This window comes from Xanthobacter pollutisoli, assembly GCF_040044995.1.
Lineage (GTDB): Bacteria > Pseudomonadota > Alphaproteobacteria > Rhizobiales > Xanthobacteraceae > Xanthobacter.
The window spans coordinates 669,426-898,086 of record NZ_JBDZDP010000001.1; the positions used below are offsets into that span (position 1 = coordinate 669,426).

A 228,661-nucleotide genomic window follows, 5' to 3' on the forward strand; every position below is an offset into this window, starting at 1 on the left:
GCCAGACCGGGCTCGCCCTGTTCGCCTTCGTGGGCGGCCTCTCGGCGGCAACGGGCATGCTCATCGTCGAGACCATTGCCGTCTCCACCATGGTGTGCAACGACCTCGTCATGCCCACGTTGCTGCGGCTCGGCGCCTTCCGGGCGCAGGCCGGCGGAGACCTCACCGGGCTGCTGCTCGCCATCCGCCGCGCCGCCATCGTCGGCGTGCTGCTTTTGGGCTACCTTTATTTCCAGGTGGCAGGGGAGGCCTATGCCCTCGTCTCCATCGGCCTCATCAGCTTCGCCGCGGTGGCCCAGTTCGCCCCGGCGCTGTTCGGTGGCATGTACTGGCGCGGCGCGACCCGCCTCGGGGCGCTGGGCGGGCTCCTGGGTGGCTTCCTGGTCTGGGCCTGGACGCTGATGCTGCCGTCGGTGGCGAAATCCGGTTGGATCGGCGACGCCTTCCTCACCCACGGGCCATTCGGCATCGCGGCGCTGGCGCCGGAGCGCCTGTTCGGCCTCGCGGCGCTCGACAATCTCTCCCACTCATTGTTCTGGAGCCTGCTCGCCAACGTCTCGCTCTATGTCGGCCTCTCCCTGTGGCGGGCGCCGTCCGGGCGGGAGGCGAGCCAGGCGCTGCTCTTCGTGGACGTGTTCGCGCGCGGCCGCAGCGCCGCCGATCCCATCTTCTGGCGCGGCCGCGCCCGTCCCGATGCCCTGATGGCGCTGGCGCGCCGGCTGATCGGCCCCGAGGCCGCCGCCCAGATCTTCGCCGCGCACGCCCACACGGCCGGCGTCGCCGACCCCACCGCCGACGCCCGGCTGGTGGACGCGGTGGAGCGCCGCATCGCCGGCGCGGTGGGGGCGGCATCGGCGCGGGTGCTGGTGGCGGCGGTGGCGGAGGAAGAGCCCCTCGGCACCGCCGACGTGATGGAGATCCTCGACGAGGCCTCGCAGCTGCGCGTCTACGCCCGCGCGCTGGAGGAGAAATCCCGCTCGCTGGAGGCGGCTTCCGCCGAGCTTTCCGACGCCAACGCGCAATTGCGGACGCTGGACGAGCTGAAGGACGACTTCATGTCCTCGGTCACCCACGAGCTGCGCACCCCCCTCACCGCCATCCGCGCTCTGTCCGAGCTGATGGTGGACGCGCCGGACATGGAGGAGGCGCAGCGCGAGGAGTTCCTGCGCATCATCGTCGCCGAGAGCGAGCGCCTCAGCCGCCTCGTCGATCAGGTGCTGGACATGGCGAAGATTGAATCCGGCCATGCCGAGTGGCACGCGGTGGACGTGGACCTCGCCGCCGTCGTGCGCGACGCCGTCACCGCCACCCGCGCCCTCGCCCAGGCCCGGGGGGCCGAGATCGAACTCGCGGCGCCGTCGACCGTGCCGCCGCTGAAGGCCGATCCCGACCGGCTGACGCAGGTGGTGCTGAACCTCATCTCCAATGCCGCGAAATTCGTGCCCGCGACGGGCGGGCGCATCGCGGTGCAGGTCTCGGCCGACGCCGACGGGGTGGAAGTGCGGGTGGCCGACAACGGACCGGGGGTGCCCGATGAAGACCGCGACACCATATTCGAGAAGTTCCGCCAGGGCGGCGACGCCCTGACCCGCCCGCCCGGCACCGGGCTCGGGCTTCCGATCAGCCGCCGGATCGTGGATCATTTCGGCGGCACCATGTGGCTGGAGCAAAGACAAGGCAGCGGGGCGTGCTTCGCCTTCCGACTGCCGTACCGGCCGAAGAAGATGGAGGAAACGCCATGACCACCGCAGCGAGCCCGTCGCGGGACGGCCCCGCCCATCCCAAGGTGCTGATCGCCGACGACGAGCCCAACATCGTCGTGTCCCTGGAATTCATGATGAAGCGCGAGGGCTTCGAGGTGCTCGTCGCCCGCGACGGGGTGAAGGCGCTGGACGCCATCCGGCGCGAGCATCCGCGCCTCGTGCTGCTGGATGCCACCATGCCCGGCATGAGCGGCTTCGACGTGTGCGAGGCGGTGCGCGCCGACGCCGCCGTCAGCGGCACCTGCATCGTCATGCTCACCGCCAAGGGCCGCGAGACGGACATGGCGCGGGGCGTCGGCGCCGGGGCGGACGCCTATGTCACCAAGCCCTTCTCCACCCGCGACCTGGTGCAGAAGGTGAAGGAGATGCTGGCGCGGGATTCGGCCGCATGAGGCTGAAGGGGAGCGGCCTCGCCCTCGCGGTGCTGGCGCCGGGCTTCGCCCTGCTGCTGTGGGCGGTGCTGGGCGCGGGCCTCCTCTTCGCCGCTCTCGACCCGGCGACGCGCGCCGGTGTGGTGGACGTGCTCGGCCCCGTCGCCGAGAGCCATGGCATGATCCTGGTGCTCTGGTGGGCGCTGGCGAGCGCCGGGGCGGGGCTCATCGCCCGCCGGCTGTATTCCGTCCATGTGGAGGCCCCCCTCCGCCTCGCCGACGCCGCGCGGGTGCTCGCCTCCGACGCCGCCGCCCCGGCGCTGGTGGCACAGGGAGGCGCGGGGCTGCGCGACCTCGCCGGCACGGTGAACGCCCTCGCCGGCCAGCTCCGCGCCCAGCGCGAGGACATGGCGCGCCACATCGCCGAGGCCAGCCGCGCCGTCGCCTTCGAGCGCGACCAGTTGGCGACCCTGATGGCGGAGCTGCAGCAGGCGGTGGTGGTGCTCAATCTCGAAGGGCGCATCCTGCTCTATAATGCCGGCGCCCGCGCGCTCTTCCGCCGGCTGTCGCGATCCCCGGCGGCGGAGGGTCCGCCGGACCTCGTCGGCCCCGACCTCATCGGCCTTGGCCGCTCCATCCATGCGGTCATCGACCGCTCGCTCATCGACCATGCGCGCGAGACCATCGAGCGGCGCATGGCGGGTGGCGATGCGCGCCCCGCCGCCCGCTTCGTCACCACCACCGCCCTCGGCCATCTGGTGCAGGTGCTGCTGGCGCCGGTGCGCCATGGCGACGGCGCGGGCCTGAGCGGCTTCGTGCTGCTGCTCGACGACATCACCGACGATTACGAGGCCCACGCCCGCCAGGACCGGGCCCTGCTGGAGCTGTCCGAGGCGAGCCGGGCCTCCTTCGCCGCCATGCAGGCGGCCCTCGACATGCTGGACTATCCCGATCTCGAAGCCGCCGACCGCGAGCGCTTCCAGGCGGTGGTGCGCGACGAGGTGGCGGCCATGAGCACCCGCCTGTCCGCCCTCGCCGCCGATGCCTCGCAGGACATGACCACCCGCTGGCCGCTCCAGGACATGCTCGGAACCGAGCTGGTGGCCGCCGCCGCCCGGCGCATCGCCGCGGAAACCGGATGCGAGGTGGCGACGGCGGAGGTGGATGGCGACCTGTGGCTGAGCGTCGACAGCTTCGCGCTGCTCCAGGCCCTCGCCTATCTCGCGCGCAGGCTGGTGCAGGCCAGCGCCAGCCCCGGCCTGGTGCTGCGGCTGGCCGCCGCCGGAACCCGCGCCCATCTCGACCTCGCCTTCCGCGATCCGGAGGCGGGGCGCGCGCTGGCAGGCTGGCAGACCACCCCCATGCAGAGCGGCGCCACCCCCTCGCCCCTCACCGTCCGCGACGTGGTGGAGCGCCACGGCGGCGAATTGTGGCTGGAGCACCCGCGCGGTGTTGCAGAGGCCTGCTTCCGCTTCCTCCTGCCCACCGCCATGGCCGCTGCGCAGCCGCCCTCCCCTGAGGCGCCCGCACCAGGGGAGAGCCGGCCGGCCTATTTCGACTTCGACCTGTTCGCCGCCAGCGCCGGCAGCCGCGACAGCGACGAGCGTCTTCTCGGCGAGATCGCCTATACAGTGTTCGACACCGAGACCACCGGGCTCGATCCGGCCGGGGGCGACGAGATCCTCCAGATCGGCGCCACGCGCATCGTCAACGGGCGCCTGCTGGCGGACGACTGCTTCGACCAGCTGGTGGACCCCGGGCGCTCCATCCCCGAGGCGGGGATCGCCGTGCACGGCATCCGGCCGCAGATGGTGCGGGGCAAGCCGGCGATCACCAAGGTGCTGCCGGCATTCCACGCCTTCGCCGCCGACACCGTTCTGGTGGGCCACAACGTCGCCTTCGACATGCGCTTCCTGACGCTGAAGGAGAAGGCCAGCGGCGTGGTCTTCGACCAGCCCGTGCTGGATACGCTGCTGCTCGCCGGCCTCGTCCACCCCGGCGAGGCGAGCCACAGCCTGGAGGCCATCGCCGGGCGCCTCGGCGTCGCGGTGTCCGGCCGGCACACCGCCCTCGGCGACGCCCTCGTCACCGCCGAGATCTTCCTGAAACTCATTCCGCTGCTGCGCCAGCGCGGCATCCTCACCCTCGGCCAGGCCCGCGCCGCCGCGCGCACCTCCTATTACGCCCGCCTCACCTATTGACCGGACGGGCCGCAGCGACGCTAGAGGTCCACCACCAGCCGCGGCCCGGCGGATAGGGCGACGCAGGCCAGCAGCGAGGTTTCGCGCTCCTGCGGGCTGAGCGCCCGGTCGCGATGGAGGGGCACGCCCTCGATCCAGCCCACCTTGCACAGCCCGCAGATGCCGCCGCAGCAGGAATGGGGAATGTCGATGCCGTGGGCGGCCAGCGCCTCCAGCATGCTGGCGCCCGCCGGCACCGCGATCTCGCCGCCGGTTCGGGCAAGCACCAGCCGATAGTCCTGCGCCTCGCGCGGCGCCTCCAGGGGCGGCGGGACGAACCGTTCCACATGCACCCGGTCGGCGGGCCAGTCCCGCGTCGCCGCCTCGAAGGCGTCGATGAGCGCTGCGGGCCCGCAGCAGGCCGCCGCCCCCGTCCCGGCGAAAGGTGCGAGAAGATCGCCGAGGAGCGGCCGCAGGCCGGCCCGCGTGTCGTGCACCTGCGCAAGGCCTGCGGCCACCAGCGGCGCGATCCGCTCGGCCAGCGGCGGCGCGCCGCGCGCGATCACGTGGAGCATGACGTCGCGCCGACCCTGGCGGACCAGGGCGGACGCGGCGGACAGGAAGGGCGTGACGCCGATGCCGCCGGCGATGAACACCTGCGGCTGCGGCCCGAGCGGCAGGCCACCGCGCGGCAGCCCGATGCCAATCTCGTCGCCCGCGGCGAGCCTGTCGCACAGGAAAGCCGAGCCGCCGCGCCCCTGCGCCTCGCGCTTCACTGCGATGACGTAGCGGTCGTTCTCCGCCGGATCGTTGACCAGCGAATAGGTCCGCACCAGGCCGCCGGGCAGATAGAGGTCGAGGTGAGCGCCGGGCCGGAACGGCGGGAGCTCCCAGCCGTCCGGGTCCTTCAGCACGAAGGCGGCCACGCCCTCTCCCGCCTCGGCGCGGGCGGCAACCACCGCCCGCATGCGTCGCGGCGCCATTCTAGAGGCTCCGCACCGTATCGCCGATCCGCACGATGCCGCCGGAGAGGATGCGGCAGTTCAGCCCCGACCGGTTGATGAGCGGGTCGAAGACGGCCTTGCCGGTGATCTCCTCGATATGCCGGCAGGGCACCGAGAGGCGCGTCGCTTCCAGCAGCGTCTCGCCGAGGCGGAAGCGCCGGCCCACCAGATGGTTCAGCGGCACCCCTTCCACCGTCACGTTTCGCCGGTGCTCCTCGGGGCCGAACTCGACGCCGCAATCGCGCTTCATCGCGTCAAGCGTCTCCAGCTCGAACAAAGTGATCTGGCGGCCGTCCTCGGGCCGGTCGGAATAGAAGCCCTCCTCGCGGCCGACCATGTAGCGGTCGCCCTCGATGCCCTTGCCGGCGACGAGAGTGATCTCCGGCATGGCGCGCATGGGCAGGAAGGCCCGCGGCGTGATGTGGAGGAAGCGCACCACGCCGACGAAGCTGGTGGCGGGGCCGGCGGATGCCGGCGTGGCGTCGCCGGTCGCGAGCTCTTGGACGTCCATGGGAAACAACTCCTTGTTTGGATCGGGACCGGTGCGGCCGCGGCCGCACCGGCAGGGTCTCGGGGGCGCGGCTCAGGTCAGCTCGCGCCCGGCGGTCTCGGGCGCGGCCCAGGTGGCGATGGCGGTGACGAGGGCGCAGAAGATGAGGAAGAGCGACACCGGCCAGGTGGCGCCGCCGCTCCAGGCCATCAGGGAGGCCGCGATCACCGGGGTGAGGCCGCCGGATATGGCGGCGCCGATCTGGAAGCCCAGCGAGGCGCCGGAATAGCGCAGGCGCGCGGTGAACAGCTCCGAGTAGAACGGCGCGCCCACCCCGAACATCACCATCTGGCCGAAGGAGATGGCGACGACCACCGTGAGCGAGACGATGACCGGATCGCGGGTCGCCAGAAGGGCGAACATGGGGAAGGCGAAGCCGGCGCAGAACAGGCAGCTCAGGAAGAACATGGTCCGCCGCCCCAGCCGGTCCGAAAGCCAGCCGAACAGCGGGATGGAGAACAGCGCGACGAAGGCGGACAGCATCACGCCGTTGAGGATGGTGGAGCGGGCCATGCCGAGTGTTTGCGTCGCGTAGGAGAGGATGAAGATCGACGCGATGGAGGCGTAGGAAATTTCCGCGATCTTCAGGCCCACCGCGGTGAAGAAGGTCTTCTTGTGGTCGCGGAACACCTCGGCCACGGGCATGGGGGCAACGTCGTGCTTCGCCTTCACCTGCCGGAACGCCGGCGTCTCGTGCAGCTTCAGGCGGATGAACAGGCCGACGCCGATAAGCGCGATGGAGAGCAGGAACGGAACGCGCCACGCCCAACCGAGAAAGTCCTGCTCGGGCAGCTGCGAGGCCAGGGCGAACACCCCCAGTGCCGCGAGGTTGCCGATGGGGTTGCCCACCTGCACCATGGAGCCGAGGAAGCCGCGCTTCTCCTTCGGCGCGTTCTCCACCACCATCAGCACCGCGCCGCCCCACTCGCCGCCAATGCCGATGCCCTGCACGAAGCGCAGCAGCACCAGCAGGATGGGCGCTGCGACGCCGATCTGCTCATAGGTGGGCAGCAGGCCGATGCAGAAGGTGCCCAGCCCCATGATGATGATGGTGATGGACAGCATGGCCTTGCGGCCGAGCCGGTCGCCGTAATGGCCGAAGATGGCGGCGCCCAGTGGCCGCGCGAGATAGCCCACCGCATAGGTGCCGAAGGCCGCGATGGTGGCGATGGCCGGATCCTGGTTCGGAAAGAACAGCTTGTTGAAGACGAGGGCGGTGGCCACCGCATAGATGAGAAAATCGTACCACTCGACCGCCGTTCCGATCACCGACGACCAGACGATGCGGCGCATCTCTGAGGCCTGAAGGGGCGGGGCGGAAACCACCATCTGATCCGTGACTGCCATGTGCGTATCCCCATTGAGGTGCGGAAGGCTCGGGCGCAGGCTCCCTTCCGCCCGGCGTGTTCGCGTCCGGGCGGCTGCTGGTTCTCGTTGATGGGGCGAGTGGCGGTCAGCCGGTGGGCAGGGCCGCGATGCAGCCGATCTCCACCTTGATGCCGGGATGGGCGAGCCGGCTTTCGACGCAGGCCCGCGCCGGCGCCGCGCCGGGCGCCACCCACGCGTCCCACACGGTGTTGAAGGCGGCGAAATCGCCGATGGCGGGCAGCCACACCGTCGCGGTGAGGATGCGCGCCTTGTCGGTCCCGGCCTCCGCCAGGATGGCGTCGATCTTGGCCAGCACCTGCAGGGCCTGGTCCTCGACGCCGGTGGAGACATCGTCCGGCACCTGTCCCGAGACGAAGACGAACCCGCCGAAGACGGTGGCGGCGGAAAGCCGGGGGCCGGCCCCGATGCGGCCGATCACGACGCCGCCTTCAGGGTCGGCAGCACCGCCGGCTTGCCGAGCGCCCGGGCGATGGTGTCATCCAGCATGTCGAGGCGATCCTGGCCCCAGAAGGCCTCGCCGCGGAAGACGTAGAACGGCGCGCCGAACATGCCGTGGGCGATGCCCTGGTCGGTGTTGCGATAATACTGCTCCGCCGCTTCCTTCCCCTTGGAGCGGGCGAGGATGGCGGCGCCGTCGAGGCCGAGCGCGTCGGCGAGGGCGACGAGGGTCGCCTCGTCCTCGATGTCCTTCTCCTCCACCCACAGGGCGGTCATGATGGCGTGGACGAGGTCGTGCGGCGGCAGGCCCATGTGGATCGCCGCGATGGCGAAGCGCGAGGGGATCTCCACCGTCTGGGTGCCGTACTTGGGCTCGAGATTGATGGGCATACCGAGAATGTCGCGGAAGCGCCGCATCTCCAGCAGGCGGTAATCCTTGCGCTCCTTGGAGCGCAGCGGCAGCTTGATGCCGCCGGTGCGCGCATAGACCGAGCCGATGTCCACGGGATAGTAATTGACCGGCAGGCCATAGCGCTCGCTCATGGCCTTGAGCCGCGGATTGCCGAAATAGGCCCAGTCGGAATTGATCCAGAAGTAATAGTCGATGGCGTCGGAAGTCTGGCTCATGGATTTTCTCCGAAGGGCGGTCAGCGTTCGTTGAACTGGGGGGACCAGCGCAGGAGGCGGCGCTCCACACGCTCGGCGAGGGAGACGAGGCCGATGCCGCACAGGCCGAGGACGGAGATGGCGGCAAACATCTCGCTGGCGTTGAGGGTCGAGAGGGACGAGACGATCAGGTAGCCCATGCCCGTGGTGGTGCCGACGAACTCGGCGATCACCACGCCCACCAGCGAGAAGGAGATGGCGTTGGGCAGGGCTGCGAAGGTCCAGGCAAGGGCACTCGGCACCCGCACGTTCCACAGGATCTGCCGCGGCGAGGCGCCGAGCGTCTGGCAGAATTGCAGGATGTGCTTCTCCACCGACAACGACCCCTTGAAGGTGTTGAAGAAGATGAGGAAGAACACCACGAACCAGACCGTCACCACCTTCGCCAGAAGGCCGAGGCCGAACATCATGGTGATGAGCGGCACCATGGCGATGCGCGGCAGCGAGTTGCACGAGACGATGAAGGGGTTCAGCGTCCGCGCCAGGATGGGATTCTGGCTGAGCACGAGGCCGGCCGCGAAGCCGGTGACGCTCGCCACCCCAAGGCCGAGCAGCGTCGCCGCAAGGGTGGAGCCGAGGTGGGGCAGGAGGAAGCCGGCCTGCGCGCCGAAGGTCCAGGTCCACAATTGCTCGGCGACCAGCGAAGGGCGCGAGATGAAGAACGGATCGAGGAAGGTGTTCTTCATGAGGTAGGGCACGCGGGTGAGCCCTTCCCACAGGCCGAGGAAGACGGCGAGCAGCGCCACCTGATAGAGCCGCACGCGTGCGGTCTCGCCCAGCCCCGGGCGGCGGGCGGGCGGGGCGGCGGGGGCGAGCGGGGCGTCGAGGCTTTCCATGGCGCTGCTCATGCCGCGGCTCCGATCACCGTCTGCGTGCCGTCCGGTGTGCGCTGGTATTCACGGCCGAGCACCGCCCAGAGGGCCTTGAGGTGCTGGCCGAACGCATCCGTCTCGCGCACGGCGTAGGGATCGCGGGGGTGGGGGATGTCGATGGCATGGTCGAGCAGCACCCGGCTCGGCGGACCCGACAGGACGATGACGCGGTCGGCCAGCGCCACCGCCTCGTCGAGGTCATGGGTCACCATGACGATGGTCTGTCCCAGCTGGCGCCAGATCTCGTGCAGCTCGCGGTGGAGGTTGATCTTGGTGTGGCTGTCGAGGGCGCCGAAGGGCTCGTCGAGCAGCAGCACCTGCGGGTCGCAGGCCAGCGTCATCAGCAGCGCCGTGCGCTGGCGCATGCCGCCGGAGATCTGGTAGGGGAAATAGCCGGCGTAGGGCTCGAGGTTGGCGAGCTTGAGCAGGCCCTTGACCTTCTCCGCCACGCGCGCGGGCGGCAAGTGGGCGAAGCGCAGGCCTAGGCCCACGTTCTGCTCCACCGTAAGCCAGGGCAGAACCGTATCCTTCTGGAACAGGTAGCCGAGGCCCCGCGGCACGGTGCCGGGCTCCACCGGCGCGCCATTGACGATGATGGTGCCGGCGGTCGCCGGCTGGAAGCCGGCGATCATGTTGAGCAGGGTGCTCTTGCCGCAGCCGGAGGGACCGACCACGCAGACGAACTCGCCCTTGGCAATGTCGAGGGAAACGCTGCCGATGGCGGTGTGGCGGGTGGTCTTGGAGGTGTAGGTCTTCCCCACCGCGTCGAGGCGGATCATCGTGCGCATCACGCCTTGCCCCGCGCCTTGAGGACGAAGGAATTGTCCACGAGGTCGGCGAACTTCGCCTTGGCGGCGAGGACGTCGCTTTGATACATGCGGCCATCGCCCATCACCTTCATGAGGTTGGCGTAGGCGTCGGGCGTGAAGGTGTTGTCGAAGTTCCAGATGGCCTTGAACTTGTTTACCGCGGTGACCAGCGCGGTGAGGGGCGTGTTGGGCAGGAAATCGGACTTGATGAGCTCGGCGACCTCCTCGGCCGGCGCCGCCTTCACCCAGTCAGAGCCCTTGACGATGGCGGTGACCAGCTTCTGCACCTCGGCCGGCTTCTCCTCGACGCTCTCCTTCAGCACATAGACGCCGGTACCGGGCAGGTCGCCCTGGAAGATGGCGTTCCAGTCGCCGTCGCGATCGGCCTCGAAGATGGGCACGCCCCAGCCCTCGGCCTTGGCGGCGTCGAGCATGGCGAAGGTGGCGATGCAGCCGTCCACCGAGCCCGCCTTCACGGCCCCGAGCATGGTGGTGAAGTCGCCCAGCGGGCGGAAGTCCACCTTGCCCTTCAGGCCGGCGGCCTCGGCGATGTAGACGCCGAGCAGCCAGGTCCAGGCCTGGGGCTGAGTGACGCCCACCTTGCGGCCGGCAAGGTCCTTCACGCTGCGCACGCCGGCCTCGTAGGCGGCCTTGCCGACGATGATGTTGGCGGCGGCCGGGCGGCGCTCGAACGATGCGACGAGCACCGACGGCTTGCCGGCCACGGTGAGCGCGACGGAATCGCTCGATCCGGTCGAGGCGGCGAAGACCTGCCCGGCGGAGAGCATCTGCTTGGTGCGCGGGCCGCTCTGGGAATTGAGGTGCTCGATGTCGAGGCCGGCCTGCGCGAAATAGCCCTTCTTGAAGGCGGCGTAGATGAAGGCGTAGCAGGGATCGAGACTCGCCACGCCGAAGGTGGCGGCCGCTGCGGCGTGGAGCCGACCCGGCATCAAGGCGAGGCCGGCGCCGGCAGCGGCGGCGCCCAGAAGATTGCGGCGGGTGATATGAAAATTGGCCATGCTGATCCCCTTCGTGGCTGGTTCTGAGCGGGCCGGCCGGATGCATCGCCCCGCCGCCGTCTTGGCGCTCCTTCGATGCCGGCGGCCTCGGTCCGCGACCCGGTCCCCCGACCTCAGTTGCGAGCTACTCGCAAAGCCAAACAAGTTTACCAATGGAAATCAAGCGCCGATTTTGCGGGCATTCCGCATGCCGCTCGAAAAATAAGCAGACGACGGCAAATTGCCTTTTGAATCCATCTATATCTGGCCAATCGCTCAAGATGGCATCCCGCTCTGGCGAAAATTTCCGCAAATCGCGTGTTTACTGAGAGAACCGAAGATGCCAGAAGCTATTCCCGGCTGGGATAAACGCTTTGCCCATCGTCTCCGCCGGCGAAGGATTGCGCCGACGCCTTGGAACGGCTTTAAGAAGGCCAGAGCGTTGGCCGCGGGCGCCGTAAGCGGAGTGGGGTGTGCTCGATATTTCAAAGTCCGATCGGCTCGGACCAAATCTCAGGACGCTGCGCGTCGAGCGCGGGCTCACGCTGGATCGCCTTGCCACCATGAGTGAGCTGACGCGGGGCTACCTCTCCCTCGTGGAGCGCGGCCTGAAGACGCCGTCCATCGCCGCTCTGCTTCGCCTCGCCGCGGCGCTGGACGTTCACGTCGCCCAGCTGTTCGACCTCAATGCGATATCGAGCCCGCGCTACACCCTCCAGCGCGCCACCGACGTGGCGCCGGGCGAAGGCGGCGCCGCGGGACTTGTGCCCCTCGCCGCCGGTCGCGCGCGCAAGGCCATGGAGCCCTTTCTCATCCGCCCGCCCATGGCTGGCGACACCAAGGCGCGCCCGATCCATTGGGCCCATCACGGCGGCGAGGAGATGGTGTTTGTCGTCTCCGGCAGCATCACCGTGAAGCTGGGATCGGAAGAGCTGCTGCTGGAGACCGGCGACTGCCTCTATTTCTCCGGCGAGGAGCGCCACGACCTGCGCAGCGTCGGGGACCGGCAGGCGCAGGTGCTGGTGGTGATCGCCGTCAGCGCCCCCGAGGACGCCGATACAGCCCCGCACACCGAGGCATAACCGCCATCGCCGAGACGGTCGCGCGCAGGCGCGGCTCCATCCGAGGAGAGGCCGCGCGACACGTCGCATTCGTCCCCGGGCGGCCTCCCTTCTCGTCTGCCCGCGTGGGTCGAAGGACAATGTCGTAGGACATCCTGACAAGGCCGCCCTGGGTGGACCTGGTCCCGGCCCGTGGGCCACACCCTCCATGGCAGGGCCGGCCCTGTGTGCGGCCCCGTTCTTGCTCGGGCTGCGCCATGGACTTCACCAGCGACAATACCGGCGCCCTTGCGCCGCAGATCCGGGACGCGCTGCTTTCCGCCGATGCCGGGCGGGTGCCCTCCTATGGCAACGACCCCTGGTCGCAGGCGCTCGACCGCGCCTTCGCCGAAGTGTTCGGCGCGCAGGTGCGCGTCTTTCCGGTCGCCACCGGGACCGCCGCCAACGCGCTCGCCCTCGCCCACCTCATCCCGCCCTGGGGCGCGGTGCTGTGCCATGAGGAAGCGCACATCCACACGGATGAATGCGGCGCTCCCGAATTCTTCAGCGCCGGCGGCAAGCTGGTCCCGATCGGCGGCGATCACGGCCGGCTCGACCCCTCCGCCGTCGCCGCAACGCTCGCGGAATTTCCACCCGGCTCCGTCCACCAGGTGCAGCCGGCGGCGCTGTCCCTCAGCCAGTCGACGGAGGCCGGCACGGTCTATGGACCCGACGCGGTCGCCAACCTGTGCGCCACCGCCCGCACCCGCGGGATGAGGGTGCATATGGATGGCGCACGCTTCGCCAATGCGCTGGCCGGCCGCGCCGCCGCGCCTGCCGCGCTCACCTGGCAGGCTGGCGTCGACGTGCTGGCCTTCGGCGCCACCAAGAACGGCGCCATGATGGCGGAGGCCGTGGTCTTCTTCGACCTTGCGCTGGCCGAGGGCTTCGCCCTGAGGCGCAAGCGCGCCGGGCAATTGCTCTCGAAGAGCCGCTATGTCGCCGCCCAGCTGCTCGCCTATCTCGCCGACGATCTGTGGCTGCGCTTGGCTGCGCACGCCAACGTCATGGCGGGCCGCCTTGGCGTGGGGCTCAAGGCCGAGGGCTATGCGAGCGTCCATCCGGTGGAGGCCAACGAGGTCTTCGTCCGCCTGCCCGATGCGATGGCCGCGGCGCTCCGGCGCGGCGGGGCGCTGTTCTACGACTGGCCGTCCCGCGCGTGCGGCCCGGACGGGCGCCGCTTCGTCACCTCCTTCGCCAGCCGCGCGGAAGAGGTGGATGAACTCTTGGCGCTAGTGCGGGCCGGATGAGCGGTGTAGCGCGCCACGCGGGAAGGAGAACGGGATGGCAAAGATCGAGGTCCGGCAGAGCGCCGGGGGCGAGCCGCTGAAGTTCGCCGTGGTGGTGCGCGACGACGCAGGCGAGACCCAGCACGTGGTCACCATGGCGCCGGCCAACTGGCAGGAGCTGACGGCGGGCGCCCACACGCCGGTCAAATGCGTGGAGGCCGCGTTCCGCTTCCTTCTGGACCGGGAGGCGAAGGAGCAGATCCTCGCCCGCTTCGACATGGCGACCGTGGCCTATTACTACCCCGATTTCCCCCGCCAGCTGCCGTCCTATCTGTCGCCCACGTAGGCGGCGCCGTCGCCCGCCTCGCCCCTGGGCGGACGATCGCTATTGCCGGATGTCGGGCTCCACCAGCCGCGCGAGATTGCGCAGGGATTCCTGCCAGCCGAGATAGCACGCCTCGGCGGGAATGACGTCCGGCACCCCGGCCTGGACGATCTCCAATTCGGTGCCGACGGCGACCTTCTTCAGCGTCACCGTAACGTCCATCTCGCCGGGAAGGTTGGGATCGTCGAACGTGTCGGTGTAGCGGAGCCGCTCATTGGGCACGAGCTCCACATAGGCACCGCCGAAGCTGTGGCTCTCGCTCGTGGTGAAGTTGCGGAACGACATCCTGAACGTCCCGCCCTCCGACGCCTCCAGATGGTGAACGGTGCAGGCGAAGCCGTTGGGCGGCAGCCATTTGGCGAGGGCATCGGCCTCAAGGAAGGCACGATAGACCTTGTCGGGGCTCGTCGCGAGAATGCGGTGCAGGCGGATGGTGCTGGGCATCTGTGGCTCCCATGAATGACGGCGACGATGACGACGGCGCCCGACGCGCTACGCGCGTCCCGACTATCCCGCCGACCTGAAGCGAGGACGATCCCGCATCACCAAGGCCGACAGCCGCTTCGGCAATTTTGCTCCGCGACCACTCCGTCGCATACCATGTCGCCGGCTCCCGGCTGGCCGGTTTGGGTTCAGCGAATCTGCCGCTATCCTGCCGCCGGCATGGCAGGCATGGCAGGCAGGGTAAGGCAAGGATCGCAGGTCGCATGACATCCAATCGACAGCGGCGCACTCCCGGCGCTCTTCGTCCGGACCCGCGCACCCGCCGCATCGGAGGCCGCCCTTGACCGCGGACGTGACCGACGCTCCGGCCGCGCATCCCGAGCGCGTGGCCTTCCTCGCGCGGCTCGACGCGGCCAAGAGCGCGGCCGCCGTGGCCGAGACGCAGTTTCGCGCGGAAGCGGCGCAGCGCGCCGAGGCGCTGGCCCGCGCCCGCGCCTATGCCTACCGCCGTGCCGACCTCATGACGGCCCTCGCCGGCGCGATCGAAGGCGCCGAGGACGCGGAACTGGCGGCGGCCGCCGGCCAGGTCCTGCTGCGCACCCGCCTCGGCTGGTCCACGGACAGCGATGCCCGCGCCGAGGTGCTCACCCGTTTCGCCCCCGTGGCCGTCGCCCTGTTCGAGGCGGACGCGGACGCCACCCCGGACGCCGCCCTGGCCGCCTTCGAAGAGTGGTATGAGGCGACGCGGCAGAGCAGCTTCTGGTATCTCTTCGAGCATTATCTGCCCGACACCCCGCTGGTGGACTTCTGAGCGGCCATGGCTTTCCAGACCGATTTCGACGACTGGCTGGCCGGCACGTTCGCCGCGCACGGCCCGTTTACCGCCCTGGTGGTGCTGGTGCGCATCGCTGAGCCGCAGGTGACGCCGCTGGCATCCACCTTCCTCAACATCATCGGCGACGAGGTGGATTGGGCCGGCATGATCGCCCTGTTCGCCGGCGCCCGGAAGCCATGGGACGGCGCGGTATTCTTCGCCCAGCTGGACGTGGACGAGCCGCTGGGGAATGGCGAGGCTCGCGGCCGCCTGCGGGCGCTGGAACAGCGGGTGCGTGAGGACCGGCTCGTCATCAACGAGGGAGATTTCTTCGATTCCCTCGGCCGCCGCCTCAAGGTGGAGGAGATCACCCCCAACTGACGCGGACTATTCGATGGGGAAGTCGAAATAGGTGTCAGGGAAAGGCTCGTCCTTCAGCGTGAAGTGCCACCACTCCTTGTCGAACGGCTTGAAGCCGCCGTGAGCCATCAGAGTGGCCAGAAGCGCGCGATTGGCGCGCTGGGCGGAGGTCACTGCCGGGGAAGCGGGCCACGAGCGTGGGCTGAACAGGTCGAAGGGCGTCCCCATGTCCACGTCGCGCCCGCTCGAAACGTCGAACAAGGTGAGGTCGAGAGTGGAGCCGCGCGAATGGCCCGAGCGCGCAGCGATGTAGCCCTCGGCGAACAGATCCTTCTTCGCCACGTCCGGGTAGTAAGTCGCCTTGGTCCTCTCGTCGGCGAGGTCGCTCGCCCAGCGGGCGAAGTGGGCGACCGCGCGGGCCGGACGATAGCAATCGAAGATGCGCAAGCCGTAGCCCTTCTTGCGGGCCTCCGACGCCACCTTGGCCAGCGCCTCGGCAGCGGGGCGGGTGAGGAAGCAGCGGGCCGCGCCATAGCCGTCCACCCGCGTCCCGACGAAATTGTCGCTGCCGAAATAGCGCACGTCGAGAATCGCCCCCGGCACGAGACCCGCCACGTCGACAAAAATATTCGGTCGATCGGTGCGCGCGTCCGCCGCGAGCGGCAAGCCGGCGAGGCTCAGGGCGAGGGCTGCGGGCTTCAACAGTCGATCCATGAGAAAGGAGGGCATCGGGCTCGGGCGCGTTGCGTCGCGCTAAGCATAGAAGCGCGACGCCCCACTGAAAACCGTCCGCTCCGTCACAGCCGGGTGGGTTCGTCCGGCAGGATCGGGGGATCGTCGAGGGGTGCGGGCTCCGGGAAGGGCTCGCGGCGCGGTTCACGGGAGGGATCATCGTCCGGCAGCGGCGGAAGATCCGGCCCGGGCTCAGGCGGCGCAGGCGGGTCTTCGAAGGGCTGCGGCGGGGGAACGGGCGGCTCGGGGGTCCGGCCCGGATCGGGCGTCTGGGGAAACGGCCCGCCCTCGAGCGGCGTGATGACGATGGCCGGGGTGGTGGGAAGCTGAGGAGGAAGAGCGGGTGTCATGGGCGCACTCCTTTTGAGGAAAACGCCCCCTCCTTCCCCCTGTTCCGGCGCGGGAGACCGGTGGCCTCCCGCGCGGCGCATCAGGAGAAGAACTCGGTAATGGACTGCCAGATGCTCTTTTTCGGAGCCGCGGCGGCGCCGGCTTCGGCCGGACGGGCGCCGGGGGAGACCGTCCCGCCCGGCGCGGCGGACGCGCTGGCCTGGGATTTCGCCACCGCCTCGGGAGAGAAGTCGGCGGCGAACGACCCGATCTTGGAGAGAGTCACGGGCCCGGCCATGCCGTCAGCCTCAAGACCGTTCTTCTCCTGGAACTCCTTCACCGCCTTGGCGGTGCCGGCACCGAAGGCGCCGTCAGCCGTGATGCCCAGCGCCATCTGCAGCTTCTTCACCGCCTCGCCCTTGGAGCCTACGGTGAGCAGCACCAACTCCGGCAGGCCCAGCGCCGTGAAGGTATCGGGACCGGCGATGCCGTCCGCGGAAAGGCCGTGCTGTTTCTGGAAGGCCTTCAATGCCTCCTCGGTGGCCGGGCCGAACTGGCCATCCGCCGTCACGCCGAGCTTGGTCTGCAGGATCTTGACCGGTTCGCCAGCGAGCCCACGCTTCAGAATTGCCATGTTTTGCCCCTTGCAGAATTGGGGCGACGCCGCACCAGGCGACACGCCCGATGGGAAAAGCATGACGAAAGCGTCGCGGTTCCGGTCCGCAAAAGAAAAATGCCGGGTCCTGGAGGGGACCCGGCAAGTATCGCCGCAGAGCGGCGAACCTTCCAGAGGGGAACAGCTGATACACCGCACAAGGTGCAATCAGCGCACCCCCAACATGCTCCCGGATTAGGCAGCTGGCAACGCATGCTGACCGCATATCAGGCATGTGCAGGGCGCTGGGCTCTGCAGCCAGATCCCTACTTAATTACCTTCTCAGGTCATAAATCAGTAATTCCAGCGCTGCGCCTTGGAGATCAGAAAGTCCCGAAACACCTGAATACGGGCCACCGAGCGCACTTCTTGAGCATAGGTAAAGTATGCTTCCAGTTTGGGCGTCTCGCGGTCGGTGAACAGCTGCACCAGCGAGGTCGAGTCGTCCGAGAGGTAGTCCGGCAGCGTGCCGATGCCGACGCCGCGCTCGACCGCCCGCTTCAGACCCAGCACGTTGTTGACTTCGAAGGCGGGGATCCGCGGTTTGGAGCCGTCGCGGCCTGCGTGCTCCAGCCAGTTCAGCCCCTGGAAATAGGAGGGGATGGGGCCGCCGAGCAGCAGAATGCGGTGCTTGTCCAGCTCGTCGAGCGAACGCGGATGGCCGTGGCGTTTGAGATAGTCGGCCGACGCATAGGCATGGAAATGCACGGTGAAGAGCTTGCGCTGCACCAGGTCCGGCTGCACCGGCTGGCGCATGCGGATGGCCACGTCTGCCTCGCGCATGGCGAGGTCCAGCTCCTCGTCGGTGAGGATGAGCTGGATGCGGATGTCGGGGAACAACTCGACGAACTCGCCCACCCGCGCCGTCAGCCAATGGGTGCCGAGGCCCATGGTGGTGGTGACGCGCAGGTCGCCGTTGGGCTTCTCGCGGCTGTCGGTGAGCTGGGCGCGCGCCGATTCCAGCTTGAGGAACACCTCGTGGGCGGTGCGGTAGAGCAGCTCGCCCTGCTCGGTCAGGATCAGCCCGCGCGCATGGCGGTGGAACAGGGGGACCTTGAGCTCTGCCTCCAGAGCCGAAACCTGCCGGCTCACGGCCGACTGGGACAGGCCCAGCGTCTCGCCTGCGTGGGTAAACGAACCGGCTTCGGCGGCGACGTGGAAGACCTTAAGCTTGTCCCAATCCATCAGGCCCGAGCCCCTTGAGCGTCACCGGCCATAATGGCCGGCGAGGTGGCGCTGTCTTTCTTTCACGCGGGAAAAACCGTCGCGCCCCCACGCGACGGACCTTCCGAGGCATGCGCCTGCAGAGCCGACAAGGACAAGACGGCGCGGCGGCTATTCTGCCGCCTTTGCCACCCCCTGGTGGGCCATGAAACGTTCCGCCTCGAGCGCAGCCATGCATCCGCGGCCCGCAGCCGTGACCGCCTGACGATAGACATCGTCCGCCACGTCGCCTGCCGCAAAGACACCCGGTACCGACGTGGCCGTCGAATCGGGCGCTGTCCATACATAACCGCTCTCTTTGAGCTTCAGCTGCTCTTTCACCAGCTCTGTGGCAGGCGCATGGCCGATAGCGATAAATATGCCGTCAGCGGGCAGCTCGGTCAGCGCCCCGGTGCGCACGTCGCGCAGGCGCGCGCCGGTGACCTTGGAGATGAGGCCGCTCTCGCCCAGCACATCGGCGAGCTCCGCGTTCCACACCACGTTGACCTTCGGATTGGCGAACAGGCGCTCCTGCAGGATGCGCTCGGCGCGGAAGCTGTCGCGGCGATGGACCACCGTGACCTTGGCCGCAAAATTCGTCAGGAAGAGCGCCTCCTCCACCGCCGTATTGCCGCCGCCCACCACGATCACCTCCTTGCCGCGGTAGAAGAAGCCGTCGCAGGTGGCACAGGCGGAGACGCCGAAACCGCGGAAGGCGGCTTCCGATTCGAGGCCGAGCCAGCGGGCCTGGGCGCCGGTGGCGAGAATCACCACGTCGGCAAGCCAAGTGTCCCCCGATTCCGTCACCATGCGGAACGGTCGCTGGGACAGATCAAGGCTGGAGACGTGGTCGGTGATGATCTTGGTGCCCACATGCTCGGCCTGGGCGCGCATCTGCTCCATCAGCCAGGGGCCCTGGATGGGCTCGGCGAAGCCGGGATAGTTCTCCACATCCGTGGTGATGGTGAGCTGTCCGCCGGGCTGGATGCCCTCGAACAGAACGGGCTCGAGCATTGCGCGCGCTGCATAGATGGCAGCCGTATAGCCGGCCGGGCCGGAGCCGATGATGACGACCTTGACGGAATGGGTAGTCATGATGTCCTCGAAAAACACGAGGCTGCGAAAGGGCCGGCGCCGGTCGGAAGCGGCCGGGCATGGGCGGCGCAGCGGAAGCTATGCCCAAATGTAGGGGCTCGCCCGCAACGCCACAAGCACGGGGCGCCGGCCTTCGCGCCGCACCCTGGCAAGATTATTTCGTTGCGTTGCCACATGCGCGCACTAAGGTGCGCAGGCCTTTGCCATGGGGAGCCGCGCCTTGACCGTTCGCCTCGACGCTGTCGACTGGAAGATCCTCGACGAGCTGCAGCGGGACGGTCGCATGACCAATGTCGAGCTGTCGCGCCGCGTCGGCATTTCGGCGCCGCCGTGTCTGCGGCGGGTTCGGGCGCTGGAGGAGGAAGGCATCATCGAGGGGTATCGCGCCCTGCTCGACGAAAAGCGCCTCGGCTACGACCTGATGGCCTTCGCCATGGTGCACCTCATCAGCCAGGCGGAGAGCGACCTTTCGGCCTTCCAGGAGCGCATCGCCGGCTGGACGCTGGTGCGCAGCGCCTGGATGCTCTCGGGCGACGTTGACTTCCTGATGCTCTGCGTGGCGCCGGATTTACGCACCTTCCAGACCTTCGTGCTCGACATCACCGCAGCGCCCAACGTGCGCAACGTGAAGACTGCGCTGACCCTGAAGCAGGCCAAGGACGCCCCCGTGGTGCCGCTGGAGGCCGGGCTGCCCAAGGGGACGTAAGAAACTTCGCCGTTCCCCGGACAAGCTCCACCACAGGTGGAGCGCCGATCCGGGGTCCAGGAGAAAGGTCGGCGAAGCCGGCAATCACCCCGGACCGCGGAACAAAGCCGCCTTCGGCGACATGTTGCGCTGGGCCACGGCTCTCCTTCCGCTCCGCTCCACTCGGCCGAGGCACGATGGCGGCGCGAACTGCGACAGCTGACGCTACGCCCAGCGCACCCCGACGATCTCGAAGGAGCGCGCGCCCTTGGGGGTGACGACCTCCACCGATGCGCCCTTCTTCTTGCCTATGAGCGCACGCGCCATGGGCGAGGAGATGGATATGCGGCCGGCCTTGGCATCGGCCTCGCTGTCGCCGACGATCTGCCAGACCTTCTCTTCCTCGGTGTCCTCGTCCACCAGCGTCACCGTGGCGCCGAACTTCACCACGTCGCCCGATAGCTTTGAGACGTCGATCACCTCGGCGCGGGAGATCTTGTCCTCCAGCTCGGCGATGCGGCCCTCGTTCAGCGACTGCTGCTCCTTGGCCGCGTGATATTCAGCATTCTCGGAGAGATCGCCATGGGCGCGCGCCTCGGAGATGGCATTGATGATGCGCGGACGCTCCACCTGCTGACGTTGCTTCAACTCTTTTTCGAGGGCGGCAAAGCCGCCCGCCGTCATCGGAATCTTCTCCATGGGTCCTTTTAAGACCTCCTGAACCTGCTCGGTGCGCCGGCCTTGGGCGCTTGGGGCTGGCCGGCGTCGAAAAGAATGCCGCGCCGCGAAGCGTTTTGCTCCGCAGCCGCGGCGATTGCCTCGTCCCCGGGCGAGAACCGCCCTCGGGCAAGACTCAAATCCCGCCCGGCGCGGGCAACGCAGGGCGGGCATGGCGGATCCGCCCGTGACGGCCTGAGGGGCTCACGCGCGTCGCGGTCCACGGGGGTGAGAAATCAGGCGACGGAGGCTTTGCCTCGCGCACCGCCCTGCGATTCCTGCCCGCCGGCGCCGAAATAACCCTGCAGCGGACGCACCGTAAGGTCGCCGCCCACATAGGCCTTGATCCCCTGCGCCGCCGCGATGGCTCCGGACAGCGTGGTGTAATACGGCACTTTCTGCAAGAGGGCCGCACGGCGCAGTGACCGGCTGTCCGCAAGGGCCTGGGCCCCTTCGGTGGTGTTGAACACCAGCTGGACCTCGCCATTCTTGATGGCGTCCACGATGTGGGGCCGCCCCTCCAGCACCTTGTTGATCTTCATCGCCGGAACGCCGTGCTCCTCCAGGAAGCGCTGGGTGCCGGAGGTGGCGATCACCTTGAAGCCGAGCTCCACCAGCGTCTTCATGCTGGGGAGGATGCGGATCTTGTCGGCATCCTTCAGGGAGACGAACACCGTGCCGGACTTCGGCACCTTGGTGCCGCCGCCCAGTTGGCTCTTGGCAAAGGCGACGCCGAAATCGGTATCGAGACCCATCACCTCGCCGGTGGACCGCATCTCCGGGCCGAGCACCGTGTCGACGCCGGGGAAGCGGGCGAAGGGGAACACCGCCTCCTTGATGGCGATGTGGCCGATCTTCGGCTGCTCCAGCTTGAAGGTGGCGAGCTTCTCGCCCGCCATGACCCGCGCCGCGATCTTGGCGATGGGCAGGCCGATGACCTTGGCGACGAACGGCACCGTGCGCGAGGCGCGCGGGTTCACCTCCAGCACGTAGATCTCGTCGCCCTTGATGGCGTACTGCACGTTCATCAGCCCGCCGACGCCGAGCGCCAGGGCCATGGCCGCGGTCTGCTTCTCCAGCGCTGCCAGGGTATCCGGCGAAAGGGAATAGGACGGCAGCGAGCAGGCGCTGTCGCCCGAATGGATGCCCGCCTCCTCGATGTGCTCCATGATGCCGGCGATGAACACGTCGGTGCCGTCGCACAAAGCGTCGACGTCCACCTCGATGGCATCCGACAGATAGCGATCGAACAGCAGCGGGTTCTTGCCGAGCACCGTATTGATCTGGCCGGTCTTGTCGTTGGGATAGCGGGCCTTCACCTCCTGCGGCACCAGGCCGGGCAGGGTCTCCAGCAGATAGTCGCCGAGCTGGCTCTCCTCGCGGATGATCTGCATGGCGCGGCCGCCCAGCACGTAGGAGGGGCGCACCACCATGGGATAGCCGAGCTCGCCGGCCACCAGGCGGGCCTGCTCCACGCTGTAGGCGATGCCGTTGGCCGGCTGGCGGATCTTGAGGCGGTCCAGCAGCGTCTTGAAGCGGTCGCGGTCCTCGGCGAGGTCGATGGCGTCCGGCGAGGTGCCGAGGATGGGCACCTCCGCATCTTCCAGCGCCTTGGCGAGCTTGAGCGGTGTCTGGCCGCCGAACTGCACGATCACGCCCTTCAGCGTGCCGTTGGTCTGCTCGCGGGCGATCAGCTCCAGCACGTCCTCGGCGGTGAGCGGCTCGAAATAGAGCCGGTCGGAGGTGTCGTAGTCGGTGGAGACGGTCTCCGGGTTGCAGTTGACCATGATGGCTTCATAGCCGGCCTCCTTCAGCGCGAAGGCCGCATGGCAGCAGCAATAGTCGAACTCGATGCCCTGCCCGATCCGGTTCGGGCCACCGCCGAGGATGATGACCTTCTCCCGGTCGGAGGGGCGCGCCTCGTCGGCGAGGACGCCGGCGAAGGGCGTCTCGTAGGTCGAGTACATATAAGCGGTGGGCGAGGCGAATTCGGCCGCGCAGGTATCGATGCGCTTGTAGGCCGGCCGCACGTCCAGCGCGTGGCGCCGCGCCCGCACCTGCGCCTCGCTCAGCCCGGCAAGCGAGGCGAGCCGCGCGTCGGAGAAGCCCATGGCCTTGAGGCGGCGGAACTGGCCTTCCGTGCCCGGCAGGCCGAACCGGCGGACCTTCTGCTCCATCTCCACGATGCCGCGGATCTCGGCGAGGAACCACGGATCGATCTTGCAGGCGGAATGGATCTGCTCGTCGGACAGGCCGAGGCGCATGGCCTGCGCCACGTAAAGCAGGCGGTCAGGCGTCGGGGTGCCGAGCGCGGCGCGGACGGCATTCTTGTCGTCGCCCTGGCCGAGGCCCTCGATCTCGATCTCGTTGAGGCCGGTGAGGCCGGTCTCCAGCGAGCGCAGGGCCTTCTGGAGGGATTCCTGGAAGGTGCGGCCGATGGCCATGGCCTCGCCCACCGACTTCATGGCGGTGGTCAGCACCGGGTCGGCGCCGGGGAACTTCTCGAAGGCGAAGCGCGGGATCTTCGTGACCACATAGTCGATGGTGGGCTCGAAGGAGGCCGGGGTCGCGCCGCCGGTGATGTCGTTCTCGATCTCGTCCAGCGTGTAGCCCACCGCAAGGCGTGCTGCGACCTTGGCGATGGGAAAGCCGGTGGCCTTGGACGCCAGCGCCGAGGAGCGCGACACGCGCGGGTTCATCTCGATGACGATGAGCCGGCCGTCCACCGGGTTCACCGCGAACTGCACGTTGGAGCCGCCGGTCTCCACCCCGATCTCGCGCAGCACCGCAAGCGATGCGTCGCGCATGATCTGGTATTCCTTGTCGGTGAGCGTCAGCGCCGGCGCCACCGTGATGGAATCGCCGGTGTGCACGCCCATCGGGTCGATGTTCTCGATGGAGCAGATGATGATGCAATTGTCCGCCTTGTCGCGGACAACCTCCATCTCATACTCCTTCCAGCCCAGCACGCTCTCCTCCACCAGCACCTCGTTGGTGGGGGAGGCATCGATGCCGCGCTCGATGATCTCGATGAACTCCGCCTTGTTGTAGGCGATGCCGCCGCCGGTGCCGCCCATGGTGAAGGACGGACGGATGATGGCGGGCAGCCCCACCTCCTCCAGCGCCTCGAGCGCCTGGGGCAGGGTCTTGATCTGGCGCGACCTGGGGGTGGAGAGGCCGATCTTGGTCATGGCCTCGCGGAACAGCTCGCGGTCCTCGGCCTTGTCGATGGCCTCGGCGGTGGCGCCGATCATCTCGACGTCATACTTCTCCAGCGTGCCCATCTTCTTGAGCGACAGGGCGCAGTTGAGCGCGGTCTGGCCGCCCATGGTGGGCAGCAGCGCGAAGCCCTTGGAGCGGTCGCCGCGCTCCTTCTCGATGATCTTGGTGACGATCTCGGCGGTGATGGGCTCGACATAGGTCGCGTCCGCCATGTCCGGATCGGTCATGATGGTCGCGGGATTCGAGTTCACGAGGACGACCCGGTATCCCTCCTCCTTCAGCGCCTTGACCGCCTGCGTGCCGGAATAGTCGAACTCGCAGGCCTGCCCGATCACGATGGGACCGGCGCCGATGATGAGGATGGTTTCGATATCGGTGCGTTTCGGCATTTCTGTCTGGCGCTCTCCACCGTCGCCGGCCGGTCCTTCAGGGCCCGGATCCGGCAGCGGGATCGGTTTCGTCGAAGCAACGCGGCAAGGTTGCCGGCCGGCGCTCGCTGCCCTTCCTATCGCGCTCCGGGCGCAAAAAAAGGGCCGCGGTGGAACGCGCCCCCGGAAGCATCGAGCGCCGCACCGGACGAGCCCCGATGCGTGCGCGCGCCGGGGCGGACCGAGTGCGAGAACGTCACACCCCGGGAATTTCCTCGACCCTGCGCGCTGATGGGCTTCCTTAGACCATAATTTGCGGCGACGGAAGCCATGACGCCCACATGACGCGCGCCGCCGGCCCCGAGCCGCGCCGCGGCTTCCTCCGGAGACAGCCTTGCTCCCGCCTGCCCTGGCACAGACGGTCGCACGCTACCGCGCCAGTCATGGCGATCTGGTTCGGCAGTTCGCCACCTTCGTCGGCGTGGGCCTTGCCGCCGCAGCCGCCCATTTCTCCACCCTCGCCGTGCTGGTGGAGATGGATGCCCTCGGCCCGGTGCTCGCCTCCGCGGTGGGGTTCGTGGCGGGCGGTACCGTCTCTTACGTGCTCAACCGCCGCTTCACGTTCGAGGCGACGCGCTCCCATGCCGGCGCGGTGCCGCGCTTCATCGCGGTGGCGGGCGTCGCCTTCGGCCTCAACGAGGCGCTCATGTGGCTGTTCGTCCACGAGGTGGGGCTGTTCTACCTGCTGGCCCAGTTTCTCACCACGGGCATCACCATGATGTGGACCTTCACCGGATACCGCGCATGGGCGTTCGCCCACCGGGCCGGTGCGCACGGCTGAGCTGGCCTCGCTGCGCTCGGACTTTAGGCTGTCCGCTCTCCGATGAAGGCCATGCGCTGCTGGTTGTGGCCGACGTTCGGCCGCACCCGTCGCGCATCGAGCCCGGCGTTGCGCAGCAGCGCCAGTATCTCCGCCTCCTCATAGGTGGTGAGGCCAAGCTCGGCGCGCAGCTTGCGATACGGCGAGACCGCCGTGCGGGCCAGCCCGACAACGGCCGACAGCAGGAACTTCTCCCGCGCCGCCAGCTTGAGCAGAGCAGCCGCATCGGCCAGCGCACTGACATGGGGCGGGATGATGTCGGCGATCAGCAGCCGGCCCCCCGGCGCCAGCAGGCGGTGCCACTCCGCGACGAGCTGCGCCAGCAGGTCCCGGGAGAGATACTGCGCCACCGAATTGCAGATGATGAGGTCGAAGCTGCCGTCCGGCAGAGCCGAGACCTCCTCCGGCGCCATTACCTCGATCGAAGGCACATCGGCGAAGCGCTCGCTCAGCCGCTCGCGCACGGCGGGCGCGGCGTCGCTCAGGACAAGGCGTCCACACCGACCCGCCAGCTCGGCCGAGGCGAGGGCCTCGCCGCAGCCGAAATCGAGCACCCGCGCCTGCGGCCCCGGCACGTAGCCTGCAAGGTCGCGGGCGATGGCCCGGTAATGCACCGCCTTGTGCCGGTCGTTCACATAGATGGCGTGGCTGCCGTTCCAGAACGAGATCCAGTCAGCCATCGCTTATCCTGAGAGGGGGGTCGAAAGGGTCAGCGGGCGAACGCGATGCCGGCTTCGGTCTCGGCGATCGCGCCGTTGACCAGCTCGAGCGCCCGCTCACGATGGCCGCCCTTGTTCGGCTCGGCCGAAACCAGAGCGGCGCGGGCCGCGCGCAGGGATTCGAGGGCGGACACCATATAGGGCTGGTCGGCCACGGCGGTCTGGATCAGCCCGGCGGTGGCGAGGCCGGCACAGAAGGCGGCGGCGATCGTCAGCGGGCGAACGGCAGTCTTGATGCGCATCATGATCTCACTCGCGGTTCGATGGACATCGGGCGTCGCCGGGCCAGATGCTTACCACAGGGCCGGCGAACGGCGCCAGCCGGCCAGCCTTGGCAAAGTCGCCCCGGCACCGGCCGCATCATGGAAAAAGCCCCGCCACGGCGGACCGGGCGGGGCTGAGCGGTCCTTGCGTGTCACCAGCGGCAGTGCAAGCCGCCGTACGGGCCGCGCCAGCAGCCGCCGCCGCCCCAATAGGGGCCCCGGCCCCAGTACGGTCCACGGCCATACCACCAGTCGATGAACAGGCTGGCATTGGTCCCGGAGACCGGCTTCTCATCGCTCAGCAGCTTGTAGGTGAACACCAGCGTGTCGCCGGTGAGAACCGGATTGGTCAGCTCGACCACGGCCAAGCTGGGCTTGCCGTCCGCCGTCACCGAGAGGGTCGCGTTGGGCGGATCCCGCTGGAAGCTGTCCTTGCCTTCGTTCCACAGCTTGATGAAGCCCTCGGTGGTCGTGTCGCCGGTCATGCGCTCCGGCCGGTCCGTGAACATCACCGTCTGGGGCGCGACGCCCTTCAGGGTGATGGTCTTCTCATCGACCACGACGGAATCGGCAACCTGGACGAACAGCCAGTTCGCCGGCTTCATTTCCTCCACGTTCGCGGGCCTTGTGCCCTGCGCGAACGCGCCGCCGACAGCGCACACGGCTGCCAGCAGCGCACCAAGAATCATGCGCTTCATGAGGGTTTCTCCCTGCGAGCGAGACTTTGCCGCCGCGAGGCAGAACTCTACATCCGAAGCTCCCGCGTGCCAGTGTCAAAATCGCAATTTCAAGTGATTCCAAACCAGCCGGGATCGCGATTACAGCGTCGGCAGGATGAGACCTTGCGGCGGCCGGACAGTGAAATCTTAGCGGTAGTTCACCCAGAACACGCCCACTGTGGGATTGGCGGCGCGGATCGCGGGATCGCCCGAGCCATAGAGCTTGGGCCCCGAGATGCGCGCCTGGGCGCTGTCCGATGCCGTGGCGGCCAGCGCCAGCTGGACCCCGAGCACGCAGCCGCCGCCGAGATTGCCGAGCCGGCCGCCCCGCCAGTCCGCCACGACGCCGCCGCCATTGCCGCCGAACCCCTGGATGCGGAACGGCTTGCCATTGGCCCGCTCCAGATCCGCGAGGCCCGCGCCGATGCCGATGCCGGACACGCTCCAGGCCGAGCTCTCGGTGAAGGCCACGCGGCGCGGGGCGGCCATGTTGACCGGGTCCTTCCAAGCGATCTCAAGGCTCAGCGCCGGATCGTTGGGCAGCAACACGAGGCCGGGAGCGGTGGTCCCGTCCGGCGACATGATGGAGCCCGTCACCACATTGGCCTGGCCGAAATCGGCAGCGACGTTGATGGCCGTGGCATTGGGCGCGAATGGCCCCGTGCATTCGAACTGCCGCGGCCCGGCGGTGGGCTTGGGAATGGACACCACCGTCTCGGAATAGTCGCCGAAGGCATCGGTCTGCTTCACCACGCCCGTACCCCAGCTGTCGGGATTGCCCTGACAGGCGGCGACGAGGAGCGTGGCGCCCAGAGCGGCAGCAGACCAACTGACGGAACGGAAGAGAACCATGGTGACCTGCGGCGGGCGGGATTGGGGAAGGCAAGCGCCCTTCTTAGCCGCTCGTCCCCGGCGCCGCCAGAGCCGGAGGTAGCGGCAGGCCCGACCTCTGTATGACGGCGACGGAGGTAACTTGAGGCCGCGGCGCGAAAGCGTAGCCGTCATTCGGCGTTCACGCTCGGGCGCTTTTCTGCCACCCTCACCGGGGGGAGAGCCATGAACGAACTGCGCACTTCGACGCCGGACGATCTCGGCCGCTCCGTGCAGGACTATATCGACGAGACGCCGGTGTGGCCGGACGGCACCAAAGTGCCCTCGACGCCCATGACGGGCATGCAATGGCGCATCTGGTGGCTTGCCGCTGCGGGCAAGTTCTTCGAGGGCCTGGTGGTGTTCATGACCGGCGTGGCGCTGCCGCTCATGGCCAAGGAATTCAACATGGGCGCCACCCAGCACGGCCTCGTCAGCGCGGCGAGCCTCGCCGGCATCCTGGTCGGCGCGCTCCTCCTGGGCGGCCTCGCCGATCGCTTCGGCCGCAAGTTTATGTTCGTGGTGGAGATGGTGATCTTCATCGTCTTCCTGGCCCTGCTGGCGGTCAGCCCCACCTTCGTCTGGACCGTGGTGTTCCTGTTCGGCATCGGCGTCGCCCTCGGCTGCGACTATCCCACCGCCCACCTCGTCATCTCCGAGAGCATCCCCAGCCTCGCCCGCGGCCGGCTCGTGCTGAGCGCGTTCGGCTTCCAGGCCGTGGGCGCGCTCACCGGCACCCTGGTCGGCTACCTCGTCCTGTCCAACATCCAGGACGTGACGGCCTGGCGGCTGATGTATGCCGTGGCGATCCTGCCGGCCCTCGCCGTGGTGGTGGGCCGCTTCTTCGTGACCGAGAGCGCCAGCTGGCTCCTGTCCCACGGCCGGGTCGAGGAAGCCCAGCGCGAGGCGCAGCGCCTGCTCCAGCGCTCGCCGCAATATCCGAAAGCCGTCAAGCTCGCGCCGCGCCATCATCACGGCCACGGCCATGGCCACGGGGAGCGCCATCCCGCGGCGCTGTTCAAGGCTGGCCACAATCGGCGCGCCACCATCCTCGCCGCGGTGCCCTGGTTCCTGCAGGACCTGTCCACCTACGGCATCGGCATCTTCACCCCGTCGATCCTCGCCGCGGCCCTCGGCCATGCGGCGGCCCACAGCCAGGACCTCACCGACATCATCTCCTCCGACGTGCTCGCCGCCGAGGGCGCGGCGCTCATCGACCTGTTGCTGCTGGTGGGCATCGGCGCGGCGGTGGCGCTGTCCGACCGGGTGGGGCGCATCCCGCTCCAGATCCTCGGCTTCGCCGGCTGCGCGGCGGGACTGATGGTCGCCGCCCTGTCTACCTATTACGACGATCCGACCCGCATCGCGCTCGTGGTCGTGGGCTTCATGCTGTTCAACTTCATGACCAATCTCGGTCCCAACGCGCAGACCTATCTGATCGCCGGCGAGGTCTTCCCCACCCACATCCGCGGCATGGGGGCGGGGTTCGCCGCCGCCTTCGCCAAGATCGGGGCGGTGCTCACCGCATTCCTGTTCCCGATCCTGCTGGCGGAGCTCGGCACACGGGCGCTGCTGTTCGCGCTGGTGGGGGCGTCGCTGGTGGGGGCCGCGGTGACTTTTTATTTCCGCATCGAGACGCGCGGCCGCAGCCTCGACGACATCGGGCTGTAGGGAAAAGTTCGCGCGAGCCCGCCGTACCCGCGCCGCTCAGTCGGCCAGCGCCGGTGCCCCCACGCGCCACCAATCCTCGACGGTGGCGACCGCCGCCGGGGCCAGCACCGCGAGGTCGCCGGCGAAGCCGTCCCATTGCGCATGCACGCTGGGCGAGACCGAGGTGAGCACCGAAAGCTCCGCCGCGACGGCGGCATGGAAGGCGCTGGTGAGGCCGCGCCCCTCGGCCTCCTGCCGGCCGAACTTGGAGAGAACCACCACCGTGTCCGACAGGTCCCCGCCCTCGGCGAGGCGGTCGGCGATGGCCCGCTCCACCCCCGCCGCTGCTGCCGCAAGGCCCGCGGGATCGAGGCTGCATCCCGCCGCGCCCGAGCCGAGGTCCTGATGCAGGCGGTTGGTCTCGCCGGAGACGAGGTCGAGGAGGAGCACATCCTCATGGGCGCAGCCGGGGGAGAGGTGTTCCACCACCCCGAGGACGCGCACGCCGCTTGCGCTGAGGCGGCGCGCTGCATCCGCGAGAAGCGCCTGGATCGCTTCGCGGTCGCCGCCCTGCAGGGCGAGGATCATCGGCCGGTCACCGCCCGTCATCGCAATGGCCCGCCTTGTCCGGTCCCGGTCCGCCCGGGGGCGGGCCCGTAAAGCTGTATCTCGTTAAGCATAATAATCCTGCCCGGCTGCGAGCCCGCAGCCGTCCGCGACGCTGAGGCGCGCGCGCCTCGATCGTCCCAACCGCGCCATGAAGTGAGATTAAGCGCCGACGGCAGTGCTGTCAGCTTCGGATGGTCCCGTGTCCCGCGCCGCCCTGCTCCGCCCGTCCCTCGCCGCCCTCGGCCTCGCCTCAGTCGCCCTTGCGGGCCTCGCATGGCCCGCCTTCGCGGGCGCGCAGCGCCGCGACGACATGATGCTGCATGTGGACCCGGCCACCCGCATCGAGCAGCGCTGCAACGCCCGCGCCATGGGCGAGGTCGGGCGCGAGCACACCGACATGCGGCCGGAAGAAGTGGTGGCCTACGCCTTCGCCGATCCGAAGCAGAAGGATGAATTCATCTCGGCCCCTGGCGCCGCGGTGCGCAGCCGCGACCACTGGTATCACCTCGCCTACACCTGCCGGACCAGCCCCGACGGGATGGAGGTGAAGACCTTCTCCTACAGCCTCGGTGCCGAGGTGCCGCGGCAGGAATGGGAAGCCCACAGCCTGGTGCCGTGAGCCCCCCCTCAGAACTGGGTCTTCAGGCCGCCGGCGAAGGTGCCGCCCTCGATGTTCTCGCCGAAGCGGTAGTCCGCCCGCACGAAGCCGAGGACGCCGGTATCCAGCGCCTGGGCGGTCAGGTCGACGCCCACCTGCCCGAAGCTGCCGACGCCGGACACGCCGAACAACGCCTGGCCGCCGAAGCCATCCAGGAAGGTGCCGGAGCCCTCGCCGGAGAATTCGTGCCAGAAGCCCAGCTGCATCGACGGGCGCAGCACCAGCTTGGGACCGCCGGACACGGTGGTACCCACCTTCAGCCGGACACTGCCAACGAGGCTTTCCACCTCGTCCGTGCGGATGGCGCCGAGTGAGGACGGCAGCACCACGGGATCGGACGACGCCGACGCATAGCTGAGGCCGGCGGAGGGCTCCGCGAACCAGGTGCCGGCGAAGGGCAGCGTGGCGCCCGCATTGGCCACCACGGCCCAGCCGGCCGCCGTCGCCGACGCGCCGGAGAGGCTCGCCGCCGCGTTGCTCACCTCCATATTGTAGGCAAAGCGCAACACCTGCACGTCGGCGAAAAGGCCCTTGCCGTTCACCGCCGCGTAGGCGCCGAAGAAGGGCGCGTCCACCGCCGTCGAGGCGCGGGACGACGCGAGCGAGGTGCCCGCCCAGACCTCACCGCCGGTGATGCCGAGGCGCCCGGTGAAGCCAGACCCCGCAATATTGCCGCGCGAGAAATCGGCGCCGACCTGGAAGCCGTTGAAATTGGTCTGCGCCGTCGCGGCACCGGCGACGCTCGCCGACGCGCCCGCCACGCGGGTGGTGGTCACGCTGTCGATGTCATAACTGCCGCCCTTGAGACGCACCCACAGATCGTAGGACACCTTGTCCCGCACCGGATCCGCGGGACCGGAGACGACGGCGCTCACGCTGTCGAGGAAGCCGGTGGTGATGGCCGTCAGTGTCGCGGCAAGGCTCGCCGCGAGGCTGCCCGCGGCGGGATTGAGGGTGGAGCGCACCGCCCAGGTATCGTCGGCGTGGACGAGGCGGTAGTCGATCAGGCCATTGGAGGCGAGGTCGTCGGTGACGAACGCCCCGTCCGGCCCGGCGCCCCGCACCACGACGATGTCGTTGGCGAACAGGCCGCGATTGGCACCCACGTTCCGCAGCTCGAGGTCGGTGGTGCCGCTCACCGCCGTTGCAATGAGCTGGTCGGAGCGGATCGCGTTGGAGTTGGTGGTGGACAGGTCGATGTCCATGGCGACGGTCGAGGCGCCCGTGCCGGAAAAGGTGCTGCCCACAAACATGGCGTTGTAGGTGGCCGTGCCCTGGGACATGTTCACGAGGCCGGAATTGGCGAAGCTGCCCACCACCACCACGCCCCCCGTGCCGCCGAAGGCGAGGGTTCCGGAATTGGCCACGTCCGCTCCCACCGTGAGGTTGGAGGCGGCCACCAGCGTGACCGTGCCGGCGTTGGTGATGGAGCCCTCCACCGAAAGGTTGGGCAGCGCCGGGTCCGCGGCGCCGTCCACGAGGAAGGTCGCGCCCGCCCCGTTGGCGACGCTGCCGGTGATGGTGCCGGCGGCGGCAAGGGACTTGCCGTTGGTGATGCTGCCGTCCCAGGTGCCGTAGGATTCGAGCGTTCCGTTGGTGTTGGCCGCGTTGCCGGTCCAGGTGGCGGTGTTGCGCACGAGGCCGTCATTGGCGAGCACATCGCCGGTCCAGGTCGCCCCGCCGGCATTGAGGATGGTGCCCTGGTTGGCGGTGACGTCGCCGATCCAGGCTGAAGCCGTGTTCGAAATGGTGCCGGTGGACAGGTTGGCCGCGACCGCGCCGGACCAGGTGGCGCCATCCGCGTTGAAGATGGTGCCGGCATTGCTCGTCACCGCGCCGGTCCAGCTGGATGCGGTGTTGGTGACGGTGCCGGCCGCAAGGTTCGAGGTGACGGCACCGGTCCAGGTGCCGCCTTGGGTATTGAAGACGCCGCCGGCATTGTCTTCGATGGCGCCGGCCCAGGTGGTGCCGGTGCCGGAGTTTGTGACGGTGCCGGTGTTGTTGCGGACGGTGCCGTCCGCCCAGATGCCGCCGTCGAGGTTGGAGACGCTGGCCGAATTGTCCACCACCGCGCCGGTCCAGGTGGCGCCGGTGGCATTCACCACGGTGCCGGTATTGGTGGAGAGGGTGCCGGTCCAGGTTGCCGCCGTGGTGTTGCTGATCGTTCCGGAATTGCCGGCCGCCTCGCCCGTCCAGGCGGCCCCCGACTGGTTGATGACGGAGAAGGAACTGCCCTTCAGGTCGCCCTTCCAGCTCGTGCCCGCGCCGGTGTTGGTGATGACCCCCGCGTTGCTCACCACGTCGCCGGTCCAGCTGGCGCCGGCCTGGTTGGTCACGGTCTGCGCATTGGCGAGGGTGCCGTTCCAGGCGGTGCCTGCGCCCGAGTTGGTGATGATGCCGGTGTTGGCCTGGACATTGCCCGTCCAGGTACCCCCAGCCGAATTTGTGATGGTGCTGGAATTGGCCACCACGTCGCCCGCCCAGGTGGCGCCAGTGTTGGCGATGGCGCCGCTGTTGCCCGCCACGGTGCCGGTCCAGGTGGCGCCGCTCTCGTTATTCACGCTCTGGGAATTGGCAAGGGTGCCGGTCCAGGTGGTGCCTGTCCCTGTGTTGGTGATGACGCCGCCGTTGGCCTGCACGTTGCCGGTCCAGGTGGCGCCGCCGGAATTGGTGATGGCGTTGGAATTGGCGGCCACGTCGCCGGCCCAGGTGGCGGCGGTGTTGGCGATGATGCCGGAGTTGGAAGTGACGACCCCGGTCCAGGTGGCGCCGTTCTCATTGGTCACGTTCTGGGAATTGGCGAGGGTGCCGGTCCAGGTGGTGCCCGTCCCGGTGTTGGTGATGACGCCGCCATTGGCGAGGACGTTGCCCGTCCAGGTGGCGCCGCCGGAATTGGTGATGGTGTTGGAATTGGTGACCACGTCGCCGGCCCAGGTGGCGCCGGTGTTGGCGATGGTGCCGAGGTTCGACGCCACGTTGCCGGTCCAAACGCCGCCTGAGACGTTCTGCACGCTCCCCGAATTGGTCACCGTGCCGTTCCACGCGGCCGAATTGGTGATGGCGCCGCCGTTGGCGGACACGTTGCCGGTCCAGGTGGCGCCGCTGGTGTTGTCGATGGTGCCGGCATTTGAGAGCACCGCGCCGGCGAAGGTCGCCCCGCCAGAATTGGTGACGCCGCCCGTGTTGGAGAGATCGCCGGTCCACAGCGTCCCGGCGCCGCTGTTCTCCAGTTTGCCGGCGTTGGAGACGGAGCCGGTCCAGGTCGCCCCGGCGGTGTTGACGAGGCTGCCGCTGCTGGCCGCGACCGCCCCGGTCCAGGTGCCCCCCGAATTGGTGATGCTGCCCGCATTGGTGGTCACAGCGCCGGTCCAGGCGCCGGAATTGGTGATGCTGCCGCTGTTGGTGTTGACGGCGACCGCGGCGGTGCCGGAATTGGCGAGCGTGCCGGCATTGTCCAGCGTGCCGGAGAGCGCGGCGCCCGCCTGCACCGTGAGGGTGCCGCCGATCTGGTTGGCGATGGTGGAGGCCGCGAGGGTCCCGGCCGCCACGTCGAACGTGCCGTAATTGGTGACGCTGCCCACGGTGACGGTGATGGCGGACGCGATGCTGACGCCGGCGCCCGGCGAGGTCGAGAGGCTCGTGGCGGAGACATCCGCCGCGCCGCCGAACAGCAGCGTGCCGCCCGTCGCCGCTATGTCGGCGAAGCTGCCGCCACCGAGCAGGCTGAGGGTGTTGGCGCCCTGCTTGGTAAAGGTGCCCTGGGCGGTGACCACGCCGGCGAAGCTGGTGTCCGTGTCGGTGGTGTCCACGAAGCCACCGGTGGACAGCACCTGCACCGGATAGATGAAGTCCGCGGCCGGGGGCGGCGCGGTGGGTCGCAGCGTGCCGCCGTCGAAGATCATCGGGTCCTGCTGGGCCGCGGCGTCGTTCTGCGTATAGAAGGGCTGGCTGGTGTCGATATAGAGCGTTGCCGCGAGGCCCGGCGCGGGGATCGTGAGCAGCGCGGCGCAGGCCGAGAGCACGGTGCCGCCCTCCAATGCCTGCTTCAGCCGCGACAGGCACGCGCCATGCGGGCGGACATGTCCGGTCCGCGGCACCGGCTGCTGGGCCCCGGCGGTGGGGCGAAGGGTCGGGCGGCTGGGGAGGCGGCGCGGGCGCGACAAGGCTCATTTCCTTGCATTCGATCTGCCGCCACCCTGCAATTTTATGGTTAACAAAGGCCTTACCTCTCCCTCTCTATTATTGCATCTTGCGAATCGGCAGACGTTGCTCCGTGTTCACACCAACAGAGCGATGCCTGCTTGGCGTTCTTCGTTAACGCACCTTAAGAATTGCCAGGCGAAAGCCGCCGCGGCGGGTCCGGGCAAAAGCGGCAGGTCAGGCCAAAAGCGGCAGGGAGACGGGGCATGTGGGGGATGAGGCCCGAAGACGAATCCAGTCCTGCGCCCGCGACAGGCGACGCGACCCTCGGCGCGAGCGGCGCTGGCGGCGGGTGGGCCTGCATCCGCCACCGGATCGTCGGGGGGGTGCTTGCCGCCGCGCTCACGGCGGGCATGATCGGCCTCGCCGGGAAACCCGCGGCGGCGCAGACGGCGCCGACCTTTCCCGGTGGCGCGCAATCTGTGAGCGAATCCTTCCAGGACTGGCGCGTCGCCTGCGCCGTCCAGCAGAATGCCAAGCGCTGCTCCATCTCCCAGCAGCAGGTGGACAGCAAGACGCGCCAGCGCATCCTGATGCTGGAGCTTCAGCCCAAGGGCGACAAGGTGGAGGGTCCCCTCTTCCTGCCGTTCGGCCTCTTCCTCGAGAAGGGCGTGGTGCTGAAGCTCGGCGAGGCCGATCTCGCCGCGCTGCGCTTCTCCACCTGCCTGCCGCAAGGCTGCGTCGTGCCTGTCTCCCTCGACCCGCGCATGCTGGGGCTGGTGCGCAAGGCGGATGCGCTGCGCGTCGTCGCCGCCAACGACGCAGGCCAGCCGCAGGCCTTCTCCATCTCTTTGAAGGGTTTCGGGCAGGCGCTCGACCGGGCCATCACTTTGCTGCGGTGACCGCCTTCCCGCGCTGACCGCCCTTGCGCAGCGGCCGGCTCGGGAGGGACAATAGCGCGCCTCAGCCGGGGACGGCCCATGACCAAGCACCATCTTGACGATCATCTGCCCACCGCGCAGCACCCCCGTGTCGTCGCCTCCCAGGCGGCGGTGGGCCGGGCGGCCATGGGGGCGGGCGCCCTGGGCTATGGCGCTCTGGGCGGCCTCACCGTCGGCGTGCTGACCGTGGGCGCGCTCGCCATCGGCGCGCTAGCCATCGGCAAGCTGGGCATCGGACGGGCGCACATCAAGCGGCTGGAAATCGACGAGTTGGTGGTGGGACGGATCATCCGGCGATAGGCCATCGACCCGTCAATCACCGAACCGCCATGCCGCGGTGCGCGGGAAGGATGCCCTACCCCTTCCTGCGCCCGCCCTTGCGATAGCCCTTGGTGCCGGGATCGGGCCGGGGTCCGGGGCGGAAGGCGTCTTCCGCAACCGGCACCGCACGATCCGTGCCGGGCCCCATGTCGTCCAAGGACGGCTTGTGGGCGCGCGGCGCGTAGAGGGGCATTTCCGGCCGCGCATAGGGCGTCTGCGTCTCGCCCATGCCGTCCTCCGCCGGAGCGGCGCGGCCCTTCCCCGTCGACTTCGCCGAGGACTTGGCCCCGCCGCGCCCGCGCGGCAGCAGGCGGCCGGCCTCCTCCTTCGGGGGGAGATTGGCAGCGTTGCCGTATTTGCGGGCGCCCTTGTAGCCGCCGGTGCGGTCGTCCACCGCCTCCTGCCGGGCCAGGGGATCGTCGGAGATGGCGAGCTCGGTCGCCTCCAGCCGGCGGATCTCGTCGCGCAGCCGGGCGGCGGTCTCGAAGTCGAGGTCGGCCGCGGCGGCGCGCATGCGCTTTTCCAGGTCCGCCATGACCGCCTTTAGATTGTGCCCGAACGCCGCCCCCTCCTCCGCGAGGCCCGCATCCACCTGCACGTGGTCGCGCTCGTAGACCGAATTGAGGATGTCGCCGATGGCCTTCTTCACGCTCTCCGGCGTAATGCCGTGCTCGGTGTTGTAGGCCACCTGCTTCTCACGCCGGCGGCTGGTCTCCGCCATGGCGCGGTCCATGGAACCGGTGACGTGGTCCGCATAGAGGATCACCCGCCCGTCCACGTTGCGGGCGGCGCGGCCGATGGTCTGCACCAGCGAGGTCTCGGACCTGAGGAAGCCTTCCTTGTCCGCGTCGAGGATGGCGACGAGGCCGCACTCGGGAATGTCGAGGCCTTCGCGCAGAAGGTTGATGCCGATGAGGGCGTCGAACGCCCCGAGGCGCAGGTCGCGGATGATCTCGATGCGCTCGATGGTGTCGATGTCCGAATGCATGTAGCGCACGCGGATGCCGTGCTCGTGCAGATATTCGGTCAGGTCCTCGGCCATGCGCTTGGTGAGCACGGTGACGAGGGTCCGGTAGCCCTTGGCGGCCACGGCGCGGACCTCGCCCAGGAGGTCGTCCACCTGGGTGCGCGCCGGACGCACCTCCACCGGCGGGTCGATGAGGCCGGTGGGGCGGATGACTTGCTCCACGAACACGCCGCCCGTCTGGTCCATCTCCCACGATCCGGGAGTAGCGGAGACGTGCACCGTCTGCGGCCGCATGGCCTCCCATTCCTCGAAGCGCAGCGGGCGGTTGTCCATGCAGCTCGGCAGGCGGAAGCCGTATTCCGCCAGCGTCGCCTTGCGGCGGAAGTCGCCGCGATACATGGCGCCGATCTGCGGCACGGTCACATGGCTCTCGTCGATGAAGACGAGGGCGTTGTCGGGCACGTATTCGAACAGGGTCGGCGGCGGCTCGCCGGGCTTCCTGCCGGTGAGCCAGCGGGAATAGTTCTCGATGCCGGCGCAGCTGCCCGTCGCCTCCATCATCTCCAGATCGTAGCGGGTGCGCTGCTCCAGCCGCTGGGCCTCCAGCAGGCGGCCCATCTTGTACAGCTCGTCGAGCCGCATCTTCAGCTCGGCCTTGATGCCGGAGATGGCCTGGATCAGCGTCGGCCGCGGGGTGACGTAATGGGAGGCGGCGTAGACGCGCACGCTCTTCATGTCGCCGCTCTTCTGGCCGGTGAGCGGATCGAACTCGGCGATGCTCTCCACCTCGTCGCCGAACAGGCTGACGCGCCACGCGCGGTCCTCATAGTGGGCGGGGAAGATCTCCACGCTGTCGCCGCGCACGCGGAAGGTGCCGCGGGCGAAATCCGACTGGATGCGCTTGTATTGCAGGGCCACGAGGTCCGCGAGCAGGCTGCGCTGGTCGATGCGCTCGCCCACCTTGATGTCGAAGGTCATGGCCGAATAGGTCTCGACCGAGCCGATGCCGTAGATGCACGACACCGAGGCGACGATGATGACGTCGTCCCGCTCCAGCAGGGAACGGGTCGCCGCATGGCGCATGCGGTCGATCTGCTCGTTAACGGAAGATTCCTTCTCGATATAGGTGTCCGTCCGGGGCACATAGGCTTCCGGCTGGTAATAATCGTAGTAGGAGACGAAATATTCCACCGCATTGTCGGGGAAGAAGCTCTTGAATTCGCCATAGAGCTGCGCCGCCAGAGTCTTGTTGGGCGCGAGCACGATGGCCGGGCGCTGCAGCGTCTCCACCACCTTGGCCATGGTGAAGGTCTTGCCCGAGCCGGTGACGCCGAGCAGCACCTGGTCGCGCTCTCCGGCCCGTGCCTGCGCGCACAGCTCGGCGATGGCCTGCGGCTGGTCGCCCGCAGGCTCGAAGTCGCTTTTCATGGTGAAGGCGACGCCGCCTTCCGACTTCTCCGGGCGCGGCGGCCGGTGCGGCACCCAGGTCTGGCCGTTGATCTCCGGCCGCCCCTTCTGGATCAGCTGGGCAAGCGCCTGCACGGTGGCCGACGCGCCGGCCGATTCGAAATCGAGCGACAGATCCCCCGGGTTCAGCCCGAGGGATTTCGCCACTTCAGGGTCGAGCGCCTGCTGCGGCGCCGGCTCGAAATGACGCTGCGAACGCTCTCCGAGCTTTCCGGGACGGGATGCTTTGGCCATGGGGGGAATATGGGGCCGGAGGCTCCGGCCCGCAACGCAATGCGTTAGCGCGGAATGGTCTCCACCGCGCCGACCATCTTCGTCCCATTGAACGACAGATTGTAGGCCCGCTTCAGCTGCGCCTTGATCTTGGGCTCGAGCGCCTTCAGCTTTGCCGTGAGGTCGGCTGAGAAGCCGGCATCGCGCTTGACCCCGAAATGCACGTCGCCCACGTAGATCGCGCGCACCTGGTAGACCGCGCGCGCCGCGCGCTCACCCGCATAGGCATTCGCACACCCTTGCCGCGCAACAAGGCGACTGAAGACGGCGTTCGCTTCCTCCTGGGAGACGTAGCGTTTGGTGACGCCCGTCAGCTTCAGCTCGTAATAGCTGGAGAAAGACCCCTGCAATTCCGCCGAGACGGCCGACAATTGCACGCCGGTGATGCCGCCGCTGGCGGAGAAGGTGGATAACAGGTCGATATCCGCAACCGAGCTTTCCGACTGGTAGGCGATCGACGTCAGGATGCTGTCCGGCACATTGCACAGAAGGGACAGGGAAACCGGTCCCGAACTGCTTGAGCCGGCGCGCTCCGGCGTGGTGTAGAGCAAGGCAGCGCGAATCCCGGTTTCCGGCGGAGAGACCGCGCGCGCCCCGAACGGCACGCCCCCCGCGCACCCCGCGAGCCCGAGACACAGTACCGCCACCGACGGCACGATCCGACGCATATCCATAATTGCCCCCAATTTGATACACACTTAATAGTTGTGGCAGATTCGCGGGGTGGGTCAACGCGCGTGCCTCGCACGCCGTGCGAATGGTTGGTGATCTGGCAAAAATGCAACTTCAGCGCTAGGTCACTGCGCCATGGCTGAATTGGGCGACGGCCAGTGGCGGCGCAGGCGGCGAGAGTCCATTCTGCGCCCTCTCTCAACGATCAAAGCCTGCGCTCCATGCCAGCCCTGACCAGCCTGATCCCGCCCCAGATCCTCCCCATCGTGATGCTCTTCGCCTCGAACGTCTTCATGACGTTCGCCTGGTACGGGCATCTCAAGCACAAGTCGGCGCCGCTTGCGCTCGCCATTCTGGCGAGCTGGGGCATCGCCTTCTTTGAATATTGCCTGGCGGTGCCGGCGAACCGCTTCGGGTCGGAGGTCTATTCCGCGGCGCAGCTCAAGACCATGCAAGAGGTCATCACCCTGATCGTCTTCGCCGGCTTCTCGGTGCTCTATCTGAAGGAGCCGCTGGGCTGGAACCATCTGCTCGGCTTCGCCTTCATCTCGGCCGGCGCGTTCTTCATCTTCCACAAGTTCTGAGCGGCCTCAGCCGGGCGGGCGCCGGCCGACGTCCCTCAGACCGGCGCGAGGCGCGCGAGTTCGGCGGCCATGGCGTTGTGCCGCGCCACCGTTGCGGCAAGGTCGATGGTGAGGAGACGGCCGTCCCGCACCACCACGCGGCCGTCGATGACGCTCAGCGACACGTCCTGCGACTGGCAGAACAGAAGCGCGGCGACCGGATCGTGCAGCGCGCCGGCATAGCCGAGGCGCGACATGTCGAAGGCGACAAAGTCCGCCGCCATGCCCGGCGCCAGGGCGCCGATGTCGTCGCGGCCGAGCACCCGCGCGCCGCCCAGCGTCGCCATTTCCAGCGCGGTACGCGCGCTCATGGCATCCGGTCCGAACGCGACGCGCTGCAGCAGCATGGCCTGGCGGGCCTCGCCCAGCATGTGCCCCGCATCCGAGGAGGCCGAGCCGTCGACGCCGAGGCCCACGTTGATCCCCTCGGCGAGGAAGCGCTTCACCGGCGCGATGCCCGAGGCGAGGCGCATGTTGGAGCAGGGGCAGTGGGCGATGCCGGTGCCGGTCTGCGCGAACAGGGCGATGCCCGCGTCGTCGAGCTTCACGCAGTGGGCGTGCCAGACGTCCCGCCCCACCCAGCCGAGCGATCGCACATATTCGGTGGGGCCCATGCCGAAGCTGGTCTCGGAAAAGATGACGTCCGAATCGTTCTCCGCCAAATGGGTGTGCAGGGTCAGGCCGTTGTCGCGGCCGAGCTTCAGCGTCTCCAGCATGAAGTCGCGGCTCACCGTGAAGGGCGAGCAAGGGGCGAGCACGATGCGCAGCATGGAGAAGCGGGAGGGATCGTGATAGGCGCCGATCAGCCGCTCGGCGTCCGTCATCACGAAGCCCTCGTCCTCCACCACACGGTCGGGCGGCAGGCCGCCCTTGCTCTCGCCGATGGTCATGGCGCCGCGCGCGGCGTGGAAGCGCATGCCGATCTGCCGGGCCGCGCGGATGGAATCATCCAGCCGCACGCCGTTGGGATAGATGTAGAGGTGGTCCGACGACGTTGTGCAGCCGGACAGGATCAGCTCCGCCATCGCCGTCAGGGTGGCGGTCTCCACCATCTCGCCGGTGAGCCCCGCCCAAAGCGGATAGAGCGACCTCAGCCAGGTGAAGAGCTCGCCGTCCTGCGCCGCCATCACCGCCCGCGTCAGGCTCTGGACCATATGGTGGTGGGTGTTCACCATGCCCGGGATGACCACGTGCCCGGCGAGGTCGATCACCTCGTCCGCGCTCGCCGGAAGCGCCTCGGCCGTCCCCACGGCGACGATGCGGCCGTCCTCGGCATAGAGCCCGCCGCCGGCGATCTCCCGTCGCTCCCCGTCCATGGTCACGAGCACGAGGGCATTGCGGACGAGCAGAGTGGAAGCCATGAAAACCCCGGCGCAGCCGCCGCAGACGACGCGGCGCCACCGATCTTACGGGCTTCAGAAGGCGGTGGGAATCGCCCTCACCGGGCGGCGGCGGGGACCACGCGGAGGATCTCGCCGGTGTTCTCGGCGATGAGCCAGAGGGCGCCGTCCGGCCCCATGCGCACGTCGCGGATGCGCTTGCCCAGCGGCAGGCGCTCCTCGCCGGTGACGGCGCCGTCGCGGATCTTGACCTCCACCAGCGCCTGGCCCGCAAGCGCCCCGACGAAGAGCTGCCCCTTGAAGGCAGGCAGCAGGTCGCCGGAATAGAAGGCGCCGCCGGAGGGGGCGATGGAAGGATCCCAGTAGAAGAGGGGCTGCTCCATGCCCTCCTTCTTCGTGCCGACGCCGATCTGCGCGCCGGAGTAATGCCGGCCGTAGCCGATCACCGGCCAGCCGTAGTTCTTGCCCGCCTCCGGGCGGTTCACCTCGTCGCCGCCGCGCGGGCCATGCTCGATGGTCCACAGGCGGCCGGTGCCCGGCTCGATGGCGGCGGCCTGCACGTTGCGGTGGCCGTAGCTGAAGATTTCCGGCCGGGCGCCCTCACGCCCCACAAAGGGATTGTCCTTGGGTATGGTCCCGTCCGGCGCGATGCGCACCACTTTGCCCAAGGTGACGGAGAGGTCCTGCGCCTTGTCCATCAGGCTGAAACGCTCGCCGAGGGTGATGAAAAGCAGTCCGTCGGGCGCGAAAACCAGCCGCGAGCCGAAATGATTCCCGCCCGAGGCGGCCGGCTGCTGGCGGAAGATCACCGCGAGATCATCAAGGCGGGTAAGGTCGTCGGAGAGCCTCGCGCGCGCCACGGACGTGCCGGCGCCGTCCGCGCGCGGCTCCGCGAAACTGATATAGATGAGCCGATTGCGCGAAAAGGCTGGATCGAGGGCCACGTCCAGCAGCCCGCCCTGCCCGCGCGCCGCGACCTCCGGAAGGCCCGAGATGGGCGGCCCCGGCTTTCCTCTGGCATCGACCACGCGGAGGGCGCCGTCCCGCTCCGTCACCAGAAGTCGCCCGTCGGGCAGGAAAGCCATGCTCCAGGGGGATTTCAATCCGCTGGCGAAGGGCTCCACCCGGACATTCTCACCGCCGAAACGCTGCAGCGCGGTCTCGGCTGCAAAGCCCGCCGCGGCGGCGAGGAGCAGCGCGAGGAGCAGCAACGCGCCGAGAAAGGCGCCACGCGGAGCCCGTCGGCGCGGCGTCTCTCGGATGCCGGCAGCGAGCTGCGCGGGGGGAAGGATGGAATTGAGTGGGGTTGGGCGCAGCCGTCCGGCCGGCTCAGCGGGCCCGCGAGCGCGGGGCATGAGAACGGCCGTCGATGCGGGCGGGCGCGGCCCGGCGGGCATAGCGGATGGCGAAGAGCGCACCGGTTCCCACGGCGGCGAGCACCAGCAGAACGGCGGAATGATCCCACATGCCGTTGACGATCAGCTGGCTCGCGGCCGCCGCATGGCCAACGCTGAGCACCACGGCGACGGCGCCAATGGCCAGCATGAGGGCGAGCGTGAGAAGCGCCTGGGCGACCGCATCGCCTTCCTTGTGGGCGCGCACGGCACGGGCAAGCACGTCAGGATCGGCCGGCGAAGCGCAGCCGTTGCCGTCCCCAAGACGGGACAAAGAGAAATGCCCGAATTCCATTTCGCAGCGTCCGGTCATGACGATCCTCGCTGAAGACGAACGAACCAGAGGACTTGAGCAGCTAACGCGCACTCGGCGAATCAGTTCCGCCGACACAAGCCACGGTGAAAAAGAAACATGGCCACACCGCGACTTCGCTGTTGCACATCATGGCAAGATGATGTCGGCCGCTCACACAAACGCGACCCATCCCCGATGTTTTGCCTTGCTGGGCTCAAGCTCTCTGAAACGCGATGCAGCCGGGCCGTTTCACTTCGAACGGAGACGCTGCGACCCAGCAGAAGCCGAGGCGGGCCGCCGCGCCTGACTATGCCGCCTCAGCTTGCGGACGCCATTCCATGTTCACATGGCCGGGCTGGGAAGCGACGCGGGCGAGCCAATCGCGCACGGCGGGAAAGTCGGCGAGGGAGAAGTCACCCTCCTCCGCCACGTGCGTGTGGGCGAAGAGGGCGATGTCGGCAATGGTCAGGCTTTCGCCCACGAAGAACCGGCGCGACGCCAGGTGGCGCTCCATGACGCTGAGGGCGGCGTAGCCCTCCTCCATCCAGCGGTCCACGTCGTGGGTACGCAGCTCGCGCCCGCCTCGCACCTGCCGCAGCCAGAAGCGGGCGGCGGCAATGCCCGGCTCGTGGCTGTTCTGCTCGAAGAACATCCAGCGCAGCGTCTCGGCGCGGGCGAAGCTCTCGTCGGGCAGGAAGCGCGTGCCGTCCGCGAGGTAGAACAGGATGGCGTTGGATTCGGCGAGGAAGCGCCCGTCCACCTCCAGCAGCGGCACCCGGCCTTCCAGATTGCGGGCGAGGAAGTCGGGGGTGCGGTTCTCGCCGGCGAAGATGTCCACCTCCACAAGACGGAAGGGCCGCGCGAGCTTCGCCAGCATCAGACGCACCTTGTAGGAATTGCCCGAGGATTGCGTGGAATAAAGCGTCACCACCCTCGCCTCCCGTGCGCCGGCTGAAACCGACCTGCATGTGGCGGCGGTCCAGCTCGCCCGCAAGAGGCGCCCCCAAGAGGCTCAAACCGGGTGGCGGGCGTCCCTCGCCCGGCGCGGCGATCCATCACACTGGCGTGCCGCGGCATTCACGATCCTTGCTTGTTCGCGGCAGAGCTCTGAACTAGTGTCCGCGCGCGCCGGCACCCGGCCGGCCCTCGACACGCCATCAGTTGCGTCCGTGCCGCAGCCTCTGCGCGGACGGCCGCGTCCCCGGAGCCCCAAGGCCATGAGCCTCATCTCGTCCGCCCTCAAGCGCATCAACCCCTCGCCCACCATCGCCATCTCCAACAAGGCGCGGGAGCTGAAGGCGGCGGGGCGGGACATCATTGCGCTCTCGGCCGGCGAGCCGGACTTCGACACGCCCGACAACATCAAGGAAGCCGCCGTCGCCGCCATTCGCCGCGGCGAGACCAAGTATACGGCGGTGGACGGCATCCCCGAGCTGAAGGCCGCCATCTGCCGCAAGTTCAAGCGCGAGAACGGCCTCGACTACAAGCCCTCGCAAGTGTCGGTGGGCACCGGCGGCAAGCAGGTGCTGTTCAACGCGCTGGTGGCCACGGTGGATGCCGGCGACGAGGTCATCATTCCCGCGCCCTACTGGGTGAGCTATCCCGACATCGTCCAGTTCTGCGGCGGCACGCCGGTGCCGGCCATGACCACCATCGAGGACAATTTCAAGCTCCGTCCCGAGGTGCTGGAAGCCGCCATCACGCCGAAGACCAAGTGGCTGATCTTCAACTCGCCCTCCAATCCGTCGGGCGCGGCCTATTCTTTCGACGAGCTGAAGGCGCTCACCGACGTGCTGGTGAAGCATCCCCATGTGTGGATCCTTACCGACGACATGTACGAGCACCTCGTCTACGACGACTTCAAGTTCGTCACCCCGGCGCAGGTGGAGCCCGCCCTCTACGACCGCACGCTCACCATGAACGGCGTCTCCAAGGCCTATTGCATGACCGGCTGGCGCATCGGCTACGCCGCCGGCCCGGAGGCGCTCATCAAGGCCATGGGGACGTTGCAGTCCCAGTCCACCTCCAATCCCTCCTCCATCGCCCAGTGGGCGGCGGTCGAGGCGCTGGACGGGCCGCAGGATTTCATCGCCGAGAACAACAAGGTGTTCAAGGATCGCCGCGACCTCGTGGTGTCCATGCTCAACCAGGCGAAGGGCCTCACCTGCCCCAAGCCGGAAGGCGCCTTCTACGTCTTCCCCTCCTGCGCCGGCGCCATCGGCAAGACGACCCAGGGCGGCGTCACCATCACCGACGACGAGGTCTTCGCCACCCAGCTGCTGGAGGCGGAGGGCGTCGCGGTGGTGCACGGCTCGGCCTTCGGCCTTGGCCCGGCCTTCCGCATCTCCTACGCCACCGCTACCTCCGACCTTGAGGAAGCCTGCCGACGGATCCAGCGCTTCTGCGGCGCGTTGAGCTGAAACGGGCACACTCGCACGGAAAAAGGAACCGGCGACCATCTCAAGCGTTGGCGCAGCGGTGAAGTCTGGGTTAAGGCTGCGCTGTCGTCGGGTGCAGGGATCAACCCGCCCGCTTCCCATAGGAGGAACGACATCATGAAGACTGTTCTCAAGGCCGGCCTCGCCGCCGCCGCTGTGCTCGTCGCCGGCGCCCTGCCCGCTTCGGCCCAGTCCCGGGTTCAGGTCGGCACGCTGACCTGCAACATGGCGCCGAACGTCGCCTTCATCATCGGCTCTGTGCGCGAGATGAGCTGCACCTTCCGTCCGGCCGTGAGCGGCGCCAAGCGTGGCACCTATCAGGGCACCGTGCGCCGCTTCGGCCTCGACGTGGGCGTGAACGGCCGCGGCACGCTGGTGTGGGCGGTGTTCGCTCCGTCCGCTCGCGTCCCTGCCGGCGCCCTGCGCGGCTCCTACGTGGGCGCTGCCGGCTCGGCCTCCATCGGCGTGGGCCTCGGCGCCAACGTGCTGGTGGGCGGCTCGCAGAACACCTTCGCGCTGCAGCCCCTGTCGCTCGAAGGCCAGACCGGCCTCAACCTCGCCCTCGGCGTTTCCGACCTGACCCTGCGCTGATTCGGTTCGCCCGGCACCCGCCGGGCCCGTCTCGCGATCCTTGCCGCGGCGGAGCTACCGCCCCGCGCGCGGCGCCCCACGCCCCCGGTCACCCCGGGGGCGTGTGCATTTTCGGGCCCCGCATCAGTCGCCAGCCGAAGGGCCGTGATCTTCCGCACGGGCGGCGCGGCAAAAGCTGGCGTTGCGTCCCGCGCCGGGCCGACGTACCTCTCTGAACGCAACCCCTGGGGGATTTCTTATGCGCGCCTCTTTTGCCGCCGTCTCCACGCTCGCCCTGGCCCTCGCCGCAGCATCGCCCGCCGCCGCCCAGTCGGCCGCGAAGGTCCAGTCCGGCATGCTGGTCTGCAAGGTGGCCCCCTCCATCGCCTTCGTGATCGGCTCCATGCGCGAGATGGCGTGCGAGTTCCGCAACACCGCCGTGCAGCCTTACGTGGTGAAGTCGCGCTACAAGGGCACGATTGCGCGCTTCGGCATCGACATCGGCGTGCTCGCCTCCGACACCATCGCCTGGGCGGTGTTCGCCCCCACCGCCAATCCGGTGCCCTCCGATATCGCCGGCTCCTACGTGGGCGTCTCGGCCGACGCGGCCTGGACCATCGGCGGCGGCGCCAACGTGCTGCTCGGCGGCTCCAACAACCAGATCGCGCTGCAGACCATCTCGCTGGAAGGCATGATCGGGGCGAGCATCGCCGCCGGCGTTGCCGACCTCACGCTCACCTTGCTGCCCAACTGACCCTCTCGCGCACCCGCGCAGCCGTTCCGCCTTCATGAAAAAGCCGGAACGTGAGCGCTAGTGTCGCTCCTTGATTCGGCCGGATGCGTCATCCGGCCGAAGGCGCCATCCCTGTGCGGAGGGTTCGGCATGTCGGGTACGAGGCGATTGCTGATGGCTGGCGCCGCTTTGGCCGCGCCGGGGCTGGCGTGGAGCGCGGCCATTGCGGCCGGTCCGGCGGTGCCGCAGATGGCGGCGGGTCTGCTTGAATGCCGCGGGGATTTCGCCACGGGCTACGGCTTCGGCTCCTCACGCAAGGTCAGGTGCGAATATCGCCCGTCCATGGGCGTGAACCATTATTATGCCGGCACCATGGAGCGCGTGGGCCTCGACTTCGGCATCTCGGATCAGGCCAGCATGCTGTGGGCGGTGATCGCCACGTCGGCCGCCGTGGAGCCGGGGGCGCTGGCGGGAAAATACGTCGGCATCTCCACCGGCTTCGCGCTGGGCCCGGGCTTCTCCGCCAACATGCTCGCCTCCGACGATGCCACCCGGCAGGTCACGCTTCAGCCCCTCAGCGTGTCGTCCGACAGCGGCCTCAGCCTCTCCATCGCCGGCGCAACGCTGACGCTGGAGCCCTCCACCGCGAACCCGCGACAGCCCGCCCAATAGGCGCACTCGCCTCTCACGGCCGGGTGAGAGGCCACACGCCCGTGTGACTTGCCCCCCTTCCGCGCCGCCGCGATGGTGGCACCGCCACGGAGGACACGGCATGCTCATACGATCGAAGCGGGGCTGGGAACTGCCTGAGTCGGCGGCGACGCCGGAGGCGGTCTATCTCTCCCGCCGCGCGGTGATGGGGGCGGGCGCGCTCATGCTCGCGGGCCTCGCATCGCGCCCTGCCGCCGCGCAGCGCGTCGCCGATGTGCCGGATCCGTCCGCGAGCCTCTATCCCGCCAAGACGAACCCCCGCTACACCCTGGACCGGCCGGTGACGCCCGAGGCCAAATCGAGCGTGGTGAACAATTACTACGAGTTCAGCTACGGCAAGAACGTCGCCCCCTCCATGGGCCGCTTCCAGCGCCGCCCGTGGCTGGTGAAGATCGACGGCATGGTGGAGAAGCCGCAGGAGCTCGGCATCGACGATCTCCTGAAGAAGGTCCAGCTGGAGGAGCGGCTCTACCGCCACCGCTGCGTCGAGGCATGGTCCATGGCCGTGCCGTGGACCGGCTTCGCCATGAAGGATCTCGTCGCCCTCGCCAACCCGACATCAGGGGCGAAGTTCGTGCGCATGGAGACCTTCCTCGATCCGAAGGTCGCGCCGAACCAGAAGGACTTCCGCTATCCCTGGCCCTATGTGGAAGGCCTGACCCTGGAAGAGGCGACCAACGAGCTCGCCTTCCTCGTCACCGGCGTCTACGGCAAGCCGGCGCCAGCCCAGTTCGGCGCGCCGCTGCGCCTCGTGACGCCGTGGAAGTACGGCTTCAAATCCATCAAGGGCATCGTGCGCTTCTCGTTCACCGACAAGCAGCCGCTGAGCTATTGGGAAGAAGTGCAGGGGGCCGAATACGGCTTCTGGGCCAATGTGAACCCCAAGGTGCCCCACCCGCGCTGGAGCCAGGCCAGCGAGGAGGACATCGCCACCGGCAACCGCCGCCCGACCGAGCTGTTCAACGGCTACGGCGAATATGTCGCCGCCCTCTACGCCGGGCGGGAAAACCAGAAGATCTGGTACTAGGCCGGCCGGGCAGCGTATCGGCGCCGCCCGCGATCGCGGACGTGCGCCGTCTTATGCCTCCACGCCGCCCCGGCGCTCGGGCTCGGCGAAGCCTTCGGGTGCGTCGCCGGCCTCGAACGGCGTCGCCACCTCCACGAACGTGTCAGGGTAGAAGCCGTTGAAGCGGGTGCGCAGGGAGAGGGAATAGGCGCCGATGTGGCCGATCTCGATCCAGTCGCCGGTGTCCACGTCGCCGGGCAGATAGAAGGGGCGCGAGAGCACGTCCACGCTGTCGCAGGTGGCTCCATAGATGCGGAAGGGCTCCACCACATGGGGCCGCCCGGCACGGCGGCGACGGGCGGGATCGGGAATGTGCCGCACCGGAAGGAGGATCTTGCCGGTCCACGAATCCGACAGGGACGACCACACCCCGTCGTTGATGTAGAGCCGCTGCCCCTTCTTCAGCAGCACCCGCACGATGACCGAGAAGGCGCGGGCGACGATGACCCGTCCCGGCTCCGCCACCAGCGGCGTGCCGGCGAAGCCGTGGCGCTCCACCGCGCCCATGAGGCCGGAGACGATCTCGCCGAGGGGCGGCATGGGCGCCACCGGACGGCGCGGGTCCACGGCATAGCGCGCGGGAAAGCCGCCGCCCACGTCGAGGGTGGCGATGGGCACCCGGGCGGCATCGCGCACCTCGGCAGCCGTGGCCACCGCACGGGCGTAGGTGTCCACCTCCTCCACCTGGCTCCCCACGTGGAAGCAGATGCCGCAGCGGATCCCCAGCCCGTGGATGCGCTGCAGAAGCTCTGCCGCATGGCCCGGCGCGGCGCCGAACTTGCGCGAGAGCTCGTAGGCCGCCTCCCCCTTGGAGGCGATGCGGACGAACAGGGTCAGATCCTCGGGATCGAGGTCGAGGGCGCGGACGATGCGCATGATCTTGGCCACCTCGTCCTCATGGTCGAGGGCGGTGGCGCGGATCCGGTAGTGTTCCAGGGCAAGGCGGATGTCGGACTGCGCCTTCACCGGATGCATATAGAAGAGTTCAGCCCCGGGCGCCGCCGCCCGCGCCGCGGCGAACTCGGCCGGCGAGGCTACATCGAAGGCGGAAATGCCGGAGCGGGCCAGCACGTCGAGCACCATGGGCTCGCCGTTGGTCTTCACCGCATAGGCGGTTCGGCCGGGAAAGGCCGCGAGAAAGGCCGCGGCGTCGTCGGCCAGCACCTGGGGGCGGAAGCAATAGACCGGCTGGTCCGGCCTCAGCTCCAGCGCCGCCTCCCGCCCGGTCGAAAACCGCGGCAGCGGCGCGACGCCGGCGGGCGGTTCCGGGATCTGGGCGGGCATCTGCGGCGCGGTCAGCGGCATGGAGCTTCCTTTTTCGGCAGGGCAACGCGGCCGACACAATGCGCGGCTTTTCCGGCGAGAGCACGACGCCAGCGCGCAAAGTGCGGTTTTCTCCCTGCGTTCATTTTCTGGAAAGGTGTTGCCGCCGTGTCCTTGACCGCGGCAAAGCGCGGCCGCATCGTCCCGGCGGAAGTTCGCCCGTCTGGGCGGGGGGCCGGGAAGTGGAGACGAGCATGGTCGAGCGGTCGCAGGGCGCGAAAGCTTTTGGCGGTTGGGCGCGCACGCGGAACGCACTGGCTCGCGCGGGCCGCGCGCTGAGCCGGTCCGCAGCCGGCGCCGCCGTGATCGCCGCAACCTTGGGCGTCCTCGCCCTCGCTCCGGCGCCGGCCCGTGCAGCCAATCTGCTGGAGCTGAACTTCTGGCTCTCCGGCCCGAACTATTCCGGGGTCATCCCGGCCTGCGACGACCAGCAGGCCCTCGACCTCATCGCCACCCGCTTCGCCGAGACCGAGCGGCGGTTCTGGGCCTCCACTCTCTCCATCACCGATTTCGAGAAGGTGCACGAGATCGCGTACCGCCCCTGGGGGCCGGAATACCAGCCGCGCCGCTATTGCCGCGGCACCGTCTACACCAACGATGCCCACAAGCGCGCCATCTATTATTCCATCATCGAGGACGGCGGCTTCATCGGCGCCTCGTGGGGCGTGGAATGGTGCGTGGTCGGCCTCGACCGCAACTACGCTTACGCCCCGTCCTGCAAGATGGCGCGTCCGTGAGGCTGACGCTTAAGGTGCTGCCGTGCGCCTGATAGGTCGCCTGACGACCCGCCTTTTGCGCGCCGCTGCCGCCACCTGCGCCGGCCGGGCCGGTCGTCCGCGCGGGCGGCCGCTGCTGCACCGCCCCCTTCTCTCTCTGCTCCTGCTCGCCGCCGTCCTGACTGGCGGCCTTGCGTTCGGCCTCGGGCCGGCCATGGCGCAGGAGCGGGGTGAGCCGGGGCGGTTCGACTTCTACGTGCTCTCCCTCTCCTGGTCGCCCACCTATTGCGAGGATCGCGGCAAGCGCGCATCGGACGAGGCGCAATGCGGCATCGCCCGCCCCTATGCCTTCGTGGTGCACGGGCTGTGGCCGCAATATGAGCGCGGCTTTCCGCAGAGCTGCCAGACCCCGGCGCCCTACGTGCCCAATCCGCTGGTCAATTCCATGCTGGACGTGATGCCGAGCCGCCGCCTCGTCATCCACGAATGGAAGACCCACGGCACCTGCTCCGGCCTCGGCCCGCAAGGCTATTTCGACGCCGTGCGGCAGGCCCGCGCCAAGGTCAGCATCCCGGACGAGTTCGTGCAACTCGCCGATTATCGCACCGTCTCTCCCGAAGAGGTGGAAGCCGCCTTTCGCGCCGCCAACCCGGGCCTCGAGCCGGGCATGATCGCGGTGGATTGCGACCGGCGCCGGCTCCGCGAGGTGCGCATCTGCATGAGTCGCGAGCTGGGCTTTCAGTCCTGCCCGGACGTGGACAGCCGGGCTTGCCGCCTGCCGCGCATGGTGATGCCGCCCGTCCGCGCCAGCCACTGACGCTTGACGCCCGGGTGTCCGCGGTCCAACAGCGTGCAGCACCGCCGGCCGCGGCATCCTCCCCGAGCGCCATGAATTATCGTCACGCCTTCCATGCCGGCAATCCGGCCGACGTCATGAAGCATGCGGCCCTCGCCCGCGTGCTCGCCTATCTCGGCCGGAAGGACACGCCCTATCGCGTGCTGGACACCCATGCCGGAGCGGGCCTCTACGATCTCGACGGCGCCAGCGCCCAGCGCACCGGGGAGGCCGAAGCCGGCATCGAGGCCGTGCTCGCCGCGACCCTGCCCGATCCGGCGGCGGCGCTGCTTGCCCCCTATCTCGACGCGGTACGCGCATTGCGGTCATCCGGCCGCCGCCTCTACCCCGGCTCGCCCGCCCTCGCCCTTGCGCTGACGCGGCCGCAGGATCAGCTCCTGCTCTGCGAGCTGCACAAGGACGAGCGGGCGAAGCTGGAGAAGCGGATCGGCGCCGACCCGCGGGCCAAGGGCCGGGTCAAGGTCCTGGCCCAGGACGGATGGCAGGCCCTGTCCGCCCATTTGCCGCCGCGCGAGCGCCGCGGGCTGGTTCTCGTCGATCCGCCCTTTGAAGAGCCCGGCGAGTTCCAGCGCATGGTGGCCGGGCTGGAAGCCGCCCACCGGCGCTTTGCCACCGGCATCCTGATGCTGTGGTATCCCATCAAGGACCTGCGCGCGGTGGACGCCTTCCGCCGCGACGTGGCCCGTCTGGGCCTGCCCAAGACGCTCAAGGTGGAGCTGGATTTCGCCACCGTGCGCAGTCTCGATACCCTGTCGGGCTCGGGGCTCATCATCGTCAATCCGCCGTTCACCCTCGCCGACGAGCTGAAGACCATCCTCAACGCCATCGCGCCGCTGCTCGCCCGCGACGGCAAGGGGCGCGCCCGCGTGGGCTGGCTCACCGCTGCCGGATAACGCCGCCCGGCATTTTCAGCCCGGCATTTTCAGCCCGGCATTTTTCATGGCCGACGCACGCGCGCCGCGCTATCCAGAAGTCCCTCCTGCCTCGGACATTCCCATGCTGCTGCGCTTTTCCCCAACGTCCCCCTTCGTTCGCAAGGTACGCGTCGCCGCCGCCCTGCTCGGCCAGACGCTGGAGCTCGAGACGGCCGATACCCTCGATCCCAACGATACGCTGCGGCAGCAGAACCCCCTCGGCAAGGTGCCGGCGCTGGTGACGCCCGAGGGCGTGCTGTTCGATTCGCCGGTGATCCTCGCCTATCTCGACCATGTGGCGGGCGGCGACCGGATCCTTCCGACCGAGCCCAAGGCGCGCTTTGCGGCGCTGCGCAAGGAGGCCCTCGCCGACGGCATGATGGATGCCGGCATCCTCACGCTCTACGAAGCGCGCTTCCGGCCGGTCGAGAAGCATGAGGCCAAATGGCTGGATCACCAGGCCGAGAAGCGCTCCCGGGCGCTCGCGGCGCTGGAGGCCGACTGCACGCCCTTCGCCTTGCCGATCACGGTGGGCGACATCGCACTGGCCTGCGCGCTGGGCTGGTTCGATTTCCGCTTCGAGGGGAAGTGGCGGAACGATCATCCCCGCCTCGTCGCCTGGTTCGACGACTTCATCGCCGCGATGCCGACTTTCGCCGAGTCCGCACCGGTCGCCTGACGCAAAAAAGGGCGCCGCACGGATGCGGCGCCCCTTTCTGGACGTCGAGCGTCACTCGACGATGTAGACGACCTTGCGGGTGCGCGGGTCGACGATCACGCGCCGATCATTGACCACGGTGTACTCGTAGTCCTTGGTCTGCGGGATGTCATAGATCGCGACGCCTTCCGGCAGCGGCTGGCCCACGACCACTTCCTGCTGCACGCGCACCGAGGGACGACGCTCCTTCATCACGTAGGTGCGAACCTCCTGCGGGGGCTCGGCAGCCGCGCCGACGGTCGCGCCGACGGCACCACCCACCACGGCGCCCACGGGGCCGCCGACTACGGCGCCCACGGCCGCGCCGCCCACGGCGCCGGTCGCGGTGGAGGCCTGGGCGAAGGCGGCAGCCGGAGCCAGCACGGGAACGGCGAGGCCGGCAATCACGGAACTGATGAGAAGGGTCTTGCGCATTGTTGCTCTCCAGTGGCGGTTACTTCGCAGGAGAAACAGTCGCATCCCCGATTTCGTTCCGACGTTCGAGAATTTCCCGTGGTGTGGCGACAACATCGCCAGAGCGCGGCAAATTCTAGACTTGAGTATTCCAATTGGTATTGGCGTGCCCACAGCCGGCAACAGAGTATTCTTTCTTATGCTCACGCTGAAGCTTCGAGAGATTTGACCGGCACGCGGGGAATGGGAATCATCATTCCGCGGCCCATGAGTTCCGCCTGGGTGAGGTCCAGCACGCGCCAGGCAATGGCCACCAGTTCGTCCGCCTCCTCGTGGGACAGGGTGAAAGGCGGAGCGAGGATCATGCCGTCGCGCACCGCCCGCATCACCAGTCCCTCGCGGAAGGAGAAGTCGCGGCAGATGAGGCCCACGGTGCCCTCCTCCGCGGCGAAAGCGGCGCGGGTCGCCTTGTCGGGGGTCAACTCAAGCGCGCCGATGAGGCCCACCATGCGCGCCTCTCCCACCAGCGGGTGCTCGGCCAGCTTCAGCCAGCGTTCCTGAAGATAGGGCCCGATGTCGGTGCGCACCCGCTCCACCAGTCTCTCGTCATGCATGATCTTGAGATTGGCCAGGGCCGCGGCGCAGCCGCCGGGATGGCCGCTGTAGGTGAAGCCGTGGTTGAAGTCGCCGCCGTTCTCGATGAAGCCCTCGGCAAAGTGGTCGCCCACGATCACGCCGCCCAGCGGGAAATAGCCCGAGGTGACGCCCTTGGCGAAGGTGATGAGGTCCGGCTTCACGCCCATGAACTCGCCGCCGAACCACCGGCCCGTGCGGCCGAAGCCACAGATGACCTCGTCGCACACCAGAAGCACGTCGCGCTCGCGGCAGATCTTCTCCACCTCCGGCCAATAGTTGGCGGGGGGAATGATGACGCCGCCGGCGCCCTGGATGGGCTCGCCGATGAAGGCGGCGACATTCTCAGGCCCCACCTCGTCGATGGCGCGGGCGATGTCGCGCGCCGCCATCAGGGCGAAGGCCTCCTTGTCCATGTCGCCCCCCTCGGCCCACCAATAGGGCTGGGCCACGTGGACGATGCCGGGAATGGGCAGGCCGCCCTGGGCGTGCATCGGCTTCATGCCGCCGAGCGATGCGCCGCCCATGGTGGAGCCGTGGTAGCCGTTGCGCCGCGAGATGAAGATGGACTTTTCCGGCTTGCCCATGGCCGCCCAATAGTGGCGGACCATGCGCAGCACGGTATCCACCGCTTCGGAGCCGCCGGAGGTGAAGAACACCCGGTTCATGTGCGGCGGCGCCACCTCCGCGATGGCGGCGGCAAGCTCGGCGGCGGCGGGATGGGTGGTCTTGAAGAAGGTGTTGTAATAGTCGAGCTGGTGAAGCTGGGCGGCGATGGCGTCCACGATGGCCTTGCGGCCGTGGCCGACCTGCGAGCACCACAGGCCCGACATGCCGTCGAGGATGCGGTTGCCGTCGCTGTCGAACACATAGACCCCCTCTGCCCGGGTGATGACCCGCACGCCCTCCGCATTCAGCGCCTTGGTGTCGGAGAACGGGTGCAGGTGATGGGCCGCGTCCAGCGCGCGCCAGTGGGCGGTGGAGTTGGACAGAGGGGTGGACGTCACGATGGCGGTGCTCCCGTGTGGCGAAGGCGGCGCAGGCCCGGCGATTGCGCGAGGCGGAGCTTAGCGGTCTCTCCGCAACCTTAGAAGCTCCGCGCCGATGCACGCGATCCGCCCGCGCGCTGCGCGGATCGGCCAAATTCCCGCCGGTGCGGCGATCTGCTAGATCCGCTCGTCCCGCGCCGCAGCGCGGGCGGCAGGGGACAGACGCGGATGGAACCGGATTTCTGGCGCGCACGGTGGGAGAACAACCAGATCGGCTTCCACGAAGGCAAGCCCAATGCGTTGCTCCAGCGCCACCTCGGCGCCCTCGCGCTCGCTCCTGGCGCGCGCATTTTCCTGCCCCTGTGCGGCAAGACGCGCGATATCGCCTTCCTGCTGGCCCAGGGCTTTCGGGTGGCGGGCGCCGAGCTGAGCCGGCTTGCGGTGGAACAATTGTTCGCCGAGCTGGAGGTCGCGCCCGTGGTCTCCGTCCACGGCCCGCTCGAGCGCTTCAGCGCGCCGGGAGTGGACATCTTCGTCGGCGACATCTTCGCGCTTGGCGGCGATCTGCTGGGTCCCGTGGATGCCGTCTACGACCGGGCGGCCCTGGTGGCGCTGCCGGCGCCTCTGCGCGCGCGCTACGCCCCGCACCTGGTTGAGATCACCGCGGGCGCGCCGCAGCTCCTCATCACCTTCGAATACGACCAGTCGCTCGTCGAGGGCCCACCCTTCTCCATCCCGCCGGCGGAGACGCGCGCCCTCTATGGCGCGGACTATCTCGTCGCGCTGCTGGAAAGCGCCGTCGTGGCCGGCGGCCTCAGGGGCAAGTGTGAGGCCACCGAGCACGCATGGCTGATGGAGCGCGGCTGACCGGGCGGCGTCAGAGCCGCGTCCAGACGGTCTTGAGATCGGAATATTTTTCCAGCGCGTGCAGGGACTTGTCCCGCCCGAAGCCGGACTGCTTCACCCCGCCGAAGGGCGTGGTGATATCGTCCGCGTCGAAGCAGTTCACATAGACCACCCCGGCCCGAAAGCGCCGCGCCACCCGGTGGGCGGCAGACAGGTCCGCGCTCCAGATGGAGGCGCCGAGGCCGTAGATGGTGCCGTTGGCGATCTCCACCGCCTCGTCCAGCCCGTCGAAGCCGATGACCGACAGCACGGGGCCGAAGATCTCGTTCTGCGCCAGCGCCGAGTCCGGGGCCACGTCGTCGAACACGGTGGGCGCGACGAAGGCGCCGCCGGTCTCCGTGCGCACCGCCTCGCCGCCTGCCACGAGGCGCGCGCCGCTTTCGCGTCCGGCGGCGATGGCGGAAAGGATGCGGCCCTGGTGCTCGCGGCTCACCACCGCGCCCGCAGGGGCGGACGGATCGAGCGGGTCGCCCGGCATCCAGCGCGGCGCCAGCGCGGCAACGCGCGCCACCAGTTCGGCGCGGATGCGGTTGTCCACCAGAAGACGCGAGGCGGCGGTGCACATCTCGCCCTGATTGAAGAAGATGCCGCCGGCGACGGCCTCCGCCACCGCCTCGAGATTCTTCACGTCGTGGGCCACCACGAAGGCGGTCTTGCCGCCGAGCTCCAGCGACACGCGCTTGATGTTGCTCTCGGCCGAGTACCGCAGGAAATGGCGCCCCACCTCGGTGGAGCCGGTGAAGGCGATGGCATCCACATCCATGTGCAGGCCCAGCGCGCGGCCCGCCTCGGTGCCGAGGCCCGGCACCACGTTGAAGACCTCTGGCGGTATGCCAGCCTCCAGCGCCAGCTCGGCGAGCCGCAGCGCGGTCAAAGGTGATTCCTCCGCCGGCTTCAGGATCACGCTGTTGCCCATGGCGAGGGCGGGCGCCACCTTCCACGCCGCCATGATCATGGGGAAGTTCCACGGGGTCACGCAGCCGACGACGCCCAGCGGCTCGCGCAGCACCAGGGCGAGGTTCTCGGCCGTGGTGGGCGCCACCTCGCCATAGATCTTGTCGCAGCACTCCCCGTAATAGGCGAAGCAGTCGGCGGTGGCCCGCACGTCGATGGCGCGGGCGTCCGAGATGGGCTTGCCCATGTTGAGGGTTTCGGTGAGGGCAAGTTCATCGCCGCGCGCGCGGATCAGCTCCGCGAAGGCCTGGAGGATGCGCTTGCGCTCCAACGGGCGCAGTCCCGCCCAGGACCTCGTCTCGAAGGCGCGGCGCGCCGACTGCACCGCGCGGTCCACGTCCTCGGCATCGCAGGCCGCGACCTCGGCGAGCACCTTGCCCGTGGCGGGGTTCACGGCGCTGAAGGTGCGGCCCGAAGCGGCCGCGACGAAGGCCCCGTCGATGAAGGCCTCGGTGCGGAAAGAGGGAAGGGTGATCGCCACCCGCTCGACCGCCGCCATGATGCGCTCCTCGCTCTGTTGTTGGCCGGGCCGCCGCTGGCTGGACTGCCGGCGCGCCACCTTGGCAGCCAACCCTCACCTGCGCCTCCCGCTCCCGTCAAGGCGCCGCATCAAGTGTTGCACGGATGCCGCTCGGTCGGATTTTCATCCTGAAGCACCACGGTAGCCAGCTACAACGAGATCACCCTCCGCTACCAATACCGTCCGAGTCGGGCTTTGGGGGAAGCAGATGAGGTCGCGCGGGATCCTGTTGATTTCGGCATCGGCGGTGGCGCTGCTGGCGGGGGTGGCGTCGGGCGGCGCGGCGGATCTGGCCGCCAAGGCGAAGGCGCCGGCGGCCGCCCCTGGCAGTTGGACCGGCTTCTATATCGGTGCCTATACGGGCGCGGCCATCGTCGACAGCTGGTGGGGATCCGCCAGCGGTCCGCTCAGCCTCTCGCCGATCCAGACGCAGGAGAAGCTCGGCACGGCCAGCGGCGCGGTGATCGGCGGCCAGATCGGGTACAATTACCAGATCGGCTCCTATCTGCTGGGCGTGGAGGCCGACATCGGGACCGGCTCCCTCTACAGCGTCATGCGGTGCGGGCGGGTCTTCCAATCGGCCTGCACAGCGGATACCGACATGCTCGGGACCGTGGCGGCGCGTCTCGGCTATGCCTTCGACAACATGCTGATCTACGGCAAAGCCGGCCTTGCCGTTGCGCACGACGACTATACCCTTTCCGGAAACACCTATTCGGGCACGTTCACGGGCGCGCAGACCCGAACCGGCTGGACGGTGGGAGCCGGCGTCGAGATGGCGCTGACGCCGTCCCTCTCGGCCAAGGCCGAATACGCCTATCTGGATTTCGGCTCCTCCTCCGCTGACCTCGCCAACGGCTTCGTCCCGGCCAGCATCAGCGTCGCGCAGTCGGCGCAGATGGTGAAGCTCGGCCTCAACTGGCATCCCGGCGCTACCGCCCTGCCCGGAACCGGCCCGGCGCCGGCTTCGCCGGGGCGCGACTGGAGCGGCTTCTATCTCGGCGCCCATGCGGGTGGCGCCTGGGGCCGCGACGACTGGAGCGATCCGCAGGGTCTGCTTGCCGCGGCACCCATCCCTGGCGCCTTCCCCGGCGGTGGCACGGCCATGGGCCTCCTTGGCGGCGGACAGCTCGGCTTCAACGTCCAGACCGGCGCCCTGGTCGCGGGCGTCGAGGCGACGGCGGCCGCCTCCAGCATAGGGGGCTACGCCAAGTGCGCGGGCAACAATGCGGATGGCTCGAGCTTCGCCTGCCGCGACACCGTGAAGACCCTCGGCACCCTCTCCGGCCGGATCGGCCAAAGCTTCGGCGACGCCTTGCTCTACGCCAAGGCCGGCGCCGCCTGGGCGGCCGGAACGAGCGACGTGCACCAGACCTACGGAGGACCCCCTTACACCGCCAGCGGCACCCGCTGGGGCTGGATGCTCGGGGCCGGCGTCGAATATGCGATGACGCAGAACATCTCTGCCTTCATCGAATATGACTACATGGACTTCGGTTCGCAGCAGGTGGCCTTTTCCGGCTTCGGCCAGACCACCGCGGCCAGCCTCGACCAGCGCCTCGACGTGGTCCGCATGGGCGTGAACTACCGGTTCGGCGCGGCCGGCCCCGCCGTCGGCAAGGCGCCGTCCGCCCCCGCCCTCCCCGTCGGCTGGACCGCCGAGGTGGGCGCCCGCTACTTCGCCAGCACCGGGCGCATGCAGAAGGACCTGTTCAGCAACACCAACGCCGCCCAGCTGAACTCGCGCCTTATCTACGGCGACACCACGGGCCAGTCGGCCGAGACCTTTTTCCGCTTCGAGAACTTTAACGGCGTGTTCCTCAAGGGCTTCGCCGGACTCGGCACGCTCTCCGGCGGCAAGCTCTTCGACGAGGATTTTCCGCCGGCCATCGATCCTTATTCCAACACCCTCACCGAAATGCACGCCGGGAGCCTGGCCTATGGCGCCATCGACCTCGGCTATGATGTCCTGCGGGCCGGCGGCGGGTCGCTGGGCGCGTTCGTGGGGTATCGCGGCTATTACAACTCCGTCACCGGCTACGGCTGCCGCCAGGTCGGTCCAGGCGGCGTCTGCGCCAGCCCCGATCCGGCCACGCTCGTCGCGCTGGGCCTCAGCGAGACCGAATCCTGGCAGGGCCTCGCCCTCGGCGTTAATGCCCGCCTGCCCCTCGCCGACCGGGTCCGCCTGGAAGTGGACGCCGCCTACCTGCCGTTCGTCGTGCGCGGCGGTTTCGACAACCACTGGTTCCGCAGCGACGTGAACCCGCTGCCCGACGGCGGCCGGGGCTGGGGCACCCAGGTGGAGGCCATCCTCAGCTACGCGGTCACGGACCGGCTCGACGTGGGCATCGGCGGCCGCTACTGGTTCTTTGCGACCGACGAGGCGACCTCGCAATTCCCGGGGTCGCGGCAGCCCTCGGCGATGACGTTCTACACGGAGCGCTACGGCGCCTTCCTGCAGGCCTCCTACCGCTTCGGCGACCTGCCCACCCTTGCGACCCCGGCGGCAATCGCCAAGGCCAAGGTGGCTCCCGCGCCGGCAAGCTGGACCGGATTTTACCTCGGCGGCAGCCTCGGCGGCGGCAAGGGACATTCCACTTATGCCTCGCCCTTCCCCACGCCGGTGCGCGGGGATGCGGCCGATCTCGGCGGCGCTCTGGCCGGCGGGCAGATCGGCGCGGACTACCAGTTCGGCGGCCTCGTCGCGGGTGCCGAAGCGTCCCTCGCCTGGGCCAATGCCGAGGGCACCAACACCTGCTTCTCCACCGCCCTGACCGGCGCGGTGCCGGAGCCCACCGGCTTCAATTGCGGTAGCCGCGTCAACGCCCTCGGCACCCTGACGGGCCGCCTCGGCTATGCCTTCGATCGCACGCTGTTCTACGCGCGCGGCGGCTTCGCCTGGGACCAGCAGCACGACATCTTCAACACCACGCCCTACACCCGCCAGAAGATCGGAAATTCCAGCACCAACAGCGGCTGGACGCTGGGCGGCGGCATCGAATATGCGCTCCTCCCCAACCTCTCGGTGGGCGTGGAATACAAGCATTTCGACTTCGGCGCGTCGTCGGCCTTCACCACCACGACGCCGGCCTCGCTCGCTGGGGTAAACCTCGCGCCCGACGGCCTGCGGCTCGACATGGTGTCGATGACCATGAACTACCGCTTCTGGGGCGCGGGCGCGCAATAGCCGCTCGCCCTGGGTCAGGGATCAGAGGGCCGCAAGGCCCTCAGTCCTGCGACCCCTCCCCGTCCTCGTCTTCCTCAGGCCGGCCGGGGATGGCGTAGGAGCCCGAGAGCCAGCGGTTGAGGTCCACGTCGGCGCAGCGCTTCGAGCAGAAGGGGCGGTAGCGCTCCACCGAGAGCTTGCTGCAGATGGGGCAGGGCTTGGCCGCCGGGGCGGACGGATCGCCCTTTGCGTCGCCCGCAGCCGGGGCTTTCGGCTTGGCCGGGCTCACGCCGCCCGCTCCACCCAGCCGCTGCGCACGTCGTAGCCCTGGCCGTTGAGCAGAGCGAGCGATTCCGACAGCGGCAGCCCGACCACGTTGGTGTAGGAGCCCACGAGCTTCACCACGAATCCGCCGGCGATGCCCTGGATGGCGTAGCCGCCGGCCTTGCCGCGCCACTCACCGCAGGCGAGGTAATCGGCGATCTCATCGCGGGAGAGCCGCTTGAAGCGAACCCGCGTCTCCACCAGCCGCGCATGCTCGCGCCCCTTGGGGTCCACGAGGCACACCCCGGTGTAGACGCGGTGGGTGCGTCCCGACAGCAGCCGGAGGCAGGCGTCCGCCTCCTCCACGAGATCGGGCTTCGGCAGGATGCGCCGGCCCACCGCCACCACGGTGTCGGCGGCGAGCACCAGCGCATTCATGCCGGCATCGCGCGCCCGCTTGCCCACGAGGCGCCCCTTCTCCTGCGACAGGCGCTGGGCGAGGCGGCGGGGCAGCTCGCCACGCTCGGGGGTCTCGTCCACGTCGGCCGGCATGAGCAGGTCCGGCTCGATCCCGGCCTGGTTCAGGAGCGCGAGCCGGCGCGGAGAGCCGGAGGCAAGGACGAGCTTGACCTGATCGTTCACGGAAGACCTCTGGATGGCGCCACGGCCGGACCCGTCGCGCGGGTTCGATCCGCTCATCTACCGGAAAGCCGCCCGCCTGTGAACGGCCGCGCGGCCGCGGCGGCGCCCGCCGGGCTTTATCGGCGGCCCTCCGCCGGCTATCAAGGAGCGGACACCTTCGTCGTCGGCCGCCGGGCCGCAACGCGAGCGCCGCCCCATGAACGCCATCACCTCGCTGAAGACCTTCCTGCTCGACCGGGTGGAGATGATCGGCGCGCCCTTCTATACGGACTCCCACCGCCTCAGCGTACCGGAGGACGATCCCCACGACGTGATCGCCGCGGTGCCCGCCGAGGACCATGATCCCGCCGACGGCCAGTCCTTCGCCATCGACTATGTGGACCATGCGGGCAACGCCAGCCATCGGCGCATCTCGGTCTGGGCCGTGCAACGCAATCTTGAGGGCGTGCCCATCCTCATCGCCAAGTGCCACGAGCGGCAGGCGGCCCGCGCCTTCCGGGTGGACCGCATCACCGCCGTCACCGACCTGGACGGGGTGCGGCGCGAGCCGCTGCCGCGCTTCTTCTTCGAGACCTTCGGCTTCGTCTGGCCGGCGGACGCCCTCGACGTCACGCCGGAGGAGAGCGACGAGCAGCGCTGGGACCGCATCCGCGGCATCATCCGCAAGGCCGGCGTGGCCTTGCTGGTGGCCCTCGCAAGGGCCGACCGGGAGACCGGCGCAGCCGAGGTGGAGGAAATCGTCTTCTTCTGCGACCGGGCCTGCGCCGCGGAAGGGATCGACCTGACCGGCGCGGAGCGCGAGCGGCTCGCCGCGCAGGTGGCGCGCCTGCGGCCCACGGCGGAGTCGGTCGAAAGCGCTCTCGACACCCTTTTCGAGAGCGGCATCGAGGCCATCGCCGCTTTGCTCAAGGCCGGCATGCGCGTCATCACCGCCGACGGCACCCTGCGCGAGGAGGAGGCGCAGATGCTGGACACCTTCTGCTTCGCCCTCACCGGACGCCACGTGCGCTAGAGATCCGGCGCACACCGCCCCTCCCGTTAACCTCGCCTCAGCCATCCGCGAAGATCGCCCGGCAGCCCTCGCGCTGCACGGCACCAAACGGCCGCGCCCGCGTTGTCTTCCCCGAGACCATTCGGAGAAGCGACATGTCCCTCGCCCGCCCCGCACCCCTCCGGGCAGCCGCCGGCGCCCTACTTGCCGCCACCATGCTCACCTTCGCCATGCCGGACGCCGGCTCGGCCCAGCCCGCCGCGCAGCCGGCGGTGCCGGCCGATCCCCTGCCCTCCCGCCCGGCGCCGGGCGGATCCGCCGTGCCCGTGCCCACGCCGGTGCCGGTGACACCCGCCCCGCCGAGCGAGGCCGCGCGGGAAAAGGCGGCGGAGCAGAAGGCGGTGGTGGAGGAAGCGGTGAAGGCGGCGGAGGCCGAGGCCCCCGAGGATGCCGAGCGGGCGGCCGCGTGCAAGGCCCACGCCCTCGCCCGCCTGAAGGCGCGCTCGCCCTCGGTGGACGACATCTTCATCGACATGGACGGCCTGACCATTGCCAAGGCGGACATGGCAGTGGGATCGGAGAAGATCACCGGCGTGCTGATGGGTGAAGCCTATATCAAGCGCGACCGCTCCGACCGCGCCCACCGCTTCCTGTGCCTCGTGGGCGAGAAGGACAAGGTGGTCATGACCTTCCTGACCGAGCGCTGACCACCCGCGTCGCGCCGCCCGGGCCCGTTTGATCCCCCGGACGCGCCGGGGGATGACCGAGGGCGGATCAGTGGAGCGCAGCCAAGGGACGCGCCCGCAGCTCAGATGTTGGTCTTGTCGGCGCCCTTCAGCTCCAGGATCGTGCGGGCATCGTCGGGGCTCGCGACTTCCAGACCCAGGCCCTCGATGATCTTGGCGGCGAGCTTCACCTGATCGGCGTTGGAGGTGGCAAGCTTGCCGCGTCCGGCCCAGAGCGAATCCTCCAGGCCCACCCGGATGTTGCCGCCCATGGAGGCGGCCATTGCGGCAATGGGCAGCTGGTTGCGCCCGGCCCCCAGCACGGACCAGCGATACTTGTCGCCGAACAGGCGATCGCAGGTGCGCTTCATGTGCATCACGTCCTCCGGGTGGGGACCGATGCCGCCCAAAAGCCCGAATACCGACTGCACGAACAGCGGCGGCTTCACCAGGCCGCGGTCGAGGAAATGCGCCAGATTGTAGAGATGGCCGATGTCGTAGCACTCGAACTCGAAGCGGGTGCCGTTGTCGTAGCAGGTGGTGAGGATATATTCGATATCCTTGAAGGTGTTACGGAACACGAGATCGCGCGTGTTCTCAAGGTGGGTCTTCTCCCACGGGTGCTTGAACTCCTTGTACTTGTCGAGCAGGTGGAACAGCCCGAAGTTCATGGAGCCCATGTTGAGGGAAGCCACCTCCGGCTTGAAGGTCGCCGCGGGAAGCACGCGCTCCTCCACCTTCATGTAGGGGCTGCCGCCCGAGGTGATGTTGATGACCGCGCCCGTGGCCTGCTTGATGCGCGGCAGGAAGGGGGCGAAGGCCTCCGGCGTCTGGTCCGGCTGTCCGGTCTCGGGATTGCGGGCGTGCAGGTGCAGGATCGCGGCGCCCGCCTCGGCGGCGGCCAGCGCATCGGTGACGATCTCGTCCGGCGTGATGGGGAGATAAGGCGACATGGTGGGCGTGTGGATCGCCCCGGTGATGGCGCAAGTGATGATGACCTTGCGGCTGGCGGTCTTTGCGGCGGGAGCGGCGGCGTCTGCCATGATTTTCGTGCCTCAGTCTAAATGAGAAATGTGGACCTCGGGCGGATGGACCTCAGGATCCGATGTCCTGCGCGGCCTTGCGCTTGTGGGCGGCGAGCGCCATCAGCCGGCGGTCGCGCCACACCTGGCGCTCCTGGAGGTCATCGTGGGCGAGGCGCGCGCGGCGCTCGGCAAGCACGGTCTCCAGCACCGGGCCGGCCCAGTCCACGCGGCGCCACTGGTCGGGCGAGATGCGCTCGTAGATCTGCTGGTAGCGCGCCACATAATCGGCGACGCCGCCCGGCGCGTTGAGGTCGATGGTCTCGAACGGCCCCATGAAGGACCAGCGCAAGGCCAGCCCCTCGCGGATGCCGATGTCCACGTCCTCGACGCTCGCGTACCCATCTGCGACGAGGCGGAACGCCTCCTCAAGGAGTGCGCCCTGCATGCGGTTCATCACGAACCCATCCAGCTCGCGCTTCATCACGATGGGGGCCTGCCCGGCCTGGCGCATGAGATCGGCGGCGCGGGTCATGGTCTCGGGCGCCGTCCAGGGGGCCGGCACCACCTCCACCGCCGGGATCAGATAGGGCGGGTTGATGGGGTGGCACACGCACACCCGCTCGCGATGCTTCAGGTTTTCCGTGAAGCGCGAGGGCAGGATCGCCGAGGTGGAGGAGGCGAGCACGGTTTCGGGCGCCGCGAGCGCGTCGAGCTCCGCATAGAGCGCCTGCTTGAGGGCGAGGTCCTCCGGCGCGTTCTCCTGGGCATGGACGGCGCCTTCCAGCGCATCGGCATAGGACGACGCGGCGGAAAGGCGCGCGCGCACAGCCTCTGGCGAGACGCCGTTGAGCAAATCGTTGGCGGCAAGGTCCGGCAGCACGCCCTCGATATAAGAGAGCGCGGCCTGCGGCGCGCCTTCCGCCTTGTCGGCGAGCGCCACGTCGAAGCCGGCGCGGGCGAAGGTGATGGCCCAGGCCCGGCCGATGAATCCGGAGCCGATGATGGCGATCTTGGTCATGAAAGCCTCTTGAGGTCGAATGAGCCCGCGCCCCGGACCAGCGACGGCGCAGCCGGAGCGCCGAGCCGGGGCCCAGGGGAAAGTCGGCGCAGCCGGCGATGACCGAAGGTCCCTCCGCTTGAGCCGCCTTCGGCGTACCCTTGCGCTGGACCCCGGCTCTCCTTCCGCTCGCGCTGCAGTCGGCCGGGGTACGAGTGACACCCCTCACAACCACAGCACCTGGCGGCGAAGGTCGAGGTCGCGGGCGAGCGGCCGGGCGGGACCTTCGTGCATGACTTCGCCGCGCTCCAGCACCACGGCGCGGTCGGCGAGGTTCAGCACCACGTCGAGATGGTGGTCCACGATGACGAGGGTGAGAGACTGGCGCAGCCGGTCGAAGGCGTCGAACAATTCTTCCGTCACCGCCGGCGACAGGCCCTCGAACGGCTCGTCCAACAGCAGCACGCGGGTGTCGCCCATGAGCGCGCGGGCCACCGCCACCATCTGCTGCTCGCCGCCGGAGAGCAGATCGGCCGCCGTATCGAGCCGCACCTTCAGGCGCGGGAAGAGGTCCAGCACCTCCTCCTCGCTGAAGTGCTTGCCGGCCCCGGTGATGCGCTTCAGCCGCCCGAGTTCGAGGTTGTGGCGCACGCTCATGCCGTGGAACAGCGCCCGGCCCTGCGGCACGTAGCCGACACCGCGCCGGGCGATCGTCGCGGAGGAGAGACCGGCCAGCTCCTCGCCGGCCAGGGTGATGGAGCCGTTCATCGGCTTGACGATGCCGGTGATGGTCTTGAGCAGGGTGGACTTGCCCGCGCCGTTGCGGCCGAGCAGCGCAAGGATCTCGCCCTCCTTCGCCTCCAGCGAGACGCCCGCGAGGATGCGGCTCTTGCCGTAGAAGGCGTCGACGCCATGCAGGCGCAGCATCGGGGTGTCCGTGGCGGCGGAGACGAGATCACGCGCCGCCAGGGCGGCCGCGCCAGAGCCGATATAGACCTCCTGCACGCGCTTGTCGGACCGCGCATCCTCCACCGTGCCGTCCACCAGCACGGCGCCGTCCGCCATCACCGTGACCGCGTCGGCAAGCTCGAACACGCGGTCGATGTCGTGCTCCACCAGCAGCACCGGCACCGCGCCGGAGATCTGCTTGATGAGGTTGGAGACCCGCGTGCGCTCCGCCGCAGCAAGGCCCGCCAGGGGCTCGTCCAGCAGCAGCACGCGCGGGCGGGAGGTGAGGGCAAGGCCCATGTCCAGCAGGCGCTGCCCGCCGTAGGAGAGCGCGCCCGCCTCGGCCCGTTCCATGCCGGCGACACCGAGGAAGGCCACCATCTCCGCCGTCTCCGCGTTGATCTCCGGGATGGATGCGGCATCGCGCCAGGGGTCGAAGCGGCTCTTGTGGGTGGCCTGCACGCCGAGCCGCAAATTCTCCTCCACCGAAAGAGTCGGAAAGAGGTTGGTGATCTGGAAGGAGCGCGACAGGCCCTTCATGCACACGGCATTGGGGGAGAGGCCGTCGATGCGCTCCCCGGCCAGGCGGATCTCCCCCGCATGGGGCGGGAACATGCCGGAAATGATGTTGAAGGTGCTCGTCTTGCCTGCGCCGTTGGGCCCGATGAGGGCGTGCAGCGTCCTGTCCTTCACCGCCACCGCGCCGGCGCGCACCGCCTTGATGGCGCCGAAGCCGAGCGCGAGATCCTTTGCTTCCAGGATCGGCGCAGCGCTCTCCCAGCGCGGGCGGGCGGTGAGGCCGGCGGGGAGCGCGCGCACCTCCGCCGCGGTTCGCCGGCCCATGGCGGCAGCCTCCACCCGCTTCTTCAGCAGCGGGGCGACAAGCCGCCCCGCGACGCCCACGAGGCCGGTGGGTGAGAACACGATGAACGCCATGAAGAGCAGGCCGAAGAAGAACAGCCAGTTGGGCGTCCACATGGAGAGAAATTCGCGGAACAGCACGAAGAACAGCGCACCCAGTGCCGGCCCGAGGAAGGAGCGCATGCCGCCGATGACCACCATGGCCAGAAGCTCGCCGGAGAAGGCGATTGCGATGGGATCGGCCGAGGCGAAGCGGTGGTTGAAGGCCATGAGCGCGCCGGCAAAGGCGGTGACGCCGGCGGAGAGGGTGAAGCAGGCGATCTTGTAGGCCCGCGTGTCGTAGCCGATGAAGCGGGCACGCTGCTCGTTCTCGCGGATCGCCACCAGCACCGTGCCCACCGGCGAGCGCACGAAGCGCTGGAGCTTGAAGATGAGGATGAAGGCCGTCACCGCCACCACGGTGTAGAAGACGGCGTTGCGCTCCACGTCGAGGCCGAAGAACGGGCCGCGGTGGACGCCGCCCAGCCCGTTCTCGCCGCCCGTCACCGCCGTCCAGCGGAAGGCGACCGTGAAGAGCAGGGCGGTGAAGGCGAGGGTGAGAAGGGAAAAATAGACGCCGCGGCGCCGCAACACCACGTAGCCGATGGGGATGGCGGCGAGCGTCACCACGAGCGCTGCGGGCAGCGCCAATACCATGCCCCATCCCGGCAGCAGCTGCTGCTGGAGCAGCGCCGCCGCATAGGCCCCGAGGCCGAACCACGCGCCATGGCCGAAGGAGACGAGGCCGGTGTAGCCCACGAGCAGGTTCAGCGCCATGCAGGCCATGGCGAGGATGACAACGTCGGTGGCCGAGGTCAGCGTCAGCCCCAGCGCGGAGAGCACCGGCGGCAGCAGCACGAGGCTCGCCGCCGCAACGATGAGGTTCGCGTGGCGTGCCAGGGGGGAGCCGCGTCCGGCGGCGGGGGTGCCGTCGGCGGCGCTGAGGGCGGATGTGGAGGGTTGCAGCATTCTCGCCTCACTCGAACCGGAGGATGCGCTCGCCGAAAAGGCCGCGCGGGCGGGTCAGCAGCACCAGCAGCATGAGCAGGTACATGGAGGCTTCTGCCGCCGGAGGGATGAAATAGACGGTGAGCCCGCGCACGAGCCCCACCAGCAGCCCTGCCGCCACCACGCCCCAGAACGAGCCGAGCCCGCCGATCACCACCACCACGAAGGCGGCGGTGAGGATCTCGGCGCCCATGGCCGGATGCACGCCGGAGATGGGGGCCAGCATGATGCCGGCGAGCCCCGCAAGGCCGATGCCGATGGCCGCCACGGCGGTGAGATAGGGCGTGAGCGAGATGCCGAGCGCGCCCACCATGTCCGGGTTCTGCACGCCGGCCCGCACCACCCGGCCGAAGGCGGTGCGCTGGAGCAGCAGCCACAGCCCCAGCACCGCCGCCGCCGCGACACCGAGGATGGCGAGGCGGTAGCGCGAATAGATGAAGTCGCCGATGAACACCTGCCCGCGCAGGAATTCCGGGATGGAGAACGGGATGGGTGTGGCGCCGAAGGCCATGCGCAGCGCCTGCTCGATCACCATGGCAAGGCCGAAGGTGAGCAGCAGGGAGAGGATGGGATCAGCCCGGTAGAAGCGCGAAAACAGCGTGCGCTCGATGACCATGCCGATGAGCGCGACGGAGAGCGGCGCCGCGACGAAGGCGGCGGGAAAGCCGAAGCGATTGCCGATCTCGACGCCGATATAGGCCCCGATGGCGTAGAAGCCGCCGTGGGCGAGGTTCACGATGCCGCCCAGCGAGAAGATGAGCGACAGGCCGAGGGCGATGAGCAGATAGGCGACACCCACCAGAAGCCCGTTGAGCAATTGCTCGATCAGGAAGACGAGTTCCAGGGGCATGAAGTCTTCTCCGGACTGAATACCGATCAAAAGGCCCTCTCCCGCTTGCGGGAAACGGGGATGCGTTTGCCCCCCGGACCAGCGACGGCGGAGCCGGAGCACCGAGCCGGGGCCCAGGGGAAAGTTCGGCGAAGCCGGCAAAACCCCGCCGCCCATTCCGGTTGAGCGGCCTTCGGCCACCTCTTGCGCTGGGCCCCGCCTCGCATTCCGCTCGCGCTGCATGCGTCCGGGGCGCGAGGGCGGTGCCCGCCGGAGCCCAACCGTAAAGAAAGAACGATCCCGCTCCCCGGCCCAGCGAAGGCGAAAGCCGGAGCGCCGAGCCGGGGTCCAGGGGAAAGTTCGGCGCAGCCGGCAAGACCCCACCACCCGTCCCGTTTGAGCGGCCTCCGGCCACCTCTTGCGCTAGGCCCCGCCTCGCAATCCGCTCGCGCTGCATGCGTCCGGGACGCGAGGGGCCCTCACCCCGCGGGGAAGGTGCAGGCGTTCTCTTCCGGGGTCGGCGCGATGGCGGAGAGTGCCGTCTCGGGGCCGGGGACGGCGGGGCCGAGGATCATCAGGTCCCACTGGTCCTTCACCTCGGCCACCGGGCGCGCGGTCACCGTGTACATCTCCTGGATGAGCTGGTGGTCCCAGGCCCGGTAATAGCCCTTGCGCCCCTTGAGGATGTCGAGCTCCGGCTCCTTCTCGAAGAAGGCAATGAGGTCGGCCGCCTGGGTGCTCTTGGTCTCGGTCATGGCGCGGGCGACCGTCCTGGTGGCCACATAGTCGCCCCAGGCCTGGTTCTCCGGCGGCTTGCCGAACTTCTTCACGAAGGCCGCGACGAAGGCCTTGGATTCCGGCGTCGGCACGTCGTGGTGCCAGATCATCGGCCAGATGCCGCCGAAGGTGCCCTTGCCGGCGCCCCATGCCACCGCCGTATCGAAGCCGAAGCCACCGAACGGATACTTCAGGCCGAACTCCGAATATTGCTTGATGAAGTTGGTGATCTGATTTCCGGCAAGGTTTGAAATCACCACGTCGGGCCGGACCTGGCGCACCTTGAGGAGATAGGGCGAGAAATCCGTGGCGTCGGTGGGCACCAGCTCGTCGGCGATCACCTCGCCGCCGTTGGCGGCGATATAGCGCTTGGCGACGCGCGAGAGGTCGTGGCCGAAGGCATAGTCCGCGGTCAGGAAGAACAGCTTCTTGCCCTTCACCAGCCCGTCGCGGACCATGGCGGCGCCCACCGCCTTCACGTACTGCGTGTTCGCCCCCTCCACATGGAACATGTAGCGGTTGCAGTCCTTGCCACGCAGCGCGTCGGAATTGCCGCCGGTGTTGACGAACACCACCTTGTTGCGCGCCACCACCTGCGAGATGGCGAGCGCCGAGGCGGAGGAGATCTCGCCGATGATGACCGCCGCCTTGTCGCGCTCGATGTAGCGCTCCGCCTTGGAGGAGGCGGTGGCGGGGTTCACGCTGTCTTCCATCACGAGGTTGATCTTGCGGCCATTGATGCCGCCGGCCGCGTTCAGCTCCTCCACCGCGAGCTGCACGCCCATCTGCCCATAGGCGCCGAGCGGGCCGAGGAAGCCGGTGAGCGGGGTGAGGTGGCCGAAGGTGATGGTGTCGGCCTGCGCCTTCACGATGGCCGGCATGCCGACGCCGCCGAGCAGGGCTGCGGCGCCGACACCCTTAAGCAGGGTGCGGCGACCGACGGATGCGGACGCAATGCGGGCGGGATCAGAAAAGTCTGTCACGGCGTCGTCTCCTCCCATGGACCCGGCTTCGATGTTGCGGCGGCGGGATTTTTCCCGTCCGGCCACTGCCGGGATGATTGCCGACTGGCTCGGCTATCTGTTATCTGTGATCACACATAGCAGACGAGAAAGATGGAACACAAGACACGATCTGCGGCCACGACCGATGCCGGCGTGGAGCCCTCGCTCCCCACCGAGACGCCGGGAACGGAGGCGAAGAGCGCCGAGCCGGCCACGGCGCACGGCGCGGGCCTCGACGCCCGCGTGGCGCGCATCGTGCGGCAGACGCTGGCCGATCAGGTCTATGGCGACCTCAAGGAGCTGCTGCTCGCCGGGCGCGCCGCTCCGGGCGAGCGCTTCACCCTGCGCGGCCTCGCCGCCGCCATCGGCACCAGCGCCATGCCGGTGCGCGAGGCAGTTTCGCGCCTCGTCGCCGAGAACGCGCTGGAGGTGCTGCCCAACCGCGCCGTGCGGGTGCCGCTGATGTCGCGCGCCCGCTTCGTGGAACTGCGCCTCATCCGCATCAGCCTGGAAGGGCTCGCCGTCACCACAGCCGCCGCCGGCGCGAGCGACGCCGAGATCGCCGAGGTGGTACGCTTCGAGCGCCTGTTCGCCGCCGAGCGGGCGAAGAAGAAGCCCGACGGCGCCGTCGCCATGCGCCACAACAAGGACCTGCACTTCGCCCTCTACCGCGCCGCCCACCTGCCCACCCTGATGCAGATGATCGAGAGCCTGTGGCTGCAGGTGGGGCCGGTGCTGAACCTCGATTTCCGCGCCGGCCCGGAGCGGGTGCGGCAGGGCGAGGCCCACCTTCACCACGCCCGCCTCGTCGCAGCGCTCGCCGCCCGCGATCCAGAGGCCGCCCGCGAGGCGCTGGTCGCCGACATCTGGAGCGCCGGCGACTTCATCCTGTCGCGCGGTGTGCTTCCGGACTGACGCGGCGCGCATTACCAAATTACTGGGAGAGATCTGCCATGGACCTCGGCATCGCCGGCATCCGCGTCATCGTCACCGCGGGCGCGGGAGGCATCGGCCTTGAGATCGTCCGTGCGTTCCTGAAAGAGGGCGCGCGGGTGGAGCTGTGCGACGTGGACGAGGCGGCGCTGACGGCCCTCGGCGAGACCGCGCCGGGCGCCACCGGGACCTATTGCGACGTGGCGGACCGCGCTTCGGTAAGTCGCTTCATGGAGGGGGCGCTCGGCCGCCTCGGCGGGCTCGACGTGCTGGTCAACAATGCCGGCATCGCCGGCCCCACCGGCCGCGTGGACCAGATCGCGCCGGAGGATTGGGACCGCACGCTGGCGGTGGACATCACCGGCCATTTCAACGTCACGCGCCTCGCCGTCCCGGCGCTGAAGGAGAGCGACAATCCCTCCATCATCGGCCTGTCCTCGGCCGCCGGGCGCTTCGGCTTCCCGCTTCGCTCGCCTTATGCGGCAGCGAAATGGGGGGTGGTGGGCTTCATCAAGTCGCTCGCCATGGAGCTGGGCGAATACGGCATCCGCGCCAACGCCATCCTGCCCGGATCCGTGGACGGGCCGCGCATCCAGTCGGTGTTCCAGAACAAGGCGCGCGAGCGCAACCTGTCCGTGGAGCAGGTGCAGGCGCTGGCCCTGTCCGCCACCTCGCTGAAGAAGCTCATCCCGCCCCAGCATCTGGCGAACGTGGCGGTGTTCCTCGCCTCGCCCATGGGCTCCACCATCTCCGGTCAGGCCATCGCCGTGGACGGGGACATGCAGATGCTGGTGTGAGGCGGGCGGCGGCGCGAGGAGCGCCGGCAAGGCGCCCCCCGCCGGCTCGCACGACGATCAGATCCCCGCCTGGGACACGAATTTCGGGTTCAGATAGGCCTCGATGGCCTCCGATCCGCCCTCGGATCCGTAGCCCGAATCCTTGACGCCGCCGAACGGCACCTCGGGCAAGGCCAGGCCGAGGTGGTTGATGGTCATCATGCCCGCCTGCACCTGGTGCGCCACCTGCTGGGCGGTCTTCGCCGAGCGGGTGAAGGCGTAGGAGGCGAGGCCATACGGCAGCCGGTTGGCTTCGGTCACGGCCTCGTCGAAATCGGCGAAGGGGAGCATCATGGCGAGAGGGCCGAACGGCTCCTCATTCATCATGCGCATCTCGCGGTTGACGCCGGTGACCACCGTCGGCTCGAAGAAATAGCCCTTGTTGCCGATGCGCGCGCCGCCGGTGGCGACCTCCGCGCCCTTCTGCCGGGCATCGGCGATCAGCGCTTCCATGGCCGGGATGCGGCGCGCGTTGGCGAGCGGCCCCATGGTGGTGCCGGCCTCCAGACCGTTGCCCACCTTGACCCCCTTGGCCACGGTGACGAAGGCATCGACGAATTCGTCATAGACCTTCTCCTGCACCAGAAAGCGCGTGGGCGAGACGCACACCTGGCCGGCATTGCGGAACTTGGCGGTGGCGATCTGCTTCGCCGCCGCCTGCACGTCCGCATCGTCGAACACGATCACCGGCGAATGGCCGCCGAGCTCCATGGTCACGCGCTTCATGTGCGCGCCGGCGAGGGCCGCCAGCTGCTTGCCCACGGGGGTCGAGCCGGTGAAGGTGATCTTGCGGATGATGGGATGGGGAATGAGATACTCGCTCACCTCGGCCGGCACGCCGTAGACGAGGCCGATGACGCCGTTGGGCACTCCCACGTCGATGAAGGCGCGGATCAGCTCGGCCGGCGAGGCCGGCGTCTCCTCCGGCGCCTTGACGATGATGGAGCAGCCGGCGGCGAGGGCGCCGCACAGCTTGCGCACCACCTGGTTGATGGGGAAATTCCACGGCGTGAAGGCCGCCACCGGACCCACCGGCTCCTTGACCACCAGCTGGTACACGCCCGGGGCGCGGGCCGGGATCACCCGGCCGTAGGCGCGGCGCGCCTCCTCGGCAAACCAGTCGATGATATCGGCCGCGGCCAGCGTCTCCATCTTCGCCTCGACGAGCGGCTTGCCCTGTTCGAGCGTCATCAGGCGCGCGATGGCATCGGCGCGCTCGCGCAGAAGATCGGCGGCCTTGCGCATGAGCTTGGAACGGTCGAAGGCCGACATCCTGCTCCAGGTCGCGAACCCCTTCTCCGCTGCCGCGAGCGCCGCGTCCAGATCGCCGCGGGAGCAATGGGCGACGGTGCCGATTTCCTCCTCCGTCGCCGGATTGATCACCGGGATGCGACGCCCGCCCTCGGCATCGCGCCAGATGCCGTCGATGTGGAGCTGGACGTCGGGATAGGTCTCGGACGGCATGGCATCCTCCTGGTGGGCGAACGGGGGCATTGGAGCGCCCACCGATCCGCCGGGACTGATCGTTGCGCCTTCTTGCGTCCGTGACCCCACCCGCCTCCCGTAAGGAAGGCATCGGCGGTCAAGCTGATGGGAAAGGGCGGCGGACACCGGGGCGGGCGTGTATCTTAGGCGGAGCCGCCGCGCTTGAGAACCGTGCGACAAGCGGGAACTGCGACCGAGGCCCGCGGCGTTGGCATGGCTGCGTCTCTCCGCCCGCTGCGACGCCCGCCACTCTGGGAGGAAACCATGAACACCGCCAACCTGCAGCTTGAAGGCGTCCTGCTCGTCCTGTCACGCATTCTTGAGACGCTGCGCCGCAAGGGCCTTCTCACCGAACAGGAAATCTCGACCGCGCTCGCCGAGGCGGAAGACGCCGCGCGCCGCGACGCGGCCAATCGCACCATCAGCCCGGGCCAGGCGGAAGGGGTTCTGTTTCCCATCCGCTTCCTGAAGGCTGCCACCAACCTCGCCGAGGGTCCTGCGTTGACCTTCAGCGATACCACTGCGCTGGTTACCGAGGCCAAGCACCGCTAGTGCCTGCGAAAACGCAGCCGATGCCGTGGCTCAAGCCGCCATTACGGTTGCGACGATGGCGACGCAGACGAGCAAAGCGGCGGTAAGGCCCCACAGGCGCCAGTCCGGGGGCGCCGAAGCGGGCGCTCGGTTGTCTTCCTCGCTGCGGCCCCTGACGCCGATCATGGGATCGCCGTCGGCGATGCGGTCACCCGGCTGCGGCGGCCCGTAAGGCGGCAGAGGACGACGGCGCAGGCGGTAGCTTTGGCCGGCGGCCTCATCGTCGGTGCCGAGGGGCGCGGCGCCAGGGTCGCTCTCGCGGGTGGCGATGGGTTCGCGCCGGGAGCGGGGTTCGACCGCGTGCCGGAACTGCTCTGCATTGGCCATGACGATCTCCAGGATGCGTCGCGACCGCTCGCGGCGGCGCGCGCCTGCATCAGGAACCCGGCATGCGGTCTCGCGTTCCACCGGAGAACCGGAGACATTAACCATGGTCGGAACCATCGGTGCAGCGCGCGCCCTCGTCGCCTTGGCAGCAGGTCTCACACTGGCCGCCGCGGCGGTCGTGCCGCCGCTCAGCGCGCAGTCCGCCACGACGTCAGCGCCCGCCACCGCCGTACCGTCCACCAATGCCTTCATCGCGGCGGCAGCCACCGGCGATCTCTTTGAAATCGAGACGTCCAAGCTCGCCATGGAGCGCGTCGGCGACCCCGCCACCAAGACCTTCGCCCGCAAGCTCGTCCAGGAGCACACGGCGTCCACCGACGAGCTGAAGACCCTCGTGCGCGCGGCTACCCTCGAGGTTTCGCTTCCGACTACGCTGGAGGGCGAGCCTGCGCGCAAGCTGGAACAGCTGCGCGGGCTGTCCGGCCCCGCCTTCGCCACCGCCTATGCGCAGATGCAGGAGGAGGCGCTGAAGCAGACGGTGACGCTGTTCGAGAGCTACGCCACCAGCGGCGAGTTGCCGGTCCTGAAGGATTGGGCCGGCCGCAGCCTTCCCGCGCTGCGCCAGAACATGCGCACTGCAGACAGCCTGACGCGCTAGTCGATTCAAAGCGTTACGATCGGCGCCTCAGCGGGCGCCGATCACCATTTCCTTGATCCATCGCACAAGGAGAGTGGTGTAGGCGGCGCGGCTGCGCTCGTCGGACAGCCCGTGGTCTGCCCCGGTGATGACGCGATAGGTCAGGGAGCGTGCACGCCGGAAGGCACCCACATAATTGGCGATCGTCGGATGAGGGATGTAATCGTCCGCCTCCGACTCGATCACCAGCACGTCGCCGCGGAAATCGGCGCACGCGGAAAGCGCGCGATTCTCTTTGGGGCTCATCTCCTGCGAGCGGAAGAGATTGAGGTCGACGCGGTCGATCTTCCCCTTCGGCTTCTCCCAATGCTGATCGCGATAGATGGCCGGCACGCGCAGGCTCATCCATCGCACAGGCCGGGCTTCCGACAGGAGCGGCGCAAGGTAGGCCCCATAGCTCGATCCGATGACCGCGACGGCCGACTTGTCCACCATGGGCTGGGAGACGAGGAGGTCGTAGGCGGCGAGCGCATCCTCGAAGTTCTGCCGGGGCGTGACGGTGTCGCGCATCTCCCGCGTCGCTTCGTGGCCGCGCAGATCGAACGTCAGGCACAGGCAGCCTAGGCCCGCGATTTCGGCCGCGCGCCGCAAGTCCGCCTCCTGGCTCCCCGACCAGCCATGCAGGAACAGGACACCCGGCACACCCGTCTCAGGCACCGCGAAGGTGCCGTCCACAACATTGTCGCCGGCATGAATACGGACTTTTTCGCTACGCATGGGTCCTGGATTCGATGAACGCGTATTTCGTGAGGTATCCAACTTCTGGGTCGTCAGCATGATAATAGATATCAGCCTCTGGTGGAGGGTTCGCGGCGGGACCATAAGCCTCGTGGCATGCGGCCACGACCGAGCGTAGTCCCGGGTCGTTGAGCGCCTTGAGGGCGACGATCTCCGCCCCGCTGGCCCCACCGATCCGCCAGGACTGCTCGAGAACGCCGGCGCGCGAGCGCCCCCGCGCATCCCGTCCCAGCACCACGTCATAATTGCGGCGCGAGGCAAAGAAGCCGGGGTAGTGGCGGTCCGCCGCCTCGTCATAGGCACGGGCATGGCCCGCCGCCCGGTGAAGCGCGTCCGGCAAGGGAGCGGCCGCCAATTCGGCGAAACCGCCCCGAACCACATAAAGGCGAGACCCACCGTAGGCCGGGCCGCCCGTATTGTTCGTCGTCATGCGCTGGGTGCCCACATAGGCAATCCTCAGCGCGCCCACGTCCACCCGCCCGACGCTGAAGGTCAGCACATCGGACAAATCCTCTTCCAGCACGAGGCCGCATTCGGCGAGGCAGCCGGAATCGAGCTCCGCAAGAGCCCGCGCCACGCCGCGCTCGTCGCTCGCCACCACCTGCTCGTGGCCACCATCGGCCCAGGCGGGCTTCAACCGCACCGGCCCCCGGATGAGCAGGCGATGGGCCGCCGCCTGTGCATCCTTAACCGTGAAGGCGGAGAAGCCGCCGAGGGCGTGGGGCATCACATCGGCGGCGAAACCGTCGCTCCAACCCGCCGGACAGGCCGCATCGGCATCCAGCCGGGGATGGGTGATGGACTTCCCCGCAACGAAGCGCGACGGCACAACGCCGCCGTAGAGGTCGTCCGCACCGACAATGCCCAGCCGATGCGCGTCTTCGGTCAGGAGGGTCGAATCCGGCACCACATAGGGGCCCTCGCGATCCGGGGCAGTGGGTTGGGCAGTCGTGACCACCGGACCGTCGCCGCGCAAGAGGGCGAGGCGGGCAGCGAGGGCGGCGACGGAGCGGGCACGATGTCCCCGCTCCGGCATGGCGGGGTCGCGATGGTGCAGCACGGCACGCCGCGTCGAAACGCTGGACAGCGCGGGCTGAAGGACGGGTACAGGCGTCGCGGCGGGCGTTGGAACGGCAAGGCTCATGCGTTCACTCCTGTGCTGACCTCCTAACGCGACGCATTCCCTTGCGTTCCCGCAGTTTTTGCCGCACCGCGGGAAACAGTTTGGGGGGTTTCTACGTTATGTCCTCAAAGAATTCGCACACATCGCAGTCTATCCCAGGCGGCCCTCCGCCGGAGGAACATCCATGCGCATCGCCCAGGTCGCCCCGCTCATCGAGAGTGTTCCCCCGCGCCGCTATGGCGGCACAGAGCGGATCGTGTCCTACCTCACCGAGGAACTGGTGCGCGCCGGTCACGAGGTGACCCTGTTCGCCAGTGGCGATTCCCTCACCGCGGCGCATCTGGAACCCATGTGCGAGACCGGTTTGCGCCTCACGCCCGGCCCCGTGGACCCGATCGTGCATCACATGGTGATGCTGGAAGAAGTGCGCCGGCGGGCCAACGACTTCGACGTGATGCACGTGCATCTGGACCTGCTGCACTACCCCGTCCTGCGGGAAGAGCAGGCCCGCTGCCTCACGACGCTGCACGGCCGGCTCGACCTGCCCGCCGTCCACCGCCTCTATTCCTGCTATGAGGACTTCCCCCTCATTTCCATTTCCGATCACCAGCGCCTTCCGATGCCGCCTGTGAACTGGGCGGGCACCATCCACCATGGCCTGCCGAAGGACCTGCTGCCCTTCAGCCCGAAGGCTTCGGGCTATCTCGCCTTCCTCGGCCGCATTTCGCCCGAGAAGCGGCCCGACCGCGCCATCGAGATCGCCGCCAAGGCCGGGATGCCGCTGAAGATCGCCGCCAAGGTGGATCGCGCCGACCTCGCCTATTGGGAGGATGTCATCAAGCCAATGGTGGATTCGACGCCGGGCGTCGAGTTCATCGGCGAGATCGACGAGCGCCAGAAGGCGGACTTCCTCGGCGGCGCCGCGGCGCTGCTCTTCCCGATCGACTGGCCGGAACCCTTTGGCCTCGTGATGATCGAAGCCATGTCGTGCGGCACGCCTGTCATCGCGTTTGCCCGTGGTTCCGTGCCGGAAGTTCTCGAAGAAGGCGTCACCGGCTTTCTGGTGGAGAGCGTCGAAGAAGCCATCGAGCGCGTGGGCGAGATCGATCGCCTCGATCGCGCCGCGATCCGGCGTATCTTCGAGCAGCGCTTCTCGGCCGAGCGGATGGCTCGCGACTACGTCGCCATTTATCAGCGCCTCGCTGCCCGGGCCGGGGAGAAGCCGATCGCCGCTGCCAGCGCCGCGATCTCGCCGCTTCGCCTCGTGAACGGGAGCCTTGATGTCCATCTCTGAAGCCGCCCGGGTCAGCGTACCCGACGACCGTGAGCCGGATTATGTCATCGCCGCGTCGGCCTCGCAGATCGAGACGACGCCGCGCACCCTGAAACACGACGACACGTTCGCCGTGTTCGACGCCCATGGCGACGCCGTGCCGGGACTCGCCAGCAATCACGGGGTGTTCCACCGCGACACGCGGCATCTGTCGCACTATTTCCTGACCATCGAGGGGGTGCGGCCGCTGCTGCTTTCCTCGACGGTGCGGGATGACAACGCGACTCTCACCTGCGACCTCACCAATCCCGACCTCGGTGCGGCGGAGGGGGTTGCGGAGATCCTGCACGATCTCATCCACATCCGTCGTTCGCGCTTTCTTTATCGGTCGACGTGCCACGAGTGCATCAGCGTCCACAATTACGATGTGGAACCGCGAAACATCGCTCTTGCCTTGTCCTTCGCCGCCGATTTCGCCGATCTGTTCGAGGTGCGGGGAGCGACGCGCCTGCGGCGCGGCACGCTGCGGGCCCCCGATGTCGCGCGCGACACCGTGCGCCTCGCCTACTCCGGCCTCGACGGCGGCCAGCGCATGACGGTGCTGCGCTTCGAGCCTGCGCCCACGACGCTCTCCGGCGGGCATGCGCTGTTCCAGCTCGACCTTCCTCCAGGCGGCACGCAGGTGCTGTATTTCGAGGTCCGCTGCGAGGGTCATGTCCCTGACGAGACGCCGAAGCTGGCCTTTCGCCGCGCGTTGCGCCTTTCCCGCGCAACCCTGCGCGCGCGGGCGGCGCGGGCGACGCAGGTCGTATCCTCCAACCAGCATTTCAACGACGCGCTGCGGCGGGCGACGAGCGACCTCAACATTCTCGTCACCGACACGCCCGAAGGCTCCTACCCCTACGCGGGCGTGCCGTGGTTCAGCACGGTTTTCGGCCGCGATGCCCTCATCACCGCGTTCCAGACCTTGTGGATGGACCCCTGCATCGCCCGCGGCGTGCTGCTCCACCTTGCCGCCAATCAAGCCGACCGGCTTGACCCGGCCGCCGACGCCGAGCCCGGCAAGATCCTGCATGAGGTCCGGTTCGGCGAGATGGCGGAGCTGGGGGAGGTGCCGTTCCGCCGCTATTACGGCAGCGTCGATTCCACGCCGCTCTTCGTAATGCTGGCCGGAGCCCACCTTGAGCGCACCGGCGACCTCGATACGGCGCGCCTGCTTTGGCCATCGGTCCAGGCCGCGCTCGGCTGGATCACCGATCATGGCGACCGCGACGGCGATGGCTTCGTCGAATACGGCCGCATGCGCGGTGACGGTCTGGTGAATCAGGGCTGGAAGGACAGCCACGACAGCGTCTTCCACGCCGACGGCTCGCTGGCGCGCGGTCCCATCGCGCTCGTCGAAGTGCAGGGCTATGTCTATGCGGCCTGGCGCGCCGCCGCCGCCATCGCCCGCCAGCTGGGCCTGGACGGCGAGGCTTCGGCATTCGAGGTCCGGGCCGAACGGCTGAAGACGGCCTTCGATGCAGCCTTCTTCGATGCGGCCCTCGGCACTTACGTGCTCGCTCTCGACGGGGAGAAGCGGCCCTGCCGGGTGCGCACGTCCAACGCTGGCCACACCCTGTTCAGTGGCATCGCGACGCCCGAGCGGGCCGAGGCGGTGGTGGCCCAGCTCATGTGCAACAGCTCGTTCACCGGCTGGGGTGTCCGCACGCTCGCCTCCACGGAGGCGCGCTACAATCCCATGAGCTATCACAACGGCTCCGTCTGGCCGCACGACAATGCGATGATCGCCCTCGGCCTTGCGCGCTACGGTTTCCGGGCGGAAGTCGCGCGCATCTTCGAGGGGTTGTTCCGCGCGGCCATCTATTTCGATCTGAGGCGTCTGCCGGAGCTGTTCTGCGGGTTCACCCGCCAGCGCAGCCAGGGACCGGTTTCCTACCCGGTGGCCTGCGCCCCGCAGGCCTGGGCCGCCGCGGCCCCGCTCGCCCTCCTCCAGGCGACGCTCGGCCTCGGATTCGATACTGCAGCCCGGCGCGTGACCTTCGATCGACCCACCATGCCCGACTTCCTCGACAGCCTCGTGTTGCGCGGATTGAGGCTGGGAGAAGACGGCATCGACGTGAAGATCCAGCGCGCCGGCACCTCCGCCGCACTCTCGGTGCTGGAGCGGCGCGGTGCGGTGGGGCTCAAGGTGGAAGCGTAAGTCCAAAGGAAGGCAAGTCGGGCCGTACGCACTGGCCAGCTCGCCGCGAAAGGCGCTATCAAGCTGTCGGGCCGGGCGCCCGACCGCACCCCCGCGCGGGCAAGGTCGAGCGCGCGCGACGGTCCGAGATGCTCGGAGGCGCGCGTGCTGTCCTTTATCGAACGCCATGTCATTGCCTGCCTGATCGGCGCCGTCGCCGCCGCCTTCCTGATCTACGAAACCTCCGTGCACTTCTTCGCCTATACGGGCGACGCCTACGTGGACACCCACGTCATCTTCGTCGCGCCGGAAGTGTCCGGACCGCTGGCGCAGATGCCGGTGCGCGACGATGCGCAGGTGGAGGCCGGGACGCTCCTTGCCGAGATCGAGCGCACGCCCTTCGCCCTTGCCGTGGCGCAGGCCGAGGCGGAGGTGACGCTTGCCGCCGACCGCATCCGCACGGCGCGCGCGGCCATCGACGAGAGCACCGCCATGGTGGCGGCGGCCCGCGCCTCCCTCGACACCGCGCTGCTCCAGCAGTCCCGCTCGGAGGCGCTTTCCGCCACCGGAGACATATCCGCCGAGGCGCTGGATACCGTGCGGCGGGACGCCAGCGTCGCCATGGCCGATCTCGAAAAGGCCCAGAGCCTCGCCGCTGTCGCCCAGACCCTGGTCACCGTCCGGCAGGCCGAGCAGGCCGCCGCCGTCCAGACCCTGGCCCAGGCCAACTACCAGCTGTCGCGCACCCGCATCACCAGCCCGGCCGCCGGCCGCGTCGCGCCTTTGACCGCGCGGGTGGGGGATTATGCCAGCGCCGGAAAGCCGCTGGCGGCGGTGGTGTCCAATGCGGATTGGCACATCCTCGCCGCCGTAGAGGAGCGCCACCTCGCCCGGCTGAAGCCAGGGCAGAGCGTGCTGTTCACCATCGGCTCGGACCCGTGGCGGCTGCACTGGGGAACGGTGCGCTCAATTTCCCCCGGCATCGCCCGCGCCGCCACCGAGACCGGTGCCCTGCCCTACGTGCCACTCGACACCGACTGGATCCGCCTGCCCCGCCGCTTTCCCGTGCTCATCGACATGGGCGCCGTGCCGCAGCAGCAGCCGCTCTATCGCGGCGCCGATGCCCGCGTGCTGATCTGGTTCTGAGCCATGGCGTCCCCCGGCTGGAGCGCGCGGCAGGGCCTCATCACCGCCGCGAGCGTCGTGCTGGCGGTGTTGATGGCGGCCGCGCTCGGGCTGGAGGGCCTGTGGTGGGCCGCCATCTCGGCCTGGGTGGTGTCGAACCCCGACTTCGCCGCCCTCTGGCGCAAGGCCGCCATGCGCCTCGTCGGCACCGCCGTGGGGCTCACCGCGGGTTACGCCCTCGCCATCGGGCTTGAAGGGGTGCCTGCGTTCCAGGCGCTGGCGCTGTTCATCATCTGCGCCGTCGGCTCCTACCAGCGCTTCGCCAGCCGCTATGGCTACGCCTGGTTCTACGGCACCATCACGCTGATGCTGATGATCGCGGTGAGCATCGTCGAGACCGACGCCCTCTTCGCCTTCGCCGAGAACCGCTTCCTCGAGATCGCCTGCGGCGTTGTGGCGAGCGCCTTCGCCCATGCCGTCGGACGCCCGCGAGGGAGCGCGGTCCCGCCGCCGCAGGGCGCGGCGTCCCAGGGCCGCGATGCCGATCTCGATCTCGTCCATCTGGCGCTGGTAGCGGGCGTGTCCGTGGTCGCCATGGTCGCGCTGTGGTCGTGGTTCGACCTGCCGTCCATGCCGCAGGCCATCGGCTCAAGCCTCGCGGTTCTGGACAAGGACTTCGCCTCCATCCGTGTCCGCGCGCGCCAGCGCTTCCTCGGCTGCGTGCTCGGCGCCGCCCTCGGCCTCGCGGCGCTGCTGTTCGAGCTGGACGCGCTGCTCGTCTATGCCACCGTGCTCGCCGCCGGGATCTTCTGTTTCTCGCGGCTCCACCACGGCGGCGGCGCGCAGTCCTACATCGGCACGCAGGGCGGGCTCGCCTTCATCACGGCGCTGGTGACGGACGGCGGCCCCCCCGCCGAGGTGCTGCCGGTGCTGGAGCGGCTCGCCGGCATCTTCATCGGCGTCGCCCTGATGGTTGTGGTGTCGATGGTGCTCGCGGCCCTGCACCGCCGCCCGCGCCCGGTTCAGGCGCCCGACGCCGCCTGAGGCGCGCCCACAGCCCGCACCTCGGCGAGACAGGCGGTGACGCAGGCCACCGCCGCGCTGGCCACCAGCCGCACCACGGAATCGAGCCCCTTCGCCTCCACCGCCACGGAAATGCTCTGCGGCTCGGCGCCGGTGTCGCGCACGGGAATGAACCTGAGCGCCCCCGAGACCAGCTCCGGCGCGGCATCCAGCTCCGAGGTGATGAGGGCGTAGCGGCCGGAACAGGCGAGCTGCTTCATGAGCTGGAGCGAATTGGTCTCGATCCGCCCCTTGGGATCGGCGAACAGCCAGCCGTACTGCGCATCGAGGAAGCGGCGGATGGCCAGCGAGCGGCTCTGCAGCACCACCGGGTGGGAGGAAATCTCCTGCAGGCTCACCGATGCGCCGCGCGCGAGGGGATGGCCCGGCGCCACCACGCAGCCGAACGGCAGGTCGGCCCGCCACAGCACTTCGAGATCGCGGCGCGGCGGCAGATTGAAGGCGATGGCGATGTCCGCCCGTCCGCCCACAAGCGCCGGGGCAGCCTCATCCGGGCTGCCGATCTCGATGTCCAGGGAGATGAAGGGATGCGACGCCGCCACCTGCTCCACGAGGCGGGGCAGGAGGCCGGTGGCGTGGCTGTCCATGGCGAACAGCCGCGCATGACCCTGCTGGATGCCCTGGAGCCGGCGGATCTCCGCCACCGCGCGCCGCTCCTCCATGCGCCAGCGCCGGATGAGGCCGACGATGGCCTCCCCCGAGGCGGTGAGCCGCATGCCGCGCGGACGGCGCTCGAACAGCTCCACGCCGAGATCCTGCTCCAGCAGCAGGATCTGCCGGTCGATGGCGGAAGCGGCGACGCGCAGTTCCCGCGCCGCTTGCTGGATGGAGCCCGAGCGCGCCACCTGGTCCACGTAGCGCAGGGCCGCGGGCACGAAGGGGTTCCTCACCGGAAGGATCTCCATTCTAATTTCTAGAATGGATTGTTGCCCAAGCTGCGATGGACGGCAATGGAGGAAGTGCCTAGCCTTCTCCTCACAAACTCAGCCCCCACAAGCGCGGATCGCACCGCGCACCTGATCCAGAGGATGCCGACCATGCCGCTTCCGATGCCCCCTGCTGCCCGCTCCGGCCTGTCCCGCCGCACTCTCCTCGCCGGCGGCATGGCCGCGGCCCTCGGCGCCGCGCTCCTCGCGCCCGGCGCTGCCGTCGCCCAGTCGGATTGGCCGGCGAAGCCTGTGCGCATCGTGGTGAGCTTCCCGCCGGGCGGCACCAGCGACATCGTCGCCCGCCTCGTGGGCCAGCACCTCACGGAGAAATTCGGCCAGCAGTTCCTGGTGGACAACCGGCCCGGCGCCGGCGGCACCGTTGCGGCGGATCTCGTGCGCAAGGAGGCGCCGGACGGCTACACGCTGATCCTCGCCAACAACGCCCCCTTCACCATCGCCCCCACCCAGTTCAAGAAGATCCCCTACGACCCGGTGAAGGACTTCACCCACATCGCCTATATCGGCGCCTCCGCCCCCGGCCTGATGGTGCAGCCCTCGCTGGGCGTGAAGGACATGGCGGGCCTCGTCGCCCTCTCCAAGACCGAGAAGCTCACCTACGGCTCGAGCGGCGTCGGCTCCATCAGCCACATTCTCGGCGAAGCCATCAAGAAGAAGACCGGCCTCCAGATGACCCACGTGCCCTACAAGGGCAGCGCCCCGGCCATCCAGGATTTCAAGGCCGGCGTGCTGAAGGCCTATTACGACCTGCTCGCCCAGAACGTGCCCATGCTGAAGGCCGGCGAGGCGGTCGCCCTCGGCGTCGCCGCCCCGCAGCGCATCTCGCAGGCCCCGGACGTGCCCACCTTCCGCGAGCAGGGCATCGACATCGTGCTGGAAAACTGGCTCGGCGTGTCCGGCCCCGCCGGCATGGCGCCGGACCTGACCAAGAAGATCCAGGATGCGGTCGCCGACGCTCTCGCCCTGCCGGCGGTGAAGGAGAAGCTTTTCGCCTGGGGCGTCGAAACCCGGCCCATGACCACGGCCGAATACGGCGCCTTCGTCGCCGACCAGATCGAGGTGTGGCGCCCCCTCATCATCGAGGCCGGCGCGCAGGAGAAGTGAGGCCGCCATGCCACGCGCCATCCTCAATGCCCCTGCCCTGCTCCGGCGCCGCGAGTTTCTCTCCGGCCTCTTCGTCCTCGCCCTCGGCGGCTTCTGCCTGCTCGCCGTGGGCGACCTGGAGATCGGCACCGTCACCGAAATGGGGCCCGGCTACGTGCCCAACGCGGTGGCCTGGCTCATCGTCCTCGCCGGGGCGGGCATGACCCTCGCCGGCTTCTGGGACGCGGCCGAAGTGGAGGAGACGGTGCACTGGCGACCGCTCCTCGTGATCTCGGCGGCGGTGTGCGTGTTCGGCCTTCTGGTGGACCGCTACGGCATCGTCCTCGCGGTCGTCGCGTCCACCTATGTGGCGAGCTTCGCCAGCCCCATCACCCGGCACCGCGAGACACCCTATCTGTGCGTGGTGCTCGCCGCCCTCGGGGCCTTCGCCTTCGTCAAGGGCCTCGGCCTCGCCATTCCCATCTGGCCGCGCTGAGGCCCACGGGACACCGCTCCCTCTCCCGCTGTGGGAGAGGCCATCGCCCTTCCATCCCTCTCGCGGGAGCCGGTCATGGACCTGTTGCAGAATATCGCGCTCGGAATGAGCGTCGCCGCCGGGTTCGAGAATCTGCTGTTCTGCTTTCTCGGGGTGCTGCTCGGCACGCTCATCGGGGTGCTGCCGGGCATCGGCGCGGTGGCCACCATGGCCATGCTGCTGCCGCTGACCTTCCACCTTGCGCCCACCACCTCGCTCATCATGCTGGCGGGCATCTATTACGGCGCGCAATACGGCGGCTCCACCACGGCGATCCTGGTCAACCTGCCGGGCGAGGCCAATTCGGTGGCGACCACCCTCGACGGTTACGCCATGGCGAAGCGGGGCCGCGCCGGAGCGGCGCTCGCCATCGCCGCCATCGGCTCCTTCTTCGCCGGCACCGTCTCGACCCTGCTCATCGCCCAGTTCGGCCCCGCCATGGCGGCTCTGGCCCTGAAATTCGGGCCGGTGGAATACTTCTCGCTGATGCTGCTCGGCCTCGTCTGCTCCATGGTGCTGGCGGCCGGCGCCCTGCACAAGGCGGTGGTGATGATCCTGTTCGGCGTCTTCCTCGGCCTCGCCGGAACCGACGCCAATTCCCCCATGCCGCGCCTCACCTTCGGCGTGGACGCCATGGCCGACGGCATGAGTTTCGTCGCCATCGCGGTGGGTCTGTTCGGCATCACCGAGATCATCCTCAATCTAGAGCGCGATCTCACCCGCATTGGCGCCATCCCGCTCCGGGACCTGTTTCCCACGCGGGAGGAGCTGAGGGAGAGCGCGGGCCCCATCGTGCGCGGCACCTTCCTCGGCTCGGTTCTGGGCGTGCTGCCCGGCGGCGGTGCGCTCCTCGCCTCCTTCGGCGCCTACGCCCTGGAGAAGAAGATCTCGAAGACGCCGGAGCGCTTCGGCAAGGGCGCCATCGCCGGCGTCGCCGCCCCGGAGGCCGCCAACAATGCCGGCGCGCAGACCTCCTTCATTCCGCTGCTCACGCTGGGCGTGCCCTCCAACGCCATCATGGCGGTGATGGCCGGGGCGATGACCATCCAGGGCGTGATCCCCGGCCCGCAGGTGATGGTGGAGCACGCACCGCTGTTCTGGGGCATGATCGCCTCCATGTGGATCGGCAATCTCATGCTGCTGGTGCTGAACCTGCCGCTGGTGGGGCTGTGGGTCAAACTGCTCCAGGTGCCCTATCGGCTGATGTTCCCGGCCATCCTGTTCTTCTCGGCCATCGGCGTCTATTCCATCGCGAACGCTTCGTTCGACGTCTATCTGGCGGTGATGATGGGCGTGCTCGGCTATGTCATGGCGAAGCTCGGCTTCGAGGCGACGCCGTTGGTGCTGGGCTTCATCCTCGGGCCGATGATGGAGGAGAATTTCAAGCGCGCCATGCTGCTGTCGGGCGGCGATGCGGCGACCTTCATCGAGCGGCCCATCTCCGCCGGCCTCCTCCTCATCTGCGCCCTGATGCTCGGCCTCATGCTGCTGCCGAGCTTCGCCAAGACCCGGCAGGTGGCGCTGAAGGAAGACTGAGCCCGCGCCGCCCACACAGATCCAAGGGAGCGACCCATGGCGACGCCCGTGCGCCTGAACTTCATCCTGAATACCTTCTATTCCGGACCCCAGGCCTGGTTTTTCCTCGCCGATGACCGCGGCTACTTCCGCGACGAGGGGCTGGAGGTCGCCTTCACCGAGGGCGACACCCTCGCCAACGCCGTGCCGCGGCTCGCCGGCGGCGCCTTCGATGCGGGCTACGGCGATATGAACGCGCTAGTGGAATTTGCCGCCGCGCATCCCGAGCGCGCGCCCGTGGCGGTGTTCGCCATGCACAATCGCTCGCCCTACACCATCGCCGTGCCGGCAGCCGGGCCGGTGGCCGCGCCGACCGACCTTGCCGGGCGCACCCTGGTGTCCCATCCCAATGACGCGGCCTGGCGGATGTTTCCCGAATTCTGCCGGGCCACGGGGCTCGATCCGGCGACGGTGAAGGTGGAGGTCAGCGACCTTCCCCACAAGGACATCGTCCCGCTGATGCTCGATGGGCGATGGGCCGGCCTGTTCGGCTTCGTCAACACCATCAATGCCCAGACCATCGAGGCCGGGCTCGACCCGAGCGCGATGCTGCGGCACTTCGAGTGGCAGCACCACGTGCCCTCGCTCTATGGAGCGGCGCTGATGGTGTCGCAAACGCTCCGGCGCGATCACCCGGATGCGGTGAGCGGCCTCGTGCGGGCGGTCAACCGCGGCCTCGCCGACGTGATGGAGGACCTCGAGGCGGCCACCGACGCGGTGGTCCGCCGCAACCCGGCCATGGACCGCGCCGCCAACCGCGCCCGGCTGAAAGGCACGCTGGCGCTGGAGATGGCGCATCCCGAGGCGGTGACGCGGGGCATTGGCGACGCCGACCCTGCCCGCATCGCCACCACCATCGCCCTCATCGCCGCCGCCAAGGGCCTGCCCCGCCTGCCGACGGTGGAAGAGATCTTCGATCCCGCTTTCCTGCCGCCGGCGGAATCCCGCGTCCGCCCACGCCCGGAGGTCTGCCGATGACCGTTCCCGCTTTCACCCGGCCCACTCTCGCCCAGCTCAATGCCTGCGACGACGCCACTTTCACCGCCTGCCTCGGGCCGGTGTTCGAGCATGCGCCCTGGGTGGCCGAACAGGCGGCGCGGCTGCGCCCTTTCGCCAGCGTCGAGGCGCTGCACGGCGCCATGGTCGGCCTCGTCGCCGCCCTGCCCGAGGCCGCCCGCGTCGCCTTGTTCGCCGGCCATCCCGATCTCGCCGGCCCGGCAGCGCGGGACGGCACAATGACGGCGGAGTCCACCGGCGAACAGTCCGCCCTCGGGCTCGACCGCCTGCCGGATGCGGAGGCGCAGCGCTGGGATGCGCTGAACGCCGCCTACCGGGCGCGGTTCGGCTTTCCTTTCATCCTGTGCGCGCGCCACTACGGCCGTGCCGCCATGCTGGAGGTGTTCGAGCAGCGGCTCGCCGCAAGCCGGGAGGAGGAGCTTGCGATGGCGCTGGGCGAGATCGCCCGCATCACGCGCTATCGCATCGCCGACCGCGTGGCAGACCACGGCCTGCCGGACCTCGCCGGCCGGCTCACCACCCACGTGCTCGACACCAGCCGCGGGCGACCCGCAGAGGGCATGCGCCTCGCCCTGCACGAAGTCTCCGGCGCACTGCCCTGCGGCACCACGCAGCCGCTGGTGGAGGCCGTCACCGACGCCCACGGCCAGACCGAGCCGCTCCTCTCAGGGGCGCCGCTGCGCATCGGCCGCTATGAGCTGCGCTTCCACGTGGGCGAATATTTCCGCCGCACCGGCGCGGTGGATCGCGGCTTCGGCTTTCTCGACGTGGTGCCGGTGGTGTTCTGCATCGACGAGCCCACCGGCGACTATCACGTACCGCTGACCGTGACGCCCTTCGCCTACGCCGCCTACCGCGGGCAGTGATCGGCGATATTTTTGCATTTTTGCAAATTTGCGACAGCGAGCCCCGGAGTCGCTCCGCGTCAGTTCTCGCAGTCGCTCGGCGATCTCTCCCCCGCCGAGCGAGCATGGATTTATGTTCGCTGACCTGGCCGGTCACGGTCCGATCAACGGGAAACTGGAGACACAACCTTCTTACAACCCGGACACACGCAATGGACGATGGACCTCGCATTGCAAGGGTGCAAGGTTTTCCCGTTCATTGCGGATGCCGGGATCAAAGCCATGTCGACGCAGGAGCAAAGCGCAGCGGTCCGGGGCCGCAGTCCTGCCCGCGACAGCCTCGGCTGCACCGTCGCCTCTCTCGGCCCACCACAGGAACTCTCGGGTAACGGCTTTGTGATCTATCGGCGCACCCACAGGGAGCGCGATCAGAGCCGGGTCGAAACGGAGGCGAGCGGACGGGGGCTTCTGGCGGGCGTCGCCCTCGGGGCGGGCCATCGCCGGCGGATCTTCGAGGCGGGGCGGAAGGCCGATTATGCGTTTGCCCCAGACAGCTGCTACGTGCGCTCCTTCTTGGACGACTACCGCGCCGACATCGTGACGGGCTTCGATTTCGTCCTGGTGGAGATCGCCCCGCGGGCGCTGCACCGCGCCTGTGCCGATCTCGACCTTCCTCCCGTCGATGCGCTCTCCTGCTCCCCCGGCACGGCGGACCCTGTGCTGGCGGGGCTTGCGCGGGCATTGCTGCCGTCCCTTGCCGCGCCGGAGCGCAGTGCGGCGCTGTTCGTTGACCAGGTGGCGACGGCCATCCAGCTCCATCTCGTCCTGCGCCTTCACGGCGGAAATCCAAGGCCCGAGCGGCGGAGGGGGATGAGTTTGGGGCAGGTCCGGCGGGCGCAGGAGCTGCTGGTGGAGTCGCTTCAGGGAAACGTGCTGATCGGCGACGTCGCCGACGCCTGCGGAGTCTCGCGCAGCCAATTCATCCGCGGCTTCCGCGCCGCGACAGGGGTGACGCCCTACCAGTGGCTGCTCCGCCAAAGGGTTGAACGTGCACGGGAATTGCTGGTGAACTCCAGCCTGCCGCTGGCCGACGTGGCGCTCAGCTGCGGCTTCTCCGACCAGAGTCACATGACGCGCACCGTCTCGCGCCACACCGGCCTCGCCCCCGGCGCGTGGCGGCGCCGGCACTGACGCTCAAGGGTGTGCGCCCCAGCTTTCCGGCCGGGGTTTCGCACCGGCCGGTGCCCGGTTCGGCGTTCGATTGTTCAAAAGCGCCCCTAATCGGCAAGACCGCGGCGGTCGGCCGGCGCCATCCTCGCCATGAACGTCGAGGGATCGTGCCATGATCGCCAGCGCAGCTCGGAAGGTTTCCGCTGGGTCAGGGGGAGGTGCGCGGGGGCGCCAGCGCCTCGGTGCCCGCGAGCACGAGGTCGGCGGCGCGGCCGGCGTCGGTGAGGCTGTATTCCACCAGCCGCACCCGGCCCTCGATCTCCCGACGCGCCACGTAGCCGCCGGCCTCGAGCGCCTTCAGCCGCGCCGAGAGCACCTTCGCCGAGGGCGCGCCCGGCAGCGCCCGCCGCAGCTGGCCGAAACGCAGCGTCCCCCCGCGCGACAGCGCCGCCACGATGTGGCTCGTCCATTCCTGGGCGAAGAACTTGAGGATCGGCTCGGCGGCGCAGGAGGCATGGAGGTTTTGCTTCAGCTTTGCTTCGCTCTTCATCGTATCGACCGGTATCCCCGAAGTAACTAATGGCCCACACGGGGTCGGGGCGCTAGCGTGCCCGCGCCCCACCCAGAAGGAGAGACCTCCGTGACCAACGCCGTCGCTGCCCCTGGCGGAATGCTGCTCACCCCCACCGATCATACCCTCATCATGATCGACTTCCAGTCGCAGATGTCGTTCGCGACCAAGTCCATCGACGCCGTGAACCTGCGCAACAACGCCGCCCTCGTCGCCCATGCGGCGGCCGGCTTCGGCGTGCCCACCATTCTCACCACGGTGGCGGAGAAGAGCTTCTCCGGCCCCATGTTCTCCGAAATCTCGGCGGCCTTCCCCGGCCAGGCGATGCTCGACCGCACGTCCATGAACACCTGGGAGGATGCCGCGGTCATCGCCCGGGTGAACGAGATCGGCAAGGCGCGCATCGTGCTGTGCGGCCTGTGGACCGGCGTGTGCATCGTCGGCCCGGCGCTCTCGGCCATCGACCAGGGCTTCGAGGTGTATGTCATCGCCGACGCCTGCGGCGACGTTTCCGACGAGGCCCACGAGCGGGCCATGGAGCGCATGGTGCAGGCCGGCGCCCGCCCCATGACCGCCCTGCAATATCTGCTGGAGCTCCAGCGCGACTGGGCGCGCACCGGCACCTACGACATGACCACGTCCATCGCCAAGCAGTTCGGCGGCGCCTACGGCCTCGGCATCATCTACGCCAAGACGATGTTCGGCGCCTCCGAGGGCCATTGAGGTGCCGCAATGACCTCGAAGTCCCCACCTTCTGCCGCACCGCCTCAGGCGGCCGCGCCCTGCGCCGGATTTTGGCCCTCCCGTCGGTCGATCCTGGAGATGGGCGCCGGCGCGGCGCTCGCGGCGACCCTCTCCCCGCTGCCGCCGGCAGCGGCCCAGAGCTCCAACCCGCGCACTGCAACCATGGGACACACAGCCATGCCTAGCGTCACCACAAAGGACGGCGTCGAGATCTTCTACAAGGATTGGGGTCCGAAGGACGCCCGTCCCCTCGTCTTCCACCACGGCTGGCCGCTCTCGTCGGACGACTGGGACGCGCAGATGCTGTTCTTCGTCGCCAAGGGCTTCCGCGTGGTGGCCCACGACCGGCGCGGCCACGGCCGCTCCACCCAGGTCTGGGACGGGCATGACATGGACCATTACGCCGCCGATGCCGCGGCGGTGGTGGATCATCTCGACCTGAAGAATTCGGTGCACATCGGCCACTCCACCGGCGGCGGCGAGGCGCTGCACTACACCGTGAAGCACGGCGCGGGCCGCGCGGCGAAGCTGGTGCTCATCGGCGCCGTGCCGCCGCTGATGCTGAAGACCGCGGCCAACCCCGGCGGCCTGCCCATCGAGGTGTTCGACGGCTTCCGCTCGGCGCTCGCGGCCAACCGCGCGCAATTCTTCCTCGATGTCCCCACCGGCCCGTTCTACGGCTTCAACCGGCCGGGCGCGAAGGTGTCCCAGGGCGTCATCGAGAATTGGTGGCGGCAGGGCATGATGGGCGGCGCCAAGGCCCATTACGACGGCATCAAGGCCTTCTCGGAAACCGACTTCACCGAGGACCTCAAGGCGGTCACCGTGCCGACCCTGGTGATGCACGGCGACGACGACCAGATCGTCCCCATCGCCGATTCGGCCCTGCTCTCCGCCAAGCTGGTGAAGGGCGCCGAGCTGAAGGTCTATCCCGGCTACCCGCACGGCATGTGCACCACCCATGCCGAGGTCATCAACGCCGACCTCCTCGCCTTCATCAATTCCTGATCCGAGCGGGCGCCGGCTCCGGCCGGCGCCCCCGTAATCGAGAGAGAGGGCGCATGAAGCTCTACCTCGCCTCCCTCGGCGCCGGCCTTCTGGTGGGCATCGTCTACAGCCTCATCAACGTGCGCTCGCCGGCCCCACCCGTGGTGGCGCTGGTGGGGCTCTTCGGCATCCTCATCGGCGAGCAGATCGTGCCCGTCGCCCGCCATCTGCTGAATGGCGACGGCCTCGCCCGGTCCATCGGGCTCGCCGACTGCTCCGACCATGTCCTCGGGCAGTTGCCGGGGCGGCGCACCGACGCCGAGGCCCCGGCGGAGCCGCCCCCTCCCCCCGGCCGCGGCTGAACGCGACCCTTCCAGTCCAAGGCAAGACCATGAGCGAATCCGGCAGCCCCGAGCCCTGCGATCTCATCCTGTTCAACGGCAAGGTCACCACCCTCGACCCCGGCAATCCGCAGGCCGAGGCGGTGTGCGTCGCCGACGGCCGCATCGTCTACGCCGGGCCGACGCAGGATGCCATGCGCCTCTCCGGCCCGACCACCAGCATCATCGACCTCGACGGGCGGCGGGTCATTCCCGGCCTCATCGACAGCCACATGCACATCATCCGCGGCGGGCTCAACTACAACATGGAGCTGCGCTGGGACGGGGTGACCAGCCTCGCCGACGCCATGGCCATGCTGAAGGCGCAGGTGGCCGTCACCCCGCCGCCGCAATGGGTGCGCGTGGTGGGCGGCTTCACCGAGCACCAGTTCGCCGAGAAGCGCCTGCCGACGCTGGAGGAGATCAATGCGGTGGCACCGGAGACGCCGGTGTTCATCCTGCACCTCTACGACCGGGCGCTGCTGAATGCGGCGGCGCTGCGCGTGGTGGGCTACACCAAGGATACGCCCGACCCGCCCGGCGGCGAGATCGTGCGGGCCGCCGACGGCACCCCCACCGGCCTGCTCGTGGCCCACCCCAACGCCACCATCCTCTACGCCACGCTGGCCAAGGGGCCGAAGCTGCCGGAAGCGTACCAGAAGAACTCCACCCGCCATTTCATGCGCGAGGTGAACCGACTCGGCGTCACCTCGGTGATCGACGCCGGCGGCGGCTTCCAGAACTATCCCGAGGACTATGCCATCATCGAGGAATTGCACCGCGAGGGGCTCCTCACCGTGCGCATCGCCTACAACCTCTTTACCCAGAAACCGAAGGCGGAGCTGGCCGACTTCGCCGGCTGGGCCAAGAACGTGAAGCCCGGACAGGGCGACGCCTATTATCGCCACAACGGCGCGGGCGAGATGCTGGTCTATTCCGCCGCCGACTTCGAGGACTTCCAGGTGGAGCGGCCGGAACTGCCGCCCGGCATGGAAAGCGAGCTGGAACCGGTGGTGCGGCTGCTCGCCGAGAACCGCTGGCCGTTCCGCCTGCACGCCACCTATGACGAGACCATCTCGCGTGCTCTCGACGTGTTCGAGAAGGTGAATGCGGACGTGCCCCTCGCCGGGCTCAACTGGTTCTTCGACCACGCCGAGACCATCACCGACCGCAACATCGACCGCATCGCGGCGCTCGGCGGCGGCATCGCCGTGCAGCACCGCATGGCGTTCCAGGGCGAGTATTTCGTCGACCGCTACGGCGCCCGCGCCGCCGAGCGCACGCCGCCGGTGCGGCGCATGCTGGAGGCCGGCGTTCCCGTCGGCGCCGGCACCGATGCGACGCGCGTCGCCTCCTACAATCCCTGGATCTCCCTGTCGTGGCTCGTCACCGGCCGCACCATGGGCGGGCTCTCCCTCTATCCACCGGCGAACCGCCTCGACCGCGAGAGCGCGCTGCGCCTGTGGACCGAAGCCAACACCTGGTTCTCCACCGAAACGGGCGCCAAGGGCCAGATCAAGGCCGGGCAACTCGCCGACCTGGCGGTGCTGTCGGAGGATTACTTCGCCGTGCCGGAGGACCGCATCCGCGACATCACCTCCGTGCTCACCTTCGTGGGGGGCAAGGCGGTGCATGGCGACGGCGCGTTCCGCCGGTTCGCCCCGCCCCTGCCGCCGGCCATGCCGGACTGGTCGCCCGTGGGACGCTTCGGCGGCTACCAGCCCCGTCCGGCCCAGGCGGAAGGCGCGGCGCGCTACAGCTTCGCCGGCTGCGGCTGCGCCAAGCCCTGCGGCGTGCACGGCCATGCCCATGCCTCCGCCTGGGGCGCCGGCCTGCCGGTGGCCGATGCCCGCGGCTTCTTCGGCGCGCTGGGCTGCGCCTGCTGGGCGGTGTGACGGGAATGGGCGGCTCCTCGTTCCCGCGCGCCGTGGCGCAGGCCGCACGGCGGGTTATCGCCCCGGCGCCGGTCAGGGCGCTGGCCCTGCTGGCGCTCACGGCCGCCTATCTGCAGGGCGGCTTCGTGAAGCTCGTTGATTTTCCGGCGGCGGTGGCCGAGGCGGCGCATTTCGGGCTCGAGCCCGCCGCCCCCGTCGCCGCCCTCACCATCGCGGTGGAGCTGGGCGGCGCGGCACTGGTGCTCAGCGGCGTCTGGCGCTGGCTCGGGGCGCTGGGCCTCGCCGTCTTCACCCTGGCCGCGAGCTTCGTCGCCAACCGCTTCTGGGGGATGCCGGCCGGCCCCGAGCGCTTCATGGCGGCCAACGCCTTCTTCGAGCATCTGGGCCTCGCCGGCGCCTTCGTCCTTGTGGCGTGGTACGATCTCATCTCCTCGTCCAGGGAGGTGCGCGCGTGAGCGATCAGCCCCATGCCGATGCCGGCGCGCCCGCCACTGCCCCGTCTCCTCCCCCCGCCCCGGCGCCCGGCGCGTTCGCCCCGCTGGCGCGGCCGGTGTTCGCGGTGCTGTGGGGCGCCACGGTGCTGGGCAACACCGGCAGCTTCATGCGCGACGTGGCCAGCGCCTGGCTGGTCACCGACCTCTCCGCCTCCCCCGCCGCGGTGGCGCTGGTGCAGGCGGCCGCCATGCTGCCCGTCTTCCTGCTCGCCATCCCGGCCGGCGTGCTGTCCGACATCCTGGACAAGCGGCGCTTCCTCATCGCCATCCAGATCGGCCTCGCCTTGGTGAGCGCGGGACTGATGGCGCTGTCCTTCCTCGGCCTGATGACCGTGTCGTCGCTGGTGGCGCTCACCTTCCTCGGCGGCGTCGGGGCGGCGCTGGTGGCGCCCACCTGGCAGTCCATCGTGCCCGAGCTGGTGCCGCGCGCCGAGATGAAGAATGCGGTGGCGCTCAACTCGCTGGGCATCAACATCTCGCGCGCCATCGGCCCGGCGCTGGGCGGCGTGCTGCTGGCCGGCTTCGGCGCGGCCGTCACCTATGGCGCGGACGTGGTGAGCTATATCGCGGTGATCGGCGCGCTGTGGTGGTGGCGGCGCAGCGTCCCGGCCGGGGATGCCCTCTCGGAACGCTTCCCCGGCGCGTTCCGGGCCGGCCTGCGCTATGCCCGCGCGAGCCGCGAACTGCATGTGGTCCTGCTGCGCGCGGTCTTCTTTTTCGCCTTCGCCAGTGCGGTGTGGGCGCTGCTGCCGCTGGTGGCGCGCAACCTGCTGAACGGCGACGCGGCCTATTACGGCGTGCTGCTGGGCTCGGTGGGGGCCGGCGCCATCGCCGGCGCGCTGGCCCTGCCGCGGCTGCGCGCCCGGCTCGACGCGGACGCGCTGGTGCTCGGTGCCGCGCTGGTGACGGCGGCCGCCACCGCGAGCCTTGCCCTTGCGCCGCCGCGCATCGCCGCGGTGCTCATCCTCCTCGCCATGGGCGGGGCCTGGATCGTGGCGCTGACCACGCTGAACGCCACCGCCCAGTCCATCCTGCCCAACTGGGTGCGGGGGCGGGCGCTGGCGGTTTATCTCACCGCCTTCAACGGCGCCATGGCGGGCGGCAGCGTGCTGTGGGGCATCATCGCCCAGCAGATCGGCCTGGCACCGACGCTGGTGGCGGCCGGCGCCGGCCTTGCGGGCGTGAGCCTGCTGCTGCGCCGCGTGCGCCTGCCGGCGGGCGAGGCGGACCTTGCGCCCTCGCTCCACTGGCCCGAGCCGCTCCTCGCCGAGCCGGTGGAGAACGACCGCGGCCCCGTCCTCATCCTCATCGAGTATCGCGTGGCGCGCGAGGACCGGCCAGATTTCCTCGCCGCCCTCTTCCGGCTGTCGGCCGCCCGCCGGCGCGACGGCGCCTACAGCTGGGGCGTGAGCGAGGATGCGGCGGACCCGGAGCTCCTGCTGGAATGGTTCATGGTGGAATCCTGGGCCGAGCACCTGCGCCAGCACCGCCGCGTCTCCCGCGCCGATGCCGACGTCCAGGCCGCGGTGGCGCGTTTCCATCGCGGGGCGGAGCCGCCGAAGGCGCGCCACCTCATCGGCGTGGATCCGCCGGACCCCATCCGCTCCGGCCCGTGAGCGGCCGGCCCTAAGCGCCTTCCCTACCGTCGCTGTCCACCGGACGCACATCCCAGGCCGGCGCCCATTGCATGGCTGAGCAAACCGCCAATCTAGCGCGGCCTTGACCGCTCCGTTATAGCCAGTCCAGGACGTGGGCAGGGGGGACGACGCGTGCGAAACACCCGGAGGTATCTGGAGGGGAACGCGTTTGGCGGTCGGCCCCGTCTGGTCCTGGCGAGCCTCGGTCTCTTCCTGCTCGCCGGCTGCGGCGAGTCCCAGCCGCCGCAGGCGCAGGATCCCCGCCCGGTGCGCACCATCGTCGCCACCAGCCGCGCGGCGAGCGACGCCGTGAGCCTCACCGGCGTGGTGGAGGCGCAGAACGAGGCGACCTACGGCTTCCGCATCTCCGGCCGCATCATCGACCGGCTGGTGAACGTGGGCGACCGCGTGGCACCGGGGCAGGTGCTCGCCCGGCTCGATCCGCAGGACGAGCAGAACGCGCTGCGCTCGGCCCAGGCCGCGCTGGGCGCCGCCAACGCCAACCTCACCCAGACCCGCAACCAGTATGAGCGCCAGCGCCAGTTGCTCGCCCGCGGCTTCACCCCGCGCGCCCAGTATGAGCAGGCCGAGCAGGCCTTCTTGAACGCCCGCGCCCAGGTGGACGACGCGCAGGCGCGCCTGCAGATGGCCGAGGACCGCCTCGGCTTCACCGAGCTGAAGGCGGATTCCGCCGGCGTCGTCACCCAGCGCCGGGCCGAGCCGGGCGAGGTCGTGCAGGCCGGCCAGCCGGTGATCGAGGTGGCGCGCCAGGATGGCCGCGACGCGGTGTTCGATGTGCCCGCGGCCCTGCTCTCCGGCATTCCCGGCGATCCCGAGGTGGAGGTGGCGCTCGCCACCGATCCCGCCGTCCGCGCAAGCGGCCGGGTGCGCGAGGTGGCGCCGCAGGCCGATCCCGTCACCCGCACTTTCCGGGTGCGCGTGGGGCTCAGCAACCCGCCCGAGGGCTTGCGCCTCGGCACGACGGTGGTGGGCCGGGTGATGGTGGATCGCGGGCCGGTGGTGGAAATCCCGGCCAGCGCGCTCACCCGCCTCAACGACAAGCCGGCCGTGTGGGTGGTGGACCCCAAGAACCAGACGGTGGCGCTGCGCACCATCGAGGTGCTGCGCTTCGGCCCCGCCTCGGTCAGCGTCGGCGAGGGGCTGAAGCCGTCCGAGATCGTGGTGACGGCAGGCGTGCAGGCGCTGCATCCGGGGCAGAAAGTGCGCCTGCTCGCGGCGCCGGCGGGAGCCAGCCTGTGAGCGGCGGCTTCAACCTCTCCGCCTGGGCGCTGAAGCACCGCTCCATCATCCTTTATCTCATGGCCATCTCCGTGGTGGCCGGCGTGATGGCGTTCCGCAATCTCGGCCGGGCCGAGGACCCCACCTTCGTCATCAAGACCATGGTGGTGCAGGCCAACTGGCCCGGTGCCACGCTGGAGGAGACCTTCCGGCAAGTGACGGAGCGCCTCGAGCGCAAGCTCCAGGAGACGCCGCAGCTCAACTTCCTGGAGAGTTACACCAGGCCCGGCGTCACCACGGTGTTCGTGCACCTGAAGGGCTCGGCCACCGCCGCCGAGGTGCCGGACATCTGGTACCACGTGCGCAAGAGCATCTCGGACATCCGCCACACCCTGCCGCAGGGCATCGTGGGGCCGTTCTTCAACGACGAGTTCGGCGACACCTTTGGCATCATCTACGGCTTCACCGCCGACGGCTTCACCCATCGCGAGCTGCGCGACTATGTGGAGGAGGCCCGCTCTGAACTGCTGCGCGTGCCGGACGTGTCGAAGATCGAGATCCTCGGCGCGCAGGACGAGCGCATCTTCATCGAATTCTCCATGGCCGAGCTGGCGAGCCTCGGCATCGACCGCTCCGCCGTGCTCCAGGCGCTGGCGGCGCAGAACATCGTGCGGCCCTCCGGCGAGATCCAGACCGGAAGCGAGAACATCTCCGTCCGCGTCTCCGGCGCCTTCGCCTCGGAGCAAGACATCGCCAACGTGAACCTCGCGGTGAACGGGCGGCTCATCCGCCTCGCCGACATCGCCACCATCCGCCGCGGCTTCGCCGATCCGCCCCAGCCCATGTTCCGGGTGAACGGCAAGGAGGCCATCGGCCTCGCCATCGCCATGCGCGACGGCGGTGACATCCTCGCCATGGGCGCCAACATCGACCGCGCCATGACGCGCATCCTCGCCAACATGCCCGTGGGCATCGACGCGACGCTGGTGGCCGATCAGGCGGTGACGGTGAAGAGCGCCATCTCCGAATTCATGGAGAGCCTGTGGCAGGCGGTAGGCATCATCCTCGTGGTGTCGTTCATCGCGCTCGGCGTGAGGGCCGGCGCCATCGTGGCGCTTGCCATCCCGCTCACGCTCGCCATCGTCTTCGCGCTGATGCAGCTCGCCCATATCGACATGCAGCGCATCTCGCTCGGTGCCCTCATCATTGCTTTGGCGCTGATGGTGGACGACGCCATGACCACCACCGACGCGACGCTGACGCGCCTCGCGGCCGGCGACGATCCGCCCACCGCCGCCTCCTACGCCTTCAAGGCCTATGCGGCGGCCATGCTGGCGGGCACGCTGGTGACGGTGGCGGGCTTCGTGCCGGTGGGCTTCGCCGCCTCCTCGGCCGGCGAATACACCTTCACCCTGTTCGCGGTGGTGGCCATCGCCCTTCTCGTCTCGTGGATCGTGGCGGTGCTGTTCGCGCCGCTGCTTCAGGTGCTCATCCTGCGCCCGCCGGCGAAGGACAAGATCCCCGATCCCGACGCCCCGCCGAAAGGTGTGATGGGGATATACCGCTCTTTCCTCATCGTCTGCCTGCGCCTGCGCTGGGTGACGCTCGCCGTCACCGCCGGCCTGTTCGTGCTGTCGGTGCTGGCGCTGCCGCTGATCCCATCCCAGTTCTTCCCTTCCTCCGACCGGCCCGAGCTGCTGGTGGACCTCGCCTCGCCACAGAACGCCTCCATCTACGCCTCGCAGGGCGTGGCCGAGGCGTTCGACAAGGTGCTGGCCAATGATCCGGACGTGGCCCGCTGGTCCACCTACGTGGGGCGCGGCGCCATCCGCTTCTATCTGCCCCTCGACGTGCAATTGCCCAACGATTTCTTCGCCCAAAGCGTGATCGTGGCCAAGGACGTGGCGGCACGTGAGCGGCTGCGCGTGAAGCTGGAGAAGGTGCTCGCCACCGACTTCCCGCAGCTCGTGGCGCGCATCTCGCCGCTGGAACTGGGGCCGCCCGTGGGCTGGCCGGTGCAGTATCGCGTCTCGGGGCCGGACATCGAGAAGGTCCGCGCCATGGCCTTCGACCTCGCCGCCACCATGGCCGCCAATCCCAGGGTGGAGACGGTCAACTACAACTGGATCGAGCCGGCGCGGCAGGTGACCATCCGCGTCGACCAGGACGAGGCGCGCCTTCTGGGCCTCTCCACCGCCCAGCTTGCCGGCGTGCTCAACACCGTGCTGTCCGGCCAGCCGGTGACGCAGGTGCGCGACGACATCTATCTCGTCAACGTGGTCGCCCGCGCCACGGACGAGGAGCGTGTGTCCCTCGCCTCCCTCGCCACCCTCCAGGTGCCGCTGCCCGGCGGGCGCACCGTGCCGCTCTCGCAGATCGCCACCTTCGACTACGGGCAGGATTATCCCGCCATCTGGCGGCGCGACCGGGTGCCGACCCTCACCGTGCAGTCGGACGTCAAGCGCGGCGTGCTGCCGGAGAGCGTGGTGGCGGAGCTGGCGCCGAAGATCGACGCCCTGCGCAAGGGACTGCCGGCGGGCTATGCCATCGCCGTCGGCGGCACGGTGGAGGAAAGCGCGTCGTCCCTCGCCTCGGTGGTCGCCGTGGTGCCCGTGATGCTGCTGCTGATGTTCACCGTGCTGATTTTCGAGCTCAAAAGCTTCCAGCGGCTCGTCATCGTGCTGTCGGTGGCGCCCCTCGGGCTCATCGGCGTCGTGGGCGCGCTGCTCCTCTCGGGCCGGCCGCTGGGCTTCGTCGCCATCCTTGGCGTGCTGGCGCTCATCGGCATGATTACCAAGAACGCGGTCATCCTCATCGGCCAGATCGAGGCCGACCGCGCGGCGGGCAAGAGCGTGTGGGACGCGGTGGTCTCCGCCTCCTCCATTCGCTTCCGGCCCATCATGCTCACCGCGGTCTCCACCGTGCTCGGCATGATCCCCATCGCGCCCACCGTGTTCTGGGGGCCTATGGCCTTCGCCATCATGGGTGGGCTTCTGGTGGGCACGCTGCTCACCCTCATCTTCCTGCCGGCGCTGTACGTCGCCTGGTTCGGCCCGGACACCGGGCCGGAACGGGCGGCTGCGCCGGTCGGGGCCATCACGCCGGCCTGACCGGATCGCGGCGGCGGGTTCTGCGATCCGCCGCTGCCAAAAGAACAAGGGCCGGGAGGAGCGTCCGCCGCGATGCGCGGCAGAGGGCGCGTGCGTGGTGCGGAACAGCCCCTTCGAATGAGGTCTCAGATGGATCGGGAACCGGTACTCGTCGATCTCGCCCTGCAGGGCGGCGGCTCCCACGGGGCCTTCACCTGGGGCGTGCTCGACCGCCTGCTGGAGGAGCGCTGGCTCGAGATCGAGGGCGTCTCCGGCACCTCGGCCGGCGCCATGAACGCCGCCGTGCTGGCGGACGGCTTTGCCGCCGGCGGCCGCGAGGGGGCACGCCAGGCGCTGGAGAGCTACTGGACCCACGTCTCGGAAGCGGCGCGCTTCAGCCCGTTCAAGCGCTCGCCCTTCGACAAGATGCTGGGCCGCTGGTCCATGGACACCGCGCCGGGCTTCCTCATGATGGATTTCATGACGCGGATGTTCTCGCCCTACCAGTACAATCCCCTGGGCGGCAACGCGCTCGCGCCGATCCTGGAAAAGCAGATCGACTTCGACCGGCTGCGGGCCTCGCCGCTCAAGGTGTTCATCACCGCCACCAACGTGCGCACCGGACGTCCGCGCGTGTTCCGCAATGCCGAGATCACCCCCGAGGTGCTGATGGCCTCGGCCTGCCTGCCCACCCTGTTCCAGGCGGTGGAGATCGACGGCGAGGCCTATTGGGATGGCGGCTATTCCGGCAACCCCACGCTGGCGCCGCTGGTGAGCGAGCTGAAGTCGGACGACACCATCCTCGTGCCCATCAACCCGCTGGAGCGGCCCGGCACGCCCAAGACGCCGGGGGAGATCCTCAACCGCCTCAACGAGGTGTCGTTCAACTCGGTGGCGGTGAAGGAGCTCTATATGATGGCGCTGCTCCAGCGCCACGTGCACGAGCTGACCGGCGACAGCGAGGCCTGCAACTGGGCGCGCATGCGCGTGCACATCGTGCGCAACCCGGTCATGAACGAGCTGGGCTTCTCCTCCAAGCTCAATGCCGAATGGGACTTTCTCACCTGGCTGAGGGACGAGGGGCGCAAGTCCGCCGAGACCTTCCTCGCCGAGCACGGCCACGACATCGGCAAGTCCTCCACCGTCGATTTCGACCAGCTGATGGCGGAGCTTTGAGACATGGGGCTCATCGGCATCCTGGTCGGCCTCGCCGTCCTCATCTTCCTCGCCTTCCGCGGCTCCTCCATCCTCATCCTTGCGCCGCTGGCGGGGCTGATCGCCGCCGCCTTCTCGGGCGAGCCGCTGCTCGCCAGCTGGACGCAGACCTTCATGCGCAACGCGGCGGACTTCGTCGCGCAATTCTTCCCGCTGTTCCTGCTGGGCGCGGTGTTCGGCAAGCTGATGGAGGATTCCGGCTCGGTCACCGCCATCGCCAACACCATGACGGAAAAGCTCGGCCCCAGCCGCGCCATCCTGGCAGTGGTGCTGGCGGGGGCCATCGTCACCTATGGCGGTGTGTCGCTGTTCGTCGCCTTCTTCGTGCTGGCGCCCATGGGCGTCGCGCTGTTCCGCGCGGCCGGCGTGCCGCGGCGGCTGATGCCCGCGGCCATCGCGCTTGGCACCTCTACCTTCACCATGTCGGCCATGCCCGGCACCCCCTCCATCCAGAACGCCATCCCCATGCCCTTCTTCGGCACCACGCCGTTCGCGGCGCCGGGGCTCGGCATCATCGCCTCGCTCATCATGCTCGGCTTCGGCATGTGGTGGCTGAAGCGGCGCGAGACTGCGGCGCGTGCCGCCGGCGAGGGCTTCGGCTCGCTCATCGCCGCGCCGGACGAGAGCGCGGACCTCGCGGCGGACGATCCCATCGTGCGCGAGCGGGCCTCCACGGCCGGCCCGTTCGATCCCTCCGAGATCCATTCCAGCGATGAATCCCCCCGCGCGCCGCCCATCCTGCTGGCGGCGCTGCCCATCGTGGTGGTGATCGTCGTCAATCTCCTGATGTCCTTCGTGGTGCTGCCGCGCATGGACGTGAGCTTCCTCGCCGATCCCCAGTGGGGCGGCGTCACGCTCTCGGCGGTGGGCGGCGTGTGGTCGGTGATCGTGGCGCTGGCGGCGGCCATCGTCACCTGCATCATCATCAACTTCACCAGCGTGCCGGAGCTGCGCGCCACCATGACGGCTGGCGCCAACGCCTCGGTGCTGCCCATCCTCTCGGTGGCGAGCCTCGTCGGCTTCGGCGCCATCGTCGCGGCGCTGCCCGCCTTCGCGGACGTGCGCAACTTCGTGCTCTCCATCGAGGGCGGGCCGCTGGTGTCGCTGGCGGTGGCCACCAACATCCTCGCGGCACTGACCGGCTCCGCCTCCGGCGGCCTCACCATCGCCCTCGACGCGCTGGGGCCGACCTACATGAAGATCGCCCACGAGATCGGCATGGACCCAGCCCTCATGCATCGCGTCGCGGTCATCGGCTCCGGCACGCTGGACAGCCTGCCCCACAACGGCGCGGTGGTGACGCTGCTCTCCGTGTGCGGCGTGAGCCACAAGCAGGGCTATCTCGACATCGTCATGGCGGCGGTGGTGGGCGCCCTCATCGCGCTCGCCGTGGTCATCGGGCTCGGCACGGTGGCGGGCAGCTTCTGAACGGAAGGGAAGGCGTGATGCGCAAGGCGATCGTGCAGTTGGTGACGCTGAGCCGCTGGGCCATGGTGCCGCTGTTCGCCGGCCTCGCGGTGGCGCTCGCCCTGCTCGTCGTCGCCTTCCTTCTGGAACTCGTGCGCTTCGCCATCGCCCTGCCGGGCATGAGCGAGACGCAAGTCATCATGGGCATCCTCACCCTCATCGACCTTGCCCTGGTGGGCGGGCTGCTGGTGGTGGTGATCTCCTCGGGCTACGAGAACTTCGTCGAGAAGATCGACCGCGCCGATACCCCCTCCTCGCCGGTCTGGATGACGCGCATCTCCTTCTCGGGACTGAAGCTGAAGCTGTTCGCCTCGCTCATGGCCATCACCGGCATCACTTTGCTCAAGGCGCTGATGCGGCTCGAGACCGACGTGAGCGAGACGCAGGTGCGCTGGCTCGTGGTGGCCAACGTCATCTTCGTGGCCGCTTATGCCGTCCTCGCCCTCACCGACCGCTTCCACCGCGTGGACGACGAGCGCTGAGGCCGCCCCGCGCGCGCCCCCGGGCGTGAGACAACGCGTTCTCTGGACGCGGGCGGCAAATTCGCTAAGTTCGCGCCGCCGGGCGCGGGTCCGCCCGCCGGCCCGATCCTGGATTTTAAAGACGAACCCCGTTTGCCGCCGCGCCTTTTGCGAGGTTCGCTATTCATCGCCGAAGGACGACGCGACCGTGGACCAGAGCGTTACCAACATCTCGCAGCTTTCGCTCGCCAAGGACAAGATCAAGGTTCTCCTGCTCGAAGGCGTCAATGACAGCGCCGTGGAGCTGATGACCAACGCGGGCTACACCAACCTCACGCGCCTCGCCAAGGCGCTGGACGGCGACGCCCTGAAGGAGGCCATCAAGGGCGTCCACATTCTCGGCATCCGCTCGCGCACCCAGATCACCGCGGACGTGCTGGACGCGGCAGACCGCCTCATCGCCATCGGCTGCTTCAGCGTCGGTACCAACCAGGTGGACATCGACGCCACCCGCGGCCACGGCATCCCCGTGTTCAACGCGCCCTTCTCCAACACCCGCAGCGTCGCCGAGCTGGTGATCGGCGAGATCGTGATGCTGCTGCGCCGCATCCCCGCCCGCTCGGTGGCCGCTCACGAGGGCCTGTGGGACAAGTCCGCCACCGACAGCCACGAGGTGCGCGGAAAGACCCTCGGCATCGTCGGCTACGGCAACATCGGCTCGCAGCTCTCCAACCTTGCTGAGGCCATGGGCATGCGGGTGATCTTCTACGATCACACCGCCAAGCTGCGCCACGGCAACACCGAATCCGTGCCGGGCCTCTACGATCTCCTCGCCCAGAGCGACGTGGTGAGCCTGCACGTGCCCGAGACGCCGGCCACCCACGGCATGATCGGCCGCGTCGAGATCGCCGCCATGAAGCCGGGCGCCTATCTCATCAACAACAGCCGCGGCACGGTGGTGGACCTCGACGCCCTCGCCGACGCGCTGAAGGAAAAGCGGCTGCGGGGCGCCGCGGTGGACGTGTTCCCGGTGGAGCCGAGCGCCAACGGCGAGCGCTTCGTGTCGCCGCTGCAGGGCCTCGCCAACGTCATCCTCACCCCGCACATCGGCGGCTCCACCGAGGAGGCGCAGGAGCGCATCGGCGCCGAGGTGGCGCGCAAGCTGATCGACTACAGCGACACCGGCTCCACCATGGGGGCGGTCAACTTCCCGCAGGTGCAGCTGCCCGAGCGCCCGCTCGGCACCCGCTTCATCCAGGTCCAGCGCAACCTGCCCGGCATGCTCGGCCGCCTCAACGAGGTGCTGGCACGCCACGCGGTGAACATCGCCGCGCAATATTACGACACCCACGCCGACGTGGGTTACGTGGTGCTGGACGCCGACGCCTCTGCCGCCGACAGCCAGAAGGTGCTGGCCGACATCCGCGCGCTGGAGGGCACCATCCGCGCCCGCCTCCTGTACGAATACAAGGCCTGAGCCGGCACCCTCAGTCGGGGGCTTGCAAAGAGAGGCCGAGCCGCGCGCGGCGCTTCAGCCAGGGGCTGGGGCGATAGCGCGGGTCGGCGTAGAACGCGCCCATCCGCTCGAGGATGTGGAGCACCCGCGCCGGCCCCATGGCGTCGCCGAGGCGGAGCGGGCCGCGTGGATAGCCGAGGCCGAGCTCCACCGCGAGGTCGATCTCCTCTGGCGCGGCTACGCGCTGCTGCGCCATGTCCGAGCCCACATTGACGATGGCGGCATGGATGCGCTGGGCGATGAAGCCCGGGCTGTCGTTGATGAGCGTCATCGCCGCCCCGCCGGCCGCCAGCAGGCCGTGCGCCGCCCGCCTCACGGCCGGGTCGGTGGCCGGGCTCGCCATCAGCGTGAGGCGCGGGCCGAGGGTCGAAGGGTCCACCGCCACCACCTGCCGGGGATCGAGGCCTTCCGCGAGCGCCGCTGTGCCGCAATCGTCGCCCCACGGCGTGACGAAGGCGATGGCCTCCGGCGAGGGTTTCGGCCCGGTCTCCAGCTCGGCACCGGCAGCGACCAGGATTGATCCGAGGGCCGCCTTCGCCGCGGCGTCCACCGGGCTGATCCACGCCGTCTGGCCGGCTGGCGGACCCGGCGGCGGCGGCTCCTGCGGCCGCGCGATCTTGCCGCCGGGATAGTCGTAGAATCCCCGCCCGCTCTTGCGGCCCAGAAGCCCGCCCGCCTGCCGGGTGGCCGCCAGCACGGACGGGCGATAGCGCGGCTCCTCGTAATACTGGTGATAGATCGCGTCCATCACCGGCACGGAGACGTCGAGGCCGGTCAGGTCGAGCAATTCGAACGGCCCGAGGCGGAAGCCCGCCGCCTGCGTCATCACGCGGTCCACGTCGGCGAAGGCGGCGATCCCTTCGGAGACGATCCGCAGCGCTTCCGTGAGATAGCCCCGGCCGGCATGGTTCACCACGAAGCCCGGCGTGTCGGTGGCGCGGACGGGCTGGTGCCCCATGCGGCGGGCGATGGCGATCAGCCGCTCCACCACCGCCTCGTCGGTCAGCGCCCCACCGATCACCTCCACCACGCGCATGAGTGGCACGGGATTGAAGAAATGGAAGCCGGCCACCCGCCCAGGCCTGCGCGCGCCCGCCGCCAGCGCGGTGACCGAAAGCGACGACGTGTTGGTGGCAAGGATGCAATCCTCTCCCACCGCCGCCTCCAGCCCGGCGAGCACCTGCTGCTTCACCTCCAGGCGCTCCACCACGGCCTCCACCACCAGGTCGCAGCCGGCGAAGGCGCCGTAGCCCGCCTGCGGGCCGGCGTCGGTAGCGGTGATGCGGGCGATGGCCGCCGCCGCGGCGGCAGGCTCGGCCTGCCCCTTGTCGACCTTGCGGCGGATCATGGCGGCGCAGGCTTCCGCCGCCTCGGCCGCCTTGCCCGGCGCGGCGTCGGCGATGCGCACGCCCATGCCCGCTTCCGCCGCCACCTGCGCGATGCCGCGCCCCATGATGCCGGCGCCGACGATGCCGATGGTGCTGTCTGTCATGCCTGCCTCGCGCCTCGCCTGCCTCGCGCCGTGACCAATGAAATGCTCAGGACCGCGCCCGCCGCGCCGCGAAGAAAGCCTCGCGCAGTGCCCGCGCAGCGGGACTCGCGCGCAACTCCAGGAACGCCGCCCGCTCGGCGGCGAGCCCTGCCGCCTCGCCTTCGGCAAGGCCCCGCTCCATGACGTCGAGGGCGCTCCGCCCGGCGATCGCCTCCGGCGTCGAGCCACCGTGCTCCGCCCGCAGGGCCTTGAGCACGGCGCGCGCCTCGGCAAGGGCTGGCCCATCGAGGGGGCCGGCCTCGCGCCGGGCGGGCGGGGGCAGCAGGCGGGAAAAGGCGATGGCGCCGGCGAGGAGATCGTCCCCGACGATGCGGTCGATGAGCCCCATGGCCAGCGCCCGAGGCGCATCGACGGGCGCGCCCGACAGGATCATCTGCGCCGCCGGCGCAACGCCGACAAGGCGCGGCAGGCGCTGGGTGCCCCCGGCCCCGGGGATGAGGCCGAGGCGGGTTTCCGGCAGGCCCACCCGCGCGGAGGCCAGCGCCACGCGATAGCGGGCAGCGAGCGCCACCTCGAAGCCGCCGCCCAGCGCCGACCCATGCAGCGCGGCGATCACCGGCGTCGCCGCGGCGGCGATCATGGCGGTCACGTCCGGCAACAGCGGCGGGGCGGGCGGCTGGTCGAACTCGGCGATGTCGGCCCCGGCGATGAAGGTGCGCCCGGCGCAGACCAGCACGATAGCCGCGACACCCGGATCGGCATCGGCCGCCGCGATCGCATCGCGGAGCCCGGCGCGCACCGGCTTGGAGAGAGCGTTGACCGGTGGATGGTCCACCGTCACCACCGCCACCGCGTCGAAGCGGGCGCTGCGGACCAAAGGCGTGTCGCTCATCGGCCTCCTCCCGGTCGCAAGGCCATCAGCGCTGGAGAAAGGCGGCGACGCGGCGGCGCGTCCCCGCCTCGCCCATGAGCGCGCCGATGCCGGCGATCTCGGCGGCTGCGCCCTCGGGGGACACCGGCGCGGCGAGCGCAATGCAGGCCTTGGCGGCGCGCAGGGACTCGGGTGAGAGATCGGCAATCCGCGCCGCCACCGCGTCGGCGCGGGCGCGCACCTCCCCGGCGGGGGCGCTCCATTGGACGAGGCCGAGGCGCTCCGCCTCCGCGCCGTCCACAAGCTCGCCACCGAGGATCAGCCGCGCCGCGACGCCCGGTCCGCACAGGCGGGTGAGGCGCTGGGTGCCGCCGGCACCGGGCAGCAGACCCACCTTGGCCTCCGGCAGGCCGAGCCGCGCCGCATGGGATGCGATCCTGAGGTCGCAGGCGAGGGCGAGTTCCAGCCCGCCGCCCAGAGCATGGCCCTCCATCTCGGCGAGGGTGACGGCGGGCATGCCGGCGAGGCGGTCGTAGACCTGGTGGAACAGGCGGGTGGTCGCGGTCATGGCGGCGGCGCCATGGGCATCGGCGAGGCGCGCGCCCACCATGGCGAGGTCGGCCCCGGCGCAGAACACAGGCAGCGCGCTGCTGATGCGCAGGAGCGCGACGGTGGCGTCCGCCGCCACGCTCGCCAGCGCTGCGTCCAGCTCGCTCAGCATCGCATCGTCGATGGCGTTCACCGGCGGGCGTACGAGGGTGAGGGTCACGATGGCGCCGTCGCGGCACAGCGTCAGCCGCCCGGTGTCGCACGTGTGGGCTGGAGAGGGGGGCGCCCCGGCCGTGGTTCGGGTCATGGGCCGGGTCATGGGCCGGGTCATGGGCCGGGTCATGGCGCGTCAGGCAAGGTGATGGCGATCTTGCCGAACTGCGCGCTGGAGGCGAGCCGGTCGAGCGCCGCGTGGATGTCGTCGAAGGCGAAGCGGCTGTCGATGTGGGGCCGGAACTGCCCGCGCCCGCACACCGCGAGGAGGTCGGCGAATTCGCTGAAGGTGCCGTGGGTCGAGCCCAGCACCTGGAGCTGGCGGATGAACATGCGCCGCAGGTCCGCCGCCGGCTGGTCGCCGGAGGTGGCGCCGCAGGTGACGATGCGCCCGCCCCGCACCAGCGCGCGCAGCGCCGCCGGCCACACCGCCTCCCCCACATTCTCGATGACCACGTCGACGCCGCGCCCGCCGGTGAGCGCCATCACCTCGCGCGCCACGTCGGCCGCGCTGTCGATGGCGGCGTCGGCCCCCAGGGCCAGGGCCCGGGCCCGCTTTTCGGCATCGCGCGAGGTGACGAAGGCGCGGGCGCCCGTCATCTTCACCAACTGGAGCGCCGACAGGGAGACCGAGCCGCCGATGCCGAAGATGAGCACGCTGTCCTGCGGCCGCACATTGGCCTTGGTGAAGACCATGCGCCACGCCGTGAGCGGCGCGGTGGCAAGCGCCGCCGCCTCGGCGAAATCGTAGCCCTCGGGCATGGGGAAGACGTTCTGCGCCGGCACGCTCGCATAGTCGCGCAGCGTGCCGTCCACATGCTCGCCCATGAATTGCATGGCGGTGCAGAGCACATGCTCGCCGCGGGCGCAGAATTCGCACCGGCCGCAGCCGAGGCCGGGGTGGATCACCACCTTCTGGCCTCGGGCGAGGCGGCGCTCGCCGGCATCCACCTCCACCACCTCGCCGGCGCCGTCGAGCCCCATGACGAGGGGCAGGCGGTGGGTGATGCCGGCACCGCTGTCGCGCATGTAGAGATCGACGCGGTTGAGCCCCGCCGCGCGGATGCGGACGAGCACTTCGCCCGGCCCGCGCACGGGCATGGGACGGCGGTCCAGCGCGACCACCTCGTTGCCGCCGTGGCCGGTCAGAAAGACCGCGCGCATGGACGCCATCTGTGCCTCCCTCCGCCCGGCTTGCGCGGGCTGTTCCGCTTTTTCCTGCGTTGGCGGCTCAGCCCACCATGCTGAGGCCGCCCGATACCGACAGCACCTGCCCGGTCACGTAGCCGGCGGCGTCCGAGGCGAAGAAGGTGATGGCGCCGGGCAGGTCCTCCGGCTCGCCGATGCGGCCGAGGGGAATGGAGCGGCGGAACGCCTCGGCGAGCTTTTCGGCGTTGCCGGCGCCCTTCTTGTAGTCCTCGAACAGGGCCGTCTGGGTCGGGCCGGGGCACACCACGTTGAAGGTGATGCCGTCGCGGGCGTGCTCGCGCGCCAAAGTCTTGGAGAAGGCCACGAGCCCGCCCTTGCAGGCGGCATAGACCGCCTCGCCGCTCGAACCCACCCGCGCCGCGTCGGAGGCGATGTTGACCACCCGCCCGGCCTTGCGCGCCACCATCAGCGGCAGGACGACGTGATGCATGTGGAGGGCACCCACGAGGTTGATGGCGATCAGCCGCTCCCAATCCTCCGGCGCGGTGGCGAGGAACGGGCGGAACACGTCCCAGCCCGCATTGTTGACGAGCACATGGATCGGCCCGAGCTCGGCCTCGGTCGCCGCCACGGCGGCCTCGACGCTCGGCCGGTCGGTGATGTCGCACGCATAGGCGCGGGCGACGCCGCCTTCGGCCTCGATCTCGGCTGCCGTGCGCTTCGCCGCCGCACCGTCGCGATCCATCACGGCGACCTTGCCGCCCTTGGCGGCGAAGCGGCGCGCCGTTGCCCCGCCGATGCCGCCGCCGCCGCCGGTGATTACAATGATCCGGTTCTCGAATTCTTTCACAGTGACGCTCGCTCCCGATGATCGAGGGGATTATGCTTCCCCTCCAAATTATGTCAATTCATTGATATAAAAATCTGTTGCGTCGCGGTGCCCCGCCCCCATAACGGCAAGACAGAGAAGGGTTTCCCCATGTCGCGCCGTCAGACGCCGCCTTTCGACCCCGGTCGCTTCGAGATCGCCAACCGCCTGTTCTTCAGGCTCTATCAGTGCTCGAACCTGCTGCATAAGAACGGCACCCGCTCCATCGGCGAATTCGGCGCGACCACGCAGCAATGGGCGGTGCTCGGCGCGCTCGCGCGCCCGCTGGTGCACGAGAAGGGCATGAGCGTGAAGGAGCTCATCGAGTTCCTCATGCTCTCGCGGCAGAACCTCACGGCCGTGCTCGACCGGCTGGAGGCGCGCGACTGGGTGGAGCGGGTCAAGGACCCCGAGGACGGACGCAGCCGCCTCATCCGCCTGACCGTCGAGGGCAACCGCACCTGGTCCGCCATGCGTCCCGCCATCGAGACGTTCTACGGCAAGGCGCTGATGCCCCTCGGCGAGGACGAGCAGGTGCGGCTCTACCAATTGCTTGACCGCCTCAGGGACGGCCTCGCCGACGTGTGAGCCTCACGCCGCAAGGGCATCGGCCAGCCGCGCGAGATGGTGCTCGGCATCGCCGAATTCCTTGTCGATCATGGTGAGGCGCTTGAACAGGTGGCCCACCTTGTATTCCATCGTCATGCCGATGCCGCCGTGCAGCTGCACCGCCTGCTGGCCGATGAAGCGGCCCGATCGGCCGATCTGTACCTTCGCCGCCGAGAGTGCCGCGGCGCGCTCGCGCGCGTCGTCCTCCTCGAGCGCCATGGTGGCCAGAAGCGCCATGCTGCGCGCCTGCTCCAGCGCCACGAACATGTCCGCCGCCCGGTGCTGGAGCGCCTGGAAGGTGCCGATGGCGACGCCGAACTGGGTGCGCGTCTTCAGATAGTCCACCGTCAGCGCGAGGGCCGCATCCATCGCCCCCACCGCCTCGGCGCAGAGGGCGGCGACGGCCGCGTCGGAGGCCGTCGCGATGAGCGCATATGCGCCGCCGGGCGCACAGAGGAGGTGGTCGTCGGCGACGAAGACATCGTCCAGCAGCACGTCAGCGGCGACGCGGCCGTCCTGCGTCCTGAAGGGTGCGCGCGTGACGCCGGCGGCGGCCGGATCGAGCAGGAACAGGGCGAGCCCCGCCGGATCGGTCCGGGCGCCGTCGAGGCGGGCCGAGACGATGAGGCGCGATGCGATCCCCCCCGCGATCACCAGGCTCTTACGGCCGCGCAGCCGGTAGCCGCCGGGAACGCGGCGCGCCGATGTGGCGACATCGGCGCGATCCCAGCGGGCCTGAGGCTCGCCATGGGCGAAGGCGAGCGTGAGCGCGCCCGAGGCGACCTGCGGCACCAGCTCCGCCCGCAGGGCCGGCGCGGCTGCGCGCAGCACCGTGCCGGCAAGGACGATGCACGGCAGGAATGGCTCCACCACCAGCGCGCGGCCGATGGCCTCCATCACGATCATCGTCTCGACCGGCCCGCCTTCGAAGCCGCCGTCGTCCACGGCGAAGGGCAGGCCGAGCAGGCCGAGCTCGGCCATCTGCACCCAGACCTCGCGGCTCCAGCCCTCGGCCGAGCCGAGGATGCGCCCGCGTGCCTCGAAGCCGTAGATGCGCGCGAAGGTGCGCTCCACGCTGTCCCTGAGCAGCGACTGCTCTTCGGAAAGCTGGAAATTCATGGGGCGTGCTCCCCGCCTCACAGCCCGAGGATGGACCTGGCGATGATGGTGCGCTGGATCTCGTTGGACCCGCCGTAGATCGAGAGCTTGCGCAGGTTGAAATAGGTCGCGGCGCCGCCGCGCGCGTAATCGTAGCCGGAAGGCGCATCGCCCTCATGGGCCACGAGGGCGGCCGGGCCGAGGGTGTCCATCAAGAGCTCCGCCGTCGCCTGCTGGAGCTCGGAGCCGCGGATCTTCAGGATGGAGGAGGCGGGATTGGGCTTGCCCTCCGCCCCGCCGGCCTCTGCCGCAATCACCCGGAACTGGGTCATCTCCAGTGCCCGCACTTCCACCTCCAGCTCGGCGAGCCGGCGGCGGAAGACCGGGTCGGCCATGCGCGGGGCGGCGCCGTCGAGGGATGCGGCGGCGAGCGCTTTCACCCGGCGCAGGCGCGCCTTGGCGATGCCGACCCGCGCCTGCCCGTTGCGCTCGTTGCCGAGCAGGAACTTGGCATAGTCCCAGCCGCGGTTTTCCTCGCCCACCAGATTTTCCGCCGGCACCCGCACATCCTCGAGGAAGACCTCGTTGATCTCGAAGCCGCCGTCGATGGTCTGCACCGGCCGCACGCTGACGCCAGGCGTCGCCATGTCGAGCAGCAGGAAGGAGATGCCGGCCTGCTTCTTCGCCACCGGGTCGGTGCGCACCAGCAGGAAGATCCAGTTGGCGTGTTGGGCAAGGGTGGTCCACGCCTTCTGCCCGTTCACCACATAGGTGTCGCCGTCGCGCACCGCGCGGGTCTTCAGGCTCGCGAGATCGGAGCCGGCGCCGGGCTCGGAGAAGCCCTGGCACCACCAGTCGTCGAGGCGGGCGATGCGCGGCAGGAAGCGCTCCTTTTGCGCTCGGGTGCCGAAGGTGTAGATCACCGGCCCCACCATGAGCGTGCCGAAGGACACCGTCTCGGGCGCGGGGAATTGCTGGATCTCGTCGCGGAAGATCATCTGCCGGATGGGGTCCCATCCGGTGCCGCCCCATTCCACCGGCCAGTGGGGCACCGCCCAGCCGCGGGCGTTCAGGGTGCGGGTCCACGCCACCGTCTCCTCGCGGTCGAGGCGGCGGCCCTCCGCCATCTTGCGGCGGACGCCGTCCGGCAGGCTGGCGCGGAGGAAGTCCCGCACCTCGGCGCGGAACGCGATTTCCGCGTCGGTGAAGCCGAGTTCCATGCTGGATCCTCCGCGCCCCGCCTCAATCCGCCTTGCGCGTGGTGTGGCGGCGGAAATCGGGCTTGCGCTTCTCGCGGAAGGCGATGCCGCCCTCGCGGGATTCGTCCGTGTCGTAATAGAGGCTGAGCGCCGCCATCCCGAGGGAGGAGATGCCGCGGATGCTCTCCGTGTCGGCGTTGAACGAGCGCTTGGCCAGCGCCAGCGCGGTGGGGCTGCGCTCCATCAGCTCGGCGCACCAGCGGTCCACCTCGGCATCGAGGTCCGCCTGGCGCACGACCGCGTTGACGAGCCCCATGGCGAGCGCCTCGGCGGCGGTGTAGCGCTTGCACAGATACCAGATCTCCCGCGCCTTCTTCTCCCCCACGATGCGGGCGAGATAGGCCGTGCCGAAGCCGGGATCCACGGAGCCCACCTTGGGGCCCACCTGGCCGAGCTGCGCGGTGTCGGCGGCGATGGTCAGGTCGCAGATGGTGGCGAGGACATTGCCGCCGCCGATGGCGAAGCCGTTCACCCGCGCGATGACCGGCTTCGGCACGTCGCGGATCAGGCTCTGCAATTCGTCGATGGGCAGTCCGATGGTGCCGCGCCCGTCATACTGGCCGTCGTGGGCGCCCTGGTCGCCGCCCGTGCAGAACGCCTTGTCGCCCGCACCCGTAAGCACGATGACGCCGATGGCGCGGTCCCAGCCGGCGGTCTGGAAGGCGTGGATCAGCTCCTCCACCGTCTGGCCGCGGAAGGCGTTGTAGCGGTCCGGCCGGTTGATGGTGATACGGGCGACGCCTTCGGGGCGCACCTCATAGAGGATGTCGTCATAGGTCATGGTGCTCTCCGGGAACGGCCGGGGCGATCACAGGCCGTCCTTGGCCATCTCGCGCAGGCGGAATTTCTGGATCTTGCCCGACGGGGTCTGCGGCAGCGCCGCCACGACCTCGAGGCGCTCGGGGATGTACTGGACGGCCATGTGCTGGGCCTTCAGATAGTCCACCATCTCGGGCAGGCTGAAGCTCGCGCCGGACTTGGGGATGACGAAGGCACAGGCGCGCTCGCCGAGGCGCGGGTCGGGATAGCCCACGATGGCCACCGCAGCGACGGCGGGATGCTTGAACAGCAGATTCTCCACCTCCACCACGGGGATGTTCTCGCCGCCGCGGATGATGATGTCCTTCGAGCGTCCGGCGATGCGGATGTAGCCGTCGGCGTCCATGCGGGCGATGTCGCCGGTGTCGAACCAGCCGTCCTGATCCACCTGCGCGAGGCCCGGGCGCTTGTGATAGCCGACGAAATTGGAGCAGCCCCGCACCTGCAGGAAGCCCTGCTCCCCCGCCGGCACCACGGCCCCGGCGGGATCGACCACCCGCACCTCCATGCCCGGCAGCGGGCAGCCGTCCGTGCCCGTCACCTTCTCGTCGGGGTCGTCGAGGCGCGCGGTGGTGACGGCGCCATTCTCCGACATGCCCCAGGCGGAGATGATCGCCGCGCCCAGCGCCTGGCGCGCCTTGGTGACCAGCGGCCGCGGGATGGGCGCACCGGCCGAAACGAAGATGCGCAATGTGGGCGTCCTCGTGCCGGTGGAGAGGCAGTAGTCCGACAGGTCGTTGAGGAAGGGCGTCGCGCCCATGGTGAAGGTGGCGCCTTCTTGCGTGATCTGCCGCGCCATGGTCTCGGCCACGAAGATGTCCTGCAGCACCGCGGTGGCGCCCAGCATGGCGGGCAGCACGAGGCCGTACATGAAGCCCAGCTGGTGGGCCATGGGCGAGGGCATCTGGATCACGTCGTCGGCGCCGAGGCCGAGCCGCTCGGCGAAGGGCACGAGGTTCGCCAGCATGGTGTTGGAGGTGTGGCTCACCCCCTTCGGCTCGCCGGTGGTGCCCGAGGTGTAGAGCAGCTCGATGACCGCATCGGGCGAGAGGCGGTGCGCGGCAAGGGCGGCGCGCTCCTCCGCGGTCACGTCGTCGGGCAGCAAGGTGTCGAACGCCGCCGCGCCTTCGCCGTCCACCACGAAGACGTGGGCGAGGGCGGGCAGCTGGCCGCGCACGTTGGCCGCGATGGCCGTGTGGTCCACGTTGCGGAAGCGGTGCGGCACCACGAGCACGCGGCTTTCGGCGAGGCCGAGCATGAAGGCGAGCTCGCGCTCGCGGAAGATCACCATCAGCGGGTTGGAGATAGCTCCAAGCTTGAGGCAGGCGAGATGCAGCACCGGCACCTGCCACCAGTTCGGCAGCTGGAACGACACCACGTCGCCTTCGCCGATGCCGCAACGCATGAGGCCTACGGCGAGGCGGTCCGACAGCGCGTCGAGCTCGGAATAGGTGAGACGCACCTCGGCGCCGGTATCGGCCCGGTGGGCGATCACCGCCAGCTTGCCGGGCCGCGCCGCCACGTGGCGACGGAAAAACTCGAGGAGGGTCTCGTCCCGCCACAGGCCGGCGCGGATCAGGGCCGCGCGGCGGGCGGGGGGAGACAGGTCGAACGCGGCAGGCATCATGGGCGGCTTCCTCCGGTGGCGCATTTGCTGCGCCTTGTCGTGGTCAGGCGGAGACGGCTTTCAGCGCTTCCCGGGCGATAATGAGCTTCATGATCTGGGCGGTGCCGTCGCCGATCTGGAGGCCCAGCACGTCGCGCAGGCGCTGCTCGAACGGCAGCTCGGTGGACCAGCCGGCATGGCCGTGCAGCAGCAGGCAGGTCTGCACCACCTCGAAGGCGAGCTTGGGCGCCCACCATTTGCACATGGCGGCCTCCCGCGTGTGGGGGGCGCCGGCGTCCTTGGCGGCGAGGGTGTGGAAGCACAGCAGGCGCGCCGCCTCCACCATGGTCTCGGCTTCCGCGAGAGGAAAGGTCACGCCCTGGTTGTCCGCCAGTGGCCGGCCGAAGCTCTTGCGGCCCTTCACATAGGCCCAGGTCTCCGCCAGCGACACGCGGGCCACGGCGAGGCACTGGAGGCCGATGAGGGCGCGGGAGAAGTCGAAGCCCTGCATCACCTGCACGAAGCCCGAGCCCTCCGCGCCGAGCCGGTTCTGTGCCGGCACCCGCACCTGATCGAAGAAGATGGAGCCGCGGCCCACCGCATGCTGCCCGAGATCGGAAAATCGGGTGCGGCTGATGCCGGGCGAGGCGAGGTCCACCAGGAAGGCGGAGATGCCGTGCGCCCGCTCGGCGGCGGTGCCGGTGCGGGCGAACACCACGGCGAGGTCCGCCTGATCGGCCATGGAGATGGACGTCTTCTCGCCGTCGAGCACATAGGTGTCGCCGTCGCGCACCGCCTTCAGCGCGAGGGCGGCGGCGTCCGACCCGCCGTGCGGCTCGGTGAGGGCGAGGGCGATGAGGCTCTCGCCGGAGATCACCCGCGGCAGCACCTGCGCGGCGATGTCGCCGGCGGCATGGCGGGCGACGATGGCGCCGCAGAGCGAGCCCAGGAGCTGTATGTAGCCGACATTGAAATCGCCTTCGGAGATCGCCTCCAGCACGACGCCGGCGGTGACGTGATCGGCGCCGATGCCGCCGAAAGCCGGGGGAAACTCCACACCGATGAGGCCCAGTTCCCCCATTTGCCGGCGCAGTTCCAGCGGGATGGTGGCGGCCGCCTCGCGGGCCTTGTAGCCGGGGGCCAGCACCTCCTGCGCGAAGCGGCGGGTGGTCTCGGCGAAGCTCGCCTGATCGGCCGTCAGCCCGAAGCTCGTGGCGGGGGCGCTTGCCATCCCTGGAAAGACCGTCTCCTTCATGGGCCCTCGGCATCCCTGCGGCCGGCGCCGCGCCTGGAAGGGCTGACCGGTCCGCCGGCCTGCCCTTCGCGTTTCCCCCGTCTCCGGCCGTTGTCCGCCGGATGTGCCGGGACGATAGGCAGCACCAATTTTAATGTCAATGACTTGATATATTTTTGCGCCAACGCCGATCAGTCAGCCCGCCGCGGGCACCCAGGCCAGAACGTGGGTCGCCACCGCCACCAGCGTGCCGTCCTGGTTGACGATGCGGACATCGGCGGTGGCGCGGCGGCGCGTATGATCCACGGCGGTGATGCGATAGGTCACGCTCACCGTGTCGCCGATATAGACGGGCGCGGTGAAGCGGATGCGGTCGTATCCGGCGGAGAGGGCGATCTCGCCCTCGGGATCGCTGGTGCGTTGCGCCATAAGGCCGGCACCGGTGGACATGAAGCCCACCATCAGCGCTCCATGGGCCTGCCGGCGGGCGAACCGCGTACGCCCCATGAAGTCTTCGTTCACATGGTTCGGCGCGAAATCGCCGGTGATGCCGGCGAACAGATAGACGTCGCTCTCGCCCACCGTCTTGGAGAAGACGGTCTCGTCGCCCACCGCGACCTTAAGCTCCTGCATCTCCCCCCTCCCGCCTCGATCCGCGCGCTGCTCACCCACTTAAATATCAATGACTAGACATAATTTATAGCATGTGATTGATATATTTTCGCGTAGCCATACGCCAACAGATGCCTTGAGGGAGGATGAGAATGCGCATGCGCGGGTCCGTTTGCGGACTGGCCCTGGGACTGGTGCTGTGCGCCGGGCCGGGACTTGCGGAGACCAAGATCAAGATCGGCGTCCTGAGCGACATGTCCGGCCCATATTCCGACCTCGCCGGTCCGGGGTCGGTGGCTGCGGCGCGCCTTGCCGTGGAAGATTTCGCCAAGATCAACAAGGATATCGTGGTGGAGATCGTCTCCGCCAACCACCAGAACAAGGCCGACATCGGCTCCACCATCGCCCGTTCCTGGATCGACCAGGACGGCGTCGACGTGATTGCCGACGTCACCGGCTCTCCCGTCGCCCTCGCGGTCAGCCAGATCGTGAAGGACAAGAACCGGATCCAGCTCAATGCCGGCGCGGCAACCGCCGATCTGACCGGCTCGAAATGCACGGCCAACACCATCCACTGGACCTACGACACCTGGGCCAACGCCCACGGCACCGGCCGCGCCATGGTGGAACGCGGCGGGACGAGCTGGTTCTTCATCGCCGTCGACCAGGCCTCCGGGCAGGCCATGGAGCGCGACACGGCGGCCATGGTGAAGGCGGCGGGCGGGCAGGTGCTCGGCTCGGTCAAGCACCCGCTCGGCACCAGCGACTTCTCTTCCTTCCTGCTGCGGGCGCAGACCTCGGGCGCGAAGGTGGTGGGCCTCGCCAGCGGCGGCGAGGACATGATCAACGCCATCAAGCAGGCCTCGGAATTCGGCATCGTCCAGGGCGGGCAGTCCATGGCCGGCCTGTTCACCTTCGTCACCGACATCCACGCCCTCGGCCTCAAGCTGGCGCAGGGTCTCGTGCTGAGCGAGGCGTTCTACTGGGATCGCGACCCGCAGAGCCGCGCCTTCGCCAAGCGCTTCGCCGGCGCCTTCAACGGCAGCATGCCCACGCAGGTCCATGCCGGCGTCTATTCTTCCATCATGCACTATCTGAAGGCCGTCCAGGCCGCCGGCACCAAGGAGACCACGGCGGTGCTGGCGAAGATGCGCGAGATGCCCATCGACGATCCGCTCTTCGGCAAGGGCGAGGTGCGCATCGACGGCCGCGCGGTGCACGACATGTACCTGTTCCGCGTGAAGTCCCCCGCCCAGTCCACCGGCGGCTGGGATCTCTACGAGACCCTCGCGACCATCCCCGCGGCGGAGGCGTTCCGCCCCCTCAAGGACGGCAACTGCCCGCTCGTGAAATAGCCGACGGAACCCCGTCTCGCCCGCCCCCACGCCCGGTCGATCCGCGCGGCGAGGGCGGGCGGCGCGTCGTCTGGTCCGCCAGTTTCTTCCTCAGCCGCGCGGCGAGATTCCGGCGCGAATACTTGACCCTACGTCAGTATGGTACTCCCTCCCCTTTTGGCTTAAACGATTGAGATCGTCCCCCTCACCGCAGGGCTGGGCACAACTAAAGTATAATCACCGAAAAATTCGGGACGACAGGGAGTAGAAGATGCGACTGAGGAGCATGGTTGCGGCGCTGGCCGCAGGCGTGGCCATTTCTGGCTTTGCACTTTCGGGCGGCGCCTTCGCCGCGGACCCCATCAAGATCGGCCTCAGCGGCCCCTTCACAGGCGGCTCGTCCTCCATGGGCGTGAGCATGCGCGACGGCGTGAAGCTGGCCGTGGAAGAGGTCAACAAGTCCGGCGGCGTGCTCGGCCGGCCGCTGCAGCTCGTCGAGCGCGACGACGAGGCGAAGAACGAGGTGGGCGTGCAGATCGCCCAGGAACTCATCAACAAGGAAGGCGTCGTCGCCACCCTCGGCTACATCAACACCGGCGTCGCCCTGGCCTCCCAGCGCTTCTACCAGGAAGCCGAGATTCCGGTCATCAACAACGTCGCCACCGGCACGCTGATCTCCAAGCAGTTCGTGCCGCCGGACAACAAGACCAACTACATCTTCCGCACCTCCGCCAATGACGCCATCCAGAGCGCCATGATCGCCGAGGAGGCGGTGAAGCGGCAGGGCTTCAAGAAGCCGGCCATCCTCGCCGACTCGACCAATTACGGCCAGCTCGGCCGGCAGGACCTGGAGAAGGCCCTCGCCGGGCTCGGCGTGAAGCCGGTGGCCACCGAGAAGTTCAACATCGGCGACACCGACATGACCGCGCAGCTGCTGCGCGCCAAGGAAGCCGGCGCCGACGTCGTCCTCACCTACGCCATCGGCCCCGAGCTGGCGCAGATCGCCAACGGAATGGCCAAGCTCGGCTGGAAGGTGCCCATGATCGGCTCGTGGACGCTCTCCATGGCGAGCTTCATCGACACCGCCGGGGCGAACGGCAACGGCGCGATGATGCCGCAGACCTTCATCCAGATCCCCGACACGGCGAAGCGCAAGGCCTTCATCGAAGCCTACCAGGCCGCCTACAAGATCGACCGCATGCCCTCGCCGGTCTCGGCCGCGCAGGGCTATGACTCGGTGCTGCTGCTGGCCGCCGCCATCAAGCAGGCCGGCTCCACCGACGGGCGCAAGGTCCGCGAGGCGCTGGAGAACCTCACCACCAAGGTGGAAGGCGTCGTCACCGTCTACGACAAGCCCTTCTCCGCCACCGACCACGAGGCCATCACCTCGAACATCCCGGTGTTCGGCCTCGTCAAGGACGGCCGCGTCGTCGCCGCCCATCCCGAAGACATCGCCGGCGACAAGGCGGTGCGGGTGAAGGCCAAGAACTGAGGCGAAGGGCCGGCCCCGGGCGGCTGACCGCACCGCCCAGGCCAGCATCCTTCGGCGCTCCGCTGTGCGCCGCGCGGGCATCGCCGCGGCCGCCGGGTAGCCCGCCCGGTGCCTGAAGCCGGGGTCGATGCCCCGGGACAGGCGGCACGACGGACAGCGCGAAGGGCGTGACCGGCCCCCGGGCCGCCTGAGCCAAGCTGAAGCATTCGGACCGCCGCGCCTGGAGCGCGGCGGCCGGCCTGCCCGGAACCCCGCCGCGACGCTGGGACCGCGCACCCTTCCGGAGACCGACATGAACATCCTGCTGCAGCTCATCGTGAGCGGCATCGCCGTGGGCATGATCTACGGCGTCATCGCCTTCAGCTACCAGCTCACCTTCGCCACCTCGAAGACGCTGAACTTCGGCCAGGGCGAGGCCCTGATGCTGGGGGCCCTGGTGGGCCTCACCACCATCAACTTCCTCATCGGCCAGGCGCTGGGCACGCTCTGGGCCTATCTGTTGATGCTGCCCATCGTCTTCGCCTTCGGCCTCGCCCAGGGCGCGGTGGTGGAATGGCTGGGCGTGCGCCAGGCGGTGAAGGCGAAGTCGGAAGCCGGCTGGATCATGGCGACGATCGCGCTGGGCATCATCTTCCGCAACCTTGCGGAAAACATCTGGGGCCGCGACGCGCTGCGCTTCCCTTCGCCTTTGCCGGAGGCGGCGCTCACCATCGGGCCGGTGCGCATCCAGCCCATGGAGATCGCCATCGTCATCGGCGCCCTCGCCATCATGCTGGCGGTGGAAATCTTCAACCGCCGCTCCATCTTCGGCAAGGCGGTGGTGGCCACCGCCAACGACCGCGACGCGGCGGGCCTCATGGGCATCGACACGCGACGCGTCATCACCTTTTCCTACGCCCTTTCCTCCATGACCGCCGCCTTCGCCGGCGTGCTCATCGCCCCCGTCACCCTCACCGGCGCCACCATGGGCGCGGTGCTGGGGCTGAAGGCCTTCGCCGTGGCCATCATCGGCGGCCTGTCCTCGGGCATGGGCGTCATCGTCGGCGGCCTCATCCTCGGCATCACCGAGACGCTCACCGGCTATTACATCTCCACCGGCTACAAGGACGTGCCGGGCCTCGTCCTGCTGCTGCTGGTGCTGTCCCTGAAGCCCTCGGGCCTGTTCGGCCGCGCCACCATCAAGAAGGTCTGACGGCATGCTCGCGCGCCGCATTCTCTCCGCCGGCGGGCCGCTGATTGGCCTCGCCATCCTCCTCGTCCTGCCCTTCGCGGTGACGAGCCCCTATTACCTGCACCTCACCGTCACCATCGCCATCTTCTCGATCCTGCTGCTCGGGCTCGACGTGGTGTTCGGCTATACGGGCGAGGTCTCCATCGGCCATGCGGCGCTGCTCGGCATCGGCGCCTACACGGCCGGCTGCCTCGCCATGCATTTCGGCATCGGCTTCTGGCCGGCGCTGCCGCTCGCCATCATCGTCGCCTCGGTGTTCGGCGTGGTGCTGGCGCTGCCGGCGCTGCGCGTCACCGGCCCCTACCTCGCCATGGTGACTTTGGCCTTCGGCACCATCGTGCAGATCCTCATCAACGAGATGACGGACCTCACCAACGGCCCCCTCGGCATCAAGCTCACGACCCCGCTGTTCCTCGACCTGCGCTGGCTCGGCGACACCATCCCGCTGTTCGACATGTCGCTGAAGCGTATGAAGGAAGTGGAATATTACTACATCACGGCCTTCGCTCTGGTGCTGACGCTCATCGTCATCAACCGCATCCTCGCCTCCCACCTCGGCCGCGCCTTCGAGGCGCTGCGCGACAGCCCCATCGCCTCCGACTGCATGGGCGTGTCGGTCTACAAGCACAAGGTGCTGGCCTTCGTGGTCTCGGCGGGGCTTGCCGGCCTCGCCGGCGCGCTCTTCGCCTATTCGGAACAATATATCGCGCCGAACAACTTCGGCTTCGAGCTCTCGGTGCAGTTCCTGCTGGCGGTGACGGTGGGCGGACGCAAGTCGCGCCTCGGGCCGATCCTCGGCGCGGTCATCATCGTGTTCCTGCCGAACCTGCTCTCAGACATCGAATTGTTCCGCTACATCGCCGGCGGCATCGCGCTGATCGCGGTCATCGCCGGCGCGCGGGCCTTCGTGAAGGACCCGGAGAACCGGGTGCGCAACGCCATTCCCGTGGTGCTGTGCCTCGCCTTCTTCGCCTTCTCGCTGCTGCTGCAGAAGATCACCGACTACAAGCTCGCCGTCTTCGGCGTGATGATCCTGTTCGTGGTCTATTACCTGCCGGAGGGCATCGTCGGCTTCCTGAAGCGCGCCGTCGCCCAGCTCTGGCCGAGCCTGGTGCAGACCCATGCCGTCATCCACGCCGACACCCACGGCAAGGCGGTGACGGCCACCCACGAAGGCCATGACGGCGTACTGCTGCATGTGGACAACGTGGTGATGCAGTTCGGCGGCCTGAGGGCCCTCGATCAGGTCTCCATCGAGGTGAAGCCCGGCACCATCCACGGCCTCATCGGGCCGAACGGCTCCGGCAAGAGCACCATGATGAACGTGCTCACCGGCATCTACGTGCCCACCATGGGCGCCGTCCGCTTCAAGGGGCAGGACATGGCCGGCAAGATCTCGTCGGACATCGCCGGCGAGGGCATCGCCCGCACCTTCCAGAACGTGCAGCTGTTCGCCGAGCTGACCCTCATCGAGAACGTGCTGGTGGGCCTCCACCACACCTATCAGGCGACCTTCGCCGAGGTGGCGCTGGGCCTGCCGCGCATCCGCCGGGAGGAGAAGGCGGCGCGCGAGCGGGCCATGAGCCTGCTCCACTTCGTCGGCCTCGCCGACCTCGCCAACGAGGAGGCGCGCAACCTGCCCTACGGCAAGCAGCGGCTTTTGGAGATCGCCCGCGCGCTGGCGCTGGACCCCGCTCTGCTGCTGCTTGACGAGCCCGCCGCCGGCCTCACCGCGCCGGACATCAAGCATCTGGTGGACATCATCAAGAAGGTGCGCCACGCCGGCCTCACCATCGTGCTCATCGAGCATCACATGGATGTGGTGATGGGCCTGTGCGACACGGTCACGGTGCTGGATTTCGGCCAGAAGATCGCGGAGGGCAAGCCGGCGCAGGTGCAGGCCGACGCGCGCGTGATCGAGGCCTATCTCGGCGGCGTCGCCACTGCGGCGGAATGAGGAGATCGCCATGCTCGAAGTGAACGATCTCGTCGCCGGCTACGGCAAGGTGAAGGTGCTGCACGGCCTCTCGCTCAAGGTGGAGGAAGGCCGGCTCGTCACCCTCATCGGCTCCAACGGCGCCGGCAAGACCACGACGCTGCGCGCCATCTCCGGCATGATCGCCCCGGAATCGGGAACGGTGCGGCTGGGCGGAGAGGACCTCACCGGCCTGCCCTCCTTCAAGATCACCAAGAAGGGCCTCGCCCACTCGCCCGAGGGGCGGCGCGTGTTCCCCACCCAGAGCGTGAAGGACAACCTCCTGCTCGGCGCCTTCCCCCGCCTCACCGGGGCGCGGGAGCGCGGCGACGTGGAGGGCGACCTCGACCGCATGTTCACCCTCTTCCCGCGCCTCGCCGAGCGCCGCGCGCAGCTTGCCGGCACCCTCTCCGGCGGCGAGCAGCAGATGCTCGCCATGGCCCGCGCGCTGATGCTGAACCCGCGCGTTCTGCTCCTGGACGAACCCTCCATGGGCCTCGCCCCGCGCCTCGTGGCGGAGGTGTTCGCGACCATCGCGCGGCTGAAGGACGAGAAGATCACCATGCTGCTGGTGGAGCAGTTCGCCGCCGCCGCGCTGGAGGTGGCCGACTTCGGCTATGTGCTGGAGAACGGCCGCGTCGCCGCCAAGGGCCCGGCGGAGGCGCTGCGCAACGACAGCGCCGTGCGCGCCGCCTATCTCGGCCACGCCCACTGATCCGCGCACCGGTCAGCCGCGGGCGACGATCCGGCGCGCCGTCCCGGCAGGAATGGAACGGCCGCCGCCCGCGCGTCACTCGGAGGCGGCTGGCGCGCCGGAGGGCGCCGGCGCGCTGTCGAAGTCCAGCTGCTCCAGCCGCAGGCCGCGGCGGGCGATCTTGTCGGCGGAGACGAGCACGCGGGCGACATCGTCTCCCACCTGGGAGAAGTGCTTGGCGAGGTCCCCCACCCGCTCGCGCAGGCGGTCCACGTCGGCGACCAGGGCGGCGACCTCGGCGCGCACGCGGTCGGCCTCCTCGCGCATGCGCGCATCCTTGGCGATGGCCTGCACCACCTGCACCGCCAGCATCAGCAGCGAGGGCGAGACCAGCACCACCCGCAGGCGATAGGCCTCCTGCACCACGGCATCGAAATGCTCGCTGATCTCGGCATAGACCGATTCGGACGGGACGAAGATGAGCGCCACGTCCTGGGTCTCGCCGGGCACCAGATAGCGCTCGGCCACATCGTGGACATGCTTCAGCAGGTCCGCGCGCAGGCGCTGGCCCGCCGCCTTGCGGTGCTCCGGCGACGGCGCCTCGCGGAAGGCGGTGACGGCCTCCAGCGGGAATTTGGAATCCACCAGCAGCGGCCGGGGATCGCCCGGCAGGAAGATGGCGCAGTCCGGTCGCCGGCCGGTGGTGAGGGTGTATTGGAAGGCGAAGCTGCCGCGCGGCAGGCCGTCGGCGACGATGGCCTCCATGCGGGCCTGACCGAAGGCGCCGCGCGCCTGCTTGTTGGCCAGCGTCTCGCGCAGGGAGACCACCTGGGACGACAGATCGGTGAGGCTGCGCTCGGCCGCCTCCACCATCACCAGACGCTCGGCGATGCGCGTCAGGCTTTCGTGGGTGGCGCGTGCGGCGGTCGACAGCGTCTCGCCGAGGCGGTGCGAGGTGGCGTCCAGCCGCTCGGCGACGGCGCGGGCCAATTCGCTCTGCCGCTGGGCCAGCACCTCCGTCATGCTCTGCACCCGGCCGGAGGTTTCCGCCTGGATGCGGGCGAGATCGCGCAGCCGGCGGTCCATCTCCTCGCGCCGCACCGCCTCCTCGGCGGCGGCAGCCGCCCGCGCCCGAGACTGGCGCACCAGCGAGACGAGCGACAGGAAGACCAGCAGCGCCAGAAGCCCCGCGGCGACCGCCGTCGCCTCGGCCAGGGTCACGGGCCGTCCCGCCACGCTGAAGAGCACATACGGCATGGGGTCTTCTAGCGTGATTCCCGTCTTGAACAAACGGCGAACATGTTGACCGGAACCGCCGCTTCGCTTATTTCGCTCCGATGACGATCCGGCCCATCCTCATCATCCCCGAACCCAAGCTGCGCACCACCTCCGCGGCGGTCGAGACCATCGACGGCGAGATCCGCAAGCTGGTGGACGACATGTTCGAGACCATGTACGGCGCCCCCGGCATCGGGCTGGCGGCGATCCAGGTCGGGGTCGAGAAGCGGGTGGTCACCATCGACGTGGCGCGCGAGGGCGAGGCGAAGAAGCCGGTTGCCCTCATCAACCCCGAGATCATCGCCGCGTCCGAGGAGACCTCGGTCTATAGCGAGGGCTGCCTCTCCATCCCCGAATATTACGAGGAGGTGGAGCGCCCGGCGCGGGTGACGGTGCGCTTCCTGGACCTTGAGGGCAAGATGCGGGAGGTGGAGGCGGAGGGCCTGTTCGCCACCTGCGTCCAGCACGAGATCGACCACCTCAACGGCGTCCTGTTCATCGACCACATCTCGAAGCTGAAGCGCGACCGCGTCATCAAGAAATTCACCAAGCAGGCGAAGCACAAGGCCGAGGCCTGACGCCCCGCCGCAGCGGATACGCCCAATGCGCATCGTCTTCATGGGAACGCCGGACTTCGCCGTGCCGACCCTCAGCGAGATCGTCGGCCGCGGCCACGAGGTGGTGGCGGTCTATACCCGCGCGCCCGCCCCGGCCGGTCGCCGCGGGCTCGACCTCACCCCCTCCCCGGTGCAGGCGGTGGCCGAGCGCTTCGGCCTGCCCGTCTTCACCCCCAAGAGCCTGAAGGGCGAGGCGGCGGCGGATGCGTTCCGCGCCCATGACGCCGACGTGGCGGTGGTGGTGGCCTACGGCCTCATCCTGCCCCAGGCCATCCTCGACGGGCCGCGCCTCGGCTGCCTCAACCTGCACGGTTCGCTGCTGCCCCGCTGGCGCGGCGCCGCCCCCATCCAGCGCGCCATCATGGCCGGCGATCGCGAGACCGGCGTGGCGGTGATGCGGATGGAAGCGGGGCTCGACACCGGCCCCGTGGGCCTCGTGGAGCGCATTCCCATCGGGCCCGACATGACCGCCGGCGAACTGCACGACCGCATGATGGTGCTGGGCGCGGACCTGATGGCACGGGCCCTCGCCGCGCTGGAGCGGGGCGGCCTCGCCTTCACCCCCCAGCCCGAGGCCGGCGTCGCTTATGCCGCCAAGATCGAGAAGGCGGAGACCCGCATCGACTGGAGCCGTCCGGCGTCCGAGGTCCACGATCGCATCCGCGGCCTCTCGCCCTTCCCGGGCGCCTGGTTCCCCTTCGGGCCGGACGAGGCACGGGTGAAGGTGCTGCGGTCGCGCCTTGCGGAGGGCTCCGGCGCGCCGGGCGAGGCGCTGGACGACCGCCTCACCATCGCCTGCGGCAGCGGCGCCGTGCGCCTGACCGAGTTGCAGAAGGCCGGCAAGCAGGCCGTCGCGGCCGACGCTTTCCTGCGCGGCAACGCTGTACCGGCCGGCAGCCGTCTCATTTGAATCCGTAGGTTTCCTTCAAGATCGCGAAGAGACTTTCCGCGCTCTGGCGGTCCAACTGGAGCGACTGACTGATTTTGCCGGGATTTTTGCGGCTGCCACGGCCGAAGGTGTCGATTTGGAGGAGCCGCTCCTGGCCAATATCGAATGACGCCACGTGTGCGTCGATCCTGTCGTGGATCCTCGCAATCTCCTTGTCCTGCCTTATGAAGTTTGCAACCAGTGCCACGGCAATTGCCTCCCAAGGAATGATCGGGACGTGCCACGATATAAGCTCATCATCGAATATGACGGCACCCCTTTCGCCGGCTGGCAGATGCAGGCGGACCAGCCCACGGTGCAGGGCGTGCTGACCGCGGCGTTCCGGCGCTTCTGCGGGGAGGATGTGGTGGTGGCGGGCGCCGGGCGGACCGATGCCGGCGTGCACGCGACCGGGCAGGTGGCTCATGTGGACCTTGCCCGAGACTGGCGCAGCGATACGGTGCGCGACGCCATGACGGCGCAGCTGCGTCCCCATCCGGTGGCCGTTCTGTCTGCCGAGCGGGTCCCGGACAGCTTCGATGCCCGCTTTTCGGCAACCAAGCGCCATTATCTTTACCGCATCGTTAACCGCCGTCCCGACCTTGCTCTCGACCGCGACCGGGCGTGGCGCATCCCCCAGAGGCTCGATGCCGGGGCCATGCACGCAGCGGCGCAGCTTCTGCTTGGCCGTCACGACTTTTCCACCTTCCGCGCCGCCGAGTGCCAAGCCGCCTCACCGGTGAAGACCCTGGACCAGCTGGACGTGACCCGCGACGGCGACGAAATCCGCGTCGTCACCTGTGCCCGCTCGTTTCTGCACCATCAGGTGCGCTCCATGGTGGGGTCGCTCATGCGGGTCGGCGAAGGCCGCTGGAGCGCCGGTGACCTTGCGGCAGCGCTTCATGCCGCCGACCGCACCCGCTGCGGTCCCATGGCACCGGCAGCGGGGCTTTACCTCGCCGCGGTCAGCTATTGAGGCCACGCCTCGCTTTTGCGGTCAGCGGGGCCTTAAGCGTTGATTTTCCAAGCGGAAGCCGGGCGGTGCACTTTTTTAACATTCATGGCAGGCGAGGTGCCGCAGGTGGGAACGCGAGGCGACCCTGCGGCATTCCCTCTTCAAGTCACCGAGCCGGATCAACCGTCCGGCGCGTATCGGGGACGAAAGGACCAAGGCCATGTTCGGTTTCCATCTTCCCTCCTGGGGCGCCCTGCGTCGGCCCCTCCCCTTCGCCGCTCTCCATGTGGTGGCGCGCGCCGTCCCCGTGGCGCCTTGCGGCTGGGTGTTTTTTGATGGAAGCGTCACCCGCGTCGAGACCGACGATGGGGCGGGCCTCATCATCCCCGGCGGGGCCTTCTTTCCCCGCGAGGCCCGCTGCTTCGCGACGATTGCCGAGGCGGAAGCCGAGGCGGCGCGGCTGAACGAGGCCGGGTTGTGCCTGGACCGCCCCTGGCGGGTGAAGCCGGTGTCGGCCTTCCGTCCCCAGCGCGAGCGGCTGCGCCACGCGACGGCAGCGCTCTAGTCTCTCCGATTTTCCAAATACAAAAGCCCCGCCGTCTCGCGACGGCGGGGCTTTTGTTTGCGCCGGCGGCTGCGATCAGATCGCGCCGTTGATCCACTGCACGAGCTTCGCCTTGGGGGCGGCACCCACCTGGCGGGAGGCGATCTTGCCGTCCTTGAACAGCAGCAGGGTCGGAATGGACATGATGCCGTACTTGGACGCGGTCTGCGGGTTCTCGTCCACGTTGAGCTTCACGATACGGATCTTCTCGCCCATCTCGCCGGAGACCTCCTCCAGAATGGGAGCGACCATGCGGCACGGGCCGCACCATTCCGCCCAGAAGTCCACGATGACCGGCGCGCTGGAGTTCAGCACGTCCTGGTCAAAATTCTGATCTGAAACTTTCTCGACGGCCATGACATACCTCGTAGGGCAGAACGGGGGAAACCACTGGATGTTGAGGTCAACGTAGGAAGCCCCTCCCCGTCCCGTCAAGGCGCGTCACGCCGTGGTGACACGCCGAGGCGCTCCAGCGCGGCGTTGAGCTCGGCGGGCGAGAGCAAAATCACCCGCGGCGCGGCCGTATAGACCAGCCGCGCCTCCACCGTGCGCCCGGCGAACACCTGCGACAGAACAGCGCCATAGACGGCGAGCTGCGCCACATAGCCCGCGCCCGCCGCCGCGCCTTCGTCCGGGGGCACCCTGTCGGTCTTGAAATCAGCCACGACGATCCGCTCCTGGCCCACCGCGAGACGGTCGATGCGACCGGAGACGTGAAGCGGGACGCCGTCCGCGTCCCACAGCCGGCCGACCACCGGCACCTCAGCCCGGCTTCCCGCGCCGAACAGGTCCGCGATAGGCGCATGGCCGAGAACGCCCAGGGCTTCGTCCAGCACCTCGCGATGCAGGGCATCCGGGAGACCGGAGGCGGCATGGCGTAGCAGGCGCAGCCCCGCAGCCGTCCACTCGTCGGGAGCGATCTCCGGCAGGCCGGCGATGAGGCGATGCACCAGATCGCCTCGCACCAGGGGAGGCAGCGGGGATTCGGGAGATGGGGTGCGCAGGCCCGAACCGGCGGTCTCCGCATCGATCCCGAGCCCCGAAGGCGTCAAACGGCGCGGAGCGAGTGCGACAGGCGGCGGGCCGCTGAAGGCCGGCAGGGGCGCTCCACCGGCCTCCGCGAGGGCGATAGGCGCCGGACCGACGGCGGCAAAGCCCGGCCCCTTGCGCCAGCGCAGCACCCGCCCTTCGAAGCCGAGCGCGTCCCGTTCCTCGGCCTCCGGCTCAAGGGCCGCGCGCACCAGATCGTACCAGCACCCCTCGGGCCGGGCGTTGTCCTTGCCCCTGGCTGGTGCCCGCGTCTCCGCCCCGCACACCACCAGCGCGTCCTCGGCGCGGGTGAGCGCCACGTAGAGCAGGCGGCGATGCTCTTCCAGCTCGCGCGCCGCGGCGGCGGCGCGGGCGGCGGCGAGCACGGCCGGGTCCTCCGCCTTGCGCGGCGCCAGGACCGGCACGTCGCCGTCCGCCCCGGGCAGGCGCAGCAGCCCGCCGGAGGTGCGCGGACGCGGCATGTCCACCGTGTCGGCGAGGATCACCAGCGGGGCCTCCAGCCCCTTGGCGCCGTGGGCGGTCATCACCCGCACCTCGTCGCGGCCGCTCTCCATGTCGCGCTTGGTCTCGGCACCGCCGCGCCGCAGGAAGGCGAGAAAGCCGGCAAGGCTCGCCGGTTCGCCCGATTCGTAGGTGCGGGCGAGCGCCATGAATTCGTCGAGCACGTCGGCTGCCTCGGGGCCGAGCCGCGCCAGCATGGCGCGCCGACCGCCATCGCGCCCCAGCACGCGGGCGTAGAAATCGAACGGCCGCGCCGCCAGCGCCTCGTCCCGCCATGCGGCGAGGCGGCGCGCGGCGGCGGCAAGGCGCGGATCGTCCGCGGCGGCCAGCACGGCGCCGAGCCGCCCGCCGCGCTCCGGGCACAGGGCCATGAGGTCGGTGTCGTCGAAGCCGAACAACGGGCTCTTCAGCAGCGCCGCCAAGGCGAGGTCGTCGTCCGGCGAGAGCACGGCATCGCCGAGCGCCATCAGATCAAGGGCGGCGATGTGCTCGGGCACCACGAGGCGGTCGGCGCCCGCCACCTGCACGCGGGGATCGTTCAATTCCTTCAGGGCGCGGATCACCGCCTCGAACACCCGTCCGCGCCGGCGCACCAGCACCAGCACGTCGCCCGCGCGCAGGGGACGCCCCTCGCGCGAGGGCATGGCGAGGCCCTGGGTGATGCCGGCCTGGATGAAGCGGGCGATGCGCGCGGCGAGCCGGCTCACCGGGTCATCCGCCGGCACCTCGTCCAGCGGCCGGCGCCAGTTGTCGGGCTCCACACGCGGCTCGGGCGTGGTGGTGGGCCAGATCTCCACCAGCGCCGGAGCCCCCGCACGGATGGCGGCGTGCACCGGCGGCGCCGGATCGAGGGTGAGGCCCGAATAGGCCTCCACCCGGCTGAAGATGGTGTCCACCGCCTCCAGCACACCGGGGGCGGAGCGGAAGGAATGGGGCAGCTCCACCCGCCGGAAGGCCTCGTCGCCCACCTTGCGGGCGAAGGTGGTGCGCATCTCGCCGAATGCCCTCGGGTCCGCGCCCTGGAAGGAGAAGATGGACTGTTTCTCGTCGCCCACCACGAAAATGGTGCGGGTCACGCCGGCCCGCGCCCCCTCGCCGGAGAAGAAATCGGAGGCGAGGCCCTCCACCACCTTCCACTGGTCGGGGCTCGTGTCCTGCGCCTCGTCCACCAGGATGTGGTCGATGCCCTGGTCGAGCTTGTACTGCACGAAGGTCGGCTGCTCGGCGAGCAGGCTCGCCGCCTTGGCGATGAGGTCGTCGAAATCGAGCAGTCCGCGCGCCGCCTTCTCCGCCCCGTAGCGCCGGCAGGCCTCGGCGCCCAGGGTGAGGGCCGCGCCGGTGCGCTCCAGGGTGAAGGCGGCCTTCAGCCGGTCGTCCAGGGCGGCCAGCCGGTCGCGCTCGGCGCGCAGGCGCTCCGCAAGGTCGGGATGGGCCGAGGCAAAGCCCTTGGTGAGGAACCGCGCCTCGGCCCGCAGGCCATCCTTGGTGAAGAACACCCGCCGCCACGCGACGAGGGCCGAGGCGTCGTCCCCGGCCGCGGCGGCCGCCGCCATGTCCTCGCCCCGCTCGCGCTCGGTGGGCTTGTCCGCATCCATCAGCAGCGCCGCCACCGCCGCCCATTCGGCGCGCGGCAGGTGCGGGCTCGCCAGCATCTCGGCCTCCACCTCGCCGACGCTCAGGCCAGGCGGCAGGCCGAGGGCGCGCGCCACCGCCGCACGCCGCGCCGCCGGCGTCTCGCCCAGCGGCTGGATGCGGGCGCGCAGGGCGATGGCCGCCTCGATCAGCTCGGTGAGGCCCCGATCGGAAATGTCCTCGGTCAGCCGTGCCAGCGCCTCTCCGGAGGCGGAGTCGGGTGCGCCGCTGGCGGCCACCACCAGATCGGCGCGGATGCGCGCCATCAGCTCCTGGCGCGCCGCCTCGTCCAGTTCGCGGAAGCCGGCCGCGACGTCGGCCTCGAAGGGGAAGCGGTGCAGCAGGCCGCCGCAGAAGGCGTGGATGGTCTGGATCTTCAGCCCGCCCGGCGTCTCCAGCGCGGCCGCGAACAGCCTGCGGGCCGGTGCCCGCAGGCCCGCATCGGCGGGCGCGCCCACCGCCTCGGCGATGGCGGCGTCGAGATCGCCATCGCCCATGCGCGCCCAGCGGCCGAGGATGGCGAGCACCCGGTTGGCCATGTTGGCGGCAGCGGCCTTGGTATAGGTCAGGCACAGGATGCGCCCCGGCGGCGTCCCCGCCAGCAGCAGGCGGATCACCCGGCGCGCCAACACATGGGTCTTGCCGGAGCCGGCATTGGCCGAGACCCAGGCGGACACGGCAGGGTGCGAGGCCTCGGCCTGGCGCCGGGTCGCCTCCGCCTTGGGGGAGCTTGTGGCCTCAAGCGCGCTCATTCGCCCTCCTCCCCCGACAGCGCCCACTCGCGCACCCGGGCGAGATGGTCGTAATCGCCATAGCGGCCGGCCCATTGCGGCGCGGCGAGGGAGCGATAGCCCTGCGCCACATTCTCGAACGCCTTCAGCAGGCTTTCGAGGCCGGCGAGGGCGTCGTTAGCAAGATCCGCGGTGGAGCGGTCCTTGACCCTGACCGGCTTTTCCTCGCCGCCGGTGGCGCCGCCCTTCAGCTCGACATAGAGCAGTTCCTCCACCGGCGCCGCCGGCACGTTGCGGAAGGCGCCGCGCTGAGCCATGGCCGCCTCCAGCGGCAGCTGCGGCGAGAGCGAGGCGGCCTGCTTGGCGCTCGGCGCCGAGCCGGTCTTGTAATCGACGATGTTGAGCGCTCCGTCGCGGCGCATCTCGATGCGGTCGGCCCGGCCGGTAAGGTGGAAGGTGGAGGACGCGAGCGCGATCTCCAGCCGTCCCCCCGCCTCCGCCGCCACCCCGTCGAGATCCATCCGCCGCTCCAGCTCGAAGGCGACGAGGAAGGCCGCCGCCCGCTCGAAGCGCGCCCACCACAGAGCGTGCTCGGCGGGAAAGGCCGCGAGCGGCGCAAACGCGCGGCGCCCCTCTTCCAGCAGCCGCTCCAGTGCGTCGGGCGGCAGCTCGCGCGGAAATGCGGCGGTGAAGCGGCCGATGGCCTCGTGCAGCGCGGTGCCGCGCTCCGCCCCGCCCGGAACCGCGTCGAGCGGGTCGAGGGGCACGAGGCCGAGCACGTGGCGGGCATAGATGGAATACGGATCGCGCAGGAAGGTCTCGATCTCCGTCACCGACAATTGCCGCGGGCGCAGCGCCAGCGGCGGCGCCGGCGCCGGGCGGGTGGCGCGGGGCACGGCCGGGGCATCGTCGAGCCGGCGGGCGGCCTGCATGAAGCGGGCGCCGCGCCCGCACGCCGCCGTCCATTCCGCCTCGCCGGCCACCGTCTTCAGGCGCTGCAGGAAGCGCGAGGGCACGCTCTGGGTGCCGCCCACCTTGGCGGCGAAGGTCAGCACCACTTCGCGGGCGCCGAACGCCTGGGCGAAATCGTGCGCCGAAAGGCCGATGCGGCGCTCGGGCACGTCGAGCCCCAGCGTGCTGCGCATGGGCCGGCTCAGCCAGGGGTCGGTCTGGGCGATCTGCGGCCACGCGCCTTCCACCAGCGCGCCGAGCACCACGCGGTTCACATATACGAGGCGGGCCTCCAGCGGCCCGAGGATGCGGATGCGCGCATCAGGCTCCGCCCGCGGGCGCACCATGGCGTCGGCGAAGAGCGCGCCGGCCGCCTCGGCATAAGCGGAAAGGTCGAGGCCGGGGCCATCCGCCGCCACCTCGCCCAGCATGTCGAAGGTGCGGGCGAGGGCCGCCTCGGCCGGGTCCTCGGCCTCGGGATCGAGCGGCCCCGCCGCGGCGACGCACGCGGCACGATGGGCGGCCACCAGCTCGGCCAGCGGCACGGCGCCGTGACGGTCGCCCAGCGCCAGCAGCGGCCCAAGGGCGGCGTCGAGCCGGTCCACCAGGTCGCCGGCGCGGGCGATGGCGCGGCCGTCCAGCCGGCGGCGCGGATCCAAGCGGCGGCAGCTCTCGGGGTCGAAGCCGGCGAGGGCCGCGCGCAGGCCCTCGATGCCGGCGGCCGGCCGCGGACCGCGCAAGGCGGCAAGCTCCAGGGCCGCCACCGCCTCGGCCTTCGCCGCCGCGTCGAGGCCGAAGCGAGCGCCGGGATGGGTGAGCAGCGCGAACAGCGGCACCGGCGCCAGGGCCTCCGCCGCGGCGGCCGCGATGAGCCCGGCGAGCCGGCCGGCCGGACTGTCCGCAAGCGGCGTGCCGGCGGAATCATCCAGCGCCACGCCGAAGCGCGCCATTTCCGCCGCCACGCGGCGCGCGAGGTCGCGGTCCGGCGTCACCAGGGCCGCGGTCTCGCCCGGCCGTTCCAGGCTGTCGCGCAGGAGCAGAGCGACGGCGAGGGCTTCGGCCCGCGGGTCGTCCGCCTCCACCACGCTGATGCCGGCCATGGCGGCGGCGAGGGCGTCGGGCGGCAGGCGGTCGGACAGGGTCGCCCAGAGGTCCGAGGTCTCGGCCTGGCGCAGCGCCTCGCCCATCAGCACCTCGCGGCCGAACGGGGCGGGCGGCGCCAGCGCGCACACCTCGCCGCGCGTGACGCCGAGGGTGCCGATGAGCCGCGCGAGGCCGAATTGCGGATGGTCCGGCGCCCCATCCCTCGGATCGGCGATGCGCTCGAACGAGGGCGCGTCGAGGCCGAGGTCGAGGCCCGGCAGCACCACGGCGCCGAGGGGCAGGCTGGCAATGGCCTTCAGAAGGCGCGCCGTCGCCGGCATGGAGCCGGTGGAGCCGGCGGCGATCACCGGCCCCGCCGCGGCACCGAGCCCGGTCAGGCGCCGCGCCTCGGCATCCACCAGCGCGTCGCGGCGGAAGGCCGGCTCCACCAGGCCGGCCGCTTCGAGATAGGCGGTGAATGCGCGCCGGGCGATGCGTACGAAATCCAGTCCCACCTTGAAGTAGCGGTCGAGCTCGTCGGGCACGAGACCGTCGAGCTGCTCCACCTCAAGGCCGGCGGTGGTGAGATCGTCGAACAGGGCGCCGAGGGCGTCGGCCAGGGCGAAGGTGGCGCCGGTGCCGGCCGCCACCGCCTCGCGTCCCGCCGCCTTGGACAGGGTATCGCGCCAGTGGGCCACCAGCCGGGCAAGCACCAGACGGCGATGCACCGGCGAGATGGCGTGCGGCGCGGCGAGGACCGGGGCGTCCTCGGAAAAGGCGAGGGCGTCCTCGTCCACGTCGCCCAGCGGAACGATGCGCGGCAGCAGCAGCGCCGTGCCGCCCGACGCCTCCAGCAAGGCCTCGGCGAACAGGCGCCCGGCGCGCCGGGTGGGCAGGAACACGGTGGCCCCGGCGAGCGCCAGCGGATCGCCGCGCGGGCCGAAGCCCTCCACCAGCGCCCCGTCGAGCAGCGCCCGCGCCAGCGTCGGCAGGAACGGGGCGGACGGCGGAATCGTGAGCACGCGCGGCACTCTCGGCCTCCTGCGGTCTTTGGCCCGATCCGACCGGGCGGCCTCAGTCGCTGGAGCGCTGGATCGCCTCCTCGGCGAGCGCGATGGCGTCGGGCGTGCCCACATGCATCCAGATGCCGTCGAGCCGCAAGCCGAAGAGCCGGTCCGCCTCGCCGGCGCGGTCGAACACCCGGTTGAGCGAGAAGGCGCCGTCCGGCATCCCTTCGAACAGGCGGGGGGCGAGCACGGCGGCTCCGGCATAGACGAAGGGCGCCACCAGGCGCTCGGCCCGCCGCGTCAGCCGGCCCATCTTGTCCATCTGGAAATCGCCCATGCCGTCATAGCCGATGGAATGGGCGGCGGAGGCGAGCAGCAGCAGCGCATCCATGCGCTCGGGATCGAAATGCTCGGTCAGGCGGACGAGGTTGGGCCACATGCCCTCGATCCAGATGGTATCGGAATTGATGACGAGGAAGGGCGCGGCACCGAGCAGCGGCAGCGCCTTGCGCACCCCGCCGCCGGTCTCCAGCAGCAGGGCGCGCTCGTCGGACAGCACCACCTCGGGCGCGCCGGCGCGCGCTTTCAGATGCGCTTCCAGCATGTCGGCATGGTGGTGGAGGTTGACCACGGCGCGCGGGATGCCGGCCGCGGCGACGCGATCGAGCACGTGATCCACCAGCGCCTTGTGCTCCACTTCCACCAGCGGCTTGGGACGGCTGTCGGTCAGCGGGCGCATGCGCGTGCCAAGCCCGGCGGCGAGCACCATGGCGGTGGTTACGGCGGGTCCTGTCTCGGTCACGCGGCGAGATCCTTCGATGGCAGCACCGCCTCGTACCAGGAGCGGAGCGAGCCGAGTTCCTGATGTCCGAGGCAGCGCGCGAGATGGCGGCGGATGCGCGGCAGGTGCTTCAGATAGTGGGGCTTGCCGTCGCGATCATTGAGCCGTGTGAAGATGCCGAGAATCTTGGTCGCCCGCTGCGCGCCCATGAGCGCGTAGGTGCGGGTGAAGCCGCGCGCGTCGAAGCCGGGGTCGGCGGCCTGCCGGCGCCGCACATAATCGCCCACCAGCTGCAGCTCCAGCTCTTCCGGCACGTCCACGCGGGCGTCCTGCGCCAGCGACACCACGTCGTAGGCGGCGGGCCCCAGCACCGCATCCTGGAAGTCGATGAGGCCGATGCGGCGCAGGCCCTCGCGGCCGGGCAGCCAAATGAGGTTCGGCGAGTGATAGTCGCGCAGCACCCAGGTCGCGGGCTCGGCCATGGCCGGGTTGAGGGCGCTGCGCCACAGCAAATGGAATTCCTCGCGCATCACTCCGTCGAGCCGGATACCGCGGGACGGCAGATACCAGTCCAGCATCAGGTCGATCTCGGTGAGCATGGCGGCGACGTCATACGCCGGCAGCGCGCGCTCCACCCGCGGCGCGACGTTCAGCGTGCGCGGCAGGGCGCGGGTGTGGAGGGCGGCGAGCACCTCCATCGCCACCCCGTAGCGCTCCGGCACCGGCGCCGGAGGGTTGCCGGCGGCGACGCCTTCGCGGCCAAGGTCCTCCAGCACGAGGAGACCCGCCTCCAGGTCGGCGGAATAGATCTGCGGCGCCGAGAGGCCCTGCGCCAGCAGGGCGCGGTCCATGGCGACGAAGGGCTTCACGTCCTCGGCGAGGTGGACCAGCTGGCTGTAGGGCAGGCCGCGCTTCAGGGCCGGCCCGTCCGGCTGGCGCGGCGCGTTCATCACGATGGCCGAGCGGCCGGGCAGCACGAGGCGGCTGTAGGAGCGGCTGGAGGCGTCGCCCTGGAGGAACAGGCGGGCGGCCTTGGCGAAGCCGCTCTGCTCGATCAGCCCCTCGGCGATCATCAGCCGGTCGAGCCTCGGGCCGACGCTGCCGTGGCCGGTGACCACGGCGATGCGGGCATCGGGGCCGAGGCCCTCGGCATCCGCCGTGCCGGAGGCAAGATAGAGCTCCACGTCGAGCCGGTCGGCGGGCAGGCGCGCCTCGGCGCGGTCGGCCCATTCCACCAGCAGGAGCGCGTTCTCGCGCGCCTCGTCCCAGCCGAGCTCGTCCAGCTCATCCTCGTCCTGGATGCGGTAGAGGTCGGCATGCACCACGCGGCCGCGGGGAAAATCGTAGGAGATGAGGATCGGGAAGGTGGGGCTCGGCACATCCACCGCGGGATCATCGGCGAACAGGCGGATGAAGGCGCGGGCGAACTCGGTCTTGCCGGCGCCGAGGTCGCCTGTGAGGGTGATGGTGTCCTTCGGGCCGAACCAGGACGCCAGCATGGCGGCAAGGCGCGCCGTGGCGTCGAGGTCGGCGAGCACCACGCGGCAGGCGACGGGCTGTCCCTCCAGGCGTTCGAGCACGAGACTCATTCGGCGGCCTCTCGCCGGCGCTCGCCGGTCAACGGGAAGATGCAGGTGGCGAGCGTGCCGCGCCCGGCCGAGGCCGGCCCGACGCTCACCGAGCCGCCGTGCAGGGTCACGAACGAGCGCACGATGGCAAGGCCGAGGCCGACGCCCCGGTGGCGCGGCGCGGCGCTGCGGCTCTCGAAGCGCTCGAACAGCGAGCCGGCGACCTCGGCGGGAACCCCCGGACCCTCGTCGCGCACGGTGAAGATCAGCGCGCCGTCGCGCCGCACCACCCCGAGGCCGACGGTGCCGCCGGGCGGCGACACGGCGATGGCGTTGGACAACAGGTTGAAGAGGATCTGCCGCAGCCGCCGCGCATCGGCCACGAAGCGGCCGGCGGCCGGGTCGATGCTCAGCGCCAGCTCCAGCCCCGCCTCCGCCACCGGATCGCGCACCGCCTCGGCGACGGAGAGCACCATGTCGCGGACGTCCACCTCGGCGAGGTCCAGCTCCATGGCGCCGGCGTCGATGGTGGCGAGATCGAGGATGTCGTCGATGAGCGCCCTGAGCAGGTCCGACGACAGGCGCATGTGCTCCAGATAGTCGCGCTGGCGGTCGTTGAGCGGGCCGGCGAGGCCCTCGCGCAGCATGTCGGCGTAGCCCATCAAGGTATTGAGGGGCGTGCGCAGATGGTAGGAGACGTGGCCGACGAAGGCGTTCTTCAGCTTGTCCGCCGCTTCCAGCGCCTCGGCCCGCTCGGTCAGCGCCCGCTCCACCTTCACGCTGTCGGTGACATCGCGGAAGGTCACCATGGTGGCGCCGTCGGGAAGGGGCTGGGTGGCGCCGTCCAGCACGCGGCCGTCCGGCCGGTCGATGCGCAGCGCCACCGCCTCGCGCGGGCCGATGGTGGTGACGGCATGGCGGATGCGGGCGAAGGCCTGCGTCTCGCCGTAGAGCGGCCGGCACATGGCGGCCACCGCATCCACGTGGGGCTTGGCGCCCATGGCCTGGGGGTCCAGCGACCACAGAGCGAGGAAGGCCTGGTTGTAGAGATTGAGCCGCCCGTCGGCGCCGAACACCGCCACCGCCTCGGCGAGGCCGTCCAGCGTCTCGCCCTGGATGCGGATGAGGCTGTTGTAGCGCCCCTCCAGGGCGAGGTGCTCCGACAAATCGTCGAACAGATAGGTGATGCCGCCCTCCGCATTGGGCGTGACCACCACCCGCAGCATCTGCCCGCCGGGCAGGTGCCACCAGTCGTTCACCGGCTCGATGGCGCGGTAAGCCTCGCGCAGCTGGGCGCGCCAGGCGCGGAAGTCCGCCTGCTCGGGCACCTTGCGGCGGGTGCGCAGGTCTTCCAGGATCTCGCCCTCCGCCGGCTTGGCGTCGAGGAAGGCGGGCGCGAGGTCGAACAGGCGCTCGTAGGCGGCATTGTGGAACACCAGCCGCTCGTCGGCGCCGAAGATGGCGACCGCGGTGGTCAGCTGGTCGAGGGTGCGGCGATGGGCGGCCACCGTCCGCTCGGTCTCGGCGCGGGCATCCTCCTCGCCGGTCACGTCGAAGGCGAGGCCGGCGGTGCCGAAGGCGCCGGCCACCTCCACCACGTCGAGCTGGCGCCTGCGGCCGTGGGCCACCGTCTTGACCCGCTGGTGGAAATGTCCGCCCTCGCCCTCCGCCGTGGCAGCGGCCGAGCGGGTCCGCGCATCGAGCAGGTCGAGCCCGCCGGCGCGGGCCTCCTCGGCGGACGCCGCGCCCACCGCCGCGACGAAGGCGGGATTGACGTAAGCAAGGCTGCCGTCGGGCCGGCGCAGCCAGGCCGGCGCCGGGGCGGCTTCGAGCGCAGCGCCTAGCCCCTCCGCCACCCCTTCCAGAACCGCGGGATCGGGCCCCGCCGCCTCGGGCCGCAGGAGCAGCACGCCGGCGCCGCCGAGGCTGCGGCCGTCGAGCCGCACCGGTCCGCCCGGCGTGTCGAGGGCGAGGGAGACGGCGCCGTCTTCGCGCCTCAGCCGCGCGAGCGCCGCGTCGAGGGCCGGAGCGGCCGGGCCGAGGCCGGCGCGCAGCGCCTCGGGCGTCGCGCCATGGACGTCCACCGCCCCGTTGGCGCCGCTCCAGGTCATGAAGGCCGGCGCGCCGGCGGCGAGCAGGGTGCGCGCAGCGTGGGCCTCCGCCCGGGCGCGGGCGGCGGCGGCGGCGGCCGTGCGGGCGCCCTCCTCCGCCGTGTCCACCCGCGTGCGAAGCGTGGAGGCCATGTGGTGGGCCCGCAAGGCGAAGAGCCCCACCACGGCCAGAGACCCGAGGGCGAGCACCGGCCACAGGGCGGCGAGCCCGGTGTGCACCACGTCCCAGTCAGCGGCGGCAACCGGCGTGGCAGCGCCGGCCAGAGCGGACGCGCAGAGCAAGGTGGCGGCGTGGGCGCGAAGCGAACGGAAGCGGGCGTGCACGCGGACAGGGCGTGCGGGGGATGGCGTGCACGGCGCGGGTCCGCCAGCGCGCCCGCGCGCAGGCAGCTCAGCGCCCTTGCGCCGGATGCCCCTCATCCGGATGCGCTCCGCCATTCGCCCCGGTGTCCTTCCCCTGCCCGACGGGCGCCGCAGCCTCTCTCCGGCGACCCGCGAATCATCGCGGCAGAATACCGGAGCCGCCCGCCGCATTGAAGGGCGGACCGCCGGGCGCCCACAAGGGGACGGCGGCGACACGCCCCGCGGCGGGCCATGCTGGAGCGTGGCCGCAGCATCCCTCTCGCGGCGGGCGGGATCGGCGAAGGTAGCCGCGCCGCAGGGGAGAGCGGCGCGGGCGCGTCGGCGATCAGGCCAGCATCTCGGCCAAGGTCAGGGCGATCACCAGCGTCGCCTTGTCGAGATCGGCGAGCAGCAGATTTTCGTCCGCGCGGTGGCCGTTGGCCTCCTCGATGGTGTGGGGACCCGCGCCATAGAGCACCACCGGCACCCCGGCCTCGGCATAGAGGCGGGCATCGGTATAGAGCGGCACGCCGGTGGTCTTCACCTCTTCCCCGGTCACGGCGGAGGCGTTGCGGCAGAGGATGCCGGCCAGATGCAGGGCGCCCTGCCCCGGAACCAGAGGCCGGGCCAGCAGGATGCGCCGCACTTCGGCCTTCGCCTTCGACCCCGCCAGGGCTCCGGCGATCACCTCGCGCACCTGCGCCTCCACCGCCTCGGGATTTTCGCCGGGCACGATGCGGCGGTCGAGGCGGAAGGTCACGCGGTCGGGCACCACATTGGTGTTGATGCCGCCGGAGATGAGGCCGACCGTGAGCTGCGGCGCGCCGATGCCCGGCACGTCGGAGACCTTGTCCTTCAGCGTGTCGCGATAGGCATAGAGCGCGGTGAGAACCTGCGTCGCCGCATCGAGCGCGTCGATGCCGGTGAAGGGCAGCGCGGCGTGGGCCGACTTGCCGATCACCTCCACCTCCAGGTGCAGGCAGCCGTTGTGTGCCACCACCACCGCATAGGAGAAGCCGGCGGAGACGGCGTAGTCCGGCTTGGTGAGCCCGGTCTCCAGGATCCAGCCCGGCCCCACCTCGCCACCGATCTCCTCGTCATAGGTCAGGTGCAGCTCGACCGTGCCCTTCAGCTTCAGGCCGGAGCGCTTCAGCGCATCGAGGGCGAAGGCATAGGTGGCGAAATCCGACTTGGAGACGGCGACGCCGCGGCCATACATGCGCCCATCCACCACCTGCGCGCCGTAGGGATCCTTGGTCCAGCCCTCGCCGGGGGGCACCACGTCGCCATGGGCGTTGAGGGCGATCACCGGCCCGCCGCTGTCCCCCTCGCCGAAGCGGTGGCGGACGATGAGGTTGGTGGCCGAGATCATTCCCGCCGCCTTCACCCTGTCGGCCGGCACGCTGTGGCGCTCCACCTTGTAGCCGAGCGCCTCCAGCAGCTCGGCCGCGCGCGCCGCATGGGGGGCGCAGTCGCCGGGCGGGTTGTCGGACGGCACCTTCACCAGCTCGGCCAGGAACTGGTGCTGCGCCTCGGTGCGCGCGGCGATCAAGGCGCGAAGGGTGTCGGCGGTGGAGACGTCGGCAGACATTTGGATCTTCCTTGTTGGTGGGCGGACCGCAGGCCCGCCGGTGCTGGCATCCGGTGAAAGGCCGGGACTATTTGCCGGAGGCCCATTCCTTCAGCATGGCGCGGTCCTCGGCGGACAGCTCGGTGATGTTGTTGGGTGGCATGGCATGGGTAAGGCCGGCCTGCACCAGGATCAGACGGCGGTTCTTGTGGATGGCCTCCGGCGTGTCGAGCAGGATGCCCTTGGGCGCCATCGCGAAGCCTTCGTACACCGGCTCGGCGGCATGGCACATGGAGCAGCGGCCCATGACGATGTTCTGGATGTCCACCGGCACGTCCACCGGCGGCCCGCTGCGGGCGAAGGCCGGCGTCACCAGCGGCGGCCAGCCCAGCGCGGCGCGGCCCATGGGGGTGGTGGTCGCCGACAGGAAGATGCCGATGACCAGGCACAGCGCCGCCACCAGCCAGCACCACGCCTTGTCGCCGCGTCCCGCGTGCCGCTCGTTGTAGAAGTAGCGGATCACCGTGCCGGCGACGAGGGCAAGCGCGACGATGACGTAGGCATAGGGCGTCGAATAGGTCAGCGGATAGTGGTTGGAGATCATCAGGAAGACGACGGGCAGGGTGAAGTAGTTGTTGTGCGAGGAGCGCAGCTTGGCCGTCTTGCCGTAATACGGGTCCGGCACCTCGCCCGCCTTCAGCGCCGCCACCACCTTGTGCTGGTTGGGGATGATGACGAAGAAGACGTTGCCGCTCATGATGGTGGCCATCAGCGCCCCGGTGTGGATGAAGGCGGCCCGCGGCGAGAACACCTGCTGGAACAGATAGGCCGCGAACACCACGCCGGCGAACACGATGGCGCCCACCGCCACCGGATTGTCGCCGAGCTTCGAGCGGCACAATTGGTCGTAGGCGATCCACCCCAGCGCCAGTCCGCCCATGCCGATGGCGAAGGCGGCGATGGGCTTGAGGTCCATGACCGCCGGATCGATGAGATAGAGCGAGGACTGGTAGTAATAGATCCAGATCAGCAGGAAGAAGCCGGTGATCCAGGTGGCGTAGGACTGCCATTTGTGCCAGCCGAGCTCTTCGGGCAGGAAGGCCGGCGCCACGAGATACTTCTTCACCTGGTAAAATCCGCCGCCATGCACTTCCCACGCCTCGCCGCCCTTGCCGGCGGGAATGTCTGGGGTCGCCTTCAGGCTGGCGTCGAGGTGCATGAAGTAGAAGGACGAGCCGATCCAGGCCATGCCGGCGATGATGTGCGTCCATCGCAGCAGCAGGCTGCCCCACTCGTGGATGATTGGTTCCATGTCAGTTCAGCCTTGGGCAAAGGGTGTGGGCGTGACGGGATGGGGGCGCGGCAACGGGTGCCGCCGCGGCGAGGGGAGCGCCCGACAAGCGCCGGGCGAAACGGCATTGGTTCTGCCCGCCCGCTTGCGTATCGTTCGCTGAGGTTGGGTCGGGGAGTGCGGCGCCGTGCTGGAGAATATGAAGGCCTTCGTCGCCTCGGTGGAGAGCGAGAGCTTCTCGGAGGCGGGCCGGCGCCTCCACCTCTCCGCCAACGTGGTGAGCCACCGCATCCAGATGCTGGAGAAGCACCTCGGCTGCCGCCTGTTCAACCGCACCACCCGCCGCATGAGCCTGACCGAGCAGGGGCGGGTCTATTACGAGGCGATCACCGAGGCCCTGCGCCTGATCGAGGCGGCGGAGAGCAACGTCTCCGAGCTGGGCGCCCTGCCGCGCGGCGCGCTGCGCGTGACCGCGCCGCTGCACCTCGGCCGCCGGCTGGTGGCCCAGGTGGCGGCCCGCTACCAGGACGCGCACCCGGAGATCGACGTGCGCCTGCGCCTCTCCGAACATACCCTCGACCTTATCGCCGAATCCATCGACGTGGCGCTGCGGCTCGCCACCTTCGAGGATTCCAGCATGATCATGCGCAAGGTGGTGCAGGTCGAGCGGATATTGTGCGCGGCGCCTGCCTATCTGGATCGCGCCGGCACGCCGCGCCGGCCGCAGGATCTGCTCGCCCATCAATGCCTGCTCCTGCGCTTCGCGAGTCTGCGGGAACTCCGCTGGATGCTCACGGATGAAGGTCGCGATCTCGCCGTCCCTGTCACCGGCCATCTGGAGGCGGACGACGGCGACGTGCTCACGGTTTGGGCCCTCGAAGGGCGGGGCATCGTGGTGAAGCCGCGCTTCGAGGTGGCCGAGGCGCTCGCCGATGGGCGCCTCGTGCCGGTGCTGGAAACCCATCCGCCCAAGCCGGCGACGCTGGCGGTGCTCTATCCCGCCCGCCAACTTGTGCCGCTCAAGGTGAAGGCCTTCGCCGACATGCTGGTGGACCAGGGCCGGCGCTACATCGCCCAGGAACTCGGGAAGATCGGGGAGCGGCTGACCGCATGAGCCGGACGGCACCTGCGCCGCCGCTCCCCTCTCCGCTCCGGCCCTGACCGGTTCAGTGCGCCTCGGCCTGCTTGGCGGCCGCGACGATCTCCTCGGTGGAGGTGCCCTTCACGCCGTTGAAGAAGACATTGAGCAGCACCGCCACGATGGCGCACAGCAGGATTCCGCTCTCCAGCAGGGGATGCAGCTCGTGCGGCAGCGCCTTGAAGAAGTTGGGCGACACCAGCGGGATCATGCCGAAGCCGACCGAGACCGCGACGATGAACAGGTTGAAGCGGTTGGTCTTGAAGTCCACGCCGGTGAGGATGCGCGCGCCGGTGGCCGCCACCATGCCGAACATGACGAGGCCCGCGCCGCCGAGCACCACCTGGGGCACCGCCTCCACCAGCGCCGCCATCTTCGGCAGGAGGCCGAGGCCAAGCATGATGGCACCGCCCGTCACCGTCACCCAGCGCGAGCGCACGCCGGTGACGCCGACGAGGCCGACGTTCTGGGAGAAGGAGGTGTAGGGGAAGGTGTTGAAGATGCCGCCGAGAAAGGTGCCGACGCCGTCGGCCCGCAGGCCCCGGGTGAGCGCCGCCTGGTCCACCGGCTTGCCGGTGATGTCGGAGAGGGCGAGGAACATGCCCACCGATTCGATCATCACCACGATCATCACGATGCACATGGTCACGATGGGCACGAGGTGGAAGGTGGGCATGCCGAAGTGGAACGGCAGGATCACGTCCACCCACGGCGCCGCCGCCACCTTCTCGAAATGCATGATGCCGAGCGTGGTGGCGAGCACCGCGCCGGCGATGATGCCGAGCAGCACCGCCACGTTGGCGAGGAAGCCCTTGCCCCACTTGATGAGGGCGAGGATCACCAGCATCACGAACAGGGAGATGCCGAGGCCCTGGAGCTGGCCGTAATTGGGGTTGGCCACCTGCACCAACTTGCCGTCTATGGTCTGAGTGAAGAAGGGGATGCCGCCGCCGGCCCAGTTGATGCCCACCCGCATCAGGGAGATGCCGATGATGAGGATGATGGTGCCCGTCACCACCGGGGGGAACAGCGGCAGGAGGCGCGAGACGAACGGCGCCACCACGATGCCAAAGATGCCCGCCGCGATGACCGATCCGTAGATGCCGAGAAGCCCGATCTCCGGGCTCGCCGCCATGGAGAGCATAGGGCCGACGGAGGCGAAGGTGACGCCCATCATCACCGGCAGGCGGATGCCGACGCCGAAGAAGCCGAGGGACTGGGCAAGGGTCGCGAGGCCGCAGGCGAAGAGATCGGCGGAGATGAGGAAGGCGATGTCCTCGGGCGGCAGCTTCAGCGCCCGCCCGATGATGAGGGGCACCGCCACGGCGCCCGCATACATGACCAGCACGTGCTGGAGGCCGAGGACGGCGAGTTTTGGTGCGGGGAGGATTTCGTCTACGGGATGAACGGCTTGTGACATAGGGTCCCCCAGGAAGGAACGAGAGGCGGAGGGCGTTCAACGATCTTTGGGAAGGATTCTTGGCAGCGGATATCTCCGCCGCGAGACCGAAGCGGCAATTGCTCATCGCGTCGGCATGCCCAATCAGAGATCAATTCCGTGTCACGGGGAATATGTTGGTTAATCGGAATATCTTCCGATTAAATCGGAAAATGGATCAGCCGTGGCCGGGGTATGCTGTGCCGCAGCGGAGCATGTGCCCGCGGGATGCGCGAGGAAGCGATGGGGCGTCTGTCCACTCATGTGCTCGATACGGTATCGGGCGGCCCGGCGGTCGATATCGCGGTGGAGCTGTATCGGATCGGCGCGGACGGCGGCCGCAGCCTCGTCACCGAGCGGCGCACCAATGCGGACGGCCGCACCGACGAACCGCTTCTGGCGGGCGAGACATTCATCCCGGGCACCTATGAGCTCGTCTTCCACATCGGCGCGCATTTCCGCCGCACCGGCGCGCCGGTGGCCGACCCGCCCTTCCTCGATCAGGTGCCGCTGCGCGTCACCCTCGCCGAGGGGCACTATCACGTGCCGCTGCTGTGCTCCCCGTGGAGCTATTCCACCTACCGGGGCTCCTGAGCCATGCCCGCCCCGTTCACCGGCCGCGACAATTCCGGCATTCCCACCGATCCCGTCACCGGCAAGCCCTACCCCCGCGACCTCGTGGGCTACGGCCGCACCCCGCCGCATCCCCACTGGCCCGGCGAGGCGAGGATCGCGGTGCAGTTCGTGGTGAATTACGAGGAGGGCGGCGAGAATTCGATCCTGCATGGCGACAACGCCTCGGAGGCCTTTCTCTCCGAGATCGTCGGCGCCCAGCCCTGGCCGCGCCAGCGGCACATGAACATGGAGTCCATCTACGAATACGGCGCCCGTGTCGGCATTTGGCGCCTGCTGCGCCTGTTCACCGCCCGCGGCATGCCGGCCACCGTCTACGGCGTCGCCACCGCCCTCGCCCGCAACCCCGAGGCCGTCGCGGCGATGCAGGAAGCCGGCTGGGAGATGGCGACCCACGGCTACAAATGGCTCGAGTACAAGGACTTCACCCGCGACGCCGAGCGCGAGCACATCCACGAGGCGGTGCGCCTCCACACCGAGGCGACGGGCGCGCGCCCGCTCGGCTTCTACCAGGGCCGCTCGGCGGAGCACACGGTGCCGCTGGCCATGGAGGAAGGCGGCTTCCTCTACGTGGCGGACAGCTATGCCGATGAGCTGCCCTATTGGATCTACGGGCCGAAGGGCCCGCAGCTGGTGGTGCCCTACACCCTCGACGCCAACGACATGCGCTTCTCGGTGGCGGCGGGCTTCTCGAACGGCACCGAATTCTTCGATTATCTGAAGGACAGCTTCGACCTGCTCTATGCCGAGGGGGAGAGCGCGCCGAAGATGATGTCCGTCGGCCTCCACCCCCGCCTCGCCGGCCGGCCCGGACGCGCGCAGGCGCTGGCCCGCTTCCTGGATTACGTGGCCAGCCACGAGAGGGTGTGGGTGGCCCGCCGCGTGGACATCGCCCGCCACTGGATCGCCACCCATCCGCCGGCGGGGGGCTATCGCCCCTCCTACATGCCGCGCGGCCTCTTCGTGGAGCGCTTCGGCGGCGTCTACGAGCATTCCCCCTGGATCGCCGAGGGCGCCTACGACAAGGGCCTCACGACGCGCGAGGACACCGCCGACGGCCTCAACGCCGCTCTGGCCGCGGTGCTGCGCGCCGCCCCGGTGGAGCGGCAGATGGGGGTCATCCACGCCCACCCCGACCTTGCCGGCAAGCTCGCCGAGGCGAAGCTCCTGACCGCCGATTCCGCCGCCGAGCAGGCCTCCGCCGGCCTCGACCGGCTGACGGCGGAGGAGAAGGCGCGCTTCACCACCCTCAACGACGCCTACAAGGCGAAGTTCGGCTTCGTCTTCATCATGGCCATCCGCGGCCGCAGCAAGAGCGACATCCTCGAAGCCTTCGAGCGCCGCCTCGCCAACGACCCGGCGGCCGAGGTGGCCGAGGCCCTCACCCAGATCGAGCGCATCGCCCGGCTTCGGCTCGGCCAGATGCTGCCGGAGGCCTGACGCCCGTGAACAAGGTGTTCCCCGTGCCGCACCCCGCCCACGCCCCCACCGCCGCCCCCCTCGATGGCGCCACCATCACCGCCCGCCTGAAGGAACTGGCCGCCTTCACCGACGTGCCCGGCGAACTCACGCGCCTCACCCTCACCCCCGCCCACAAGCGGGCGGCGGCGCAGGTCTCCTTCTGGATGCGCGAGGCCGGACTCGGGCAGGTGCATATGGACGCCACCGGCACCATCGTCGGGCGCTACGCCGCCGACCGGGCCAACGCCAAAACGCTGCTCATCGGCTCGCACATCGACACGGTGCGCAACGCCGGCATCTATGACGGCAACCTCGGCGTCCTCACCGCCATCGCCGCGGTGGAAGCGCTGAAGGAAAAGGGCATCCGCCTGCCCTTCGCCATCGAGGTGGCGGCCTTCGCCGACGAGGAGGGCGTGCGCTTCCTCTCCACCCTCTCCTCCTCCAGGGCCATGGCCGGCATCTTCGATCCGCGCTGCCTCGAGGACGTGGATGCCCAGGGCATCTCGCGCATGGAGGCGCTGCGCACCTTCGGCGCCCCTGCCGACCGGATCGCCGATTGCCGGCGCAACGCGGACGACATGCTCGGCTATGTGGAAGTCCATATCGAGCAGGGACCGGTGCTGGAGGCGGCCGGCGCGCCGCTCGGCATCGTCACCGGCATCGCCGGCGCCTCGCGCGGGCATGTGCGGGTGCGCGGCGAGGCCGGCCATTCCGGCACCCTGCCCATGGCCATGCGCCACGACGCGTTGGCCGCCGCCGCCGAGATGATCCTCGCCGTGGAGGCCCGCGGCCGGGCCAATGGCGGCGACCTCGTCGCCACCGTCGGCACCCTCGTCATCGCCGGCAGCGCGGTGAACGTCGTGCCCGGGGAGGTGCAATTCTCCCTCGACGTGCGCACCCTCTCTGACGATCTACGCGCTCGCGCCATCGCCGACATCCGTACCGCTGTGGACGAGATCGCCGCGCGGCGCGGCGTGCGCGCCGGCCTCGACATCGGCCACGAGGTGCCGGCCGCTCCCTGTGCCGGCGTGCTCAAGGAGCGCATGGCGCAGGTGGTGGGCGACCTCGGCCTGCCGGTGGTGCGCCTGCCCTCCGGCGCCGGGCACGATGCCATGGTGTTCCGGGGTGTCATGCCCATGGCCATGCTTTTCGTGCGCTCGCAGAACGGCAGCCATAACCCCCGCGAATACGCCGCCCCCGCCGACATCGGCCTCGCCGCCGAAGCGCTCCATGCCTTCCTGATGAAGACCGCGCAGGAGATGTGAGGCGAAGCGCCTCGGCTGCCTCTCGGCCGGACACGCCTTCGGGCGCCAGCGCTTTCCCTCTCCCTTGGCGCTTTCCCTCTCCCGCGGGGAGAGGGTGAGGGTGAGGGGAAAGGTTCTGGGGCGAAAAGATGCTCCCGCGCCCATGGCGCCGCGCCCCCTCACCCCACCCCTCTCCCCATGGGGAGAGGGAGCCGGCCGTGACGGCTCAGGTCGCAACCGCGATCCGCCTCGTCAGGAAGCTTCGCCGACGACCTCCTCGGCGGTGTATTTGTAGACCCGGCCGCAGAATTCGCAGGTCACGGTGACCTTGCCGTCGTCCTGCACCATGCCGCGACGCTCCTCCGTGCTGAAGGAGGCGAGCACGCCCGACACCTTCTCGCGCGAGCAGGAGCAGTGGGCGGCCATGGGCGAGGGCTCGAACACCCGCACCCCGCGCTCGTGGAACAGCCGGTACAGCAGCCGCTCCGAAGAGAGGTCGCGGTCGATCAGCTCCACGTCCTCCACCGTACCCACGAGGGAGCGCGCCTCCACCCAGGCGTCGTCCTCGTTCACCTCGTGGAGTTCCACGCCCTCGGGCGCGTCGCCGGGGGAGAGGTCGGCCATGCGGGCGCGGGAGGCGTCCTGCGGCAGGAACTGGGCGAGCAGCCCGCCGGCGCGCCAGGTCGAGGCGGCGCCGCCGGCCTGCATCTCCTCGCCCACGGCGAGGCGCACACGGGTGGGTATCTGCTCCGACTGCTGGAAATATTCGTGCGCCGCCGCCTCGAGCCCCGAGCCGTCGAGGGCGACAACGCCCTGGTAGCGGTTGGTGGTGAGGCCCTGGTCGATGGTCATGGCGAGATGGCCGCGGCCGAGCAAAGCGGCGGGCGAGGTCTCGTTGCGCTTCTCGGCCTCGGCCAGCGCGTCGGCATCGAAGCGGGCGTAGGCGCGGATCTTGTCGGGACTGACGAAGTCGGCCACCACCATGTCCACCGGCCCGTCGGTCTGGGTCTGGAGGATGAAGCGGCCGTCGAACTTCAGCGAGGAGCCGAGCAGCACCGCCAGCGTCACCGCCTCGCCCACCACGCGCTTCACCGCCGGGGGATAGGTGTGATGGGCCAGCAGCGCATCGAGGGTGGCGCCGAGCCGCACGGTGCGCCCGCGCAGATCGAGGGCATCCACCTGGAAGGCGGTGACGATGTCGTCCTGCGCCGCCTCGGAAGCGGCGCGGCTGGCGCTGCGGGATTGCTCGCCGCTCATGGAAGGTCTCCGAACGCGGACCGGGCGGAGCGCCCGTCGCCGAGGGTGCCAGAATGGCGCGGCCGGCGCACCCCTGCGCGCCCGGCCGGCCGAAGCTGATCTGTCGTCCCACAGATATTCACGCGCCGGGCGGTTTCAACCCGGCGCCGGGCAAGCGTGACCTCGAGCGCGGCGCGGCTCCCGCAATCCTCAGCCGCCGACGGCGTCGAAGCACCAGGCGAGGACGCCTTTTTGCGCGTGCAGGCGGTTCTCCGCCTCGTCGAACACCACCGACTGCGGGCCATCCATCACCTCGTCGGTGACTTCCTCGCCGCGATGGGCGGGCAGGCAGTGCATGAAGATGGCCTCCTTGTCCGCGCGCGCCATGAGGGCGGCGTTGACCTGGTAGGGCTTCAGCAGATTGTGCCGGCGCTCGGCCTCCTTGTCGCCCATGGAGACCCAGGTGTCGGTGATGACGCAATCGACGCCCTCCACCGCTTCCTCTGGGTCGCGCATGAACTTCACCTTGGCCTTGGTGCGCTTGACGAAGTCCTTCAGCGCCTGCCGCGGCGACAATTCCTTCGGCGTCGCCACCTTCAGCGAGAAATCGAAGCTGTGGGCGGCGTGGACCCAGGAGGCGAGCACGTTGTTGGCGTCGCCCGTCCACGCGACCGAGCGGCCCTGGATGGCGCCCTTGTGCTCCTCGAAGGTCATCACGTCCGCCATGACCTGGCAGGGATGGGAGATGCGCGTCAGGCCGTTGATGACCGGCACGGTGGCGTATTTCGCCAGCTCCGTCAGGTCGTCGTGGTCGAGGATGCGGATCATGATGGCGTCGACGAAGCGCGACAGCACGCGGGCCGTGTCGGCGATGGTCTCGCCGCGGCCGAGCTGCATCTCCTGGCCGGTGAGCATGATGGTCTCGCCGCCCAGCTGCCGCATGGCGAGGTCGAACGACACGCGCGTGCGGGTGGAGGGCTTGTCGAACACCATGGCCAGCGTCTTGCCCGCGAGCGGCTTTTCCACCGCTTCGCCGGCCTTGCGGCGGGCCTTCAGCTCCTTGGAGAAGTCGAGAACCCGGCGCAGCTCTCCGGCCGGGATCTCGGACAGGTCGAGAAAATGGCGCACCCCGTTCCCCCTCATTCGGCCGCCCCCTTCACCTTCTCGGCCGCGAGGCTCGCCTCGATGCGCCGGCAGGCGGCTTCGATCTTGTCCGCGGCGATGCCCACCTCCTCCTCGCTCACATTGAGCGGCGGCAGCAGGCGCACCACATTTTCCCCGGCACCCGGCACGAGAAGCCCCTCGGCGCGCAACGCGGTCACGAGATCGGGCGCCGGCACGGCGGCCTTGAGGCCCATCAGCAGGCCCTGACCGCGCACCTCGGCGATGACCGAGGGGTGTCGGTCGCGGATCTCGGCGAGGCGCTGCGTGAGGCGTCCCGCCATGGCGTTCACATGGTCGAGGAAGCCCTCGGCCAGAACGATGTCGAGCACCGCATTGCCCACCGCCATGGCGAGCGGATTGCCGCCGTAGGTGGAGCCGTGGGTGCCGAGCGTCATGCCCTTCGCCGCGTCCTCGGTGGCAAGGCAGGCGCCCATGGGGAAGCCGCCGCCGATGCCCTTGGCCACCGCCATGATGTCCGGGGTGATGCCGGTCCATTCGTGGGCGAAGAGCTTGCCGGTGCGCCCGACCCCGCTCTGCACCTCGTCCAGCACCAGCAGCAGGCCCTTCTCGTCGCACAAAGCGCGCAGGCCCTTGAGGAAGTCCGGCGACGGAACGCGCACGCCGCCCTCGCCCTGCACCGGCTCCACGAGGATGGCGGCCGTCTCGTCCGTCACCGCGGCGCGAGCGGCGGCAAGGTCGCCGAACGGCACCTGGTCGAAGCCCGGCATGTCGGGGCCGAAGCCTTCCAGATACTTGGCGTTGCCGCCCGCGGCGATGGTCGCCAGGGTGCGGCCGTGGAAGGCGCCCTCGAAGGTGATGATGCGGTTCTTCTGCGGATGGCCGCTCGCATACTGGTATTTGCGGGCCATCTTGATGGCGCATTCGAGGGCCTCGGCCCCCGAATTGGTGAAGAACATGGTATCCGCGAAGGTGGACGCCTTCATCCGGTCGGCGAGCTTTTCGCCGCCGGGGATGCGGAACAGGTTGGAGGTGTGCCAGAGCTTCTTCGCCTGCTCCGCCAGTGCCTCGGCCAGATAGGGATGGGCGTGGCCCAGCACGTTCACCGCGATGCCGGCGGTGAAGTCCAGAAAACGTCGGCCGTCCGTCGTGACGAGCCAGCAGCCCTCTCCCCGCTCGAATTCGAGGTCGATGCGCGCATAGGTCGGCAGAACGGCGGTGATCACTTTCATCCTCCCTGGAGGGCTAGTTTCCCTCGAGGTTGCACGGGTTCACGAACAAGGTGCGACACAAACTAAAAAAGGCCGCCCACGCGGGGCGGCCCGACGCCAGCGATTCTAATGATCGCGCGCGCGAGGTCAACCGATGCGGGAGCGAGCGCGCGATCCGCCGGACGACACGTTAACGCCGGCTTAAGGAGCTGGGGAAAACACGGCTTGACGCTTCTGCCGACTCTGTTGCGCGGACCCGCCATATTGTAGGTTCATCACCGTCAGCCACGAGATGTCGTGCGCAAGGACGCCGGGACGATCTCCAGGAACCGAAAGCCGGGGCCATCCGCTCGCATTGTCGCGAGCGGGGACGGGGAGGGAGTCCGGCTGTGGGACCAACGTCCCGCGGACGGCGGGCGCATATGGCTGGCAGTGCGATGCCGTGACGTTCCGGCACCGCCCCCGCAAACGGCCGGCCCATGGCGGACCGGCCCCGGACGAGGCGCGTTTCAGCGCCCCGAGCGCTCCGCGGCACCGGCCATGCCGGCCGTCGCGGCCCTGAAGATGCGAAGATGCGGCACATGGAGAAGAGCGATGAGCTGGACTGACGAGCGCGTCGAACTCTTGAAGAAGCTCTGGAGCGAAGGCCTCTCCGCGAGCCAGATCGCCAGCGAGCTGGGCGAGGTGACGCGCAATGCCGTCATCGGCAAGGTCCACCGTCTCGGCCTGTCGGGCCGGGCCAAGGCCGCGCCGGCCCCCGTCCGCCCGCGCACCGGCACCGCCACCCCCGCGGGCGGCCCGCCCGGGACGGCCCGTCCCGCCGGACGGCCGGAGAGCCAGGGTGCGCGGCCCCAGCGGCCCGCCACCATCGGCAACACCGCACTTGCCGCCGAGCTGGACGACGCGCCGGAAGAGGCACCGGCGCCCGCCCCCGCCCCGGTGGACAACGTGGTGCCCATGACGCAGGGCTGCTCCATCATGCAGCTCACCGAGAGCACCTGCCGCTGGCCCCTGGGCGAGCCGGGCACGGACAGCTTCCATTTCTGCGGCGGCCGCAGCAATCCGGGCATGCCCTATTGCGCGACCCACGCCCGCATCGCCTACCAGCCGGTGCAGGACCGCCGCCGCGACCGCCGCCTCGCGTTTCTCTGAGGCGGGAGGCGCCGGAAGAGGCCTCCGGCGCCCCGGATCGGATGCGACATGCAATGCAAAGGGGCCCGCGCGGGCCCCTTTCGCATTATCAACAGGCAAGGGGAACGACGCGCGGAGCCGTCAGGCCGCCACACCTAATTTTGGCGATGTCCGCAGCGATCGAAGCGATGCAACGCGCCTTCGTCATAATAGGTAACCTCGACGGCCCACATATCCACGTAACGCCGCTTTCCATCCTTCTCGAATACCGACTCCTGCCAGATCTTGCAGCAATCGGGAAATCTGGTGCGAAGCTCGGCGGCACTGTGAATGCCCATCCGATCGAGCCGCGATTTCCATATTTCCACGTGAAGCTCGATCCCCCGCTCCAGGAGAGCGGCCTCGGTCAGTGGCGCATCGCAGCCCTGGCCGCAGCCCACAAGGGCGTTGCTGCTGGCGACCAGCAACCCGGCCGCTGCGAGGGCCAATGCGCCGCGCACCGCACCGCCCTCAGTCGTCCAGCCCCAGAGACGGCGCCGCACGGCGCTCCAGCACGTCGCGGATGGCGGCGACCATCTCGCTCTCCTTCACCGCGAACTGGGCGGGACGGGCGGCGCGATATTCCGCATTGTCGGCGATGCCGGCGGCGATCTTCGCGCCTTCCACCAGGTCCTTGATCTGGACCTCGCCGGCGTCCTTCTCGTTGGAGCCCTGGATGATGACCGCCGGGGCGCCGCGGCGGTCGGCATATTTCATCTGCGCCTTCATGCCCGCGCCGCCGAGATACATCTCGGCGCGGATGCCATTGGCGCGCAGCTGCGCCACCATCTTCATGTAATCGGCGATGCGGCCCGGCTCCTTGTCCATGGCCAGCACCACCACCGGGCCGACCTCGGCAGACGTCTCCATCTTGCCGAGGAAGGCGAGCGCCGCCAGCAGGCGCGACACGCCGATGGAGAATCCGGTGGCCGGCACCTTCTCGCCGCGGAAGCGGGCGACGAGACCGTCGTAGCGCCCGCCCCCGGCCACCGAGCCGAAGCGCACCGGGCGCCCGTCCTCATCCTTGATCTCGAAGGTCAGTTCGGCCTCATAGACAGGACCGGTGTAATATTCGAGGCCGCGCACCACGCTCGGGTCGATCTTGACCCGGTCCTGATAGCCCGCGGCGGCGAGCAGGACGCGCATGTCGTTCAGCTCGGTCATGCCTTCGAGGAAGGCCGCGTTGGAGGCAAGCGCCGCAGCAAGCTTCACGTCGCCATCCAGTTCAACCTTCACGCCGTCGGCATCGGCTGTGACGCCCTTGCCGGTGAGCATGGCGAGGACCACCGCGCTCTGCCGCGGATCGAGGCCCGCGCCCTTGGTGAAGTCGCCGCTCTCGTCCTTGCGGCCGGGACCGAGCAGGAGGGCAACGCCCTCGGTGCCGAACTTGTCGAACTTGTCGATGGCGCGCAGCACTGTGAGCCTGCGGCCGACATTGTCGTCCCCGCCGAGGCCGATGGCCTCCATCACGCCGTCGAGCACCTTGCGGTTGTTCACCTTCACCACATAGGCGCCGCGCGGCACGCCCACCGCCTCCAGCGTGTCGGCGGCCATCATGCAGATCTCGGCGTCGGCGGCGACCGAGGGGGCGCCCACCGTGTCGGCATCGAACTGCATGAACTGGCGGAAGCGGCCGGGGCCGGGCTTCTCGTTGCGATAGACGTAGCCGGCCCGCCACGAGCGGTAGGGCTTGGGCAGCGCGTCGAAATGCTCGGCCACGTAGCGGGCGAGCGGCGCGGTCAGGTCGTAGCGCAGCGACAGCCACTGCTCGTCGTCGTCCTGGAAGGAGAAGACGCCCTCGTTGGGCCGGTCGAGATCTGGCAGGAACTTGCCGAGCGCGTCGGTATATTCAATGGCCGGGGTTTCCAGCGCCTCGAACCCGTAAAGCTCATAGACGGCGCGGATCTTCTCCAGCATGGCGCGGGTGGCGGACAGCTCCGCGCCGGTGCGGTCGACGAGGCCGCGGGGTAGCCGCGCCTTCGGCTTGAAGTCTTTCGCCATGGTACGATAAAACCGCTTAGGGATTTCGGAAACGAGGCCGCGTCTTAGAGGACGGGGCGCGCCCCGGCAAGGCGCCGCATTCAAGCAGGGAGGCCTTCCGGTCGGGGTCCCAAGGCAGACCTTGGACACTGCGCGCAGGCGTCCGCCACGGCGCACGATCAGGGCAGTTCCGAGATGGCGGCGAGGTCACGGGGTCTCCACCTGACCCCAGCTGCGCCGTCTTGGCCCGCGCCGCGATCAGGGCGCCAGAGGCGCAGCGCGGGCGCTGCCGATCGCAGACCGGCAGCCGACAGGCGTGAGGGCACGCCGCGCCGGTAGGGGCCAACGGCCCGCAGCATTTGCCGATCAGCCGCGCACGAAGACGCGGGTGCCGAGCGGCACGCGCTCGTAGAGGTCGATGATGTCCTGGTTGAGCAGACGGATGCAGCCGGACGACACCTGCTGGCCGATGCTCCAGGGCTCGATGGTGCCGTGGATGCGGAACAGGGTGTCGCGGTCGCCGTCGTAGAGATAGAGAGCGCGTGGGCCGAGCGGATTGGTCTCGCCGCCGGGCAGGCCGCTGGCATAGGGTCCATATCGGGCGGGCTGCAGCTTCACCATGTTGGCGGTGGGGGTCCAGTGCGGCCACTTCTCCTTGCGCTTCACTGTCGCCCAGCCCTTGAACGAATAGCCCTGTTTGCCGACGCCCACGCCGTAGCGGATGGCGGTCCCGTCGCGGCCGATGAGGTAGAGGAAGCGGTCGTCGATATCGACGAGGATCGTGCCCGGGGCGTATCCCGCCGGGGCCGGCACTTCCTGACGCAGGTAGATGGGATCCACCTCGGAGAGGTCCACCTGATCCACCGGGAAGGGCTCGCCATCCACCGGGCCGTACATCAAGGCCGCGCGGCTCATGGGCGCGGGAGGCGGACTGGTCACGCAGGCGGCCAGCGCCAGCGGCGCGCCGATGACGAACGCGCGGCGCGCCAACACGGGCGCATCGCTGACCTCAACCGTGCGGCGGAGCTTACCGAACATTTTCGGGAACAAGGGGGCCATGCTGCGTCCACTCGATACGAACAATCTCTCGACCCACGACAACGCGTGGCGCCGCGCGACGGTTTCACGTCGCAGTGCAACTCATTGAAGCGCGATCAGGTGGCGTTAAGGTTAACGGCGCCCGTCGACGGCCATCCTCTACCACTCATGGTGCAGTGCGGGGTGGCGCCGGCGCCACACCATTCCACGGATCGACATCGCGAAATCGTGAATTCAAGGCGCGACAGGCCTTCGCGCCCCCGGAGCCGCGGCTTCGTGTAGCATCGCCCTCGCCCCGCCCAGCCATCGGAGAGCGGTCCATGGCCCCCACCGCGCTGCCCGTGTCCGGCCCCGTCCTTGCCGACGGCGCGATCGAGACGCGCCTGATCTACGAATTCCGCCTGCCGACGCCGGACTTTGCCGCCTTCGTCCATCTCTTCACCCCGGAGGGGCGCGCGGCGCTGGAGGCCATCTATCGCGGCTACATGTCGGTCGCGGCCGAGAGCGGCCTCGCCATGCAGGTGGGCACCCCCACCTGGCGCGCCCACCCGGAGGGGCTTGCGCGGCAGGGCTTCGACGCGCCGGAGGATCTCGCCCGGGTCAACGGCGCCGCCTTCGATCTCCTCTCCGGCCTGCGGCGGGAGCTGGCCCTGGAAGCAAGCGTGCGCATCGCCGGCGTCATCGGCCCACGCCGGGACGGCTACGACCCGGCCGGCGCGCCGGACGCGGCGGAGGCCGCCCGCTACCACGCCGCCCAGGCGCAGGTTTTGGCCGACCTCGGCGTCGACCTCCTCTACGCACCCACTTTCGCCAGCGCCGGGGAATTGGAGGGCGTCGCCCGCGCCGCCGCCGCCACCGGCCGGCCCTATGCCCTCGCCCCCGTGGTGGATGCGGCCGGGGTCATGCCGGACGGCACGCCCCTCGCGGCAGCGGTGGCGCACATCGACGCCTCAGTGGCGCCGCGGCCGCTCCATTTCCTCCTCGGATGCGTGCATCCCGCGCGGGTGGACGCGGTGGCCCAGGCCGGCGCGATGCCGCCGAATGCGCGCATCGCCGGGGTGAAGGCCAACGCTGCGGACCTCGCCGCCGCCGAGCTCGACCACCTCGATCACCTGGTGTCCGACCCGCCGGAGGATTTCGCCCGCGCCATGGTGTCCCTGCGCGGCCATGGGCTGCGCCTGTTCGGCGGCTGCTGCGGGACCTCCGACGCGCATATCCGCGCCCTCGCCCGGCACCTGAAGGCGGAGGCCGCCTGACACCCGACGCACCAGCGGCACCTTCCATTTTTCTCTTCAATCATCATTCACTGCCGCCTATGCATTCTGCGCGTGCTGGGAAGAGGGTGGCGGATGCTAAGAAGCCTTGCCGAACGGTCGTGGTTCGCCAATCTGGGCATGCAGGCCAAGGTCGGCATTATCCTCGCCTTGATGATCAGCGTGTTCTTGCTGCTTTTGGGCGCGAACTGGGTCGGCGGCCGCCTGGCGGCGACCCAGCAGCAGCGCCTGGACGAGATGAAGCAGGTCGGCGTCCTCACCGCCGAGGCGACGCGGGCCTTCAACCGGCGCCAGCTTGATGCCGCCCGGGCCATCCTGACCGATCCCCCCGCACTCGCCGCGCGACTCGCCGCCGCCAGCGCCCGCGCCCAGGAGCGGCTCGATGCGCTCCTGCGAGAAGTGAGCGACGAGCCGACGCTGCTGCCCTTCGCGGTGCGCGCCAGCCGCATCGCGGCGCGCTGGCAGGACACGGTGGGCGAACCGCTGGTGGCCGCCGCGGCCACGGGCGATCCCACCGCCATCGCCGCCGGCCTGCGCGCCTTCATCGTCGCCGAGACCGGGGGGGACGGATATCGCGGCATCGCCGCCGCGCTGGATGAGCTCGATGCCGCCGCCGACGCCGACGTCGCCGCGACCGCGACGACGCTCCGCCGGTTTGAAGGTCTGCTGGACGCGATCGACGCCCTGGCTCTGGCCGCCACGATCATTGTGGCGCTGGTCGGCATGTGGCTCGGCGCCAGCTTCCTCGCCCGCCCGCTCCAGCAGCTGGCCGAGCTGATGACCCGTCTCGCGCAGCGCGACCGCACCATCGAGGTGCCGTTTCTCAGCCGCAAGGACGAGGTGGGCACCCTCGCCCGCGCGCTTGCCGTGTTCAAGGCCACCTCCATCGAGGTGCACGACGCCGACTGGGTGAAGGGCAGCGTCAACGCCATCGGCGCGCGGCTCCAGGCCGCCGGGGACATGCAGGGCTTTGCCAACGCGCTGCTGACCGAGCTCGCCCCGCTGCTGAACGCCGGCGTCGGCGTGTTCTACGGCTTTGACGAGGCGGCGGGCGAGCTGCAGCTCTGTGGCAGCTACGCCTTCACCGAGCGGCGCCACCTCTCCACCCGCTACCGGCTCGGGGAGGGCCTCGTGGGCCAGTGCGCGCTGGAGCGCAAGCAGATCGTCCTGTCCCCGGTGCCGCAGGACTATGTCCGCATCCATTCCGGGACCGGAGAGGCGGTGCCCCACACGATCATCGCCGTGCCGGTGTTCCTCAAGGCGCGGCTGCTCGGCGTCATGGAATTCGCCCTCGCCGACAGCCTCGACGGCCCGCGCGCCCGGCTGCTGGAGGAGGTCGGCCCGATGGTCGCCCTCTCGCTCGACAACCTCGCCCGTGCCAAGCGCACCAAGGAGCTGCTGGACCAGAGCCAGCGGCAGGCGGCCGAGCTCCAGGCGGCCGAGGAGGAGTTGCGCACCCAGCAGGAGGAACTGCGCGCCACCAACGAGCAGCTGCATGAGCGCACCCAGCGCCTCGCCGCCTCCGAGGAGGAATTGCGGGTCCAGGCGGAGGAACTCCAGGCCTCCAACGATGTGCTGCGCCGCTCCTCGCAGGAGATGAGCGCGCAGAAGGACCTGCTGGAGGCGCTCAACCGCCAGATGGAGGCGCGCGCCGAGGAGCTGGTGCGCGCCAACCAGTACAAGTCGCAATTCCTCGCCAACATGTCGCACGAGCTGCGCACGCCGCTCAACAGCCTGCTCATCCTGTCCCAGGACCTCGCCGAGAACCGCTCGGGCAACCTCGACACCGACCAGGTGGAGGCGGCGAGCATCATCCACGCCTCGGGCTCCAACCTGCTGCGCCTCATCAACGACATCCTCGACCTGTCGAAGGTGGAAGCCGGCAAGATGGAGGTGGTGAACGAGCCGGTGAGCATCGCCGCCACCGCCCAGCGGCTGGAGCGCAACTTCCGCCGGCTCGCCCAGGAAAAGAAGCTGCGCCTCACCGTCTCGGTGGGCGACGCGCCGCCGACGGTGTTCACGGATCCGGGCAAGCTCGACCAGATCCTCACCAACCTTGTCGGCAACGCGCTGAAGTTCACCCTCCAGGGCCGCGTCTCCATCACCTTCGGGCAGGGCCCGGACGGCGCGGACGGCCCCACCCTGAAGGTGGCGGTGGCCGACAGCGGCATCGGTATCCCCGAGGACAAGCTCGCAACCATCTTCGAGGCGTTCGAGCAGGTGGACGCATCGACCCGCCGGCAGTTCGGCGGGACGGGCCTGGGGCTCGCCATCACCCAGCGCCTCGCGCGCCTGCTCGGCGGCAATGTGAACGTGGAGAGCACCCTCGGCCAGGGCTCCTCCTTCACGCTGGTCATCCCCGTCGGCCAGCCCCCGGACGAGGACGCCGAGGCTGCCGCGGCGCCCCAGCCGCGATCCCACGCGGTCGCCGCCCGCCCGGCGGACGGCGCGACGGCGGAGGCGGACCGCGACCTGCCTCCGGTTCCCGTGGTGCGCGCCGGCCAGGTGGCGGACGATCGTGACGCCCTGACCCCGGGGGCAACCGTGATCCTCGTGGTGGAGGACGATCCCGTCTTTGCCCGGACGCTGGTGGGCCTCGTGCGCCGCAAGGGCCACCTCGCCCTCGCCGCCGGCGACGGAGAGAGCGGCCTCGCCCTCGCCCGCACCTACCGCCCCACCGGCATCCTGCTCGACGTGATGCTGCCCGGCCTCGACGGCTGGACGGTGATCGAGCGGCTGAAGGCGGACCCCGCGACCCGCCACATCCCGGTGCATTTCGTCTCCGCCCTCGACGAGGGGCGGCGCGGCCGCGATCTCGGGGCCGTGGGCTTCCTGACCAAGCCGGTCAGCGCCGAGCAATTGTCCGAGGCGCTCGCCCTTCTCACCCATTATTCCGCCGATCGCCGGCGCAGGGTGCTGGTGGTGGACGACGACGCCGCGGCCCGCCATGCGGTGCGCACGCTGCTCGCCCGCGAGCAGGCCGAGATCGTCGAGGCCGGCAGCGGCGAGGAGGCGCTGGAGGTGGTGGAGAAGACCGAGCTCGACTGCATCGTGCTCGACCTCGGCCTTCCCGGCATGTCCGGCTTCGAGCTGATCGAACGCCTCGCGGCCGGCGACCGGCATGTGCCGGTGGTGGTCTATTCCGGCCGCGACCTCACCACCGAGGAGCGCATGAAGCTGCGCGCCCACACCGACAGCATCGTGGTGAAGGGGGCGCTCTCGCCGGAACGGCTGCTGGACGAGGTGTCCCTCTTCCTGCACTCGGTGAAGCGCGAATCCACGGCCCTCGCCGCCAACCCGGACGGCGACCTGGAAGGCCGCAAGCTGCTGCTGGTCGACGACGACATGCGCAACATCTACGCTCTGGCGAAGGTGCTGCGCGCCCGCGGCGTCAATGTCATCCTCGCCCAGGACGGCGCCAAGGCCCTCGGCCAGCTCGACGAGCAGCCGGACATCGAGATCGTGCTCATGGATGTGATGATGCCGGTGATGGACGGATACGAGGCCATGGCGCAGATCCGCGCCCAGCCGCGCTTCGCCAAGCTGCCGGTGATCGCGCTCACCGCCAAGGCCATGAAGGACGACCGCGAGAAGTGCCTGGCCGCCGGGGCGAGCGACTATCTCGCCAAGCCCGTGGACGTGCCCAAGCTGCTCTCCATGATCCGCACCTGGATCGCGGCGCGATGACCGCCAGCCGCGCCAGGGATGACGGCACCGCCGGCCCGCCGCCGGCCGCTGCCGCGCGTGACGCCCTCGCGCTGGAGACCATCGAGGTGGAGCTGTTCGTGGAGGCGCTGTTCCGCCGCTACGGCTACGACTTCCGCGACTATTGCCGGGCCTCGCTGACCCGGCGCGTGCGCAACCTCACCCTCGGCTTCGGCGCGGCCACCGTGTCCGACCTCACCGCCCGCATGCTGCATGCGCCCGAAAGGCTCGGCGACATCATCGCCGGCCTGTCGGTGCCGGTGTCGGAATTCTTCCGCGACCCCCACGTCTTCCTCACCCTGAAAGAGAAGGTGTTCCCGCTGCTCGCCTCCTACCCCGAGATCAACGTGTGGCAGGCCGGCTGCGCCCATGGGGAGGAGGTCTATTCCCTCGCCATTCTGCTCAGCGAGGCCGGGCTCTACGAGCGCACCCGCATCTACGCCACCGACATCTCCAAGGCGGCGCTGACCAAGGCGGCTGAGGGCATCTTCCCGCTGCAGGACGCGCGCGAGGCGGCGCGGCGCTACCGCGCGGCGGGCGGCGCCCACAGCTTCTCGGACTATTATCACGCGCGCTACGACCTGATGAAGCTCGACCAGCGCCTCGCCGAGCGCGTCACCTTCGCGGAGCACAATCTCGTCACCGACGGGGTGTTCTGCGAGGCGCACCTAATCTTGTGCCGCAACGTGCTCATCTACTTCAACACGCCGTTGCAGGATCGGGTGCTGGCACGGTTCGCCCAGAGCCTGGTGCGAGGGGGCTTCCTGTGCATCGGCACCCGCGAGAATATGGAATTCTCGCAGGCCAGGGCGCGCTTCCAATTGATCGAGGGCACCGCCCAGCTCTACCGGCTGAAGCCGCCGGCCTGATCGAGCGCACACGGGCGCACGACGGGACGACGGCGAAAATTATCCCGCTGCGTCACCTATGCCATGACAGTGCCGCGTTCGTGCGCGACAAGAGAAGTCGAGGCAGCGGCAACCGTCGCATCCGCCTACATCCTTACACTCCGGTCGTTCCGCGCCATCGGGCGCAGGAGGCCGCCTGTCGCCCGAAGGAGGTCTTTCCGTGCCCCACGACACGCCGCTCATCGCGACCCTCGTGGGTGCGTTCGTCCTCGCCTTCGTGTTCGGCGCCATCGCCCAGCGCCTCAGGCTGTCGCCGCTGGTGGGCTATCTGCTGGCCGGCATCATGGTGGGCCCCTTCACCCCCGGCTTCGTCGCCGACCAGCACATGGCGCTGGAACTGGCCGAGATCGGCGTGATCCTGCTGATGTTCGGCGTCGGCCTGCACTTTTCCTTGTCCGACCTTCTTTCCGTACGGGCGATCGCCGTGCCCGGCGCGGTGGTGCAGATCGCGGTCGCCACCGCCATGGGCCTCGGCCTCGCCCTCTTCCTCGGCTGGAGCGTCGGCGCCGGCATCGTCTTCGGCATCGCCCTGTCGGTGGCCTCCACGGTGGTGCTGCTGCGCGCTTTGCAGGAGCGGCGCATGGTGGAGAGCGAGCAGGGCCGCATCGCAGTCGGCTGGCTCATCGTGGAGGACCTCGCCATGGTCCTCGCGCTCGTGCTGCTCCCCGCCTTCTCCACCGCCCTCGGCGGACGGGAGGTGGCAACCGCCACCAGCGACTGGCTCGGCACGGGGGACGTGTGGACGACCCTCGCCATCACCCTCCTTAAGGTCGCGGGCTTCGTCGTCCTCATGCTGGTGGTGGGCCGCCGGCTCATCCCGCAGGTGATGCACTGGGTGGCACACATCGGCTCGCGCGAGCTGTTCCGCCTCGCGGTGCTCGCCATCGCCCTGGGCGTCGCATTCGGCTCGGCCAAGCTGTTCGGCGTCTCCTTCGCCCTTGGTGCCTTCTTCGCCGGCATGGTGCTGAGCGAAAGTCCCCTCTCCCACCGCGCCGCCGAGGAAACGCTGCCGCTGCGCGACGCCTTTGCGGTGCTGTTCTTCGTTTCGGTGGGCATGCTGGTGGACCCGGCGATCGTGGTGAAGAGCCCGCTGACGCTCCTCGTCACCGTGCTGATCGTCCTCGTGGGCAAGTCGCTCGCCGCCTTCCTCATCGTGCGGGCGTTCGGCTATAGCAACATGACTGCCCTCACCATCTCCGCCTCGCTGGCGCAGATCGGCGAATTCTCCTTCATCCTGGTGGCGCTCGGCGTCGACCTGGAGCTGCTGCCGCCCGAGGGGCGGGATCTGATCCTCGCGGCAGCGATCCTCTCCATCCTCGCCAATCCCTTCTTCTTCCTGGCGCTCGACCGCTATCGCGCCCGGCGGGAGAAGGCGCTTCAGCCCGAGGCCGTGGCGCCGGACGTCCCGCCCGCGGCGGCCCTGCCCGCCACCCAGCTCGCGGCCCACACCGTGCTGGTGGGCTACGGGAGGGTCGGAAGGCTGGTGGCGGACGGGCTGAAGGCCGCGGGCCTGCCCTTCCTCGTCGTCGAGGACCAGCAAGGCCGGGTGGAGGCGCTGCGGCAGGCGGACATCGAGGCGGTGAATGCCAATGCCGCCTCCCTGCCCGCCATCGCGGCCGCCAACATCGCGGGCGCCCGCCGGCTCATCCTCGCCATCCCGGACGGGTTCGAGGCCAGCGGCGTGCTGCGCAAGGCCCGGCAGGTAAACCCCGGGATCGAGATCGTCGCCCGCGCCCATTCCGATGCGGAGGTGGACCACCTGCGGCAGAGCGGCGCCAACTTCATCATCATGGGGGAGCGGGAAGTCGCGCGCGGCATGCTGGCCCACGTGCTGGAGCACAGCGAGAGCGACATCGCGGCTGCTGCCGCCGCCGAGAACGTGGTCACCGGCGGCGACCTTTCCGCCGAGCCGGCGCGGGACGCGCCTGCGCCCCCGCCGGCCGCTGCCCCTGCGCCGGATACCGAGTTGGCGAGCGAGCACGCGCCCGCCCCTGCCACGCCCACCCTTGCGGAGACCGACGCGGCAGCGCACAAAAAGGAGATCTGACTTCGCCTTAATGCAAGTAATTTGCAATTGCAGGAAGGCTGCGGTATTTGTTGCGAGTGGATCGCAAATAGTGCGATCACCTGACCGGAGTACGCCCCCGTGCGAGACGCCGTTCTTTTCTCCCGCCGGCATTTTCCGGCCCTGATCCTCGCGCTCGCCCTTGCGGCGGGAGCAGTTCTGCCCGGCGCTGCGCCCGCCCGCGCCGCCGAGCCCTTCAAGGTGGTCACCACCTTCACCGTCATCGCCGACATGGCGAAGAACGTGGCGGGCAACGCGGCGCAGGTGGAGAGCATCACCAAGCCCGGCGCCGAGATCCACAATTACCAGCCGACCCCCGGCGACCTCATCAAGGCGCAGGGCGCGAACCTGATCCTCTGGAACGGCCTCAATCTCGAACTATGGTTCGAGAAGTTCTTCTCCCGCCTGAAGAACGTTCCGAGCGTGGTGGTCTCCGACGGCGTCGAGCCCATGGGCATTTCCGAGGGACCCTACAGCGGCAAGCCCAACCCGCACGCCTGGATGTCGCCCTCCGCCGCGCTGATCTACGTGGACAACATCGCCGCCGCTCTGGCCAAGTACGATCCGGCCAACGCCGCCACCTACAAGGCCAATGCGGAGGCCTACAAGGCGAAGATCACCGCCGCCATCGCCCCCATCCGCGCCGAGCTGGAGAAGGTCCCCGCCGACCGGCGCTGGCTGGTGACCAGCGAGGGCGCCTTCTCCTACCTCGCCCGCGACTTCGGCCTGAGGCAGCTCTATCTGTGGCCCATCAACGCCGACCAGCAGGGCACCCCGCAGCAGGTGCGCCGGGTGGTGGACCGGATGAAGGCCGACAACATCCCGGTGATCTTCTCCGAGAGCACCATCTCGGCCGAGCCGGCGAAGCAGGTGGCGCGGGAGACCGGCGCGAAATACGGCGGCGTGCTCTATGTGGACTCGCTCTCCGACGCCGCCGGGCCGGTGCCCACCTATCTCGATCTGCTCAAGGTGACGAGCGACACCATCGCCCAGGGCCTCACCGGAGGCGCCGCGCGATGAACGTTCCGGTGCCCCCCGGCCCGCTCGGCTCCGGTGTCGCCTCGGACAAGGCCGGCGCCGGCCTCCTCGTGGAGCACGTCACCGTCACCTATCGCAACGGCCACACCGCCCTGCGCGACGCGAGCTTCGCCATTCCCACCGGCACCATCACCGCGCTGGTGGGGGTGAACGGCTCGGGCAAGTCCACTTTGTTCAAGACCATCATGGGCTTCCTCAAGGCGGCGCGGGGCGAGGTGCGCATCCTCGGTCTGAGCGTCGCCGAGGCGCTGAAGCGCAACGTGGTCGCCTACGTGCCTCAGGCCGAGGAGGTGGACTGGACCTTCCCCGTGCTCGTCGAGGACGTGGTCATGATGGGCCGCTACGGCCACATGAATTTCCTGCGGATGCCCGGCCGCGCCGACCATGCGGCGGTGGAGGCGGCGCTCACCCGGGTGAACATGCTGGAGTTCCGCACCCGGCAGATCGGCGAGCTCTCCGGCGGCCAGAGGAAGCGCGTGTTCCTCGCCCGCGCGCTGGCGCAGGACGCGCGGGTCATCCTGCTGGACGAGCCCTTCACCGGCGTCGACGTGAAGACCGAGGACGCCATCATCGGCCTCCTGCGCGCCCTGCGCGACGAGGGGCGGGTGATGCTGGTCTCCACCCACAACCTCGGCTCGGTGCCGGAATTCTGCGACCGCACGGTTCTGGTGAAGGGCACAGTGCTCGCCTATGGCCTCACCTCCGAGGTGTTCACGCAGGTGAATCTCGAGAAGGCGTTCGGCGGCGTGCTGCGCCATTTCGTGCTGGACGAGAGCCACGCCACGACCCCCGGCACGCTGGGCGTGCTCACCGACGACGAGCGTCCCCTCGTCCTCTACAAGGACCGCCCCGCCCAGAGCGGCACCGCCGGCTCCTCCGAGGGGATCGGCTGATGGGGGTGACCCGAACCACCCTCGCGCCCCGGACAAGCGACAGCGCAGCTGGAGCGCTGAGCCGGGGCCCAGCGCGAGACTCCTGCGCAGCAGCCCCAATCCAGCGGCCTCCCGAGCAAGGCGCCTTCGGCATATCGTTGCGCTGGATCCCGGCTCTCCCTCCGCTGCGCTCGCGCTCCGCTGCGCTCGGCCGGGATACGGGCCGGCACCATGGGGCAACCCCATGAGCCTTCTGCTCGAGCCGTTTTCCTATTCCTACATGGTCAACGCCATGTGGGTGTCGGCGCTGGTGGGCGCGGTGTGCGCCTTTCTCTCCGCCTTCCTCATGCTGAAGGGCTGGTCGCTGATCGGCGATGCCCTGTCCCACGCCATCGTGCCGGGGGTGGCCGGCGCCTACATGCTGGGGTTGCCCTTCTCCATCGGCGCCTTCTTCTCCGGCGCGCTGGCGGCGGGGGCCATGCTGTTCCTGCAGGAGCGCACCAAGCTGAAGGAGGATGCGGTCATCGGGCTGATCTTCACCTCCTTCTTCGGCCTCGGCCTGTTCATGGTCTCGCTCTCGCCCACCTCGGTGAACGTGCAGACCATCGTGCTCGGCAACATCCTCGCCATCTCGCCCTCCGACACATTGCAGCTGGCCATCATCGGCTTCGTCTCGCTCGCCTTGCTGCTGGTGTTCTGGAAGGACCTGATGGTCACCTTCTTCGATGAGAGCCACGCCCGCTCCATCGGCCTCAACCCCACCTTTCTCAAGGTGATGTTCTTCACCCTGCTCTCCGCCTGCACGGTGGCGGCGCTGCAGACGGTGGGGGCCTTCCTCGTCATCGCCATGGTGGTGACGCCGGGCGCGACGGCCTATCTCCTCACCGACCGCTTCCCCCGCCTCATCGCCCTGTCAGTTGTCATCGGGGCGACGACCTGCCTTGTGGGCGCCTACGCCTCCTATTTCCTCGACGGGGCGACCGGCGGCATCATCGTGGTGCTGCAGACGGCCATCTTCCTTGCCGCCTTCGTCTTCGCCCCCAAGCACGGCCTCCTCGCCGCCCGGCGCAAGGCAGCCGCAGCGCTGAAGGAGGGGGGCGCCACATGAGCCTTCTCATCCCCTTCCAGTTCGACTTCATGCAGACGGCGCTGGTCATCGCCGCGCTGGTGGCGGTGCCCATGGCGCTGCTCTCGTGCTTCCTGGTGCTGAAGGGCTGGTCGCTGATGGGGGATGCGGTCTCCCACGCCGTGCTGCCGGGCGTGGTGCTGGCCTACATCGCCGGCCTGCCGCTGGCCTTCGGCGCGTTCGTGGCGGGCATGGTCTGCGCGCTCGGCACCGGCTATCTCAAGGCCAACAGCCGGGTGAAGGAAGACACCGTGATGGGCGTGGTCTTCTCCGGCATGTTCGGGCTGGGACTGGTGCTCTACACCAAGATCGAGACCGACGTTCACCTCGATCACATCCTGTTCGGCGACATCCTCGGCGTGACCTGGGGCGACATCGCCGAGAGCACGCTGATCTGCGGCCTGGTCGCCGTGGTGATCCTCGCCAAATGGCGCGACCTGCTGCTCCACGCCTTCGATCCGGCGCAGGCGAAAGCCGTGGGGCTCAACACCGGCCTCCTCCACTACGGGCTTCTGGTGATGCTGTCGCTCACCATCGTCGCGGCGCTGAAAGCCGTAGGCATCATCCTCGCCGTGGCGCTGCTCATCGCGCCGGGGGCCATCGCGTTTCTCGTAACGAAGCGCTTCGGCTGGATGCTGGTGGTGGCTGTTCTGGTGGCGGTCTGCTGCTCGCTGGCCGGCGTCTACCTCTCCTTCTTCCTCGACAGCGCGCCGGCCCCGACCATCGTGCTGCTGATGACGGGGGTGTTTGTGGCTGCGTTCGTGGGGGTCAAGGTGAGCGCGCGGCAAACCGAACACAGCCTGCCTTCCGCTTAAGCGCCAAGATCGAGCCTTCGGGCCCGCCGCCCAATCACCCTTGACGCCCCCCTGCCCTCAGGCGTAACCCCATCCGTGGGACACCTCCCCCCAACGGGAGGCGCCCATCTGTAAGGATGGACCACATGACGACGAATCCTGCTCCGGCCACGCGTCCGGAAAACCCCAATTTTTCCTCCGGCCCCTGCGCCAAGCGTCCCGGATGGACGCTGGAAGGCCTCTCGGACGCGCCGCTGGGCCGCTCGCATCGCGCCAAGGTCGGCAAGGCCAAGCTGAAGGAAGCCATCGACCTCACCCGTGAGGTGCTGGAAGTCCCGGCCGACTACCGCATCGGCATCGTCCCCGCCTCCGATACCGGTGCCGTGGAAATGGTGCTGTGGTCCGTGCTCGGCGCGCGCCCGGTGGACATGCTGGCCTGGGAAAGCTTCGGCGAGGGCTGGGTGACGGATGTCGTCAAGCAGTTGAAGCTCGAAGGCGCCCGCACGCTGACCGCCCCCTATGGCGAACTGCCGGACCTGAAAAGCGTCGATTTCACCCACGACGTGGTCTTCACCTGGAACGGCACCACCTCCGGCGTCATGGTGCCGGATGCGGACTGGATTCCGGCGGACCGCGAGGGGCTGACCATCTGCGACGCCACCTCGGCGGCGTTCGCCCAGAAGCTCGATTTCGCCAAGCTCGACGTGGTCACCTTCTCCTGGCAGAAGGCGCTCGGCGGCGAGGCGGCCCACGGCATGCTCATCCTCTCCCCCCGCGCGGTAGAGCGGCTCGAGACCTACAAGCCGGCGTGGCCCCTGCCGAAGATCTTCCGCATGACCAAGGGCGGCAAGCTCATCGAAGGCATCTTCGAGGGCGAGACCATCAACACGCCCTCCATGCTCTGCGTGGAAGACTATCTCGACGCGCTCAAGTGGGCGAAGAACATCGGCGGCCTGTCCGCGCTGCAGGAGCGCGCAAACCGCAATTTCGAGGCCGTCGCCCAGTGGGTGCATCGCACGCCGTGGGTGGACTTCCTCGCCACCGATCCGGTGACGCGCTCCAACACCTCGGTGTGCCTCAAGGTGGTGGATGCGGACGTGACCTCCCTGCCCGCCGACGCGCAGGCGGCCTTCGCCAAGGCCATCGCCTCGGGGCTTGAGAAGGGCGGCATCGCCTACGACATCGGCGCCTATCGCGACGCCCCTCCCGGCCTGCGCATCTGGTGCGGCTCGACGGTGGAACGGGCCGACGTGGAAGCCCTCACCCACTGGCTCGACTGGGCCTTCGCCGAGGCGAAGTCCGCGCTGCCCAAGGCGGCGTGAGATTTGGCGACGTGAGGCTGGCCGGGTAAGGCTGGCAGGCGGTTCGGCTGGGCGCACCGCGTCCCCTCTCCCCTTGCGGGAGAGGGTTAGGGTGAGGGGTAAGGCCCTCGCCGAAAGCGCCCATCCCGGTCCCCCGCCCCCTACCCCCAACCCCCAACCCCTCTCCCGCCCGAACTCGGCTATTGCCGAGTTCGGTTCGTGAAAGTCGAACTCAGCAACAGCCGAGTTCGAGGGGAAAGGGGAGGCCATCGGCAGAGGGCGAGCCTTAGGCCACGTCAGGCCAGCAGCGCCCCACCCCATTTTTCCTCCCCCGCAAGCGGGCGAGGTCCACGCCGGTGACGCGCGAACGACCGCGCATGCCCGGCCCATCCCATTCGCGAAACGGAGCCCAACCCATGGCACCCCGCGTCCTCATCTCCGACAAGCTTTCGCCCGCCGCCATCCAGATCTTCAAGGACCGCGGCGTCGAGGTGGATTTCCAGCCCGACCTCGGCAAGGACAAGGACAAGCTGGCCGAGATCATCGGCAATTATGACGGCCTCGCCATCCGCTCGGCCACCAAGGTGACGCCGAAGATCCTGGAGAAGGCAAACCGCCTCAAGGTCATCGGCCGCGCCGGCATCGGCGTCGACAACGTGGACCTGCCGGCCTCGACCGCCAAGGGCGTGATCGTGATGAACACGCCGTTCGGCAACTCCATCACCACCGCCGAGCATGCCATCGCCATGATGTTCGCCCTCGCCCGCGAGATCCCGGCGGCGGATGCCTCCACCCAGGCCGGCAAGTGGGAGAAGAACCGCTTCATGGGCGTCGAGGTGACGGGCAAGACCCTCGGCATCATCGGCTGCGGCAACATCGGCTCCATCGTCGCCGAGCGCGGCGTGGGGCTGAAGATGAAGGTCATCGCCTTCGACCCCTTCCTCTCGCCCGAGCGCGCCCTAGACCTCGGCGTGGAGAAGGTGGAGCTGGACGACCTGCTCGCCCGCGCCGATTTCATCACCCTGCACACGCCCCTCACCGAGAAGACCAAGAACATCCTCTCGGCCGAGAATCTCGCCAAGACCAAGAAGGGCGTGCGCATCATCAATTGCGCCCGCGGCGGCCTGGTGGACGAGGAGGCGCTGCGCGCGGCGCTCGATTCCAAGCACGTGGCCGGCGCCGCCTTCGACGTGTTCACCATCGAGCCGGCAGAGACCAACCCGCTGTTCGGCCATCCCAACGTGGTGTGCACGCCGCATCTCGGCGCCGCGACCACCGAGGCGCAGGAGAACGTCGCCCTGCAGGTGGCCGAGCAGATGAGCGACTATCTCCTCACCGGCGCCATCTCCAATGCGGTGAACTTCCCCTCCATCACCGCGGAAGAGGCGCCCAAGCTGAAGCCTTTCGTCGAGCTTGCGGAAAAGCTCGGCTCCTTCGCCGGCCAGCTCACCGACACCGACATTAAGACCGTGCGCATCACCTATGAGGGTGCCGTTGCGGCGCTGAAGGTGAAGGCGCTCACCTCCGCCGCGGTCGCCGGCCTGCTGCGGCCGGTCCTCGCCGACATCAACGTGGTCTCGGCGCCGTCCGTCGCCAAGGAACGCGGCGTCATCGTCGAGGAGACCACCCGCGCCGCCACCGGCGACTATGACAGCCTCATCACCCTCACCGTGGTGACCGAGAGCTACGAGCGCTCGATCGCCGGCACCGTCTTCGCTGACGGGCGTCCGCGCATCGTCGCCATCAAGGGCATCAAGGTGGATGCCGAGTTCGCGCCCTCCATGATCTACGTGACCAACGAGGACAAGCCCGGATTCATCGGCCGCTTCGCCGGCCTTTTGGGCGACGCGGGCGTGAATATCGCCACCTTCGCCCTCGGCCGCGACCATGCGGGCGGCGATGCCATCGCGCTGGTTGCGGTGGACGGCGCGGTGCCGGGCGAGGTGCTCGCCAAGGTGCAGCAGCTGGAGCAGGTGAAGCAGGCGAAGGCGCTCGCCTTCTGAGCGCGCCCGCATCGCCGAGAGTGCCGACGGCCGCCTCCGGGCGGCCGTTCGTGCATCAGGCGGCCTTGCGCCGCGCCCGGGCCGATAGGGTGGCGAGGGCGATGCCGGTGATGACCAGCGCATAGCCCGCGAAATGGTACCAGGCCATCTCTTCTCCAAGGAAGATGATGGCGAGGGCCGTGCCGAACACCGGCAGCAGGTGCAGGAAGGGCGCCGCGGCGTTTGCCCCCACCAGTTCCACCCCACGGTTGAAGAACAGATAGGCGACGAGCGAGGGACCGGTCATCACGTAGGCGAGGGTGGCGAAGGTGACGTGGTCGAGGGGCAGATACTTGCCCTGCGAGGCTTCCCACAAGGCGAACGGGATCAGCAGCAGCGAGCCCAGCGCCATGATGGAGCTGAGGAACGACAACGGCCCGAGCGGCGGGCGGTTGCGCAGGATGGTGGCGTAGAAGGCGTAGATGACCAGCGCCACGATGATCCACACGTCGCCGACGTTGGGCTTCAGGTGGAGGAAGGTGTCGAGGTCGCCGTGGCTGATGATGAGCAGCACGCCGGCCATCGAGGTGACGACGCCCGCCATCTGGCCGAGGCCGAGGCGCTCGCGGAACAGCACGAAGCTCCACACCGCCACCAGCAGCGGCGCCGTGGACTGCACCAGCAGCCCGTTGACCGCCTGGGTGTATTGCAGGCCGTAATAGCTCATGGCGTTGTAGGAGGCGATGCCGGTGGCCGCGAGTAGCGTCAGCATGGGCAGCGAGCGGCGGATGACGGGCCAGTCGCGGGAGATCTGCTTCCAGGCGAAGGGCAGCAGGATCAGCGTCGCCCCCATCCAGCGCACCATGGCGAGGGTCGCGGGGGGCACGTGGCCCGCCACGTAGCGTCCCACCACCAGATTGATGGCCCACAGCAGGGCCACGCAGGTGAGCAGCACATAAGGGGCGTTGTAGAGGGAAAATCCGCGGGGACGGACAAAGGGGGCTGGCATGCTTCCTCTCGCGACGCGACCACGCGGCCGCACCCGTCGGGGAGCGCGCCCCGACCGGGACCGGTCAGGCGATGCGTGCTCCATCTTCACGTCAGAGAACGATCAGACCGGCCAAGCGATGCAAGAGAGATGCAGCACGGGATGCCGTTGTCCGGATCGCGCTCCAGGACCTGCCGCCGGGCCGCCCGTCCCCATTCTTGCGTGACGGCCCGCGCGCGTTCCCCCTGTACCTTCTCGGCGCGGCCAAGGGAAATCGTTTCTCGCAGCCCCAGTCATCACCATTGGTGATGCGTTCGGCGCGCGCGGCGGATCAGCGGCCGAGAAGGCGGGGGAGCGTTCCGTCCTGGATGAGCTGGTAGCCGGTGGGATTGTCGGCGCACAGGCCGCCGCCGCACTCGATCACCGTCGACAGGCCGTTGGCCAGGGCGAGCAGCAGCACCAGCACGATCGCCGCGCCGCCGAGCCACGGCCGGTGCGCCGGGGCGCCGGCGGCCGGGCGCTCGAACTGGCCGTCGAACAGCATCAGGATCGCCGATCCGGTCACGGTGACGATGAAAAGCGTCAGTGCCCAGGCGTAGAAATGGAGCCCCAGGAATGCATCGCCATAGGCCCCTTCGCCGGGAATGATGTGCAGCAGCGTCTGGCGCAGCGACACCGCCCCGCCCGCCAGCGACGACAGGATCATGATGGCGTAGTGGGAGGGCCGGGGGCCGAACTTGACGTTCATGGCCAGCCCCACCGCTACCCCGAGGAAGCCCGCCCGCTGCAGGATGCAGAGCGGGCACGGCAGGTCGTTGAAGACGAACTGGTCGAAGAAGGCGGCAAGCAGCACCGCGGCCACCGCGAGCAGCCCGAGGGCGTTCAGCAGGCGGAAGCGCTCGGGGTGGGGAAGGTCGCGATAGGCGAGCGAGGGGGCCGTCATGCCGGCCTCACAGCGCGATGCGCAGGGGATCGGTGGCGTGCATCCTGAAGAGCACGAGCATGGCCGCCATGGAAAGAAGCCACAGCACCAGCGCGATGGACCGCCGGCCGGCCATGGTTGCCCCCAGAGCGAGGAAGACCCCGAAGAACGGAAGCGACATCATGGCCAAGGCCCCCACGGCGGCGGATGGCGCGGTCCACGCCACCCGACTCAGCCCGCGTTCAGGCTAGCCGAGGGCCGCCCATGGGTCACGCTGCGACGCGGAACTGCGCCCGATTGCCGGAGGGGTCCGCCACCGTGATGGTGCCCGAGCCGTCGCGCTGGTAGGCGAGGCCGGCGGCGGAGAGCCGTCCGGCCAGCGCCTCCAGCTCATCGTCCGGGAGCTGAAGCGTGACATGGCCCAGCCCCGCCGTGCCCTCAGGCGGCACCGGCGCACCGGCGGACTGCCAGACGTTGAGGCCCACGTGGTGATGATAGCCGTCGGCGCTGACGAACAGGGCGCCCGGATAGCGCGCCATGATGGCGAGGCCCACCGTGTCCACCCAGAAGCGCCGGGCCGCATCCAGGTCGGAGACCTTGAGATGCACGTGCCCCATGTCGGTCGCCGCCGGCGCCGGGCCGCCCGCCGCGCCGGCTTCGCGGGCGAGCGCGTTGAGATCGAGGGGCAGGGTCTTCATGGCGATGGAGCCGTCCGGCTCCAGCGGCCATTCCGCCGGGGGGCGGTCGCGATAGATTTCGACGCCATTGCCGTCCGGATCATCCACATAGAGCGCCTCGCTCACCAGATGGTCGGAGGCGCCAATGCGCAGGCCCGCGCCGTGCAGCGCGAGGAGGCGCGCGGCGAGGCTGTCCCGGTCGGGCACGCGGATCGCCATGTGGAAAAGCCCGGGCGCACGGCGCGGCGCGGGCGCGGCGTCCGGCCGGCGGACGATCTCCACCAGTGCCCGGTCGCCGGCGCCCAGCACCAGCGTCTCGCCCTCCGCCATTAAATCGAGGCCGACGGCGTCGCGATAGAAGGGCAAAAGCCGCGCGGGATCCCGGCCGACGAGGCGGACAGCGCCGAGGGTGAGATGGCGAAGCGCGCCCGCGCGCGGCTCGGGCGGGGTGAGGTGAAGCGCAGCATCGGCCACGGTGAAGCTCCCTTGCAGGCACGCCGATGACTTTCGGCGCGCTGGCGTTGCTTCAAATATGGATGATGGCTTGCGCCCGTGCCATTGCACCTGCGCAAGACGTCACCTGCACCCTCGCACCGCCGGGCGGCGCGATGGGTCGTATAAGGATTTGGGGACCAGACCTTGGCGGCAGCCCCGGCACCGGTGTCACGCCGCCTTCTGGGCCTCGCGATCCACGATGGTCACGATGTCCGCCATGATGCGGTTGAGCTCGAAATTCTTCGGCGTGTAGACGGCGGCGACGCCGAAGCCCTTCAGCTGGGCCTCGTCCTCCGGCGGGATGATGCCGCCCACCACCACCGGCACGTCGGAGAGCCCTTCCGCCCGCAGCCGCTCCATCACGTCGCGCACCAGCGGCACGTGGGAGCCGGAGAGGATGGAGAGGCCGATGACGTGGACGCTCTCCTCCAGCGCGGCATTGACGATCTCGGCGGGGGTCAGGCGAATGCCCTCGTAGACCACCTCCATCCCGCAGTCGCGGGCGCGGACGGCGATCTGCTCGGCGCCGTTGGAATGGCCATCGAGTCCCGGCTTGCCCACCAGGAACTTGATGCGCCGTCCGAGCTTCTCGGACACCGCATCCACATTCTTGCGCACCTCGTCGAGGCCCTGTGTGTCCACGCGGGCGGCGCGGCCGACGCCGGTGGGGGCGCGGTATTCGCCGAACACCTCGCGCAGGCAGGTACCCCATTCGCCGGTGGTGATGCCGGCCTTGGCGCAGACGATGGAGGGCTCCATGATGTTGCGGCCTTCCTGCGCCGCGCTCTTCAGCGCCGCGAGGGCCGCCTCCACCGCCTTGGGGTCGCGGGCGGCGCGCCAGGCCTTGAGGCGCTCGATCTGCTCGGGCTCCACATGCTCGGGCACGGTGAGGATGGCGCCTTCCCCCGTCGTCAGGGGCGAGGGCTCGGTCTCGGTCCAGCGGTTGACGCCGACCACCACCTGTTCGCCGCGTTCGATCGCTTCCAGCCGCCGGGTGTTGCTCTCCACCAGCTGCTGCTTCATGTAGGAATTCTCGATGGCTGCCACGGCGCCGCCCATGGCGTCGATGCGCGCGAGCTCGGCGCGGGCCTCCTCCTTCAGCTCCTCCACCTTCCTGGCGATCTCGGTGGAGCCGTCGAAGATGTCGCCATAGTCGAGGAGGTCGGTCTCGTAGGCCACCACCTGCTGCATGCGCAGCGACCATTGCTGGTCGAAGGAGCGCGGCAGGCCCAGCGCCTCGTTCCAGGCCGGCAGTTGAACGGCGCGGGCACGGGCCTTCTTGGAGAGGGTGACGGCCAGCATCTCCAGGAGGATGCGGTAGACGTTGTTCTCCGGCTGCTGCTCGGTGAGGCCGAGGGAGTTCACCTGCACGCCGTAGCGGAACAGCTTCTGCTTGGCGTCGGTGATGCCGTAGCGGTTGACGCAGATCTCGTCCCAGAGGTCCACGAACGCGCGCATCTTGCACATCTCAGTGATGAACCGCATGCCGGCGTTCACGAAGAAGGAGATGCGCCCCACCACCTCGCCAAACACGGCGCCTTCTGCCTCGCCGGACTTCTTCACCGTGTCGAGGATGGCGATGGCATTGGCCAGCGCGAAGGCCAGCTCCTGCACCGGCGTCGCCCCGGCTTCCTGCAGATGGTAGGAGCACACGTTCATCGGGTTCCACCGGGGCAGATGCTCGGTGGTGAAGATGATGGTGTCCTTGGTGAGCCGCATGGAGGGCGCGGGCGGGAACACATAGGTGCCGCGCGAGAGGTATTCCTTGATGATGTCGTTCTGCGTCGTCCCCTGGAGCTTGGAGCGGTCCGCCCCCTGTTCGTCGGCGGTGGCGATGTAGAGCGCCAGCAGCCACCCGGCGCACGCGTTGATGGTCATCGACGTGTTCATCTCGGCAAGCGGGATGCCGTCGAACAGGGTGCGCATGTCGCCGAGGTGGGAGATGGGCACGCCAACCTTCCCCACCTCGCCGCGGGCGAGGGGATGGTCGGAATCGTAGCCGGTCTGGGTCGGCAGGTCGAAGGCGACGGAGAGGCCGGTCTGCCCCTTGGCGAGGTTGGAGCGATAGAGCTTGTTGGATTCCGCGGCGGTGGAGTGCCCCGCATAGGTGCGGAAGAGCCAGGGTTTGTCGCGCACCGCCATGTCCTCATCCCCATCGGTCGATTTTGCGTGTTTGGCGCGATTGTGCGTCGCAATGCGCGCGCCGTCGATGGGAAATTTTTCCAATGCGAGCGGCCAAAATGAGCGCCCGCGGGGATCCCAGGCCCGCGCGGATGCACATCGTCGCCGGCCGGCCGGGCATGGCACGCCCTGAAGGCGGCCATGCCCGCGGATCTACCGCTTCACCAGGGAGATCACGAACAAGAGGATGATGGCGCCAACGGTGGCGGAGATGATCTGGCCGAACAGGCCGCCCACCACGAAGACGCCGCCGAACAGGAAGCCGCCGATGATGGCGCCGACGATGCCCACGGCGATGTTGCCCAGAAGGCCGAAGCCGTAGCCCTGGAAAATCTGCCCCGCCAGGAAGCCGGCGACGGCGCCCACGATGATCATCCAGATGATGTTCATTCTGCTCTCCCATCCCCATTTTCCGCCGGACCGCCGCACGAGTCGCTGGCGTCAAGCGGAGCCGTCACTGTAGCCGGCCGGCGGCGGCGCGGAAATGACGACTTGGGTTGAGACGCGCCACCCCGCGGGTACAACTCGACGCGCGTCTTCCCGCAGCGCGGTACGGGTCCCGAGGTCGTGTGCGACGGGGCTATCGCCTTAGAATTTTTCTCTGCTACGCTGCAATGCGAGATGGACCCCAACGACGTGACCGAACGGTCCCCGGAGAGGAGAGGACAACCACATGGCCCAGACGGCAGCCGCCAACACGAACGAGGGTTCCTTGAAGGACCTTTATGAGCTCGGCGAGATCCCGCCGCTCGGCCACGTGCCCGCCAAGATGTATGCCTGGACCATCCGCCGCGAGCGCCACGGGCCGCCGGAAGAGTCCTTCCAGCTGGAGGTGGTGCCCACCTGGGAGCTGGGCGAGAACGACGTGCTGGTTCTCGTGATGGCGGCGGGCGTCAACTACAACGGCATCTGGGCGGGCCTCGGCCAGCCCATCTCCCCCTTCGACGTGCACAAGGCCCCCTTCCACGTGGCCGGCTCCGATGCCTCGGGCATCGTCTGGGCCGTGGGCTCCAAGGTGAAGCGCTGGAAGGTGGGCGACGAGGTGGTCGTCCACTGCAATCAGGACGACGGCGACGACGAGGAGTGCAACGGCGGCGACCCGATGTTCTCCCCCTCCCAGCGCATCTGGGGCTACGAGACGCCGGACGGCTCCTTCGGCCAGTTCTGCCGGGTGCAGGCGCGCCAGCTCATGCCGCGTCCCAGGCACCTGACCTGGGAGGAGAGCGCCTGCTACACCCTCACCATGGCCACCGCCTACCGCATGCTGTTCGGCCACCCGCCGCACACGGTGAAGCCGGGTGACTACGTGCTGGTGTGGGGCGCCTCGGGCGGCCTCGGCGTGTTCGGCGTCCAGCTCGCCGCCGCCTCCGGCGCGCACGTGATCGGCGTCATCTCGGACGAGACCAAGCGCGACTACGTGCTCGGCCTCGGCGCCAAGGGCGTCATCAACCGCAAGGACTTCAAGTGCTGGGGCCAGCTGCCCACGGTCAACTCGCCGGAATACAACGAGTGGCTGAAGGAAGCCCGCAAGTTCGGCAAGGCCATCTGGGACATCACCGGCAAGCGCGACGTGGACATCGTGTTCGAGCATCCGGGCGAGAGCACCTTCCCGGTCTCGACCCTGGTGGGCAAGCGCGGCGGCATGATCGTGTTCTGCGCCGGCACTACCGGTTTCAACATCACCTTCGACGCCCGCTATGTGTGGATGCGCCAGAAGCGCATCCAGGGCTCGCACTTCGCCCACCTCAAGCAGGCCTCCGCCGCCAACAACTTCATCATCGACCGGCGCGTGGACCCGTGCATGTCGGAAGTGTTCCCCTGGGATCGCATCCCCGAGGCGCACACCAAGATGTGGAAGAACCAACACGCCCCCGGCAACATGGCCGTGCTCGTCAACTCGCCCCGCACCGGTCTTCGCACCTACGAGGACGTGCTGGAGGCCTGCGAGAAGAAGTGACCCGCGCCGCGGGACGCGAGCCATTTGCGCGTCCCGCGGGTCCGCTCCTTAGAACCGGTGACGCGCTGGGCGGGATGGGCACGGTGAGGCAGTCGCGCGGACCCTGCTCTTGCGCGCCGGCCCATCCCGCGCCAGTGTCCGCGGGGCGCGGCGCGCGGGAGAGCGGCCATCTACCGGAATGATTTCAAGACCTTGCAACTGTTCGTCGCGGTCTGCGAGCTGAACAGCCTGTCGCGCGCCGCCGAGCGCATGTGCATCGCGCCCTCGGCCGCGACCCGCCGCATCCAGCTGCTGGAGCACGACGCCCACACGCCGCTGCTGGACCGCACGCCCCACGGGGTGCAGCCCACGGCGGCCGGTCAGACCTTCCTGCGCTTCGCAAGGGAAATCCTCCATCTGGTGGATCGCGCCGACCACCTCCTCAACGAATATGAATCCGGCCTGCGCGGCTATGTGCGGGTCGCGTCGTCCAGCTCGGTGCTGCTGTCGCGCCTCGCCTTCGATCTGTCCCGCTTCGCCGCCGCCCATCCCGACATCAAGCTCGACCTCGACGAGCGCGACACCGAGGCGACGCTGGAGATGGTGCGCAGCAAGCAGGCCGACATCGGCCTGGTGGTGAGCGGTGCCGACACCCAGCCGCTGGAAACCTTCCCGTTCGGCGGCGACCGGCTGGTGCTGGGCGTGCCGCTCTCCCATCCTTTGGCGCACCACGACAAGCTGCGCTTCGTGGATTTCATCGGCGAGGATTTCGTCAGCCTCGGCCACGGCACCGCGGTGCGCCGCATCCTCGCGGAGCAGGCGCGCCTGCTGGGCGCGCCCCTCAAGGTCCGGGTACAGGCGGCAAGCTTCGAGGCCATGGCCCTCATGGCGAGCCAGGGCCTCGGCATCGGCGTGCTGCCCGAGCCGGCTCTGCGGCCGGTCAAGGCGGCCTATGGGCTCAAGGGGATCGAAATCGACGAGCCCTGGGCGGTGCGAAATTTTGTGCTGTGCGTGCGCCAGGTGCCTGAATTGGACCCACCGGCCCAAAGACTGCTGTCGTTTCTGCTCACGGCCTGACCAATTCGAATTTTGCGAATAGGCATTGACTTAATTCGCCTTTATCGACCCCTCCCCGAGTGAAATCCTTTCATCCCGACGACACGCCGCCGCTCCCGGCGCAGGGATGAAAACCGTTGGAACAGCCTTTCCGCGCCGGATGGTTCGATCTCGCGCCGGCCACCCGATCCGCCGAAATCGGTCGCTGCGCGGCGGCCGCAGCGGCGATGGGGCCACGCCTCAACGCCACGGTCTGCCTGTCCCCGGCACGCCGCGCCCCCTCCGGCCCGCTGATGGGCATGCCCTACGTCACCAAGGACATCTTCGACCGCGCCGCCCGCCGGGCCGAATGGGGCGGCTGCCGCACGCCGGGCCCGGCCGAGGAAGACGCCGCCATCCTGCACCGCCTCGATGCGGCCGGCGGCTGCGAGGTCGCCGTCACCTCCCTGAGCGCCCTTGCCTACGAGCCCTCCGGCTACAATGCGACGCTCGGCCGGACCCGCAATCCCTGGCATCCGGGCATCGTCAGCGGCGGCTCGTCGAGCGGCTCGGCGGTGATGGTCGCCACCGGCGCCGCCTATCTCGGCGTCGGCTCGGACACCGGCGGCTCGGTTCGCGTACCGGCCGCCTGCTGCGGCATCGTCGGCCTCAAGCCCGGGTGGGGCATCCTGCCCGACGCCGGGGCCATGCCGCTGGCGCCGAGCCTCGACGTGATCGGCTTCATGGCACGCCGCGCCGGCGACCTGCTGCGGGTGTGGAGCGCGCTCACCAGCGCCGCCGATGTCAGCGCCATCCGGGCGCTGGCCGTTCTGGATAACGCCGTCTCCCCCGCCGCGGAGCCGGTGCGCCGCGCGCTGCTGGAGGCGCTGGGCGTGCTGGACCGCGCCGGCATCCGCCACGCGGCGGTGGACTGCACCGACCTCATGGCCGCGGCGGATGCCGCCGCCCTTACCATCATGCAGGCCGAGGCCGCCCGCATCCACGGCACGCGGGGGTCGGACGCCGAGCCGGCTGACCCCGCCCTGATGCGGCGGATCGGCAAGGGGCTCGCCATTTCCGACGCTGCGCTGGCGGCCGCGCGGGACGAGCAACCGCGCCTGCGCGATGCCTTCCTGACGGCGCTGGGCGGCGCCGACGCCGCCGTGCTGCCGGTGATGCCCTTTCCCACCCCGCTCGCCAGCGCGGTCGATCCCCGCGACGCGGACTTCGCCCCGCGCACGCTCTACGCCATGACCAGCCTGACCCGCTTCGTGAACGCCCTTGGCCTGCCGGCCATCGCGCTTCCCGTCGGCTTCGACCGTCGCGGAACGCCACTGGCGATGCAGGTGATCGGCCGCCCCGGCGGCGAGATGGCGCTGCTGCGCCTCGCCGCCACCTACCAGAGCCTCACACGGTGGGACGAGCGCCGCCCGCCCGTCTGCACCGGGGCATCCCTCGAGGCGCGATGCGCATGACCATGGTCGACCCCCTCCTCGCCCTCGCGCACCTGCGCATCATCGACCTGACGCGGGTGCGCGCCGGGCCGACCTGCTGCCGGATCTTCGCCGATTTCGGCGCCGACGTGATCCAGGTGGAAGCCCCGCCGGGCGCCGACCCCAACCCCAACGTGGTGGGCCCGCGGCTCGGCGCCGACTTCCAGAACCTCCACCGCAACAAGCGCTCCATCGCTCTCAATCTGAAGACGCCGCAGGGTCTCGCCATCCTGATGGAGCTGGTGAAGACGGCCGACGTCGTGGTGGAGAATTTCCGCCCCGACGTGAAGGAGCGTCTGGGCTTCTCCTACGAAGCCCTCGCCGCGGTGAACCCTCGCATCATCCTCGCGTCCATCTCGGGGTTCGGCCAGTCCGGCCCCTACCGTAAGCGCGCCGGCTACGACCAGATCGCCCAGGGCATGGGCGGCATGATGAGCATCACCGGCGAGAAGGGCGGCGGCCCCATGCGGGCGGGCATCCCGGTGGCGGACAGCTCCGCCGGCAATTACGCGGCCATCGGCATCCTCGTGGCGCTGGCCGAGCGCGCGCGCTCCGGCAAAGGGCAGTGGGTGCAGACCTCCCTGCTCCAGGCGATGATCGCCATGACCGACTTCCAGGCGGCGGGCTATCTGGTGGAAGGCCGGGTGCCGCGCGCCATGGGCAACGACCATCCCTATTCCACGCCCATGGGCGTGCTGCCCACCGCCGACGGCCACATCAACATCGGGGTGGGCGGCGAGGCGCAATGGGCCGACCTGTGCCAGGCCATCGGCCGCGCTGACCTCAAGGACCATCCCGACTATGCGGTGCAGGACCTGCGCCTGCGCCACCGCGCGGCGCTGATGGCGGAGCTTGCTGCCATCTTCGCCACCCGCACCTCACGCGCGTGGATCGACCTGCTTGCGCGGCACAACGTGCCGGCGGGGCCGATCTACGCCATGGACGAGGTATTCGCCGATCCGCAGGTGGAGCACGTGCAGATGGCGGCGCCCCTCGCCCATGCGCAGCTCGGCGACATCCGCCTCGTGGCCACCCCCATCACCCTCTCCCGCACGCCGGCCTCGGTCCGCCGGGCGGCGGCGGAGCCGGGCGGGGATTCGGCGGAGATCCTGGCGGAGATCGGCATCAGCGCCGAGGAGAGGGAGCAGCTGCGGCACGCCGGCGTGATCTGAACGCGCGCCACCCACGATCCGGCCTGGCTGCTCGCCATCCCGGAAACCCGCGAAAGAGATGCAACGGGATGAGACTGGACGCACGCAAGAGGAACCTGCTCCTCATCATGCCGGCCACCATCTGGCTGCTGGTCTTCGCCGTGGCGCCGGTGGTGCTTCTCTTCGCCATGTCCTTCTGGACGTCGAGCATCTTCGGCACGACGCCGGACCTCACTTTGGACAATTACCGGGTCATCCTGGACGACCCCATCTATTTCAGGGTCCTTCTCCAGACGCTGCGCATCGCGGTGACGGTGACGGTGCTGTCGCTCCTCATCTCCTACCCCATGGCCTATTTCCTCGCCACGCGGCCGGCCGCGGTGAAGGGCACCTACCTGGTGCTGCTCTTCCTGCCGTTCTGGTCGAGCTACGTGGTGCGCACCTTCGTCTGGCTGCCCATGCTGGGCCGCACCGGCCTCGTGAACGCGGTGCTGCTCCATCTCGGCATCATCAGCGAGCCGCTCGACTGGCTGCTCTACACCGAGGGCACCACCCATGTGGCGCTGGTCTATGTCTACACGCTGTTCATGGTGCTGCCGATCTACCTGTCCCTGGACCGCATCGACCCCAAGCTGATCGAGGCCGCGGCGGATCTCGGCGCGGGTCCGTGGCGCACCTTCCGCCGCGTGGTGCTGCCGCTCTCCATGCCCGGCGTGCTGTCGGGCTGCATCATGGTGTTCCTGCTGGCCTGCGGCGCCTACGTGACGCCCCAGCTGGTGGGCGGCACCACGGGCATCATGTTCGGCAACGTGATCGCGCCCCAGTACACCGTGACCAACAACTGGGCGCTGGGCGCCGCCTTGTCGGTGGTGCTGATCGTGGTCGTCACCCTCTGCCTCGTCCTGTTCGGCCGCAAGGTGCGGCTCAACGACGTGTTCATCGGAGGCTGACATGAGCACCGCGACACGCGCCGATCTCGCCGCCGAGGCCGCCCCTCCCGCCGACACCGCGGGGCGCATCCGCCGCGCGGTGCTCGCCGCCTATGCCGGCCTGTTCTACGTGGTGCTGTACCTTCCCATCCTCCTGCTGCTGGTGCTGTCCTTCAACGAGTCCCAGACAATCGGCCTGCCCATGAAGGGCGCGACGCTGCGCTGGTACGGCGAGGTGTTCGGATCGCAGAAGATGCTCGCCTCCATCGCCAATTCGGTGATGCTGGGCATCGCCAGCGCGCTCATCGCCACGGTACTGGCGCTGATGCTGGCCATGGGCTTCCGGCAGGACTTCCCCTTCAAGGGCCTGCTGATGAAGATCATCCTGCTGCCGATCCTCATTCCGGGCATCGTCGGCGGCATCATCTATCTGATCTTCTTCGGCTACGCGGAAATCCCGTTCGGCGTGTGGACCACCGCCCTGCCGGTGCACGTCACCTGGGTGCTGCCGTTCGCCTTCCTCACGTTGTTCCCGCGGCTGCACGGCTTCGACCGCAGCATCGAGGAGGCCGCCGCCGATCTCGGCGCCCGCCCCTTCACCGCCTTCCGGCGCATCGTCTTCCCCGTCATCAAGCCGGGCGTGGTGGCGACCCTCATGTTCGCCTTCACCCTCTCCTTCGACGAGTTCATCCGCACCCTGTTCTCCATCGGCAGCCAGCGCACGGTGCCGGTGCATCTGTGGGCGCTCCTGTCCGACCAGATGGCGCCGTTCCTGCCGGCGGTGGGCGTGGTGATCATGGTGATCTCGATGCTGGTCTCCCTCGCCGGATTTGCCGCCTCCGCCCGCGCCGACCGGCCGCGCCGCTGACTTCACAAGAACCAACCAGAGGACAAGCCATGACCCACGAGAAGGACTTCCTTCATCTGCCCCGGCTGAGCCGGCGCACCGTCCTCGGCGGAGCCGCGGCCATGGTGGCCGGCGCCGGTCTGCGCACGCCCGCCTTCGCCCAGTCCGGCGAGATCACCGCCCTCATGGTCAACGCCATGCTCGGCCCGACGCTGAAGCCCATCGCGGAGGAGCAGTCGAAGGTGAAGATCAGCGAGGGCGCGTTCATGTCCGGCACCGACACGGTGTCGCGCCTGACCGCCCCGGGCGGGGCGCGCTACGACCTGATGAACAGCTCGTTCGCCTTCTCCCGGCCGGTGGTCATGGGCGCCAAGGCGGGGCAGGAGCGCGTCCAGCCCATCGACCTGTCGCTGATCCCCAACATGAAGAACATCAACGCCCCGTCCAAGGCCGGCATCGGCGAGCGCGACGGCAAGGTCTATATGGTGCCGCACAGCTGGGGCTTCGATTCCATCCTCTACAACCGCACCGTCGTGCCGGACGACGACCCCTACACCCAGTCCTGGTCGCTGCTGTTCGAGGACAAATATGCCGGCCGCATCGGCTGGTGGGACGTGGCGCACCAGATGCTCATGGCGGCCGGGCTGTATCTCGGCCACGCCGAGCCGGAGAAGATGGACCGCAACCAGCTCAACGAGGTGGCCAAGTTCCTCATCGCCAAGAAGAAGAACGTCCGCACCTTCTATTCCACCTTCGCCCAGGGCTCGAACCTGCTCGCCAACGGCGAGATCGACGTGTGCTACGGCATCGCGCCCATGCGCAACGAGCTGCAGAAGCGCGGCTACAACATCACCGGCGCCTGGCCGAAGGAGGGCGTGCTCTCCCTCATCAACGCCTCCTACATTCCGAAGGACTGCAAGAATGTGGAGGGCGCCCACGCGGTCATCAACGCCATGATCGGCGAGGCCTACTCGCGGGCGCTCACCGAGGGCTGCGGCTATCTCTCGGCCACCACCTTCGGCGACGAGAACATGACGCCGGACCAGCGCAAGCGCTACGGCTACGGCATGTTCGACGGCACCGTGAAGCATTACCAGCTCGAGTTCCCGACCAACATGAACATGTGGATCGAGACCTGGAGCCGGGTGAAGAGCGCCGCATGACCGACGCTCTTGCCATGCCCTTCACCGCGGCGGCGGTCGGCGAGAATGCCTCGGCGCACGCTCCCCGGGACATCGCCGTGTCCCTCAGGGGCATCGGCAAGACCTTCCAGGGCACGACGGCCCTGGAAGCCGCCACGCTCGACATCCGCAAGGGGGAGTTCTTCTCCCTCCTCGGCCCCTCCGGCTGCGGGAAGACCACGCTGCTGCGCATCATCGGCGGGTTCGAGCATCCGACCCGCGGCGAGCTCCTCATCGGCGGCAAGCCCATGCTGGACCGCCGGCCGTTCGAGCGGCGCACCAACATGGTGTTCCAGCACGGCGCGCTGTTCCCCCACCTCACGGTGGCCCAGAACATCGCCTTCGGGCTGGAGATGAGCCGCCAGCCCCGCGCCACCATCGACCGGCGCGTGGCGGAGGCCCTCGAGATGGTACGCCTCGCCGATTTCGGCGGGCGCGGCATCGACCAATTGTCCGGCGGCCAGCGCCAGCGCGTCGCCCTCGCCCGCGCGCTGGTGAACGACCCCGAGGTGCTGCTGCTGGACGAGCCCCTCAGCGCGCTCGACCTGAAGCTCCGCCTGCAGATGCAGGACGAGTTGAAGCGGCTGCACCGGGAGATCGGCGGCACCTTCGTCTTCGTCACCCACGACCAGGGCGAGGCCATCTCCATGTCGGACCGCATCGCGGTGATGAGCCGCGGCCGCATCGAGCAGGTGGGCGCCCCGCGCGACATCTACGAGCAGCCCGCGAGCCGCTTCGTCGCCGAATTTATGGGCCATTCCAACTTCTACGAGGGCACCGTTTCCCTCAACCCGCCGGAAGGGGCCGGCGAAGTGACGATCCGCGGCACGCCCTTCTCCTGCCGCGTCCCGCCGGCCTTCGCGGTGGGCAGTCCCGTGTTCGTGGCGCTGCGCTTCGAGCGGGTGGAGGTGGTGGCGGCCGAGGCCTCCGGCGGCGGCATGGAGGGGACGCTGGTGGAGGAGACCTATCTGGGCCCGACCATCCAGCGCACCGTCGACCTCGGCGCCATGGGCCAGATCATCTCCGACACCGCCAACAACGGCCGCGAGGCGCCTCTCGGCGCGGGCGCTCGGGTGCGCGTGCGCTGGACCCCCGACAGCCCCACCCTCCTTGCCCCGTGACGGGCCTTTCCAGCCGGAGACCGCTGCCGTGACGGGCCTGTCCATCAATCACTACATCGCGCCGCCCGGCTATGCGCTGGAGCGCTTCCTGGACGATTGCGCGGCCGCCGGCGCCACCGGCGTGGGGCTCACCGAACGCGCACTGGAGGAGGCCGCTCTGCCCGATCTCAAGCGCATGCTGGACGATCGGGGCCTTGCGGTGACTTCCGTCAACAGCGCCGGCTTCTTCCTGTGGGGCGATGCGGCGCGCGCGCAGCGGCAGCTGGCCATCAATGCCGCGCTGATCGATGCGGCGGCGGTGCTGTCCGCCGGCACGCTCGTCACCATCGGCGGCGGCCTTGCCGACCTCGGGACGGAGCGGCCCGGCGACCTCGCGCGCACCCGCCGCGCCGTCGATGCGGCCCTGCCGGAGCTTTGCGCGGCGGCCGCGGCGCGCGGCGTGCGCCTGGGGCTCGAGACCATGCATCCCATCCGCATCGCCACCAAGTCCACGGTGAACACGCTGACCCAGGCCGAGGCCCTGTGCGCCGCACATCCCGGGCTCGGCTTCGTCCTCGATGTCTTCCATTCCTGGTGGGACCCGGACCTGGAGTCCGTGCTCGCCCGCTCCATCGCGCAGCTGACCCTGGTGCAGCTCACCGGTGTCGCCCAGCCGAGCGATCCCGCCTTGCTGCCGTCCCGATGCCCGCTCTCGCAGGGCCGCGTGGACACCGCCGACCTGCTGCGCCTCCTGGTGCGGTGCGGCTATGGCGGGGCCTACGAGTTCGAGCTGTTTGCCCACGATCTTGCGGGCGCGAGCGTCGCGGATGCGATCCGCCGCGCCGTGGACGATTTCGCCGCGCTGGCTGCGGCCTGAGGACATCCCATGACGATCATGATTACCGGCGGCTCCGGCTTCGTCGGCCTCAACATCACATCGGCCCTGCTGGCGCGGGGCGAGAGCGTTGTGCTGTTCGGCCCAGCGGCCCCGCCGGCCGCCGCCGCGGCCGATCTCGCACGCCTGCCGGGGCGCCTTACGGTGGTTCCGGGCGATGTCTGCGCGCGGTCCGACGTCGTCGATGCGCTCAAGGCGCATGGCGTGACCCGCATCGTCCATGCCGCCGCCATCACCGCCGGCATCGATAGAGAAAGCCGCGCCGCGCGCACCATCGCCGAGGTCAATCTGGGCGGCACCATCGACGTGCTGGAGGCGGCCCTCGCCTGCGGCATCCGGCGCGTGGTTCAGCTCGGGACCGGCTCGGTCTATGGCGCCGCGGAGGCGGGCGTGGAGAAGCTCGACGAAAGCGACCCGCCGGTGCCGGAGACGCTCTACGGCATCACCAAATACGCCGCCGAGCGGGTGGCCGTGCACTATCGCCGGACCCGCGGCCTCGATGTGGTGGTGGGCCGTCTCGGCGTCGTCTTCGGCCGCTGGGAATACGACACCGGCGTGCGCGACACCCTGAGCGTGCCGCTCCAGCTGCTCCATCGCGCCCGCGCCGGGGAAACGGCGGTGTTCCGGCCCGGCCTGCCCGATGACTGGGTCTATGCCGCCGACATTGCCGACGCGGTTGCCGCCTTGCTCGACGCCCCTGCCCCGGCCCATGACGTCTACCATCTCGCCACCGGCGGGCGTTGGTCCCTGCTGGACTGGTGCGAGCGGCTCAAGGCGGCGCTTCCCGGCTTCACCTACGAGATGACGGACGATGCGGCGCGCCACAATGTCGGCACCGCCGCCCCCCTCGCCCGGCCGCCGTTCCGCGTGGAGCGTCTCGCCGACGACATCGGATTTCGCGCCCGCTTCGGCCCGGCCGAGGCCTTCGCGGACTATCTCGCGTGGTACCGCGAGGCCTCGCCCGCGGCCGCCTGACGCCGCGGCCGCGCCGCGCATCATCACACAACATGCCCGGCGGGCGCGCCCTGTTTCGCCCGGGCGCATCGGGAGCGAGAGATGGCCGGAACGATCCAAGACGCATTCAGCCTGAGCGGGCGCACCGTGATCGTCACCGGCGCGGGCGGCGGCATCGGCACGGCCATCGCGGGCGGCTTCGCCGCCGCCGGCGCGCGGGTCGCGTGCCTCGACCTTACCCCGCCGCACGACACGGTCGCGGCCATAGCCGCCGCCGGCGGGGAGGCCCTCGCCATCGCCTGCGACGTCACGGATGCGGCGCAGGTGGCAGCGGCGGTGGCCGACGTCACGGCGCGATGGGGCGCCATCCACGGCCTCGTCAACGGCACATCCAACGACGACCCCACCGGCAGCATTCTCGATCTTCCGCCGGAGGAGTGGAGCCGCCTGTTCGCCGTGCAGGTCACCGGCACCTATCTCATGAGCCGCGCCGTGCTGCCCCACATGATCGCGGCGGGCGGCGGCAGCATCGTGCACATCGCCTCCCAGATGGGCCATGTGGCGGCCAAGGGCCGGCCGGGCTATTGCGCCGCCAAAGGCGCGCTCATCCAGCTCGCCAAGGCCATGGCCCTCGACCATGCGGAGGACGGGGTTCGCGTCAACTCGCTCTCGCCCGGCGCCATCGAGACCCGGCGCATGCTGCTGCGCCACGGCGACCTCGAAACCGCAAAGCTCTACAACGCGCCCAAGCACGCCCTCGGCCGGCTCGGCCAGCCCATGGAGATCGCCACCGCCGCCCTGTTCCTGATGAGCGACGCATCGAGCTTCATGACCGGCGCCGACCTGCTGGTGGACGGCGGCTACGCCGCCATGTGAGCCGAAAAGGAAAGGGCGGCGGCCCGCCTGGCCCGCCGCCCTTTCGCGTCACTTGATGCCGGTGATGGACGCGCTGACCGCCCGGGGATCGCGCAGCGGCCAGCGCCCGCTCTCCACCTGGGCCAAGAACTCGCCGACAATGCGGTTGTATTCCTCCGGCTCCTCGATGTTGATGGCGTGCCCGCAATTGGGCATCACCGAGAGGGCCGCCGAGGGAATGCTGCGCTTCATCAGGATGCCGGGGAGCAGGCAGGGCCAGTCCTCGTCGCCGGTGATGACCAGCGTCGGCACCGTGATGCGCTTCATCTCCTCCACCAGAGTGTAGAGCGAGGGACGGAAGCGCTGGACGCCGCGCTGGGTGTTGGCGGAGCCCACCGCATCGTGGCTGGCGAGGATCTGCTTGAACTCCAGGAAGCCCCGCATGTCCTTGTTCTCGAACTGCACCCGCGTCGGGCCGTAGGCATAGCGCTCGGCGAAGGTCTGCATGCCCACGTCGCTGATGTAGGCGGCGATGGTGTCGGCCTCGCTCTGGAAGCGGGCCTGCTCCTCCAGCTCCGCGCCATAGCCGCAGCCGCCGATGCACAGGGAGAGCGCGCGATCGTGGTGGCGGATGCCGAAATGCAGGGTGGCGAAGCCGCCCATGGACAGGCCGATGACATGCGCCTTGGCGATGCCGAGCCCGTCCATCACGCTGGCGATATCGTCGGCGGCGCGGGCCTGGGAATAAGAGGAGACGTCGGGCGGCACGTCGGACGGCGGATAGCCGCGGGCGTTGAAGGCGATCACGCGATAGCGCTTGCCGAGATAGCGCAACTGGGTCTCGTAGCTGCGCAGGTCGCCGGCGAACTCGTGGACGAGGATGACCGGCGTTCCCGTGCCGGTTTCCTCGTAATAGAGCTTCACGCCGTCATCGGTGGTCACATAGGCCATGGGCCGCTCCCGTTGCGAAAAAAGATCGGAGGTTGAAGACAGGGGCCGGCTCTCACACCGGCGAGGGCGCGCGCTTCCTCGGGGCGGCGGCCTGTTCGGCCTCCTCGAATTCGGCCACGACGCGGGCGATGACCTGATGCGCGTGCCGGATGAGCTTCACCGCCTGGCGACGGGCGAGATCCGGCTTGCGGGCGGCGATGGCCTCGAACACCTTGCGGTCGCCGGCGCAGACCACGTCCATGATCTCGTGCGTGTTCTGGTGCGCCAGATAGCGATAGCGCAGCGCCTGCTTCTCGATGCCCGAGACCACCCGCGCGAGGGTGCCGTTGCCTGAGGCCTTGTGGAGCGTGCGCGTGAAGGCGACATTGCGATCGAAGAAGACCTCCACGTCCTCATCCGCGCGGGCCGCGTCCATCTCCGTCAGCAGCGTCGACAGCACGGCGAGATCCGCTTCGCTTGCACCGCGCGCGGCCTCGGCCGCGACGAGGCCTTCCAGCGCCACCCGGCATTTGTAGATCTCATCGAGGTCGGCGACGCTCATCGGCGCCACCCGCACCCCGCGCCACGCCGCCCGGATGATGAGCCCCTCCCCCTCCAGGATCTGGAAGGCATCGCGGACCGGCGACCGGCTGACGTTGAAATGGGCACACAGATCCTCCTCGATCAGCCGCATGCCGGGCGGCCAGCGCAGGTAGATGATGTGCTCCGCGAAGGCCCGCGCCACTTCCGCGCCGATCACCTTCGGCACCACGAATTCGGACGGACCGCGCTTCATTCGTTCGATCACCGGCAAGCCTCGCATCGTTGGCGCACGATCCGCCCCGTAAGCAGAGGCGGGCTCGGGCGCGCAGCCCGCGGCCATCGCGCGGCGGGCTGGCGTCGGTCGGCGCAAATCGGATACAATATACTATTCATGTCGCGGAAGCGGCGCGCCGCGCGGTCCCCTTGAACCCAAAAAACGCGAGACGTCCCATGAGCATGGCAGACGCAGACCAGGCCACGGTGCCGACCGGACGGGCGAGCGAGATCGTCAGCGTGGACTGTTTTCCGGCCTGCCTGCCGCTCAAGAAGCCGCTGGTGATGTCCACCTATCGCATCGATTCCGGGCCCGTGCTGTTCGTGCGGGTGCGATCGCGCGACGGCATGGAAGGCTGGGGGGAGGCAGCGGCGAGCCCCATCATGTCCGGCGAGACTCTCACCGGCATGGCCGCAGCGGTGCGCGAGATGATCGCGCCGCAGCTCATCGGGCGGGCGGTGGCCGACCGCTCGGCGGCCTGCGCCGGCATTCGCCGGGCCATGTACGGCAATCGTGGCGCGCTCGCCGCGGTGGACATGGCGCTGCTCGACCTCGCCGCCCGCATGGCTGGCGTTCCGGCGGTGGATCTCCTGGGCGGGGCGCTCCGGCGCAGCGTGGAGCCGCTGTGGCTCATCGGCGGCACCGGCGAAGGGGAGCGGGACGTTGCCGATGCATTGGCCCTGCACGCCAAGGGCGTGCGCCGCTTCAAGCTGAAGGTGGGCATCGCGCCGGTGGATGCGGAGGCCGAGACCGTCGGCCGCCTGCGCGCGGCGCTGGGCGAGGACTGCCTCATCGCCGCCGACGCCAACATGGGCTGGGATGTACAGAGCGCGCTGCGCTTCACCCGCGCCGCCGCCCCGTTCGGCCTCGAGTTCCTCGAACAGCCGACGCCCGCGGGCGACCTCGCGCGGCTCGCCGCCGTCGCCGCCGGCTCGCCCGTGCCCATCGGCGCCGACGAGAGCATTCATGCCCTCTCCGACATCCTGCGCCATCACGAGGCGAAGGCCATCGGCGGTGCCAGCCTCAAGACCATCAAGCTCGGCGGCACCACGCAGGTGGTCGCCGCCGGCGCCCTGTGTGACCTGCTGGGCCTCAGCGTCAACCTCGCCATGATGATGGAATCGAGCCTTGCCGCGTCCGCGATGGTCCATGCGGCCTGCGCCGTGCCCAACGTGGACTGGGGTCTGAGCCTCGGCAATCTGTGGCTCGCCGAGGATCCGGCGACGCTCCCGCTGACCGTGCGCGACGGCCGCGTCGAATGCCCCGCGGGGCCCGGCCTCGGCGTCACCGTCGACGAGCGCCACCTGGCCGCGCTCGCCGCTCCGGCCGGGTGAGCGGGCCGCGTCCCGGCCCGGGGTTGCTGCTGCGATCACGTCATCGGTTCCGCTTGGGACAGGACGGGGCTTTTGCGAAGGCTTCGCCGTGTCCGGCACGCGCCGGGCACGGCGGTCTTTACCTGCGCTCCGGCCCGTGCGGATGGCGCGGGCCGAAGCGTTCAGGCGGCGATCTTCGTCCTCAGGACTTGGGCTTCGGAAGCTCGTAATTCACCGCCGCGGGCTTCACCTCCTTGAGGAGGTCGGGATAGACGAAGTTCTTCCAGTCCACCGGCTTGGCGAGCTTGCCCAGGCCCTTGAGCTGGGCTTCCTGCAGCTCGAAATTGTTGATGGAGCCCTGGTCGAGACGCATGTCGAAGCGCACCTTCTTCACCAGCTCGAGGGTGAGCGCCTTGTCGAGCTTCAGGAAGGTGGAGACGTGGCCGGCCGCGGCCTCCGGGTCCTTGGTGATGAGGTCGCTGGCTTCCACCATGGACCGCATGAAGGCCTGCGCCGCCGGCTTGTTCTTCTCGGCCCAGCCCTTGTTCACGTAGACATAGACGCGGGGGCTGAGGATGCCGTCGGAATTCACCACCACCTTGGCGTCGGGAATGGCCTTCACGGCGCGGGTCAGCCAGGGCTCCCAGCTGGTGAAGGCGTCGATGTTGCCGCGCTCCATGGCGGCGATCATCTCGGGGGCCTCCACCTGGACGATGGTGTAGTCCTTGGGGTTGAGCTTCAGGTTGTCCACCATCGCCAGCCAGAACACCTCGCTGCCGGAGCCGCGGGCGACGCCGATGCGCTTGCCCTTCAGCTGCTCGATGCTGGTGTAGCCGCGCGCGACCATGCCGTACCACTGGCCCATCTGGGCGCCTTCGGCGGCGACCACAACGTTCGGGTCGATGTTGAAGTTCTGGATGCCCGCCTGTTCGGCGCCGAAGGCCGACTGGATCTGGTTCTGGATGACGAAGGCCACCATGGCCGAGCCGCTCGGCCCGGTGTTCAGCTGCACGTCGAGGCCGTTCTTCTCGAAGATGCCGGCGAGCTTCGCCACATAATAAGCGGAGAAGGACGGATCGACGCCGGTGCCGATGGTGATCTTGGTCTGCGCGAACGCCGGTGCCACGGCCGTGGACAGGGCCAGCACCGCCGCCGTGATCGCGGCACGGACCGTCTTTTTCAGCATGGTCATGATGAACCCTCTGGTTGGTTGGTCGGGATTGCGAAGGGCGAAGGCCGCCCGCCGGTCTTTGCCCGCGTCCGCAGCCCGAGGCGAGCGGCGCGTGCCTGGAGCGCGGCCTGCCCTTGGACCGCCCTCCCACTTTCACGAAACGGGCTCCGGCCCGCGCACCATGCGGGCCGGGCGCGCGCTCTACGCCACCGGAGAAAAGCGCCCGGCGAAACGGAAGATTGCCCAGCGGAACAGCCGGTCCGTCAGAAGCCCGAGCACGCCCAGGCAGAACAGCGAGACGAAGATCTCGTCCACCAGCATGAACATGCGGCCGTTCCACAGCATCACGCCCAGTCCCTCGTTGGCCGAGATCATCTCGGCCGCGACGATGGTGGTGAAGGAATTGGCCATGGCGAGGCGCATGCCGGTGAGGATGAACGGCACGGTCGCCGGCAGGCTCACATAGAGGAAAATCTGCCAGGGCCGCGCCCCGAGCGACTGCGCCGCCCGCACCTTGTTGGGCGCGATGGAGGCGACGCCGGCCGCCGTGTTCAGGATCACGATGAACACCGTGGCGTAGATGATGAGGAAGATCTTCGATTCCTCGCCGATGCCGAACCAGATCACCGCGATGGTGATCATCGCCACGGAGGGGATGAAGCGCAGGAACTCGGTCCAAGGCTCCGCCAGCTGGCGCACGATCTTGAAGCTGCCGATGGCGAGGCCGATGGGAATGGCGATCAGCGAGCCGAGGACGAAGCCGACGACGATGCGCATCAGGCTCGCCGTGATGTGCTCGATGAGCACGCCGCTCTTCAGCAGCTCCCACGCCTTCAGGAACATGAGGTGGGGCGGCGGGAAGAGCAGCGACTGGACCAGGAACACCGAGGCCACGTGCCAGGCCACCAGCAGCCCGAGGAAGCCGACCGTGGCCGGCCAGACCGCGGCGAGGAGATCTCCCGCACGGCGCAGGATCATGGAGCGCGGCCGCTGCGCGGCGAGGCGGGATTCAACGGCGCTCATGCGGCCACTCCCTGGGCCGCCTTCGCGACCTCGTCCCGGATGATGTTGTAGACGACGTTGAAATACTTCGAATATTGCGGGTCCGTCCGGTCCCGCTCGCCCTTGAGGTCGATATCGACCACCTCGCGCAGGGTGCCCCCCGGCCCGGCCGACATGACGCCTACCCGCGTGCCCAGGAGGATCGCCTCGTCCACGTCGTGGGTGATGAAGAGCACCGTGCTCTGCGTGGCGAGCCAGATCTTGCGCAGCTCGCGCTGCATGATGTAGCGCGTCTGCGCATCGAGCGCGCCGAACGGCTCGTCCATCAGCAGCATCTTGGGCTCGTTGACGAGGGCACGGGCAATCTGGATGCGCTGCTTCATGCCGCCGGAGAGCTCGGCGGGATATTTGTCGTTCTGCCCGTTCAGGCCCACGAGGCGCAGGGCGGCGCGCGCGCGCTCGTGGCGCTCGGCCTTCGGCACGCCGCACATGCGCAGGCCGAACTCGATGTTCTCCTGCGCATTGAGCCAGGGATAGAGGCTGTCATCGCCCTGGAACACCACGCCGCGATCGCGCGCCGGGCCACGCACCGGCTTGCCGTCCAGCAGGATCTCGCCGGAAGTGGCGCTCTCGAAGCCGGCCATCATGCCGAGCACCGTGGTCTTGCCGCATCCCGACGGCCCGAGCAGGCAGAAGAACTCGCCCCGCTCGATGTCGAGGTTGAAGCGATTGACCGCGACGGAGAGCCGTCCATTGCGTGGCGAGACAAACGTTTTGGTGACGTCCCGCAATTGGATGAAAGCCATGGTCCTCACCTCGATGGGGCAATCCGGCCCGCCCTTGCAAAACGCTCAGGCAGATCGCAATTGCCGTTGATCCCGGCGACACGCGTTGGGTCGAACAAATACAAATGCAATTCAAATGCCACTTACCCATGAAATGCAGGAGCATGGATGAATGTTAATGCTCCGCATTCGCTTGGCGCTGCTTGTGCTCTGAACGCATTTATCCTTTACAAAACAATGGAAATACAACAGCTTTATCCGCCTGCATTCGCCGTTTTATTCAACCCAGAACATACCCCCCATCGGCGATGAGGGTTTCGCCGGTGACGTAGGCGGCGGCATCGCTGGTGAGGAAGAAGGCCATCTTGGCCACCTCCTCCGCGGTGCCCCAGCGGCCCAGGGGCACACGGGCGAGCCCGCGGTCGCCCGAATAATCGGCACGTGCCGTTTCCGCGGTCATGCGGGTGAGGGCCCGGCCAGGCGCGAGGCACAGGACGCGAACGCCGTACGGGCCCCATTCGACCGCCACCGCGCGCGAGAGCTGCGAGACGGCGGCCTTGGCCGCGGCATAGACGCCGCGGTTCTCGCCGCCGCAGAATGCGGTCTGGGAGCTGATGGAGAGGATGACGCCGCGCCGGCGCTCCACCATGCCGCGGCCGATGCCCTGCACGAGGGCCATCACGCCGAGGAAGTCCACGTTCACGAGGCGCGCCGCATCGGCGAGGTCGGTGTCGAGCAGTGGCTTGGCGACGAGAATGCCGGCGTTGTTGACCAGCACGTCCACCTCGCCCGCCTGCGCCGCCAGCGCGGTCACTGAGGCGAGATCGCCTTGGTCGAACACCAGAGCCTCGGCGCCGAGGCGGGACGCGATGGCGCGCAGCGGCTCCGCCTCGAGATCGGCCAGGACGAGGCTTGCGCCGTGCTCGGCATAGAGCGCGGCCATGGCGGCGCCGAAGCCGTTGGCCGCCCCCGTGATCAGGACGCGCCGTCCGGTGAAGTCGAGATCGCCCGCAAGACTCACGCCTGCCCCCTCATTTCGACCCATGCCCGTGTGCGGCGCGCGCCTTCGGCGAGCGGCGTGGATGGAAGAAAGCCGAGATCCCGTTGGGCCGCCGCGATGGAGAGCGGGCCGAGGGGGAACACGTTCCAGGCGAGCCCGTCTTCGCGCAGCTCGGCGCGCGCGCCGGGCACCGCCTCGCGCACCGCCGCGACGATCTCGTCCAGCTCCTGGGCGCGGCCGGGACCGATGTTGTAGGCGGTAGCGGTCAGGCTCGGCGAGTCGAGCGCCGCGACGATGGCGGAAATCACATCGTCCACGAACACGTGCTGGCGCGTCCTGTGGTCCGCCGGCCGCACCGCCGTCACCCGGCCCGCCAGAGCGTCCTCCACCAGCGTGCGGATGAGGCAGGCCGTTGTCCGGCCGGGGCCGTAGCAGGAGGCGACCCGCAGGGCGACCGCATCCACCCCGTGCTCGGCCCGGAAGGCCTCTATGAGCGCCTCGCCGGCCGCCTTGGTGGCGCCGTAGACCGTGTCGGGATGCAGGGCGGCCGTCTCGTCCACCGGATCAAGGCTCGCGCGGGGACCATAGGCATTGACCGAGGAGAACCACACGACGCGCCGCAGCTTGTGCACGCGCGCCGCCTCCAGCAGGTCCACGAGGCCCTGCAGGTTGATGGCGCAGATCCGCGCCGGCGTATCGCGCAGCACCATGGGGCCGGAGATGCCGCCGGCATGGATCACCGCATCCACCCCATGCCCGGCGATGGCGGCGTGCCAGCCGTGGGGATCGGGCAGATCGTGGCGCAGCACCGGGAACGACAGGTCCGCGAGGGGCATCGTGTCCATGCCGATCACCCGCCGGCCGGCAGCGTGCAGCCGCCGCGCGGTTGCGCCGCCCAGCAGGCCGCCGACGCCGGTGACGAGAATGGCACCGCCGCTCATTCCGCCGCCTCCGCCGCGATGACCACGCGCGGACGCACCGCCGAGAGGACGGACCGCAGTTCGACCCGCGCGCCCGCCGCACATTTGAGGATTGTGAGGCTGCGCGCATCGCACGGCAGGGTGCCGGGCGCGACGCTCGGGTCGATGCGCACCCAGCCGCGCAGAGCGGCGGCGATGCGCGCATCGATCTCCACCAGTTCGTCCTCCTCGAGGCCGGCCGCGCGGGCATCCGAAGGATTGAGGCGCATGATGCGCCGCCGGCTCACCGCGCCCGGCTCGAACGTGTTCTCGTCGGCCACGGCGGTGAGCTTGAAGCGGGAGGCGTCCAGGCGCTTGCGCAAAGCGAGAGTCGCCACCGCATCGGGTTCGCCGCGATTGTCCAGCACCACGCCATAGAGCTGCCGGCAGGCCTCGGCGGAGATGTAGCCTTCGGAGGCGTCGAGGGCGACCCGCGCCGGGTCGCGCGTCAGCGGATCGCCGTAGCCGCCGCCACCCGCCGAGCGCACCACCACCATGGCGCCCTCTTCCACCATATGGCCGGCGATCTTGCCGGGCGTGTCGAAATCCTCGATCTCGCCGTCGCGGTCGATCCAGGAGCCGACGGGAAAGCCCGGCAGCCCGCCCCGCACGCCGAAGGAGGGCACCACCGCGCCGTCCGAGAGCAGCGAATAGCGCGTCTCCGGCGCCAGCACCTTGAGCCCGCGCTGCATGGAGAGGCCGCCGCGGGTGTGGCCGGCGCCGCCGGAATCCACCGCGAGGCGGGAGCTTTCCACCAGCAGCGGCATGCGCAGCTCGATCACTTCGGACGACTGCACCGTGACGAGGTCGCCCCAGTCGATGGGCGCCATGGCGCTCGGCCCGTCGTCTTCCAGGAAGGCGCCGTTGCCGCCCGCCGACCATTCGTAATGCACCCACTCGCGGCCGGTGCGCGCATCGTAGCCGCCCAGCAGATTGTGGAAGGAGGTGCGGCACAGGTCGCCCGCCACCATGTCCGGCACCACCTGCGACAGGGCCCCCACCATGGTGGCGATGACGCGCTTCCTGATCTCGCCATGGGAGCCGGCCGGGGCCGGGCGCTGCACGTTGACGATGGAGGCCGGCGGAACGATCACGTCGATGGGGCGGAACGAGCCCTGGTTCAGCGGCGCCTGCGGATCGAACACCGACTTCACGGTGATGAACACCGAGGCGGATGTGACCGCCGCCGTCGAGTTCACCGGGAACGGCACCTGGGCCGAGGCGCCGGTGAAGTCCGCCACCATGCGGTCGCCGCGGATGGAGAGCTTCAGCGGCAGCAGCAGCGGCTCGAAATGGCCGCCCATGTAGGTTTCAAGATAGTCCTCGTAGAAGAAGTCCCCGTCCGGCAGGGCCGCGATGCAGGCCCGCATGCGCGCCTCGGCGCGGTCGAGGTCCATCTTCACCGCCGCCAGCAGCACGTCGAGGCCGTAGCGGTCGCACAGCTCGTGCACGCGCATCTCGGCAACGCGGCAGGCGGCGAAGCTGGCGTTGAGGTCGCCGAGGCGTTCCTCGGGCACCCGCATGTTGGCGAGCAGCAGATCCTGCGCCGCCTCGTTGGTGCGCCCGCCCTCGATGATCTTGATGGGCGGGATGCGGATGCCTTCCTGATAGATCTCCGTGGCCTTGCCGGACATGCTGCCCGGCACCATGCCGCCCACGTCCGCCCAGTGCGCCCGCACCGCGGGGAAGAACACGAGGCGCCCCTCGCGGAACACCGGATAGATCACGGTGACGTCGTTGAGGTGCGTACCCCCCGTATAGGGGTCGTTGACCAGGATGACGTCGCCTTCCTTCAGGCCCGCGCCCATCTTCTCCATGGCGGTGCGCACCGACCACGGCAGCGGCACCACGTGAGAGCCGATGTCCTCGGACTGGGCGACCACCTGGCTGTCGGGGGCGAACAGGCCGCAGGAGAAGTCCTTGGCATCGTAGATGGCGACGGAGCTCGCGGTGCGGCACACGGTGGCGCGCATTTCCCGAACGGTGGAGATGAGGGCCTGCGTGAGGATCTCGAGGGTGATGGGGTCGATGGTCACGGCCGGCGTCCTCACTTCTGTCGCATCACGAGGCAGCCGATGGCGTCCAGCGCCACCGTCCAGCCGGGCGGCACGACGGTGGTCGAGCCGGCTTCCTCGATGAGGGCGGGGCCCTCGAGGGTCACGCCCGGCGGCAAGAGGTCCCGTGCGAGGATCTGCGCCGGGTGGACGATGCCGCCGAACACCACCTCGCCGGTGCCCGTGCGGGCCGCCTCAAGCGAGCGCCCCGTTGGGTCCACGGGGGGCAGCACCGGCTTCTCCGACAGGCCCCAGGCGGCGACGCGATAGCTGACGATCTCGACCCTCGCCGCCGTGGGCGCGCCGTAGCGCGCGGCATAGACGCGGGCGAAAGCCTGCTCGATCTCGGCCATGTCCGCGACGTCCAGCGCCACCGGCACCGAAAGCTCGAAGGACTGGCCGGAGTAGCGCATGTCGAGGCTGGCGGAAAAGCGCGTGCGGTCCGCGCCGTAGCCCGCCTCGGCGAGTTCCTCCTGCGCGTCCGCGACCAAGGTCCTGAGCTGATCGCGCACCGCCGCGACGGGCGTCTCGTCCGTGCACACCACGCGGGTCTGCACCAGATCGCGCCGCAGGTCCGCCACCAGCAGGCCGAAAGCGGAGAAATTACCGGGCAGCGGAGGCACCAGCACGGTCTTCATGCCGAGCTCGACCGCCACGTCCACCGCATGCAGCGCCCCCGCCCCGCCGAACGGCAGGAGGGCGAAATCACGCGGATCAATGCCGCGCATGACCGATACCTCCTTGATGGCACCGGCGAGCGAGACGGCCGCGATCTTCAGGATGCCCTCGGCCATGGCTTCGACAGAGAGGCCGAGCTGCGCCGCGAGGCGACCCACCACCTCCACCGCCGCCGCGCGATCGAGATGGATCTCGCCGCCGAGGGGCCGGTCGGTGCGCAGGCGGCCCAGCACCACATTGGCGTCGGTGACCGTCGCCTCCTGCCCGCCGCGTCCGAACGAGGCCGGCCCGGGCATGGAGGCGGACGAGCGCGGCCCCACCTTGAGGAAGCCCGCCGTTGCGCTGGCGATGCTGCCGCCCGCCACCGCGATGGTGTTGATGTCGATCTGGCGGATCTTCACCGGGAAGGCGCCCACGCGCCCCTCGGTGGTCATGTCGAACTCACCGCCGCGCACCAGGCACACGTCGGTGGAGGTGCCGCCCATGTCGCAGGTGATGAGATCCGGCACGCCGGCCGCGCGGCCCACGTGGGTGGCGGCGATAACCCCCGCCGCCGGACCCGACAGCATGGACAGGACCGGCAGTTCCTCGATGCGCTTGGCCGGCAGCGAACCACCGTTGGAGCTCATGATGGTCAGCGGCGCCCGCATGCCCGCCTTTTCCAGCCGCCCCCGCAGATCGCCCACATAATGGCGCATGCGCGGACCCACATAGGCGTTCAGGGCCGCGGTCGAGAAGCGCTCGTACTCGCGATATTCCGGCAGCACCGCGCTCGACGTGGTGATGGACGCCTCCGGCAGCTTCGCGGCGAGGATCTCGGCGCAGCGCCGCTCGTGGGCGGGATTGGCATAGGCATTGATGAAGCAGACCGCGACGGCGGTGTAGCCCTCGGCCGCCAGCAGGTCGCCCAGTTCCTCCGCCTGCCGCTCATCGAGCGGGCGATGGACCGAGCCGTCGGCCTTGATGCGCTCGTCCACCTCGAAGCATTGGGAGCGCGGGATCAGCGGCCGGTTGGGCGGCGCCTTGATGTTGTACATGGCCATGCGGTTGCCGCGGCCCACCACCAGCACGTCGCGATGGCCGCGGGTGGAGACCACGGCGAGGCGCGGACCGTCCCGCTCCAGCGCGGTGTTGGTGGCAACCGTGGTGCCGTGGACCATGCGCTCCAGAGAGGCGGGGTCGAGCGCCAGCCGCTCCACGCCGGTGAGGATGCCGTCCGCCTGATTCTTCGGGGTGGACGGCGTCTTGAGAACCTCAAGCCGCGCGGTCTCCCGATCGAACAGGACCAGATCCGTAAACGTGCCGCCCACATCGACGCCGAGCCAAGCCATGGTCCGCTCCTTCACCGCCCGATGAAGCGGGGCTTGCGCTTCTCCAGAAAGGCCCGGCCGCCCTCGCGATAGTCCTCGCTCTCCATGGCCTGATCCAAGATGGCGAGGATCTCCGCCTCGCGGGCATCGGCCTCGCCCGCGGAGATCATTTCCAGCACCGCCTTGGCGCCCTCGATGGACATGGGCGCCTTGTCCAGGAACTCGCCCGCCAGCGCGCGGGCGCCGTCCAGGGCCGAGCCCTCCGCGCGCACATCCACGAGCTTCATGGCGACGCAATCGTCGATCTCGAAGAAGCGGGCCGAGAACAGCACGCGCTTGGCGTTGGCAAAGCCCACCTGCCGATGCAGCAGCGCGGTGTCGAGGGCGCTGTAGACGATGCCGAGGCGCGCGGCGGGAATGCCCATGCGCGTCGTCGGATCCCCCACCCGGAAATCGCAGCACAGCGCAAGCCCGCAGCCGCCGCCGACGCCGAAGCCGGACACCGCGGCGATGGTCGGGCGCGGATAGTCGCGGATGGCGCGGGCGGCGCGCTCGGTGGCGGCTTCGTAGATGCGCCCGCTCTGGGCGTCCGACCGCACCTTGGAGAATTCGGAGATGTCGGCCCCGGCGCAGAACTGCCCGCCGGCGCCGGTGAGGATCACGGCCTTCACCTCCGGCTGCGCCTTGAGGTCGAGGAAAATCGCTTCCAGCCGGTTCCACATGGAAAGGCTGACGGCATTACGCCGCGCAGGTCGGTTGAGCGTGACCACCGCCAGGCCTTCGGCCTCGACGGAAACCAGGATGTCCGTGTCTTGCTCTGCCACCGAATTCCTCATTGCGCATTTATTGACCAAGCACAAACACTATGCGGCATTCTCATTTCGTGTACAATGTACAAATTCCCACGGAGACGAAAGATCCATGTCAGGTGCCCTCGAAGGCTTACGGGTACTGGATTTGTCGAGCCATCTTTCCGGCCCGTACTGCGCCATGCTTCTCGCGGATCACGGGGCGGACGTGATCAAAATCGAGCGGCCGGGCACCGGGGACGAGGCGCGCAGCATGCCGCCCTACGTGGGCGGCGAGAGCGCCCCCTTCATGCTGTGGAACCGCAACAAGCGCTCCATCACGCTCGATCTGAAGTCCGAGCGGGGCAAGGCGGATTTCCTCGCGCTGGTGGACGGCGCCGACATCCTTCTGGAGAATTTCCGGCCCGGGACGCTCGCCCGCCTCGGCCTCTCCTACGAGACGCTTTCGGCGCGCAATCCGCGGCTGATCTATGCCGCCATTTCGGGCTTCGGCCAGTACGGGCCCTACGCCATGCGGGGCGGCTTCGACCTCGTCACGCAGGGCATGTCGGGCCTGATGAGCGTCGCCGGCGCGAAGGATGGACCACCCCACCGCCTGCCCATCGCCATCTCCGACGTCGCCGCCGGCATGTTCCTCGCCTTCGGCATCCTTGCCGCCGTCGAGGCGCGCCACAAGACCGGGCGCGGGCAGATGGTGGAGACCTCGCTGCTCGATTCGGCCCTGTCGCTGGGCGTCTACGAGGCGGCGCATGTCTTCGCCACGGGCACGCGGCCGGAGCGCCTCGGCCAGGCCCACCGGGGCAGCTCGCCCTACCAGATCATCCAGACGCAGGACGGCTGGCTGACGCTCGGCGCCGCCCAGCAGAATTTCTGGGAGCGCCTGTGCGACATCCTCGGCGCGCCCGAGCTGAAGAGCGATCCGCGCTTCCTCACCAATGCCGACCGCGTCGCCAACAACGACGCCCTCATCGCGCTGTTGCAGGCGCAGTTCACCAAGAAGCCGTCGGCGCACTGGCTGGCGGCGCTCGAGGCGGGCGGCATTCCCTGCGGCCCCGTGCTGGAATTCGACGAGGTGCTCGCCGATCCCCACATCCTGGCACGGGAGATGGTGGTGGACACGCTCCATCCCAGCGCCGGCGCCATGAAGACCCTCGGCGTCACCGTGAAGCTCTCGGAAACGCCGGGCGCCGTGCGCCGGCCGGCGCCGCGCCTCGGCGAGCATACGTCCGACGTGCTCGGCGCGCCGGCGACCTGCGACGCGGCCACCGCGTGACCGGCGGGCCGCGCAATCCGGCCCGCCGCACCACCCAAAACAAGAACCCGCCTTCCGGTCTTTTCTCACACCATGAGGGGAACTGAATGTCTCGCATGACCCGACTGACATGCGCCGCGACGCTGCTGGCCGCCCTCGGCGCCGGCATCGGCGCCGCAGCCGCGCAGGGGCAGCCCGGCGTGAGCGCCGACGCCATCAAGATCGGCACCTTCGGCGCCCTCACTGGTCCCGGCTATCTCTATGGCAAGCTCGCCATGAACGGCATCGACGTCGTCTTCGACGAGGTGAACAAGGCTGGCGGCGTCAACGGCCGCAAGCTCCAGCTCATCCGCGAGGACGACCGGTGCGATCCCGCCACCGCCATCACCGCGGTGCAGAAGCTGATCCATCAGGAACAGGTGTTCGCCCTCATCGGCGGCGGCTGCTCCAACGCCACATTCGCCGCCCGCGAGACCATCGAGCAGGCGAAGATCCCGTTCGTGGTGGTGGCCTCCGTGCACGACGGCATCACCCAGCCGCCGGCCGCCAACATCTTCTCCATGGCGCTGACCTCGAGCATCGAGAGCCAGGCGCAACTCGCCTTCGCGCTCCAGGAGGGCGCCAAGAAGATCGCCGTCATCTCCATGCGCGATTCCTGGGGCCGCGCGCGCTATCTGCCGCTCATGGAGGCCTTCAAGGCCAAGGGCATCACCCCGGTGGCGGACGAGGAGATGTCGCCCGACGCCAACGACGCCACCGCCCAGGTGCTGCGCCTGAAGGCGACCGGCGCCGACGCCGTCATCATGGTGCTGTTCCCCAAGCCCGCCGCCATCTTCGCCCGCGACGCGCAGAAGCTCGGCTTCAAGCCGATCCTCATCGGCCAGACCGGCATCGGCGATCCCGCCGCCTTCGAGGACCAGGTGGGCGTGCCCGGCGCCACCGCCAAGTTCACCACCATCTCCATGGTGAAATACACCCCCACCGACCCGGCCGTGGACAAGTGGCGCACGCTCATCGAGGCCAAGTTCCCCGGCGATCGCCTCTCCAATTTCAACCTGTTCGGCATCGGCGCCGCCCAGGCGCTGGTGGAAGCGCTGAAGCGCGCCGGTCCCGACATCACCCGCGAGAAGGTGATCGACGCCCTTGCCGGCCTGAAGGACCTCGTCATCGACGTCTATCCCGGCCCGATCTCCTGCTCCCAGACCGACCATCGCTGCAACAAGTTCCCGGCCTGGATCTCCAAGGAGCCCGGCGGTCCCATCAAGGTGCTGAGCATCACCCGCGTCGAGTGATCGCCATGACCATGCTCAGCTATCTGCTCCTGAGCGGAATCACGACGGGGGCGCTCTACGCCCTCGTCGCCCTCGGGCTCGTGGTCGTCAACAAGGCGACAGGCGTCATCAACTTCGCCCAGGGCGAGCTGTTCATGGTGGCGGGCTTCATCGCCTGGTCGATCCATGTCCAGTTCGGTTTCGACTTCGCCCTGGCCCTGGCCGGCGCCGTCCTCGTCGGCTTCGTGCTCGGTTGCGCCATCGACCGCATCGCCTTTCGCCCCCTGCTGCGCGCCGACGTGGTCGCCATCGTCCTCGCGACGGTGGGCATCTCCTTCATGCTGAAGGGCATCGGCCGGATCATCTGGGGCGGAAAGGGCGACTATCTCTCCTTCCCGCCCATCACCTCCACCGATCCCATCATGCTGGGCGAAATCGTGCTTGTGCCGCAGCAGATCGCGGTGCTGGCGGGCGCCATCGCCATCATGCTCGCCTTCGGCGCCTTTTTCCGCTTCACCCGCATCGGCAAGATGATGCAAGCCACCGCCGACAATGCGAAGGCCGCGACGCTGGTGGGCATCCGCATCGAGCGCATCTACACCCTCGCCTTCGGCACCGGCGCGGCGGTCGCCGCCGCCGCCGCCGTGCTGGCCGCGCCGCTGACCCTGCTCTATCCGGACATGGGCTTCTCGTTCTTTATCAAGGGCTTCGCCGCCGCCGTGGTGGGCGGGCTCACCAGCCTGCCCGGCGCCGTGGTGGGCGGCCTCGCCATCGGCATCGTCGAGGCGCTGGCCGGCGGCTACATCCATTCGAGCATGATGGAGGTCTCCGCCTTCATCGCCATCATGCTGGTGCTGCTGATACGTCCTACCGGGCTGCTCAGCTTCTACAAAGCGCGGAGGGTCTGATGCCCCTCTCTTTCCTGCGCCGCCGCAACGTGATGCTCGCGCTCGTCTTGGTCGCCGCGCTCCTGCCGCTGGGGGCGAACCCCTACCATCTGTTCGTGGCCAATCTGATCTTCATCTACATCCTGCTGTCCGTCGGCCTCAATCTCCTGCTCGGCTATGCCGGCCAGCTCGCCTTCGCCAACGCCGCCATGTTCGGCATCGGCGCCTACGGCACCGGCCTGCTGCAGGTGCATTTTGGCTGGCCCTTCCTGATCGCCTTTCCCGCGGGCGCGCTCATCGCCACCGCGGTCGGCCTCACCCTCGCCTTGCCGGCCCTGCGGCTGAGCGGGCTGTATCTCGCCCTTTCGACGCTTGCCTTCGCCCAGTTCACCCAATGGGTGTTCCTGCACTGGGAGGGCGTCACCTTCGGCGCCGGCGGCTTCAAGACCCCGCAGGTGTCATTCGCGCCGCTGCCGGTGGATCACCGGCACGGGCTCTACTATCTCAGCCTCGTCATCATGGTGGCCATGGTCTGGTTCGCCGGCAATATCGTCACCTCGCGCATCGGCCGGGCCTTCATCACCGTGCGCGACAGCGAGGTGGCGGCGGAATCCCTCGGCGTCGATCTCCTGCGCTACAAGGCGCTGGCCTTCGGGCTGAGCGCCTTCTACGCCGGCATCGCCGGCGGGCTCTATTCCCAGATGCTGAACTTCGTCTCGCCGGAAGGCTACGACCTGTTCCAGATGGTGCTGCAGAAGGCCATGGTGGTGGTGGGCGGGCTGGGCTCAATCGCCGGCTCGGTGCTGGGCGCCGGCACCATCGTGCTGGTGCTGGAAGGCCTGCGCGAGTTCAAGGGCGCGCAGGAGGTGGTGTTCGGCGCCATGCTGCTGGTCTTCATCATCTTCATGCGCGGCGGCATCGTCTCGGTGATCCGGCGCCACGTCCCCGGCTGGGAGGAGCCGCTGCATCGCGCTGGCGCCCTTCCCCCGGCCGAGCCGCCCACCTCCCTGCCGCTGGCGCCTCCGGCGCAGGAGAGGGGGGTGTCATGAGGCGCTCCATGCTCGCCCTGCGGGGCGTCGGCGTCAGCTTCGGCGGCGTCCATGTGCTGGACCATGTGGATCTCGACGTGGGCGAAGGCGAGATCCGCGGCATCATCGGCCCCAACGGCGCCGGCAAGACCACGCTGCTCAACGTCATCTGCGGCATCCACCGGCCGGACACGGGTCAAGTGGTGCTGGACGGCGAGGTGGTGACTGGCCTCAAGCCCAGCACCATCGCGCGGCGGGGCATCGGCCGCACCTTCCAGACCTCGCAGCTGTTCAAGGGCATGACCGTGCTCGAGAACCTCATGTGCGGCCTGCACCGCAAGACGGTGACGGGCCTGTTCGCCGCCGGCCTCGGCCTGCCGTCCTGCCGCGAGGAGGAGGAGCGGACCGAGGAGGCGGCACGGCTGGCGCTGGAATTCGTCGGCATGGCGCAGTTCGCCGACCGGCCCGGCCACCAGCTTTCATTCGGCCAGCAGCGGGTGGTGGAGATCGCCCGCACCCTCATCAGCGAGCCCAAGGTGGTGCTGCTGGACGAGCCGGCGGTGGGCCTCAGCCTTAACCGCCTCAGCGAATTCGACCTCCTGTTGCGGCGCATCCGCGACGACAAGGGCGTGACGCTGGTGCTCATCGAGCACGTCATCCGCCTGGTGATGGACGTGTGCGACGAGGTGACGGTGCTGAATTCCGGCCAGATCATCGCCGACGGCAAGCCCGAGGCGGTGCGCAACGACCCCGACGTCATCGAGGCCTACCTCGGAAAGGAACTGCGTGCTCGTCATTCAGCATCTTAAGGTCTCCTACGGGCTGACCCAGGTCCTGCGCGACGTGTCGTTCGACGTGCCGGAGGGCCGCATCGTGGCGCTGCTCGGCGGCAACGGCTCGGGCAAGACCACCATGCTCAACACCCTGACGGGGCTGGTGCGTCCCGTGTCGGGCTCGATCCGCTTCGGCGCGACCGAATGCGCCGGCCTCACCGCCTACGACTTCGTGCGCACCGGCATCGTGCAGGTGCCGCAGGGCCGCGAGGTGTGGCCGAGCCTGAGCGTGGACGACAATCTGGAGCTCGGCGCCGCGACCCGCAGCGACCGCGCGCAGATCCGCGCCGATCTCGAGGAGATCTACACGCTGTTTCCCAAGCTCACCGCCAAGAAGCGCCGGCCGGCCGGCGCGCTCTCGGGCGGCGAGCAGCAGATGGTGGCCATCGGCCGCGCGCTGATGGCGAAGCCCAAGTGCCTGCTCATGGACGAGCCCTCCGCCGGCCTTGCCCCCGCGGTGGTGGGGGACATGGTGGACACCATCCTCGCCCTCAACGCCCGCGGGCTCACCATCCTTCTGGTGGAGCAGAACATCGGCGTCGCGGCGGCGGTGGCGGAATTCGCGCACATCCTGCAGAACGGCGAGATCGCCTTCTCCGGACCGGCGGCCGGGCTCATCGACAATCCCGCCGTGCTGCGCTCTTATCTGGGCCGTTAGGGCACTCAGCCGGCGTTGGCCCGCCGGCCCTTGAGGCCGATGCCCTTGCCGAGGGGAAAGTCGCGGACGAGGGCGGCATGGGCGCCGGCCATGGCGGCGATCATCTCGCCCTGTTCCGGCGTGAAGACGACGGCCCGGGCGGCGGGTCCGCTCTGGTCCACATGAAGGCACAGCAGTTCGTTGGTGGCGACGAGGGTGCGCGTGGTGGCGTGGAACATGCGCAGGTAGAGGTGCAGCCGCTTGTCGTCGGCACCGGCGAGGAAGGTGTGGATCTCCAGCGGATCGCCTTCCTTCACCTCGCGGTCGTAGGTGAGATGGGCCTCGACAACATAAGTGGTGCGCCCGGTGCGCGCGCGATAGGCTGGACCGAGGCCGAGCTCGGCGAGGAGCACGTCCGAGGCGACATCGAAGGCGCCGACATACTGGGCATAGTTCATGTGCCCGTTGAAATCGATCCAGTGCGGCTCCACCACCGCGTGGCTGACGATGGCACCGGGCTCCGGGACGACCTGCTGCGAGACGACCTGCTCCGACACGACGCGCTCCTACGTTGACATTTTTGTCGATTGTATACAAATTCGGACCGAATGACAGCCCTGCCCCATGCCCTGCCTCACCGGCCGGGAGGCGAGGCTGCCACCCCTCCCCGCACGGACGGCGCACCCGCACCGTTTCCACCCCCCGCCCCAAGAGCGCCCCGCCCTCCGCAGGAGATCTCGATGACCGACCAGTCCAACTCGCTGCACGTGCGGGACATCGCCAACCTTCTTCATCCCAACACCAACGCCCGCCGGCACGAAGCCCAGGGGCCCATGATCATCACCCGGGGCGAGGGCATTCACGTCTATGACGACCAGGGCAAGGCCTATATCGAGGGGCTGGCGGGGCTGTGGAGCGTCGCCCTCGGCTTCGGTGAGAAGCGGCTGGTGGAGGCCGCCGCCCGGCAGATGCAGGCCCTCCCTTATTACCACACGTTTTCCCACAAATCGAACGCCCCCGCCATCGAGCTGGCCGAGCGGCTGGTGGAGATGACTCCGGAGGGATTGACCAAGGTCTTCTTCACCAATTCCGGGTCGGAAGCCAACGATACCGTCGTGAAGATGATCTGGTACTACAACAACGCCCTCGGCCGCCCGGCCAAGAAGAAGATCATCTCCCGCGCCCGGGCCTATCACGGCATCACCATCATCGCCGGCAGCATGACCGGCCTGCCCATGAACCAGCGGGACTTCGACCTGCCGCTGCCCGGCTTCCTGCACCTGACCTGTCCCCACCACTATCGCAACGCGCTGCCGGGCGAGAGCGAGGAGGCCTTCGCCACGCGGCTCGCCGAAGAGCTGGAGGCGATGATCCTGCGCGAGGGTCCGGAGACGGTGGCCGCCTTCATCGGCGAACCGGTGATGGCTGCCGGCGGCGTGATGCCGCCGCCCGACACCTACTGGACCAAGATCCAGGCCGTGTGCCGGCGCCACGACGTGCTGGTGGTGGCCGACGAGGTCATCAACGGCTTCGGCCGCCTGGGCACGCCGTTCGGCTGCGACCGCTATGGCATCACCCCGGACTTTATGGTGCTGTCCAAGCAGCTCACCTCGTCCTACATGCCGCTCTCGGCCATCGTCCTCAGCGATCAGGTCTATCAGGTGATCGCCGACAATTCCGACCGCATCGGCGCCTTCGGTCACGGCTTCACCGCCACCGGGCATCCTGTCGCCACCGCGGTCGCGCTGGAAAACCTTCGGATCATCGAGGAGCGCGACCTCATCGCCCACGCCGCCGCCGTCGCGCCCGCTCTTCAGGACGGGCTGCGCAGCCGCTTCGCGGGCCATCCGCTGGTGGGCGAGGTGCGCGGCGTCGGCCTCATCGCCGGCGTCGAGTTGGTGGCGGACAAGGCGCGCAAGACCAAGTTCGACCCGCCCGGTCAGGTGGCGGCCTATCTGCATGCCCGGGCGCAGGAGCATGGCCTGATCCTGCGCGCCATCGAGGATACGCTGGCCTTCTGCCCGCCGCTCATCATCACCGAGGCGGAGATCGGCATGATCCTCGACCGCTTCGGCGCGGCGCTCGACGACACCTCCGCCTGGGTGAAGACCCGCGCCGCCCCCGCGGCCTGAGCGCGGGGCGCTCGCTCAGTCGTCCGCGGCGCGCGGGCTCGACAGATGGCGGCGGACCACGCCACGGATGGTCTTCTGCGACTGCATCATGGTGCGCACCAGCGCCGCCTTCGCCTTCGCGGGCTGGCGCGCCGCCATGGCGGCATAGACCTCGGTGAGGCCCTGGTGCACCAGCACCAGCATGGTCTCGTCCTCGATATGGGCGAGATAGCGATAGCGCATGGCCTGCTTCTCGATCACCGAGAGGATGCGCACCAGCATCTTGTTGCCGGCGGCCTCGTGCATCACGGTGAGGAAGCCCACGTTGTGCAGGAAGAACTCGCGCACGTGGCCGGCCTTCAGCGCCGCCTGCATGGCCTTCAGGTGGCCCTGCATGGTGGCGAGATCCTCCTTGGTGGCGCGCTTGGCGGCAAGGCCCGAGGCGATGCCCTCCAGCGGGGTGCGGCAGGCGTAGATGTCGTCGAGATCGGCGACGCTCAGTTCCTTCACCCGGATGCCGCGCCGGGCGAGGCGCACCACCAGCCCGGTGGATTCCAGCTGGCGGAAGGCCTCGCGCACGGGCGAGCGCGAGATGTTGAACTCGTCGCAGACCTCCTGCTCGGTCACGCGGGCGTCGGGGGCGATGTCGAGATAGATGATGCGCCGTTCCAGGACGGTGGCGATCTCCGATCCCAGCACGTCCGGCAATGAGATGTCGGTCTCCGGCGCGGCGGGGAGGCGGGACGAGGCGCGGCCGCGGGGCGGCACCACAAGCGGGGTCGGCCGGCTAATGCCCATGGACGCAAGGCTGCGCCGGCGCGCCGCCCCTCCCCTGGGCTTGCTGCGCGCACGCGCAGGCCACCCGCCTGGATATGCCCCGACCACGCACCGTCTATCCCCTGTCCGCCCGAATCGCCCGTGGGACGCACGCCCGCAGGGGTTGAGTGTACATCGACCGCGGCGGCGGTCCAGACGCCCCGGGGAGGCGCCGGACGGCGCCGGCGTTGACGCGCACTTTGTCGAGTGTATACAATTTCGACCGCAGCACGGCCTACGCAAAGGCGGGTGCGCTGAACTTTTGAGAGGGCGAGCGATGATCGAGAAAATGGCCATGATGCGGTCCATCGGCAACATCCTCGACAGCTGCCTCGCCATCCGGGCCGGAGAGCAGCTGCTGGTCCTGACCGACGCCGACAACATCGCGGTCGGCAACCTCTTCACCCTCGCCGGCATCGAGCGCGGGGCGGACACCTTCATGCTGGTGATGAAGCCGCGCACGCGGCACGGCGAGGAGCTGCCGAAGGTGATCGCGGAGGCCATGAAGGCGGCCGACGCCATCGTCGCCCCCACCACCTTCTCGGTGAACCACACCAGCGCGCGCAAGGCCGCGAGCGCGGCGGGCGCGCGGCTCATCTTCTTTCCGGGCTGCCAGGAGAAGATGTTCCTCGACGGCAGCCTCGACATCGACTTCGTGAAGCAGTCGGAAATCATCATGCGCCTGTCCGGCGCCTTCGAGCGCGGCAGCAGCGTGCGCGTCACCAGCAACGACGGCGCCACCGACTTCACCCTCGACATCCGCGGCCGCCACGCGGTGCCGCAGACCGGCATCTGCCACGCGCCGGGCACCATCTCCCCGCCGCCCTGCATCGAGACCGCGGTGTCTCCGGTGGAGCATTCCACCAACGGCGTCGCCGTCATCGACGGCGCGGTCGTGCCTGGCGGCGAGGTGCTCGAGCCGTTCCAGATCACCCTTCAGAACGGGCGCATCGTGGACATCGACACCGCGGCGAAGGACGGCCGCAAGCTCGCCGACCTGCTGAAGTCCTACGGCGACGAGAACATGTATTGCCACGTGGAACTGGGCGTCGGCCTCAACCCCAAGGCCAAGATCGGACGCGGCGTGGAGCTGGAGGACGAGGGCGAGTTCGGCACCCTGCACCTCGGCATCGGCAACGGCATCACCTTCGGCAGCAGCATCCGCGCGGTGGGTCACGTGGACCTGGTCATCCGCCACCCCATCGTGACGGTGGACGGCACGGTGGTGCTGAAGGACCGCGAAGTCCTGGCCTGATAAGGCCCCGGGCCGGCGCCGCTCAGGCCGCCGGCTTCAGCGCCGCAAGTTCGCCCGGCAGGGCATAGGCCCAGCCGGAGATGGAGCCGGCGCCGAGGCAGATCACGTAATCCCCGGGCTTCGCCAGCCCGGAGACGATGCCGGCCAGCTGCTCCGGGCCGTCGAGCGCCGTCACCGAGCGGTGGCCGTGGGCGATGAGGCCCTGCACCAGATGGTCGCGGTCGGCGCCGGGAATGGGCGCCTCGCCGGCGGTGTAGACCGGCGCCACCACCACATGGTCGGCATCGTTGAAGCAGGTGCAGAATTCGTCGAACAGCGAGGCGAGGCGGGTGTAGCGATGCGGCTGCACCACGGCGATCACCTGTCCGTCGCTCGCCGCCCGCGCCGCCTTGAGCACGGCGGCGATCTCCACCGGATGGTGGCCGTAATCGTCGAAGATGGCGACGCCGTTCCACTCGCCGGTGCGGGTGAAGCGCCGCTTCACGCCGCCGAACTGGGACAGCGCCTCGATGATCTTCTCGTCCGGCACCTTCAGCTCGTGGGCGACGGCGATGGCGGCGGTGGCGTTCAGCGCGTTGTGCTTGCCGGGCATGGGCAGGCGCAGGCCGCGGATCTCGTGCACCGTCTCGCCCGCGCGGTTGCGGAACACCACGCCGAACTTGGTGACACCACCCTTCAGGTCCACGTCCACGAGGCGCACGTCCGCCTGCGGGTTCTCGCCATAGGTGATGACGCGCCGGTCCTCGATGCGCCCCACCAGCGCCTGCACCACCGGATGGTCGATGCACATCACCGCGAAGCCGTAGAAGGGCACGTTCTCCACGAAGGCCTTGAAGGCCTCCTGCACCTTGTCGAAGGTCTTGAAGTGGTCGAGGTGCTCGGGGTCCACATTGGTGACGATGGCGACTTCCGTGGGCAGCTTCAGGAACGTGCCGTCGCTCTCGTCCGCCTCCACCACCATCCAGTTGCCGTCGCCGAGGCGGGCGTTGGTGCCATAGGCGTTGATGATGCCGCCATTGATGACGGTGGGATCGAAATTGCCGGCGTCGAGCAGGGTCGCCACCAGCGAGGTGGTGGTGGTCTTGCCGTGGGTGCCGGCGATGGAGACGCAGCTCTTCAGCCGCATCAGCTCGGCCAGCATCTCGGCGCGGCGCACCACCGGCAGGCGCTTGGCGCGGGCCGCCATCAGCTCGGGATTGTCGCGCTTGATGGCGGAGGACACCACCACCACGTCGGCCTCGTCCACGTTGGACGCCTGATGGCCGATCATCACCTTGATGCCGTGGTCGGTGAGGCGCTTCACATTGGCGCTCTCGGCCACGTCCGAGCCCTGCACCTCGTAGCCGAGATTGTGCAGCACCTCGGCGATGCCGCTCATGCCGATGCCGCCGATGCCGACGAAATGGATGGAGCCGAGGCCGGACGGCAGCTTCATGCGCTGTTCCCCCTGAAGGTTGCGACCGCGCCGCCGGCCGCCAGATGCCGGACCAGACCGGCGAGCCGCTCGGCGGCGTCGAGCACGCCCTGGCTTCTGGCGTGATCCGCCATCCGCGTCAATGACATGGGTTCGGACGCGAAGCTGTGCAGCTCCAGCGCCAAACGGTCGGGCTCGAATTCCACCTGCCGCAGCACCAGCGCCGCGTCGACCGCGCTCAGGGTGCGGGCGTTGGCCGCCTGGTCCTGGTCGAGGGCGTGCGGCAAGGGCACGAGAATGGAGGGTCGGCCGATGGCGGAGAGTTCCGCCACCGTGCCGGCGCCCGAGCGTGCGACCACCAGATGGGCGCCCGCCATGCGGGCGGGCAGATCATCGAAGAAGGGCTTCACTTCGGCGCGCACGCCGAGGCGGGCATAGGTGCCCACCACCCGCTCCAGATCCTCCTCCCGCGCCTGCTGGGTGAGGACGAGGCGGCGCCGCAAATCGGCGTCGAGCCGCTCCACCGCATCGGGCACCACGTCCGACATCACCCGCGCGCCCTGGCTGCCGCCGAAGACGAGCACGCGCAGCTCCCCGCCGGGCACCGGCGGATCAAAGGGCGTCGCGGCGGCGGCGACGGCGGCGGGGCGCAGCGGATTGCCGGTCCACACGGCCTTGGCCTTCAGCACGGGATCCGCATCCACCACGCCGGGAAAGCCCGTGGCGATGGCGCTCACCCGCCGCGCCAGCATGCGGTTCGCCCGGCCCATGACGCCGTTGGCCTCGTGCACGATGGTGGGCACGCCCAGGACGGCGGCGGCCATGAGCGGCGGCACGGTGGGATAGCCGCCGAAGCCCACCACCGCCACCGGCTTCAGCCGGCGGATCAGCGCGAGGCTGGAGACGAAGCCGGAGGCCAGCGCGAGGCCGGTCCGGGCCAGCGCCACCGGCGAGCGCCCACGCACGGTATCGGAGGGCAGGATGTGCAGCTCGCGCGCCGGGAAATGCCCAGCGTAGCGCGCGGCGCGGGCGTCGGTGGCGAGATCCACGGCGAAGCCTTGGCCCGCCAGCGCGGCCGCCAAAGCCTCGGCCGGAAACAGATGGCCGCCGGTGCCTCCGGCGGCGAGCAGGACGAGATCGGTCACGTTACCCCCTGGCCTCGAACGCGGGGCCGGTCCGGCGCGGCCCGGGCCCCGGACGATGCGGCGCGAGCCTTTGCCCCTTCAATGCGGCGGTTCCGGGGACGCCTCAGGCCGGATCGGGCAGGGCCGCCGGCGGCGCCACCGGCCGGGCGAGGCTTTCGCCCCGCCGCGGCTCGCCGGACACCGTCTCGGTGAGCCGCGCCAGCGCCGCCGCCCCCGGCCGCTTGCGCGAGAGGGCGAGCAGCATGCCCATGCCGAAGGCGATGGAGATGAGGGAGGAGCCGCCATAGGAGATGAAGGGCAGAGTCATGCCCTTGGCCGGCGCGATATGGACGTTCACCGCCATGTTGATGGCCGCCTGCAGGCCGAACAGCAGGGCAAGGCCGGTGATGGCGAAGCGGGAGAAGGGGTCGCTCTCCTTGGAGGCGCGCGACAGGGCCCGCAGGATGATGAAGGCGAACAGGGCGAGGATGATGAGGCACAGGATGATGCCGAACTCCTCCCCCGCCACGGCGAAGACGAAGTCGGTGTGACCGTCCGGCAGCATCCTCTTCATGGTCCCCTCGCCGGGGCCGGTGCCGAACCAGCCGCCGTTGCGGAAGGAATTGAGCGCCGCGTCGATCTGGTAGGTGTCGCCCGAATCGGGATTGAGGAAGCGGTTGATGCGCTTCTGCACGTGGGACACGGTCATGTAGGCGATGAAGCCGCCGCCGGCGCCAATGCCCACCAGCCCCACCATCCAGATCCACCTCAGTCCCGCGAGGAAGAACAGCGAGGCCCAGACCAGGCAGATCAGCAGGCTCTGGCCGAAGTCCGGCTGCTTCACCAGCGGGCCGAGCACGCTGCCGAGCAAGGCGAAGGCGAACAGCGTCGCCGGCATCTCCGGCCGTTTGGTGCTCTCCGCGAACAGCCACGCCGCAAGGATGACGAAGGCCGGCTTGATGAATTCCGACGGCTGCACGGTGACGCCGGCAATGGTGAGCCAGCGCCGCGCGCCCTTCACCTCCGGGCCGATCACCAGCGTCGCCAGCAGCAGCACGAAGAAGATGGCAAACACCACGATGCAGGTGCGCCGCAGGGTGCGCGGCGACAGGAAGGAGGTGGCCACCATCACCACCGCCGCCGGCACGAGGAACAGCACCTGCCGGTTCACGAAGTGGAACGGATCGGGGATGTTGAGCCGCGCCGCCACCGCCGGACTGGCGGCAAGGCACAGGATGATGCCGATGACCATCAGCCCGCCAAGGCTGGCCAGCAGGGCGCGGTCCACCGTCCACCACCATTCGCTCAGCACGGTGCGGTCGGCGCGCGACATCATGGGACGCTTACTCCGGGAGGTGACATGACGCGCACCATGCCCCGGCGAGGGTTGACGGCCGATTAAGGACGTTCGGCCTGCGGCGGGCTTGGGACGCTCGCCTTGGGCACGCCGAGGGGATGGGCGCCGACGGGTGAGCAAATCGCGCGCGGGAGGCGGGGCGAGGCTCGCGCAAGGGGCGGCGACTTCCTATCTTCGGGCGGTGGCCAAGGCGAAGCGCAAGGGGGCAGCGTCCCTCCCCGATCCGTTTGAAAGCTGGTTTCGCGCACGCGGCTGGGCGCCGCGGCCGCACCAGCTCGATCTCATCGCCGCCGCCGAAAGCGGCCGCTCGGTGCTGCTCATCGCCCCCACCGGCGCCGGCAAGACGCTGGCAGGCTTCCTTCCCACCTTGATCGAGCTGAACCGGCCCAGGGAGCGGACGGCCCGCCCGAGACCAGCGCCCTCCCCGGCGCCCCCTGCCCCGGCGGCGCCGACGAGCGGGAAAGGGAGCGGCACCGCACGCCATGCCCGAAGCCAGATCTTGGGCGACGGATGGGAGGAGGATACGGTGGTCGAGGCGGCCGAGCCGTCGTCCACCGTGCCTTTCGCCCACTGGCAGGCGGAGCGGCCGAAATCGCCGCTGCACACGCTCTATATCTCGCCGCTCAAGGCGCTGGCGGTGGACATTGCCCGCAATCTCGAGACGCCCATCGCCGAGATGAACCTCGACATCCGCGTCGAGACCCGCACCGGCGACACGCCGGCATCCCGCCGCCAGCGCCAGCGCAGGGATCCGCCGCACATCCTGCTCACCACGCCGGAACAGGTCTCCCTGCTCCTCGCCTCGAAGGATGCCGAGCATCTCTTCTCCGGCCTCAAGCGCGTGGTGCTGGACGAATTGCACGCCCTCGTCACCTCCAAGCGGGGCGACCTGCTCGCCCTCGCCCTTTCCCGCCTGAGGCGCATCGCGCCCGGCCTTCAGTGCGTCGGCCTCTCCGCCACCGTGGCCGAGCCGGACGACCTGCGGCGCTATCTGGTGGCGCAGGATGCGGACACGCCGGAGGGTCCTCTGGCCGACCTCGTGCTGGCGCAGGGCGGGGCGCCGCCGGACGTGCGGATGATGGAGACCGCCGCGCCCATGCCGTGGGCGAGCCACATGGCGCTGCATGCGGTGCGCGACATCTACGCCTTGCTGGCGACCAACACGCTCTCGCTGGTGTTCGTCAATACCCGGCGCCAGGCCGAGTTCATCTTCCAGGAGCTGTGGCGCATCAACGATCTCGACCTGCCCATCGCGCTCCATCACGGGTCGCTGGCGGTGGACCAGCGCCGCCGGGTGGAGGCGGCCATGGCGGCGGGGCGTCTCAAGGCGGTGGTCGCTACGTCCTCCCTCGACCTCGGCATCGACTGGGGCGACGTCGACCTCGTCATCAATCTCGGCGCGCCCAAGGGCGCCTCGCGCCTCATGCAGCGCATCGGCCGCGCCAACCACCGGCTGGACGAGCCCTCCCGCGCCGTGCTGGTCCCGGCCAACCGGTTCGAGGTTCTGGAGTGCCGGGCTGCGCTGGAAGCCGTGCGGGCCGGCGCGCAGGACACGCCGCCCGAGCGCACCGGCGCCCTGGACGTGCTGGCCCAGCACATCCTCGGCATGGCCTGCGCCGCGCCGTTCGACGCCGACGCGCTGCACGGCGAGGTGCGCTCCGCCGCGCCCTACCGCCACCTCAGCCGGGCCGATTTCGACGCCGCCCTCGATTTCGTCGCCACCGGCGGCTACGCCCTGCGCGCCTATGAGCGTTACGCCAAGATCCGCCGCACCAAGGACGGCCTGTGGCGGGTCGCCAACCCCATGGTGGCGCAGGCCTACCGGCTGAACATCGGCACCATCGTCGAGGCCGCCATGCTCAAAGTGCGCCTCGTTTCGGCGCGCGGGTCGGCCAAGTCGGGCGTCGCGGGCCGGGTGCGGTTCGGTGGGCGGTTCCTGGGGGAGGTGGAGGAATATTTCGTCGAAACGCTGGTGCCGGGGGACACCTTCGTCTTCGCCGGCGAGATCCTGCGCTACGAGCTCATGGTGGAGGACGAGGTCTACGTCTCGCGCACCACCGCCACCGAGCCCAAGGTGCCGGCCTATGCGGGCGGAAAGTTTCCCCTCTCCACCTTCCTCGCCGCCGGGGTGCGGGCGATCCTCTCCGCGCCGGAGCGCTGGGGCGCGCTGCCGGGCCAGGTGCGCGACTGGCTTGAGCTGCAAAAGCAGCGCTCCCGCCTGCCGGGCCGGGACGATTTGCTGGTGGAAACCTTCGAGCAGTTCGGCCGCCACTACCTCGTCACCTATCCTTTCGAGGGACGGCTGGCGCACCAGACGCTGGGCATGCTGCTGACGCGGCGGCTGGAGCGGGCGCGGCTGAAGCCGCTCGGCTTCGTCGCCAACGACTATGCCCTCGCCGTCTACGCCGCCGGCGACATGGGGGCGGCTATCCGGCAGGGGCGGCTCAGCCTCGACGAGCTGTTCGACCAGGACATGCTGGGGGACGATCTCGAGGCATGGCTCGCCGAAAGCGCGCTGATGAAGCGGACCTTCCGCTATTGCGCGGTCATCGCCGGCCTCATCGAACGCCGTTTTCCAGGCAAGGAGAAGACCTCGCGGCAGGTCACCGTCTCCACCGACCTTATCTACGACGTGCTGCGCCGGCACGAGCCGGATCATCTTCTGTTGCGCGCCGCGCGGGCGGACGCAGCCGCGGGCCTTCTGGACGTAAAGCGTCTTGGGGAGATGCTTGCCCGCATCGTCGGGCGCATCGTGCACGTGCCGCTGGAGCGGGTTTCGCCGCTGGCAGTACCGGTGCTGCTGGAAATCGGGAGGGAGAGTGTCGGCGGCGAGGCCAGCGAGGAGCTGCTGGCCGAAGCCGAGGAGGAACTCATCCGGGCCGCGACGACTTGATGGGGAGAGCCGTTGCGCGGGCCTAAGGGCGCGCGCGCACCGAATATGTCGTCGGACGTTCGTTCATGAGAGGCGGGCTACCGCACCGCAGTAGGGCGCTGATCGCAGCGCGCGGCGCCCGAATCACTTCCAGCCCTGATCGATCCGCCGGTCTTTTCGCACCCGCGAAGAAGGGTTTTGGGCTGTTGCATCTGGGAAACGGGCAATTCAGAACCGGCTTCCCGTTGTTCACAATCGCGTGATCGTCGAGCGCGCGAAAAGCCCGCTCGATGGCGTCCGACTCAGAAGATCGCGCCGACCACGGTGGTCACAGTCGCGGCGCTGGCCTCGTGCGGCGCGAAAAACGCAGCAAGTCCAAGGATCGACACCAATGCACCCGTCACAGCAAGCTTGCGCAGCATAGCTCTTCTCCCGTGTCCCGTTCCGCATCATCAACGATGCAGGGGCAGTAAGAGTTCCTTAACCAAGGCACCCTGAACCCCACTTGATGCTTGCGTTAACCAAGTGTTCAGGAAAGTCACGGGTCCGTGACGGCCAAGGCGGTCAAGTCACCGGCGCCGACGACTTCGCAGGTTCGTGATGTTGCAGTGCAGCATGAATGTATCCAGGAGGAGGTATTGGCATGTCACGGATGACCGCGTCGCCGAAAAGCCGCTGGCGCGATCTGGAGGCGCCCGACATCGAAGAGCTGGAAGAACTCGCCGCCGAAGCTTTCGCGGCGCTGCCTGCCTCCTTCCGCGCCCTGTGCCAGGGCCTCGTCATCAAGGTGGAGGACTTTCCCACCGACGAGGTGCTGGACGAACTGGGCGCCGAAACCCCGTTCGATCTGCTCGGTCTCTTTCATGGCATCGGCCGCGCCCAATCGAGCGCGGTATCGGAGACGGGGCAGATGCCCAACATGGTCTTTCTGTACCGCCGACCGATCCTCGACTACTGGGCGGAGAACGAGGAAACCCTGGGCGACGTGGTCACCCATGTCCTCGTCCACGAGATCGGCCACCACTTCGGCCTGTCCGACGACGACATGGAGGCCATAGAGGATCGGGCCAATTGACCGCAGGGGCAGTAGGGAGACAGGACTGGACGTGGCGCGCCGGTTGTTTAGAATTAATCGAAACAACGAAGGAGACGCGCGTGCCCACCGATCCCCGGCTCACCCGCCATGCCGCGCCGTTGCGCGCCCTGCACTGGCTGACCGCGATCGCCGTCATCGCGATCTATGGCGTCACTTACCTCGAGGACCTCTTCGCCCGCGGCACGCCGGAGCGCGCGGCGGTGTGGTGGGTGCACATCTCCGTCGGCCTGCTGCTGATCGCTTTGGTGGCGCTGCGCATCCCGGTGCGCATCTTCGGCCGCAACCCGCCGGCTTCCCGCCAGATCAGCCGGCCCATGGCCATCGCCTCCCATGCCGCGCATGGCCTGCTCTATGTCCTGCTGATCGCGACGCTGGCGGTGGGCGTCTATCTCGCCTTCCTGCGCGGCAACGCGGTGAGCTTCTTCTCGCTCTTCACCATCCCCTCGCCCATCGCGGTCAACCGCGACCTCGCCCGCCAGGTGATCGAGCTGCACGAGTGGCTGGCCAACGCTTTGGTCGTCCTTGCCCTGCTGCACGCCGCGGCCGCTTTGGCGCATCATTTCGTGATGAAGGACGATGTGCTGAAGCGCATGCTGCCGGAACGCCTTGCCCCTTAAGTCCCGGCCGGCCGGGGTGCTGGGCAAGAGGCGGGCCGCCTGTTATGGAAAAGGCAGAAGGCGCCCCGCCCGCCCGGCTCCGCGCCCAGCCCTCAACCGTCGACAAGGCACAAGGGTCCTATGGATAAGTTCACCGTCGTGGAAGGCGTCGCCGCGCCTCTGAAGCTGGTCAATGTCGATACCGACATGATCATCCCCAAGCAGTATCTGAAGACGATCAAGCGCACGGGCCTCGGCACCGGCCTGTTCTCCGAGATGCGCTATGCGGACGACGGCTCCGAGAATCCTGCCTTCGTGCTCAATCAGCCGGCCTACCGGAACGCAAAGATCCTCGTCGCAGGCGACAATTTCGGTTGCGGCTCCTCGCGCGAGCACGCGCCTTGGGCGCTGCTGGACTTCGGCATCCGCTGCGTGATCTCGACCTCGTTCGCCGACATCTTCTATAACAACTGCTTCAAGAACGGCATCCTGCCCGTGGTCGTCTCCAAGGAGGACCTCGACAAGCTGTTCGACGATGCCGATCGCGGCGCCAACGCCACCCTCACCGTCGATCTGCCCGCGCAGGAGATCCGCGGACCCGATGGCGGCGTCGTGAAGTTCGAGATCGATCCGTTCCGCAAGCGCTGCCTGATCGAGGGCCTCGACGACATCGGACTGACCCTGGAGAAGGCCCCGGCCATTTCCGAATACGAAGCGGCGAAGGGCGGCGAGCGCCCCTGGCTGTAAGGCTCTGCGTCCTCGGGGCGGGTCGGCGGGAGATGCAACGTTCGGTTCGCCGGGCGGCCGATCCGGCGCGATCTGAGGAAAGGGCTTTGCGCGGGCCATGGACGAGCGCGGCAGGCCGGGAGACGGGCGGACCGAACGCGGCGGAGCCGAGCACGGCGCGCCGGCGGCGCCCGCACCCGCCCGCCGGGCCGTGGTCGTGGGAGCTTCGGCCGGCGGCCCGGCGGCCCTGACGCGGCTTCTCGCCGCCCTCGACCCGGATCTCGACATGGCCGTCGTCGTCGTCAATCACGTGGGTTCGGAAGGACGCGACATGCTGGCTTCCATCCTGGGGCGGTCCAGCGGGCTCCCCGTAGGGACGGCGCAGGAGCGGCGGCCCGTGGAAGCGAAAAAAGTCCATGTGGCGCCCAGCGGATAGCATCTCGAGATCGACCGGGACCGCTATTTTTCCCTCTCCGTCGATCCGAGGGTGTGTTATTCGCGACCCGCGATCGATGTCCTGTTTGAAACGGCCGCGGAGGCGTTCGGGGGCGAGCTTGCGGGGGTGGTTTTGACGGGCGCCAACAGCGACGGGGCGGAAGGGCTGAGGCGCGTTAGGGAATTGGGAGGCCTTGCCTTGGTGCAGGCACCTTTGGAAGCCGAAGTGGACATCATGCCCCGCGCTGCGTTGGAGCGCGCGGGTGCCGATCTATGCGCGCCGATCGCGGACCTCGCCGCGGCGCTCAACGCCTTCGGACGCCGCCCATGAGCATGGCCGACCTGCCCAAGATCCTCGTCGTCGACGACGTGCGCGCCAACCTCGTCGGCATGCGCCGCCTGCTCGCGCCGGTGAAGGCGGAGATCTTCGAGGCGCGCTCCGGCAACGAGGCGCTGGCCCTGTGCCTCGACCACAGCTTCGCGCTGATCCTGCTCGACGTGCAGATGCCCGACATGGACGGCTTCGAGGTCGCCTCGCTGCTCAACAACGATCCGGCCACCTGCGATATCCCCATCGTCTTCGTCACCGCCGCCTTCCACGACGATATCAACCGCCTGAAGGGCTACACCTTCGGCGCGGTGGACTATATCGCCAAGCCCATCAACGACGCGGTGCTGCTCTCCAAGGTTACCGTGTTCCTCGACCTGCACATCTCCAAGCTGCGCCTTCGCGCCGCGCTGGAGGAGCTGGAGAAGCGCAATCGCCAGCTGGAGGTGGAGATCGAGGAGCGCCGGCGGGTGGAAAAGCAGATCCGCCACATGGCCACCCACGATGCGCTCACCGGCCTCGGCAACCGCATCCTGTTCATCGAGCATCTGTCGCGCGCACGGGCCCAGGCGGAGCGGCACGGCCGCCAGTTCGGGCTGCTCTATCTCGACATCGACGGCTTCAAGCAGGTGAACGACCACCACGGCCACGGCATCGGCGACATCCTGCTCTGCGCCATCGCCAACCGCCTGCGCAGCAATCTGCGGCACGAGGATTTCGCCGTCCGCCTGTCGGGCGACGAGTTCGCCGTCATCATGACCGACCTCCCCAACGCGGAGGCCGCCAAGGCGCAGGCCGAGCGGCTGTGCGGCCAGCTGGCGGAGCCCTATCGGCTCTCCCACGCCGGCCAGAGCCTCACCGTCAATGTCGGCACCAGCATCGGCATCGCGCTCTACCCCGATCACGCCATGGAGGAGGCGGAGCTGATCCGCATGGCCGACACCGCCATGTACGAGGTGAAGCAGCAGGGCAAGAACGGGGTGCGGTTCGCCGCGCCGCGCCGCGTGGCCGTCTAGGGCTGAGCGCCCCCGCCGCGCTCCGCGCGAGCCGTTAAACACGCCGCTATCGCCGCGTCGCGCCGTCGTGCTATCGGAACGCCGACGGGCCCGCCGCAGACCTCGCCCGGGAGCCCCATGCCGCAGCGTGCCAGCCGATCCGTCGTCGTCGACCTGATCGCCGTGCTTGCGGCGGTGACGAACGGCGAGCCGCGGGTGATGACGGTGGAGCGCGGCAGCGCATTACCCTCCGGCCCGTTCGAGCTCGCCCACCGCTCGCTCCAGCAGGGCCTGCGCGACTGGGTGGAGCAGCGCACCCACCATCCCCTCGGCTATCTCGAGCAGCTCTACACCTTTGCCGACAAGGATCGCGCCGACGCGGCCGGCGCCGCACGCACCATCTCCATCTCCTATCTGGGCCTCGCCCGCGAGCAGGCGCCGCGCGACGGCGCCGGTGGGGCGCAGCACGGGGCGTGGCACGGCTGGTATGACTATTTCCCGTGGGAAGACCATCGCGCCGGCCCGCCGGCGATGATCGCCAGGGTGCTCGCGCCGGCCCTCGCCGCCTGGGCCGAGGCGGCGGACACGGCGGGCACGCGGGCCGACCGGCGCCAGCGCGCCGCCGTGACCTTCGGGTTCGATGATGCGCGCTGGAACGAGGAGCTGACCCTCCAGCGCTACGAACTGCTCTACGAGGCTGGCATCGTCGCGGAGCGGCTGCGGCGCGAAGGCCGCGACGAGGCCGGCGGCGCCGGCCGGCCGATGATCGCCGACCACCGGCGCATCCTCGCCACCGGCATTGCCCGCCTGCGTGCCAAGATCAAATACCGCCCGGTGGTGTTCGAGCTGATGCCGCCCACCTTCACCCTGCTTCAGCTGCAGCGCTGCGTGGAGGCCATTGCCGGGCGCACGCTCCACAAGCAGAATTTTCGCCGGCTGATGGAGCAGCAGGAACTGGTCGAGGAGACCGGCGGCACCACGTCGGAAACCCTTGGCCGACCTGCGAAACTTTTCCGCTTCCGGCATTCTGTGGTGGAGGAGCGGGCGCTCGCCGGAACGAAGCTTCCCCTCGGACGCACTTGACAGAACTTATGCTCAGGATAAGCATATGCCCAACATATGCTCAAAGTGAGTATAGTCAATGGTTGGATACGCCCACGCTGCCGCCGCCCGTTCGCCGGCCCCCCTTCTCAAGCCGCGCACGCCCGATGCGGGGGCCCTGGCGGACGCCTTCGCCCGCACGGCGCATCTCTACGAGCGGGTGCGGCGGGTGGTGCCGCCGGCCGACTGGGCCTTCTTCGCCGAGGATGCCGAGGCGATCCTGCGCCTGAAGCGCGAGCGCAACGCCGTCATCCTCGCGCACAACTACCAGACGCCCGAGATCTTCCACTGCGTCGCCGACATCGTCGGCGACAGCCTGGCGCTCGCCCGCGAGGCGACGAAGGTGGATGCGGACGTGATCGTGCTGGCCGGCGTTGCCTTCATGGCGGAGACCGCCAAGCTGCTGAACCCCGGCAAGACCGTGCTCATTCCCCACGCCGGAGCCGGCTGCTCGCTGGCCGATTCCATCACCGCCGCCGATGTGCGCCTGATGCGCGCGGCCCATCCCGGCCTTCCCGTCATCGCCTATGTGAACACCTCGGCCGCGGTGAAGGCGGAGGTGGACGTGTGCTGCACCTCCGGCAATGCAGCGCGGATCGTGAAGTCGTTCGGCGTGCCCAAGGTCATCATGCTGCCGGATCAGTATCTGGCGAAGAACGTGGCGGCCGAGACCGGGGTCGAGATCATCAGCTGGGCCGGCCAGTGCGAGGTGCACGAGCTGTTCACCGCGCAGGACGTGCGCGAGCTGCGCGCCGCCCATCCCGGCGTCACCGTTCTGGTGCACCCCGAATGCCCGCCCGCCGTCGTGGCGGAAGCCGATTTCGCCGGCTCCACCGCCGCCATGAGCGATTACGTGGGCGAGAAGCGCCCGGGGCGGGTGGTGCTGCTCACCGAATGCTCCATGAGCGACAACGTCTCGGTGCATTATCCCGACATCGACTTCATCCGGCCGTGCAACCTCTGCCCGCACATGAAGAAGATCACCCTCGCCAACATCCGCACGGCGCTGGAGGAGAACCAAACCGAAGTCACCATCGCGCCCGAGGTGGCCGCGCGCGCCCGCGCCTCGGTCGAGCGGATGCTGGCGCTGTGACCGCGCTCGACGCGCTGGACGGCCGCGCGGTCGTCGTCGGCGCCGGCATCGCCGGGCTCTCCGCCGCCCTGTTCCTCGCCCCCGAACCGGTGGTGCTGGTGACGCGGGCGCCCCTCGGCACGGACGGGTCGAGCCCGCTGGCCCAGGGTGGCATGGCCGCCAGCGTCGGCCCGGACGACGACGCCGTCCTCCACCTCGCCGATACGCTGAGCGCCGGCGACGGCCTGTGCGACGCGGAGGTGGCGCGCCGCATCCTCGCCGCCGGGCCCGAAGCGGTGGACGCGCTGCAACGCCTCGGCGTCGCCTTCGACCGCGGGGCGGACGGCGCCCTGCTGCTCGGCCTCGAAGCCGCCCACAGCCGGCGCCGCATCGTCCATGCGGACGGCGACGGCACGGGCCGCGAGCTGGTGCGCGCGCTCTCGGCCGCCGTCCGCGCCTGTCCCTCCATCACGGTGGTGGAGGGCGAGGCGCGGCGCATCCTGCTGGAGGACGGCGCGGTGGCGGGGCTGGTCCTCGCCATGGCAAAGGGCGGCGGCGTGCTGCGCACCCGGCGGATGGTGCTGGCCACCGGCGGCATCGGCGCGCTCTACGAGCATACCACCAATCCTTTGTCCGCGTTCGGCATGGGCCTCGCCCTCGCCGCCGAGGCCGGCGCGCAGATGGCCGACCTCGAATTCGTGCAGTTCCACCCCACCGCGCTCGCCACCCCGGCGCGCCCGCTGCCGCTCATCAGCGAGGCGGTGCGGGGCGAAGGCGCCGTGTTGGTGGACGGCACCGGCCGGCGCGTCCTCGCCGGCGTGCCGGGGGCGGAGCTGGCGCCTCGCGACGTGGTCGCCCGCGCCGTCTGGCGGGAGCTGGCGGCCGGCCGCGAGGTGTTCCTAGACGCCCGCGCCAGCCTCGGCGCCCGCTTCGCCACGCGCTTTCCGCAGGTGGCCGCCGGCTGCCATGCGGCGGGCATCGATCCCGCCACCGACCTCGTGCCCATCCGCCCCGCCGCGCACTACCACATGGGCGGCGTCGCGGTGGATGGGGAGGGCCGCAGCAGCGTGGGCGGCCTGTGGGCTGCCGGCGAGGTGGCGTCCACCGGTCTGCACGGCGCCAACCGCCTCGCCAGCAACTCCCTGCTGGAGGCGGTGGTCTGCGGCCGTGACGTGGCGTTCAGCATCGCCGGACGGGATTCCGGCCGCCCGGCGCGTCGGCTCGCCGCGGCCCTGCCGCCGGCGGCGGATCCAGCGGCGGCCCGGCCCATCGTCTCGCGCCTCGTCGGGGTGACCCGCGACGCGGAGGGTCTGACGCGCGCCCTCGCCCGCCTCCTGCCGCTGGCGGAGGGTGAAGGCCCCGCCGCCCCGCCCGCCCGCGTGGGCCTGATGATGGCGGCAAGCGCCCTCGCCCGCACCGAGAGCCGGGGCGCCCACGCCCGCACCGATTTCCCCCACGCCGGCGCGGTCGCCCGCCGCTCGTGCATCACCCTCGACGCTGCCTTCGCCGCCGCCCGGCGGGTCGCCGCGCCGGACCTCGCCCTCGCGCCCTGAACGGATCTGCCATGGCCGCCCTCGACCCGCTCCCCGAGCTGATGGTGGAGCCCATCGTTCGCGCCGCGCTGCTGGAAGACCTCGGCCGCGCCGGCGACATCACCACCGACGCCGTCGTGCCCGCCGGCCACACCAGCCGGCTGGTGCTGGCCGCCCGGCAGGAGGGCGTGGTGGCGGGGCTCGATTGCGCCCGCCTCGCCTTCCGGCTGCTGGATCCCGCCATCCGCTTCGAGCGCCGCGTGGACGACGGCGCACGGGTCGCGCCCGGCACCGTGCTGGCGCAGGTGGAAGGCGCCTCCCGCGCGCTCCTCACCGGCGAGCGCACCGGGCTCAACCTCGCCTGCCGGCTCTCCGGCATCGCCACCGCCACGGCGTCACTGGCTGATGCCATCGCCGGCCACAAGGCGCAGATCGTCTGCACCCGCAAGACCACGCCGG

The 228,661-nt window shown here is 69.4% G+C and carries 202 protein-coding genes and 1 pseudogene (2 of these 203 only partly in view); 109 read left to right on the top strand and 94 right to left on the bottom strand.

The genetic code is table 11. The features are described from left to right. The 3 genes in view from ABLE93_RS03170 to ABLE93_RS03180 are tightly spaced (each overlapping or abutting the next) and all read left to right on the top strand, a layout consistent with a single transcriptional unit that may run on beyond the window. On the top strand, positions 1-1,742 hold the 3' portion of the coding sequence (locus ABLE93_RS03170; RefSeq protein ID WP_348837861.1) for an ATP-binding protein. It extends 1,033 nt beyond the left edge of the window; the window shows 1,742 of its 2,775 coding nt (coding positions 1,034-2,775); the start codon falls outside the window, past its left edge; it ends in the stop codon at positions 1,740-1,742. Next, entirely contained in the window at positions 1,739-2,155 is a 417-nt protein-coding gene (locus ABLE93_RS03175) for a response regulator transcription factor (RefSeq protein ID WP_348837862.1), read from the top strand. The genes ABLE93_RS03170 and ABLE93_RS03175 overlap by 4 nt, the downstream gene beginning before the upstream one ends. Continuing rightward, positions 2,152-4,335, top strand: coding sequence for a 3'-5' exonuclease (locus ABLE93_RS03180; protein WP_348837863.1), 2,184 nt, complete (start codon positions 2,152-2,154; stop codon positions 4,333-4,335). The genes ABLE93_RS03175 and ABLE93_RS03180 overlap by 4 nt, the downstream gene beginning before the upstream one ends. Positions 4,336-4,355: 20 nt before the next feature. On the opposite strand, the gene ABLE93_RS03185 is transcribed toward ABLE93_RS03180, so the two are convergent. The 8 genes from ABLE93_RS03185 to ABLE93_RS03220 form a co-directional block, all read right to left on the bottom strand. Continuing rightward, positions 4,356-5,297: a PDR/VanB family oxidoreductase gene (locus ABLE93_RS03185; protein WP_348837864.1), complete on the bottom strand. Its 942-nt coding sequence runs from the start codon at positions 5,295-5,297 to the stop codon at positions 4,356-4,358. 1 nt (position 5,298) lies between these two features. Next, positions 5,299-5,829 (bottom strand): MOSC domain-containing protein, encoded by a 531-nt coding sequence (locus tag ABLE93_RS03190; protein ID WP_348837865.1) that lies wholly within the window; start codon positions 5,827-5,829, stop codon positions 5,299-5,301. Between the two features lie 72 nt (positions 5,830-5,901). Continuing rightward, positions 5,902-7,215: an MFS transporter gene (locus tag ABLE93_RS03195; RefSeq protein WP_348837866.1), complete on the bottom strand. Its 1,314-nt coding sequence runs from the start codon at positions 7,213-7,215 to the stop codon at positions 5,902-5,904. Positions 7,216-7,321: 106 nt separating this feature from the next. After that, the gene (locus ABLE93_RS03200) at positions 7,322-7,675 is read right to left on the bottom strand and encodes a RidA family protein (protein ID WP_348837868.1); all 354 of its coding nucleotides are present in this window, start codon (positions 7,673-7,675) and stop codon (positions 7,322-7,324) included. Continuing rightward, positions 7,672-8,322, bottom strand: coding sequence for a 2-hydroxychromene-2-carboxylate isomerase (locus tag ABLE93_RS03205; RefSeq protein ID WP_348837869.1), 651 nt, complete (start codon positions 8,320-8,322; stop codon positions 7,672-7,674). The genes ABLE93_RS03200 and ABLE93_RS03205 overlap by 4 nt, the downstream gene beginning before the upstream one ends. Before the next feature lie 20 nt (positions 8,323-8,342). Continuing rightward, positions 8,343-9,209 (bottom strand): ABC transporter permease, encoded by an 867-nt coding sequence (locus tag ABLE93_RS03210; RefSeq protein WP_348837871.1) that lies wholly within the window; start codon positions 9,207-9,209, stop codon positions 8,343-8,345. After that, complete coding sequence (locus ABLE93_RS03215) at positions 9,206-10,021, bottom strand: ABC transporter ATP-binding protein (RefSeq protein WP_348837873.1); 816 nt, start codon at positions 10,019-10,021, stop codon at positions 9,206-9,208. The genes ABLE93_RS03210 and ABLE93_RS03215 overlap by 4 nt, the downstream gene beginning before the upstream one ends. Beyond that, positions 10,021-11,061 carry an ABC transporter substrate-binding protein gene (locus ABLE93_RS03220; RefSeq protein WP_348837874.1) on the bottom strand — a complete coding sequence of 347 codons (1,041 nt, stop codon included), beginning with the start codon at positions 11,059-11,061 and terminating at the stop codon, positions 10,021-10,023. Before ABLE93_RS03220 ends, ABLE93_RS03215 begins: the two co-directional genes overlap by 1 nt. Before the next feature lie 452 nt (positions 11,062-11,513). On the opposite strand from ABLE93_RS03220, the gene ABLE93_RS03225 reads away from it, so the two are divergent. From ABLE93_RS03225 to ABLE93_RS03235, 3 genes are all read left to right on the top strand, one after another. Next, positions 11,514-12,122: a helix-turn-helix domain-containing protein gene (locus ABLE93_RS03225; protein ID WP_348837876.1), complete on the top strand. Its 609-nt coding sequence runs from the start codon at positions 11,514-11,516 to the stop codon at positions 12,120-12,122. Between the two features lie 236 nt (positions 12,123-12,358). Further along, complete coding sequence (locus ABLE93_RS03230) at positions 12,359-13,390, top strand: threonine aldolase family protein (RefSeq protein ID WP_348837877.1); 1,032 nt, start codon at positions 12,359-12,361, stop codon at positions 13,388-13,390. A 34-nt stretch (positions 13,391-13,424) separates the two neighbouring features. Then, on the top strand, positions 13,425-13,715 hold the full coding sequence (locus ABLE93_RS03235; RefSeq protein ID WP_348837879.1) for a hypothetical protein: 291 nt from the start codon (positions 13,425-13,427) through the stop codon (positions 13,713-13,715). A 39-nt stretch (positions 13,716-13,754) separates the two neighbouring features. Here the strand turns inward: ABLE93_RS03235 and ABLE93_RS03240 are convergent, their stop codons facing one another. Next, on the bottom strand, positions 13,755-14,198 hold the full coding sequence (locus ABLE93_RS03240; protein WP_348837880.1) for an SRPBCC family protein: 444 nt from the start codon (positions 14,196-14,198) through the stop codon (positions 13,755-13,757). 340 nt (positions 14,199-14,538) lie between these two features. On the opposite strand from ABLE93_RS03240, the gene ABLE93_RS03245 reads away from it, so the two are divergent. After that, a complete protein-coding gene (locus ABLE93_RS03245) occupies positions 14,539-15,009 on the top strand; it encodes a hypothetical protein (RefSeq protein WP_348837882.1) in 471 nt (156 codons plus the stop codon). 6 nt (positions 15,010-15,015) lie between these two features. Further along, positions 15,016-15,393 carry a hypothetical protein gene (locus ABLE93_RS03250; RefSeq protein WP_348837883.1) on the top strand — a complete coding sequence of 126 codons (378 nt, stop codon included), beginning with the start codon at positions 15,016-15,018 and terminating at the stop codon, positions 15,391-15,393. 6 nt (positions 15,394-15,399) lie between these two features. On the opposite strand, the gene ABLE93_RS03255 is transcribed toward ABLE93_RS03250, so the two are convergent. The 5 genes from ABLE93_RS03255 to trxB form a co-directional block, all read right to left on the bottom strand. Beyond that, a complete protein-coding gene (locus ABLE93_RS03255) occupies positions 15,400-16,074 on the bottom strand; it encodes a M15 family metallopeptidase (protein ID WP_348837884.1) in 675 nt (224 codons plus the stop codon). Between the two features lie 95 nt (positions 16,075-16,169). Then, positions 16,170-16,454, bottom strand: coding sequence for a hypothetical protein (locus ABLE93_RS03260; protein ID WP_348837886.1), 285 nt, complete (start codon positions 16,452-16,454; stop codon positions 16,170-16,172). A gap of 80 nt (positions 16,455-16,534) precedes the next feature. Then, positions 16,535-17,068 (bottom strand): peptidoglycan-binding domain-containing protein, encoded by a 534-nt coding sequence (locus tag ABLE93_RS03265; RefSeq protein WP_348837887.1) that lies wholly within the window; start codon positions 17,066-17,068, stop codon positions 16,535-16,537. Between the two features lie 315 nt (positions 17,069-17,383). Continuing rightward, positions 17,384-18,274 (bottom strand): LysR family transcriptional regulator, encoded by an 891-nt coding sequence (locus ABLE93_RS03270; protein WP_348837888.1) that lies wholly within the window; start codon positions 18,272-18,274, stop codon positions 17,384-17,386. Between the two features lie 150 nt (positions 18,275-18,424). Next, a complete protein-coding gene (gene trxB, locus ABLE93_RS03275) occupies positions 18,425-19,387 on the bottom strand; it encodes a thioredoxin-disulfide reductase (protein ID WP_348837889.1) in 963 nt (320 codons plus the stop codon). 220 nt (positions 19,388-19,607) lie between these two features. Between trxB and ABLE93_RS03280 the strand changes: the two genes are divergently transcribed. Continuing rightward, entirely contained in the window at positions 19,608-20,093 is a 486-nt protein-coding gene (locus ABLE93_RS03280) for an Lrp/AsnC family transcriptional regulator (RefSeq protein ID WP_348837890.1), read from the top strand. A 204-nt stretch (positions 20,094-20,297) separates the two neighbouring features. Here ABLE93_RS03280 and greA read toward each other — a convergent pair whose 3' ends face one another. Further along, positions 20,298-20,771 carry a transcription elongation factor GreA gene (greA, locus tag ABLE93_RS03285; protein WP_348837891.1) on the bottom strand — a complete coding sequence of 158 codons (474 nt, stop codon included), beginning with the start codon at positions 20,769-20,771 and terminating at the stop codon, positions 20,298-20,300. A gap of 254 nt (positions 20,772-21,025) precedes the next feature. Next, positions 21,026-24,400 carry a carbamoyl-phosphate synthase large subunit gene (gene carB, locus ABLE93_RS03290; RefSeq protein WP_348837893.1) on the bottom strand — a complete coding sequence of 1,125 codons (3,375 nt, stop codon included), beginning with the start codon at positions 24,398-24,400 and terminating at the stop codon, positions 21,026-21,028. A gap of 373 nt (positions 24,401-24,773) precedes the next feature. Here carB and ABLE93_RS03295 point away from each other — a divergent pair, with 373 nt between their 5' ends. Further along, positions 24,774-25,220: a GtrA family protein gene (locus ABLE93_RS03295; protein ID WP_348837894.1), complete on the top strand. Its 447-nt coding sequence runs from the start codon at positions 24,774-24,776 to the stop codon at positions 25,218-25,220. 23 nt (positions 25,221-25,243) lie between these two features. Here the strand turns inward: ABLE93_RS03295 and ABLE93_RS03300 are convergent, their stop codons facing one another. The 4 genes from ABLE93_RS03300 to ABLE93_RS03315 all read right to left on the bottom strand — a co-directional run bounded on the left by ABLE93_RS03300 (position 25,244) and on the right by ABLE93_RS03315 (position 27,812). Then, complete coding sequence (locus tag ABLE93_RS03300) at positions 25,244-25,939, bottom strand: class I SAM-dependent methyltransferase (RefSeq protein ID WP_348837895.1); 696 nt, start codon at positions 25,937-25,939, stop codon at positions 25,244-25,246. Between the two features lie 29 nt (positions 25,940-25,968). Continuing rightward, positions 25,969-26,223 (bottom strand): hypothetical protein, encoded by a 255-nt coding sequence (locus ABLE93_RS03305; protein WP_348837896.1) that lies wholly within the window; start codon positions 26,221-26,223, stop codon positions 25,969-25,971. Positions 26,224-26,393: 170 nt separating this feature from the next. Then, positions 26,394-26,939, bottom strand: a complete 546-nt coding sequence (locus ABLE93_RS03310; RefSeq protein WP_348837897.1) for a hypothetical protein — start codon at positions 26,937-26,939, stop codon at positions 26,394-26,396. Positions 26,940-27,107: 168 nt separating this feature from the next. Next, a complete protein-coding gene (locus ABLE93_RS03315) occupies positions 27,108-27,812 on the bottom strand; it encodes a hypothetical protein (protein ID WP_348837898.1) in 705 nt (234 codons plus the stop codon). Positions 27,813-28,016: 204 nt separating this feature from the next. Between ABLE93_RS03315 and ABLE93_RS03320 the strand changes: the two genes are divergently transcribed. Next, the gene (locus ABLE93_RS03320; RefSeq protein WP_348837899.1) at positions 28,017-29,501 is read left to right on the top strand and encodes an MFS transporter; all 1,485 of its coding nucleotides are present in this window, start codon (positions 28,017-28,019) and stop codon (positions 29,499-29,501) included. A 36-nt stretch (positions 29,502-29,537) separates the two neighbouring features. Here the strand turns inward: ABLE93_RS03320 and ABLE93_RS03325 are convergent, their stop codons facing one another. Further along, positions 29,538-30,089, bottom strand: coding sequence for a DUF2478 domain-containing protein (locus tag ABLE93_RS03325; RefSeq protein WP_348837900.1), 552 nt, complete (start codon positions 30,087-30,089; stop codon positions 29,538-29,540). A gap of 199 nt (positions 30,090-30,288) precedes the next feature. Here ABLE93_RS03325 and ABLE93_RS03330 point away from each other — a divergent pair, with 199 nt between their 5' ends. After that, the gene (locus tag ABLE93_RS03330) at positions 30,289-30,708 is read left to right on the top strand and encodes a DUF930 domain-containing protein (protein WP_348837901.1); all 420 of its coding nucleotides are present in this window, start codon (positions 30,289-30,291) and stop codon (positions 30,706-30,708) included. Positions 30,709-30,716: 8 nt separating this feature from the next. On the opposite strand, the gene ABLE93_RS03335 is transcribed toward ABLE93_RS03330, so the two are convergent. Continuing rightward, a complete protein-coding gene (locus tag ABLE93_RS03335; RefSeq protein ID WP_348837903.1) occupies positions 30,717-34,910 on the bottom strand; it encodes a beta strand repeat-containing protein in 4,194 nt (1,397 codons plus the stop codon). A gap of 243 nt (positions 34,911-35,153) precedes the next feature. On the opposite strand from ABLE93_RS03335, the gene ABLE93_RS03340 reads away from it, so the two are divergent. Both ABLE93_RS03340 and ABLE93_RS03345 read left to right on the top strand, forming a co-directional pair. Beyond that, positions 35,154-35,789 carry an invasion associated locus B family protein gene (locus ABLE93_RS03340; protein ID WP_348837904.1) on the top strand — a complete coding sequence of 212 codons (636 nt, stop codon included), beginning with the start codon at positions 35,154-35,156 and terminating at the stop codon, positions 35,787-35,789. A 78-nt stretch (positions 35,790-35,867) separates the two neighbouring features. Then, a complete protein-coding gene (locus ABLE93_RS03345) occupies positions 35,868-36,128 on the top strand; it encodes a hypothetical protein (RefSeq protein ID WP_348837905.1) in 261 nt (86 codons plus the stop codon). A 55-nt stretch (positions 36,129-36,183) separates the two neighbouring features. On the opposite strand, the gene uvrB is transcribed toward ABLE93_RS03345, so the two are convergent. Then, positions 36,184-38,817 carry an excinuclease ABC subunit UvrB gene (uvrB, locus tag ABLE93_RS03350; RefSeq protein WP_348837907.1) on the bottom strand — a complete coding sequence of 878 codons (2,634 nt, stop codon included), beginning with the start codon at positions 38,815-38,817 and terminating at the stop codon, positions 36,184-36,186. A 44-nt stretch (positions 38,818-38,861) separates the two neighbouring features. Then, complete coding sequence (locus ABLE93_RS03355; protein WP_348837908.1) at positions 38,862-39,524, bottom strand: hypothetical protein; 663 nt, start codon at positions 39,522-39,524, stop codon at positions 38,862-38,864. Positions 39,525-39,749: 225 nt separating this feature from the next. Between ABLE93_RS03355 and ABLE93_RS03360 the strand changes: the two genes are divergently transcribed. After that, a complete protein-coding gene (locus ABLE93_RS03360) occupies positions 39,750-40,112 on the top strand; it encodes a DMT family protein (protein WP_348837910.1) in 363 nt (120 codons plus the stop codon). Between the two features lie 35 nt (positions 40,113-40,147). On the opposite strand, the gene ABLE93_RS03365 is transcribed toward ABLE93_RS03360, so the two are convergent. From ABLE93_RS03365 to ABLE93_RS03380, 4 genes are all read right to left on the bottom strand, one after another. After that, positions 40,148-41,512: an 8-oxoguanine deaminase gene (locus ABLE93_RS03365; protein ID WP_348837911.1), complete on the bottom strand. Its 1,365-nt coding sequence runs from the start codon at positions 41,510-41,512 to the stop codon at positions 40,148-40,150. Between the two features lie 77 nt (positions 41,513-41,589). After that, a complete protein-coding gene (locus ABLE93_RS03370) occupies positions 41,590-42,846 on the bottom strand; it encodes a PQQ-dependent sugar dehydrogenase (RefSeq protein ID WP_348837912.1) in 1,257 nt (418 codons plus the stop codon). Continuing rightward, positions 42,821-43,198 (bottom strand): hypothetical protein, encoded by a 378-nt coding sequence (locus ABLE93_RS03375; RefSeq protein WP_348837913.1) that lies wholly within the window; start codon positions 43,196-43,198, stop codon positions 42,821-42,823. Before ABLE93_RS03375 ends, ABLE93_RS03370 begins: the two co-directional genes overlap by 26 nt. A gap of 289 nt (positions 43,199-43,487) precedes the next feature. Next, positions 43,488-44,111 (bottom strand): glutathione S-transferase family protein, encoded by a 624-nt coding sequence (locus tag ABLE93_RS03380; protein ID WP_348837915.1) that lies wholly within the window; start codon positions 44,109-44,111, stop codon positions 43,488-43,490. 286 nt (positions 44,112-44,397) lie between these two features. Between ABLE93_RS03380 and ABLE93_RS03385 the strand changes: the two genes are divergently transcribed. From ABLE93_RS03385 to msrP, 5 genes are all read left to right on the top strand, one after another. Then, complete coding sequence (locus ABLE93_RS03385) at positions 44,398-45,600, top strand: pyridoxal phosphate-dependent aminotransferase (RefSeq protein ID WP_348837916.1); 1,203 nt, start codon at positions 44,398-44,400, stop codon at positions 45,598-45,600. 135 nt (positions 45,601-45,735) lie between these two features. Next, on the top strand, positions 45,736-46,209 hold the full coding sequence (locus ABLE93_RS03390; protein ID WP_348837917.1) for a DUF992 domain-containing protein: 474 nt from the start codon (positions 45,736-45,738) through the stop codon (positions 46,207-46,209). Positions 46,210-46,447: 238 nt separating this feature from the next. Continuing rightward, positions 46,448-46,942, top strand: a complete 495-nt coding sequence (locus ABLE93_RS03395; RefSeq protein ID WP_348837918.1) for a DUF992 domain-containing protein — start codon at positions 46,448-46,450, stop codon at positions 46,940-46,942. Positions 46,943-47,071: 129 nt separating this feature from the next. Further along, positions 47,072-47,593 (top strand): DUF992 domain-containing protein, encoded by a 522-nt coding sequence (locus ABLE93_RS03400; protein WP_348837920.1) that lies wholly within the window; start codon positions 47,072-47,074, stop codon positions 47,591-47,593. A gap of 100 nt (positions 47,594-47,693) precedes the next feature. Next, a complete protein-coding gene (msrP, locus tag ABLE93_RS03405; protein ID WP_348837921.1) occupies positions 47,694-48,659 on the top strand; it encodes a protein-methionine-sulfoxide reductase catalytic subunit MsrP in 966 nt (321 codons plus the stop codon). A gap of 51 nt (positions 48,660-48,710) precedes the next feature. Here msrP and ABLE93_RS03410 read toward each other — a convergent pair whose 3' ends face one another. Further along, positions 48,711-49,982: a type III PLP-dependent enzyme domain-containing protein gene (locus ABLE93_RS03410; protein WP_510182972.1), complete on the bottom strand. Its 1,272-nt coding sequence runs from the start codon at positions 49,980-49,982 to the stop codon at positions 48,711-48,713. Positions 49,983-50,323: 341 nt separating this feature from the next. On the opposite strand from ABLE93_RS03410, the gene ABLE93_RS03415 reads away from it, so the two are divergent. From ABLE93_RS03415 to ABLE93_RS03430, 4 genes are all read left to right on the top strand, one after another. Further along, positions 50,324-50,758, top strand: coding sequence for a hypothetical protein (locus ABLE93_RS03415; protein WP_348837922.1), 435 nt, complete (start codon positions 50,324-50,326; stop codon positions 50,756-50,758). 112 nt (positions 50,759-50,870) lie between these two features. Beyond that, a complete protein-coding gene (locus ABLE93_RS03420; RefSeq protein ID WP_510182973.1) occupies positions 50,871-51,554 on the top strand; it encodes a ribonuclease T2 family protein in 684 nt (227 codons plus the stop codon). A 71-nt stretch (positions 51,555-51,625) separates the two neighbouring features. Beyond that, positions 51,626-52,486: a 23S rRNA (adenine(2030)-N(6))-methyltransferase RlmJ gene (locus tag ABLE93_RS03425; RefSeq protein ID WP_348837923.1), complete on the top strand. Its 861-nt coding sequence runs from the start codon at positions 51,626-51,628 to the stop codon at positions 52,484-52,486. 46 nt (positions 52,487-52,532) lie between these two features. Next, positions 52,533-53,186, top strand: coding sequence for a glutathione S-transferase family protein (locus tag ABLE93_RS03430; protein WP_348837924.1), 654 nt, complete (start codon positions 52,533-52,535; stop codon positions 53,184-53,186). Between the two features lie 51 nt (positions 53,187-53,237). Here ABLE93_RS03430 and ABLE93_RS03435 read toward each other — a convergent pair whose 3' ends face one another. Both ABLE93_RS03435 and ABLE93_RS03440 read right to left on the bottom strand, forming a co-directional pair. Then, a complete protein-coding gene (locus ABLE93_RS03435; protein ID WP_348837925.1) occupies positions 53,238-53,639 on the bottom strand; it encodes a DUF1236 domain-containing protein in 402 nt (133 codons plus the stop codon). A gap of 182 nt (positions 53,640-53,821) precedes the next feature. Continuing rightward, positions 53,822-55,258 carry an aspartate aminotransferase family protein gene (locus tag ABLE93_RS03440; RefSeq protein WP_348837926.1) on the bottom strand — a complete coding sequence of 479 codons (1,437 nt, stop codon included), beginning with the start codon at positions 55,256-55,258 and terminating at the stop codon, positions 53,822-53,824. A gap of 210 nt (positions 55,259-55,468) precedes the next feature. Between ABLE93_RS03440 and tmpT the strand changes: the two genes are divergently transcribed. Then, complete coding sequence (tmpT, locus tag ABLE93_RS03445) at positions 55,469-56,107, top strand: thiopurine S-methyltransferase (RefSeq protein WP_348837927.1); 639 nt, start codon at positions 55,469-55,471, stop codon at positions 56,105-56,107. Positions 56,108-56,117: 10 nt separating this feature from the next. Here tmpT and ABLE93_RS03450 read toward each other — a convergent pair whose 3' ends face one another. Then, on the bottom strand, positions 56,118-57,599 hold the full coding sequence (locus ABLE93_RS03450) for an aldehyde dehydrogenase (protein ID WP_348838470.1): 1,482 nt from the start codon (positions 57,597-57,599) through the stop codon (positions 56,118-56,120). Positions 57,600-57,828: 229 nt separating this feature from the next. On the opposite strand from ABLE93_RS03450, the gene ABLE93_RS03455 reads away from it, so the two are divergent. Then, on the top strand, positions 57,829-60,807 hold the full coding sequence (locus ABLE93_RS03455; RefSeq protein WP_348837928.1) for an outer membrane protein: 2,979 nt from the start codon (positions 57,829-57,831) through the stop codon (positions 60,805-60,807). Positions 60,808-60,847: 40 nt separating this feature from the next. Here ABLE93_RS03455 and yacG read toward each other — a convergent pair whose 3' ends face one another. Further along, positions 60,848-61,075 carry a DNA gyrase inhibitor YacG gene (yacG, locus tag ABLE93_RS03460; RefSeq protein ID WP_348837930.1) on the bottom strand — a complete coding sequence of 76 codons (228 nt, stop codon included), beginning with the start codon at positions 61,073-61,075 and terminating at the stop codon, positions 60,848-60,850. Beyond that, positions 61,072-61,692, bottom strand: a complete 621-nt coding sequence (locus tag ABLE93_RS03465) for a Maf-like protein (protein WP_348837931.1) — start codon at positions 61,690-61,692, stop codon at positions 61,072-61,074. Before ABLE93_RS03465 ends, yacG begins: the two co-directional genes overlap by 4 nt. Positions 61,693-61,888: 196 nt before the next feature. Between ABLE93_RS03465 and ABLE93_RS03470 the strand changes: the two genes are divergently transcribed. After that, entirely contained in the window at positions 61,889-62,704 is an 816-nt protein-coding gene (locus ABLE93_RS03470) for a WYL domain-containing protein (RefSeq protein WP_348837932.1), read from the top strand. A gap of 134 nt (positions 62,705-62,838) precedes the next feature. After that, positions 62,839-63,390 carry a hypothetical protein gene (locus tag ABLE93_RS03475; RefSeq protein WP_348837934.1) on the top strand — a complete coding sequence of 184 codons (552 nt, stop codon included), beginning with the start codon at positions 62,839-62,841 and terminating at the stop codon, positions 63,388-63,390. A gap of 101 nt (positions 63,391-63,491) precedes the next feature. Here the strand turns inward: ABLE93_RS03475 and kce are convergent, their stop codons facing one another. The 5 genes from kce to ABLE93_RS03500 form a co-directional block, all read right to left on the bottom strand. Continuing rightward, positions 63,492-64,451: a 3,5-dioxohexanoate:acetyl-CoA acetone transferase gene (gene kce / locus ABLE93_RS03480; RefSeq protein WP_348837935.1), complete on the bottom strand. Its 960-nt coding sequence runs from the start codon at positions 64,449-64,451 to the stop codon at positions 63,492-63,494. Between the two features lie 52 nt (positions 64,452-64,503). Continuing rightward, on the bottom strand, positions 64,504-65,451 hold the full coding sequence (locus ABLE93_RS03485; RefSeq protein WP_348837936.1) for a 3-hydroxyacyl-CoA dehydrogenase: 948 nt from the start codon (positions 65,449-65,451) through the stop codon (positions 64,504-64,506). Between the two features lie 204 nt (positions 65,452-65,655). Beyond that, a complete protein-coding gene (locus ABLE93_RS03490) occupies positions 65,656-68,247 on the bottom strand; it encodes a branched-chain amino acid ABC transporter ATP-binding protein/permease (protein WP_348837938.1) in 2,592 nt (863 codons plus the stop codon). A 7-nt stretch (positions 68,248-68,254) separates the two neighbouring features. Then, a complete protein-coding gene (locus ABLE93_RS03495) occupies positions 68,255-69,130 on the bottom strand; it encodes a branched-chain amino acid ABC transporter permease (RefSeq protein ID WP_510182974.1) in 876 nt (291 codons plus the stop codon). A gap of 464 nt (positions 69,131-69,594) precedes the next feature. Then, positions 69,595-70,875, bottom strand: coding sequence for an ABC transporter substrate-binding protein (locus tag ABLE93_RS03500; protein ID WP_348837941.1), 1,281 nt, complete (start codon positions 70,873-70,875; stop codon positions 69,595-69,597). Positions 70,876-71,007: 132 nt separating this feature from the next. Here ABLE93_RS03500 and ABLE93_RS03505 point away from each other — a divergent pair, with 132 nt between their 5' ends. Next, on the top strand, positions 71,008-71,811 hold the full coding sequence (locus ABLE93_RS03505; RefSeq protein WP_348837942.1) for a GntR family transcriptional regulator: 804 nt from the start codon (positions 71,008-71,010) through the stop codon (positions 71,809-71,811). Between the two features lie 38 nt (positions 71,812-71,849). Further along, positions 71,850-72,626 (top strand): SDR family oxidoreductase, encoded by a 777-nt coding sequence (locus ABLE93_RS03510; protein ID WP_348837943.1) that lies wholly within the window; start codon positions 71,850-71,852, stop codon positions 72,624-72,626. A 57-nt stretch (positions 72,627-72,683) separates the two neighbouring features. On the opposite strand, the gene ABLE93_RS03515 is transcribed toward ABLE93_RS03510, so the two are convergent. Beyond that, positions 72,684-74,129, bottom strand: a complete 1,446-nt coding sequence (locus tag ABLE93_RS03515; protein ID WP_348837945.1) for an NAD-dependent succinate-semialdehyde dehydrogenase — start codon at positions 74,127-74,129, stop codon at positions 72,684-72,686. Positions 74,130-74,414: 285 nt separating this feature from the next. Here ABLE93_RS03515 and ABLE93_RS03520 point away from each other — a divergent pair, with 285 nt between their 5' ends. Next, the gene (locus ABLE93_RS03520; RefSeq protein ID WP_348837946.1) at positions 74,415-74,702 is read left to right on the top strand and encodes a hypothetical protein; all 288 of its coding nucleotides are present in this window, start codon (positions 74,415-74,417) and stop codon (positions 74,700-74,702) included. Between the two features lie 30 nt (positions 74,703-74,732). On the opposite strand, the gene ABLE93_RS03525 is transcribed toward ABLE93_RS03520, so the two are convergent. Further along, complete coding sequence (locus ABLE93_RS03525) at positions 74,733-75,068, bottom strand: hypothetical protein (RefSeq protein WP_348837947.1); 336 nt, start codon at positions 75,066-75,068, stop codon at positions 74,733-74,735. Positions 75,069-75,171: 103 nt separating this feature from the next. Here ABLE93_RS03525 and ABLE93_RS03530 point away from each other — a divergent pair, with 103 nt between their 5' ends. After that, positions 75,172-75,726, top strand: coding sequence for a DUF4142 domain-containing protein (locus ABLE93_RS03530; protein ID WP_348837949.1), 555 nt, complete (start codon positions 75,172-75,174; stop codon positions 75,724-75,726). A gap of 27 nt (positions 75,727-75,753) precedes the next feature. On the opposite strand, the gene ABLE93_RS03535 is transcribed toward ABLE93_RS03530, so the two are convergent. Together ABLE93_RS03535 and ABLE93_RS03540 are read right to left on the bottom strand one after the other, a co-directional pair. Beyond that, a complete protein-coding gene (locus ABLE93_RS03535; RefSeq protein ID WP_348837950.1) occupies positions 75,754-76,482 on the bottom strand; it encodes an alpha/beta hydrolase family protein in 729 nt (242 codons plus the stop codon). Further along, positions 76,475-77,647, bottom strand: a complete 1,173-nt coding sequence (locus ABLE93_RS03540) for a DUF3182 family protein (RefSeq protein ID WP_348837952.1) — start codon at positions 77,645-77,647, stop codon at positions 76,475-76,477. The genes ABLE93_RS03535 and ABLE93_RS03540 overlap by 8 nt, the downstream gene beginning before the upstream one ends. A gap of 163 nt (positions 77,648-77,810) precedes the next feature. Here ABLE93_RS03540 and ABLE93_RS03545 point away from each other — a divergent pair, with 163 nt between their 5' ends. From ABLE93_RS03545 to ABLE93_RS03560, 4 genes are all read left to right on the top strand, one after another. After that, entirely contained in the window at positions 77,811-78,920 is a 1,110-nt protein-coding gene (locus ABLE93_RS03545; protein ID WP_348837953.1) for a glycosyltransferase family 4 protein, read from the top strand. Continuing rightward, the gene (locus ABLE93_RS03550; RefSeq protein WP_348837954.1) at positions 78,907-81,102 is read left to right on the top strand and encodes an amylo-alpha-1,6-glucosidase; all 2,196 of its coding nucleotides are present in this window, start codon (positions 78,907-78,909) and stop codon (positions 81,100-81,102) included. The genes ABLE93_RS03545 and ABLE93_RS03550 overlap by 14 nt, the downstream gene beginning before the upstream one ends. 144 nt (positions 81,103-81,246) lie before the next feature. Then, positions 81,247-82,227, top strand: coding sequence for an HlyD family secretion protein (locus ABLE93_RS03555; RefSeq protein ID WP_348837955.1), 981 nt, complete (start codon positions 81,247-81,249; stop codon positions 82,225-82,227). A gap of 3 nt (positions 82,228-82,230) precedes the next feature. After that, entirely contained in the window at positions 82,231-83,250 is a 1,020-nt protein-coding gene (locus tag ABLE93_RS03560) for an FUSC family protein (protein ID WP_348837957.1), read from the top strand. Here ABLE93_RS03560 and ABLE93_RS03565 read toward each other — a convergent pair. Next, positions 83,229-84,194, bottom strand: a complete 966-nt coding sequence (locus ABLE93_RS03565) for a LysR family transcriptional regulator (RefSeq protein WP_348837958.1) — start codon at positions 84,192-84,194, stop codon at positions 83,229-83,231. The two genes, ABLE93_RS03560 and ABLE93_RS03565, sit on opposite strands and share 22 nt — an antisense overlap. A gap of 132 nt (positions 84,195-84,326) precedes the next feature. On the opposite strand from ABLE93_RS03565, the gene ABLE93_RS03570 reads away from it, so the two are divergent. From ABLE93_RS03570 to ABLE93_RS03595, 6 genes are all read left to right on the top strand, one after another. Then, the gene (locus ABLE93_RS03570; protein ID WP_348837959.1) at positions 84,327-85,340 is read left to right on the top strand and encodes a Bug family tripartite tricarboxylate transporter substrate binding protein; all 1,014 of its coding nucleotides are present in this window, start codon (positions 84,327-84,329) and stop codon (positions 85,338-85,340) included. Between the two features lie 7 nt (positions 85,341-85,347). After that, positions 85,348-85,815, top strand: a complete 468-nt coding sequence (locus tag ABLE93_RS03575) for a tripartite tricarboxylate transporter TctB family protein (protein WP_348837960.1) — start codon at positions 85,348-85,350, stop codon at positions 85,813-85,815. 75 nt (positions 85,816-85,890) lie between these two features. Further along, complete coding sequence (locus tag ABLE93_RS03580) at positions 85,891-87,390, top strand: tripartite tricarboxylate transporter permease (protein WP_348837961.1); 1,500 nt, start codon at positions 85,891-85,893, stop codon at positions 87,388-87,390. A gap of 36 nt (positions 87,391-87,426) precedes the next feature. Then, positions 87,427-88,407 carry an ABC transporter substrate-binding protein gene (locus ABLE93_RS03585; protein WP_348837962.1) on the top strand — a complete coding sequence of 327 codons (981 nt, stop codon included), beginning with the start codon at positions 87,427-87,429 and terminating at the stop codon, positions 88,405-88,407. Beyond that, entirely contained in the window at positions 88,404-89,312 is a 909-nt protein-coding gene (gene uraD, locus ABLE93_RS03590; protein ID WP_348837963.1) for a 2-oxo-4-hydroxy-4-carboxy-5-ureidoimidazoline decarboxylase, read from the top strand. The genes ABLE93_RS03585 and uraD overlap by 4 nt, the downstream gene beginning before the upstream one ends. Before the next feature lie 261 nt (positions 89,313-89,573). Further along, positions 89,574-90,482: an AraC family transcriptional regulator gene (locus tag ABLE93_RS03595; RefSeq protein WP_348837964.1), complete on the top strand. Its 909-nt coding sequence runs from the start codon at positions 89,574-89,576 to the stop codon at positions 90,480-90,482. Positions 90,483-90,669: 187 nt separating this feature from the next. On the opposite strand, the gene ABLE93_RS03600 is transcribed toward ABLE93_RS03595, so the two are convergent. Beyond that, positions 90,670-91,011, bottom strand: coding sequence for a winged helix-turn-helix transcriptional regulator (locus ABLE93_RS03600; protein WP_348837965.1), 342 nt, complete (start codon positions 91,009-91,011; stop codon positions 90,670-90,672). 120 nt (positions 91,012-91,131) lie between these two features. Between ABLE93_RS03600 and ABLE93_RS03605 the strand changes: the two genes are divergently transcribed. The 12 genes from ABLE93_RS03605 to serA (ABLE93_RS03660) all read left to right on the top strand — a co-directional run bounded on the left by ABLE93_RS03605 (position 91,132) and on the right by serA (ABLE93_RS03660) (position 106,117). Next, positions 91,132-91,755 (top strand): hydrolase, encoded by a 624-nt coding sequence (locus tag ABLE93_RS03605; RefSeq protein ID WP_348838471.1) that lies wholly within the window; start codon positions 91,132-91,134, stop codon positions 91,753-91,755. A 198-nt stretch (positions 91,756-91,953) separates the two neighbouring features. After that, positions 91,954-92,784: an alpha/beta fold hydrolase gene (locus ABLE93_RS03610; protein ID WP_348837966.1), complete on the top strand. Its 831-nt coding sequence runs from the start codon at positions 91,954-91,956 to the stop codon at positions 92,782-92,784. A gap of 53 nt (positions 92,785-92,837) precedes the next feature. Next, positions 92,838-93,125, top strand: coding sequence for a XapX domain-containing protein (locus tag ABLE93_RS03615; RefSeq protein ID WP_348837968.1), 288 nt, complete (start codon positions 92,838-92,840; stop codon positions 93,123-93,125). Positions 93,126-93,154: 29 nt separating this feature from the next. Further along, positions 93,155-95,038, top strand: a complete 1,884-nt coding sequence (locus ABLE93_RS03620; RefSeq protein ID WP_348837969.1) for an amidohydrolase — start codon at positions 93,155-93,157, stop codon at positions 95,036-95,038. Positions 95,039-95,043: 5 nt separating this feature from the next. Next, positions 95,044-95,493: a DoxX family protein gene (locus ABLE93_RS03625; RefSeq protein ID WP_348837971.1), complete on the top strand. Its 450-nt coding sequence runs from the start codon at positions 95,044-95,046 to the stop codon at positions 95,491-95,493. 83 nt (positions 95,494-95,576) lie between these two features. Further along, positions 95,577-97,148 carry an MFS transporter gene (locus ABLE93_RS03630; RefSeq protein ID WP_510182975.1) on the top strand — a complete coding sequence of 524 codons (1,572 nt, stop codon included), beginning with the start codon at positions 95,577-95,579 and terminating at the stop codon, positions 97,146-97,148. Positions 97,149-97,301: 153 nt separating this feature from the next. Beyond that, positions 97,302-98,429 (top strand): efflux RND transporter periplasmic adaptor subunit, encoded by a 1,128-nt coding sequence (locus ABLE93_RS03635; protein ID WP_348837975.1) that lies wholly within the window; start codon positions 97,302-97,304, stop codon positions 98,427-98,429. After that, entirely contained in the window at positions 98,426-101,518 is a 3,093-nt protein-coding gene (locus ABLE93_RS03640; protein ID WP_348837976.1) for an efflux RND transporter permease subunit, read from the top strand. Before ABLE93_RS03635 ends, ABLE93_RS03640 begins: the two co-directional genes overlap by 4 nt. A 129-nt stretch (positions 101,519-101,647) precedes the next feature. After that, complete coding sequence (locus ABLE93_RS03645; RefSeq protein WP_348837977.1) at positions 101,648-102,673, top strand: patatin-like phospholipase family protein; 1,026 nt, start codon at positions 101,648-101,650, stop codon at positions 102,671-102,673. Positions 102,674-102,676: 3 nt separating this feature from the next. Next, a complete protein-coding gene (locus ABLE93_RS03650; RefSeq protein ID WP_348837978.1) occupies positions 102,677-104,140 on the top strand; it encodes a GntP family permease in 1,464 nt (487 codons plus the stop codon). A 17-nt stretch (positions 104,141-104,157) separates the two neighbouring features. Then, positions 104,158-104,661: a YqhA family protein gene (locus tag ABLE93_RS03655; RefSeq protein ID WP_348837979.1), complete on the top strand. Its 504-nt coding sequence runs from the start codon at positions 104,158-104,160 to the stop codon at positions 104,659-104,661. Positions 104,662-104,848: 187 nt separating this feature from the next. Continuing rightward, positions 104,849-106,117: a phosphoglycerate dehydrogenase gene (gene serA / locus ABLE93_RS03660; RefSeq protein ID WP_348837980.1), complete on the top strand. Its 1,269-nt coding sequence runs from the start codon at positions 104,849-104,851 to the stop codon at positions 106,115-106,117. Between the two features lie 10 nt (positions 106,118-106,127). On the opposite strand, the gene ABLE93_RS03665 is transcribed toward serA (ABLE93_RS03660), so the two are convergent. From ABLE93_RS03665 to ABLE93_RS03685, 5 genes are read right to left on the bottom strand one after another with little or no spacing between them, the layout of a single operon-like run. Beyond that, positions 106,128-107,648, bottom strand: a complete 1,521-nt coding sequence (locus ABLE93_RS03665; protein WP_348837981.1) for a 3-hydroxyacyl-CoA dehydrogenase — start codon at positions 107,646-107,648, stop codon at positions 106,128-106,130. Positions 107,649-107,694: 46 nt separating this feature from the next. Then, complete coding sequence (locus ABLE93_RS03670; protein WP_348837982.1) at positions 107,695-108,540, bottom strand: enoyl-CoA hydratase/isomerase family protein; 846 nt, start codon at positions 108,538-108,540, stop codon at positions 107,695-107,697. Positions 108,541-108,565: 25 nt separating this feature from the next. Further along, positions 108,566-109,375 (bottom strand): enoyl-CoA hydratase/isomerase family protein, encoded by an 810-nt coding sequence (locus ABLE93_RS03675; RefSeq protein WP_348837983.1) that lies wholly within the window; start codon positions 109,373-109,375, stop codon positions 108,566-108,568. Between the two features lie 32 nt (positions 109,376-109,407). Continuing rightward, entirely contained in the window at positions 109,408-110,454 is a 1,047-nt protein-coding gene (locus tag ABLE93_RS03680) for an alcohol dehydrogenase catalytic domain-containing protein (protein WP_348837984.1), read from the bottom strand. Between the two features lie 58 nt (positions 110,455-110,512). Beyond that, a complete protein-coding gene (locus tag ABLE93_RS03685) occupies positions 110,513-111,280 on the bottom strand; it encodes a glucose 1-dehydrogenase (RefSeq protein ID WP_348837985.1) in 768 nt (255 codons plus the stop codon). 129 nt (positions 111,281-111,409) lie between these two features. Here ABLE93_RS03685 and ABLE93_RS03690 point away from each other — a divergent pair, with 129 nt between their 5' ends. Further along, positions 111,410-111,886, top strand: coding sequence for a MarR family winged helix-turn-helix transcriptional regulator (locus tag ABLE93_RS03690; RefSeq protein WP_348837986.1), 477 nt, complete (start codon positions 111,410-111,412; stop codon positions 111,884-111,886). A 3-nt stretch (positions 111,887-111,889) separates the two neighbouring features. On the opposite strand, the gene ABLE93_RS03695 is transcribed toward ABLE93_RS03690, so the two are convergent. The 6 genes from ABLE93_RS03695 to ABLE93_RS03720 form a co-directional block, all read right to left on the bottom strand. After that, the gene (locus ABLE93_RS03695; protein WP_348837987.1) at positions 111,890-113,026 is read right to left on the bottom strand and encodes an acyl-CoA dehydrogenase family protein; all 1,137 of its coding nucleotides are present in this window, start codon (positions 113,024-113,026) and stop codon (positions 111,890-111,892) included. A 17-nt stretch (positions 113,027-113,043) separates the two neighbouring features. After that, positions 113,044-114,225, bottom strand: a complete 1,182-nt coding sequence (locus ABLE93_RS03700) for an acyl-CoA dehydrogenase family protein (RefSeq protein WP_348837988.1) — start codon at positions 114,223-114,225, stop codon at positions 113,044-113,046. A gap of 22 nt (positions 114,226-114,247) precedes the next feature. Beyond that, positions 114,248-115,045, bottom strand: coding sequence for a 2-ketocyclohexanecarboxyl-CoA hydrolase (gene badI / locus ABLE93_RS03705; RefSeq protein WP_348837990.1), 798 nt, complete (start codon positions 115,043-115,045; stop codon positions 114,248-114,250). Positions 115,046-115,072: 27 nt separating this feature from the next. Beyond that, a complete protein-coding gene (locus ABLE93_RS03710) occupies positions 115,073-116,710 on the bottom strand; it encodes a cyclohexanecarboxylate-CoA ligase (protein ID WP_348837991.1) in 1,638 nt (545 codons plus the stop codon). 43 nt (positions 116,711-116,753) lie between these two features. Beyond that, positions 116,754-117,944, bottom strand: coding sequence for an acyl-CoA dehydrogenase family protein (locus tag ABLE93_RS03715; RefSeq protein ID WP_348837992.1), 1,191 nt, complete (start codon positions 117,942-117,944; stop codon positions 116,754-116,756). A 174-nt stretch (positions 117,945-118,118) separates the two neighbouring features. Further along, entirely contained in the window at positions 118,119-118,556 is a 438-nt protein-coding gene (locus tag ABLE93_RS03720; protein WP_348837993.1) for a MaoC/PaaZ C-terminal domain-containing protein, read from the bottom strand. Between the two features lie 137 nt (positions 118,557-118,693). Between ABLE93_RS03720 and ABLE93_RS03725 the strand changes: the two genes are divergently transcribed. The 5 genes from ABLE93_RS03725 (at position 118,694) to ABLE93_RS03745 (ending at position 125,282) form a co-directional block, all read left to right on the top strand. Further along, positions 118,694-119,890, top strand: a complete 1,197-nt coding sequence (locus tag ABLE93_RS03725) for an ABC transporter substrate-binding protein (protein ID WP_348837994.1) — start codon at positions 118,694-118,696, stop codon at positions 119,888-119,890. A gap of 250 nt (positions 119,891-120,140) precedes the next feature. Next, positions 120,141-121,361, top strand: a complete 1,221-nt coding sequence (locus ABLE93_RS03730; RefSeq protein ID WP_348837995.1) for an ABC transporter substrate-binding protein — start codon at positions 120,141-120,143, stop codon at positions 121,359-121,361. Between the two features lie 292 nt (positions 121,362-121,653). Then, complete coding sequence (locus ABLE93_RS03735) at positions 121,654-122,553, top strand: branched-chain amino acid ABC transporter permease (protein ID WP_348837996.1); 900 nt, start codon at positions 121,654-121,656, stop codon at positions 122,551-122,553. Positions 122,554-122,557: 4 nt separating this feature from the next. Continuing rightward, positions 122,558-124,549 carry a branched-chain amino acid ABC transporter ATP-binding protein/permease gene (locus tag ABLE93_RS03740; protein ID WP_348837997.1) on the top strand — a complete coding sequence of 664 codons (1,992 nt, stop codon included), beginning with the start codon at positions 122,558-122,560 and terminating at the stop codon, positions 124,547-124,549. A gap of 10 nt (positions 124,550-124,559) precedes the next feature. Next, entirely contained in the window at positions 124,560-125,282 is a 723-nt protein-coding gene (locus ABLE93_RS03745) for an ABC transporter ATP-binding protein (RefSeq protein WP_348837999.1), read from the top strand. A gap of 75 nt (positions 125,283-125,357) precedes the next feature. On the opposite strand, the gene ABLE93_RS03750 is transcribed toward ABLE93_RS03745, so the two are convergent. Further along, the gene (locus tag ABLE93_RS03750; RefSeq protein WP_348838000.1) at positions 125,358-126,518 is read right to left on the bottom strand and encodes a DNA recombination protein RmuC; all 1,161 of its coding nucleotides are present in this window, start codon (positions 126,516-126,518) and stop codon (positions 125,358-125,360) included. Positions 126,519-126,598: 80 nt separating this feature from the next. Here ABLE93_RS03750 and def point away from each other — a divergent pair, with 80 nt between their 5' ends. Together def and fmt are read left to right on the top strand one after the other, a co-directional pair. Further along, positions 126,599-127,117 (top strand): peptide deformylase, encoded by a 519-nt coding sequence (gene def, locus ABLE93_RS03755; RefSeq protein ID WP_348838001.1) that lies wholly within the window; start codon positions 126,599-126,601, stop codon positions 127,115-127,117. Positions 127,118-127,142: 25 nt separating this feature from the next. Further along, on the top strand, positions 127,143-128,066 hold the full coding sequence (fmt, locus tag ABLE93_RS03760; RefSeq protein ID WP_348838003.1) for a methionyl-tRNA formyltransferase: 924 nt from the start codon (positions 127,143-127,145) through the stop codon (positions 128,064-128,066). On the opposite strand, the gene ABLE93_RS03765 is transcribed toward fmt, so the two are convergent. Beyond that, positions 128,059-128,292: a methionyl-tRNA formyltransferase gene (locus ABLE93_RS03765; protein ID WP_348838004.1), complete on the bottom strand. Its 234-nt coding sequence runs from the start codon at positions 128,290-128,292 to the stop codon at positions 128,059-128,061. The genes fmt and ABLE93_RS03765 overlap by 8 nt on opposite strands. A gap of 30 nt (positions 128,293-128,322) precedes the next feature. On the opposite strand from ABLE93_RS03765, the gene truA reads away from it, so the two are divergent. After that, positions 128,323-129,060, top strand: a complete 738-nt coding sequence (gene truA, locus ABLE93_RS03770) for a tRNA pseudouridine(38-40) synthase TruA (RefSeq protein ID WP_348838005.1) — start codon at positions 128,323-128,325, stop codon at positions 129,058-129,060. Positions 129,061-129,259: 199 nt separating this feature from the next. Continuing rightward, positions 129,260-129,604 carry a hypothetical protein gene (locus ABLE93_RS03775; protein WP_348838006.1) on the top strand — a complete coding sequence of 115 codons (345 nt, stop codon included), beginning with the start codon at positions 129,260-129,262 and terminating at the stop codon, positions 129,602-129,604. A 75-nt stretch (positions 129,605-129,679) separates the two neighbouring features. On the opposite strand, the gene trxA is transcribed toward ABLE93_RS03775, so the two are convergent. The 8 genes from trxA to ABLE93_RS03815 all read right to left on the bottom strand — a co-directional run bounded on the left by trxA (position 129,680) and on the right by ABLE93_RS03815 (position 144,282). After that, positions 129,680-130,000, bottom strand: coding sequence for a thioredoxin (trxA, locus tag ABLE93_RS03780; RefSeq protein ID WP_348838007.1), 321 nt, complete (start codon positions 129,998-130,000; stop codon positions 129,680-129,682). Positions 130,001-130,074: 74 nt separating this feature from the next. Next, positions 130,075-133,578, bottom strand: a complete 3,504-nt coding sequence (gene addA / locus ABLE93_RS03785) for a double-strand break repair helicase AddA (protein WP_348838009.1) — start codon at positions 133,576-133,578, stop codon at positions 130,075-130,077. Continuing rightward, positions 133,575-136,622 carry a double-strand break repair protein AddB gene (gene addB, locus ABLE93_RS03790; protein WP_348838010.1) on the bottom strand — a complete coding sequence of 1,016 codons (3,048 nt, stop codon included), beginning with the start codon at positions 136,620-136,622 and terminating at the stop codon, positions 133,575-133,577. Before addB ends, addA begins: the two co-directional genes overlap by 4 nt. A gap of 43 nt (positions 136,623-136,665) precedes the next feature. Then, positions 136,666-137,367, bottom strand: a complete 702-nt coding sequence (locus ABLE93_RS03795; protein WP_348838473.1) for a nucleotidyltransferase family protein — start codon at positions 137,365-137,367, stop codon at positions 136,666-136,668. Between the two features lie 29 nt (positions 137,368-137,396). Next, positions 137,397-138,968 (bottom strand): tRNA (adenosine(37)-N6)-threonylcarbamoyltransferase complex ATPase subunit type 1 TsaE, encoded by a 1,572-nt coding sequence (gene tsaE, locus ABLE93_RS03800; protein ID WP_348838011.1) that lies wholly within the window; start codon positions 138,966-138,968, stop codon positions 137,397-137,399. Next, entirely contained in the window at positions 138,965-141,382 is a 2,418-nt protein-coding gene (locus ABLE93_RS03805) for a sensor histidine kinase (protein WP_348838012.1), read from the bottom strand. Before ABLE93_RS03805 ends, tsaE begins: the two co-directional genes overlap by 4 nt. 364 nt (positions 141,383-141,746) lie before the next feature. Further along, positions 141,747-142,991, bottom strand: coding sequence for an ArgE/DapE family deacylase (locus tag ABLE93_RS03810; RefSeq protein WP_348838013.1), 1,245 nt, complete (start codon positions 142,989-142,991; stop codon positions 141,747-141,749). A 67-nt stretch (positions 142,992-143,058) separates the two neighbouring features. Continuing rightward, positions 143,059-144,282 (bottom strand): urate hydroxylase PuuD, encoded by a 1,224-nt coding sequence (locus ABLE93_RS03815; protein WP_348838015.1) that lies wholly within the window; start codon positions 144,280-144,282, stop codon positions 143,059-143,061. Between the two features lie 166 nt (positions 144,283-144,448). Here ABLE93_RS03815 and ABLE93_RS03820 point away from each other — a divergent pair, with 166 nt between their 5' ends. Beyond that, a complete protein-coding gene (locus tag ABLE93_RS03820) occupies positions 144,449-145,375 on the top strand; it encodes a LysR family transcriptional regulator (RefSeq protein ID WP_348838016.1) in 927 nt (308 codons plus the stop codon). A 52-nt stretch (positions 145,376-145,427) separates the two neighbouring features. Here the strand turns inward: ABLE93_RS03820 and ABLE93_RS03825 are convergent, their stop codons facing one another. Continuing rightward, complete coding sequence (locus tag ABLE93_RS03825; protein ID WP_348838017.1) at positions 145,428-146,819, bottom strand: nucleobase:cation symporter-2 family protein; 1,392 nt, start codon at positions 146,817-146,819, stop codon at positions 145,428-145,430. A gap of 261 nt (positions 146,820-147,080) precedes the next feature. Between ABLE93_RS03825 and uraH the strand changes: the two genes are divergently transcribed. The 3 genes from uraH to ABLE93_RS03840 are packed head-to-tail and all read left to right on the top strand — an operon-like array spanning position 147,081 to position 150,196. After that, positions 147,081-147,431 carry a hydroxyisourate hydrolase gene (gene uraH, locus ABLE93_RS03830; protein WP_348838019.1) on the top strand — a complete coding sequence of 117 codons (351 nt, stop codon included), beginning with the start codon at positions 147,081-147,083 and terminating at the stop codon, positions 147,429-147,431. A gap of 3 nt (positions 147,432-147,434) precedes the next feature. Continuing rightward, positions 147,435-148,910: an allantoinase PuuE gene (gene puuE / locus ABLE93_RS03835; protein WP_348838020.1), complete on the top strand. Its 1,476-nt coding sequence runs from the start codon at positions 147,435-147,437 to the stop codon at positions 148,908-148,910. A gap of 5 nt (positions 148,911-148,915) precedes the next feature. Next, positions 148,916-150,196 (top strand): allantoate amidohydrolase, encoded by a 1,281-nt coding sequence (locus tag ABLE93_RS03840; RefSeq protein ID WP_348838021.1) that lies wholly within the window; start codon positions 148,916-148,918, stop codon positions 150,194-150,196. 231 nt (positions 150,197-150,427) lie between these two features. On the opposite strand, the gene ABLE93_RS03845 is transcribed toward ABLE93_RS03840, so the two are convergent. From ABLE93_RS03845 to ABLE93_RS03855, 3 genes are all read right to left on the bottom strand, one after another. Next, positions 150,428-151,432 (bottom strand): Hsp33 family molecular chaperone, encoded by a 1,005-nt coding sequence (locus ABLE93_RS03845; RefSeq protein ID WP_348838023.1) that lies wholly within the window; start codon positions 151,430-151,432, stop codon positions 150,428-150,430. A gap of 189 nt (positions 151,433-151,621) precedes the next feature. Then, positions 151,622-152,554, bottom strand: coding sequence for an ornithine carbamoyltransferase (gene argF / locus ABLE93_RS03850; RefSeq protein WP_348838024.1), 933 nt, complete (start codon positions 152,552-152,554; stop codon positions 151,622-151,624). Further along, a complete protein-coding gene (locus ABLE93_RS03855; protein WP_510182962.1) occupies positions 152,551-153,765 on the bottom strand; it encodes an aspartate aminotransferase family protein in 1,215 nt (404 codons plus the stop codon). Before ABLE93_RS03855 ends, argF begins: the two co-directional genes overlap by 4 nt. A 573-nt stretch (positions 153,766-154,338) precedes the next feature. Here ABLE93_RS03855 and ABLE93_RS03860 point away from each other — a divergent pair. Beyond that, positions 154,339-154,896 (top strand): GcrA family cell cycle regulator, encoded by a 558-nt coding sequence (locus tag ABLE93_RS03860; protein WP_348838026.1) that lies wholly within the window; start codon positions 154,339-154,341, stop codon positions 154,894-154,896. Between the two features lie 134 nt (positions 154,897-155,030). Here the strand turns inward: ABLE93_RS03860 and ABLE93_RS03865 are convergent, their stop codons facing one another. The 3 genes from ABLE93_RS03865 to ABLE93_RS03875 all read right to left on the bottom strand — a co-directional run bounded on the left by ABLE93_RS03865 (position 155,031) and on the right by ABLE93_RS03875 (position 157,953). Further along, positions 155,031-155,417 (bottom strand): hypothetical protein, encoded by a 387-nt coding sequence (locus tag ABLE93_RS03865; RefSeq protein ID WP_348838027.1) that lies wholly within the window; start codon positions 155,415-155,417, stop codon positions 155,031-155,033. Continuing rightward, positions 155,386-156,915 (bottom strand): histidine--tRNA ligase, encoded by a 1,530-nt coding sequence (gene hisS, locus ABLE93_RS03870; RefSeq protein WP_348838028.1) that lies wholly within the window; start codon positions 156,913-156,915, stop codon positions 155,386-155,388. The genes ABLE93_RS03865 and hisS overlap by 32 nt, the downstream gene beginning before the upstream one ends. Positions 156,916-157,260: 345 nt before the next feature. Next, positions 157,261-157,953 carry a L,D-transpeptidase gene (locus ABLE93_RS03875; protein WP_348838030.1) on the bottom strand — a complete coding sequence of 231 codons (693 nt, stop codon included), beginning with the start codon at positions 157,951-157,953 and terminating at the stop codon, positions 157,261-157,263. A gap of 299 nt (positions 157,954-158,252) precedes the next feature. Here ABLE93_RS03875 and ABLE93_RS03880 point away from each other — a divergent pair, with 299 nt between their 5' ends. The 10 genes from ABLE93_RS03880 to serA (ABLE93_RS03925) all read left to right on the top strand — a co-directional run bounded on the left by ABLE93_RS03880 (position 158,253) and on the right by serA (ABLE93_RS03925) (position 173,018). Continuing rightward, the gene (locus ABLE93_RS03880) at positions 158,253-159,188 is read left to right on the top strand and encodes a homocysteine S-methyltransferase family protein (RefSeq protein ID WP_348838031.1); all 936 of its coding nucleotides are present in this window, start codon (positions 158,253-158,255) and stop codon (positions 159,186-159,188) included. A 93-nt stretch (positions 159,189-159,281) separates the two neighbouring features. Beyond that, positions 159,282-162,893 carry a response regulator gene (locus ABLE93_RS03885; RefSeq protein ID WP_348838032.1) on the top strand — a complete coding sequence of 1,204 codons (3,612 nt, stop codon included), beginning with the start codon at positions 159,282-159,284 and terminating at the stop codon, positions 162,891-162,893. Then, positions 162,890-163,780: a CheR family methyltransferase gene (locus ABLE93_RS03890; protein WP_348838033.1), complete on the top strand. Its 891-nt coding sequence runs from the start codon at positions 162,890-162,892 to the stop codon at positions 163,778-163,780. Before ABLE93_RS03885 ends, ABLE93_RS03890 begins: the two co-directional genes overlap by 4 nt. Before the next feature lie 199 nt (positions 163,781-163,979). Beyond that, the gene (gene ybaL / locus ABLE93_RS03895; protein ID WP_348838034.1) at positions 163,980-165,866 is read left to right on the top strand and encodes a YbaL family putative K(+) efflux transporter; all 1,887 of its coding nucleotides are present in this window, start codon (positions 163,980-163,982) and stop codon (positions 165,864-165,866) included. A 141-nt stretch (positions 165,867-166,007) separates the two neighbouring features. Further along, complete coding sequence (locus tag ABLE93_RS03900; protein ID WP_348838475.1) at positions 166,008-166,904, top strand: metal ABC transporter substrate-binding protein; 897 nt, start codon at positions 166,008-166,010, stop codon at positions 166,902-166,904. Beyond that, positions 166,901-167,815, top strand: coding sequence for a manganese/iron ABC transporter ATP-binding protein (locus ABLE93_RS03905; RefSeq protein WP_348838035.1), 915 nt, complete (start codon positions 166,901-166,903; stop codon positions 167,813-167,815). The genes ABLE93_RS03900 and ABLE93_RS03905 overlap by 4 nt, the downstream gene beginning before the upstream one ends. Positions 167,816-168,038: 223 nt before the next feature. Further along, entirely contained in the window at positions 168,039-168,902 is an 864-nt protein-coding gene (locus ABLE93_RS03910) for a metal ABC transporter permease (protein WP_348838037.1), read from the top strand. After that, on the top strand, positions 168,899-169,735 hold the full coding sequence (locus ABLE93_RS03915; RefSeq protein WP_348838039.1) for a metal ABC transporter permease: 837 nt from the start codon (positions 168,899-168,901) through the stop codon (positions 169,733-169,735). Before ABLE93_RS03910 ends, ABLE93_RS03915 begins: the two co-directional genes overlap by 4 nt. A gap of 125 nt (positions 169,736-169,860) precedes the next feature. Continuing rightward, positions 169,861-171,036 (top strand): phosphoserine transaminase, encoded by a 1,176-nt coding sequence (locus ABLE93_RS03920; RefSeq protein WP_348838040.1) that lies wholly within the window; start codon positions 169,861-169,863, stop codon positions 171,034-171,036. Positions 171,037-171,431: 395 nt separating this feature from the next. Then, positions 171,432-173,018 carry a phosphoglycerate dehydrogenase gene (gene serA / locus ABLE93_RS03925; protein ID WP_348838042.1) on the top strand — a complete coding sequence of 529 codons (1,587 nt, stop codon included), beginning with the start codon at positions 171,432-171,434 and terminating at the stop codon, positions 173,016-173,018. A 55-nt stretch (positions 173,019-173,073) separates the two neighbouring features. Here the strand turns inward: serA (ABLE93_RS03925) and ABLE93_RS03930 are convergent, their stop codons facing one another. The 6 genes from ABLE93_RS03930 to ABLE93_RS03955 all read right to left on the bottom strand — a co-directional run bounded on the left by ABLE93_RS03930 (position 173,074) and on the right by ABLE93_RS03955 (position 178,650). Then, entirely contained in the window at positions 173,074-174,006 is a 933-nt protein-coding gene (locus tag ABLE93_RS03930; protein ID WP_348838043.1) for a DMT family transporter, read from the bottom strand. Between the two features lie 310 nt (positions 174,007-174,316). Continuing rightward, on the bottom strand, positions 174,317-174,928 hold the full coding sequence (locus ABLE93_RS03935) for a disulfide bond formation protein B (RefSeq protein ID WP_348838044.1): 612 nt from the start codon (positions 174,926-174,928) through the stop codon (positions 174,317-174,319). Positions 174,929-174,935: 7 nt separating this feature from the next. Then, positions 174,936-175,091, bottom strand: coding sequence for a DUF5993 family protein (locus ABLE93_RS03940; protein ID WP_348838045.1), 156 nt, complete (start codon positions 175,089-175,091; stop codon positions 174,936-174,938). An 85-nt stretch (positions 175,092-175,176) separates the two neighbouring features. Continuing rightward, entirely contained in the window at positions 175,177-176,058 is an 882-nt protein-coding gene (locus ABLE93_RS03945; protein WP_348838046.1) for a VOC family protein, read from the bottom strand. A gap of 189 nt (positions 176,059-176,247) precedes the next feature. Next, positions 176,248-178,221 carry a methylmalonyl-CoA mutase family protein gene (locus ABLE93_RS03950; RefSeq protein WP_348838047.1) on the bottom strand — a complete coding sequence of 658 codons (1,974 nt, stop codon included), beginning with the start codon at positions 178,219-178,221 and terminating at the stop codon, positions 176,248-176,250. A gap of 192 nt (positions 178,222-178,413) precedes the next feature. Further along, positions 178,414-178,650, bottom strand: coding sequence for a GlsB/YeaQ/YmgE family stress response membrane protein (locus tag ABLE93_RS03955; RefSeq protein ID WP_348838048.1), 237 nt, complete (start codon positions 178,648-178,650; stop codon positions 178,414-178,416). A gap of 283 nt (positions 178,651-178,933) precedes the next feature. On the opposite strand from ABLE93_RS03955, the gene ccrA reads away from it, so the two are divergent. The 11 genes from ccrA to ABLE93_RS04010 all read left to right on the top strand — a co-directional run bounded on the left by ccrA (position 178,934) and on the right by ABLE93_RS04010 (position 190,657). Beyond that, positions 178,934-180,217, top strand: a complete 1,284-nt coding sequence (ccrA, locus tag ABLE93_RS03960) for a crotonyl-CoA carboxylase/reductase (protein ID WP_348838049.1) — start codon at positions 178,934-178,936, stop codon at positions 180,215-180,217. A 192-nt stretch (positions 180,218-180,409) separates the two neighbouring features. Continuing rightward, positions 180,410-181,273 carry a LysR family transcriptional regulator gene (locus tag ABLE93_RS03965; RefSeq protein WP_348838051.1) on the top strand — a complete coding sequence of 288 codons (864 nt, stop codon included), beginning with the start codon at positions 180,410-180,412 and terminating at the stop codon, positions 181,271-181,273. Between the two features lie 116 nt (positions 181,274-181,389). After that, positions 181,390-182,706, top strand: a complete 1,317-nt coding sequence (locus tag ABLE93_RS03970; RefSeq protein ID WP_348838052.1) for an amidase — start codon at positions 181,390-181,392, stop codon at positions 182,704-182,706. Then, positions 182,703-183,896, top strand: a complete 1,194-nt coding sequence (locus ABLE93_RS03975) for a CaiB/BaiF CoA transferase family protein (RefSeq protein ID WP_348838053.1) — start codon at positions 182,703-182,705, stop codon at positions 183,894-183,896. The genes ABLE93_RS03970 and ABLE93_RS03975 overlap by 4 nt, the downstream gene beginning before the upstream one ends. Before the next feature lie 68 nt (positions 183,897-183,964). Beyond that, positions 183,965-184,825: an ABC transporter permease gene (locus tag ABLE93_RS03980; RefSeq protein ID WP_348838054.1), complete on the top strand. Its 861-nt coding sequence runs from the start codon at positions 183,965-183,967 to the stop codon at positions 184,823-184,825. 1 nt (position 184,826) lies between these two features. Then, on the top strand, positions 184,827-185,672 hold the full coding sequence (locus ABLE93_RS03985) for an ABC transporter permease (RefSeq protein WP_348838055.1): 846 nt from the start codon (positions 184,827-184,829) through the stop codon (positions 185,670-185,672). Positions 185,673-185,701: 29 nt separating this feature from the next. Next, on the top strand, positions 185,702-186,814 hold the full coding sequence (locus tag ABLE93_RS03990; protein WP_348838056.1) for an ABC transporter substrate-binding protein: 1,113 nt from the start codon (positions 185,702-185,704) through the stop codon (positions 186,812-186,814). Next, on the top strand, positions 186,811-187,953 hold the full coding sequence (locus ABLE93_RS03995; RefSeq protein WP_348838057.1) for an ABC transporter ATP-binding protein: 1,143 nt from the start codon (positions 186,811-186,813) through the stop codon (positions 187,951-187,953). The genes ABLE93_RS03990 and ABLE93_RS03995 overlap by 4 nt, the downstream gene beginning before the upstream one ends. Positions 187,954-187,981: 28 nt before the next feature. Next, positions 187,982-188,809 (top strand): sugar phosphate isomerase/epimerase family protein, encoded by an 828-nt coding sequence (locus ABLE93_RS04000; protein WP_348838058.1) that lies wholly within the window; start codon positions 187,982-187,984, stop codon positions 188,807-188,809. Between the two features lie 9 nt (positions 188,810-188,818). Then, positions 188,819-189,802, top strand: a complete 984-nt coding sequence (locus ABLE93_RS04005) for an NAD-dependent epimerase/dehydratase family protein (RefSeq protein WP_348838059.1) — start codon at positions 188,819-188,821, stop codon at positions 189,800-189,802. A gap of 81 nt (positions 189,803-189,883) precedes the next feature. Continuing rightward, the gene (locus tag ABLE93_RS04010) at positions 189,884-190,657 is read left to right on the top strand and encodes an SDR family NAD(P)-dependent oxidoreductase (RefSeq protein ID WP_348838060.1); all 774 of its coding nucleotides are present in this window, start codon (positions 189,884-189,886) and stop codon (positions 190,655-190,657) included. Between the two features lie 48 nt (positions 190,658-190,705). Here the strand turns inward: ABLE93_RS04010 and ABLE93_RS04015 are convergent, their stop codons facing one another. Both ABLE93_RS04015 and ABLE93_RS04020 read right to left on the bottom strand, forming a co-directional pair. Then, entirely contained in the window at positions 190,706-191,587 is an 882-nt protein-coding gene (locus ABLE93_RS04015) for an alpha/beta fold hydrolase (protein WP_348838062.1), read from the bottom strand. 52 nt (positions 191,588-191,639) lie between these two features. Next, complete coding sequence (locus tag ABLE93_RS04020; RefSeq protein WP_348838063.1) at positions 191,640-192,362, bottom strand: GntR family transcriptional regulator; 723 nt, start codon at positions 192,360-192,362, stop codon at positions 191,640-191,642. 197 nt (positions 192,363-192,559) lie between these two features. Between ABLE93_RS04020 and ABLE93_RS04025 the strand changes: the two genes are divergently transcribed. Further along, on the top strand, positions 192,560-193,717 hold the full coding sequence (locus ABLE93_RS04025; protein ID WP_348838064.1) for a mandelate racemase/muconate lactonizing enzyme family protein: 1,158 nt from the start codon (positions 192,560-192,562) through the stop codon (positions 193,715-193,717). Positions 193,718-193,898: 181 nt separating this feature from the next. On the opposite strand, the gene ABLE93_RS04030 is transcribed toward ABLE93_RS04025, so the two are convergent. From ABLE93_RS04030 to ABLE93_RS04065, 8 genes are all read right to left on the bottom strand, one after another. Further along, positions 193,899-194,888: an ABC transporter substrate-binding protein gene (locus ABLE93_RS04030; protein ID WP_348838066.1), complete on the bottom strand. Its 990-nt coding sequence runs from the start codon at positions 194,886-194,888 to the stop codon at positions 193,899-193,901. A 180-nt stretch (positions 194,889-195,068) separates the two neighbouring features. Further along, positions 195,069-195,890, bottom strand: coding sequence for an ABC transporter permease (locus ABLE93_RS04035; RefSeq protein WP_348838067.1), 822 nt, complete (start codon positions 195,888-195,890; stop codon positions 195,069-195,071). Beyond that, positions 195,887-196,675, bottom strand: coding sequence for an ABC transporter ATP-binding protein (locus ABLE93_RS04040; protein WP_348838068.1), 789 nt, complete (start codon positions 196,673-196,675; stop codon positions 195,887-195,889). Before ABLE93_RS04040 ends, ABLE93_RS04035 begins: the two co-directional genes overlap by 4 nt. A gap of 259 nt (positions 196,676-196,934) precedes the next feature. Next, the gene (locus tag ABLE93_RS04045; protein WP_348838069.1) at positions 196,935-197,675 is read right to left on the bottom strand and encodes an SDR family NAD(P)-dependent oxidoreductase; all 741 of its coding nucleotides are present in this window, start codon (positions 197,673-197,675) and stop codon (positions 196,935-196,937) included. After that, the gene (locus ABLE93_RS04050) at positions 197,672-198,595 is read right to left on the bottom strand and encodes an NAD-dependent epimerase/dehydratase family protein (protein ID WP_348838070.1); all 924 of its coding nucleotides are present in this window, start codon (positions 198,593-198,595) and stop codon (positions 197,672-197,674) included. Before ABLE93_RS04050 ends, ABLE93_RS04045 begins: the two co-directional genes overlap by 4 nt. After that, positions 198,592-200,649: a hydantoinase B/oxoprolinase family protein gene (locus ABLE93_RS04055; RefSeq protein WP_348838072.1), complete on the bottom strand. Its 2,058-nt coding sequence runs from the start codon at positions 200,647-200,649 to the stop codon at positions 198,592-198,594. Before ABLE93_RS04055 ends, ABLE93_RS04050 begins: the two co-directional genes overlap by 4 nt. A gap of 11 nt (positions 200,650-200,660) precedes the next feature. Next, a complete protein-coding gene (locus ABLE93_RS04060) occupies positions 200,661-202,676 on the bottom strand; it encodes a hydantoinase/oxoprolinase family protein (RefSeq protein WP_348838074.1) in 2,016 nt (671 codons plus the stop codon). 11 nt (positions 202,677-202,687) lie between these two features. After that, positions 202,688-203,479, bottom strand: a complete 792-nt coding sequence (locus ABLE93_RS04065; RefSeq protein WP_348838076.1) for an enoyl-CoA hydratase-related protein — start codon at positions 203,477-203,479, stop codon at positions 202,688-202,690. 97 nt (positions 203,480-203,576) lie between these two features. On the opposite strand from ABLE93_RS04065, the gene ABLE93_RS04070 reads away from it, so the two are divergent. The 6 genes from ABLE93_RS04070 to ABLE93_RS04095 all read left to right on the top strand — a co-directional run bounded on the left by ABLE93_RS04070 (position 203,577) and on the right by ABLE93_RS04095 (position 209,393). Then, positions 203,577-204,737 carry a CaiB/BaiF CoA transferase family protein gene (locus tag ABLE93_RS04070; RefSeq protein ID WP_348838078.1) on the top strand — a complete coding sequence of 387 codons (1,161 nt, stop codon included), beginning with the start codon at positions 203,577-203,579 and terminating at the stop codon, positions 204,735-204,737. A gap of 95 nt (positions 204,738-204,832) precedes the next feature. Then, complete coding sequence (locus ABLE93_RS04075; protein ID WP_348838080.1) at positions 204,833-206,008, top strand: ABC transporter substrate-binding protein; 1,176 nt, start codon at positions 204,833-204,835, stop codon at positions 206,006-206,008. A gap of 5 nt (positions 206,009-206,013) precedes the next feature. Further along, the gene (locus ABLE93_RS04080; protein ID WP_348838081.1) at positions 206,014-206,895 is read left to right on the top strand and encodes a branched-chain amino acid ABC transporter permease; all 882 of its coding nucleotides are present in this window, start codon (positions 206,014-206,016) and stop codon (positions 206,893-206,895) included. Then, positions 206,895-207,923, top strand: a complete 1,029-nt coding sequence (locus ABLE93_RS04085) for a branched-chain amino acid ABC transporter permease (RefSeq protein ID WP_348838082.1) — start codon at positions 206,895-206,897, stop codon at positions 207,921-207,923. Before ABLE93_RS04080 ends, ABLE93_RS04085 begins: the two co-directional genes overlap by 1 nt. Further along, a complete protein-coding gene (locus ABLE93_RS04090; RefSeq protein ID WP_348838083.1) occupies positions 207,920-208,711 on the top strand; it encodes an ABC transporter ATP-binding protein in 792 nt (263 codons plus the stop codon). The genes ABLE93_RS04085 and ABLE93_RS04090 overlap by 4 nt, the downstream gene beginning before the upstream one ends. Beyond that, positions 208,689-209,393 carry an ABC transporter ATP-binding protein gene (locus tag ABLE93_RS04095; RefSeq protein ID WP_348838084.1) on the top strand — a complete coding sequence of 235 codons (705 nt, stop codon included), beginning with the start codon at positions 208,689-208,691 and terminating at the stop codon, positions 209,391-209,393. Before ABLE93_RS04090 ends, ABLE93_RS04095 begins: the two co-directional genes overlap by 23 nt. 5 nt (positions 209,394-209,398) lie before the next feature. Here the strand turns inward: ABLE93_RS04095 and ABLE93_RS04100 are convergent, their stop codons facing one another. Further along, a complete protein-coding gene (locus ABLE93_RS04100; RefSeq protein ID WP_348838086.1) occupies positions 209,399-209,929 on the bottom strand; it encodes a thioesterase family protein in 531 nt (176 codons plus the stop codon). Between the two features lie 183 nt (positions 209,930-210,112). On the opposite strand from ABLE93_RS04100, the gene ABLE93_RS04105 reads away from it, so the two are divergent. Next, positions 210,113-211,504, top strand: coding sequence for an aspartate aminotransferase family protein (locus ABLE93_RS04105; protein ID WP_348838087.1), 1,392 nt, complete (start codon positions 210,113-210,115; stop codon positions 211,502-211,504). 15 nt (positions 211,505-211,519) lie between these two features. On the opposite strand, the gene ABLE93_RS04110 is transcribed toward ABLE93_RS04105, so the two are convergent. Beyond that, positions 211,520-212,281: a GntR family transcriptional regulator gene (locus ABLE93_RS04110; protein WP_348838089.1), complete on the bottom strand. Its 762-nt coding sequence runs from the start codon at positions 212,279-212,281 to the stop codon at positions 211,520-211,522. A 295-nt stretch (positions 212,282-212,576) separates the two neighbouring features. Between ABLE93_RS04110 and ABLE93_RS04115 the strand changes: the two genes are divergently transcribed. After that, complete coding sequence (locus tag ABLE93_RS04115) at positions 212,577-213,554, top strand: aminopeptidase (protein WP_348838091.1); 978 nt, start codon at positions 212,577-212,579, stop codon at positions 213,552-213,554. Between the two features lie 22 nt (positions 213,555-213,576). Here the strand turns inward: ABLE93_RS04115 and murC are convergent, their stop codons facing one another. The 3 genes from murC to ftsW form a co-directional block, all read right to left on the bottom strand. After that, positions 213,577-214,989, bottom strand: coding sequence for a UDP-N-acetylmuramate--L-alanine ligase (gene murC, locus ABLE93_RS04120; protein WP_348838093.1), 1,413 nt, complete (start codon positions 214,987-214,989; stop codon positions 213,577-213,579). Continuing rightward, entirely contained in the window at positions 214,986-216,113 is a 1,128-nt protein-coding gene (murG, locus tag ABLE93_RS04125) for an undecaprenyldiphospho-muramoylpentapeptide beta-N-acetylglucosaminyltransferase (protein ID WP_348838095.1), read from the bottom strand. The genes murC and murG overlap by 4 nt, the downstream gene beginning before the upstream one ends. A gap of 103 nt (positions 216,114-216,216) precedes the next feature. Then, a complete protein-coding gene (gene ftsW / locus ABLE93_RS04130) occupies positions 216,217-217,428 on the bottom strand; it encodes a putative lipid II flippase FtsW (protein ID WP_348838096.1) in 1,212 nt (403 codons plus the stop codon). A 202-nt stretch (positions 217,429-217,630) separates the two neighbouring features. On the opposite strand from ftsW, the gene ABLE93_RS04135 reads away from it, so the two are divergent. The 10 genes and pseudogenes from ABLE93_RS04135 to nadC all read left to right on the top strand — a co-directional run. Continuing rightward, on the top strand, positions 217,631-220,342 hold the full coding sequence (locus ABLE93_RS04135) for a ligase-associated DNA damage response DEXH box helicase (RefSeq protein WP_348838478.1): 2,712 nt from the start codon (positions 217,631-217,633) through the stop codon (positions 220,340-220,342). Positions 220,343-220,973: 631 nt separating this feature from the next. Next, positions 220,974-221,396, top strand: coding sequence for a metallopeptidase family protein (locus ABLE93_RS04140; RefSeq protein ID WP_348838479.1), 423 nt, complete (start codon positions 220,974-220,976; stop codon positions 221,394-221,396). Between the two features lie 80 nt (positions 221,397-221,476). Further along, positions 221,477-222,034, top strand: coding sequence for a cytochrome b (locus tag ABLE93_RS04145; protein ID WP_348838097.1), 558 nt, complete (start codon positions 221,477-221,479; stop codon positions 222,032-222,034). Between the two features lie 120 nt (positions 222,035-222,154). Continuing rightward, positions 222,155-222,760, top strand: a complete 606-nt coding sequence (gene leuD, locus ABLE93_RS04150) for a 3-isopropylmalate dehydratase small subunit (RefSeq protein WP_348838098.1) — start codon at positions 222,155-222,157, stop codon at positions 222,758-222,760. Positions 222,761-222,857: 97 nt separating this feature from the next. Continuing rightward, positions 222,858-223,505 (top strand): annotated as a pseudogene (locus tag ABLE93_RS04155) (chemotaxis protein CheB). Continuing rightward, positions 223,502-224,518 (top strand): diguanylate cyclase domain-containing protein, encoded by a 1,017-nt coding sequence (locus ABLE93_RS04160; protein WP_348838099.1) that lies wholly within the window; start codon positions 223,502-223,504, stop codon positions 224,516-224,518. Before ABLE93_RS04155 ends, ABLE93_RS04160 begins: the two are co-directional and overlap by 4 nt. 117 nt (positions 224,519-224,635) lie before the next feature. After that, entirely contained in the window at positions 224,636-225,580 is a 945-nt protein-coding gene (locus ABLE93_RS04165; protein ID WP_348838100.1) for an NUDIX hydrolase, read from the top strand. Between the two features lie 58 nt (positions 225,581-225,638). Continuing rightward, entirely contained in the window at positions 225,639-226,691 is a 1,053-nt protein-coding gene (gene nadA, locus ABLE93_RS04170) for a quinolinate synthase NadA (RefSeq protein WP_348838101.1), read from the top strand. Next, complete coding sequence (locus ABLE93_RS04175) at positions 226,688-228,223, top strand: L-aspartate oxidase (RefSeq protein WP_348838102.1); 1,536 nt, start codon at positions 226,688-226,690, stop codon at positions 228,221-228,223. Before nadA ends, ABLE93_RS04175 begins: the two co-directional genes overlap by 4 nt. An 11-nt stretch (positions 228,224-228,234) precedes the next feature. Further along, on the top strand, positions 228,235-228,661 hold the 5' end (the start) of the coding sequence (nadC, locus tag ABLE93_RS04180) for a carboxylating nicotinate-nucleotide diphosphorylase (RefSeq protein WP_348838104.1). The gene runs 428 nt beyond the window's last position; only the first 427 of its 855 coding nucleotides appear in the window; it begins with the start codon at positions 228,235-228,237; its stop codon lies off the right edge, out of view.

Coding starts and splice junctions, on each gene's coding strand:
- ABLE93_RS03175 (WP_348837862.1), top strand. CDS start 1,739: ATGACCACCGCAGCGAGCCCGTCGCGGGACGGCCCCGCCCATCCCAAG.
- ABLE93_RS03180 (WP_348837863.1), top strand. CDS start 2,152: ATGAGGCTGAAGGGGAGCGGCCTCGCCCTCGCGGTGCTGGCGCCGGGC.
- ABLE93_RS03185 (WP_348837864.1), bottom strand. CDS start 5,297: ATGGCGCCGCGACGCATGCGGGCGGTGGTTGCCGCCCGCGCCGAGGCG.
- ABLE93_RS03190 (WP_348837865.1), bottom strand. CDS start 5,829: ATGGACGTCCAAGAGCTCGCGACCGGCGACGCCACGCCGGCATCCGCC.
- ABLE93_RS03195 (WP_348837866.1), bottom strand. CDS start 7,215: ATGGCAGTCACGGATCAGATGGTGGTTTCCGCCCCGCCCCTTCAGGCC.
- ABLE93_RS03205 (WP_348837869.1), bottom strand. CDS start 8,322: ATGAGCCAGACTTCCGACGCCATCGACTATTACTTCTGGATCAATTCC.
- ABLE93_RS03210 (WP_348837871.1), bottom strand. CDS start 9,209: ATGAGCAGCGCCATGGAAAGCCTCGACGCCCCGCTCGCCCCCGCCGCC.
- ABLE93_RS03215 (WP_348837873.1), bottom strand. CDS start 10,021: ATGCGCACGATGATCCGCCTCGACGCGGTGGGGAAGACCTACACCTCC.
- ABLE93_RS03220 (WP_348837874.1), bottom strand. CDS start 11,061: ATGGCCAATTTTCATATCACCCGCCGCAATCTTCTGGGCGCCGCCGCT.
- ABLE93_RS03230 (WP_348837877.1), top strand. CDS start 12,359: ATGGACTTCACCAGCGACAATACCGGCGCCCTTGCGCCGCAGATCCGG.
- ABLE93_RS03235 (WP_348837879.1), top strand. CDS start 13,425: ATGGCAAAGATCGAGGTCCGGCAGAGCGCCGGGGGCGAGCCGCTGAAG.
- ABLE93_RS03240 (WP_348837880.1), bottom strand. CDS start 14,198: ATGCCCAGCACCATCCGCCTGCACCGCATTCTCGCGACGAGCCCCGAC.
- ABLE93_RS03250 (WP_348837883.1), top strand. CDS start 15,016: ATGGCTTTCCAGACCGATTTCGACGACTGGCTGGCCGGCACGTTCGCC.
- ABLE93_RS03260 (WP_348837886.1), bottom strand. CDS start 16,454: ATGACACCCGCTCTTCCTCCTCAGCTTCCCACCACCCCGGCCATCGTC.
- ABLE93_RS03265 (WP_348837887.1), bottom strand. CDS start 17,068: ATGGCAATTCTGAAGCGTGGGCTCGCTGGCGAACCGGTCAAGATCCTG.
- ABLE93_RS03270 (WP_348837888.1), bottom strand. CDS start 18,274: ATGGATTGGGACAAGCTTAAGGTCTTCCACGTCGCCGCCGAAGCCGGT.
- trxB (WP_348837889.1), bottom strand. CDS start 19,387: ATGACTACCCATTCCGTCAAGGTCGTCATCATCGGCTCCGGCCCGGCC.
- greA (WP_348837891.1), bottom strand. CDS start 20,771: ATGGAGAAGATTCCGATGACGGCGGGCGGCTTTGCCGCCCTCGAAAAA.
- carB (WP_348837893.1), bottom strand. CDS start 24,400: ATGCCGAAACGCACCGATATCGAAACCATCCTCATCATCGGCGCCGGT.
- ABLE93_RS03300 (WP_348837895.1), bottom strand. CDS start 25,939: ATGGCTGACTGGATCTCGTTCTGGAACGGCAGCCACGCCATCTATGTG.
- ABLE93_RS03305 (WP_348837896.1), bottom strand. CDS start 26,223: ATGATGCGCATCAAGACTGCCGTTCGCCCGCTGACGATCGCCGCCGCC.
- ABLE93_RS03310 (WP_348837897.1), bottom strand. CDS start 26,939: ATGAAGCGCATGATTCTTGGTGCGCTGCTGGCAGCCGTGTGCGCTGTC.
- ABLE93_RS03315 (WP_348837898.1), bottom strand. CDS start 27,812: ATGGTTCTCTTCCGTTCCGTCAGTTGGTCTGCTGCCGCTCTGGGCGCC.
- ABLE93_RS03320 (WP_348837899.1), top strand. CDS start 28,017: ATGAACGAACTGCGCACTTCGACGCCGGACGATCTCGGCCGCTCCGTG.
- ABLE93_RS03325 (WP_348837900.1), bottom strand. CDS start 30,089: ATGACGGGCGGTGACCGGCCGATGATCCTCGCCCTGCAGGGCGGCGAC.
- ABLE93_RS03340 (WP_348837904.1), top strand. CDS start 35,154: ATGTGGGGGATGAGGCCCGAAGACGAATCCAGTCCTGCGCCCGCGACA.
- ABLE93_RS03345 (WP_348837905.1), top strand. CDS start 35,868: ATGACCAAGCACCATCTTGACGATCATCTGCCCACCGCGCAGCACCCC.
- uvrB (WP_348837907.1), bottom strand. CDS start 38,817: ATGGCCAAAGCATCCCGTCCCGGAAAGCTCGGAGAGCGTTCGCAGCGT.
- ABLE93_RS03355 (WP_348837908.1), bottom strand. CDS start 39,524: ATGCGTCGGATCGTGCCGTCGGTGGCGGTACTGTGTCTCGGGCTCGCG.
- ABLE93_RS03360 (WP_348837910.1), top strand. CDS start 39,750: ATGCCAGCCCTGACCAGCCTGATCCCGCCCCAGATCCTCCCCATCGTG.
- ABLE93_RS03365 (WP_348837911.1), bottom strand. CDS start 41,512: ATGGCTTCCACTCTGCTCGTCCGCAATGCCCTCGTGCTCGTGACCATG.
- ABLE93_RS03370 (WP_348837912.1), bottom strand. CDS start 42,846: ATGCCCCGCGCTCGCGGGCCCGCTGAGCCGGCCGGACGGCTGCGCCCA.
- ABLE93_RS03375 (WP_348837913.1), bottom strand. CDS start 43,198: ATGACCGGACGCTGCGAAATGGAATTCGGGCATTTCTCTTTGTCCCGT.
- ABLE93_RS03385 (WP_348837916.1), top strand. CDS start 44,398: ATGAGCCTCATCTCGTCCGCCCTCAAGCGCATCAACCCCTCGCCCACC.
- ABLE93_RS03390 (WP_348837917.1), top strand. CDS start 45,736: ATGAAGACTGTTCTCAAGGCCGGCCTCGCCGCCGCCGCTGTGCTCGTC.
- ABLE93_RS03395 (WP_348837918.1), top strand. CDS start 46,448: ATGCGCGCCTCTTTTGCCGCCGTCTCCACGCTCGCCCTGGCCCTCGCC.
- ABLE93_RS03400 (WP_348837920.1), top strand. CDS start 47,072: ATGTCGGGTACGAGGCGATTGCTGATGGCTGGCGCCGCTTTGGCCGCG.
- msrP (WP_348837921.1), top strand. CDS start 47,694: ATGCTCATACGATCGAAGCGGGGCTGGGAACTGCCTGAGTCGGCGGCG.
- ABLE93_RS03410 (WP_510182972.1), bottom strand. CDS start 49,982: ATGCCCGCCCAGATCCCGGAACCGCCCGCCGGCGTCGCGCCGCTGCCG.
- ABLE93_RS03425 (WP_348837923.1), top strand. CDS start 51,626: ATGAATTATCGTCACGCCTTCCATGCCGGCAATCCGGCCGACGTCATG.
- ABLE93_RS03430 (WP_348837924.1), top strand. CDS start 52,533: ATGGCCGACGCACGCGCGCCGCGCTATCCAGAAGTCCCTCCTGCCTCG.
- ABLE93_RS03435 (WP_348837925.1), bottom strand. CDS start 53,639: ATGCGCAAGACCCTTCTCATCAGTTCCGTGATTGCCGGCCTCGCCGTT.
- tmpT (WP_348837927.1), top strand. CDS start 55,469: ATGGAACCGGATTTCTGGCGCGCACGGTGGGAGAACAACCAGATCGGC.
- ABLE93_RS03450 (WP_348838470.1), bottom strand. CDS start 57,599: ATGGCGGCGGTCGAGCGGGTGGCGATCACCCTTCCCTCTTTCCGCACC.
- ABLE93_RS03455 (WP_348837928.1), top strand. CDS start 57,829: ATGAGGTCGCGCGGGATCCTGTTGATTTCGGCATCGGCGGTGGCGCTG.
- ABLE93_RS03470 (WP_348837932.1), top strand. CDS start 61,889: ATGAACGCCATCACCTCGCTGAAGACCTTCCTGCTCGACCGGGTGGAG.
- ABLE93_RS03475 (WP_348837934.1), top strand. CDS start 62,839: ATGTCCCTCGCCCGCCCCGCACCCCTCCGGGCAGCCGCCGGCGCCCTA.
- kce (WP_348837935.1), bottom strand. CDS start 64,451: ATGGCAGACGCCGCCGCTCCCGCCGCAAAGACCGCCAGCCGCAAGGTC.
- ABLE93_RS03485 (WP_348837936.1), bottom strand. CDS start 65,451: ATGACCAAGATCGCCATCATCGGCTCCGGATTCATCGGCCGGGCCTGG.
- ABLE93_RS03490 (WP_348837938.1), bottom strand. CDS start 68,247: ATGCTGCAACCCTCCACATCCGCCCTCAGCGCCGCCGACGGCACCCCC.
- ABLE93_RS03505 (WP_348837942.1), top strand. CDS start 71,008: ATGGAACACAAGACACGATCTGCGGCCACGACCGATGCCGGCGTGGAG.
- ABLE93_RS03510 (WP_348837943.1), top strand. CDS start 71,850: ATGGACCTCGGCATCGCCGGCATCCGCGTCATCGTCACCGCGGGCGCG.
- ABLE93_RS03515 (WP_348837945.1), bottom strand. CDS start 74,129: ATGCCGTCCGAGACCTATCCCGACGTCCAGCTCCACATCGACGGCATC.
- ABLE93_RS03520 (WP_348837946.1), top strand. CDS start 74,415: ATGAACACCGCCAACCTGCAGCTTGAAGGCGTCCTGCTCGTCCTGTCA.
- ABLE93_RS03525 (WP_348837947.1), bottom strand. CDS start 75,068: ATGGCCAATGCAGAGCAGTTCCGGCACGCGGTCGAACCCCGCTCCCGG.
- ABLE93_RS03530 (WP_348837949.1), top strand. CDS start 75,172: ATGGTCGGAACCATCGGTGCAGCGCGCGCCCTCGTCGCCTTGGCAGCA.
- ABLE93_RS03535 (WP_348837950.1), bottom strand. CDS start 76,482: ATGCGTAGCGAAAAAGTCCGTATTCATGCCGGCGACAATGTTGTGGAC.
- ABLE93_RS03540 (WP_348837952.1), bottom strand. CDS start 77,647: ATGAGCCTTGCCGTTCCAACGCCCGCCGCGACGCCTGTACCCGTCCTT.
- ABLE93_RS03545 (WP_348837953.1), top strand. CDS start 77,811: ATGCGCATCGCCCAGGTCGCCCCGCTCATCGAGAGTGTTCCCCCGCGC.
- ABLE93_RS03550 (WP_348837954.1), top strand. CDS start 78,907: ATGTCCATCTCTGAAGCCGCCCGGGTCAGCGTACCCGACGACCGTGAG.
- ABLE93_RS03560 (WP_348837957.1), top strand. CDS start 82,231: ATGGCGTCCCCCGGCTGGAGCGCGCGGCAGGGCCTCATCACCGCCGCG.
- ABLE93_RS03565 (WP_348837958.1), bottom strand. CDS start 84,194: ATGGAGATCCTTCCGGTGAGGAACCCCTTCGTGCCCGCGGCCCTGCGC.
- ABLE93_RS03570 (WP_348837959.1), top strand. CDS start 84,327: ATGCCGCTTCCGATGCCCCCTGCTGCCCGCTCCGGCCTGTCCCGCCGC.
- ABLE93_RS03575 (WP_348837960.1), top strand. CDS start 85,348: ATGCCACGCGCCATCCTCAATGCCCCTGCCCTGCTCCGGCGCCGCGAG.
- ABLE93_RS03580 (WP_348837961.1), top strand. CDS start 85,891: ATGGACCTGTTGCAGAATATCGCGCTCGGAATGAGCGTCGCCGCCGGG.
- ABLE93_RS03585 (WP_348837962.1), top strand. CDS start 87,427: ATGGCGACGCCCGTGCGCCTGAACTTCATCCTGAATACCTTCTATTCC.
- uraD (WP_348837963.1), top strand. CDS start 88,404: ATGACCGTTCCCGCTTTCACCCGGCCCACTCTCGCCCAGCTCAATGCC.
- ABLE93_RS03595 (WP_348837964.1), top strand. CDS start 89,574: ATGTCGACGCAGGAGCAAAGCGCAGCGGTCCGGGGCCGCAGTCCTGCC.
- ABLE93_RS03600 (WP_348837965.1), bottom strand. CDS start 91,011: ATGAAGAGCGAAGCAAAGCTGAAGCAAAACCTCCATGCCTCCTGCGCC.
- ABLE93_RS03605 (WP_348838471.1), top strand. CDS start 91,132: ATGCTGCTCACCCCCACCGATCATACCCTCATCATGATCGACTTCCAG.
- ABLE93_RS03610 (WP_348837966.1), top strand. CDS start 91,954: ATGCCTAGCGTCACCACAAAGGACGGCGTCGAGATCTTCTACAAGGAT.
- ABLE93_RS03615 (WP_348837968.1), top strand. CDS start 92,838: ATGAAGCTCTACCTCGCCTCCCTCGGCGCCGGCCTTCTGGTGGGCATC.
- ABLE93_RS03620 (WP_348837969.1), top strand. CDS start 93,155: ATGAGCGAATCCGGCAGCCCCGAGCCCTGCGATCTCATCCTGTTCAAC.
- ABLE93_RS03625 (WP_348837971.1), top strand. CDS start 95,044: ATGGGCGGCTCCTCGTTCCCGCGCGCCGTGGCGCAGGCCGCACGGCGG.
- ABLE93_RS03645 (WP_348837977.1), top strand. CDS start 101,648: ATGGATCGGGAACCGGTACTCGTCGATCTCGCCCTGCAGGGCGGCGGC.
- ABLE93_RS03650 (WP_348837978.1), top strand. CDS start 102,677: ATGGGGCTCATCGGCATCCTGGTCGGCCTCGCCGTCCTCATCTTCCTC.
- ABLE93_RS03655 (WP_348837979.1), top strand. CDS start 104,158: ATGCGCAAGGCGATCGTGCAGTTGGTGACGCTGAGCCGCTGGGCCATG.
- ABLE93_RS03665 (WP_348837981.1), bottom strand. CDS start 107,648: ATGACAGACAGCACCATCGGCATCGTCGGCGCCGGCATCATGGGGCGC.
- ABLE93_RS03670 (WP_348837982.1), bottom strand. CDS start 108,540: ATGAGCGACACGCCTTTGGTCCGCAGCGCCCGCTTCGACGCGGTGGCG.
- ABLE93_RS03675 (WP_348837983.1), bottom strand. CDS start 109,375: ATGACCCGAACCACGGCCGGGGCGCCCCCCTCTCCAGCCCACACGTGC.
- ABLE93_RS03680 (WP_348837984.1), bottom strand. CDS start 110,454: ATGGCGTCCATGCGCGCGGTCTTTCTGACCGGCCACGGCGGCAACGAG.
- ABLE93_RS03690 (WP_348837986.1), top strand. CDS start 111,410: ATGTCGCGCCGTCAGACGCCGCCTTTCGACCCCGGTCGCTTCGAGATC.
- ABLE93_RS03695 (WP_348837987.1), bottom strand. CDS start 113,026: ATGAATTTCCAGCTTTCCGAAGAGCAGTCGCTGCTCAGGGACAGCGTG.
- ABLE93_RS03700 (WP_348837988.1), bottom strand. CDS start 114,225: ATGGAACTCGGCTTCACCGACGCGGAAATCGCGTTCCGCGCCGAGGTG.
- badI (WP_348837990.1), bottom strand. CDS start 115,045: ATGACCTATGACGACATCCTCTATGAGGTGCGCCCCGAAGGCGTCGCC.
- ABLE93_RS03710 (WP_348837991.1), bottom strand. CDS start 116,710: ATGATGCCTGCCGCGTTCGACCTGTCTCCCCCCGCCCGCCGCGCGGCC.
- ABLE93_RS03715 (WP_348837992.1), bottom strand. CDS start 117,944: ATGAAGGAGACGGTCTTTCCAGGGATGGCAAGCGCCCCCGCCACGAGC.
- ABLE93_RS03720 (WP_348837993.1), bottom strand. CDS start 118,556: ATGCAGGAGCTTAAGGTCGCGGTGGGCGACGAGACCGTCTTCTCCAAG.
- ABLE93_RS03725 (WP_348837994.1), top strand. CDS start 118,694: ATGCGCGGGTCCGTTTGCGGACTGGCCCTGGGACTGGTGCTGTGCGCC.
- ABLE93_RS03730 (WP_348837995.1), top strand. CDS start 120,141: ATGCGACTGAGGAGCATGGTTGCGGCGCTGGCCGCAGGCGTGGCCATT.
- ABLE93_RS03735 (WP_348837996.1), top strand. CDS start 121,654: ATGAACATCCTGCTGCAGCTCATCGTGAGCGGCATCGCCGTGGGCATG.
- ABLE93_RS03740 (WP_348837997.1), top strand. CDS start 122,558: ATGCTCGCGCGCCGCATTCTCTCCGCCGGCGGGCCGCTGATTGGCCTC.
- ABLE93_RS03745 (WP_348837999.1), top strand. CDS start 124,560: ATGCTCGAAGTGAACGATCTCGTCGCCGGCTACGGCAAGGTGAAGGTG.
- ABLE93_RS03750 (WP_348838000.1), bottom strand. CDS start 126,518: ATGCCGTATGTGCTCTTCAGCGTGGCGGGACGGCCCGTGACCCTGGCC.
- def (WP_348838001.1), top strand. CDS start 126,599: ATGACGATCCGGCCCATCCTCATCATCCCCGAACCCAAGCTGCGCACC.
- fmt (WP_348838003.1), top strand. CDS start 127,143: ATGCGCATCGTCTTCATGGGAACGCCGGACTTCGCCGTGCCGACCCTC.
- ABLE93_RS03775 (WP_348838006.1), top strand. CDS start 129,260: ATGTTCGGTTTCCATCTTCCCTCCTGGGGCGCCCTGCGTCGGCCCCTC.
- trxA (WP_348838007.1), bottom strand. CDS start 130,000: ATGGCCGTCGAGAAAGTTTCAGATCAGAATTTTGACCAGGACGTGCTG.
- addA (WP_348838009.1), bottom strand. CDS start 133,578: ATGAGCGCGCTTGAGGCCACAAGCTCCCCCAAGGCGGAGGCGACCCGG.
- ABLE93_RS03795 (WP_348838473.1), bottom strand. CDS start 137,367: ATGGTGCTCGCCGCCGGGCTTGGCACGCGCATGCGCCCGCTGACCGAC.
- tsaE (WP_348838011.1), bottom strand. CDS start 138,968: ATGAGTCTCGTGCTCGAACGCCTGGAGGGACAGCCCGTCGCCTGCCGC.
- ABLE93_RS03810 (WP_348838013.1), bottom strand. CDS start 142,991: ATGTCTGCCGACGTCTCCACCGCCGACACCCTTCGCGCCTTGATCGCC.
- ABLE93_RS03815 (WP_348838015.1), bottom strand. CDS start 144,282: ATGGAACCAATCATCCACGAGTGGGGCAGCCTGCTGCTGCGATGGACG.
- ABLE93_RS03825 (WP_348838017.1), bottom strand. CDS start 146,819: ATGTCACAAGCCGTTCATCCCGTAGACGAAATCCTCCCCGCACCAAAA.
- uraH (WP_348838019.1), top strand. CDS start 147,081: ATGGGGCGTCTGTCCACTCATGTGCTCGATACGGTATCGGGCGGCCCG.
- puuE (WP_348838020.1), top strand. CDS start 147,435: ATGCCCGCCCCGTTCACCGGCCGCGACAATTCCGGCATTCCCACCGAT.
- ABLE93_RS03845 (WP_348838023.1), bottom strand. CDS start 151,432: ATGAGCGGCGAGCAATCCCGCAGCGCCAGCCGCGCCGCTTCCGAGGCG.
- argF (WP_348838024.1), bottom strand. CDS start 152,554: ATGAGGGGGAACGGGGTGCGCCATTTTCTCGACCTGTCCGAGATCCCG.
- ABLE93_RS03855 (WP_510182962.1), bottom strand. CDS start 153,765: ATGAAAGTGATCACCGCCGTTCTGCCGACCTATGCGCGCATCGACCTC.
- ABLE93_RS03860 (WP_348838026.1), top strand. CDS start 154,339: ATGAGCTGGACTGACGAGCGCGTCGAACTCTTGAAGAAGCTCTGGAGC.
- hisS (WP_348838028.1), bottom strand. CDS start 156,915: ATGGCGAAAGACTTCAAGCCGAAGGCGCGGCTACCCCGCGGCCTCGTC.
- ABLE93_RS03875 (WP_348838030.1), bottom strand. CDS start 157,953: ATGGCCCCCTTGTTCCCGAAAATGTTCGGTAAGCTCCGCCGCACGGTT.
- ABLE93_RS03880 (WP_348838031.1), top strand. CDS start 158,253: ATGGCCCCCACCGCGCTGCCCGTGTCCGGCCCCGTCCTTGCCGACGGC.
- ABLE93_RS03885 (WP_348838032.1), top strand. CDS start 159,282: ATGCTAAGAAGCCTTGCCGAACGGTCGTGGTTCGCCAATCTGGGCATG.
- ABLE93_RS03890 (WP_348838033.1), top strand. CDS start 162,890: ATGACCGCCAGCCGCGCCAGGGATGACGGCACCGCCGGCCCGCCGCCG.
- ABLE93_RS03905 (WP_348838035.1), top strand. CDS start 166,901: ATGAACGTTCCGGTGCCCCCCGGCCCGCTCGGCTCCGGTGTCGCCTCG.
- ABLE93_RS03910 (WP_348838037.1), top strand. CDS start 168,039: ATGAGCCTTCTGCTCGAGCCGTTTTCCTATTCCTACATGGTCAACGCC.
- ABLE93_RS03915 (WP_348838039.1), top strand. CDS start 168,899: ATGAGCCTTCTCATCCCCTTCCAGTTCGACTTCATGCAGACGGCGCTG.
- ABLE93_RS03920 (WP_348838040.1), top strand. CDS start 169,861: ATGACGACGAATCCTGCTCCGGCCACGCGTCCGGAAAACCCCAATTTT.
- serA (WP_348838042.1), top strand. CDS start 171,432: ATGGCACCCCGCGTCCTCATCTCCGACAAGCTTTCGCCCGCCGCCATC.
- ABLE93_RS03930 (WP_348838043.1), bottom strand. CDS start 174,006: ATGCCAGCCCCCTTTGTCCGTCCCCGCGGATTTTCCCTCTACAACGCC.
- ABLE93_RS03935 (WP_348838044.1), bottom strand. CDS start 174,928: ATGACGGCCCCCTCGCTCGCCTATCGCGACCTTCCCCACCCCGAGCGC.
- ABLE93_RS03940 (WP_348838045.1), bottom strand. CDS start 175,091: ATGATGTCGCTTCCGTTCTTCGGGGTCTTCCTCGCTCTGGGGGCAACC.
- ABLE93_RS03950 (WP_348838047.1), bottom strand. CDS start 178,221: ATGGCGGTGCGCGACAAACCCTGGCTCTTCCGCACCTATGCGGGGCAC.
- ABLE93_RS03955 (WP_348838048.1), bottom strand. CDS start 178,650: ATGAACATCATCTGGATGATCATCGTGGGCGCCGTCGCCGGCTTCCTG.
- ccrA (WP_348838049.1), top strand. CDS start 178,934: ATGGCCCAGACGGCAGCCGCCAACACGAACGAGGGTTCCTTGAAGGAC.
- ABLE93_RS03975 (WP_348838053.1), top strand. CDS start 182,703: ATGACCATGGTCGACCCCCTCCTCGCCCTCGCGCACCTGCGCATCATC.
- ABLE93_RS03980 (WP_348838054.1), top strand. CDS start 183,965: ATGAGACTGGACGCACGCAAGAGGAACCTGCTCCTCATCATGCCGGCC.
- ABLE93_RS03985 (WP_348838055.1), top strand. CDS start 184,827: ATGAGCACCGCGACACGCGCCGATCTCGCCGCCGAGGCCGCCCCTCCC.
- ABLE93_RS03990 (WP_348838056.1), top strand. CDS start 185,702: ATGACCCACGAGAAGGACTTCCTTCATCTGCCCCGGCTGAGCCGGCGC.
- ABLE93_RS03995 (WP_348838057.1), top strand. CDS start 186,811: ATGACCGACGCTCTTGCCATGCCCTTCACCGCGGCGGCGGTCGGCGAG.
- ABLE93_RS04005 (WP_348838059.1), top strand. CDS start 188,819: ATGACGATCATGATTACCGGCGGCTCCGGCTTCGTCGGCCTCAACATC.
- ABLE93_RS04010 (WP_348838060.1), top strand. CDS start 189,884: ATGGCCGGAACGATCCAAGACGCATTCAGCCTGAGCGGGCGCACCGTG.
- ABLE93_RS04015 (WP_348838062.1), bottom strand. CDS start 191,587: ATGGCCTATGTGACCACCGATGACGGCGTGAAGCTCTATTACGAGGAA.
- ABLE93_RS04020 (WP_348838063.1), bottom strand. CDS start 192,362: ATGAAGCGCGGTCCGTCCGAATTCGTGGTGCCGAAGGTGATCGGCGCG.
- ABLE93_RS04025 (WP_348838064.1), top strand. CDS start 192,560: ATGAGCATGGCAGACGCAGACCAGGCCACGGTGCCGACCGGACGGGCG.
- ABLE93_RS04030 (WP_348838066.1), bottom strand. CDS start 194,888: ATGACCATGCTGAAAAAGACGGTCCGTGCCGCGATCACGGCGGCGGTG.
- ABLE93_RS04035 (WP_348838067.1), bottom strand. CDS start 195,890: ATGAGCGCCGTTGAATCCCGCCTCGCCGCGCAGCGGCCGCGCTCCATG.
- ABLE93_RS04040 (WP_348838068.1), bottom strand. CDS start 196,675: ATGGCTTTCATCCAATTGCGGGACGTCACCAAAACGTTTGTCTCGCCA.
- ABLE93_RS04050 (WP_348838070.1), bottom strand. CDS start 198,595: ATGAGCGGCGGTGCCATTCTCGTCACCGGCGTCGGCGGCCTGCTGGGC.
- ABLE93_RS04060 (WP_348838074.1), bottom strand. CDS start 202,676: ATGGCTTGGCTCGGCGTCGATGTGGGCGGCACGTTTACGGATCTGGTC.
- ABLE93_RS04070 (WP_348838078.1), top strand. CDS start 203,577: ATGTCAGGTGCCCTCGAAGGCTTACGGGTACTGGATTTGTCGAGCCAT.
- ABLE93_RS04075 (WP_348838080.1), top strand. CDS start 204,833: ATGACCCGACTGACATGCGCCGCGACGCTGCTGGCCGCCCTCGGCGCC.
- ABLE93_RS04080 (WP_348838081.1), top strand. CDS start 206,014: ATGACCATGCTCAGCTATCTGCTCCTGAGCGGAATCACGACGGGGGCG.
- ABLE93_RS04085 (WP_348838082.1), top strand. CDS start 206,895: ATGCCCCTCTCTTTCCTGCGCCGCCGCAACGTGATGCTCGCGCTCGTC.
- ABLE93_RS04090 (WP_348838083.1), top strand. CDS start 207,920: ATGAGGCGCTCCATGCTCGCCCTGCGGGGCGTCGGCGTCAGCTTCGGC.
- ABLE93_RS04105 (WP_348838087.1), top strand. CDS start 210,113: ATGACCGACCAGTCCAACTCGCTGCACGTGCGGGACATCGCCAACCTT.
- ABLE93_RS04110 (WP_348838089.1), bottom strand. CDS start 212,281: ATGGGCATTAGCCGGCCGACCCCGCTTGTGGTGCCGCCCCGCGGCCGC.
- ABLE93_RS04115 (WP_348838091.1), top strand. CDS start 212,577: ATGATCGAGAAAATGGCCATGATGCGGTCCATCGGCAACATCCTCGAC.
- murC (WP_348838093.1), bottom strand. CDS start 214,989: ATGAAGCTGCCGTCCGGCCTCGGCTCCATCCATTTCGTCGGCATCGGC.
- ftsW (WP_348838096.1), bottom strand. CDS start 217,428: ATGATGTCGCGCGCCGACCGCACCGTGCTGAGCGAATGGTGGTGGACG.
- ABLE93_RS04140 (WP_348838479.1), top strand. CDS start 220,974: ATGACCGCGTCGCCGAAAAGCCGCTGGCGCGATCTGGAGGCGCCCGAC.
- leuD (WP_348838098.1), top strand. CDS start 222,155: ATGGATAAGTTCACCGTCGTGGAAGGCGTCGCCGCGCCTCTGAAGCTG.
- ABLE93_RS04160 (WP_348838099.1), top strand. CDS start 223,502: ATGAGCATGGCCGACCTGCCCAAGATCCTCGTCGTCGACGACGTGCGC.
- ABLE93_RS04165 (WP_348838100.1), top strand. CDS start 224,636: ATGCCGCAGCGTGCCAGCCGATCCGTCGTCGTCGACCTGATCGCCGTG.
- nadA (WP_348838101.1), top strand. CDS start 225,639: ATGGTTGGATACGCCCACGCTGCCGCCGCCCGTTCGCCGGCCCCCCTT.